Origin of the sequence: Mesorhizobium sp. B2-1-1 (assembly GCF_006442975.2) — a bacterium.
GTDB lineage: Bacteria > Pseudomonadota > Alphaproteobacteria > Rhizobiales > Rhizobiaceae > Mesorhizobium.
Genome location: NZ_CP083954.1, coordinates 228481 through 457000, shown reverse-complemented (window position 1 = coordinate 457000; position 228520 = coordinate 228481). Strand labels below are relative to the sequence as shown.

The window sequence follows — 228520 nt, the reverse complement described above, 5'->3', positions numbered from 1 at the left end:
GCGCCAGGTCGATCGCACCTGCAGAGGGCGCGGCGAATCCCCACGCATGCAGCGCATTGGCGTCGAGGGTCTGGCGCAAAGGCGGCGGTACCGCGCCGGCGATCTTGGCGCCGACGCGCTTGGCTGCCTGCTTGAGCTCGTCGTCGCCCGTGCGCTCCAGCAGCGCCAGTGACAGGACGATCGCCTCCATCTCCTCGATCGAAAACATCAGCGGCGGCAAGTCGAAGCCGGGGCGCAGGATATAGCCGATGCCCCTCCCGCCCTCGATCGGCACGCGCATGGCCTGAAGCGCTGCGATGTCGCGATAGATCGACCGTATCGTCACCTCCAGCTGCGCGGCGATCATTGCCGCCGTCACCGGCTGCCGCGCCAGCCGCAGGATCTGGATGATCTCGAACAGGCGCGACGCCTTGCGCATTTTTCTCACCCGTTGCCGATCACAACTGACACATCATCGTCAGTTGGTTCGGCCTATAGGATCGTCTATCGGATTGAAAATCAACAGGTTCCGCTGCGGCTGGGCCGAGCGAGGCGACAGGCTACTGACATGAGCTATGCTGAAAATCTCTGGCTGTTCTTTATCCTGCTGTTCGGCATCATCGCCGTTCCGGGCATGGACATGCTGTTCGTGCTGGCCAATGCGCTGACGGGCGGGCGCGACAGGGGCCTTGCCGCGACCGGCGGCATCATGGTCGGCGGCATGGTGCACACGCTGAACGGCGCGATCGGCGTCGGCCTGCTGATGCATTTTTTGCCGATCCTGTTCAAGCCGCTGTTGATTGCAGGCGCCGCCTACATGGCCTTCATCGGCATCACACTGATGCGCAGCTCCATCACTGTCGGTCGCGACGGGCCCGCCGGCAGCCGCTCGGCATGGAAGGCGCTTCGCCAAGGCCTTGTGACCTGCCTGATCAACCCGAAGGCCTACCTGTTCGTCCTTGCCGTCTATCCGCAGTTCCTGAAAACGGACTACGGCCCGATCTGGATGCAGGCGACGGTGATGGGCCTGCTGACCGTGCTGACGCAGGCCGCGATCTATGGCGGGCTCGCAATATCGGCCGGCCGCAGCCGCAAGTTGCTGATCGCCAATCCGCGGGCGACCATCCTTGCCGGCCGGGCGGCTGGGCTGCTGCTCTTCGCGGTGTCCGTGTTCACCGCATGGGAAGGGCTGAGGGCGGCGTAGTCTTGGGTTGGACCCGACCCGCCGCCCTTCACCTGGGACTCCGGCCGAATCAGGCGGCGCCCTGCTGCGTGGCGAGAAGCTCGTCCAGCTGCTCGAACGTCTCGGACATCGCATCCGCCGCCCCGGCGCCGGCGTCGAGGGCTTCCTTCGAGGGATAGAGCTCGCGCATGACCAGCAGCGTCTTGCCGCCTTTTTCCTCGAAGGTCACCGTGGTGACGGGTCCACCCTCACCCCCTTCGTCATTGGTCCAGACGAGGCGCGAGTGCGGTGTCACTTCGAGATACCTGCCGAAGAACTCGGCAGGGTTCGAGCCGTCATGCCCGAACACCAAACGGTACCCGCCTCCCACACGAACATCCATCTCGCAGGAACGCAGGAACATGCCCATCGACTTCGGCACCCACCACTGCTTGAACAGCTCAGGCTTGGTCCACGCCTCGAACACGATGCGCGCAGGCGCGTCGAAGCTTCGCGTAACGACCAACTCCCGGTCGGACCTCCGTTCCACCGTCGTGCGTTTGGCCTCACTCGCTCTTCCTGCGTCCATCGACGTCCTCCTTGCGTTTCAATTCCTCGATAACCTTGTCCAACTCGTCGAAGCGTGCGGCCCAGAGCTGGCGGTATCTCTCGATCCATGCGGTCTCCTCCTCCAGGCGGCGTAAGCCCAGCTTGCAGGTCCGCACGCGCCCGACCTTCCGAGTCGTGACGAGTCCCGCCTGCTCCAGGACGCCGACATGCTTCTTCATGCCCGTGAGGGTCATGTGGAATTTCTGGGCCAAGTCCGTGATCGAAGCGTCCGCACGGCCGAGCTGCTCCAGAACGCCGCGCCGGGTGGCGTCCGAAAGCGCGGCGAACGAGGCATCCAGGCGGGTCGCGGAATACTGAACCATTTGGTTCAGTATGTAACACGCGGGTCGGAGGCGTGCAAGGGAGGTGGAGCGCTGCGGGCCCTAGAGCAATTCCAAGAAAAGTGCGTGCGGTTTTCTGTCCGGAATTGCGTCAAAACAAAGAGTTAGAGCGGTTCGCCGTTTCCATGAAACGGTGAACTGCTCTAAGGGCGGCGTGGTCCTGGGCTGAAACCGGAAACGCCGCCCTTATGCTCCAACCGGATCAGGCGGCGCCCTGCCGGCTCTCCATCAAGGCGCGGCGCGCCGACCGGCGCCATTCCACGGCGCCGGCAAGGCCGTGCAGCACCGTCTCCGTGGCCGCCCAGTCGATGCAGCCATCGGTGATGCTCTGGCCGTAGACGAGCTGCTTGCCCGGCACGACATCCTGCCGGCCGGCGACGAGATTGCTCTCGATCATGACGCCCATAATGCGCTCGTCCCCCGCCGCGACCTGTCCTGCCACGTCAGCCGCGACCTTGGGCTGGTTCTCCGGCTTCTTGGCTGAGTTGGCATGGCTGACATCGATCATCAGGCGGGGCGCGATACCGATGCGGGCGAGTTCGACCGAGGCGGCCTCGACGCTTGCCGCGTCATAGTTGGGCTGAACGCCGCCACGCAGGATGACATGGCAATCCTCGTTTCCGGTCGTTGCCGCGATGGCGCTGCGTCCGCCCTTGGTCACCGCCATGAAATGATGCGGCTGCGCGGCCGACTTCACCGCCTCGGCGGCGATCCTGAGATTGCCGTCGGTGCCGTTCTTGAAGCCGACCGGGCAAGAGAGGCCCGAGGCCAGCTCGCGATGGATCTGGCTCTCGGTCGTGCGCGCGCCGATCGCGCCCCAGGCGACGAGGTCGGCGATGTATTGCGGCGTGGTCATGTCGAGGAATTCGGTCGCCGCCGGCAGGCCCAGATTGTTGACGGCCGACAGCACATTGCGTGCCATCCGCAGCCCCTTGTCGATGTTGAAGCTGCCGTCGAGGTCGGGGTCGTTGATCAGGCCCTTCCAGCCGACCGTCGTGCGCGGCTTTTCGAAATAGACCCGCATCACGATCTCGAGCCGGTCGGACAATGTCTCGCGCAGCGCCGCCAGACGGCTGGCATAGTCAACGGCCGCGACCGGGTCGTGGATCGAACAGGGGCCGACGATGACAACGAGCCGGTCGTCGGCCCCCGTCAGGATGGAGTGGATGGCGTTGCGCGAGGCGGCAACGGTGCGCGTCGCCGTGAGTGAGCGCGGTATCTCGCGCATCACCTCTTCCGGCGTGCTCAGCAGTCTCAGTTCCTTGACCCGAAGGTCGTCTGTGGTGGTCAACACGGCTTCTGCTCCTGGTTGGGAGACCTGCCGGCTGAAACAAAAAAGCCGCCAGGTCTGGCGGCTTGTCGGACTGTTTGCTGCAATCTTCAGATCGAGCGCAATCCTCCCGCCGCCAGCGAGCTGCTAAAGTACCAATAGGTGGCGGTCAGGTGGATCATGCGGCTCATATAGTCGAAGCGGCGGCGTTTGTCACGTACCCTGGTAGCAAGCAATTTCAGGTGAGGGCCGAGCCTTTGCGATTTCGTCATTCTAGGGCTAAGCAGGAGCGAAGCTCCGTCGCGGAGACCCTGGGATCCATGCCGCGACCTAGATGGGAGAGTGCTGCGGTGCAGAATCTTGCGCCGTAGCGACGGCCCGGAAGTCGCGGCATGGATCCTCGGGTCTGCGCCGCGTCGCTGCGCTCCTTGCTCCGCCCGTGGATGACCACCTGGTTAACGGTTTCGCTTACGCGGCCGCTACTCCGGCGACGCCCCAGCGATGCTCTGGTCGTAGTCGACCAGCGAGCCGGTCATCACGCCGGACTGCGGGCTGACCATGTAGCTGATCAGCCGAGCCAACTGGTCCGGCTTCACCAACTGGCCCATCGGCTGCGCGGCCTCGGCCTTCTCAAGCCAGTCGTCGGGTGCATCGTGCCATTTCTTCTGCACGATATCCTCGCCCTCGGTGTCCATCCAGCCGGGCAGCACGGCGTTGCAACGGATGCGGTTGAAGCGGTAGGCATTGGCGACATTCTTGGTCAGCGTCATCAGCGCGCCCTTGCTGGTCGAATAGGGCGTCAGGAATGACTGGCCGGTATGCGCCGACATCGACAGCACGTTGACGATCGATCCGGGGGCCTTTTTTTCAAGCAGATGCGCCACCACGCCCTGCATCAGGAAGAAGGGTCCTCGCACATTGGTGTCGAAGATGGTGTCGAAGAGCTCCTCGCTGGTCTCCACCAGCGAGCCGCGCGCGGATGTGGCGGCGGCGTTGACCAGGGCGTTGATGGTGCCGAAATGCGAAAGCGCGGTGGCGACGGCGCGCTTGCAGTCGGCCACCTTGGAGACATCGGCGCTGATGAAGATCGCGTCGACGCCCGACTTCTTGAGGCTGGCGACTGCCTTGTCGCCCTTTTCCTGCGAGCGGCCGATCAGGGCCAGCGCCCGGCAGCCTTCGTCCGCCAATGCCTCGGCGACCGCGAAGCCTATGCCTTGTGCGCCGCCGGTGACGATGGCGCGCGTTTGTGAATTGCGATCGGCTGATGCGCTCATCGCTCTGCTCCTGTGCTTTAAGTCGTTACTTGTCGAGGCGGACGGTCTGGCCTGATGTCGCCGATTTCAGCGCCGCATCCGCCAGCCGAAGTGCGATGAGCCCGTCCGTCCCGCTCGGTGCTGCCTTCTTGCCCGACGTCGCGGCGGCGATGAAGGACGCAATCTCGATGGCATAGGCATCGAGATAGCGGGTCATGAAGAAGTCGTGCAGCGGCGGGCGCGTATAGCCCTTCTCATTGGCCAGTTCGATCGACACCGGCCGCTGGTTCTCGGCCGCGACCATGCCTTTCGAGCCATGCACCTCGATGCGCTGGTCGTAGCCATAGGTGGCGCGGCGCGAATTGGAGATGACGGCCTGCTTGCCGGAAGCCGTTTCGAGGATGACGCTGACCGAGTCGAAATCGCCGGCCTCGCCGATCTTCTTGTCGACCAGCACCGAGGCATGCGCGCTGACCGCCACCGGCTCTTCGCCGAGCAGGAAGCGCGCCATGTCGAAGTCGTGGATGGTCATGTCGCGAAAGATCCCGCCGGAGCGCGCGATGTAGTCGATCGGCGGTGCGCCCGGATCGCGCGACGTGATGGTCACCATCTCGACCACGCCGATGGCGCCGTCATCGATTGCCTTGCGCACCGCAGCGAAGTGCGGGTCGAAGCGCCTGTTGAAGCCGACCATCAGCGTCGCCTTGGCCTTCTCGACCACGGCCAGGCACTGCTCGACCCGCTTGACGTCGAGGTCGATCGGTTTCTCGCAGAAGATCGCCTTGCCGGCCTTGGCGAAGCGCTCGATCAGGTCGGCATGGGTGTCGGTCGGCGTGCAGATCACGACCGCGTCGATGTCCCCGGATTTCTCGATGGCATCGATGGTGCGCACCTCGGCGCCGTAGGCCGTGGCGAGCTCGCTCGCCGCCTTCTCGAATGCATCGGCAACGGCGACCAGTTTGGCCTGCGGATTGGAGCCGACGGCGCGGGCGTGGACCTTGCCGATGCGGCCGGCACCGAGGAGGGCGAAGCGGAGAGTCATGGAAATTTCCTCTGGGGAATGGTTCGAAGGTTGGCGGGGCGCCGGTCATGCGCGCAGGTGTTTTTCCGGTCAAGACAAGATCGACAGGGAGGCGATGACCGCCGCCTCCGCGCCCGGCCTAGGCCGCGAGTTCGGCCTCTCCGGTCTTGGCGCCGGTGATGTAGGAAACAATATCGTTTCCGTCGGTGTTCTCCTTGCGCAAATTGGCGACGATGCGGCCGCGCCGGAAGACGACGATGCGGTCGCAAAGGTCGAACACCTGGCGCATATTGTGGCTGATCAGGATCAGCGGCTCGCCATTGTCCTTCAGCGTGCGGATGATGTTCTCGACCTGCGCGGTCTCCTGCACGCCGAGTGCTGCCGTCGGCTCGTCCATGATGATCAGCTTGGAGGCGAAGGTCGCGGTCCTGGCGATCGCCACGCACTGCCGCTGGCCGCCCGACATGTGGCGGATGGTGTTCGACAGGTTGGGGATTTTCACCGCCGTGCGCACCAGCGCGGCTTCGGTCGCCTTGCGCATCCCCCGGCGGTCCAGGATCGAAAACGGTCCCAGATTGAACAGCACTTTTTCTCGGCCAAGGAACAGGTTCGACGGCACGTCGAGGTCGTCGGCCAGCGCCAGGTTCTGGAACACGGTCTCGATGCCGGCCTCTCGCGCCTCGATAGGGCCCGAAAAATTGACTTGCTTGCCGTCGAACCAGATCTGGCCGCTGGTCGGTTGCTCGACGGCGGTGATCTGGCGCACGAAGGTCGACTTGCCGGCGCCATTGTCGCCCATGATGGCGACGTGTTCGCCCTTGCGCAGCTCGAAATTCGCGCCTTCCAGCGCCTGCACGCCGCCATAGCGCTTGGTCAGGTTTTCGGTCTTCAGGACGATGTCTGACATGGTCAAGCCCTCAATGCCCGCAGGCGTTGGCGCCACTGGTCGAGAACGACGGCGCCGACGATGATCACGCCCTTGACCATCTCCTGGTAGTAGGCGTCGAGGCGCAGGAAGGTGAAGCCGGAGATGATGACGCCGAAGATCAGCGCGCCGATCACCGTGCCGATGATCGAGCCGCGGCCGCCCGACAGCGATACGCCGCCGATGACCGCCATGGCGATGGCGTCGAGTTCGTACATCACGCCCATGCCGGCCTGGGCGGTGAGGTTCTTGGAAGACAGCACCACCGCGGCGAGCGACGCGAGTATGCCGGCGATGACGTAGACCAGGATCTTGTGGTTGGCGATCTTGATGCCGGACATGCGCGCGGCATCCTCGTTGGAGCCGATCGCGTAGCAATGCTTGCCGTATCGTGTGTAGGTCATGATCAGCTGGAACAGCACGGCCAGCGACAGGAAGATGATGACGGGCATCAGGCCCTTGCCGATGGCGGCGAAGCTCTCGGTCGGGAACGAGATGGGCTGCCCCTTGGACCACCATTTGGCGATGCCGCGCGCGGTCACCATCATGCCTAGCGTGGCGATGAAGGGCGGAATGCGCGTGTAAGCGATCAGGGCGCCGTTGACCAGGCCTGCCAGCAGCCCGCAGCCGATGGCGACCAGCACCGGCACGATGACCGGCAGGTCGGTCCAGCCCTGAGCCAGGAACATCGCCTTGGGATTGGGGTTGCCGTTGACCGTCGCCACCTGGGCGAAGCTCATGGCGATCATGGCGGTGGCGCCGACGATCGAGCCCGACGACAGGTCGATGCCGCCCGATATGATAACCTGCGTCACGCCGATGGCGATGATGCCGACGATCGATACTTGCAGAATGATGATCTGTAGCCGCGCCTCGTTGAAGAGGCCGCCGACATTGCTGCGGGTGTTGAACAGGAAGCTGTCGCCGAGAAAGACGCGGCCGATCAATTCGAAGATGACGACAAGAATGACGAGCGCCAGGAAGACGTTGAATTCCGCCGGCCATATGCGCTTCTTCGCATCATAGCTGACCCCGCCGACGCCATGAGATGTCTGTGCCACTCGTCTATCCTCCGTCAGCCGCGGTCGCCCCTGGCGCTATCAAAGCGCCGAGAGGAGGAGCGGCGCCCGGTCCTTTGAGCGCCGCCCCGAGGTGAACCGTTCCGCCGCTCAGTTCTTCTTCAGGAACTTGTCGATGTTGGCCGGCGTCACCAGTTGGAAGGGCACGTAGACCTTGTGTTCGACCTTCTCGCCCTTGGACAGTTTCAATGCCGCGTCGAGCGCGCCGGCGCCCTGGCCGGCCGCGTCCTGGAACACGGTGGCGTCGAGGTCGCCTGCCTGCATGGCGGCGAGCGCGTCCTGCGTGGCGTCGACGCCGCCGACGACAACCGTCTTCATGTCGACATTGGCGGCCTTCATTGCCTGGATGGCGCCGATGGCGCTTTCGTCATTGTTGGCGATGACGCCGTCGAACGGCTTGCCGGTCGACAGCCAGTTGGTCATCAGGTTCTGGGCCTCGTCGCGGTTCCAGTTCGACGTCTGCTTGTCGATGATCTTGATGAAGCTGCAATCCGGCGTTGCGATCACCTCCTCGATGTCCTTGGTGCGCTGCACGGCTGCTTGGTTGGAAAGCTCGCCCATGATCACATAGACATTGGCTTCCTTCTTGCCGGATTCCTTGAACAGGCGGCAGACCTCCTTGGTTTCGAGCGTGCCGGAATCGGCCTCGTTCGAAGCGACGAAGGCCTGGTTGTCAGGCAGCGTGTCGACATTCACCGGTTCACGGTTGACATACACCAGCGGGATCTTTGCGGCGGCCGCGGCATCCGACATCGCCTGCGTGGCCGAGGTGTCGACCGGATTGACGATGATGGCGTCGACCCCTGATGCGGCGAAGTTCTTGATCTGGTCGAGCTGTTTGGCGACGTCGTTCTGCGCGTCCTCGACCTGCAGCTCCACGCCGCTCATGCCCTTGGCCTGCTCGATCATGCCGTTGCGCAGCACGGTCAGGAAATTGTCGTCGAACTTGGCCATCGACACGCCGATCTTGGCGGCCATGGCGGACGAACTCATCAGCGCCGCGAAAGCGACGCCCAAAATCATTTTCTTCATTGTATTTCTCCTCCACTTTGGGTGTCCGGTTGCACCGATCTATCCGGAATCCCCGATCTCCCCGGGGAATCTCTCCCTGATATCATTTCGTTCCAACGCGGTTCACCACTGGCTGGAACGCCGAACTGCCTGCTCGAACCAGGTGTTGTCGGAACGAAAGAACCAAAATGTACAGTCAGTGAAATATTTATTCCATTTCGAATCGGGGCGTCAAGGGAAATTCCGAATCCGGGCGTGCGATTTTCGGCTGTCTCTGATGGATTCTATCATTTCAGGCGGCTGGTTTGCGGCAGACCGGGCTGCCCGAGGGTTTTATCGTTTCATGGAAACGCCCTACCTTCCGTCCTGACGCGACCTGGACGGAAAACCGCTGCGCATTCCTGAAATGGCTTCAGATGTTTTCCGGCAAATAGATGTCGAAGGGGAGGAATGTCTGGCCCGGCGCATTGGCCGCACCGGTTTCGATGGCATGCGCCATCCGATCGACGAGCTCGCGACAGAGCGCGGCAAGGGGCGTCGAGATCACCATCGTCAGGATGTTGTCGGCAAGCGCGGCGCGCGATTCGGCGTTGATCTCGTTGCAGACGACCACCGGCATGTTTGCGGGCTTCGCTGTCCGCAGCGCCGAGACGGCGCCTTCCATGCCGCCGCCGGCGACGTAGCAGCCGACAAGATCCGGATATCGCGCCAGAAGATCGATCATCGCATCATGGGTCACCTGGTTGGCCTCCAGATTGACCAGCGTCTCCAGCACGTTGAAGTCCGGCGCATGCTCGCGAAAGAAGGAGCGGAAACCGATCTCACGCAGCTCATGGCCGTGGAAGCGATGGCTGCCGACAAAAAGGGCGACCTTGCCGGGCTTCCTCGCAGCCTTCGAGATCATCCAGGCGGCGGTGCGGCCGACCTTGCGGTTGTCGAGCCCGACATAGCCTTCGCGGATGCCGGCGGCGAAGTCGGACAGCAGGGAGAAGACCGGCTGTCCCCTGGCTTTTAGCGCCTCCACGACCGCCGTCAGCGTCGGATGGTCAGGGCCGACCACGGCGATCGCCCGCGATTTCGCCGCCAGCCTGCGCATCTGGGCAGCGATCTCATCCGGGGCCAGGGAACTGGCGAAATCGATGGTTGCGACGCCACGGAAGCGCTGCGATTGTGCGACCGCGAGTTCGAGTTCCCGCGCGAAATCGCCATAGAAAACGTCATTGCCCCGAAGCAGCAGGAAACCCAGCCGATACTCGGGCAATTCCTGGCGCATACGCTGCTTGATCAGGCCTGCGGCGTGATAGCCGATCTCGGTCGCGGCGTTATAGACGCGGCGCGCCGTTTCCTCGCGCACAGGCAGGCGGCTGTTGAGCACCCGGTCCACCGTGGCGACGCTGACGCCGGAGATGCGCGCCAGATCTGATATGGTCGGCCGTTTCGCCATGTCTGTCCTCATTTGACCGTGCATCTTTCCTACATCTTTATGATAGGAAATGATAGAAACTATCTTTATGATGTTGAGTCTATCATGAGCTAGCGTTATTTTCAGCCTCGAAGTCAGGAAATGTCGGGCATTCGCGTGGCGGATGCCCTTGCCGAGGGAGGCAACCATGCATGCTGCGCCGTCCCGGCGTGACTACAGCCTGATCGGCCGCGACGCCAGGCTGGCCGTCGAGACCGGCCTGTCGGCGGCCGAATGGTATCACACCGACATTCCCCGCAAGCAGATGAAGGAGCTGATGCAGCGCTCCGACGCGCCCGCGCTCCGCGACACGGCGATCTGGATCGCCGCGCTCATCGTCAGCGGCGCCGGCGGTGCCTGGTTCTGGGGCACCTGGTGGTGCGTGCCGTTCTTCTTCGCCTATGGCGTGCTCTACGGCTCGTCCACGGATTCCCGCTGGCACGAATGCGGCCATGGTACGGCCTTCCGCACGCAGTGGATGAATGATTGGGTCTATCAGGTCGCCTGCTTCATGATCATGCGCAACCCGGTGACCTGGCGCTGGAGCCACACGCGCCATCACACCGACACTATCATCGTCGGCCGCGATCCGGAAATCTCGGTCATGCGGCCGCCGGACCTGGTGCGCGCCATCCTCGGCTTTGTCGGCGTGCTCGACGCCTGGCATGCGATGTCAGACATGCTGCGCAACGCCGCCGGCAACATCAGCGCGGCCGAAAAGACCTTTATTCCCGAGCAGGAACAGCCGAAAGCGATCCGCATCGCCCGCATCTGGACCGCGATCTATGCCGCAACCATCGCGCTGGCGCTCTATACCGGCTCGTTCCTGCCCTTGATGCTGGTCGGCCTGCCCAGGCTCTATGGCGCCTGGCACCACGTCATGGTCGGCCTGCTGCAGCATGGCGGTCTTGCCGACAACGTCACCGACCATCGGCTGAACAGCCGCACCGTCTACATGAACCCGATCAGCCGTTTCATCTACTGGAACATGAACTACCACGTCGAGCATCATATGTTCCCGATGGTGCCCTACCATGCGCTGCCGAAGCTGCATGAACTGATCAAGCATGATTTGCCGGCGCCGACGCCCTCGATCCTGGCCGGCTATCGCGAGATGCTGCCTGTCTTCTGGCGCCAGTTGCGCAACGAGGATTATTTCCTCAAGCGCGAGCTGCCGCCAACGGCCAGGCCGTATCGCGAGGATCTGCACAACGACAATGCTGCCTTCAACGCCGCGGCGGAGTGATATCCGCCGTGAGGCGCGATCGGGAAATTTCGCGGGAGAAATGTATGAGCGACTGGGTCGAGGCCTGTGCCGTGGGAGACATCGACGAAGAAGATGTGATGCGGTTCGATCACGGCGGCCGCAGCTACGCCATCTATCGCAGCCCCGATGATGAGTATTTCGCCACCGACGGCCTTTGTACGCACGAAAAGGTGCATCTCGCCGACGGGCTTGTCATGGACGACATCATCGAATGTCCCAAGCACAATGGCCGCTTCAACTACAAGACAGGCCAAGCCAAGGGCGCGCCGGCCTGCGTCAATCTCAGGACCTATCCGGTCAAGGTCGACGCCGGCAGCGTCCTCGTCCAGATCGGATGACCGGTATGACGCGCGGAATGGTCATCATCGGCGCCGGGGAATGCGGCGGCCGGGCAGCGCTTGCATTGCGTGACCTCGGCTATGAGGGACCGGTGACGCTGGTCGGCGACGAGCCGCATCTGCCCTATGAACGGCCGCCTCTGTCCAAGGACGCCATGGCCGGCGGCGTGCCCGAGATCAAGGCGATCGCCAGCGACGAGATCCTCGCCGAAAAGTCCATCCGGCATATCCATTCCATTCAGGCTGCAGCGATCGATCGCGCCGCGCATACTGTGCGCCTGTCGGACGGTTCGGTCCTGCCCTACGACAAGCTGCTGCTGGCGACCGGCTCGACGCCGCGCAAACTGCCGATGCCCGGCCTTGGCGGGCGCTGCGTCTACCTCAGGACCTTCGCCGATGCGCTGGCTATCCGCGCCCATCTCAAGGCGGGTAACCGCATTGCCGTCATCGGCGGCGGCTTCATCGGCCTCGAGCTCGCCGCGGCGGCCCGCAAGCTCGGTGCTGCGGTCGCCGTCATCGAGGCGCAGCCGCGCATCCTGATGCGCGGCGTACCGGCCGAGATCGCCAAGGTCGTCCATGACACCCACGTCGCCGAAGGCGTCGACATAGCGTGCGGCGAAGGCATTGCCTCGATCGCCGACGACGGCAGGCAGGTGCGCATCGTGCTTGCCGGCGGCCGCGAAATCCTCGCCGATCTCGCCATCATCGGCATCGGCGCCGTGCCGGTGACGGCTCTTGCCGCCGAAGCGGGACTGGCCATCGACAACGGCATATCAGTCGATGCCGAACTGTGCAGCACCGACCCCGACATCTTCGCTGCCGGCGACTGCTGTTCGTTCCCGCTTGCCGTCTATGGCGGCCGTCGCGTGCGGCTGGAGGCCTGGCGCAACGCCCAGGAACAAGGCGCGCTGGCGGCAAAAAACATGCTCGGCGCCGCCGAGGCACATGCGGCGGTGCCGTGGTTCTGGTCGGATCAATATGGCCTGTCCCTGCAGATCGCGGGGCTTTCCGACGAAGGCCGCAGCACGGTGCGCCGCGATCTCGGCGAGGACGCCTTCATCCTCTTTCACCTTGCCGAGGACGGCAGGCTGGTGGCCGCCAGCGGCATCGGGCCGGGCAATGCGGTCGCCCGCGATATCAGGCTGGCGGAGATGCTGATCGGCAAACGGGCGAGGCCGGCGCCGGAAGCGCTCGGTTCGCAGGCGGTGAAATTGAAGTCGCTGCTGGCGGCGTAGGATGCAACGCCAATTGTCAGGGTCTGCGGCGCAGGCGTTGGCAAATTAACGTCAGCGCGCCTGAGCTCCCTAAAACAGCGCCTTCAGCTCCGGTAGTTTGTCATTGACCAGCCAGCCGTAATAATTCTCCTCCGGCAGCTTCACCGGCTCGCCGGCGGCGCTGCGCTTCTCGTTCTCCGCCTTCAGCGCATAGGCGCGCTGCTCGGGATTGCCGACATTGTAGAGCGTGGCGGTCAGGCCCGGATTGCTCGAAATGTCGAAGCCGGCGATGCTCTTGTAGGCGTCGATCGATTTCCGGATCGTCGCGGCGACGTAGGGCAGCGTCAGGTCGGGATCCATGATGGTCTTGTAGACCGCATTGGGATCGCCGACGTCGAGCTTGGGCAGGCCGGAAACCTTGTGCACGAGATCGCTCATCTGGAGCGCGGTCAGCGGATTGAGCTGGCCGAGACCAAAGGTCTGGCCGGCATAGTAGGGCTGGAAGAAAGTGGCGCCGAAACGGTCGTTGGGGAAATCCTCGCCGCCCACCGTCTTTCCGCGAAACGAACGGTTCCACACCTGCTCGCGGCATTCCCATAAATCGTAACTGTCGGACATTCCGGCGCATTTCCTGAATTCCGGCCGCTGCACGAAATCCGTGATGCCCTCGCCGTCATAGGCGAAGGACAGTTTGCTGGAGAGATAGGAGATCGCCTTGACGTAGTAGGTCTGCAGCCGGTCGTAGGCGTCGACATTGTAGGTGTGCTCGCCGACGATGGCGCCGACAATGTGCATTGGATCGATGCCGTAGACGCTTGCCGCCTTCTTGATCTTGCCGCGCAGGTCGGCGTCGTTCTGCAGCAGCGCATAGACCTTGCGGTATTTTGCCTGGAACGTGGTGTTGGTGGCCTGCGTGCGCCGGCTCGAGGCTCCCGGAATGCTGGGCTGCTCGGCATTGCGGTTTCCCGGCGGCACCAGGGTTGCCGCGTCGGCGCCGAACAGCGTTGCCGCCAGCGTCAAGCCGAGAATGACTGGGATGAGTTTTTTCATGCGCCCCGCCGCCTAGAGAATTGCCGCGCAAACTAGGTAAAGCTCCTGGTCGAGTCGAGAGCGGCCCTGCGCTCGGCAGAACGAAAGGTGGCCGAATGATACCATCCGGCCACACATGATCCATTCGCCCGACAGGCGCCGGAACGATCCGGCGCGCGCCTGCTCAAAGAATGAAGCGCGACAGATCGGTGTTCCTCGACAAGTCGCCGACATGTTTCTCCACATAGGCGGCGTCGATGGTCACCGCAGTGCCGTTGCGGTCCGGCGCGTCGTAGGAGATCTCGTCCAGCACGCGCTCCATCACCGTCTGCAAACGCCTCGCGCCGATGTTCTCGACGCTGGCGTTGAGGTCGACGGCGATGCCGGCCAGCGAATCGATGGCGTCGTCGGTGAAGTTCAGGTCGACGCCTTCGGTCTTCATCAGCGCGATATACTGCTTGATGAGGCTCGCTTCCGTCTCGGTCAGGATGCGGACGAAGTCCTCTTTCTCCAGCGCGCGCAATTCGACGCGGATCGGCAGGCGGCCCTGCAGCTCTGGCAAAAGGTCGGACGGCTTCGAGACGTGGAACGCACCCGATGCGATGAACAGGATGTGATCCGTCTTCAACGGCCCATATTTGGTCGCCACCGTGGTGCCTTCGACCAGCGGCAGCAAGTCGCGCTGCACGCCTTCGCGCGAAGGGCCGCCGGAGATGTCCGACCGGGCCGCAATCTTGTCGATCTCGTCGAGGAAGACGATGCCGTCATTTTCCGCGGCGTCCAGCGCCCGGCGAACCACCTCGTCCTGGTCGAGCAGCTTGTCGGACTCGTCGTTGACCAGCAGGTCGTAGGATTCCTTCACCGTCGTCTTGCGCAATTTGGTCTTCTTGCCGCCCATTGCCTTGGACAGCATGTCGTTGATATTGAGCACGCCGATATTGGCGCCCGGCATGCCGGGAATCTCGAAGCCGGGCATGCCGCCATTGCCGGTGTCGGCCACTTCGATCTCGATCTCCTTGTCGTCGAGTTCGCCCTCGCGCAGCTTCTTGCGGAAAGAATCGCGTGTGGCAGGGCTGGCGGTCTTGCCGACCAGCGCTTCCAGCACGCGTTCCTCGGCGTTGACATGGGCGCGCGCCTTGACGTCCTCACGCATCTTCTCGCGCACCAGGCCGATGGCGACCTCGACGAGGTCGCGCACGATCTGCTCGACATCGCGGCCGACATAGCCGACCTCGGTGAATTTGGTTGCCTCGACCTTGACGAAGGGCGCACCGGCCAGCCGCGCCAGGCGGCGCGAGATTTCGGTCTTGCCGACGCCGGTCGGCCCGATCATGAGAATGTTCTTCGGCATCACCTCTTCGCGCATCTGGCCTTCCAGCTGCTGGCGGCGCCAGCGGTTGCGCAAGGCGATGGCCACGGCACGCTTGGCGTCCTTCTGGCCGATGATGAAGCGGTCGAGTTCCGAAACGATTTCGCGGGGAGAAAATGTGCTCATATCACTAAATTCCACTTTGCCACTGCTTGATGGCCTCGAACGGATGCAGCAGCATGATCACGTTGAGTGTCAGATTGTCCCGGATAAGGTAGCCCGTACCCAGTTCGAAAAGGATGGCGAGGCTGACGATCACCCATATAGGTAGCCTTCGCGCCATCACAAATCCCAGCACCATGGCCAGCGTGTCCGACACCGAATTGATGATGCTGTCGCCGTAATAGTCGAGCGAGATGGTGCCGGCGCGGTAGCGCTCTATGATGAACGGGCTGTTCTCGATCAGCTCCCAGCCGCCTTCTATGAAGACGGCGAAAGCCAGCCGCAAGCCGACCGGCGAACGCGGAAACAGGAACCTGGCCAGCGCATAGAACAGGAAGCCGTGGATGATATGCGAGAACGTGTACCAGTCCGATATATGCTGGGAATTTTCGGAACTGTTCACCACGCCGTGCCAGAGCTTGACATAGCCGCAGGTGCAGATCGGCGGATGCCCCATGCCATAGAGGGCTCCAGCCTGGAAGATGACCAGGGCGAGCACGAGCAGAAGCCCCATCCGCCAGCTGTCTTCATAGGCCGAGAGCGTTCTGTCCTCGCCAACTGCGTTCATCCGTCAGTTCCCCGCTTCCGTGTCGCCCGCTTGCCTCTCGTGCGCATCGATTGCCATCAGCAAGACGTCGCCATATCTGGATTGCCGGCGATCAATTGCGCGGAATCCCGCCTTTTCATAGGCGCGGATGGCGCGGCCATTGGATGGGTCGGGATCGATGATGACGCGCGGCACGCCTTCCTCGAATAACTGCTCGACGAACTGGCGCACCATCGCCGAGCCATGGCCGATGCCGACCAGTTCCGGCCGGCCGATCGACAGGTCGATGCCGAGCGTCCCGAACGGCTGGTCGGCATAAGGGTGGTCTTCTTCCAGGTGTGGATCGTAGCTTTGCAGGTAAGCGATCGGCGTGCCGTCGAGTTCCACGATCAGCGGCTCGACGGAAATCGAATCGATATGATCGCGAATCTCGGCGATTTCCGTCTCTGGATCGTCCCACCACTGAGCGACATGCGGTTCGGCGAGCCAGCCGGCGATCATCGGCAGGTCCTTCTGGGTCACCGGCCGAAAATCGTAGCTATGTTCGTGTCTTTCCATGATCTTCTCCGAAGCCGGCCTCCATTTTTCGCTTGCGCGGTCTTTCGGATCGGGATCATGGACGCCGGCCTGTTTCAGGCGGCATCGAGTGTTTCGACGACGAAATTGTTGTTGGTGTAGACGCAGATGTCGGAGGCGATCTGCATCGCCTTGCGCGCGATCTCCTCGGCATCCTTGTCGCTGTCCATCAAGGCGCGGGCCGCAGCCAGCGCATAGTTGCCGCCTGAACCGATGGCCATGACGCCATGTTCGGGTTCGAGCACGTCGCCGGTGCCGGTCAGCGCCAGCGAGACCGACTTGTCGGCCACCAGCATCATCGCTTCCAGCCGGCGCAGATAGCGGTCGGTGCGCCAGTCCTTGGCGAGTTCGACGCAGGCGCGCGTCAACTGGTCGGGATATTGTTCGAGCTTGGCTTCGAGCCGCTCCAGAAGCGTGAAGGCGTCCGCCGTGGCACCGGCGAAACCGGCGATCACGTTTCCGCCCTTGCCGATGCGGCGCACCTTTCTCGCGTTGCCCTTCATGATGGTCTGGCCAAGGCTGACCTGGCCGTCGCCGGCGATCACCACCTTGTTGCCCTTGCGCACCGTCACGATGGTCGTGGCGTGCATGGTCAGTTCATTGGACATTTGCTGCTCCGATTCGCGCCATCCCTCAAAAGGCGATTGGCGCGGTACGAGTGACTTTGATCGGCCCATATGTATGCATGGGGGCGGTGATTGCAAACGCTCGATACCGGCCTGGATCGCAACTGGCAATCGCCGGATCATGCTGCTAGAAGGCTTTCGTTTTCAAGCAGGCGAACGCCTGAAGCGCTTAAACTCACGGACAAGGACAAGGCCATGTCGCCCCGTTCCGCCGAAATCAGCCGCAAGACCAAGGAAACCGACATTGCCGTGTCGGTCCATGTCGACGGCTCCGGCAAATCGGACATCGTGACCGGCGTCGGCTTCTTCGATCATATGCTCGACCAGCTTTCGCGCCATTCGCTGATCGACATGACCGTTCGGGCCAAGGGCGACCTGCACATAGACGACCACCACACGGTCGAGGACACCGGCATCGCGCTCGGCCAGGCGCTGGCCAAGGCGCTGGGCGAGCGGCGCGGCATCATGCGCTATGCCTCGATCGATCTTGCCATGGACGAGACGCTGACGCGCGCGGCAATCGATGTCTCCGGCCGTCCCTTCCTGGTGTGGAACGTTTCGTTTTCCTCGCCCAAGATCGGCACCTTCGACACCGAACTCGTGCGCGAGTTCTTCCAGGCGCTGGCACAGAACGCCGGCATCACGCTGCATGTCACCAATCACTATGGCGCCAACAACCACCACATTGCCGAAACCTGCTTCAAGGCGGTGGCGCGTGCGCTGCGGACAGCACTGGAGCGCGATCCGCGCCAGCCGGACGCGGTTCCCTCCACCAAGGGATCGTTGAAGGGATAGGTCATGGCCAGCTATGTGGTGATGGAACCGCCGGGCCCTGGCGAAAAGGCAGATGCGACGGCGCTTGTCCGCGACGGCTTCACCTGGCTCGGCCTGCTGGTGCCGCCGCTGTGGTTCGCCTGGCATCGGCTGTGGATCGAAGCGGCACTCACCTTCATTGTCATGGCGGTGCTTTCGATGCTTGGCGAAAGGCTCGGTCTCGGGTTGGCTGGTTCGCTGCTGTCCCTGCTTGTCTCGCTCTATGTCGGCTTGGAAGGGCAGGCGCTGCGCATCGCGGCGCTCCGCCGCCGCGGCTGGCGTGAATGGGGGGTGGTCGAAGCCGGTTGGCTCGACGATGCCGATGCGCGCTTTGCCCTGGAGGCCGAGCGGCATGCGGACGGAGCCGAGCCTGTGCCGCGCATGGTGCCGGACGCCGCCCTGGCGCGCCCGGCGCAGCCGGGCATGGCGCTGGGGCTGACCCACATTCCGGGAAGACGCTGACATGCGCGTTGCGATCATCGATTACGGCTCGGGCAATTTGCGCTCGGCCACCAAGGCCTTCGAGCGCGCGGCGCGCGAGGCGGGCATCGCCGCCGGCATTGATCTGACGGCCGACGCCGAGCGGGTGCGCACGGCCGACCGCATCGTGCTGCCCGGGGTCGGCGCCTATGCCGATTGCGCCGCCGGACTGCGTGCCGTCCCCGGCATGTGGGAAGCTGTCGAGGAAGTCGCCATCGCCAAGGGGCGTCCATTCCTCGGCATCTGCGTCGGCATGCAGCTGATGTCCCAGCGGGGCCTCGAAAAGACGATCACCGATGGCTTTGGCTGGATATCAGGTGACGTGAAGGAGATCGCGCCGGCCGATCCGGCACTGAAGATCCCGCAGATCGGCTGGAACACGATCGAGCTGATGCGCAAGCATCCGCTGTTCTCCGGCGTTCCAACCGGGCCAACCGGCCTGCACGCCTATTTCGTCCATTCCTATCATCTCGATGCGCGCAAGCCCGACGAGGTGCTGGCGATCGCCGACTATGGCGGCCCGGTAACGGCGACCGTCGCCCGCGACAATCTCGTCGGCACGCAGTTCCACCCAGAGAAGAGCCAGGCGCTGGGCCTCGCCCTGATCACCAATTTCCTGCGCTGGAGGCCTTGAGGGGCCATGAGCAAGAAGGGCTATTGGATGGCGATGATCGATGTTCGCGATCCCGATCTGTACAAGCGGTATATCGAGGCGAATGCCGTTGCCTTCGCCAAATATGGCGCGAAATTCGTCGTGCGGGCGGGACGCCACGAGAGCCCGGAAGGGCCAACCGGCAACCGCCACGTCCTGGTCGAGTTCGAATCCTACGCCAGGGCGGTCGAATGCTATCATTCGCCGGAATATCAGCAGGCCTCTAAATTCCGGCTTGCCGCCTCGACCGGCCATTTTGTCATTGTCGAAGGCGCCTGAGAAAATGATCCTGTTTCCGGCAATCGACCTCAAGGACGGCCAGTGCGTGCGCCTCAGGCACGGCGACATGGCGACCGCGACCATCTACAACGACGACCCGGCCGCCCAGGCAAAGGCATTTGAAGAGCAGGGCTTCGAATGGCTGCATGTCGTCGACCTCAACGGCGCCTTCCAGGGTCAGAGCGTCAACAGCGCCGCGGTCGGCGCCATCCTGAAGGCGACCAAGAACCCGGTGCAGCTCGGCGGCGGCATCCGCACGCTCGAGCAGATCGAGGATTGGCTCGACCGCGGGCTTGCCCGTGTCATTCTCGGCACCGTGGCCGTGCGCGATCCGGACCTGGTCAGGCAGGCTTGCAAGGCCTTTCCGGGCAAGGTCGCCGTCGGCATCGACGCCAAGGGCGGCAAGGTGGCGGTCGAGGGCTGGGCCGAAGCGTCGAGCCTCGGCGTCGTTGAGCTAGCCAGGAAATTCGAAGGCGCCGGCGTCGCCGCCATCATCTACACCGACATCGACCGCGATGGCGTGCTGACCGGCATCAACTGGGATGCCACGATCAGCCTCGCCGACGCCGTGTCGATCCCCGTCATCGCCTCTGGCGGCCTCGCCTCGATCGCCGACATCGTGCGCATGACCATGCCCGACGCGCAAAAGCTCGAAGGGGCGATCTCCGGCCGTGCGCTTTACGACGGCCGTATCGACCCGGCCGAAGCATTGGCGATCCTGAAAGGCGCGCCCCCGGTGGAGATGCGATCTTGAAAGTCTCGATCATCCTGGCCTCCTATGACAGCGGCCATTATCATGGCGGCATGGGGCAGGGGCCGGACGCGCTGATTGCGGGCGGACTGGTCGAAGCCTTGACCATGGCCGGCCACGATGTCGCGGTCGAGGACATCGGCAAGGTCGGCGATGCCCAGGAGCGTGAGATCGCCACCGGTTTCGCTGTCTGCAATGCCGTTTCGGGCGAGGTCCGCATTGCCCGCGACAGGGGACGCTTTCCCATCGTGCTGGCCGGAAACTGCCTGACATCAGCCGGCGCGGTCGCCGGCGAAGGCGCCGACGCGATCATCTGGGCCGACCAGCACGGCGACCTCAACACGCCCGACACATCCATATACGGGTTTCTCGACGGCATGGCGCTGGCCACCGTGCTTGGCCTGTGCTGGCGCCCGATGGCGGCGGCCATTCCCGGCTTCCAGCCGATCGATCCGTCGCGCTGCGTGCTCGTCAACGCTCGCGATCTCGACCCGGACGAGAAACAGCTTCTGGAGGCATTGCCGGTGATCCGCACGGAATGTCCGGGAGCGGCAGCGGCAACCGAAAAACTCAACGCCGCCGGCGCTAAACGCGTGCACTTGCATCTCGATCTCGACGTGCACGACCCTGAGGCGCTGCAGGCCAACCGCTATGTAGCGCCGGGCGGGCCGAACCCGGAACAATTGCGCGACGCGACCTGCGCTATGGCGCTTGCGGTGCCGATCGTCGGCATCACCGTTTCCGCCTATGATCCGGCTTTCGATGCGCAGGCCGATGTGCCGCCGCTGGTCGGGCAGCTGCTCAACGATCTCATAGCCACGATAGAAGGCCGCTGATGCTGAAAGCCCGCGTCATCCCCTGTCTCGACGTTAAGGGCGGCCGCGTCGTCAAGGGGGTCAACTTCGTCGATCTCGTCGATGCCGGCGACCCGGTCGAGGCCGCCAAGGCCTATGACGCGGCTGGCGCCGACGAGCTTTGCTTCCTCGACATCACCGCGTCATCGGACAATCGCGAGACCATCTTCGATGTCGTCGCCCGCACGGCCGAGCAATGCTTCATGCCGCTCACCGTCGGCGGCGGGGTGCGCCAGGTTGCCGATATCAGGAAATTGCTCCTGGCCGGCGCCGACAAGGTGTCGATCAACACGGCGGCGGTGAAGAACCCGGATTTCGTCGCCGAGGCCGCCGACAAGTTCGGCAACCAGTGTATCGTCGTCGCCATCGACGCCAAGAAAGTGTCGGGCGCCGGCGAGGCCGACCGCTGGGAGATCTTCACCCACGGCGGACGGGAAAAAACCGGCATGGATGCGGTCGAATTCGCCCACAAAATGGTCGATCGCGGTGCCGGCGAGATCCTGTTGACTTCAATGGATCGCGACGGCACCAAGGCCGGTTACGACATCGCGCTGACCCGCGCGGTATCGGACGCGGTGCGCGCCCCGGTGATCGCTTCGGGCGGTGTCGGCACGCTCGACCATATGGTCGAAGGCATTCGCGACGGTCATGCAGGTGCCGTGCTGGCGGCCTCCATCTTCCATTTCGGTACCTATACGATCGCCGAGGCCAAGGCCCATATGGCGCAAGCCGGCCTGCCGATGCGGCTGGACTCCTCGGGCGATCGGCCCTAGAGGCTTGCGGCTAAGAAACAGGGCCAAGGCGCCATGACTGAGTTTTCACTCTCCGACCTGGAGACAATCATCAGCGAACGCGCCCATTCCGGCGATCCGGACTCGTGGACCGCCAAGCTTTACGCGCGCGGCATCGAGAAGGCGGCGCAGAAGCTCGGCGAAGAGGCGGTCGAGACGGTGATTGCCGCCATCAAGGGCGACAAACAGGCGCTCGTTTCGGAAAGTGCCGATCTTATATATCATTGGCTCGTCGTTCTCGGCATTTCGGGTGTGCCGTTGGACGACGTGCTTAGGGAGCTCGAAAGCCGCACCGGGCGTTCGGGTATCGCCGAGAAGGCGTCACGGTCCAAGCGCTGACCGCGAGGAGGGCAGGAATCTCGATGGATCAGCTCGCACCGACCGAGAAATATTCCCCTTTTCGTTTCTTCTCGGCCGAGCAATGGTCGCAATTCCGCGCCGACACGCCGCTGACGCTGAGCGAGGATGAATTCCGCCGCCTGCGGTCGCTGAACGATCCAATCGATCTCGAAGAGGTCAAGCGCATCTATCTGTCGCTGTCGCGGCTTCTGTCGGCGCATGTCGAGGCCAGCCAACTGCTGTTCCGGCAGCGCCAGGCTTTCTTCAACGCCTCGGACGTGGTCAAGACGCCCTTCATCATCGGCATCGCCGGTTCGGTCGCGGTCGGCAAATCGACCACGGCGCGCGTGCTGAAGGAGCTGCTCGCGCGCTGGCCGTCCAGCCCCAAGGTCGATCTCATCACCACCGACGGTTTCCTGTTGCCCAACGAGGTGCTGCGCCGCGAAAACCTGATGGAGCGCAAGGGCTTTCCCGACAGCTACGACGTCGGCGCGCTGCTGCGCTTCCTCTCGGGCATCAAGTCGGCGCTGCCGGATATCCGCGCGCCGGTCTATTCGCACCTCACCTATGACGTCATCCCCGGCGAGTTCGTCACCATCGACCGGCCCGACATCCTGATCTTCGAGGGCATCAATGTGCTGCAGCCGGGCAAGCTGCCGCAGGACGGCAAGATCGTGCCTTTCCTGTCCGACTTCTTCGACTTCGCCATCTACATCGATGCCGACGAGAAGCTGATCCACGAATGGTACATTTCCCGCTTCATGCGGCTGCGCGAGACCGCTTTCCGCAATCCGGAATCGTTCTTCCATCGCTATTCGCAACTGTCGGAGGATTCGGCACGGGCGATTGCCGAAGGCCTGTGGACCAACATCAACCTGAAGAACCTGCGCGAAAACATCCTGCCGACACGCGCCCGCGCCGACTTGATCCTACGCAAAGGCGCCGACCACCTCGTCGAGGAAGTGGCGCTGCGCAAGCTTTAGCTGGCGCGATTAACGGCACTTTAGGCTATCCGAGCTAGTTTCCGATGCAATCTTAATGGGATCGCAAGCAGCTATGCCTCTGTCCCAGTTTCGATCATGACCTTTAATCTTTTGCGGAGGCTCGTCCTTTTAGAGGCAATCATATGAGCTTGTCGGGCGCAAGAACGTTCGATGCGATGGTCGCATCCCAGTACCGTATCGGCAGTCTGCGGCAATTCTCGCTCGTTGGACTGGTCGTCGTGATCTCCTTTTTCATGCCTTGGACAGCGGGTGACAACACCGATGTGAGTTGGATAATCATTATCTGCGAGAAGATTTTTTCTGGTCAGAAACTCTATGTCGACATTTTAGAAACCAACCCGCCTTTTTCGGTCGCTCTGTATATCGGACCAGTGTGGTTGTCCCATAGGTTGGGAATTTCGCCGGAATTGGCGATCGAATATTTCATCTATCTTATCTTCGTCGTTTCGATTTTGTTGTCGGCCCTTGTGATCGAGAAAGGCAGGATCTTTGTCGATCTCAGAACCCAGTGGGTCTATCCCATGCTCGCGGTTCTGCTTCTGATCATGCCAGGGAATATTTTCGGACAACGCGAGCATATCGGTATGATGCTGTTCATGCCGATGCTGTTCCTGATGATGTGGCGTTCCAACGATAGTCCAGGCCAGCATATACCAGTTGCACTTGCATTCACCGTTGGGCTGGCGGCAAGCGTGTTGCTGCTCGTTAAGCCCCACTGGGCACTTGGCATCGCACTGCCTTATCTTGTCATCGCCTGGCGAAGGCGGTCGCTTCTGGCCTGCCTGACTGTTGAGAATATCGTCATAGGCGCGATCTGCACGGGGTATCTCGCCAGCGTGCGAATATGGTTCCCAGAATTTCTTGATACATTCTTGCCTTTGCTGATGCGCTACTATGTCAGTCTGCGGGCCAACATAAATATTCTGTTGGCGCTGCCGACCTTTGCGGTGTTCGTCGTTTTTATAGCCTTCCAGATGCGGAAATCTGCTTGGCGAAGTGATGTGGCAATTGCGGTAACAAGTGGCGCAGGCTTCTTTGTCTCAATGGCATATCTTGGCAAATATTGGCCCAATCACCAGTATCCGTATCAGCTTGCGTTGCTGGTCGCGATGCTGTTGGCTGTTGCATCGCGACGGCAAAAAGTGCTCGCGCTTTCAGGAGAAGAAGCGGCCTCGGAGCGCGCCAATGCGAGACTTCATTCTAGCGCCGCCTTTGCCGTGGTTGTCGCTCTCACGGTAACGCACCACCAGTTTTACCAGATGCCGGAAAAGAGCCTGGTCGATGCAATCAAGGCCCGATACTCCTCGCCGTCCATTGTTCAGGTCAGTTCGGATCTTTCCGTCGGGAATCCGCTGGCGAGGATGGTCAATGGCCGTTGGCTTTCAGCCTACGCTCATGATTGGGTTGGCGCCCATGCGCTTTGGGGTTTGATGAAAGGCAACTATCACGGCGAAGACGAACGAATAGCGCGGCACGACCTCGACAACTATACGCTTTATGTCAACTCCTTGATCCGCGACAACAAGCCGGACATCATCCTTGTCGATCGCTTGGACAAGAAGAAATCCGTGTTGTCGTTGGCGGCGAATTATCCTCCAATATGGACTACCTGGATGCGTCAGAACGCTGACTTCCAGGCCTTGATGAGCAATTACGAAGAGATCGCGCTAGGAGACTACATCGAGGTCTATGCGCGGCGCAGCAGTGCTCACTGACCCCTCGTCACCCGCCGCAGCGTCAGATTGATCCTGCCGCCATTTTTCAGCAGCGCCGAGGTCGAGGGGTAGATGCGGTCGACGCCGTGAAAGCAGAGGCGTCCTTCGCCGCCGAGCACGACGACGTCGCCGCTCTTCAGCCGGAACGACCGGGTCGCCCCCTCGCGCGTCGTCTGGCCGACCCTGAACAGGCAGTCGTCGCCCAGCGAGACCGAGACGACGGGTGCTGAGAAATCCTCCTCGTCGCGGTCCTGATGCAGACCCATCTTCGCATCCGGCGCGTAGAAATTGACCAGGCATGCCTGCGGCGGATGCGGGTAGGCCGAGACCTCTCGCCACAACCGCATCAGCACATCCGGGATCGGCGGCCACGGCGTCCCTGTCACGGGGTGCGTCGGCTGGTAGCGATAGCCGCGTTCCTTGTCGGTGACCCAGCCGAGCGGGCCGCAATTGGTCATGCGCACGCTCATTTCCTTGCCGGTGCGCGGCATGGCCGGCACGAATAGCGGCGCCTGCTGGACGATGCCTCTCACATCCTCCACCAGCGCCTCCTGCACGTCGCGGGACAGATAGGCCGGCATGTGGCGGACGCCCTTGGGCAGAACGAGCATGAGGTCGGTCGCTAGCTCCGTTTCGTCGGTTCGAGCATGCCATCTGAAAATGAAAACGGCGACCCGAAAGCCGCCGTTCCCGAAAAATTCGCGTCTCCCTTGATCAGGTGAGGTCTGGAATGCGCAGGACCTGCCCCGGATAGATCTTGTCGGGATGGGTCAGCATCGGCTTGTTGGCCTCGAAGATGACCGTGTTCTTGGCGCCCTTGCCCTTGCCATAGCTTTTCTCGGCGATCTTCCAGAGATTGTCGCCCTTCTGGACGGTGTAGAAAGTCGGCTCCTTGGCCGCGGCCGCCGCCGAACCGGAGGCCGGCGCGACCTGCAACTCGTCCGCCTGCACCTTGGAGACGCCTAGCGTGTTGCCGACGGCGATGACCGCCTTTTCGAAAACCGACTGGTCCTTGACCACGCCCTTCAGCACCGCCGTGTCGCCCTGGACGACGACCTGCACGCCGTCGGTACCGAGCTTGTGCGAATCGAGTTCTTTCTTGAGCGTATCGGCGCTGGGTGCCGCTTCCTCGTCACCGCCTATGCCGAGCTTTTTGCCGACGCTCTTGACGAAATCGAACATACCCATCTCCAGGTCTCCTTGCTGTGGCAATGAGTAAACCTTGCATCTGCAAAGCGAAATTGAAAGCGGGTTCACGCGCGCGATTGGTGTGTTGCTTAATCGTTCTCTACCCGGCCGCGCAGTTTCTTGATGGTGCCGCGTCCGGCCTTGCTCTTCAGCCGCCGTTCGACCGCGCCTTTCGACGGTCTCGTCTTCTTGCGCGGCGGCGGTGGCGGCTCGGCCGCCTTGGCGACCAGCGCCGTCAGCCGCGCCCGTGCATCCGCCCGGTTCTGCTCCTGCGTGCGGAAGCGTCCGGCTTCGATGACGATGACGCCGTCCTTGGTGGCGCGCTGGCCGGCAAGCCTGATCGTGCGTTCGCGCACGCGCTCCGACAGGCCGGGTGCGTTGCGTGCATCGAAGCGCAGCTGCACCGCCGTCGCCACCTTGTTGACGTTCTGCCCGCCGGGGCCGGAGGAGCGGATGAAATCCTCGTGGAGATCACCCGGATGGATCACGGCATCGTCGGCAATGATGATTGTGTCGTCGCTCGTCATGCCGCAGTCATGGCGCGGCGCACGAAAAAAGAAAAGGCCCGATCGGGACCGGGCCTTGCGAGGATGGCTGAGCCTGGCGGGCGATTATTCCGCCGCTTCCCGCATGTGCGGCGCCGCGCCGAGGACGGAGGCGTCGACATGGTTTTCGAACTTCTCGAAATTGACGGCGAACATGCCGACCAGCCTTGCCGCTTGCCGGTCATAAGCGGATTTGTCGGCCCAGGTCGATCGCGGGTCGAGGATGGCGGCGTCGACGCCCGACACCGCCACCGGCACCTCGAAACCGAAATTGGCGTCGGTACGGAAACCGGTCGTCTTCAGAGAGCCGTCGAGTGCCGCGGCAAGCAGCGCGCGCGTCGCTTTGATCGGCATCCGCCTGCCTGTGCCGTAGGCGCCGCCAGTCCAGCCGGTGTTGACCAGCCAGCAATCGGCACCGTGCTGCGCGATCAGCTCGCGCAGCAGATTGCCATATTCCGAGGGATGGCGTGGCATGAACGGCGCGCCGAAACAGGTCGAGAACGTCGCTTCGGGCTCGGTCACGCCCTTCTCCGTTCCGGCCACCTTGGCCGTGTAGCCGGACAGGAAATGATACATCGCCTGCGCCGGGGTCAGTCGTGCGATCGGCGGCATCACGCCGAAAGCGTCGGCGGTCAGCATGATGATGTTCCGGGGATGGCCGGCGCGCCCCGTCTTGCTGGCATTGGGTATGAAGTCGAGCGGATAGGCGCAGCGCGTGTTCTCGGTGAGCCGGCCGTCGTCGAAATCCGGCACGCCATGGGCGTCGAGAACGACGTTCTCCAGCACCGTGCCGAAGCGCTGCGTGGTGGCGAAAATCTCAGGCTCCGCTTCCGCCGACAGCTTGATGGTCTTGGCATAGCAGCCGCCTTCGAAATTGAAGATGCCGTGCGGCCCCCAGCCGTGCTCGTCGTCGCCGATCAGCGTGCGCGACGGATCGGCCGACAGCGTCGTCTTGCCGGTGCCCGACAGGCCGAAGAAAATCGCGGCGTCGCCGCCAGGGCCCTCATTGGCCGAGCAGTGCATCGGCATCACGCCCTTGGCCGGCAGCAGGTAGTTCAGCATTGTGAACACCGATTTCTTCATCTCGCCGGCATAGGAAGTGCCCCCGATCAGGACGATCTTGCGGGTGAGGTCGACGGCGATCACGGTTTCGGTGCGGGTGCCGTGGCGGGCGGGGTCGGCGCGGAAGGAGGGCAGGTCGATGATCGTCATCTCGGGCACGAAATGGTCGAGCTCCGCAGCTTCCGGACGGATCAGCAGGTTGCGGATGAACAGCGAATGCCAGGCAAACTCGGTGATGACCCTGGTGGGCAGCTTCAGCTCATGGTCTGCGCCGCCGACAAGGTCCTGCACGTAGAGATCCTTGTCCGCGGCGTGCGCCCGGAACTCTTCGAACAGCGTCTCGAACTGGTCCGGCGAGATCGCCTTGTTGTTGTCCCACCAGATGTCATGCTCGGTGGCGCCGTCTCGGACGACGAACTTGTCCTTGGGCGAACGGCCGGTGTGCTGGCCTGTTTCGGCGACCAGCGCGCCGTGCGCTGTCAGCCGCGCTTCGCCGCGCCTGATCGATTCCTCGTAGAGGGCGGCCGCCCCGAAATTGTAGCGCACCAGGCCAGAGGTTCTGAGACCGATACGATCGATCGCGCAGGCAGGATTGCGTTTGCCGACTTCCGACATAGGTGACCCTTCTCCGATTTGCCGCATCTTTGCCGGCGCCTTCCGGCACGCCCACTACGCGAGCTTAGATGGTCAGAACCAGAAAAGCCGAATGATATCAAATCATTAATCGATTTAAATATTTTGAAAGTTGTTTAAATCGTTTATATGTGCAAAAAGTTTCGTGGTTGCCCAAAGGATTGGCGGCGCTGGTTCGTCCAATCCATATCGAGGTGCGATCGTGGCCGCCGGCATGCCGCCCGTGACAGCGGCGAAGGCCTATGCCACATTTTGTACCTAATTTGTCCTGCAAAAGCCCCTTCTCTACCAAAGAAGGGACAGCTCATGAGGGAGCCGCTTGAAATGGCAACAATCGCGCTTGTCGATGACGACCGCAACATTCTGACCTCGGTGTCGATCGCCCTCGAATCGGAAGGCTATCGCGTCGAAACCTACACGGATGGTGCGTCCGCGCTGGAAGGCCTGGCGGCGCGCCCGCCGAATCTCGCCATCCTCGACATCAAGATGCCGCGCATGGACGGCATGGAACTCTTGCGCCGGATGCGCCAGAAATCCGACCTGCCGGTCATCTTCCTGACCTCCAAGGACGACGAGATCGACGAGCTGTTCGGCCTCAAGATGGGCGCCGACGACTTCATCCGCAAACCCTTCTCGCAGCGTTTGCTGGTCGAGCGGGTGCGCGCGGTGTTGCGTCGTGCCAGCGCCCGTGAGGCCGCGGCAAAAGCGCCCAGCCAGCAGGCGCGCTCGCTCGAGCGCGGCCAGCTCGTCATGGACCAGGAACGCCACACCTGCACCTGGAAGGGGGAACCGGTGACGCTCACCGTCACCGAATTCCTGATCCTGCATTCGCTGGCACAGCGCCCCGGCGTCGTAAAAAGTCGTGATGCGCTGATGGATTCGGCTTATGATGAGCAGGTCTATGTTGACGACCGTACCATCGACAGCCACATCAAGCGGCTGCGCAAGAAGTTCAAGGCCGTCGACGACGACTTCGAGATGATCGAAACCCTTTACGGAGTCGGATACCGGTTCCGCGAGGCGTGAATAGGCGGGTAGGCAATAGAGAATAGTCGGTAGTCAGTTTTGAATGGTGCGAGCGGCCACCCGTGCATCGCCGCGATCTCAGCCAACCATTTCTCTATTCGCTACCCGCTACTCACTAATACTAAGCAGGGAACTGCTGTTCGATGGCAGTGGAAGCACAGCGGAGCAGATCGGCGGGCGTTGCAAGGCGGCCGGCGCGCATCATGCCCGCGTTCCTGTCGAAGCTCACCGTGCCCATGCGCCGCTTCCTCGGCCATCACATCTTTTCCAGCCTGACGCGGCGTATCCTCTTCCTCAATCTCGCCGGCCTCGCAGTCCTGGTCACCGGCATTCTCTATCTCAACACCTTCCGCGACGGGCTGATCGACGCCCGCGTCGAAAGCCTCATGACCCAGGGCGAGATCATCGCCGGCGCGATCGCTGCCTCGGCGACGGTCGAGACCGATTCGATCAGCATCGATCCGGAAAAGCTGCTTGAGCTGCAGGCCGGCGAAAGCCTGGGACCGGGCTCCGACCAGCTCGACAATCTGGATTTCCCGATCAATCCTGAACGCGTCGCCCCGGTGCTGCGCCGGCTGATCTCGCCGACCCGCACCCGCGCCCGCATCTACGACCGCGACGCCAATTTGCTGCTCGATTCGCGCCATCTCTATTCGCGCGGCCAGATCCTTCGGTACGATCTGCCCCCGGTCGACGAGGAAGAGCCCGACCTTGTCGAACGCATCCAGAAGTTCATCTTCGACTTCTTCCGCAACACCGATCTGCCGGTCTATCACGAGCAGCCGGGCGGCAATGGCGCCGCCTTCCCGGAAGTGGTCAAGGCGCTGACCGGCAGCCCGTCGACCATCGTCCGGATCAGCGAACAGGGCGAGCAGATCGTTTCCGTCGCGGTGCCGATCCAGCGCTTCCGCGCCGTTCTCGGCGTGTTGATGCTGTCGACCGAAGGCGGCGACATCGACAAGATCGTCGCCGCCGAACGCAAGGCGATCCTGCGCGTCTTTGGCATCGCGGCGCTCGTCACCGCCATCCTGTCGATGCTTCTGGCCTCCACCATCGCCAATCCGCTGCGCCGGCTGTCTGCGGCGGCCGTGCGGGTACGGCGCGGCGTCAAGAGCCGCGAGGAAATTCCTGATTTCTCCGACCGTCAGGACGAGATCGGCAATCTGTCGATTGCCGTGCGCGACATGACGAACGCGCTCTATGCGCGCATCGAGGCGATCGAGAGCTTCGCCGCCGATGTTTCCCATGAATTGAAGAACCCGCTGACCTCGCTGCGCAGCGCGGTGGAGACCTTGCCGCTGGCCAAGAACGACAATTCGCGCAGCCGGCTGATGGAGATCATCCAGCACGACGTCAGGCGGCTGGACCGCCTCATCACCGACATTTCGGATGCCTCCCGTCTCGACGCCGAGCTGGCGCGGGATGACGCGGGGACCGTGGACCTGAAGAAGTTCATCACCGACCTCGTCGCCGTCTCGCGTGAAACGACGCGCAACAAGAAGGCGGTCGAGATCGAGCTCAGGGTCGCCAAGCTGCCGCAGGGCGTCAAGGGCTATTTCGTCGTCGGCCACGACCTGCGCATCGGCCAGGTCATCACCAACCTGATCGAGAACGCCCGCTCCTTCGTGCCAGAGGAGCGCGGCCACATCATCCTGTCGCTGGCGCGCACCGGCAAGTTCAACATCCTCACCGTCGATGACAATGGTCCCGGCATCCGTGCCGACAACATCGACCGCATCTTCGAACGTTTCTACACCGACCGGCCCGCCGGCGAGGCGTTCGGCCAGAATTCAGGCCTTGGCCTGTCGATATCCAGGCAGATCGTCGAGGCCCATGGCGGCACGCTGACCGCCGAGAACATCCCCGGCACCAAGCCAGGCGAGATCAAGGGCGCCCGCTTCGTGGTTACGCTGCCGGCCGAAGCATGATCCCGAAAAGTGGGAACCGGTTTTCGGATCAGATCATGCCTCATGCAAAAATGATCCCGGATATCGCGGCCTTACGGCCGTCATCCTCGGGCTTGTCTCGAGGACCCGCCGCACAGCGTGACTATGGTGCGAACACTATTGGAAGACCTGCAGATCCTCGGGATGACGGCGTTGGATCAGGATTTCCGAAATACACAAGCGGGCACGCTCATGCAGCCTGAAAACATCCACGCAACGGCCATCCTGATCGGCGAGCGCGGCGTTCTCGTCAGCGGCGCATCCGGTTCGGGCAAGACGACGCTGGCGCTGGCGCTCATTGACCATTGCCACCCGCGAGGCTTGTTCTCACGGCTCGTCGGCGACGACCAGCTTTTCGTCATGGCACATGCGGGACGGCTGGTGTGCCGCGCGCCCGCCGCGATCGAGGGCCTGGTCGAGGTGCCCGGGCTTGGTCCGCGATCCGTGCCGTTTGAAGCGGGTGCCGTCATCGATCTGCATGTCAGGCTTTTGCCGGCCGGCGAAGTAGCACGCTTTCAGGAGGATGCCGACGACACCATCGCCGGCTGCCTGGTGCCGCGGATTGACGTTGCGGAACGCAATATTGCCGCTGCCTTGCCCGCCGTGATGGCGCATCTGTCGATCGCGCCTTTTCTATGATGCGACCGGGGTTTTTTGCTGCAATGCGTCAAAATGGCATGGGCCGGCGCAATTTTGGGCTTGTCAACGAGCCGCGCGTCGACAAGATAGCGCTCCCGCCGCCTGGAATGGCTGGCGAGCATAAAATGCGCCTGTGAAGCGGCGATGACGGGAGCCACCAAAGAATGATCGGACTCGTGCTTGTAACGCACGGTCAACTGGCCACCGAGTTCCGACATGCCGTGGAACATGTCGTCGGGCCACAAGACAATTTCGAAACCGTGGCGATCGGGGCTGACGACGATATGGAGCAGCGCCGGCGCGACATCGTCGATGCCGTTGCCCGTGTCGACACCGGGACGGGCGTGATCGTGTTGACCGACATGTTCGGCGGCACGCCTTCGAACCTTGCCATTTCCGTGATGGAGTCCGGCCGCACCGAGGTGATCGCCGGCATGAATTTGCCGATGCTGATCAAGCTATCCTCGATCCGCAAGGGCGACAACATGGCGGCGGCCCTCGACGAGGCGCAGGCGGCGGGGCGCAAATACATCAATGTCGCCAGCCAGCTCCTGAGCAGCAAATGAGCACGATGTCGTCGGAAAAGGACCAGATCGTCCGCGAATTTCCGATCGTCAATCAACGCGGCCTGCACGCGCGCGCCTCGGCCAAGTTCGTGCAGCTCGCCAGCGGCTACAACGCGTCGGTCCACGTCGAGAAGGACGGCGTCAAGGTCGGCGGCACCTCGATCATGGGCCTGATGATGCTGGCGGCAAGTCCGGGCTATTCGATTCGCGTCACCGCCAGCGGTCCCGAAGCGCTTGAGGTCATGAATGCGCTGGAGCAGCTGGTGGCGTCCCGCTTCGGCGAGGAATGCTGATCCCTTACCTCCGCATGAAAGACATGCAGGGATAAAGATTTCTTTATATCCCATTGTCGTCTTGACGCCGATCTGCTAGTCAGGCGGGCAATTCGCGCCCTTCGACGCGCCTGCCGGCGCGGGCGCATCCGCAAACAATTCAATAGCGTAACAATTCGCATCGGAGCACTGCCATGACGGGTAGCAAGGACTATGTGGTCGCCGACATCTCGCTTGCCGGCTGGGGCCGCAAGGAAATCGAGATCGCCGAAACCGAAATGCCGGGCCTGATGGCCTGCCGCGAGGAATTCGGCTCCAAGAAGCCGCTCAAGGGCGCGCGCATCACCGGCTCGCTGCACATGACCATCCAGACCGCGGTGTTGATCGAGACGCTGAAGGCGCTCGGTGCCGATATACGCTGGGCTTCCTGCAACATCTTCTCGACCCAGGACCATGCGGCTGCTGCCATCGCCGAGGCCGGCATCCCGGTCTTCGCCGTCAAGGGCGAGACGCTTGAGCAGTACTGGGACTACACCGACAGGATTTTCCAGTGGGCCGACGGCGGCACCTCCAACATGATCCTCGATGATGGCGGCGACGCCACCATGTACATCCTGATCGGCGCGCGCGCCGAGGCCGGCGAGGACGTGCTGTCCAATCCGCACAGCGAGGAGGAGGAATATTTCTATGCCCAGGTCAAGAAGCGCATGAAGGCTTCGCCCGGCTTCTTCACCAAGCAGAAGGAAGCGATCCGGGGCGTCACCGAAGAGACGACCACCGGCGTCAACAGGCTCTACCAGCTGCAGAAGAAGGGCTTGCTGCCTTTCCCGGCCATCAATGTCAACGACTCCGTCACCAAGTCGAAATTCGACAATAAATATGGCTGTAAGGAATCGCTGGTCGACGGCATCCGCCGCGGCACCGACACCATGATGGCCGGCAAGGTCGCCGTCGTCTGCGGCTATGGCGACGTCGGCAAGGGCTCGTCCGCCTCGCTGAAGGGCGCCGGCGCCCGCGTCAAGGTCACCGAGGTCGATCCGATCTGCGCCCTGCAGGCGGCGATGGACGGCTTCGAGGTCGTCACGCTCGAAGATGCCGCACCCACCGCCGACATCGTCATCACCACCACCGGCAACAAGGATGTCGTCACCCTCGACCACATGCGTTCGATGAAGGACATGGTGATCGTCGGCAACATCGGTCACTTCGACAATGAGATCCAGGTGGCATCGCTGCGCAACCTGAAATGGACCAACGTCAAGCCTCAGGTCGACATGATCACCTTCCCCGATGGCAAGCGCATGATCTTGCTGTCGGAAGGCCGCCTGCTCAACCTCGGCAACGCCACCGGCCATCCGAGCTTCGTCATGTCGGCGTCCTTCACCAACCAGGTGCTGGCGCAGATCGAGTTGTTCACCAAGGGCGAGCAGTACCAGAACCAGGTCTACGTGCTGCCCAAGCATCTCGACGAGAAGGTCGCGCGCCTGCATCTCGACAAGCTCGGCGCTCGCCTGACCGAACTGTCGGGCGAACAGGCAGCCTATATCGGCGTGACCCCGCAGGGTCCGTTCAAGCCGGAACACTACCGCTATTAACCAAAGCTGAATTTACTACCAGATATTGACGCCGGGCGATTGACTTTTCGCCCGGCTTTATTTTTGCGCCGAATGATTCTTCACGCCGATTCCAGCAGGCGCTATTGTTGTGATTCGCGGTCCGGGGACGAGGACCGGCGTACGCATCAGGGCGGTCTTGCATTCAGGCGGCGAAGAGGACCAAGACATGCCGGGGGATAACCCGCTTTGCGCGGGACGGGCCGTTTCCGGCGGCCATGACGATTCGAGGATTACCGGCACCGCCACGCGAGGCGGGCGCCCTTCATGGCGCGCGCGCGCCGGACTTTTCCTTGCCGGCTCCGCACTTGGCTGGCCTTTGGCCGGCACGGTGGCCCACGCCCAGGCTGCTGGTGCGGAGGCCGCAAGCCTATCGGTGAGCACGGTCGAGGTCGTGCAGCTTGCCGTCTTTGTCGGAGTGATGGGAGCGGCATTCCTGTCGGCCATCGTTCTGATCCGGGAGAGAGCGCGCACCTCGGCCGAAAATGTCGAGCTCAGGAGCCGCATCGCGGACATCAACGCGGCGCTGCGCCGTTCGGAGGCGCTGCTCAACTTGCGCGACCAGCGTGTCGTCGTCTGGGCCTCGGAGAACAAGAAACCCGAGCTCATCGGCACGCTGCCGGTCGAAAGCGGCGCGCCCGAGGAGCGGGCCGCCTTCCTTGCCTTCGGCCGCTGGCTGATGCCGCGCTCGGCTGCGGCACTCGAGCATGCCGTCGCGGGGCTGCGCGAAAGAGCCGTGTCCTTCGACCTCGTCATCGAAACGCAGACCGGCGCTCCGCTGGAAGTGCATGGCCGCAAGAGCGCGGCGCATGTGCTGGTGCGGTTCGTTTCCCTTTCCGAGACGCAACGCAGCCAGGCCCGGCTGAAGATCGAAAACCAGCGGCTGGCCGCCGATCATGATACGATGATCGGCCTGCTCGAGGCGCTGAAGATGCCGGCATGGCTGCGCGGCGAGGACGGCCGCCTGAGATGGGTGAACCGGGCCTATGCCGAAGCGGTCGAGGCCGAAAGCGCGGAGATGGCCGTCCGCGACGCCAAGGAATTCCTCGGCGGCCAGGCGCGCGACGCGATCGCTGCCCAGCACAAGTCGCACCCGGTCTTCGAACAGACGCTTTCCACGGTGATCGAAGGCGACCGCCGCGTTTTCGCGGTGACCGATTTCGCCGGCGCCGACGGTTCGGCGGGACTTGCCTGCGACACCAGTGCCATCGAAACCATCCGCAGCGAATATGAGCGCACCGTGCGCAGCCACGCCGACACGCTCGACCAGCTCAACACGGCGGTCGCGATCTTCGACACCGACGAGAAGCTGCGCTTCTTCAACCAGGCTTTCCAGAAGCTCTGGGGCCTCGATGCAGGCTTCCTGCACAGCGCGCCCGATAACGCTTTGCTGCTGGATCGGCTGCGCAGCGAGGGCAAGATCGCCGAGCAGCCGGAGTGGCGTCGCTGGAAGGAAGGCCTGCTCGGCGCCTACCGCGCGGTGGAATCGCAGGAGCATTGGTGGCACCTGCCCGACGGCAAGACCATCCGCGTCGTCGCCAACCCGCAGCCCAAGGGCGGCGTCACCTGGGTGTTCGAGAACCTGACCGAGAAGATGGACCTCGAAAGCCGCTACCGCACCGCGGTGCGGGTCCAGGGCGAAACACTCGACAACCTCGCCGAAGGCGTGGCGGTGTTCGGTCCCGACGGCAGGCTGCGCCTGTCGAACCCGGCATTTGCTACTTTGTGGGGCCTGGACGCCGAAACCGCCCGGCCCAATGTCCATGTTTCCGCAATCCGTGAGCTTTGCGACCTGCAAGCGATCGACAGCCCGTGGGGCAGCTTCGTCGCCGCCATCACCGGCTTCGACGACGAGCGCCGCGACCGCCACGGTCAGACCGAGCTCAACAACGGCACCGTGCTGCGCTACGCCGTGATCCCCCTGCCCAACGGGCAGGTGATGATGACCTTCGTCGACGTTACCGACAGCGTCCGTGTCGAACGCGCGCTCAAGGACAAGAACGAGGCGCTGGAGAAATCTGACCAGCTCAAGAACGAATTCGTCCAGCACGTGTCCTACGAACTGCGCTCGCCGCTGACCAACATCATCGGCTTCACCGAACTGCTGTCGCTGCCGGCCACCGGTCCGCTGACGCAGAAGCAGCGCGAATATGTCGAGCATGTCGGCTCGTCGTCCTCGGTGCTTTTGACCATCGTCAACGACATACTCGACCTGGCCACGGTCGATGCCGGCATCATGCAGCTCGACATTTCCGAGGTCCATGTCGACCGCACGATCGCCGCCGCCGCCGAACTGGTTGCCGACCGGCTGGAAGAGCATTCAATCAGGCTCGAGGTCGATGCCGCCGCGGCGCCGAAGACCTTCCACGGTGACGAAATCCGCATCCGCCAGATCCTCTACAACCTGCTCAGCAACGCCGCCAACTACGCGCCGGAGGCCAGCGCCATCCGGCTCGCCTGCCGTCAGTTGGCGGACGGGGTGGAATTCTCGGTCCATGACGATGGACCCGGCATGCCGCCCGACGTGCTTGACTCGGTGTTCCGCCGCTTCGAGCCGCGCGCCAATGGCGGCCGCCGGCGCGGCGCCGGGCTCGGACTGTCGATCGTCAAGAGCTTCGTCGAGCTGCATGGCGGCAGCGTCCGCATCGAAACCGGCAAGGACAAGGGCACGACCGTCATCTGCACCTTTCCCGACATGCCGGGCATCCGCGCCGCGGCCGAGTAGCGCACTCGATGGCCGCATTGATGCTCGAGCGTTTACTCGCCGACGAAACACAGACAGCGCGGCTGGGTGAGGATCTGGCGCTGGCGTTGCGCGCCGGCGACGTCCTGGCGCTGAAGGGCGATCTCGGCGCGGGCAAATCGACGCTGGCGCGGGCGCTGATCAGGGCCTTGGCCGACGATGCCGGTCTCGACGTGCCGAGTCCTACCTTCACCCTTGTGCAAAGCTACGATACGCGCATCCCGGTCCATCATTTCGACCTCTACCGCCTGTCCTCGGCAGCCGAGCTCGATGAACTGGGCTTCGACGAGGCGTTGGCGCAAGGCGCGGCCCTTGTCGAATGGCCGGAACGGGCCGAGGGTTATTTGCCTGGGACCGCCGTGCTGATCGAACTCGTCCAGCATGGCGATGGCCGATTGGCGAGACTGTCCGGGCAAGGCGCTGCCTACGATCGGGTGGCGCGGTCGCTCGCCATGCGTGATTTCCTCGAAGGCGCTGGATGGGGCGAGGCCAGCCGCCGCCATTTCATCGGCGATGCCTCTGCCCGCTCCTACGAAATTGTCTCGCTTCCAGGCCATGCCGCGAGGGTGCTGATGAACTCGCCGCGGCTGGTGCTAGGCCCGCCGGTGCGCGACGGCAAGCCCTATGGCGTCATCGCCCACACCGCCCAGTCGGTGTCAGCCTTCGCCGCCATCGACCGCGCGCTGCTCGCCGCCGGGGTCAGCGTTCCCGAAATCCATGCGCAGGATCTCGACCAGGGATTCCTGCTGCTCGAACATCTGGGCTCCGAAGGTTTCCTGGACGGGCATGGCAGGCCGGTCGCCGAGCGCTATGAGGCGGCGGCCGAACTGCTCGCCATGATGCATGGCAAGACCTGGCCCCACCGGATGGAGGCCGCGCCCGGCGTGTTTCACGATGTGCCGCCCTTCGACCGCGACGCCATGCTGATCGAGGCGGACCTGCTGGTCGATTGGTACGTGCCGATGCTGACGGGCGCTCCGGCGGGCGATGCCTTGCGCGTCGGCTACCACAAGGAGTGGAACGCGGTTCTCGACCGGCTCGCTGACAGCCAATACACGCTGATGCTGCGTGACTTTCATTCGCCGAACATCATCTGGCGCGCTGAGCGCTCCGGCCATGACCGGCTCGGTATCGTCGATATCCAGGACGCGTTGATCGGCCCCGCCGCTTACGACGTCGCCTCGCTGGCCATGGACGCGCGCGTCACCATCCCGCCAGGCATCGAGAAACGCACGCTCGATGCCTATGTCGCCGCCCGCCACGCGGCCGGCCCATTTGACGAGGCGGCATTCCTCGAGGCCTATGCGATCATGGCGGCGCAGCGCAATTCCAAGATCCTCGGCATCTTCGTCCGGCTCGAAAAACGCGACGGCAAGCCCTATTATCTGAAGCACTTGCCGCGTATCCGCGACTATCTGCGCCGGGCGCTGTCTCATCCTGCCTTGGCCGGCCTTCGCGAGTTCTATACCGCTCACGGTCTGCTGGAGGAGCAAACGCCGTGACATCGATACCGGACGCAGCGAGCGTGCCCAAAACTGCGATCGTGCCCAAAACTGCGATAGTGCTTGCCGCAGGGCTCGGCAAGCGCATGCGGCCGATCACCGACACGATCCCCAAGCCGCTGGTCAGGATCGCCGGCAAGACGCTGCTCGACTGGGGCCTCGACAGTCTCGCCGCGGCCGGCATCGGCAAGGCCGTCGTCAACGTGCACTATCTTCCCGAACAGATCGTCGCTCATCTCGGCGCGCGCCATGCGCCGCGGATCGTCATTTCGGACGAGAGCGAGCGGTTGCTCGATTCCGCCGGCGGCATCGTCAAGGCGCTGCCGGAGCTCGGCCAACAGCCCTTCTACATCCTCAACGCCGACACCTTCTGGATCGACCAAGGAACGCCCAATCTCAACCGTCTCGCCCTTGCATGGGACGCCGCGAAAATGGATATTCTGCTGATGCTGGCGGATCTCCATCAGGCGACCGGACACTGCGGCAGCACCGATTTCCTGGTGGCGCCGGACGGCACCCTGCGGCGTTCCAAGGGCGATCCGGCGGGCCTGATCTATGCCGGGGCGGCGATCGTCCATCCGCGCATCTTCAAGGGTGCCCTGCCGGAACCTCATTCGCTTAACGCCTACTTCGACAAGGCGATCGCCGCCGGCCGGCTGTCCGGCATGCCGATGCATGGCCATTGGATCACCGTCGGCACGCCTGACGCTATTGCGAGCGCGGAAGCGGCGGTCGCCGACGCGCTAGCCGAGTTGCAATGAGCGGCCCGGGCCGCGTTTTCTCCATTCCGCCCGGTGCGCCGTTTCTGCCGACGCTTGCCGAGGCGCTGCTGGCCGGGCGTCTTGTTCCGGGCTTTCGCTTCGATGGCGACCCGCTCGCCTTGGCCGATGTCATCATCTATGTGCCGACGCGCCGCGCCGCGCGCGCCTTGCGTGGCGTCTTCGTCGACAGCCTGTCGGCGAGGGGCGGCGGCGGTTCGGCGATTCTGCCAGTCATCCGGCCGCTCGGCGAGTTCGATGAGGACGAGGCCGCGTTCGAGACGGAAGCGTCGGCGGCCATCGACCTCGCGCCGCCGATCGCGGCGACCGAACGCCTGTTGCTGCTGGCGCCGTTGGTGCGTGCCTGGAAACGCCGGCTGCCGGCGCATGTGGCGGCGCTTTTCGACGAGGAGATCGTCATTCCGGCCTCCGCCGCCGATGCGATCTGGCTGGCGCGCGATCTCGCCCGGCTTATGGATGAGATCGAGACGGAAGGCACGGACTGGACGCGGCTCGCCGATCTGGTGAGCGGCAATCTCGCGGGATGGTGGCAGGTCACGCTCGATTTCCTCGGCATCGTCACCGAAGCCTGGCCGAAATTCCTTGGGGAACGGAACCTCTCCAACCCGGCCGCGCATCGCAGCGCCCTGCTCCGGCTGGAAGCGGCGCGGTTGCGGCGCAATCCGCCCGCCGGGCCGGTTATCGCCGCCGGTTCCACGGGCTCCATCCCCGCCACGGCAGAGCTGCTGGCCGCCATCGCCCGCTTGGCGGGCGGAGCCATCGTGCTGCCAGGCCTCGACCGGACGATGGATGAGCCGTCCTTCCAGGCCATCACGGCGCCGGGCGCACGTCCGGCCGTGCTCGGCCATCCGCAATACGGCCTCGCCAAGCTGATCGGCACCATCGGGGTGCTGCGCGGCGATGTCGAGGAGATAGGCGCGGCCGGACATGAACTCGCGCTTCGCGCCGCCCTCGTCGGCGAAGCGCTGCGGCCGGCCGAGACCACCGAATTGTGGGCCGAGACGCGCAGCGGCTTTTCCGCCTCCGACATCGAGCAGGCGTTTTCCGGCGTGAGCCTGCTGGAGGCGGCCGGCGAACGCGATGAAGCCGTGGCGATCGCCGTCGCGCTCAAGCGCGCGGTCGAGCAGCCCGGCCAAAGGGCGGCTCTCGTTACCGGCGACCGGGCGCTGGCGCGCCGCGTCTCGGTCGAACTCGCCCGCTTCGGCGTCGTCGCCGACGATTCCGGCGGTGTGCCGCTTTCCAACACGCCCGCCGCCGGCCTGCTTGGGCTGGCGTTGCAGGCGGTGTTCCGCCCCGGTGACCCCGTCGGCCTGCTGTCGTTGCTCAAGCATCCCCTGCTTGCCCTTGGCCTGGACCGGACGAGCGTTCGCCATGCGGCGGAACTGATCGAGCTGGTGGCGCTGCGCGGCGGCACCGGCCGCCCCGACATCGCGTCGCTGCCGGACCTGTTCGAAGCCCGCTTGGTTGACCTCGGCGCCGACAGCAGGCGGCCTTTCTGGTTTACCCGGCTGACCGTGCGCGCCATCGAAGGCGCGCGGAATTTGCTCGGACGTCTCAACGAAGCGCTGGCGCCGCTTGCCGCCTTTCGCGGTCAGGCCGACGCCGGTCTTGTGGCGCTGGTCGGGGCCAGCGTCGTGGTGCTGGAAAATCTCGGCCGTGCGGCCGATGGCGGGCTTGGCGCGCTCTATGCCGGCGATGCCGGCGAGAAGCTCGCCGACCTGTTGCGTGGACTGGTCGCGGCGCCCGTGCCGCTGTCGTTTGCCGCCGACGAATGGCCCGACGTCATGGACGCGCTGATCGCGCCCGAGACGGTCAAGCCGGCGCAAGGCACAGACAGGAACGTTGCCATCTGGGGGGCGCTGGAAGCCCGCTTGCAGAATGTCGACACGTTGGTCATCGGCGGCATGAACGAAGGCGTGTGGCCGCGCAAACCCGAAAGCGACCGCTTCATGTCGCGGCTGATGAAGACAGGCATCGACCTGGAGCCGCCCGAACGGCGCATTGGGCTTGCCGCGCATGATTTCCAGATGGCCATGGGGGCGGCGAAGGTGGTGCTGTCGCGCTCCGCACGCGCCGGTGACGCGCCCGCCGTGCCCTCGCGCTGGCTGCAGCGCATTCTCACTTATATCGGCAAGGACCAGGCAGCCAGGCTTGCCGAACGCGGCGACGAGCTCATCGCCTGGGCGCGCGCGCTCGATACCGGCCCGCGGCGGGATTTCGCGCCGCGCCCGCAGCCGAAGCCTCCGGTCGCGCTGCGTCCAACCCATTTCTCGGTCACCGAGATCGAGACGCTGCGTCGCGATCCCTACGCCGTCTATGCCAGGCGCGTCCTCGGCCTGCTGCCGCTCGACCCGGTCATCCGCGACCCGGGTGCGGCCGAGCGCGGCACGCTGTTCCACGCCATCCTGCATCTGTTCTCGGGCAGCGTGGCCGATCCGCGTGCTCCCGATGCGCTGGCCGGCCTGCTCGCCGCCGGCCGGACCTGCTTCGCCGAGGCAGCACTTCCCGCCGATGTCGAGGCGGTCTGGTGGCCGCGTTTCGAAAAACTCGCCGCCAGCATCATCGAATGGGAACGCGGCCGCGCTGGGGCCGTGGCCCGGCGCCACGCCGAGGCGCGAGCGGGCAAGACCATGGTCGGCCAATCCGGGATCACCCTGTCGGGCTATGCCGACCGGGTCGATCTTCTCCATGGCGGCATGGCCGACATATTGGACTACAAGACCGGCTCCTCGCCTTCCAAGGCCCAGGCGCACACGCTGCTGTCGCCGCAACTGGCGCTGGAGGGCGCGTTGCTCAGGCGCGGCGCTTTCCAGGAACTCGGCGCGCGCGAGCCCTCGCAATTGGCTTTCGTCAGGCTGAAGCCGAATGGCGAGGTTTTCGAGGAATCGATCCTCGAATACAACCGGCAGCCACGCACCGCCACGGACCTCGCCGAGGAGGCCTGGGCGCGGCTGGAGAAATTGCTCATCCACTATGCCGATCCGGCGGCCGGCTATCTGTCGCGGGCACTGCCGTTCCGCGAAGGCGAGACCGACGGCGACTACGACCATCTCGCCCGCGTGCTCGAATGGTCGGCGGGCGGCGATGCGGACGATGAGGGAGGGGAGGCATGAAGAAAGCCTATCCCATCCCCGGCGAAACCGCCGCTAGGCAGGCCAGCGCCTCGGATCCGAGGAATTCCGCCTGGGTGTCGGCCAATGCCGGGTCCGGCAAGACCCATGTGCTGGCCCAGCGCGTCATCCGGCTCCTGCTTCGCGGCACCGATCCGTCGAAGATACTGTGCCTGACCTATACGCGCGCCGCCGCCGCCAACATGTCGAACCGGGTTTTCTCGACATTGTCGGAATGGACCGCGCTCGGCGATGCCGAATTGGCGGTGAGGGTCGAGGCGCTCGATGGCCGCCGGCCCGACCGCGAAACCATGCGCCGCGCCCGCCGCCTGTTTGCCGAGGCGCTGGAAACGCCCGGCGGCCTGAAGATCCAGACCATTCATGCCTTCTGCGAATCGGTGCTGCACCAGTTCCCGCTGGAAGCCAACATCCCCGCGCATTTCGAGATGCTCGACCCGCAGATGGAGGCATCGTTGTTCGCCGCCGCGCGCCGTGAAATGATTTCGGGCAGCGCGGCGGATCGGCCGGACCTCGCCGAAGCTTTCGCCGCCGTGCTCGAGCGCGGTGGCGAGGCCGGGCTCGACGCCTTGCTGGGTGAGATCGTCCGCAAGCGCGACGAACTGGGCGCCTTCATCGGTGAAATCGATCGAGGCGGCCCGAACTTCCAGACGCTGTTCGACGAATTCCAATTCCGCCCCGGCCAGACCGCCGAAGGCATAGCGGCCGCCATCTGGCCGCTGCCCGGCTTCCTGCCGGATTATTTTGCCGGCTTCGCCCAGGCGGCGGAGGCCGCCGACGCCAGGACGGTGCTCAACAACATCTTGCCTCATGCGCGCCTGGCTTTCGCGGAAACCGACCCCGTGCGCCGCCTGCAGCTGCTTTCGCGGGCTTTCCTGAAGGCCGACGGCGACGTCTACGATCCAGCCAAGGCCTTCAAGAAGGCGCTGCTCGACCGGCTGCCGGACCTGGCGGAGCGCTATCTCTCGGCGACCACCGCAATCGTCGAGACGGTCGACCGGCTCGCCCTGTTCCGGATGCTGGAGGGCACGCGCGCCGCGCTGACGCTGGCCGACTGGCTGGTCGCCCGCTACGAGCAGTTGAAGCGTGGCCGCGGGTTCCTCGACTTCAACGACCTGATCACCCGCACCGTCAGTCTCCTGGCCAGGCCCGATGCCGGCCCGTGGGTGCAATACAAGCTCGACCAGGGCATCGACCATATCCTGCTCGACGAGGCGCAGGACACCAGCCCCGACCAATGGGAGGTGGTGAAGCGGCTGGCCGAGGAATTCTTTGCCGGCATCGGCGCCCGCGACACCGCGCATCGGACGATCTTCGCTGTCGGCGACGAAAAACAGTCGATCTATTCCTTCCAGGGAGCGGCGCCGGATTCCTTCGCCGACAGCAGGCTCCTGTTCGCAAGCAAGGTGCGCGACGCCGATGCGCCCTTCGCCGATCTGAAGCTCACCTGGTCGTTCCGCTCGACCGACGATGTTCTGGCCGCCGTCGACCGCGTCTTCGCCGATCCGGTCGTGCGGCGTGGCATCAGCCATGACCCCGATCCGCTGAGCCACAAGGCGATACGCACCGATGCGCCGGGCTATGTCGAGGTCTGGCCATCCATCGGCGCCGACGTCGTCGACGAGCCGGACGACTGGACCCAGGCAGTCGACCATGCCCGCGCGCCGGCGGTTCGGGTTGCCGAAAACGTCGCCGCCACCATTGCCGGCTGGATCGGCAATGGCGAGGTCATCGAAGGCCGCGGCAAGAAGCTGCGCCCTGGCGACGTGCTGGTGCTGGTGCGCAAGCGCGATCGCTTCGTCCATGCTCTGACGCGTGCCCTGAAACGTCGTGACATCCCGGTCGCCGGCGCCGACCGGTTGAGCCTGCCCGGCCACATCGCGGTCAAGGACCTGATCGCGCTCGGCCATTTCCTGATCCAGCCGCAGGACGATCTGTCGCTCGCCGCCGTGCTGCGGAGCCCGATCTTCGATCTGTCGGAAGAGACGCTTTTCACACTGGCCGCGCAAAGACCATCCGGCCTGTCGCTGGCCGGGTCCCTGCGCCAGCATGCCAGCCAAAGCGAAGCGCTCGCGGCGGTCGCCGCTCAACTCGACATCTGGGCCAACGAGGCCGTCTTCAAGCCGGTGTTCGAATTCTATGCCGGCCTGCTGGCACGCGGTGGCGTGCGCCGCAAGATGGTTGCGCGGCTCGGGCCGGAGGCCGGCGACATTCTCGACGAATTCCTGAGTTTCTGCCTTGCCGAGGAGCGGGCCGGCTTACCCGGGCTGGAAGCCTTCCTGTCGACGCTGGAGAGCGCCGGCCCAGAAATCAAGCGCGAGATGGACCAGACCCGCGACGAGGTCCGCGTCATGACCGTGCATGCAGCCAAGGGGCTCGAAGCGCCTGTCGTCTTCCTGGTCGATGGCGGTTCGGCTCCGTTCAGCGATCAGCACCTGCCGCGCCTGATGCCGTTCGAGGGTTCGGGGCTGAACTGGAGCGGCAAGGGCTTTCTCTGGCGCTCGGCCAGCGACGTCGCCAACGGCATTTCGAAGGCTGCCGCGGCAAGGGCGCGCGATCTCGCCGATGACGAGTACCGGCGGCTGCTCTATGTCGGCATGACCCGGGCCGAGGACAGGCTGATCGTTTGCGGTTATCACGGCAAGCGCGCACCGAACACCGGCACCTGGCATTCGGTCGTCAGCCGTGCCCTGGTCGGGGCGCCGGAGAGTGCCGAGTATCCGCATCCGGCCGGCGGCGGCGTCTCAGTGCATCGCTTCCAGGTGACCGGATTGCCGCCGTTTGCACCGGTCGCCGAGAGCGAAGCCAGGCAGACGCGGGACTTCGAGCCGCCGCCCGAAATCTTGTTCAAGCCGCTGCCGCCATACGAGGACCTGCCGCGCCCGCTGTCGCCATCCGGAGCCTCCGCCCTGATCGACGAGGGCAAGGAAAGCGTCATCGACACCGGCTCGCCAGTGCTGGATGGCGACGCCGAACCCGGCTTCGCCGTCATGCGAGGCCTGGCGCTTCACAAACTGCTGCAGATGCTGCCCGGCGTGGCGCAAAACGAACGCCAGGGCGCAGCCGAACGCTATCTCGCCCGCGCCGGCGCGCAATGGCCGGCCGGCGAGTGCGAAAAGGCGGTCGCCTCGGTGATGGCGATCCTTGCCGATCCGCGTTTCGCGCCGCTTTTCGGACCCTCTTCGCGCGCCGAAGTGGCGGTCATGGGCAGCCTCGACGTCAAGGGCACGAAACGCTCGATTTCCGGCAAGATCGACAGGTTGGCGGTGACGCCGGACCGCGTATCCATCATCGATTACAAGACCAATCGGCCGGCGCCCGCCTCGCTGGGCGAGGTTCCGCCCGCCTATCTGCTGCAGCTCGCGCTCTATCGCGCCTTGCTGCGGCCGCTCTATCCCGGCCGCGAAGTCACGGCGGCCTTGCTGTTCACGGAGGCGCCGCGGCTGATCGAACTACCGGCTCGGGCCATGGATGACGCTCTTGCCCGACTCACGCGAGCGTGACACAAGAACTGCTTGAAGAAGGGCGCGGCAACCACCACATTTGGTGCGACGAAAAATTTCGAAAGGATTTCCGCATGGCTACCGTCAAGGTCGACAAGAACAATTTCCAGACCGCTGTGCTCGACGCCAAGGAGCCGGTCGTGGTGGATTTCTGGGCGGAATGGTGCGGTCCCTGCAAGATGATCGCGCCGGCGCTGGAAGACATCGCCAATGAGCTCGGCAGCAAGGTGAAGATCGCCAAGCTCAACATCGACGAGAATCCCGAACTGGCAGCGGAATTCGGCGTGCGCTCGATCCCGACGCTGATGATCTTCAAGGGCGGCGAAAGAGCCGATGTGAAGGTTGGCGCCGCGCCCAAGACCGCGCTGTCGCACTGGATCAACGGTAATCTCGCCTGATCAATCCGAAATTCCTGACATCAAGCCCGGCCGATCGCGCCGGGCTTTTTGTTGGCGTCATTGGTCGCCCGCTCTGGCCCTGACGTCCGGGGCCTCCATGTCTTCTGCTGGAAGCAGATGCAGGGAGAGGAAAAATGACCGGATCCGCCAAGGCCACCGTCTTCATCGACAATGAGCGCGTCATCGTCACGGAATACCGCTTTCAGCCGGGCGACAACACCGGCTGGCACCGCCATGGCCACGACTATGTTGTCGTGCCGCTGATGGACGGCAAGGTAAAGCTTCTGACCAAGGACGGCGAATCCTTCGCCGAAATGAAGAAAGGCGCGCCCTATTTCCGCAGGGAAGGCGTCGAGCACGACGTCATCAGCGCCAATGAGGGCGAATATGCCTTCATTGAGATCGAGCTGAAATAGCGGCGTTCGCCTCGAATACCGCAGCGGAAACCGGTATATATGTCTTCCAACAACGGAGTTTGAGATGGCCGAACCTCAGCTCTCGGTCCGTAGCGCAAAAGCACGCGACCTGGCTCATAGACTTGCTCGTCGCGAAAATCGCTCGATAGCAGATGTCGTCGAGCGAGCGCTTGAATCGTACGAGATCCGTGAGGCGGGACGCGAGCCCGCCACCACCTTCTACGCCCGCCTCACGGCCAGTTGTGGCGTCGATATCGATCTGAAGGAAATCATCCGCGACGGCCGCCTGGTTCATGCTGGACCCGAGCTTTGATTTTCGTCGACACCGATGTGATTTCAGAGACACTCAAGAAGGCACCGGACGAAGCCGTTCTCGCCTGGCTTGTCCGCAACGATGCTGAATTGGCCCACGGTGACGATTGCTGAAATCGCTTTCGGCATTCACAAAATCCGACCTGATGAGCGCGCGGATCGCCTGGAGCAGGGGCTTTCTCAATGGCGCCGTCGCTTCGCCGACCGGATTTTTGGGCTGACCGAAGAGGCTGCGCTGGCTTACGGCGAGATCATGGGAACCGCCAGCCGCCTGGGCCGTGGAATGTCGGCTCCCGATGGCATGATCGCCGCGATCGCGCGTTTAAACGGTGGTCGGCTGGCGACGCGCAACCTCAATGACTTTGGCGCGGCCAACCTCGACCTGATCTCACCGTGGGATTTCTAGCGTTGAAACGGATTCACGCGAAGCGTCTTTGGTATGTTGTGCCATGACGTTTTCCCAAGCCGAGATCGTTTCCCGGGGGCGGGTAGGATAGATTTCCGATTATCGCTATGTCACGTCGGCGGCGTGCCGTTCTCCGCCAACACCGCTCCAGCCAGATAGAGCGAACCGCCGATCAGGATGCGCGGCGGCGGGCCGTCCCAGGTGTCGCGCAGCAACATCAGCGCGCTGGCGACGGAACTCACCGGCTCGGCCGTCAGCCCGGCCTCGGTGGCACGGGCCGCCAGTTCGTCGTTCGGCACGCTGGCGTCGCTCAGGCTCACCGGCACCGTATAGACGTGCCGGGCGAGGCCATTGAAGGCGCGGAAATAGCCGCTCTGGTCCTTGGTGTTGATCATGCCGGAGATGAGAAAAAGCGGCCTGGGGTTCTTCTCTTCCTGCTCGGCCAGCGCCTCGGCGACGACCACGCCGGCGCCCGGATTGTGGCCGCCGTCGAGCCAGATGTCGGCGCCCTTGGGCGCCAGTTCCGTCAGCCTGCCTTGCGACAGCTTCTGCATCCGCCCCGGCCAGGCGACAGTGGTCATCGCCTTCTCGGCGGCACGGTGGCTGATCTCGAAGCCGGCTGCCTTGACGGCGGCGATCGCGGCGGCCGCGTTGGCGAACTGGTGGCGCCCGGGCAGCCGCGGCGGCGACAGATCCATCAAGCCATCATCGTCCTGATAGACCATGCGGCCGTTCTCCTCGAAGGCGAGGAAATCCTGTCCATAGACCAGGGTCGGGCAGCCGAGCCGCTCGGCGGTTTCGATCAGCACCTGCTGCGCCGCCTCGGTTTCCTGCGCGCCGATGACCACCGGGCAACCGCGCTTGATGATGCCGGCCTTCTCGGCGGCGATCAGTTCGACGCGGTCGCCGAGATAGGCTTCGTGGTCCATCGACACCGGCATGATCACCGAGACGGCCGGCCTGGCGATGACATTGGTGGCGTCGAAGCGGCCGCCGAGACCGACCTCGATGATGGCGGCATCGGCCGGATGCTCCGAAAACAGGATGAAGGTGACGGCGGTGAGGATCTCGAAAACGGTGATCTTCTCGCCGCCATTGGCCTTGGCGACGCGGGCGATGGCCTCGGCGAAGATATCGTCCTCGACCAGCCTGCCGCCGCCATCAGCCGCCAGCCGGTAGCGCTCGTGCCAGCTGACCAGATGCGGCGAGGTGTGCACGTGCACGAGTCGGCCGGATGCTTCCAGAAGCGCTCGCGAGAAGGCGGCGCAAGAGCCCTTGCCGTTGGTACCGGCGATGTGGATCACCGGCGGCAGCAAGTCCTGAGGATTGCCCAGCCGCTCCAGCAGTCGTGAAATGCGGTCGAGCGAAAGGTCGAAGCCTTTCGGGTGAAGCGCCATCAGCGCTTCGATTTCACGGTCGGCGGCAAGCGTGGTCATGTAGGAGTCCTAAGCGCGCGATGGATCGCGCGCAATCGCGGTTCGCGGCAAAGAGTGTCGCGTCAGGCCTGCGGCCGTGCTTCCGTCGCGACCACCGCCGGCGGCAGGATTTCCGGCTCCAGGGGCTTGTGCTCTTCCGGCATCTTGAGCAGCATCTTCAAGAGCCGCGCGATGGTCCGGCGCATCTCCAGTCGCGACACCACCATGTCGACCATGCCGTGCTCCATCAGATATTCGGAGCGCTGGAAGCCGTCCGGCAGTTTTTCCCGGATGGTCTGCTCGATGACACGCGGTCCGGCGAAGCCGATCAGTGCGCCGGGCTCGGCTATATGCACGTCGCCCAGCATGGCGTAGGAGGCAGTGACGCCGCCGGTCGTCGGATTGGTCAGCACGACGATGTAGGGAAGGCCGGCTTCCTTCAGCCGGTCGACGCCAACCGTGGTGCGCGGCAATTGCATCAGCGACAGGATGCCTTCCTGCATGCGCGCGCCGCCGGAAGCGGCAAACAGGATCAGCGGCCGCTTGCGCTGCACGGCCACCTCGAAGGCATGAACGATGGCGTCGCCCGCGGCCATGCCGAGCGAACCGCCCATGAAGGCAAAATCCTGCACCGTCACCACCACCGGCAGGCCTTCTACGGTGCCCAGCGCGTTGACGATGGCATCTTCCAGGCCGGTCTTGGCCTTGGCGTCCTTCAACCGGTCGGTGTAGCGCTTCTCGTCGCGGAATTTCAGCGGGTCCAGCATGACCTTGGGATTTTCGAGCTGTTCGTATTTGCCGTCGTCGAGGAAGTATTTCAGCCGCTCCTTGGCCGAGATCTTCATGTGATGGCCCGAAGACGGGATGACGAACTGGTTGGATTCCAGATCCTTGTGGAACACCATCTCCCCGGTCTCGGGATCCTTGATCCACAGGTTCTCGGGCATGTCGGTGCGCCGGCCGAGCATCGAATTGATCTTCGGGCGAACGTAGTTGGTGATCCAGTTCATCGCTTCGGCTCCTGTCCTGACGAAGAGTTAGAGCAATTCCAGGAAAAGTGTGAACCGGTTTTCCGACCGGAATTGCGATAAAGCAAAAAGATAGAGCGGTTCGGCGTTTCCGTGAAACGGCAAACCGATCCAGCGCATGCCGCCCGGGATGGCGACGTGCACAAGACCTGAGGTAGGAAAACTATTCGGCGGCAGCAAGGCGGGCCGACCGCACGCCCTGCGCGAGGCCGCTGACCAGCGTGGCGACGGCCTCGGCCGGGTCGGCGGTCTTTTCGCCCTTCGGCCCCAGCACATTCGCGACCGCATTGACGATTGCGGTGCCGACGACGACGCCGTCGGCATTGGCGCCGATGACGCGCGCCTGTTCGGCGGTCTTGACGCCGAAGCCGACGCAGACCGGCAGATCGGTATGGCCCTTGATGCGCTTGACCGCCGCAGCCACCTTGCCGGTGTCGGCCAGCGCGGAACCGGTGATGCCGGTCATCGACACGTAATAGACGAAGCCGGACGTGTTCTGCAGCACCTTGGGCAGGCGCTTGTCGTCGGTGGTCGGCGTCGCCAGCCGGATGAAGTTGATGCCGGCTTTCAGCGCCGGGATGCACAGCTCCTCGTCCATCTCAGGCGGCAGGTCGACGACGATCAGCCCGTCGATGCCGCTGGCCAATGCGTCCTTGAGAAAGCGATCGACGCCGTAGATGTAGATCGGGTTGTAGTAGCCCATCAGAACGATCGGCGTCTCATTGTCGCCGGTGCGGAAGTCAGCCGCCATCTTGAGCGTCTTGACCAGCGTCTGGCCGCCTTTCAGCGCCCGCAAGCCCGCGGCCTGGATCGCCGGGCCATCGGCCATCGGATCGGAGAACGGCATGCCGAGTTCGATGATGTCCGCGCCGGCCGTTGGCAGCGCCTTCATGATCGACAGCGAGGTCTGATAGTCCGGGTCGCCGCCCATGAAATAGGTGACGAGCGCCGAGCGGCCTTCGTTCTTGAGCTTTGCCATGCGGCGATCGATGCGGGTCACCATGATCAGATCTCCATGCCCAGCATCGAAGCCACCGTATGCACGTCCTTGTCGCCGCGGCCGGACAGGTTGACGATGACGATCTGGTCCGTGTCCATGGCGGGCACGATCTTCACCGCATGTGCGATGGCGTGCGCCGATTCGAGCGCCGGGATGATGCCTTCGACGCGTGTGGTCAGCTTGAAGGCCTCCAGCGCCTCATCGTCGAGGATCGGCACATATTCGACGCGGCCAGAGTCGCGCAGCCAGGAATGCTCCGGGCCGACGCCGGGGTAATCGAGGCCGGCCGAGATCGAATGGCCGTCCATGATCTGGCCGTCGGCATTTTGCAGGAGATAGGTGCGGTTGCCATGCAGCACGCCCGGCGCGCCGGCGTTCATCGAGGCGCAGTGCTCGATGCCGTCGAGGCCACGCCCGCCGGCCTCGATGCCGATGATGCGGACATCCTTGTCGTCGAGGAACGGATGGAACAGGCCGATGGCGTTGGAGCCGCCGCCGACGGCGGCGATGATGGTGTCGGGCAACCGGCCTTCCTGCTCGAGGATCTGCGCGCGCGCCTCCGAACCGATCACCGACTGGAAGTCGCGCACCAGCTCCGGATAGGGGTGCGGGCCGGCGGCGGTGCCGATCAGGTAATAAGTGTCCTCGACATTGGTCACCCAGTCGCGCAGCGCCTCGTTCATGGCGTCCTTCAGCGTGCCGTGGCCAGCGGTCACCGGCCGCACTTCGGCGCCAAGCAGCTTCATGCGAAAGACATTGGGGCTTTGGCGGGCAACGTCCGTGGCACCCATGTAGACGACGCAGGGAAAGCCGAAACGGGCAGCGACCGTGGCCGACGCCACGCCGTGCTGGCCGGCCCCGGTCTCGGCGATGATGCGCGTCTTGCCCATGCGCTTGGCCAGCAGGATCTGGCCGAGGCAATTGTTGATCTTGTGCGAACCGGTATGGTTCAGGTCCTCGCGCTTGAAATAGACTTTTGCACCGCCCCCGAGGCCCTTCGCCGAGGAAACTTCACGAAGATATTTCGTCAGGCCATCGGCGAAATAGAGTTTCGACGGCCGCCCCGCATAGTGGGTCGAAAGGTCGGTGAGCTCGGCCCTGAAATCCGGATCGTCCTTGACCTCGTTCCAGTGCCGTTCGAGGTCGAGGATCAGCGGCATCAGCGTTTCGGCCACGAAACGACCGCCGAAAATGCCGAACATGCCCTGTTCGTCGGGTCCGGTGCGGAAGGAATTGAGTGTCGCCGGCTTGTTCATCGCCGATCTCCTGGCATCTCGATTTTCTTAAGCATGTCCTGTCGAAAACCGTTTTCCACTTTCGGGACATGCTCGGGTTTGAGCCGGTCAGGCGGCGCGGTCGTCTCGCGCTGCCTTGACGGCCCGGAAAAACTGCTCGATCAGCGCCGGATCCTTGATGCCCGGCGCGCTTTCCACGCCGGAGGAAATATCAATTCCGGGCGGGCTGGCAAGCCGAAGGGCATCGCCGATATTGGCGGCGTTGAGCCCACCGGAAAGCATGTAATCGAGCCCGGCGTCAAGGCCGGTCAGGATGCGCCAGTCGAACGCAACGCCATTGCCGCCCGGCAACTCGGAGCCCTTCGGCGGCTTGGCGTCGAACAGGAACCGGTCCGCGACCCCGACGAACGGTTTGATGCGCTCGAGATCGGCGGCTTCGCTGAGCGGCAGCGCCTTCATGACCGGCAGGTCATAGCGGGCTTTCAGTTCGGCCACCCGTTCGGGCGTTTCCGAGCCGTGCAGCTGCAGCATGTCCGGGCGCATGCTGTCGATGATGTCGTCCAGGAAGGTGTCGTTGGCGTCGACGGTAACGGCAACCGCCAAAGCCTTGCCGCGCGCGGCTTCGCGCAACCGCCCGGCTGCAGCCGGTTCGATGTAACGCGGGCTCTTGGCAAAGAAAATGAAGCCGACATGGCTGGCGCCGCCGACCAGCGCCGCGGCCATTGCCTGGTCGGTCTTCAAGCCGCAGATTTTGACGTCGAGTGCCATGGCGCGGGAATTGACATGAAATCGAGGCAGAGTCGAGAAAAAGCATGCTGTTTGCCGGCAGGGCCAAAGGCGCTACCTATCATGGGAAAGCATGCAAGGCGGGAGAACATCATGACTGACAGAACCGTTGCCGAACTCAGGCAGAAGATCGCGCAGGCGCGCGAGGTGATCGCGCATTTGATGGACAAGGCCGCCTTCAACGGCGCCGAGGCGCATCGGGCGCTCGGTTATTTCGACACCGACGCCTTCGATCGGAATTTTTTACCGTGGCCGCATCATAGCGAAGAGGGGCTGCGGCCTGAAGAGCTAAACGCCGCGAATGACGATTGAGTTCGTGCGGCCAGTAAGAACGTAAACGCTGGCGCGACAGGAGGTGTGAAGGATCACCACGCAACAGCTTATCCTCAGGCACCGTGCGACGCTTCGCGATTGCGCTACTCGAAAACGATCGCCTGCAGGGCGCCGCCATTGCGCTTCAGCCAGTCCTTGCAGCGGTCGGTGTCGGGACAGAGCTTTTCGCACAATTTCCAGAATTTCGGGCCGTGGTTCATCTCTTTCAGATGCGCTACTTCATGCGCGACGAGGTAGTTGATGACGGGTGGCGGCGCCATCATGATGCGCCAGGAAAAGGACAAATTGCCTTCGGAAGTGCACGAGCCCCAGCGGCTGGACGTGTCCTTGTAGCGGATCGCCTTGGCGCGCTTGCCAAGCGCCTCGGTGTGCCTGGCCACCAGCTTCTCGATCTCCTTCTTGGCCTCGCGCTTCAAAAAATCGGCGATGCGGCGCGGCAGGTGGATGCGCTCGCCATGCACGATCAGCAGCGGGCCGCGTTCGTCGCACGACACGGTGACGGTGCCGCGCCTTGACGGCTCATGCACGATGCGGTGCGGCACGCCGCGTATGGGGATCTTGATGCCGGGCCGTACCTGCGGCCGCGTTGGCACCTTGGCCAGCCGCTGCTCCAGCCAGTCCTGATGACGATCGAGGAACCGCTCCACCTCGCCGCGGCGCAGGCCCGGCGGCACGGTGATACGCAGGCCCTGGCCGCCGGAATCGATGCGCAGCGTCAGACGCCGCGCCCTGGCGCTCTCGATGATCTTGAGCGGCAGCGTGCGGCCGGCAACGCAGTATTCTCGCTCCACGACAGGCGTGGGCTTGGGCTTCGTCAGATTGCGGAAGAATCCGAGGGTCATGGCCGGACGATACGCGATTCGAGAAAAACGAATAGAACAAAAAAGAAACGGCGCCGCTCGCGCGACGCCGTTTTTTCACGATCGGGCCTGTCGCTCGGCCTCAGTCGTCAAGCAGGTTCGAGCCTTTGCCACGCTTGGTGGGGGTCGTGTCTGTGCTCGGGTCGCTCTTTGCCGGAGCGGTCGACTTGTTGCGGTTCGCCATGAAGCGATCGAACTCGTCCTGATCCTTGGCGCGACGCAATTCGCGGGCGTAGTCGTCGAACTCGGTCAACATATCGTCGAGCTTGCGGCGTTCCTCGGCCAGGCGTTCAAGCTCCTTTTCGCGCCAGTCGTCAAACGCGACGTTGCCGGTCCGGGCGGAGCCGTGGCCCCAGCGCGCGGCTTTGTCGGAACCGCGGCGGCAGCCGGCGAAGATGCCGTCGGTCGCGCGGTTGACGTCACGCTTGAAGCCCTCGAGCCGGTCGCCCCAGATGATGTAGGCGAGCATGGCAAAGCCGAGCGGCCAGAACACCATGAAGCCGATCACCATCAACGCGATGGTTGCCGGCGTCCAGGCCGGGCGGATCAATGCAGATGTGTTCATTTTCTCCCATTCCTTCGGTTGGAGACAGCCAGGACCGGCTGCGTGGAATCGAAATGGGAAGGCAAAAACGGCGATTCAAGACAATGTCGGCTAAAACCGGACAAGCTGCTGAAATGATTATCGCTTTTTGAGCATATCGAGGAAAAGCACGACCAGCCCGGCAATCAGTCCCCAGAATGCGGCGCCGACGCCGAACAAGGTCAGCCCGGAGGCGGTGACGACAAAAGTGACGGTGGCGGCCATGCGCTCGCTTTCGTCCTTGAGCGCGATCGCCAGCGCGTTGGCCAGCGAGGCCATCAGCGCAAGACCCGCAACCAGCACGATCAGGCTCTGCGGCAGGACGGCGAAGATCGCCACCAGAGAAGCGCCGAAAATCGCGAAGATCAGGTAGGCAAGGGCATAGAACGGCCCTGTCTTCCAGCGCTCGGTGGGGTCTGGATGAACGTCGGGCCCGGTGCAGATAGCCGCCGAAATTGCCGCCAGATTGGTGGTCGAGCCGCCGAACGGCGCCGAAAGCAGCGAAAACAGGCCGGTGATGCCGATCAGCGGACCGGGTTCCGGGTGGTAGCCGGCGGCGCGCAGCACGGCGAGGCCCGACAGGTTCTGCGAAGCCATGGTGACCAGGTAGAGCGGTACTGCCAGGCCGATTATCGCCTTGGCGGTGAACACAGGCGCGATCAGAGTGAGCGTCGACAGTTCAGGAGTGGGCAAACCGCCGATGCGGCCGGTGAGAAACGCGGCGAGACCGCCGCCGACCAGCACTGCCAGCACCGACAGCGCCGGATTGAACAGGCGGATGACGAAGAAGGCGGCGATCAACGGCAGGATCAGCCAGGGATCGGCGGGAACAGTTTTGACCGCATTAAGCGCGAAGGTGACGACAATGCCGGCCAGCATTCCTGAAGCGACCGAGGGCGGTATCCCCGAGATCAGTTTCGTCAGCGGCCGGAACAGCCCGGTGGCGACCAAAAGAATGCCGGTAACGATGAAGGCGGCGACGGCCTCGCCGATCGAAAAACCGCTCGACGCCGCCATCAGCGCCAGGCCCGGCGTCGACCAGGCGGTGATGACCGGCATTTTCGTTCGCCAGGATAGCCACAGGCTTTCGACCGCCATCGCCAGGCAGATGGTGGTCACCCAGCTCGCCGTCTGGATTTGCGTCGCGCCAACCGCGTGGGCGGCGGCAATGACAATGGCCAGCGTGCCGCCGAAACCGACGATGGCCGCGACAAAGGCTGAGATCGGGATGGAAAGGCGCATCGTCACTTGCTCCGCGCGGCCATGTCGCCGACCGCCCGCACCAGCATGTCGAGATCCTGCGGCCGCGATAGCCGGTGGTCGCCGTCGGGGATCAGCGACAGCGTGACATCGTCGGCCGGCAGCAGGCTGACCAGCCTCAGCGCATGGCTCGACGGCACGTCCCGATCGGCCAGGCCCTGCAAGACGTGTACGGGGCAGTGCGTGTCGAGCGGGCCTGTCATGACCAGGTTGTCGCGCCCATCCTCGATCAGCGCGCGCGTGTAGATGTAGGGCTCGGTGGAATAGTCCGACGGCTCCTCGAAGAAGCCTTTTTTGGCAAGGTCGCGCTTCTGCGCTTTGGTCAGCACCGGTTCGACCAGTTCTGCGGTAAAATCCGGCGCCGGCGCCAGAAGCACCAGACCGACGACGCTTGCGTCGCCTGCCTTGCGCAATTCCTGCACCATGCGCAGGGCGATCCAGGCGCCCATCGACGAGCCGACCAGGATCTGGCTGCCGCTGGTGAAATGCCGGAACACGGCCAGGCTTTGCGAAAGCCATTTCGAGATCGTGCCGTCGGCAAAGGCGCCGCCGGATTCGCCGTGTCCGGAATAGTCATGACGCAGGAAGGCGCGGCCGTCTTTTGCCGCCCAGTCCGAAAGCGTTTCAGCCTTCGTGCCCAGCATGTCCGACTTGTAGCCGCCGAGCCAGACGACGCCAGGCGTCGCGCCCGCAATATGGCGCACCGCGATGCTCGATCCGTCGACATCCAGAAAAACAGGGGCAGTCATGGCTTTTTCCTCGCGCCGTCTTTCGGCGCAGGGTCTTGTGACACAGCCAGTGGCGTGGCGAAAAGTGCTCGCCATCTTTCTTTGTTTGGTGCAGGCAGCGATCAGGTGATTTTCTGTCAATGCTGTGCTATTGACTCCGCCCGCGCGCTCCCCACATTGGCGCGTCCACATATCAAGACCTGCAAATCCAGAACGAAACGGCCAAGGAGACCACGACCATTCGCAGACCTTTCAAAGCAGCGGCGCCGACCAAGGATGGGCCGCGCTCCAATCGTGACATCCGGGTTCCCCGGGTCCAGCTTATCGACGCCGAAGGCCAGAACCGTGGCGATGTTTCCATCAACGACGCATTGCTGCTCGCCGAAGAGGCAGGGCTCGATCTCGTCGAGATATCGCCCAACGCGCAGCCGCCCGTCGTAAAAATCCTCGATCTCGGCAAGTTGAAATACGCCAACCAGAAGAAGGCGGCCGAGGCGCGCAAGAACCAGAAGGTCATCGAGATCAAGGAGATCAAGATGCGCCCGAACATCGACAGCCACGACTACGAGACCAAGATGAAGGCGGTGCGCCGCTTCTTCGAGGAAGGCGACAAGGTCAAGCTGACATTGCGCTTCCGTGGCCGCGAGATGGCGCATATGGAGCTCGGCATGCAGCTTCTGAACAAGGTGCGTGAGGAAGTGGCTACCATCGCCAAGGTGGAAGCGGAGCCGAAGCTGGAAGGCCGCCAGATGATGATGGTGCTGGCGCCGCGCTAGATCACGATAAGGTTAGCGCGACCGACGCGCTCCAATTCCGCCTGAATTGTGCTACAGGGCGTCCCGGCGATCGGCGGGACGCCCATTTCTCGGCCATAGCTGCGGTCGCCGGCTAAGCTCTCGACGATCGGATTCCTCCCTTGGACAAAAAACTCAAATACGGGCTGGGTAGCTACCAGCGCACGCGCAGGCTGGTGCTTGCCGTGCTCGTGGTGGTGCTGTTCGCAGCCCTGCTGTTCGGGCAATCGAGCTTTCCGCCTGATACGGCGATGCATGAAACGATCGAGATGTTCGGCGTGCTGCTGATTTTCCTAGGTATCTGCGGCCGCCTTTGGTCGACGCTCTACATAGGTGGGCGCAAATCTTCCGAAGTTGTGACGGGCGGGCCTTATTCGATCACCCGCAACCCGCTCTATGTGTTCTCGACTGTGGCCGCGGCCGGCGTCGGCGCGCAGATCGGCTCGTTCTCCGGCATCATTCTGTTCGCTGTCCTGTGTGCGGGCGCCTTCCATATCGTCATCCTGCGCGAGGAGAAATTCCTTAAGGAAGCGCTCGGCGAGCCCTATCAGGCCTATCTGGCAAGAGTGCCGCGCTTCTTTCCGAAGCTTTCCCTTTACCAGGAAGGCGACACCGGCAGCTTCAAGCCGCGCCTGCTGTTGACAACGCTTCTCGACGGCCTGGTGTTCCTCATCGCGCTGCCGGCCTTCGAACTGATCGACGGCGCCCAGCAGTCGGGTATGTTGCCGGTGTTGTTTACGCTCCCCTGATGAAGGGCCGGGCGCCGCATCCGGGCGTTCGGGGAAACGCGCGGCGCGGTGGGTGTGTCGGTAGCTAATCAAGTTGTCCGGTTTGGTAGCACATGATCTGTCCGCTTCTGTTTTGGCGTCGAAGCGGTTCACGCGGCTTGCCTGATGGGGCAAGTGTCTTCGATTGCGGCGCCGTCAGAGCTGTAGCGAGCGATGCGGCGCGGCCCGTGAAAGATCGCCAGGGTTCCATCCGGGTAGTGCCTGACCTTGACGGTGGCTTTGACGAAGTGATGCCGGATCGGGCTCTGCGGCAGCTGCAATCGCAGCCGCGCGAAGGCGACCGTGTGTTGTCGCGGGCAACGACGCGCTCCTCCTCGATGCACAGGATCTGGGCCAGTTGTTGCGGGTCTGCGGCGACAAAGGCGCTGTCCTCGACCGCGGCCGGCCTGGCGAAGCGGGCATTGTGAGCTGGTAGGTAGGTCTGTGCGATGAACCGGTTGGCGGCCTCGATGTCGGCAATTCCGGCCAGCGCCAGCTCCCTCGGCAGCCGATCCTGCAAGGTGGAGAACATCCGCTCCGAGCGGCCTCGCGCTTCAGGGGAATAGGCTGGAATATGTTCGATACCCAGCCGCTCGAGCGCCCGGCCGACCTGGGTCAGCCGGCTTTTGTCGACCGCCTCGCCGGCCTTCAGCGTCACGAAATAGTGGCTGCCGCGATCGCTGTAGAGGCTCGATGGCAATCCCTTGGCGACGAATGTCTCCAGAAGGCCCTGAAAGCTCGACGCCGTGCCTTCCTCCTCGATCAGGAAGGCCGAATAGATCGTGCTCGTCGCATCGTCCATCGTCCATCGTCACGATCAGGTCCAGCATCGGCTCACCCGCCAGCCATCGATGACGGCTGCCATCCTGATGCAGCATCATCCCCTCGCAAGGCTTCCTCTCCCGCTTGCGCCGGTGAGCACCGCGCCGCTTGGCCCGTTCCACAAGGCCCGCCGCGTGGAGCTGCGTCTTGATGAAGGTGTAGCCCCAGCTGAAATGGTGATCGCGCAGCAGGTGCTCGTGGAAATGCTTCACATTCCAGCCGAGGTAGCGATGACGGTAAAGCTCCAGCATCTCCTCAATCGCTTCCGCCGGCACCCGACGCGTCGAAAGCTTGCCCAAGCGCCGATCCAGCAACCCTGCGTCCCCAGCCTCTTCGTACCGGTCGCGGTAGCGTCGGAATTGCCGCTCCGACATGCCAAGCAACTCCCCTGCCTCCATCATCGAAAGATCGCCACCATTCCAGCGGCTCAATACGTCCCGAAACTTTTGCATTCTCCGGTCCTGTAGCCATGCTGTCCGCTTCATCCCCAGCCTCCATCCGCTGGCGATAAAACCGGACAACTCACGTGCTACCTAATCCGGACAACTCATGTGCTTACGACAGCGCGGCGCGGTGGGTGTTGCACAGTCGCCTGCTTTGACGTATAGGACCGCCGTTCCAAGAAAACCGCCCGGCAGGGCATGCCGTGGCGGTTTCATTTGCTTTTCGGGCTTTGGTCGGCCCGAAGCGAACAAGAAGCGCGATGGTGCGCCACAATACGGAGTAGCAAAATGCCCAAGATGAAGACCAAATCGGCCGCCAAGAAGCGGTTCAAGATCACCGGTACGGGTAAAGTCCTGTCGGCTGCGGCCGGCAAGCGTCACGGCATGATCAAGCGTTCCAACAAGTTCATTCGAAATGCCCGCGGCACGATGGTTCTGGCTGAACCGGACGGCAAGAAGGTCATCAAGAATTTTCTGCCGAACGGCCTCTGAGCATTCGGCCGAACACGAATTTGTTTTACGCAATTCCGAACGGAAAACCGCAAGGCACTTTTCCTGGAATTGCTTTTAAGGAGATCATGACATGGCACGCGTAAAAAGAGGCGTCACCTCGCACGCCAAGCACAAGAAGGTCCTGAAAGCCGCGAAAGGCTTCTACGGCCGCCGCAAGAACACCATCCGCATCGCCAAGCAGGCGGTGGAAAAGTCGCTGCAATACGCCTATCGCGACCGCAAGAACCGCAAGCGCTCGTTCCGCGCGCTGTGGATCCAGCGCATCAACGCCGCGACGCACGAGCACGGCCTGACCTATGGCCGTTTCATCGACGGCCTCAACAAGGCTGGCATTGAGATCGATCGCAAGATCCTGTCGGATATGGCCATCCACGAGCCGCAGGCTTTCGCCGCGCTCGTGGCCAAGGCCAAGGTTGCTCTTGAGTACCTCAAGAACACCACCCCGAATGCTTTTGAAAGCGCTGTCGCCTAAGACCAGCGCTTCCCAAGCATTCGAAATTCTGATTTGGGGAACCCGCGCTGGCACGGCTGGCGCGGGTTTTTCTTATGCCTGATGTAACCAAATTGGTGACACGCCCGGTGATGGTGGGTTGCCCGATCGAGAGAGTTTCGCCGTGAACGCCACCGCTGGAAATCTTGAAAGCCTGGAAGCTTCGCTGCTCGCCGACATAGCGTCGGCTGCTGACGAGGCCGCGATAGAAGCCGTGCGCGTGGCAGCCCTTGGCAAGAAGGGGTCGATCTCGGAAATGCTGAAGACGCTCGGCTCGATGAGCGCTGAGGAGCGCCAGGTCAAAGGCCCCGCCATCAACGGCCTCAAGAACCGCGTCACCGATGCGCTCACCGCGCGCAAGGCGGAACTCAGGGATGTTGCCATCACTGCCCGCCTCGCCGCGGAGAAGGTCGACGTGACGCTGCCGGTGCGGCAGTCGCCGGCCGAGCGCGGCCGCATTCATCCGATCAGCCAGGTCATCGACGAGATCGCGGCGATCTTCGGCGATCTCGGCTTCGCCATCGCCGAAGGGCCCGACATCGAGACCGACTATTACAATTTCACCGCGCTGAATTTCCCGGAAGGCCATCCGGCGCGCGAGATGCATGACACCTTCTTCTTCCAGCCGGACGAGAAGGGCGAGCGCAAGCTTCTGCGCACCCACACCTCGCCGGTGCAGATCCGCACCATGGAGAAGCAGAAGCCGCCGATCCGCATCGTCATTCCGGGCAAGACCTACCGGCAGGATTCCGACGCCACCCACTCGCCGATGTTCCATCAGGTCGAAGGGCTGGTGATCGACAAATCGGCCAACGTCGCCAACATGAAGTGGGTGCTGGAAGAGTTCTGCAAGGCCTTCTTCGAGGTGCCGTCGGTCAAGATGCGCTTCCGGCCGTCCTTCTTCCCGTTCACCGAGCCAAGCCTCGAGGTCGATATCCAGTGCGACCGCTCGCGGCCAGGCGAGGTGCGCTTCGGCGAAGGCTCCGACTGGATGGAGATCCTTGGCTGCGGCATGGTGCACCCCAACGTTCTGCGCGCTGGCGGGCTCGATCCCGATGAATATCAGGGCTTTGCCTGGGGCATGGGCATCGACCGCATCGCCATGCTGAAATACGGCATGCCGGATCTGCGCGCCTTCTTCGATGCCGATGTGCGCTGGCTGTCGCATTACGGCTTCCGGCCGCTCGACATGCCGACTTTGTTCGGGGGCCTGAGCGCGTGACGGTCAAGACGATTCCTGCTGCGATACATTACGGAACAGCATCATGAAATTCACCCTCTCCTGGCTCAAGGACCATCTCGAGACCGACGCCTCGCTCGGCGAGATCGTCGAGCGGCTGACCTCGATCGGCCTCGAGGTCGAGCATGTCGACGACAAGGCGAGCCTGAAGCCCTTCGTCATCGCCAGGGTGCTGACGGCGGTGCAGCATCCCGACGCCGACCGGCTGCGGGTGCTGACCGTCGACACCGGCGACGGCAAGCCGCCCGTGCAGGTCGTCTGTGGCGCACCCAATGCGCGGGCGGGCATGATCGGCGCCTTCGCCGCGCCCGGCACTTATGTGCCCGGCATCGATGTGACGCTGACGGTTGGCAAGATCAGGGGCGTCGAAAGCCACGGCATGATGTGTTCCGAGCGCGAGCTGGAACTTTCCGACGAGCACAACGGCATCATCGACCTGCCCGAAGATGCGCCGGTCGGCACCAGCTTCGCCGCTTACGCGCATCTCGACGATCCGGTCATCGAGATCAATCTGACGCCAAACCGGCCTGATGCCACCAGCGTTTACGGCATCGCCCGGGATCTCGCGGCGAGCGGTCTCGGCCGCCTCGTCGGCGGCGCGATCATGCCGCATGTCGGCAATGGAATGTGCCCCGTCAAGGTGACGATCGAAGCGCCGGAACTCTGCCCCGGCTTCGCGCTCAATCTGGTCAGCGGCGTCAAGAACGGCCCGTCCCCGAAATGGCTCCAGCAGCGGCTGATCGCCATTGGGCTGAGGCCCATCAGCGCGCTGGTCGATATCACCAACTACGTCACCTTCGATCGTGGCAGGCCGCTGCATGTCTTCGATGCCGGCAAGGTCGCCGGCAATCTTGTCGTGCGTCGCGCCAGGGATGGCGAAAAGGTACTGGCGCTCGACGGCCGCGAATACACGTTGACGCCGGAGATGTGCGTCATCGCCGATGACAACGGGGTGGAATCGATCGCCGGCATCATGGGCGGCGAGCGTTCCGGCTGCGACGAGAACACGACCGACGTGCTGATCGAATCCGCACTCTGGGACCCGATCACCACGGCCCGCACCGGGCGCGCGCTCGGCATCATCACCGATGCCCGCTATCGTTTCGAGCGCGGGGTCGACCCCGAATTCATGGTGCCGGGCGTTGAGCTTGCGACCCGGCTGGTGCTTGATTTCTGCGGCGGCACGCCGACGGAAATCGAGGTGGCCGGCTATGCCGGCCATCAGCCCAAGATCGTCTCCTTCCCACTGTCGGAAGTGAAGCGGCTGACCGGCATAGAAGTGCCGACGGCGGAAAGCCTCGATATTCTCACGCGCCTCGGCTTCAAGCCTGAGGGTTCGGGCGATGTCGTCGAAATCGCCGTGCCGTCCTGGCGTCCCGATGTCGACGGCAAGGCCGACCTGGTCGAGGAGGTGATGCGCATCCACGGCGTCGACAACATCGCTTCGCAGCCGCTCGGCGCGCATGACGCGGTCAACGGCAAGATCCTGACGACGCTGCAGATCCGCACCCGCGCGGCCAAGCGGGCGCTGGCCGTGCGCGGCATGATGGAGGCAGTCACCTGGTCGTTCATCCCCGCCAGGCACGCCGAACTATTCGGCGGCGGGCAGGCTTCGCTCAAGCTCGCCAACCCGATCGCCGCCGACATGTCCGACATGCGGCCCTCGCTGCTGCCCGGCCTGATCGCAGCCGCCCAGCGCAATGCCGACAAGGGCATTGGCGACGTGGCGTTGTTCGAGGTCTCCGGCACCTATGAGGGCGACGGCGCCGACCAGCAACGGCGCGTTGCCGCCGGCGTGCGGCGCGGCACCGCCAAGCTCGACGGTTCCGGCCGCAACTGGGCTGGCAATTCCGGTCCGGTCGGCGTGTTCGACGCCAAGGCTGATGCCATCGCCGCACTCGAAGCCTGCGGCGCGCCGGTCGAGCGGCTGCAGATCGAGGCCGGCGGCCCGTCCTGGTACCATCCTGGTCGTTCCGGAACGATCAAGCTCGGACCGAAGACGGTGCTCGGCACGTTCGGTGAATTTCATCCAAAAACGCTGGAAGGGCTCGACGTCTCCGGCCCGCTCTGCGGCTTCGAAGTGTATGTCGATGCCGTGCCCGAGCCCAAGGCAAAGCCGACGAAAACCAAGCCCAGGCTGGATCTCTCCGCCTTCCAGGCGGTGAAGCGCGACTTCGCCTTCGTCGTCGACAAGGCGGTCGAGGCCGGCACGCTGGTACGCGCGGCGCTCGCCGCGGACAAGAAGCTGGTCACCGGCGTCTCGGTCTTTGATGTTTTCGAAGGTGCGGCGCTCGGCGAGGGCAAGAAGTCCATCGCCATCGAAGTGTCGATCCAGCCGGTCGAGAAGACGCTGACCGACGAGGATTTCGAGGCGTTGGCCAGGCGCGTCGTCGAGAATGTCGGCAAGCAGACTGGAGGCGTGCTCAGGGCATAGCCTCTTTCCGGGATTGCGGGAGCACGGCGAATCGCCCTCCAAAGGGCGATGGACCATTTGCACTATTCCGGGCTCCCGTTCGAAGCACAACGCGCTGCGTTTCTCGACATCCTGCTGTCGGATGCGCTCGTGCGCCAAGCGCTGGTATGTGCCCGCACGCTCGATCTTCCGGACTGGCTGGCGGTCTCCGGCGTGCTCTATAACTCGGTCTGGAACCATCTGACGGGGAAGCCGTCGGGTTATGGCATCAAGGATGTCGACCTGTTCTATTTCGACGATAGCGACCTGTCCTACGAGGCCGAGGACGCCGTCATCCGCCGGGCGGCGAAGCATTTCCAGGGGCTGCCCCTGCCGATCGAGGTGCGCAACCAAGCGCGGGTGCATTTGTGGTACCCGCAGAAGTTCGGGCGGCCCTGTCCGCGCTACACGAGTTCGAGCGAGTCGGTCCGGTTTTTTGCGTCGAAGACACATGCGGTCGGGGTGCGATACGACGCGGATTGTCAACTGGAACTGCTGGCGCCGTTCGGTCTCGACGACGTCTTCTCGTTCCGCATCACGCCGAACCGGGCGATGGACAATCAGCGGACGCATGAGGCGAAGGGCCAGCGGGCGCGGGATTACTGGCCGGAGATTACGGTCGTGCCATGGTAGGAAATGTCTGCAGGACAGAGGGGGGTGCCTCGCGCGGACATCCGTGATCTTCTGTATCGCGCATCGCCACCCCACCCCTGTCTTCGCTTCGCTGCGACAGCGAGCCGACCTCCGCACAGGGGGGAGGGTGAAAGCTCACCCATTCACCAGCGCCAGCAGCTCCTCTGTGTAGCGCTTGCCCATGACCTTATCAGGCGACAGTGCATCGCCGATTGTCTGTACCTCGGCAGCACTCAGCTCGATATCAGCCGCCGCCGTGTTCTGCTCGAGATGGCGGATTTTTCGGGCGCCCGGGATGGGGACAATGAAATCGCCCTGGTGCAGTACCCAGGCGAGCGCCAGCTGTGCCGAGGTGACTCCCTTCTCGGTCGCCAGTTTCTCCAGCGTGGCCACGACCTTGGCATTGGCTTCCATGGCGTCAGCCTGAAAGCGCGGCAAGGTGCGGCGCCAGTCGTCGTCATCAAGCGTCTCGGGCTTGGCGATCGTGCCGGTCAAGAGGCCACGGCCGAGCGGGCTATAGGGAACGAAACCGATGCCGAGTTCGCGGCAGACGGCGAACACCTCGTCTTCCGGGTCACGGCTCCACAGTGAATATTCGCTCTGGACCGCCGCGATCGGATGTACGGCATGTGCCCGGCGGATGGTGGCGACACTTGCTTCCGAAAGGCCGAGCGCGCGCACTTTGCCCTCGCGCACCAGCTCGGCCATGGCGCCGACCGTGTCCTCGATCGGCACGTTCGGGTCGACGCGGTGCTGGTAATAGAGATCGATCACGTCGGTGCCCAGCCGCTTCAGTGACGCCTCTGCGACGGCCTTGACGTGTTCGGGGCGGCTGTCGACGCCCGCCATGCGGTCGGTGCCGGTGCCTTCCTCCAGGATCTTGAAGCCGAACTTGGTTGCGATCGTCACCTGATCGCGCACCGGCTTCAGCGCCTTGCCGAGCAGGATCTCGTTCTCGTAGGGCCCGTAGACCTCTGCCGTGTCGAAGAAATTGACGCCGATCTCGACGGCGCGGCGCAAGGTGGCGATCGCCTCGGCTTCCGGCTGGCCCCCATAGCCAAAGCTCATGCCCATGCAGCCGAGGCCGACCGGGAAAACTTCCAGTTCAGTACCGAGTTTGCGGGTTTTCATCACGCGTCTCCTTGTTGCGATGCCCAGGAAATAGCGCCTTGCCTTATGTTCGATAATCGGCTCATCTGTGCACGGGGCGTTCTAGGAAATAGATCAATGAACCGGGCACATCTTTCACAGCTTGCGGTGCTGGCAACTGTTGCCCAATGCGGCAGCTTTCGCGGCGCGGCCAGGGAACTGGCGATCGCGCCGTCGGCGGTCAGCCATGCCGTGTCCAGCCTTGAGGCGCGGCTTGGCGTGCGGCTGTTGGCACGCAGCACCCGCAGCGTTGCCCCGACCGAAGAGGGCGCGCGGTTGCTGGAACGATTGCGGCCGGCGCTGTCGGAGATCGACCTGGCACTGGAGACGGCGGTCGAGGCGCGCGACCGGCCGGCCGGCAATCTGCGGCTCAGCGTGCCGCGCACGGCAGCCCATCTGGTGCTGACCCCGCGGCTCGGCGCCTTTGCCGCGGCTTACCCCGATATCGTGCTGGAGATCGTCATCGAGGACCGCTTCACCGACGTCGTGGAAGGCGGTTTCGACGCCGGCGTGCGGCTTGGCGAAAGCCTGCAGCGCGACATGATCGCGCTGCGCATCGGGCCCGATATCCGCGGCGCCGTGGTCGGCTCGCCCTCCTATTTCGACACCATGCCGAGGCCTCGCCACCCGCGTGACCTGTCCGACCATCGCTGCATCCGCTTCCGCTTCTCCAGCGGCATCCTCTACCGCTGGGAATTCGCCAGGGATGGCGAGGAGATCGAGATTGCCGCGCAAGGACCATTGATTCTCGACGAAGACCATCTGATCGCCCAGGCGGCGGTCGACGGGGCCGGGCTTGCCTTCGTCTTCGAGGATTATGTCCGCGAGCCGCTCCGCGATGGCCGGCTGGTTCGCGTGCTGGAGGATTGGTGTCCGTCCTTCGAGGGTTTCTTCGTCTACTATCCGAGTCGCCGCCAGATGCGGCCTGCGCTCAGGGCCTTCATCGATTTCTTCAGGGTGAGCGGATAGGCTGCCCTCTCCCTTGTGGGAGGGTGGAAGAAAGCCGACGCGACATTCGTTCACCTTCCATGCGAGCTTCGATCATAAATACCCCGACCCGCTACGGTTGGGCGGCAATCCTGCTTCATTGGCTGATCGGCCTTGCCTTCATCGGCCAGTTCGCGCTCGGTTTCGCGATGGTCCGCATCAGCAGCCAGCGCACGGCTTTCGAGCTCATCCAGCTGCACAAATCGCTGGGCTTCCTGCTGCTCGGCCTGATCATCCTGCGCATCGCCTGGCGGCTCGGCAATGCCGCGCCGGCCTTGCCATCCTCGGTCGGATCCCTGGAGCGCCGGGCGGCGCCGCTCGCTCACCTGGCGCTCTATGCCTTCCAGATCGCTTTGCCTCTGTCCGGCTGGGCGCTGGTTTCGGTCTCGACGCTGGAAATTCCAAGCATGCCGTTCAACCTGTTCGTGATGCCCAACCTGCCGCTCGCGGAATCCGATGCCGCCGAGAGTTTTTGGGCGGCAGCGCACTGGTACCTTGCCTATGCCGGCGCAGCACTTGTGGCGCTGCATGTCACGGCGGCACTGCGCCATCATTTCCGACTGAGGGACAATGTGCTTACACGCATCGTCACGCCTTCCTCAGGCGGGGAATAGAACGGGGTTCGGCCTCGTTTGTAAGCGAGGACGCGAAGAGCGTTGCCTCCGAAGAAGGAAATAATCTCATGTATGCGCGACTCCTCGGATCGGCGGCCCTTGCCGCTTGCCTTGCCGTGCCTGTCTGGGCAGCAGTTGTCCTCGATGATGCCGCCGGCAGTTACACGATCAGCCAGGCTGACTCCTCGATCCGCTTCACCATCGGCAAGGCCGGCGGCGGCGGTTTCGATGGTGCGTTTGCTCACTTCAAGGGCACGATCCGCATCGACAATGACGACGTCAGCCGCTCGAAGGTCAACCTTACCATTTTTCCCGAAAGCGTCGGCACCGGCCAGGGCCGCATCGACGCTTTCCTGCGTTCAGACGCCGTGTTCGATGCGGCCAACAGCCCCGAAATCCAGTTCCGCTCGACCAGCGTGACCCGCACCGGCGATACGACGGCGCTTGTCACCGGCCGGCTGACGGCGCGCGGCAAGACGTTTGCGGAAAAGTTCACCGCCGAGCTCGATGGCCTGAAGTCCGGCACGATCGGGTTCCACGTCACCGGCAAGGTGCTGCGGTCGCGCTACGGAATGGATGTCGGCACGCCGATCTATTCCAACGTCGTCGGTTTCGACATGAGGCTGACGGGGAAGAGGGGTTGAGCCATCGCTCCCCGCTCGTGGGGCGAGGAACTTGGCCCCCGCATTGGCTTTTGCCCCGATTTCAGGCAAACCTCCTCGCCTGTAATCGAGAGGAGAAGCCTGATGTTCCGATGGGGTGTGTTATCGACGGCCAAGATCGGTCGCGAGCAGCTTTTACCTGCGATCGTGGAGGCGGAAAATGGCGTGCTGTCCGCAATCGCCAGCCGCGATCAGTCGAAGGCCCGTGGGTTGGCCGATCGCTTCGGCGCGCCGCATGCTTTCGGTTCCTATGAGGAGTTGCTCGCCTCGAACGAGGTCGACGGCGTCTATATCCCGCTGCCGACATCGCAGCATGTCGAATGGACGGCCAAGGCCATTCAGGCGGGAAAACATGTGCTGGTCGAAAAGCCGTTGGCGCTCGACGCCAAGGACATTCCGCCGCTGATCAAGCTGCGCGATGCCAGCAAGGTGTTGGTCTGCGAAGCCTTCATGGTCGTCTACCATCCGCAATGGATCAAGGTGCGCGACCTGATCGCCAGCGGCGTCATCGGCCGGCTGCGCCATGTGCAGGGCGCGTTCTCCTATTACAATGTCGATCCCAACAACATGCGCAACCAGCTCGACCTTGGCGGCGGCGCGCTGCCCGACATCGGCGTCTACCCGACCGTGTCGACGCGCTTTTCCACCGGCAAGGAGCCGCTGCGCGTGCAGGCGACGATCGAGCGCGACAAAAAATTCGGCACCGACATCTATTCCTCGATCCGCGCCGATTTCGGCGACTTCGAACTGTCCTTCTATCTCTCGACCCAGATGGCCGCGCGCCAGGTGATGGTATTCCATGGCGAGAACGGGTTCATCGAGGTGTTCTCGCCGTTCAATGCCGGGCTCTACGATCACCACCGCGTCGAGTTGCACAATCAGAACCACACGGAGGCGCAGGTGTTCCGCTTTCCCGGTACGCAGCAGTACCGGCTCGAGGTCGAGACCTTCGCGCGGGCGGCCCAGGGCGGTAAGGAGCGCGTCTTCACGCTGGAGGAATCCGTGCTCAACCAGAAGGTCATCGACGCCATCTTCCGCGCCGGCGGCAAGGATGGCTGGGAGGCGGTCTGACCATCATTAATATATTCCGGTTCGAGATTCATACGGTAGCCAGCTAACGGGAGGGGAAATTGGCTGACGACGCGGATGTCATCATTGTCGGCGCCGGCCTTGCCGGGCTGGTCGCCGCCGCCGAACTGGCCGAGGCCGGCAAGAAGATCGTCATCGTCGACCAGGAACCGGAGCAGTCGCTGGGCGGCCAGGCCTTCTGGTCGTTCGGCGGTCTGTTCCTCGTCGATTCGCCCGAGCAGCGGCGCATGCGCATCCGCGATTCGCACGAGCTGGCGCTCGAGGACTGGCTGGGCACCGCCGCTTTCGACCGGCCGGAGGATCACTGGCCGCGCAAATGGGCCGAGGCCTACGTCGGCTTCGCCGCCGGCGAGAAGCGCTCCTGGCTGCTGGAGCGCGGGATGAAATTCTTTCCCGTGGTCGGCTGGGCCGAGCGCGGCGGCGGCAATGCCATTGGCCATGGCAATTCCGTGCCCCGCTTTCACATCACCTGGGGCACCGGTCCCGGCGTGCTCGAGCCCTTCGTGCTGCGCGTCCGCGAAGCCGAGAAGAAGGGACTGATCCGCTTCAAGTTCCGCCACCGCGTCAACGAATTGATCCGCACCGGCACGAGGATCGACGGGGTGCGCGGCGACATCCTGCAACCAAGCACCGTCGAGCGCGGCCACAAGAGTTCGCGTGAGATATCAGGTGATTTCGAGGTTCATGCGCAGGCCGTGATCGTCGCCTCCGGCGGCATCGGCGGCAACCACCAGCTGGTCCGGGAAAACTGGCCGAAGCGTCTGGGCGCGGCGCCGAAGTGCATGATCACCGGCGTGCCCGACCATGTCGACGGCCGCATGCTGGCGATCACGGAACAGGCCGGCGGCAGCGTCATCAACCGCGACCGCATGTGGCACTATGTCGAGGGCATCAGGAACTGGGCGCCGATCTGGACCGATCATGCCATCCGCATCCTGCCCGGTCCGTCGTCGCTGTGGCTCGACGCCAGGGGCAAGCGCCTGCCGGTGCCGCTTTACCCCGGTTTCGACACGCTCGGCACGCTCAGCCACATCATGAGCACCGGCTTCGACTATTCCTGGTTCATCCTGACCAAAAAAATCATCCAGAAGGAGTTCGCGCTCTCGGGCTCCGAGCAGAACCCGGACCTGACCGGCAAGAGCTGGCGCCAGGTGCTCGGCCGCGCCACGTCGGGCATTCCGGGCCCGGTCAAGGCGTTCATGGAGAAGGGCGAGGATTTCATCATCGAGGCCGAACTGCCCGATCTGGTGGCGCGCATGAACAAGCTGGCCGGCGGCGAACCGCTGCTCGACGTCGCCCATGTCGAGCGCGAGATCCGCGCCCGCGACCGGCAACTCGACAATCCCTTCTCCAAGGACATGCAGGTCACCGCGCTGCGCGGAGCGCGGGCCTATCTCGGCGACCGGCTGATCCGCACGGCCAGGCCGCACAAGATGCTCGATCCCGCGAACGGCCCGCTGATCGCGGTTCGCCTCAACATCCTGACCCGCAAGACGCTGGGTGGCCTGCAGACCGATCTCGAAAGCCGCGTGCTGGGGAGCGATGGCGAGCCGGTTCAGGGCCTCTATGCGGTCGGCGAAGCCGCCGGTTTCGGCGGAGGCGGCGTGCATGGCTATGCGGCGCTCGAAGGCACGTTCCTGGGCGGCTGTATCTTCTCCGGCCGCAGCGCCGGCCGGGCGGCGGCTCGTTCGGTAGGCTGAGCGCCGAACGGCTTGGCAGTCGCTGGGTTGATCATCGTCTGTCGATTGTCATGCGAGGAGGCCCTCACCAGATCCACTCGCTTTTGCCGAGCGCCGACACCGCCTCGACGATGCGGGTAAAGCTGGCGCGGGCGCGGCCGACCGTGTGCCTCGCCCTGAGATAGCCGTGCACAAGCCCTTTTTCTTCGAACCAAGTGGCTCGCCCGCCGCCCGCCACGATGCGGTCGCGATAGGCCTCGCCGTCCGACGACAGCGGATCGCACTCGGCGGTGATCAGCACGGTCGGCGGCAGGTTGGCGAAATCGGCGTCGGCCAGCGGCTGAAGCGTGATGTCGCCGGTCTGGTCCACGCCGCCGGTACGGATGTGCTTGTAGAATTCGAGGTCGCGCGTGGTCAGCATAGGCGCTTCGGCATGCTTCAGATAGGAGCCACGCGAACGGTCGCCGCCGAGCCCGGGATAGATCAGCACCTGCCCGATCGGTTTCTTCGCATGGCCGCGCGTCGCATGGCTGACCGCGGCGCAGAGATTGCCGCCGGCGCTGTCGCCGCAGAGCAGGATGGGATGATCGCGGGTGGCTGCCGCCCACTCGAAGGCGTTCATCGCGTCGTCAAACGCGGCCGGATGCAGATGCTCCGGCGCCAGCCGGTAGTCGACCGAGACGACGTCATAACCGGTGCGGCCGCATAGCTCGGCGCAAACGTCGTCATGGCTGTCGAGCCCGCCAAGGATGAACCCGCCGCCGTGGCAATAGAGCACCGTTGCCACTGCCTGCGGGGCGCTGCGATAGATGCGGATCGGGATATTGCACGCCTGTGCGGCAATAGCGGTGGTTTCCGCTGTCACTCCCTCGGGATAGCCGGCAAAGAACTCCCGGCACATGCGGTCATAGATCTCGCGCTGTTCGGCAATCGTGTAGTCGATCGTATCCGGCGGGTAATAGGAATTGGTCCGCTCGATGAAGGCCCGGGTCTCGGCATCGATGAGTTTGCTGTAGTCGGTCATGGCCGCGCCGACTGTGAACGGCGAGCCCAGGCACCCCCCTCTGTCCTGCCGGCCATCTCCCCCGCAAGGGGGGAGATTGGCAGTTCAATCGACATCGCCCTTATTGCAGCGTTGACGATTGGCGAAAGCGGAAATGACATCCAATCTCCCCCCTTGCGGGGGAGATGGCCGGCAGGCCAGAGGGGGGTGCCTCGCGCCGTCATCTCTGGCATTGCTTTACTTCCCCTTCCACACCGGTTCCCGCTTCTCCGCAAAAGCCCGGAACCCTTCCATATTGTCCTCGGAACCGTACAGCGCATCGACCGTCGGCAACTGCCGGCGCGTCACCCTGTTCATAGCGTCCTGGAAAGTCAGCGCTTCGGCCACCCGCGCGGTTTCCTTGATCGCGGCGAAGACCAGCGGCGGGCCGCTGGCGAGCAGGCGGGCGATCTCCCAGACGCGGTCCTCCAGCTTCTCCTTCGGCAGCACCTCGTTGACCAGGCCCCAGCGATGCGCCTCGGCAACGTCCATCCAGCGGCCAGTGAGCAAAAGGTCCATGGCGACATGATAGGGGATGCGCTTCGGCAGCTTGATGGTCGCGGCATCGGCAAGCGTGCCGGCGCGGATCTCGGGCAATGCGAAGGAGGAGTGATCGGAGGCGTAGATGAGATCGCAGGACAGCGCCAGCTCGAAGCCGCCCCCCACCGCCATGCCGTTTACGCAGGCGATGACAGGCTTGTTCAAGTCGCGCAGTTCCTGCAGCCCGGCAAAGCCGCCGACGCCATAGTCGCCGTCGACGGCGTCGCCGCCGGCGGCGGCCTTCAGGTCCCATCCGGCGCAGAAGAACTTGTCGCCGGCGGTCTTGATGATGGCGACGCGCAAGCCGGGGTCGTCGCGAAACGCCTTGAAGGTCTCGCCCATCAGCCGAGAGGTCTTCAGGTCGATGGCGTTGGCCTTGGGCCGATCGAGCGTGACCTCGAGGATCGAGCCTTCACGGCGGGTCGAAATGACGTCAGGCATTCTTGTTCTCTCCCAGCACCAAAAGCGCATCGGCGATCCAGGCGCCCTTGCCCTCGCTGCAGACGATCAGCGGATTGATGTCGAGTTCCTCGATCTCGCCGGCATTCGTCTGCACGAAGGCAGCAATGCCCGCGATGGCGTCGATGGCAGCTTGGACGTCGGCCTTCGGCCGACCGCGATAGCCTTCGAGCAGCGGGAACAGTTTGAGACCGCGAAGTGCTGCCTCGATGTCGTCGCGGGTCGCCGGCAGCATCAAGGTGACGCTGTCGCGCAGCAATTCGACCAGCACGCCGCCGGTGCCCAGCGTCATGACAGCGCCGAACATCGGATCGCGGGTGAAGCCGACGATCAGCTCGGCGACGCCGTCGCGCACCATGCGCTCGGCATAAAGGCCGGTGCCGAGCGGCAAAAGGTCGTGAGCGGCGGTGCTGACGGATTCGGCGTCCCTGAGGTTGAGCCTGACGGCGCCGACCTCGGATTTGTGGGTGACGCCTAGCGCCTTCAGCGCCACGGGGAAGCCGAGCGCCATGGACGAGATCACCGCCTCGACGGCACTGTCGGCGCGCTCGCCCTTGGGCACCGGCAGCCCGGCCTTGATCAGCCGCGCCTTGGCTTGCGCCTCGTCAGGCGTGACATGCTCGCCGCCGGCAGCGCCGGAAGCGGAGGTGTCGACCGGCTGCGCCTGCGGCTCGCGCCAGGCCCAGCCGATGAAGGCGGCCGCCTGGGCGGCATCCATCGCTTCGGAAATGCCGAACAGCGGCACCATGCCCCGCGCCATCAGCTCGGCGGTGTATTCCTCGGGCAGGTTCTCGGGCAGCGACGAGACGATCGCGCCATGCGCCTTGTTGGTCTTGAGCGCCGATTCGAAGGCGCGCAGCGTTGCCCACCAGTCGGTCACCGAGCAGCGGTCCGGGCGCGGGAAGTCGAGCACCAGCATGTTGAGGTCGAAGCCGCCCGACACCATGGCGGTGAAGGTGGCGGTCATTGCCGGTTCGTTGTTCCAGATGAAGGTGTGGTAGTCCAATGGATTGGCGACCGCGACCAGCGGCCCGAGCGTCGACTTGACGTGGGCACGGTGTTCTTCCGTCAGCACCGGGAAGTTGACCCAGCGGCCTTCGGCGCTGTCGGCCATGACCGAAGCCTCGCCGCCCGAACAGCTCATCGATGACAGGCTGTAGCCGGGCAGCGGACCGGTGACATGCAGCAGCTTCAGCGCCTCGATGAAGGCGGGGATGGAATCGACGCGCGCGATGCCGAGCCGTTTCAGGAAGGCCCCGGACGCTGCGTCCGAGCCGGCGAGCGACGCGGTGTGCGAGACGGTCGCTTGCCTGGCCTGTTCGGAGCGGCCGACCTTCATGGCGATGATCGGCTTTTTCAATTCCCTCGCCCGTGCCGCCAGCCGCTCGAAGCCGGCTACCGAATCGAAAGCCTCGATGTGCAGGCCGAGCGAGCTGACGCGCTCGTCCTCGATCAGGCCGAGCGCCATTTCGGAGAGGCCGGTCTGCGCCTGGTTGCCGGCGGTCATCAGGAAGGCGATCGGCAGGCCGCGCTTCTGCATCGTCATGTTGATGGCGATGTTGGACGACTGGGTAATGATGGCCACCCCTTTGCCGCCGTCGGCCAATCTTATGCCGCCATGCTGGTCGGGCCACAAAAGCGCGCCGTCGGCATAGTTGATCAGGCCGTAACAGTTCGGTCCGATGATCGGCATCTCGCCAGCGGCGGCGACGAGTTCGGCCTGCAGGCGCTCGCCATGCGCGTCATAGGCTTCGGTTTCGAGGAAACCGGCGGCAAAGCAGACGGCCCCGCCGGCGCCGCGTTCGGCCAAGGCCTTGATCACGTCGATGGTCAGGTGTCGGTTGACGCCGACAAAGGCGGCGTCCGGCGCGCCGGGCAGATCGGCGATCGAACGATAGGCCTTGCGGCCGGCGACCTCTTCCTTGCTCGGGTGCACCGGCCAGATCTCGCCGGCAAAGCCCATCTTGATCGACTGTGCCACGACCGCGGCGGCCTGCGCGCCGCCGAACACGGCGATCGATTTAGGGCGCAGAAGGCGTTCAAGTTTGTGCATGGATCAGGCCCCGAACGGGCGCAGCAGCGCCCGCGAAATGATGTGGCGCTGGATTTCCGACGTGCCTTCCCAGATGCGCTCGACCCGGGCGTCGCGCCAGATGCGCTCCAGCGGCAGGTCGTCCATCAGCCCCATGCCGCCATGGATCTGGATCGCTTCGTCGGCGACGTAAGCCAGCATTTCTGTGGCCTTCAGCTTGGCCATGGCCATGTCCTGGTCGGTGACGGTGCCCTGATCGTACTTCCAGCCGGCTTCGAACACCATCAGGTCCGCGGCCTTGAGTTCGGTTGCCATGTCGGCGAGCTTGAACGACACGCCCTGGAACTTGCCGATCTGCTGGCCAAATTGCTGACGCTGCGCGGCGTACTCGACCGCATGGCCAAGCGCCCGCTCGGCACGGCCGAGGCAGGTGGCGCCGACCTGCAGGCGGGTGGCGCCGAGCCAGGAATTGGCGACGTCGAAACCCTTGTGGACTTCACCCAACACCTGGCTTGCCGGAAGGCGGCAATCGTCGAATTCGAGGATGGCGTTGGTGTAGCCGCGATGCGAGACGTTGCGGTAGCCGTCGCGCACCGTGAAGCCCTTGGTGCCCTTGTCGACGAAGAAGGCGGTGATCTTCTTGCGTTTGCCGCGCGGCGAATCCTCTTCGCCCGAGGCCATGAAGACGATGGCAAAGTCGGCGAGGTCGGCGTGGGAGATAAAGTGCTTGGTGCCGTTCAATACCCAGTCGTCGCCGTCCTGCACGGCGGTCGCCTTCATGCCGCGCAGATCGGAGCCGGCGCCCGGCTCGGTCATCGCCAGGCAATCCCATTTCTCGCCACGGATGCACGGGAACAGATATTTTTCGCGCTGCTCCGGCGTGCCGGCCAAAAGGATGTTGGAGGGGCGCGCGACGCAGGTCCAGTGCAGCGCGTAGTTGGCGCGGCCGAGTTCCTTCTCGTAGAGCAGCCAGGTCACCGTATCGAGCCCCGCGCCGCCGACATCGGCCGGCATGTTGGCGGCATAGAGACCGGCTTCGATCGCCTTGGCCTTTAGCTCCTCGATCAGTTCGCGGCGCAGCACGCCGGTGCGCTCGACCTCGCGCTCATGGGGGTAAAGCTCATTCTCGACGAAGGCGCGCGTCGTCTCGACAATGAGCTTCTGTTCCTCCGACAGACCGAAATCCATGGTCTCAGCCTTTCTTCTTTTTCTTCGGTTTTTCGGCTTTCTTCACCGGCTTCGATGCCTTCGCCTTCTCGGCCGCCTTGGAGGCGGCCGGCTTTTTCGCCGCCAGCTTGGCCAACTGCTTCCTATAGTCCCTGTGCAGGGCGCCGGCGCCCCAGCCCTTGCCCTTGTTCTGCTTCGAGAGCGCATCCATGATGGCGACCAGATTATCGTCGCGGATCTTTTCCAGTTCGCGGATCGACAGGCCATGCGCCTGGTCGTCCGACTGCGTGGCGATCAGGTCGACCAGTTCGTCGTTGAACTCCGGTACGTCCATCAGCTTGGTCCACGGCCATTTCAGGCAGGGGCCGAACTGCGCCATGAAGTGGCGCATGCCGGCTTCGCCGCCGGCGACGCGATAGACCTGGAACATGCCCATCTGTGCCCAGCGCAGGCCAAAGCCATAGCGCATGATGTCGTCCAGTTCCTCGACGGTGCAGATGCCGTCCTTGATCAGCCACAGCGCCTCGCGCCAGGCGGCTTCCAGCAGGCGGTCGCCGACGAAGGCTTCAATCTCCTTGCGGATGACGACAGGCTTCATGCCGATCGAGGCATAGATCTCCTTGGCGACCTCGACCGCCTCGGGGAATGTCTGGTCACCGCCGACGATTTCCACCAGCGGCAGGAGATAGACCGGGTTGAACGGGTGACCGACGACAAGCCGCTCCGGGTGTTTTTTCATCGCCACCTGCATGTCGGTCGGCTTGATGCCTGATGTGGACGAGCCGACGATGGCGTTGGCCGGCGCGTGGATATCGATCTCGGACAGGACCTTATGCTTGAGGTCGAGCCGTTCCGGCACGCTCTCCTGGATGAAATCGGCATCGGCCACCGCCTCGGCGATGGTCTTGGCGAAGGTCAGCCTGCCTTCTTTCGGCAGGCCGCCCGGAACCATCTGCTTGTAGGCGCGGCGCGCGCCCTTCATCACTTCTGAGACCTTGCGCGAGGCCTCGGGATCAGGGTCGAAGATCGACACGTCGATGCCATTCAAGAGCAGGCGCGCCACCCAGCCTGCGCCGATGACACCGCCGCCGATGGCGGCCGCCTTGTTGATGATGCTCATGGTCAGGCTCCGGTTCTTTTGGCGGCTGTTTGTGGATCCGTCAGAGGCACGCGCTCGCCCATGCGGATCACTGATGGGTCGTAGGCCTTGCGGGCAAAGACTTCGAGCGCGAAAGGCCGGAAGAACTCGATCGGCAGCGTCTCGTAGTCGGGGTCGAAGCTCGACTGGTCCCAGCGCTCGCAGAACTGGTCGCAATCGTCGAAATAGGCATGACCGGCGAAGCGGTCGCGCGCATGGCGGTTGCCGCCAAGATGATGGGCATAGTAGAGGCGCTGGAAATCGCCGTGCTTCTCCACCACCCAGGTGCATTGTTCGCGCACGAAAGGCTTCAGGATCGACGCGGCGTATTCGTCGTGGTTGTAGGGTGCGTAGATGTCGCCGATGTCGTGCAGGAGCGCGCAGGCGATCCAGTCGGTGTCGGCGCCATCACGCCAGGCGCGCGTCGCCGCCTGCAGCGAATGGCCGAGCCGGGTGATCTTGTAGCCCGACAGGCCCTCATCGAGCTGCACCAGCGCGTCGAGCAGCCGCTCGCCGGTCCTGGCTGCATAGTCGATCTCGTGCGCGGTCAGGAATTCGTAGTCTTCCCTGTCGCCATCCTTCATCGCCGTGAATTTTACGGTAGCCATATCGACCCTCCCCGCGAATAATTTATGCCGCTAGTGGCGCCCGCTTGGTGAGGTTGAGCTTCCTGCGCACTTCCTCCGGCCCCAGAATCCTGGCGCCGAGATTGGTGACGATGCTGGCGGCACGTTCGACCAGCTGCGCGTTGGTGGCAAGCACGCCCTTGTCGAGCCAGAGATTGTCTTCGAGACCGACGCGGACATTGCCGCCGGCCAGCACTGCGGCGGCGGCATAGGCCATCTGGTTGCGGCCGATCGAAAAGGCCGACCAGCTCCAGGTCGACGGCACGTTGTTGACCATGGCCATGAAGGTGTTGAGGTCGTCAGGCGCCCCCCATGGCACGCCCATGCAAAGCTGCACAAGCGCATCCGGCTTCAGAACCTGTTCCTCGACCAACTGCTTGGCGAACCACAGATGGCCTGTGTCGAAGGCCTCGATCTCCGGCTTGACGCCGAGCGCGGTCATCATGCCGCCCATGGCGCGCAGCATGCCGGGTGTGTTGGTCATGACATAGTCGGCCTCGGCGAAGTTCATGGTGCCGCAGTCCAACGTGCAGATCTCCGGCAGGCACTGGCGCACATGCTCCATGCGGTTGGTGGCGCCGCCCATGTCGGTGCCCTTTTCATTCAGCGGCAGCGGCGCTTCGGGCGAGCCGAACACCATGTCTCCACCCATGCCGGCGGTAAGGTTCAGCACCACGTCGACGTCTGCCTCGCGGATGCGCTCGGTCACCTCGCGGTAGAGATGAACGTCGCGCCTGGGCTTGCCGGTCTCGGGATCGCGCACATGGCAATGCACGATCGCCGCCCCCGCCTTGGCCGCGTCGATGGCCGAATCGGCGATCTCTTTGGGCGAGCGCGGCACATGCGGGCTGCGGTCCTGCGTGCCGCCGGACCCGGTCACGGCACAGGTAATGAAAACCTCACGGTTCATCGCAAGCGGCATGGAACTCTCCTCCCAGTCGAAACAGGCGCCAAGCATCGCCCGGCTTGCCGAAAACTGCTTTGCGTTTTACGAAGCTTCCATGACTAAAGGCGAAAAACTGACGATCTTTCGCGCCGAGCGTCTGCCGCTCAAGGTGACGATGCTGGTGTTTTCCGGCTCGTCCATCATGTGCGTGGCCTCGGCGGTCGACCCGCTGCGCGCCGCCAACCGCATCTCCGGCGAGACATTGTTCGATTTCAAGCTGGTTTCCGTAACCGGCGAGGCGCCGGTCACCACTTGCGGCCTGCCAGTGGCGGTCAGCGGCCGCTTCGACGCGGCCGAACCGACCGACGTTCTTGTCGTCGTCGCCGGTTTCGGCACGCAGAATTATGCGACGTCGGCTCTGCTCTCGGGCCTGCGCCGCGCCGCCCGTTCGGCGCGCGCCTGCGGCGGCGTCGAGGCCGGTACATGGCTGGTCGCGCGGGCCGGCTTGCTCGAAGGCCGCAGCGCCACCACCCACTGGGAAGACATGGAGGATTTCTCGTCGGCCTTTCCGGGCGTCGACGTCCGCCCGGACCGTTACGTCATCGACGGGCCGGTCTTCACCTCCGGTGGCGCCTCGCCCACCTTCGACCTGATGCTGCACCTCGTTCGCACCCGCCTCGGCATGGCCGTGGCGCTCGATGTGGCCAGCGTCTTCATCTACGATCAGGCCCGTGCGGCCACCGACGCTCAGCCCCTGGTCTCGCTTGGCCGGCTAGACGGCTATGATCCGCGCCTGGCGCAAGCCATCCGGCTGATGGAAGCGCATGTGGACCAGCCGTTGACGGTCGCCGCCGTGGCAAAGCGCGCCGGGGTTACGGCACGGACACTGGAGAGCATCTTCCGCAAGTCGATCGGCGAGACGCCCGGCGCCTACTATCTCAGGCTGCGCCTGGGCGCTGCGCGGCGGCTGGTGATCGACACCAGAGTGGCCATGGCCGACATTGCCGGGCGGACCGGATTTTCATCCGCCGCGGCATTTTCGAGGGCGTTTTCAAGAGCTTTCGGTGAAGCCCCGGTCAGGCTACGCCGGGGTTGATGTACATGTCGTCCAAAGCATGCCCACGGGCTTGACCCGAGGGTGGGAGGCGGTTGATCAGGCAGCTTTCTGCCGGTCGCCGCCACTATCGATCTGCGAGCGCATCTGTCTTGCCAGATGGGTCTCGAAACGGCTGGCAACGGCGCGGTCCCATTCGTTGGAGCGGCGCGCACCATCCTTCGGATGCGGCATTGCCATCAGCCGGTCGATAATCGACCCGGCCTCGCCATTTGAGAGCAGGGCGTCGATTTCACGTTCGTTCTGCATATCGGTTCGCCTCCTTCTTCCTCTCCCGCCACGAGCACCTTCTTATAGGAGATTCGTGACGGCAGTTTGAAGGCAAGAGAGAGGCGATTGAGGGGCGTCAGTGGGCAAAACCTTGTCGTCGATTCCGCACTGGCGCAAAGCCCTTCACCCGGTCTCGGCGCCACCCTCGTCCGCCCGCCGGCACCTTTTCCGTTCAATGGCGAACAGGGCGGCAGGCAAATAAGCGCGACGCCGGGAACTTCTCCCCGCGAAGCGGCGTGGGTAAGCGGAGCGGCGGCTGAACGAGCCGCCGCCCGCCTTTCATCCCTTACACGTAGCGGTTGACGATGTTTTCCAGCAGTTCCTGACGGCCGGAGCGCGGCTGCGGTTCGATCTTCTTCTTCACCACGCGCTCGGCGATGTCCTCCAGCGTGCGCTTGCCGGCAAGCATCGCCTTGGCCTCGCCGCTGTTCCAGCCTGCGTAGCGCTCGGCGAGTGGAGCCGACAGCGCCTTGTCTTCGACCATCTTGGCGGCTGCCTTCAGGCCGCGCGCGCAGGCATCCATGCCGCCGATATGGCCGATCAGCAGGTCCTGCGGATCGAGCGACTGGCGGCGCAGCTTGGCGTCGAAATTGGTGCCGCCGGTCTTGAAGCCGCCCGCCTGCAGGATCTGGTAATAGGCCAGGGCCATCTCCGGCACATTGTTGGGGAACTGGTCGGTGTCCCAGCCCGACTGGTAGTCGTTGCGGTTCATGTCGATCGAGCCGAAGATGCCGAGCGCATTGGCCAACGCCAGCTCGTGCTCGAAGGAATGGCCGGCGAGGATGGCGTGGCCCTGCTCGATGTTGAGCTTGACCTCCTTCTCCAGGCCGAAGCGCTTGAGGAAGCCATAGACGGTCGCGACATCGTAGTCGTACTGGTGTTTTGTGGGTTCCTGCGGCTTCGGCTCGATCAGGATCGTGCCTTTGAAGCCGATTTTGTGCTTGTAGTCGACGACGAGGTTGAGGAAACGGCCGGCCTGCTCCTGCTCGCGGGCAAGGTCGGTGTTGAGCAGCGTCTCATAGCCCTCACGTCCGCCCCAAAGCACATAGTTCTCACCCTTCAGCCGCTTGGTGACGTCGATGCAGCTCTTCACCGTCGCCGCCGCATAGGCAAACACATCCGGATCGGGGTTTGTCGCGGCGCCCGACATGAAGCGGCGGTGCGAGAACAGGTTCGCCGTGCCCCACAAGAGCTTGACGCCAGTCTGCTTCATCTTGGTGGCGAAATAGTCCGCGATCTCGTCGAGGCGCGCGGAACTTTCCGAAAAATCCTTGCCCTCGGGCCGCACGTCGGCATCGTGGAAGCAGAAATAGGGCGCGCCGAGCAGCGAGAACATCTCGAAGGCGACGTCTGCTTTCAGTTTTGCCAGTTCCATCGTGTCGATGCCGCCGGCCTTGGGGAACCACGGCCGATCGAAGGTCTGGCCGCCGAACGGATCGCCGCCCGGCCAGGCGAAGGAATGCCAGTAGGCGACGGCGAAGCGCAGATGGTCTTCCAGCCGCTTGCCGGCCACCAGCTCGTCCGGGTTGTAGAACCGGTAAGCCAGCGGATTAGCCGAATCCGGCCCCTCATATTTGATCTTCTGGATGTCGCCGAAAAAGCCGCTGCTCATGGATTTCCTTCCTCTCCGAAATGGCTCCGCCTGATTACCTCAGGCGTAATTGGTTCCGTTCGTCCGTTGGGTGAAAAGGGTCATGTCAAAGCCAACGAAGGAGACAGATCATGACCGATCTCAACAAGATCGCCGAAAGCTACATCACCGCCTGGAACGAGAGCGACGCCGCGCGCCGTCAGGCGCTGCTCAAGGCGACTTTCACCGAAGACGTCAGCTATCGCGATCCCATCATGCAGGGCGACGGCCATGAAGGCGTCGCGGCGCTGATCGACGGCGTGCAGCAGCGCTTTGCCGGCTTCCGCTTCTCGCTGAAAGGCACACCGGACGGGTTTGCCGACAAAATCCGCTTTTCCTGGAACCTCGGCCCGGAGGGCACACCGTCCATCATCGAAGGCACCGATATCGGCGTCATCGAGAACGGCCGCCTGAAGAGCATTACCGGCTTCCTCGACAAGGTGCCGGCGCAGTGAGGCTTCACGGCTAAGGTAGGCGCCAGGCGCCCCCCTCTGGCCTGCCGGCAATCTCCCCCTCAAGGGGGGAGATTGGCTGATTTTTATACCTTCGCCAACCTCCGGCCTTGCAAGGCTAGCGTAGCCGCCAAAGCTGCCGATCTTCCCCCTAGAGGGGGAGATGCCCGGCAGGGCAGAGGGGGGCGCGTGGCACCTGCTCACGCCGTTGCCGCCCTGATCGCCGGATAAAGCCCGCGGTAGCGCTGGTAGGCATCGGCAAATGCACCATCCAAGCCGGCATCCGGTTCGATCGTTGCATCGGTCCTCGGCGCCGTGCAGACATCGAGCGGATCAGTGTCCGTCGCTGCGATCAGGCCGAGCCGGGCCGCGCCGAAGGCGGCGCCGAAATCGCCGTCGGCGGGAATGTCGACAGGCAGCTGAAGCGCGGTGGCGATGGCCTTCAGCCAGTAGCGCGAGCGCGAGCCGCCGCCGATCGCCGTCACACGCATCAAGCTCGTGCCCGCAGTCTTCAACGCCTCGAGGCTGTCGCGAAAGGCGAAGGCCACGCCTTCCAGCACGGCCTGGGTCAGGACGGCGCGGCTCGATTCATGCGCCAGTCCGGTAAAGGAGCCGCGAATGACGGAATCATTGTGTGGCGTGCGCTCGCCCGAGAGATAGGGCAGGAAGGACACGCCGGTCGGCGCCTTCAGTGTATCGCCCAGTTCCGATGTCAACTCGCCTGCGCCCTTGCCGGTAATCTCGGACAGCCAATTGAGCGAATCGGTGGCCGACAGGATGACGCCCATCTGATGCCAGGTGTCAGGCAGCGCATGGCAGAAAGTGTGGACCGCGCTTGCCGGGTTGGGCAGATAGGAGGCATTGGCGGCAAACAGCACGCCTGACGTGCCCAGAGACACGAACGCATGGCCGGCACGGACCGTGCCCATGCCGCAGGCGGAAGCCGCATTGTCGCCGGCGCCGCCGGCAATCGGGATGCCGGCTTCGACGCCCCATTTCGACGCCAGCTCGCCGCGCAGCCCACCGGCCTTCTGCGTACCCTCGACCAGGGATGGCATGTGCTTTTCGTCGAGCGACGTGGCCGCGAGCAGGTCGGCGGACCAGCGCCGCTTCCCAACGTCGAGCCAGGAAGTGCCAGCCGAGTCCGACATTTCCGAAATATGTTCGCCGGTCAGCCACAGCCGCAGGAAATCCTTGGGCAGCAGCACCTTGGCCACTTTGGCGAAAATGGCGGGTTCGTTGTTCTTCACCCAGGCGAGCTTCGGCGCGGTGAAACCGGGAAAGACGATGTTGCCGGTCAGCTCGCGAAACCGCGGATCGGCGTCGAGCGCGGCTGCCTCGGCATGGCTGCGCGTATCGTTCCACAGAATGCAGGGGCGCAGCACCTTGTCAGAGGCATCGAGCAAGGTGGCGCCATGCATCTGACCGGATAGGCCAATGCCTTTCACCGCCGCGAACTGCCAGGGATGGGAGGCCTTCAGTTCGGCAATCGCGTCTTCGCAGGCGCGTAGCCAGTGGGCTGGATCCTGTTCGGACCAGCCGGGATGCGGCCGCGAAACGTCGAGCGCGCCATGGCCGGAACCGATGACGGTCTGTTCGGCATCGATCAGCAGCGCCTTGACGCCCGACGTGCCAAGGTCGAGGCCGAGATACATGTTTTCCTCCCTTGCCATTATTTTTTTCGGATCTCGAAAAAATATGGCCGAGGCAGTTTTTAAGCCAAGATCCGCCGCGGGTCAATTCTCTGACAATCGGCCGCGCATCACGAAAACAACGCCGACGGCGGGCTGTGAGGCCGCGCCAGCGTACGCGCCGCCACCAACACGCTTTGGAGGGTTGGCGAGACGCACGCCAAGCACCAATTCTGGCTCAATCAAAGCACAGCTCTGTCCGGCCCGTTTTCCAGTTCATCAACCATGACGGGCAGATTAGGCTTTGTAAAACGGAACGAATTGTGTCTTCATTGCGGCGTAGGGTGGGGGCTTGCAATCGCGAATCTTGGAGGGACGCGGTGCGGCGCTTTGAAAACAGGCTTCCGAATGGCGATTCGGAAGACATCGCTAAATTAGTTGTTCTGAAACGGCATATGCCGGTGATGTTTCTTCCTCGAATGCTTGGCGTTTTTGCCGCGACGTCACTGGCGTTGCTGCCCAATTCCGCCGCCTTCGCCGCATGCCTGCTCGTTCCGACCGCCGGAAACGACACCTTCATCTGCGACAGCGGCGATTCGGGCGGGAGCCTCAACGATCTGAACGGCGACAACACGCTCACCTTTCCCGCCGGCGGCACCGGCCAGGTGAGCGGCAATGTCACCTTCGGCGTTGGTTCGGACCGCATCAACATGCAATCCGGTACCATCACCGGCACGGTCGACCAGGGCGGTGGCGCCGATTTCTTCACCATCGGCGCTGGCACCGTCATCGGCAATGTGCAGCAAGGCTCGGGCATAGACGACTTCAACATAAGCGGCGGCCAGATCGGTTCACTTAACCAGGGTGATGGCCTCGACACCTTCACCATGACGGACGGACGCATCGTCGATTTCTTCGACGACGGCGACCATGCGGTGATGACGGGCGGCCGCATCGGCCGCGTCAACATGAAGCTCGACCAGAACTACTTCAACATGTCCGGCGGCGCCATCGACCGCAACCTGGTCACCGGCTTCGACAAGGACACGATCATCCTTTCGGGCGGCACGATCGGCGGCAACATCAGTGTCAGCGGCGGCAATGACAGCGTGACGATTACCGGCGGCACGGTCGGCGGCGACGTGCTGATGAGCTTCGGCGCCGACAGTTTCGTCTGGGACGGCGGCGGCATCATCTATGGCGCCGTCGACCTCGGCGCCGACAACGACACGGCAAAGCTGAGCAACCTGACCAATTCCAATATGGGCGGCGCCGACGCGCTGAATGGTGGCCTCGGCACCGACACGCTGAGTTTCGACAACGTCAAGCTCAAAGGCATCAGCCGGGTGCAGAACTGGGAGAGCATCGACGCCACCAATGACACCGAACTCACGCTGGACGGCAATCTGGTGCTGGGAGACAGCGGCACCGGCACAGGCTCGCTCAGCGTCGATGCCGCAAGCACGCTCTATGGCGGCGGCTTCAACGCGTCGATACAGGCCTTTACGGCGGGCCAGCTTGCGGACGTCGTCAATGCCGGCCGCATCGACCTGACCAATGGCAGTACAGGCGCGACGGATCGGCTGACGATTTCGGGCAATTACACCGGGCTTGGCGGCCTGCTGCTCATCCAGACAGAACTCGGCGATGATTCCTCGGCCTCGGACAGGCTGGTGCTGTCGGGCGGCACGGCTTCCGGCTCGACCGGCATCGGGGTGGTCAATGTCGGCGGCACGGGTGCCGAGACGACGCAGGACGGCATCATGGTCGTCCAGGCGGTCAATGGCGCCACCTCCAGCGCCAGCGCCTTCGCGCTCGACGCGCCGGTCGCGGCGGGCGCCTTCGAATATTATCTGTTCAAGGGTGGCGTCACCGCAGGCCGCGCCGAGAACTGGTATCTGCGCTCGTCGTTGATAACGCCGACATCGCCGGCCGCGGCGCCGCCGGGGATCGGACCGACGGCGGCGCCCGAGCCCGAACCTCCGGCAACCGAGCCGCCGCCGCCGCCTTCCCAACTGCCGCACGTGCCCGTGCCGTCCGAAGGCGACGTCAACAATCCGCCGGTCGATCCGACGCCGCCGGTGCAGGCCGGCGATCCGGAGCTCCAGCCCCCGCCACCCCCGCCGGCGGCACCGGCGGCTGATCCGCCACCGCCGCCCCCGCCCGTCCCGACTGCGGTGCCCGATCTTCCGACGCCCGCGGCAGGGGAGGAGATCCTGCTCTACCGTGTCGAGGTCCCGGTCTATTCGGCGGTTCCGCCGGTGGCCGAGCATCTGGCGATGACGACACTTGGTACTTTCCATGAACGGCGAGGCGAACAGAGCCTGTTGTCAAACACCGAACTCTCTCCGGTCTGGGGCCGTATCTTCGGCCAGGACGCGAAGATGGGCTGGTCGGGAACGGTTTCGCCGTCGTTCGACGGCACCTTGTTCGGGTTCCAGGGCGGCTTCGACGTGTTTGGCCAGGAAACCGCTTCAGGTGGCGTCGATCGTGCCGGCCTGTTCATCGCCTATGCCACCATGAACGGCGATGTGCGCGGCCAGGCGCTGGGGCAGAACGATCTGGGCGTCGGCGACATCGATCTCGGCGGCACCAGCGTCGGCGGCTACTGGACCCGTATCGGTCCCGGGGGCTGGTACCTGGACGGGGTCGTCATGGCCACTTTTTTCAGCGGCGATGCGACCTCGACCCGCGACATCGGCATCGATGTCAAGGGAACCGGCGTCACCGCTTCGCTGGAAGGGGGCTACCCGATCGCGCTGGCGCAAGGCTGGACGCTCGAACCGCAGGCGCAACTGATTTGGCAGCATCTATCGCTCGACGATGCCGAGGATCGCTTCGCGTCGGTTTCCTTCGATCTCGACGACAACGTCACCGGACGCCTCGGCCTGCGCCTGCAGGGCGAGACGACATTGAACGGCACCGTGCTGCAACCTTACCTCAAGGCCAATCTCTGGCACGGTTCCGGTGGCACGGATCACGTCAACTTCGACACCACCGACATCTCGACCGAAAGCCGCTCGACCTCGTTCGAATTCGGCGGCGGCGTGACCGCCAAGGTGACGGACAAGGTCAGCCTCTTCGCCACCGGCGACTACACCACCAATCTCGGCGGTGACAAGCGGCGCATCCTTGAGGGCAATCTCGGCGTCAGCATCAAGTGGTGAGACGGCGAAGCTGGCGCTGTTTTCGTGCGTAAAGTCGACGCCGCCCCTCATCCGCCGGCAGGCAGGTGAGGGGCAGCGCTAACGCTGTGCGTTGAGCGAATCCCCCTTGTTCAATTCCCTGAACGCATCGCCACTGTGGCGATGCCGGCGCCAACCAGCAGCGTGCCGCCGGTGCGGTTGAAGACGCGGATCGCCCTAGGGTTGCGCACAAGGTTGCGCGCTCGCGACGCGATCAGCGCGTAGCCGAAGGCATTGGCGAAGGCGAGCGCCAGGAAGGTCGTCTCGAAGATCAGCATCTGCGTCCAGAAATCGGCGTGCCGGTCGAGGAACTGCGGCAGGAAGGCGACGAAGAAGGTGATGCTTTTCGGGTTGAGCGCGGTGACCAGCCAGGCATGCCCCATCATCCTGGCGGAGGACACGGCATCGGTGCGCGGCTCGGCCTTGAGCGCGCCGCCGGCCCGGAACAGTTTTACGCCGAGATAGACCAGATAGGCAGCGCCGATCAGCTTCAGGATCGTGAAGACGGTGGCCGAAGCTGCCAGCAGGGCGCCGATGCCCAGCATGGACAAGGTCATCGCCGTGAAGTCGCCCAGCGCCACGCCGACGGCCATCGGCAGTGCGGTGCGCCATCCCTGGCCGAGGGCATAGGACACGACCAGAAGGATGGTCGGTCCCGGAATGACTAGGAGGATGGTCGACGCGGCAGCGAAGGCGGCCCAGTTTTCGAAGGACATGCTCGTCTCCTTTGAGCTCAAAGAAGAGGATAAATCCTTCGGTCCAGGAGAATGTAAAGCGGTTTGTTTCTACCCCCGCCAACGGCAGTTCGGCGTCAGTCGAGCCGCCCGACAGGTTCACGATCTCGGCGAGAAGCTTGAAATTGATCTTTCAGGTCTTGCACATGGAGGTCCCCCGCTTTTGACACGCTGGCGCCGGGATCATGACCCGCCCGAGGTGATTTCGTGCAGGGCACGCTGGTTGGCGATACCGGAGAGGGCGCAATGGCGCCCAGCCTGTTCGCAAATGCAGGCAGCGCAAGGCCTTCACGCTTTATCAACCATGAATGATGAAAATGCTCGTCATCCGGCCGGACCGTGCTTCCCGCCGACAGCGTAGGGTTTGGGTACATGCGTGAGTTGCCGCAAGGTCTGAGGCCGCCGCGAAACGGCGACGCAATCGAAACCGATAGTCTTGTCTCCCGCCGCGCCGTTTTATCCGGGGCAGGGGCGTTGGCCTTGCTTGGCGCCGCCGGCTGCTCGACTTCGGGCGGCGGCCTGCCGGCGCTTGAGCTCGACGACACGGTCACCGGCTCTGTGCGGCCGATCCGGCCGAGCATCAGCGTCGACAAGAACATCACCAGCCCCGACCTGATGTACGCGTCCCTGAGCGACGGCGGCTTCAACGTGCCCGAGGTGCCCTACCTCAAGATCAAGCCGGAATTCCGCCGCCAGATCGTCGTCGACCAGACGGGCGAAGCGCCCGGCACCATCGTCGTTCATCTCAATGAGCGCATGCTCTACCTCGTCCAGCCGGGGGGCGACGCCATCCGCTACGGGGTCGGCATCGGCAAGGACGGCTTCCGCTGGTCCGGCCGCGCCAACATCCAGTACGGACGGGAATGGCCGACCTGGACCCCGCCGCCGGAAATGATCGCCCGCAAGCCGGAATTGGTAAAATGGCAGGGCGGCCAGCCCGGCGGCCTCACCAACCCGCTCGGCGCGCGTGCTCTCTACATCTATCAGGACGGCAAGGACACCGGCTACCGCATCCATGGCTCGCCCGAATGGTGGAGCATCGGCCAGGCCATGTCGTCGGGCTGTGTGCGCCTGATCAACCAGGACATCATCGACCTCTACAGCCGCGTTTCCAAGAAGAACCCGGTCGTCGTCGTCTAGCTCAAGCCTCACCTCGCGGCCCCTGGCGCGGCCGGTCGTTTCTGCCGTTGCGCGATGGCCAAAGACAGGCGAAGGTGCCTGAAATTCAATCGCCCGGGAGAATTTCACCAATGGCCGGAACTTTCGTCATCGCGCAGGGCGGCGGCCCGACGGCCGTCATCAACCAGACCGTGGTCGGGGCGACGCTGGAGATCCGCAAGCGGCATCCCGGCGCCAAGGTCCTGGGCTCCATCCACGGCGTGCGCGGTATCCGCGACGGCAATTATGTCGACCTCTCCGCCGTCCCGGAAGACCGCCTGCGGCTGATCGCCGGAACGCCGAGCGCGGCCCTTGGCTCGACGCGCGACAAACCGGATGCAGCCTATTGCGAGGTCGTCCTCGACGGCCTGAAGAAGGCCGGCGCGGATGCCTTCATCTATATCGGCGGCAATGACACGTCGGGCACGCAGCAGATCCTGACCGATGCCGCCGGCGGCAAGATCGCGTTCGTGCATGCGCCCAAGACCATCGACAATGATCTCGAGGAGAACGACCACACGCCGGGTTTCATCTCGGCGGCCGAGTTCGTCGCCGGCGCTTTCCTGTCCGTCGATCTCGATTTTCGCGCTCTGCCCGGCATCTATGTCGGCATCGTCATGGGCCGGCACGCCGGCTTCCTCACGGCCGCGGCCGCGGCTTGGCAGCTCGATCCCGACAGTGGTCCGCATCTCGTCTACGTGCCGGAGCGGCCGTTCTCGGCCACAGCCTTCATCGAGGACGTGCGCGCCACGCTCGACCGCCACAAGCGCTGCATCGTCGCCGTTTCGGAAGGGGTGAGCACCGCCGACGGCAAGGCGCTGGTTGAAAGCCTGGTGCCGCCGGAGAAGCTGGAGCGCGACCAGCATGGCAACGTCAAGCTATCGGGCAGCGACCTGCCGGCGGCACTTGAGCGGGCGCTCGCCGAAGGGCTGCCTGGCAAGCGTGCCCGCGTCGATGCGCTGGGCTACATGCCGCGCGGCTATGTCGGCGCCATCAGCGCCGTCGACGCGCAGGAGGCGTTCGACGCGGGAGCTTTCGCGGTCACCGTGGCCGAACAGGGCGGCGGCTCCGTGGCGCTGCAATATGACGGCACCAAAACCGTGCTGAAGAAGGTGCCGCTAAAGAACGTGGCCGGCAAGACCCGTCACATGCCTGAGAACTTCATGAAGCCGGACGCCAACCATCTGTCCGATGCCGGCATGGCCTATCTGAAGCGGCTGGTGCCGGAAAAATACAAGGTCGGAAATCCCTTCGTCTGATGTCGGGACCATACTTGATCTCAGGCTCACACCTGATGCGAGGCTCACACCTGATGCCGGGCTCACGCTTGATGCCGGGCCGCTTCTGATGGAGAACTGGTTCAGCAGGAGCATCGTCGACGACAAGACGACCATGCTGACCGAGCCGTTCGTGCATGACTATGTGCGCGCCAACATCTGGCATCTCACCGGCCGGGACGCCGACCTCTTGGTCGATACCGGCATGGGCATCTGCCCGCTGGCGCCGGAGATCGAAACCCCGGCCGGCAAACCGCTCATCGTCGTCGTCACCCACATCCATCTCGACCATGTCGGCTCGCTGCATGAATTCGCGCTGCGCGCGGGACCGAGGATGAGCGCCGCGCAGTTCGAGAGCATGGATGAGGCGGCGACCTACGCCTACATGTTCCACGACCTCGACGGCGCCGTCTCGCAACTGCCGGCGCCGGGCTGGAAGGCTGCGGATTACAAGATCCCGCCAGCGCCGCTGACGCGCACCCTCGACGAGGGTGATGTCGTCGATCTCGGCGACCGCCGCTTCCGCGTGCTGCATCTGCCCGGGCATTCGCCGGATTCGATCGCGCTTTTCGACGAAGCAGACGGCCTGTTCTTCAGCGGCGACGCCATCTATGACGACCGGCTGATCGACGACCTGCCAGACTCCGACAAGTCGGCCTATTGCCTCACCATGCGGCGTCTGCTCGACCTGCCGATCCGCATCGGCCATGGCGGTCACGGCCCGAGTTTCGACGGCGAGCGCATGCGCGAGATCGCCTCGGCCTATCTCAACCGAGCGGCTGGTCCATAAGCCGGCTCTAAAATTAAATCTTCGTAAGGTCGCCCGAAAACCCTAAATCGGGCCAATCCGCGCCCTAGATGCTGGTTTGTCGATCCGGCCGGCTGCCATGCGCGGCGAGACAGGCAATCCGGCTGTCGACAGCCGACGGGTGTTTTCCCCCGAACCATCCGCGGCCCAGGTTCAACTCTCGCCCGGACAGAACGACCATGTCACCCATAAGCATTCTTCGTAGACATCGCGTCGCGGCCCTGCTGGGCGCTGCGCTGATCATCTCTCCCATCGTGGCCTCCTTCGCCGAAAGCCCGAACGAGGTCCACAACGCCGTCGGTACGACACAGACCCCCGTAGCCGGCGTAGCGGCCCCGAACGGCTCCTTTGCCCCCATCGTGGCAGCCGACAAGCCGGCCGTGGTGACGGTTACGACCGTCATGAAGGGGCAACCGGACGCCATGAGCGATGCCTCGCCCCTGGACGGCGGCGGCTCGCCTTTCGACGATTATTTCCGCCAGTTCTTCGGCGACCAGGGCATGCCCGGGCCGAAAGCGCCGCCGCAGCAGTCGCAGGGCGCCGAAGCGCTCGGATCCGGCTTTATCGTCGGCGCCGACGGCACCATCGTCACCAACAACCATGTCATCGACGGCGCGAGCTCGATCAAGGTGACGCTTGACGACGGTACAGAGCTTCCCGCCAAGCTGGTCGGCCGCGACGCCAAGAACGACCTTGCGGTGATCAAGATCAAGGCCGACAAGCCCCTGCCGACGGTAAAATGGGGAGATTCCGATAAGTTGATGCCGGGCGATCAAGTGCTGGCCTTCGGCAATCCGTTCGGCATCGGCACCACGGTCACCTCAGGTATTGTCTCGGCGCGCGGCCGCGACCTCCACAGCGGGCCGTTCGACGATTTCATCCAGATCGACGCGCCGATCAACCACGGCAACTCTGGCGGTCCGCTGGTCGATGTGAGCGGCAACGTCGTGGGCATCAACACCGCGATCTATTCGCCGAATGGCGGCAGCGTCGGCGTTGGCTTCGCCATTCCGTCCGACCAGGCGCAAAAGGTGGTCGCCAAGCTGATGAAGGGCGGCGAAATCGAATACGGCTATCTTGGCGTCCAGATCCAGCCGGTGACCCCGGACGTTGCCAGTGCCATAGGTCTCGATCACCCCGGCGGCGCATTGGTCTCCTCGGTCACCGAGGGCTCGCCGGCGGCCGCGGCCGGCATCCAGACGGGGGACCTCATCACCGGCTTCGCCGGCCAGGAGATAAAGGATCCCAAGGACCTGTCGCGTGCCGTCGCCGATGTCTCGCCCGGCAAGAAGGAAATGCTCGACGTCTGGCGCAATGGCAAAACCATGCAGCTTTCCGTCGACGTCGGCCGCAATGGCGACGATGCGCAGACCGCGTCGGTATCTGGTGATTCCGGCGCGCCGGGAAACGGGCAGGGCGCCCGCCTGCCGGCGATCGGGCTCGGCCTGATGGACATCACGCCCGATATTCGCCAGCAGATGAACCTCCCCGACAACCAGCGTGGCGCGGTGGTCGCCGCGGTCAATCCCGACAAGGCGGCGGCGGCTTCCGGCGTCCAGCCCGGCGACATCATTATCGCCGTAAACCAGATGCCGGTGAAGAGCGCCAGGCAGGCCACGCAGGCGATCGCGCAGGCCGGCAAGTCAGGCCGCAAATCGGTGCTGCTGCTGGTGGAACGAGGCGATGCCCAGATCTATGTCGCCGTGCCCTTCGCCAATGGCTGAGACATCGCGTTGACATGAATGCAGGGATGGCGGGCTTGTCGGTCGACGAGCCCGCCTCCCGGCAGGGATTGATGCTTCAAGCCTTGAAATTCGAACCGCAAGGTAATACCTTAGGAAGACACGGTATTACCGAGGAACGGAGATGGCGACGACCGTTACAGCGAAGGGACAAGTGACCATCCCCAAACCGGTTCGCGATCTCCTGGAGATCGTCCCGGGAAGCAAGGTCGATTTCCGGCGCGCTGCCGATGGCAGCGTGGTGCTGACCCGTGCTGACAAAAAGCAGCCGGCGAGCCGCTTCGCCAGGTTGCGAGGTCATGCCGGCGAGGGGCTCACGACCGACGCGATCATGGCGCTGACGCGCTCCGAACGGTGACGCTCGTCGACACCAACGTTCTGCTCGACGTTGTTACGGACGATCCGAGCTGGGCGGATTGGTCGGTTGCCCATCTCGAGGCAGCGAGCCTCGACGGGCCGTTGTTGATCAATGATGCGGTCTATGCCGAGCTTGCCGTCCGCTACGCACGCATCGAGGATCTGGAGGCGTTTGTCGAGGCGGCCGGTCTAGAAATGGTTCCGATGCCAAGAGCAGCCCTCTTCCTTGCCGGAAAAGCATTTACACAATATCGCAGATCGGGAGGATCCAGGACCGGCGTGCTGCCTGACTTTTTCATCGGCGCCCACGCAGCCGTCGGACGCCTTCCGCTGCTGACGCGTGATATCGGCCGCTACCGGACTTATTTCCCTTCTGTGACGCTGATCACTCCCTGAATGGCCGTCGGATTTCGCTCCAAAGCGTGTCGCATCGAATGGGCTCATGCGACGCGCTTTAAGCGGCGTTGCAGACCGCCGAGCGCCGCCGGTCACGCCTCGATGTCAAGCGCCGAAAGCGGCTTGGAGCAGCAGGCGAGGATGAAGCCGTCCTCGATCTCGTGATCGAGGATGCCGCCATTGTGGCTCATCTCGACCTCGCCCGAGAGCTTCTTGACCTTGCAGGTTCCGCACAGGCCGAATTCGCACGCGGCGGGGATTCTGACTCCCGAGGCGCGCGCCGTCTGCAGCACCGTCTGGCCGGCGACGCATGCGGCATCGACATCCGAAATCGAGAACCGGATCGGCGTCGCGGCTTCGACAGGAATGGCTGCGCCGTCTCCGGTCGGCGAGGCGAACGGCGCCGGGATTTCCTCCACCAGCGGCGCTGCAAAGCTCTCCTGATGGTATCTCGCCATGTCGAAGCCGGCGGCTTCGAGCATGCCGCGCACGGCACGCATGAAGGGGTCGGGGCCGCAGCAGAAGATTTCGCGCTCTCGGAAATCGGGCGCCAAAAGCGGCAGCCGGATGGCGTCGATGCGGCCCATATGGCCGAACCAGCCTTCCCGGCTCGACCGCTCCTCGATCATGAAACCGAGCGACAGGCCGGGCATGCGGCTGCCGAGCAATTCCAGCTCCTTGCGGAAGATGATCTCTTCGGGGCGGCGGGCGCAGTTGACGAAGCCGACATCGGTCCATGGCGCGCAGTCGTTCAGCCAGCGCAGCATCGACATCATCGGCGTCACGCCGGAGCCGGCCGAGATGAACAGATATTTGGCCGCCGGGTGGCTGTGCAGCGAAAAGTCTCCGGCCGGCCCATACGCCTTGACGTGCGAACCAGGCCTCAAATGGTCGAACATCCAGCGTGTGCCGGTGCTGCCGGCCTGCGCCTTCACCGTCACCGCGATCGAGAATGGCCGTGAAGGCGAAGACGACAGCGTGTAGGTGCGCATCAGCAACCCATCCGCTGTCGGCAGTTCCAGCGTCACGAACTGGCCCGGCTTGTAGCGGAACCAGGTCTGGTTGTCGGAGCGGAAGGTGAAGGTCTTTACATCAGGCGCCTCGTCGCTCACGCCGATCACTTCCAGCACCTGGAGCCTGTCGTTCCAGGGCGCCATCTGATCGAGATGGCGATAGAGGCCGAGATCCGTCATCGCATTCATCCCTTACCTCTCAAGCAACGCTGCGCAGGGCCGGCCGGCCGTCTTCGGCGAGACGCGGACCGATGAAACGCGCGTACCAGTCGACGAACTGGATGACGCCGCCTTCGTGCAGTTCGGAATAGGGGCCGGGTTCATAGGCCGGCGACAGGATGCCGAAGGCGTTTTCCTCGACGATGCGACGATCCTGGCCGTTGGTCTCGGTCCAGACATGGGTGAGTTCGGCAAGGTCGTAGTCGACGCCCTCGACCGCGTCCTTGTGAACCAGCCATTTGGTCGTCACCGCGGTCTCGGTGGCGCTGATCGGCAGCACGCGGAACGTGACGGCGTGGTCGCCAAGGATGTGGTTCCAGGTCGTCGGATAGTGATAGAGCAGCAAGGAGCCGATGCGGTCGGTGGCAACGCCGTCGGACAGGTTCTTCTTGACCGCGCGTTTTCCCGTCATCGTATAACTGACGGCATCGCGCAGCAGCGGCGCGCGGGTGGCACGGTACTGTCCGGCCGGGTCGATGCGGAACCTGCTCGGCAGGCCGGCCGCCTCGCACTTGGCCCAGTGCGACAGCATCTCCGGGTCGCTGTCGGCGTCTTGCACGCCAGTCACGGTCGGCGCCTCCGGGAAGGTCTTGCAGAGCTCCGGATGGTTGCCGGCGCAATGATAGCATTCGCGGTTGTTTTCCCAGACCAGCTTCCAATTGCCCTTCTCGACGATGGTGCTCTCGAAGGCGACCTTTGCTTCGCGCAGCCGATGCGGCAGCAAATAGGGTTCGATCATCGTCCGCATCGGCGCGAAATCCGCCGGCTCGTCGGCGAGGCAAATGAAGATGTAGCCGCCGACGCTTTCGCAGGCGACCGGCTTCAGGCCGAACTGGCTCTTGTCGAAACCCTCGGCCATCTGCCTGGCGAACAGCAGCCTGCCGTCCAGTTCATAGGTCCACTGATGGTAGGGGCAGACGAGCTTCGCCGCCGTGCCCTTGTCTGTGTTGCAGACGCGGCTGCCGCGATGGCGGCAAGAATTGTGGAAGGCGTTGATGTTGCCCTTCTGGTCGCGCACCAGCACCACAGGATAGTCGCCGATCTGCACGGTGATGAAGCTGCCGGGCCGGGGCAGTTCGCAATCATGGCCGATGAACAGCCAGTCGCGGTACCAGATCAGCTCCATGTCGAGCTTGAAGTAGTCGGGATCGGTATAGAAGGGCTGCTCGAGCGAGAAGCCGTCCCTGCGGCCTTGCAGCCGTTTCAGCATGTCGTTGCGCGCATCCATGTCCTGTCCTCGCATTGAAGTCCTGTCCTCGCATCGAAGGACTGAACGGAGGGGAGAGAGGAAGGATCAAGCCGCGCGCCGGCTTGCGCCGGACATGCACCATCCGCCTCTTGACCGCCCGCCGCGATCAGTCGAGTCCAACATCTCGGGCTGGTTTCCGGGCTCTGGAGCTGTCCTTGCGGACTGTCGCGACACCTTCCCAGGCCTTTGCCCAGTGGTCTCCCGTTGCGACCTGAACTCCACCACCGTTGCGGGGGCAGCGCCGGATTCTGACCGGCTTCCCAATTCTCCGCCTCGTCGTCACGCGGCGGCACCTGAGATGGCAGGATCTAACCATGATCGCCGGCTTGTCGTCGGCATGAAAACGACATCGCATCCATGCCGCGCGACACGCACTGAAAACGGTGCGGCCGCCGTTGCAGGGGCAGAAAGCCTCAGGTCGCCGCCTCGGATTCCGTCTCGTGGCGGAGGCAAAAAAGGTTAACGGTTTCGAAAAGTGACTATTAGCGCCCTCTAAAATCGAACCGAACGGTTCGTTTCTGTTGACGATGCGTGCAGGACGGTGTGAACACTGGGCCTTCGACACAGTTGGTGATCGCGCCGTCTGTTAGAATAACTATTTGATAACAAATGGAAAAAACGAATGTAGAAGGCCCTGGCACAATTTCAAGTGGTGGAAACTTGGTCCACACGGAAAAACTTCGTGATTGGAAATGGCGGTATGGCTTTCCCACATCGGGGCTGTCCGAACGACGCGATTTCCTCCCGAGACACGCCGCTAGACGGACGGAAAAATACTGGAGTATCAAAAAATGAAAAAGATCATTCTCACTGCCGCCGCCCTTCTGGCTGTTTCCGGCAGCGCCTTCGCTAGTAGCGACCATTATGGTTCGAATGCCCCTGCGGCCACCGCCGTCGACAGCTCGTACACCGCTTCGACCAAGAAGTCGGAACCGGCTGCCCAGACGCCTGTCCAGGGTGCCGATCGCAACCTCTTCGGCAACAACTAACAGCCGATCTCCAGTTGACGGCGGGCCTTCCGCCGTCCTGGCGAAATTTGAGAATTCAGGAGACTTGAAATGAAGAAGATCGTTCTTGCTGCCGCCGCCGTCCTGGCCGTGTCGGGCAGCGCTTTCGCCGGCAGCGACAACTATGGCTCCAATGGCGCCAACCAACCTGCTGTCACCTCGGTCGACAACGCGCACACGGCTTCGGTCCAGAAGTCGGCGCCGTCTGCCCAAGCGCCTGTTCAGGGTGCCGATCGCAACCTCTTCGGCAACAACTAACAGCTGATCTCCAGTTGACGGCGGGCCTTCCGCCGTCCTGGCGAAATTCGAAAATTCAGGAGACTTGAAATGAAGAAGATCATCCTTGCTGCCGCCGCCGTTCTGGTGGTGTCGGGCAGCGCTTTCGCCGGCAGCGACAACTATGGCTCCAATGGCGCCAATCAGCCCGCGGCCACTTCGACGGACAGCTCATACACCGCTTCGACCAAGACGTCGGCTCCGGCTGCCCAGGCACCTGTTCAGGGTGCCGACCGTAACCTCTTCGGCAACAACTAACAGCCGATCCTGCAGCAGATGGCGGGCAAGCCCGCCTCTGCGGTGGAATTTGAGAATTCAGGAGACTTGAAATGAAAAAGATCATCCTTGCTGCCGCCGCCGTCCTGGCCGTTTCGGGCAGCGCTTTCGCCAGCAGCGACAACTATGGCTCCAATGGCGCCAATCAGCCTGCCGTCACCTCGGTCGACAATGCGCACACGGCTTCGATCCGCGACAGCGGCTCGCCCGTCTACAAGCTGCTCAATTCGTCGGGCGATGTACACAAGTCCGCCCCTCAGGGCAGTGACCGGAATCTCTTCGGCCACTAACAGCCGAAGCTGACACCAAACACGAGCGGCGGGCTTTGCCCGCCGCTCCTGTTTTTGCGTGACCGGCAATTAATTCATGGCCTGCTCTCAGGCCGCTTTCGCTTCCGTCTCGTGCAGCGCGAAGGATCGTCCATCCGCGTCGAAGATATGAAGGTCTCCGGCGTCGGCGCTCAGCCGCAGTGTCGCCCCGCGCTTGACCTCGACATTGCCCGGCAGCTTGGTCACCAGCGGCAGGTCGGCGCGGCCGATGTCGACATAGACGAGTTGCACCTCGCCGAGCTGCTCGACATAATCCACCGTTCCTTCGAACAGATAGTCCGTGCCGCCGGCGATCGTCAGGTCCTCCGGCCGCACGCCGAAGCTCACCGACGCGCCCTTGGCCGAGGCCGGCGTCGCGATCGGCACCGTAGCCTTGCGGCCGCCGACATGACTGATGGCGGTCGGATTGCCCGATTTGTCGATGGTCGCCGGCAGGATGTTCATGGCCGGCGAGCCGATGAACTGAGCAACGAACAGATTGCCGGGTTTCTTGTAGAGTTCCATCGGCGTGCCGACCTGCTCGATATGGCCCTCCTTCAGCACCACGATGCGGTCGGCCAGCGTCATCGCCTCGACCTGGTCGTGGGTGACATAGATCATGGTGGTGTTGGGCATCGATTCCTTGAGCTTGGCGATCTCGATGCGGGTGGCGACGCGCAGCGCGGCGTCGAGGTTCGACAGCGGTTCGTCGAACAGGAACACCTTCGGGTTGCGCACGATGGCGCGGCCGATGGCCACGCGCTGGCGCTGGCCGCCCGACATCGCCTTGGGGAGGCGGTCGAGATAGTTGGTCAGCTGCAGGATCTCTGCCGCCTGGCGCACGCGCTTGTCTATCTCGGCCTTGCTTTCCTTCCCGATCTTCATCGAGAACGCCATGTTGTCGTAGACCGTCATATGCGGATAGAGCGCGTAGGACTGGAACACCATGGCGATGCCGCGTTTCGACGGCGGCACGTCGTTGACCACCTCGCCGGCTATTCTGAGCTCGCCCGAGGTGATCTCCTCGAGCCCTGCTATCGAGCGCAGCAATGTCGACTTGCCGCAACCCGACGGCCCGACGAAGACGATGAACTCGCCCGATTTGATGTCGAGGTCGATGCCGTGCAGAATGTTGAGATTGCCGTATGATTTCTTCACTTGCCTCAGCGTGACATCGGCCATGTTTCCCTCCAGTGGTCCCTAGAATTCAGTCGATGCGCCCGAACCAGGCGCCGTAGCCGCCGAGGCGGATGGAGCCGGAGCTCTGTTGTCCCGAAAATCCGTGTCCGGGCAAAGGTTGCAGCGATCGACCGCCAAGGTCAACCTCCGCTGGCCCGGATCCCAGGTTGAAGACGCAGACGATCTGCTCGTTGCCCGCGCGGCGCGTGAAGGCGACAGTGTCGCCCTGGCTTTCGATGAAATTGATATCGCCCTTGGCCAACGCCGGATGGGCACGGCGGAAGCCGAGAAAGCGTCGGTAGTGTTCGAGCAGCGAATGCTCGTCGCCTTGCTGGACATTGACGGCTTGCGACAGGTGCTTGGCCGGCACCGGCAACCACGGCTTTGCCTGGGAGAAGCCGCCATTCCTGGCGCTGCCGTCCCACACCATCGGCGTGCGGCAGCCGTCGCGGCCCTTGAATTCCGGCCAGAAACGGATGCCGTAGGGATCTTGCAGATCCTCGAACCGCAATTCGGCTTCGCCGAGCCCCAGTTCCTCGCCCTGATAGATGCAGACCGAGCCGCGCAAGGACATCAGCAATGCCGAGATAACCTTGAGATAGGCGGTCGGGTCGGCTTCGTTGGCGGCCCAGCGCGAGGCCGGGCGCATCACGTCATGGTTGGAGAAGGCCCAACACGACCAGCCATCGCTGGCAACCTTGCCGAAGGTTTCCAGCACCGAACGGACCTTGGCGGCGCTGATCTTTTCCGGCGCCAGGAAGTCGAAGGAATAGCACATGTGCACGCGCTTGCCGCCGGCTGTATAGGCCGCGACAACGTCCAGTCCGCGCTGTGAATCGCCGACCTCGCCGACCGCGGCCGTTGCCGGATATTCGTCGAGCAGGGCGCGGAAGCGTTCGAGGAAGCCGAGGTTCTCCGGACGGCTCTTGTCGTAGATGTGGTCTTGGTAGTTGTAGGGATTGACCGCGGGTGCGGTCTGGTCGTTGCGCTGCTCCGGCGGCAGCGGCGGGTTGTTTTCCAGCCCCTGGCTGTGGAAGTAGAAATTGATGGTGTCGAGGCGGAACCCGTCGACACCGCGCTCCAGCCAGAAGCGGGTGACGTCGAGCAGCGCGTCCTGGACTTCGCCGTTGTGGAAATTGAGGTCCGGCTGTTCCGCGAGAAAGTTGTGCAGGTAATATTGCTGGCGGCTGGTGTCCCATTGCCAGGCCGATCCGCCGAAGATCGACAGCCAGTTGTTGGGCGGCGTGCCGTCCGGCCTGGGATCGGCCCAGACGTACCAGTCGGCTTTCGGATTGCTGCGGTTCGATCGGCTTTCCCTGAACCAGGGATGGATGTCGGCGGTGTGCGACAGCACCTCGTCGATCATCACTTTCAGCCCCAGCCTGTGCGCCTCCGCCGTCAGCGCGTCGAAATCGGCCAGCGTGCCGAACATCGGGTCGACGTCGCAGTAATCCGAGACGTCGTAGCCGAAATCCTTCATCGGCGATTTGAAGAAGGGCGAGATCCAGATGGCGTCCGCGCCGAGCGCGGCGATATAGGGCAGCCGCCCGATGATCCCCTTGAGGTCGCCGATGCCGTCGCCATTCGAGTCCTGGTAGCTGCGCGGATAGATCTGGTAGATCACGGCACCTCGCCACCAGTCGCTATCGACGGCGAGATCGGGCTTCGAACTGGCTTTCAAAGCGGATTGCATGGTTTCAGCCTCCTTTCACCGAGCCTGCGAGCAGCCCGCGGACGAAATAGCGCTGCAAAGAGAAGAACACGATCAGCGGCACGATGATGGTCACGAAAGCCGACGTCGTCAGGATCTCCCAGTCGCCGCCACGCGAGCCGAGCAAGGCATTGAGCTTGGCGGTCAGCACGATCTGATCCGCCTCCGTGCCAAGGAAAACCATCGCCACCAGGAGATCGTTCCATACCCACAGGAACTGGAAGATGGCGAAGGACGCCAGCACGGGAAATGACAGCGGCAGCACGATCTTGACGAATATCTCGAAATCGCTGGCGCCGTCGATGCGCGCCGATTCCATGATCTCGCGCGGCAGGCCGGCAATGTAGCTCCGCAAGAGGTAGATGGCGAAGGGCAGTCCGAAGCCGGTATGCGCCAGCCAGATGCCGAGATAGGTCTTGGAGGGCACGCCGAAGAAGGCGCCGACGCCGTTATAGAGCTTCAACAGCGGGATCAGCGACATCTGCAGCGGCACCACCAGCAGGCCGATGATGACCGCGATCAGAAGCGCGCGCCCGGGAAAGCGCATCCAGGCCAGAGCGTAAGCCGCAAAAGCGGCGATCAGGATCGGGATGACGGTCGCCGGGATAGTGACGGTCAGCGAGTTCATGAAGGAGCGGCCGATGCCTTCCGAAAACAGCACGGTCCTGTAATTGTCGGTGGTGAATTTCGGCGGCGCCGAGGAGGCATAGTAGACGCGCTGGCCGCGGTCGCCCTCGAACGCCTTGGGCGAGGTCATGACGAAGCTGCCGTCGGCATTGAGCTGCAAGGTAACGCCGTCGCCGAGATCGGCCGATGTGCCGGTCGGATATTGCGTCGGTGCCGCCGACTTGACGCCGAAGGCGCTGATCTCGCGCTTGGCGCCATCGCCGAAAATGTTGCCCTGGAGGACGAACTTGCCGTCCTTCTCGACCTGCGCCGAGGCGGGCGGCAGGCGTCCAGCTTCGGTCTGGGTCGAACTGGCGAACGAGTTCCACCAGCCCGAGGCGATGATCTGGTCCTTGTCGCGCAGCGACGATACCAGGATGCCGAGCGTCGGCATGGTCCAGATCGCAACGAAGACCAGGACGGCGATGTGAACGCCGAAGCGGCTGGCGAAGGAGTTTCCGGTCGCGACGGTCATCTCAATGTCCTCCCGTCTCTTTGTTGGCCTGGCGTATGTTCCAGACCATGATCGGAATGACCGCGATCATGATGATGATGGCGATTGTCGCGCCGCGGCCGAAATCACCGCCGCCACGGAACATCCAGTCGAACATCAGATTGGCCAGCACCTGGCTGTTCCATTGGCCGTTGGTCATGGTCAGGACGATGTCGAATACCTTGAGCACCAGGATGGTGATTGTGGTCCAGACCACGGCGATGGTGCCCCAGATCTGCGGCACCATGATTTTCCAGAAGATCTGGAACGGATTGGCACCGTCGATGACGGCGGCTTCCAGCGTCTCTTCCGGAATGCCGCGCAGCGCCGAAGACAGGATGACCATGGCAAAGCCGGTCTGGATCCAGATCAGGATCACCATCAGGAAGAAATTGTTCCAGAACGGCAGCGATATCCAGACCTGCGGCTGGCCGCCGAAATGCTGGATGATGGCGTTCAGGATGCCGATCTGCGTCTGGCCTTCGCCGCGATACTCATAGATGAATTTCCAGATGACGCTGGCGCCGACGAAGGAGATCGCCAGCGGCAGGAAGATCAGGCTCTTGGCTATCGTGCCCCACCAGATCTTGTCGGTAAGCACGGCGATGATCAGGCCAAGGAAGGTACAGGCGGCGGGCACTACGGCCAGCCAGAGCACATTGTTGAGGATCGAATTGCGAAACTCGCGGTCGCCGAAAGCCCATTGATAATTGGCCAGGCCGACGAAATTGGCGCCGCCGCGATCGAGGAAGGACAGCCGCAGCGTCTCGATCACCGGATAGATGAGATAGATGGTCAGGATGATCATCGCCGGGCCGACGAACAGCCAGGGCCGGATCAGCCCCTGCCGGCGCAGATTGTCGACGGCGGCGGCGCCCGAGACGCCGCGCGAGGGAAAGGTGACGTCGAGCAGTTTGTTGGCGCCCCAGAAATAGGCGACGCAGCCGCCGACGCCGATGATGATGACGAATATGGCCGAGAAAATCTGAGCCGCCATGGGTCCCTCTCCCTGCACGACCCGCCAGGATGGAAACGATCCTTGCGATTGCGCCGCGCGCCGATCTCGTTGTTGAGCGCGGGCAGGCAGGGAAGCGTGTGGCTCCGTGCCCGCCGCATGCCGGAATGTCTACGCTGTCACGACTGGATCTGACCCGTCCCGGTTGGCCGGGCTGGGATGTTGCGATGGGGCCGGTCGTATCCGGGCCAGTTGGCCCGGATACGCTCGGGAGGTGGAAGCCTAGGCTTCCGCGGGTACGGCTCTTATTTGATCGCGTCCCAGCTCTTCTGGATGTCGGTGGCGACGTCCTGCGCCGACTTGCCGCCGACCAGGTCGATCATGCCGGTCCAGAAGGCGCCGGCGCCGATCTTGCCCGGCATCAAGTCCGACCCGTCGAAACGGAAAGTCGAGGCATTGGCCAGGATCTCGCCCTGCTTGCGCAGCGCATCGCTGGCATAGGCATCCTTGTTGACCGCCTTGAACGGCGTCACGAAACCGCCTTCGGCCATCCAGATCTCATGGGCCAGCGGCATCTTAAGGAATTCGATGAACGCGCGGGCGGCCTTCGAGTCCTTGGTGATCATCGCCAGCGTTCCGGCGCCGAGCACGGGGGTGCCGAGTTCGGGCTTGGACGCATAAGGCGGGAAGTAGAAGAAGTCCGCGTCCTGGCCGATTTTCGTGCCTTCGGGGAAGAAGGTCGGGATGAACGACGCCTGATGGTGCAGGTAGCATTTCGGCGGCACCGCGAATAGGCCCTTGGGGCTGTCGCGGAAATCGGTCGCCGCGACCGCCTTGGCGCCGCCATCGACCATCTTGTCGTCGGTCGCGATCTTGCCGAAGATGTCGATTGCATTGACCACGGCCGGGTCGTTGAACGGGATCTCGTTCTTCACCCATTTGTCGTAGGTTTCCGGAGACTGCGTGCGCAGCATCAGGTCTTCCACCCAGTCCGTCGCCGGCCAGCCGGTGGCGCCGCCCGAGCCGAGCCCGATGCACCATGGCGTGCCGCCGTCGGCGATAATCTTCTTCTCGAGGTCGGCGAGTTCTTCCTGCGTCTTCGGTACCTTGTAGCCGGCTTCCTCGAAATTGTCCGGCGAGTACCAGACCAGCGACTTCACGTCGGCCTTGTAGGGGAAGGCGAAGAAGCCCGGCTTACCGTCCTTGTCCTTGAAGGTGCCGAGGTCGACCCATGACTGGCCGGCGCCGTAATTGTCCTTGACCCATTTGGCGGTATCGTCGCCGAGCGGCGTCAAGAGACCCTTGGAAGCAAGGTCCTGGATCAGGCCGGGTTGCGGCAGAACGGCGATGTTGGGCGGGCTGCCGGCCTGCGTGTCGATGACGATCTGCTGCTCGTAATTTTCCGAGGAGGAATATTTGATCTCGGCGCCGGTGGCTTCCGAGAAATAATCGAGTACGCCGCGCACCAGGGTCTCGTCCTCGCCGCGCCATGGCCCGAAGATCGACAGGGTCTCCCCCTTGAGGTCGATTTTCTTGAGCTCTTCGTAGTTTGCCCAGTTGAAACGCTTGTCCTCGCCCAGCTTGAATTTCAGCTCGGCCTGCGCGGGCGCGCCGAGGGCGAGCACGGCAAGCGCGGCGCCCAGCAAAAGCATTTTCTTCATCGGTATTCCCTCCCAGTGGGTCACAAACACCGGACGGAACCTCCATTCCGCCCGCCGACGCCGCAGGACTGTGACTCAGTCGGAAAGGAACCGCAACCTTTCGAAGAGTCTTCCAAAGCGCTTTGGCTATTTCGATCTCGCCATTGAATCGTCCAGAAGTCAAGAGGCGTGGGAACTTAATCGATTTAATTCCGGAGTCTGGCGCCTGGAAAATCGCGCTGCAGCATGCTTTTTTGGCAGTGCAGCAGCAATTTATGTTTCAAACCTGCACCAAGCCTGCCTATGGTCGCCATGATATGACGGGCCTGCCGCAGGGCTTGGGTCGATTCAATTTAAAAGCGCTTTGAGGCATGGAGTCCTCTCGTGAACCTGAAGCAACTCGCGCACATGCTGGCGCTTTCGCAGACCACGGTAAGCCGGGCGCTGAACGGCTATCCCGAGGTCAACGAAGAGACGCGCCGGCGCGTCATGGACGCCGCCAAGCGCCATGGCTATCGCCCCAATCCGAGCGCACGCCGGCTTGCGACCGGCAAGTCCGGCATGATCGGCTATGTCTTGCCGACGGGTGCTGCCGTCGACATCGACCCGCACTTCGTCGAATTCCTGTCCGGTCTTGGCGACTATGCGCGCTCGCACGAGCTCGACCTGGTGCTGTCTCCCGCCGACGCCGACGACCAGGAGACGACTTACCGGCGCATCGTCGCCAACCGCCAGGTCGACGCCGTCTACATCTCCTCGCCGACGCCGGCCGATCGGCGTGTGGCGCTGGTCAACACGCTCGGTATACCCTTCATCATCCATGGCCGCAGCGAAGGTTTCGATTTCGACTATCCCTATCTCGACATCGACAATGAGGGCGCCTTTCACGAGGCGGCGCGACTGCTCGTCCAGCTCGGCCACCGGCGGCTGGCGCTGATTAATGGCGATGACCGCGAAACCTTCGCCGTGCATCGCGAGCGAGGCGTGCGCCGGGCGCTCGCCGCGAGCGGCCTGACCTTGGGCGACCGCCATGTCTGCTCCGTTGCCATGACCGAGGAGAACGGCTATCGCGCCGCCCGGCGCCTGCTCGAACAGGACGGCGCGCCGACCGCGATCGCCTGCTCCAGCCTGATCATGGCGCTCGGCGTCGTGCGCGCCGTGCGCGACCTCGGCCTGAGCATCCCCGGCGACACCTCATTAATTGCACATGACGACGTCTTCCCATGGCTGAAGCCGGAGAATTTCTCCGTACCGCTGTCGACGACGCGCTCCTCGATCCGGCTCGCCGGCGCCCGCATCGCCGAGCGTCTGGCCGCACGGATATCGGGCCTGGAAGAGGGCCCGCGCGGCGAGGTCTGGCCGGTCGACCTGGTGATCAGGGGGTCGGTTGCCGGAGCGCCTGCCTAGGGTTAGAGCCAATCGCTCCGAGGGGCCGAGTTCGACCGCTTGCGGGCGTTGCCGGAAGATCGATTGCAGTGTCATGGATAGTGGTCTGCCTGCACCGCGCTTGCTTTGGCTTTTAGAGGGTGGCAACCAGTAAGCCGAAGCCATCAACCAGCCCTCCTGGATGCCCACTTGCCCATATTCCCGTTCTCCGAAATGGATCCAATCCAACATCCTGGCCCACCGCCGAAGCGTTCGGAGGTGGTCATCATTGGTGGCGGCATTATCGGCGTAACGACGGCTCTTTTCCTGGCGGAGCGGAACATTCCGGTCACGCTGCTGGAAAAAGGCCGCGTTGCGGCCGAACAATCGTCCCGAAATTGGGGCTGGATTCGAAAGCAGGGGCGCGACGCAGATGAACTGCCAATTGTCATCGAGGCTTTTCGCCTATGGCGGCAACTGGCTGAGGAATGCGGCGAAGACATCGGGCTGGACCAGACAGGTGTGACCTATCTGGCGAACTCCGACAAGGACATGGCCGGTTTCGAAGAATTCATGAAGATCGCCGCGATCCATGGGCTCGACACTCGCCTCCTGGACGCAGACGAAACCGCGAAACTCATCAAGGGCATGTCGCGCAAGTTCAAGGGCGCGATGACGACGCCCTCCGACATGCGTGCGGAGCCTTGGTTGGCGGTGCCTGCGCTTGCTCGTCTTGCCGTCCGAAAAGGCGCCAAGATCATAGAGAATTGCGCAGCGCGAACCCTCGAAATCTCAGCTGGCAGGATCAGAGGAGTGTGGACCGAGGCGGGATACATTGAAACCTCCAGCGTACTGGTCGCGGGCGGCGCCTGGTCGTCGCTGTTCCTGAGAAGACACGGCGTCTCCATCCCCCAACTCAGCGTCAGGGTAACCGTAGCCGCAACGGAGCCTATGCCTGAAATCTATGCAGGTGCGGCAGCGGACGAACACATCGCTTTCAGGCGCCGACAGGATGGCGGATACACGCTCGCCCCGGGAGGCAGTAATTTGCTTTACCTGGGACCTGACGCATTCCGGCACGCCACCAAGTATCTTCCCGCCCTCATGGCCAATCCGCTCGGAACCCGCTACTTTCCGTGCGCTCCATCGGGTTACCCTGATAGCTGGTCGACCCCGCGCGATTGGACCCCGGATTCCCAGAGTCCTTTCGAAAGAATGCGGGTGCTCAACCCGGCCGCTGAACGCTCCGGCCTCCGTTCTGTAGAGCGCAATTTCAGACGCCTTTTTCCACAGTTCGAAACAGTTCGCTTGAAGGCAGGCTGGGGAGGCATGATTGACGCCATGCCCGATGTCGTCCCCGTCGTGGATCACGCCCGGGCAGTCGTCGGTCTTTTCGTGGCCACGGGAATGAGTGGTCACGGCTTCGGTATCGGACCTGGAATCGGTCGCGTCGTTTCCGACCTGATTCAGGGTAACGCGAGTGGGCATGATCTCAGCCGCTTTCGGCTGTCACGCTTCTATGATGGAAGCGCCGTTCGGTTGGGTCCGGCCCTCTAGATGTTTAGTCCAGCATTCGTCCCGTCTCGGCCATCGCAAATAGCCGACTGAATTTAGGAGCATGTTGCCAAGGATCATTCCTTCGCCGTCTCGGCGGCCTTGATGTCCAGCAGCCCGTAGCCGAAGTCATCGTCCCGCCCTTTCGAACCGAGATCCCGGGCCGTTGCGGCCAGCGCCTTTTCGATGGCGTCGGCCGAGCGGTCCGGCGCGGCGTGGATGAGATTGGCAATGGCGCCCGAGACGATCGCGGCGGCGAACGATGTGCCGGTGACGACATCCGAGCCGGCTCCGCTCGGCGCCACCATCTCGACGCCCGGCGCCGAGATGAAGACATAGGCGCCGCGATTGGCCTGCGGCATTAGCCCATCCCTGGCGTCGGTGGCGGTCACCGCGATGACGCCGTCGAAGGCGGCCGGGTAGCCATAGGGCGCCTTGGGCCCGTTGTTGCCGGCGGCGGCGACAAGAACCATGCCGAGCGCGCGTGCATTGCGGCAGGCGATGCCGAGCAGGTCGTTCTTCGGACCGACGAAACTCATATTGATGATGCGCACATCCTGCTCGGCCGCCCAGTCGAGCGCAGCAAGGATGACGTCCATTGTCGACTTGCCGCCTTCGAAGGCACGTGCGTGATAGATCCTGGCGCCGGGCGCCATGCCCTTGAGCGCGCCGACGCCGGCGATCAGCCCATCGACCGAAGTGCCGTGGTCGCGCTTTTCGACCGGCACGTCGGGCATGGCGTCGAACTGGCCGGCGATGACCCCGGCCAGCGTCGGATTGGTGTCGTCGATGCCGGTATCGATTACCGCGACGCGGACGTTCTCGCCGCTCGCCTGGCTGGGTTCCAGCGCGATGCGCTCGAACGCATAGTTGACGATGCCCGCCGCCTGCTGAAGCGAATAGATATGGTTGGGCTCACGCCGCTGCGTGCGGCTGTCGGCGGCAAGCTGCGCCAGCACCACGCCGACGGGGCGGCGGTCGGGAATGCCGAAGCGCACAAGCGTGGTGCCGAGCAAAAATGATTGCCGCTGCGAGCGCACATCGAGGCCGAAGGAAGCGGCGATCTGCTGCACGGCGCCCGCATCGCCATCGACGGTCACCAGCACCTCGTCGGGCACGAAATCGCCGGCCACGGCGCGTGGCGGCTGAACGGCGATGAGATCGCTTGGCGAGACGATCGGCCCGCCCGAAGGCGGTCCGGCCTGCGTGCCGGCGGGCGGCGCCGCCGGGTCCGGCCGTGGCGTCGGCACCGGTGCCGCGGGAGCGGCCGGATTGGGGAACAGGTCGACGATCAGGGCGGGAAGAAACACGGCACCGGCCGCGCTGCCGCTGTCGCCGCCGTCCTTGCCACAGTCGGCGCCTGCCGCATCGGTGCCGTCGCGGCAGTCGATCTTTCGGTCGGCATTGGCGTCGTTGCCCTGCGCCGACGCAGGCCCGATGGCGATCGTCATCGCCGCCGCAAGGATTGCCGCAAATCGAATGACCGCCTCAGCCGCCATCGGCCGGTTTCCTTCCCTCGATCACGGTGTCGGTGAAAGGCTGGGCGGCAACAAGGCCGAGTTGCCTGGTGTAGTCGGCCGCGTTGGCGGCCGGAATGCCGAGCCGGAACACGCCCTCGGCGGTCGGTCCGTCCAGGATCTTCAGTCCGCTGCTGCCGAGAAAGGCGGCGATGTCGGACATTTTCGCGTCGGGCCTGAACTTGACCAGGGCGAACGGCATCTTCGCCATCTCGTCCTGCGCGCCCGCGATCTCGAAATTGCCGCCCTTGCCGCCGGGCTGCACGAACGACTGCACCATGACCAGCGCCAGCAGAGCCGCGGCCGCCGCCCAGGCGACGCCGACCGGCAGCGCCATGAAGCGGCTCCAGGCCTGCGCCAGCCAGGACGAACCGGCGGCGGCGCGCGCCGGGCCAGCCTCGGCATCGAGCGCCCTGGAAAAGCGGCTCAGCGCATCGGCCGGCGGACGGATCGCCTCATTGGCGGCCGCGGTGCTGGAGAATTCAGCCTCCGCCTCGCCAAGGGCGGCCATCGCCGTCGGATCGCTGGCCAGCCATTCCTCGACGGCCTCCAGTTCCGAGCCTTCCAGCGAACCGTTCAGGTAGAACGGCAGCAACGTTTCCATTTCGTCGCGGCGCGACATCTTTTCAGCGGCGCTCATGGCCACCCCCTGTCGTAACCGGCGGCCTTGAGGGCTTCGCCGAGTTTCTTGCGGGCATAAAACATGCGGGTCTTGACGGTCGCGACCGGGATATCGAGCACCTCGCCGATCTCGGTCACCGATTGCCCCTGATAATAGGCGAGATCGATGACCACGCGATGCTCGCGCGGCAAGGCATCGATGAAGCGGCGCAGGGCGGTGCTCTTGTCCTCCTTCATGGCAACGATCTCGGGCGTATCGGCGCCGTCGGGCACCGCGGCTGCGGCCTCGTCGTCGATCCAGTCTTCCTTTTTCTTGCGCAACAGGGACAGAGCCTTGAAGCGGGCGATGCCGAGCAGCCATGTCGAGACTTCGGAACGTCCCTCGAAACCCGGCGCCTGGCGCCACAGTTCGAGGAACACCTCGTTCGCGATGTCGTCAGCCATCATTTCCGATCCCGTCTGGCGCGCCACGAAGCGGTATATCCGCGCGTGGTGGCGCATGAACAGGAGCCGCACGGCGGCCCGGTCGCCCTTCGCGACCCGCTCGACAAGCGCGCGATCGGTCTCCATCGCGCCGGTCATGACCGATCGAGCCGCCTGGCTCCTGCCTGCTCTGTCGCTGATCGGCTCAAAAAGGTTCATCCTCCGCCAAGGAATTTGCGGAGGCTAACCGAAGAAGATGAGCCTTGCCAGTGGGTGAAGGGGAAGCTAGCTCAGGAAAGGCTTCGCCTTCATCGTCGCCGGCACCGACACCCCCAGTCGGCTTAGAACCGTCGGCGCCAGCTGCAGCTGGTCGAGCAGTGTGTCGGCATCCGGTCCCTTGCCGGCGCCGAAATAATACAGCGCGAAATCCTGCATCTCCTCATCATGGCCGCCATGGTGGCCGCGGTCGGTCTGGCCGTGATCGGCGGTGACGATCACTTCATAGCCGGCGTCGCGCCAGCGCGGCAGGAAAGCGGCCAGCATGCCGTCCATCGCGTAGCAGGCATGGTCCATCTCGTGACAGTCATGGCCGAAACGGTGGCCCATCGAGTCCAGCGTGCAAGTGTGCAGGATGCCGTAGTCGATGCCGTGGCGGCTGCTCAGCATGGTCAGCGTGGCGAACAGGTCGACGTCGCTCGGCGTCATCTGGTTGCGCGCGTTGTAGCCGGTCATGGTGTGGAAGCGGCCATGCGTGATCGGCCCGCCCGGCTCGTCATACTCCATGTCCTCGACGAGGTCGAACGGGTAGGAACGGAAGAACTCCGACCAGTAGGAGTGGGTGACCGCGCCGGTTATTCCCCCGGCCCCGGTGACCTCCGAGAAGATGTCGGGCTGGCTGACGCGGAAGCGGTTCTCGTTGGAAAGAATGCCATGCGCCTGCGGCGGCACCCCGGTGTGGATCGAAGCATAACAGCAGGCCGAGGTCGACGGCAGCACCGAGCGCATCTTCCATACCCGCGCTTCGCCCGACTGCACCCAGCCTTCGAGGTTGCCCATCAGCCGGCGCCAGTTCCGGTAAGGCACGCCGTCGAGGATGATCAGCAACAGTTTGGTCTTGAGCGCCACGAGCTGCTCCATGCGATTGTCGGGGGAACGAGCACGCCGCGTGTCGCACGGACACGCGGCGTGCTCGGCAGGAACTTGATGTCAGGCGTTCAGCCAGCATTCGGCGAGCGCGTAGCCGTCCATCATCTCGCCGATCGGGCTCTTGGCGAAGCCGCCGATCTTGTTGGTGGCGGCGTCGATGAACTGGTTGAAGAAAGGCACGATCAATCCGCCTTCGTCGCGCATCAGCACGGCCATGTCGTGATAGATCGCCTTGCGCTTGTCCTGGTCGAGCTCGCCGCGCGCTGCAAACAGCATCTTGTCGAACTCGGGCCGCTTGAAACGCGTGTCGTTCCAGTCGGCGTTCGACACATAGCCGGTGGAATACATCTGGTCCTGCGTGGCACGCCCGCCCCAGTAAGACAGCGAGAAAGGCTGCTTGTTCCAGACCTCCGACCAATAGCCGTCGCCAGGCTCGCGCTTGATCTCGATCTTGATGCCTGCCTTGGCGGCGCTCTGCTGATAGAGCTGTGCCGCATCGACGGCCCCGGGCAAGGCGACGTCGGAGGTGCGCAGCAGGATCGAGCCGCTGTGGCCCGACTTCTTGTAGAGCGCCGCAGCCTTTTCCGGGTCGAATTTGCGCTGTTCGATGGCCGAAAACAGCGGATAGGCCTCGTTGATCGGGAAGTCATTGCCGACCGAACCGTAGCCGCGCAGGATCTTTTCCAGCATCTCGTCGCGGTCCATGGCGAGCTTGAGCGCCATCCTGAGATCGCCGTTGTCGAAGGGCGCGGTGTCGCAGAACATGTTGAACGGGTAATAGCCCTTGCCCGAAACGTTCTCGATGCTGACGCCGGGGATGCGCTTGACGAGATCGACCACCTTCGGCTCGACGCGATTGATCATGTGCACCTGGCCGCCTTGCAGGGCCGCCAGCCGCGCCGTCGCATCGTTGATGACGACGATCTCGACCTGGTCGGCATGGCCCGCCTTGTCGCCCTGCCAGTAATTAGCGAAGCGCTCGCCGCCGTGGCGCACGCCGGGCTGGTTGACGGTCACCTTATAGGGGCCGGCGCTGATGCCCGCGTTCGGATTGTCCTTGCCGCCATTGGGCTGGATGACGAGATGATAGTCGGCCATCAGATAGGGGAAGTCGGCATCGGCGTCGGCAAGCGTGACGACGACCTCCTTGCCCTTGGCCTTAATGCCCTTGATGTTTTTGAGAATGCCGAGTGCGCCCGACTTCGACTTCTCGTCGGCGTGGCGCTCGATGGTGGCCGCGACATCCTCCGCGCCGACCGTCTTGCCATTGTGGAACTCGATGCCGTCGCGGATCTTGATCGTCCAGGTCTTGGCATCCGGGGAAGCGCCGATGTCCTCGGCGATCAGGTTGACCAACCTGTTGTCGGGGGTGAGGCGAACCAGATATTCGCCCCACTGCTTGCCGAAGCTGAAGGTGACCTGGCTGAGGTTCAGCGCCGGATCGAGGCTGTTGGTCGATTCGCCGCCCTGCAGGCCGGCCTTGAGAATGCCGCCCTTGACCGGCGTCTGCGCGAAGGCTTTCCCGGCCAGCGTCGTTGCCAGCGCCGCCGACATGCCCAGCGCCGCGGTGCGCCCGAGAAAGTCACGCCGCGATATCCGGCCTTGGCCGGCGAGTTCAGCGAGATGGTCGAGTTCAGTCTTCATGTCCTACCCCTTTTTGAAACAACCGCACACAGGCGATGCCGTCCGAAGGACGTCTGGCCCTCCAGTGTTGCATCCGGATGACGTTCGTCATCTCCTTGACTGGCGAACCGCTGGCTAGTTCCCGGCGCTCGCCATGCGTCGCCCCTTGATCGCCTTTTCCAGCCAGCCGATCTCCATTTCCGGAACCGAGGACAGCAGGAGGTCGGTATAGGCATCGAAAGGCGGTGTGAGCACCTTGCTTTTGGAACCGTAACGGACCACCTCGCCGCGATACATCACCGCGATCGAATCGGCGATCGACCTTACCGTCGCAAGGTCGTGGGTAATGAAGAGATATGCGACCTTCTCGTGCTGCTGCAGGTTCAACAAAAGCTTGAGAATGCCGTTGGCCACCAGCGGGTCGAGCGCCGAGGTCACCTCGTCGCAGATGATCAGCTTCGGTTTGGCGGCGAGCGAGCGGGCGATGCAGACGCGCTGCTTCTGGCCGCCCGACAGCTCCGCCGGATAGCGGTCGAGGAAGCCTTTGCCCATCTCGATCTCGTCGAGCAATTCGGCGACGCGCCGGTCGCGCTCACGTCCCCGCATGCCGAAATAGAACTCCAGCGGCCGGCCGATGATGGTGCCGACGGTCTGGCGCGGGTTCATGGCCACGTCGGCCATCTGGTAAATCATCTGCAGCTGCCGCAGATCCTCCTTCGGCCGGTCGGCAAGCCGGTTGGCAAGCGGGCGCCCGTCGAAGGTCACCGTGCCCTGTTCGGGCGGCAGGAGCCCTGTGATGGCGCGCGCCAGCGTCGACTTGCCGGAGCCGGACTCGCCGACCACCGCCAGCGTCTGGCCGGGATAGATATCGACGGAGACGTTCTTCAGCACCTTGACATGACCGCCGCCATAAGCGGCGGTGACGTTCTTCACGGACAGGAATGGCGAGACGCCGGGTTTCTGCTCGGCGTGTTCGATCTCGTGCACTGACACCAGAGCGTTGGTGTACTCCTGGCGCGGCTCCTTGATGATCTGGCGGGTGCCGCCCCATTCGACCAGCCGGCCGTGGCGCAGCACCATGATCTCGTCCGACACCTGGGCGACGACGGCGAGGTCGTGGGTGATGTAGAGCGCGGCCACATGCGTGTCGCGGATGGCGTCCTTGATCGCCGACAGCACGTCGATCTGCGTCGTCACGTCGAGCGCCGTCGTCGGCTCGTCGAAGACGATCAGGTCCGGTTCCGAGCACAGCGCCATCGCCGTCATCACACGCTGCAGCTGGCCGCCGGAGACCTGGTGCGGGAAACGCTCGCCGATGGTTTCGGGATTGGGCAGGCTCAGCTTCTTGAACAGCGCGACGGCGCGTTTCTCGGCCTCCGCGCGCGTCGCCCTGCCGTGCAGGAGGGTGGCTTCGACAACCTGGTCCATCAGCCTGTGCGCCGGGTTGAACGCCGCTGCCGCCGACTGCGCGACATAGCAGACCTCGCGGCCGCGCAGCCTGCGGAAACCTTCCTTGCCGCCCTTGAGGATGTCGCGGCCGTTGAGGAGCACCTCGCCGCCGGTGATGCGCACGCCGCCGCGCCCATAACCCATCGAAGACAGGCCGATGGTCGACTTGCCGGCACCGGATTCGCCGATCAGGCCGAGCACCTTGCCCTTTTCCAGGGTCAGCGAGACGTCGTGGACGAGCGTGATGGTCTTTGGCGCTTCGCCCGGTGGGTAGACCATGGCTTCGATGCGCAGGTTGCGGATATCGAGGAGCGGGCTGGATTTCGCTTTGCTGTCGGCCATCATCCGCGTCCTCCTTTCAGGCTTGTCGTGCGGTTGAGCACCCAGTCGGCGACGAGATTGACCGAGATCGCAAGCGCCGCGATCGCGGCCGCCGGTATGAGCGCCGCGGCAATGCCGAAGACGATGCCGTCCTTGTTTTCCTTGACCATGCCGCCCCAGTCGGCATCCGGCGGCTGTACGCCGAGGCCAAGAAAGGAGAGCGTCGACAGGAACAGCACGGCATAGATGAAGCGCAGGCCGAGTTCCGAGACCAGCGGCGACAGCGCATTGGGCAGGATCTCGCGGAAGATGATCCAGGTGCTGCCTTCGCCGCGCAGCTTGGCGGCTTCGACATAGTCCATGACGTTGATGTCGACGGCCACCGCGCGCGACAGGCGGTAGACGCGGGTCGAGTCGAGAATGCCCATCACCAGGATCAGCGTCACCAGGTTTGTCGGCAGCACCGAGAGCACGACAAGGCCCATGATCAGCGTCGGGATCGACATCAGAAGATCGACGAGGCGCGACAGCAGCGTGTCGAACCAGCCGCCGAACACCGCCGCCGAAAAGCCGAGAATGGCGCCAAGCGAGAAGGACAACGCCGTGGCGAGCACTGCGATGAAAAGGGTGATGCGCGCACCATAGATCATGCGCGACAGCAGATCGCGGCCAAGGTTGTCGGTGCCCAGCCAGTGCGCCGCCGACATGGGCTCCCAGACGTCGCCGACGATCTCGCCATTGCCGTGCGGCGCAAGCCACGGCGCGAAGATGGCCGCCAGCACGAACAGGGCCGTCAGCACCAGGCCGACCAGCGCGGGCACGGGGATGCGTTTGATGTCGAGCATGCCCGCCCTCTTCATTTGGGATGCCTCAGGCGCGGATTGGCGACGATTGCCGCTATGTCAGCGATGATGTTGAGGCCGATATAGACGGCGGCGAAGATCAGTCCGACCGCCTGCACCACCGGCACGTCGCGCTTGGTGACGTGATCGACCAGATACTGCCCCATGCCGGGATAGACGAAGATCACTTCGACCACGACCACGCCGACGATCAGATAGGCGAGGTTGAGCATGACGACGTTGATGATCGGCGCGATGGCGTTCGGGAAGGCATGTTTGCGGATGACCGCGAAAGCCGAGAGCCCCTTGAGCTCGGCGGTCTCCACATAGGCCGATTGCATGACGTTTAGGATCGCCGCGCGCGTCATGCGCATCATATGGGCAAGCACCACCAGCGTCAGCGCCGCCGCCGGCAGCGCGATCGCCTGCATGCGTTCACCGAAAGGCATGCCGTCATAGACGGTCGAGATGGCGGGGAACCACTGATGCTGAACCGCGAAGTAGAAGACCAGCAAGTAGCCGATGAAGAATTCCGGGAAGGAGGTCGAGGCGAGCGCCAGTCCCGAGATCAGCTTGTCGACCCAGCCGTTGCGGTAGCGCACCGCGATCAGGCCAAGCGTTATGGCCAGTGGAATGGCCACGATCGCCGCCCAGAAGGCGAGGAAAAGCGTGTTCCACAGCCGGCCCTTGATCGATGTTGCGATATCCTGTCCGCTCGACATGGCGGTCCCGAGATCGCCGGTCAAAACGCCGCCGAGCCAGCGGAAATACCTGATATAGGCCGGATCGTTGAGCCCAAGCTGCTCACGCAGATTGGCGAGCGATTCCGGTGTCGCCGACTGCCCTAGGATGGCTTGCGCGACGTCGCCGGGCAGGATCTGTGTGCCGGCGAAGATCAGGACCGAGACGGCCAACAAAAGGAGGATGCCCAGCGCGACGCGCTGGGCCACCAGTTTCACGATGGGTGAGGACATCTGGGCAAGGCCGGCTCAGGCTTCGAGCCAGCACTTTGCCAGGGCATAGCCATTCATCAACTCCTGGTGCGGATCGTCCACCCAGCCGCCCACCTTGGCGCCGGTGGCGTCGATGAACTGGTTGAACATCGGCAGGATCAGGCCGCCTTCGTCGCGCACCATGACGGCCATGTCGTGATACATCGCCTTGCGCTTGGCCTCGTCCAGCTCGGCGCGCGCCGCCAGCACCATCTTGTCGAAATCCGGGCGCTTGAAACGCGTGTCGTTCCAGTCGGCGGTCGACAGGTAGGCGGTCGAGTACATCTGGTCCTGGGTCGAGCGTCCGCCCCAATAGGAGGCGCAGAAGGGCTGCTTGTTCCAGACCTCGTTCCAGTAGCCGTCGCCCGGCTCGCGCTTGAGCTCGATCTGGATGCCGGCCTTGGCCGCGCTCTGCTGGAAAAGCTGGGACGCGTCGACGGCGCCGGGAAAGGCGACGTCGGAGGTCCTGAGCAGCACCGCGCCGTCATGCCCCGACTTCTTGTAGTGGAACTTGGCCTTGTCCGGATCGTATGTGCGCTGCTCGATCTCGGTGAACAGCGGGTAGGCGGCATTGATCGGGAAATCATTGCCGAGCGAACCGTAACCGCGCAGCACCTTCTTCAGCATTTCTTCGCGGTCGATCGCCAGCTTCAGCGCCATCCTGAGGTCGTTGTTGTCGAACGGCGCCGTATTGCAGTGCATGATGAAGACGTAGTGGCCCGGTCCCGCATGGTTGCGGATGGTGACGCCCGGCACGCGTTTGATCAGGTCGACGATCTTCGGCTCGACGCGGTTGACCATGTTGACCTGGCCGCCCTGCAGGGCGGCCGTACGGGCCGTAGCGTCGTTGATGACGATGATCTCGATCTGGTCGGCATGGCCCATCTTGTCGCCCTGCCAGTAATTGGCGAAGCGCTCGCCGCCATGGCGCACGCCGGGCTCGTTGGTGGTGACCTTGTAAGGGCCCGCCGAGATGCCGGCATCGGCCTTGTCCTTGCCGCCATTGGGCTGGACGATCAGGTGGTAGTCGCTGAGCAGGTAGGGCAGATCGGCATTGGCCTCCTTCAGCGTCAGCACCACTTCCTTGCCGCTGGCCTTGATGCTTTCGATGCCTTTCATGTAGCCGAGCGCGCCGGACTTCGACTTCTCGTCCGAATGACGCTCGAGCGTGGCGGCGACGTCTTCGGCGGTCACCGTCTTGCCATTGTGGAATTCGACGCCGTCGCGGATCTTCAGTGTCCAGACCTTGGCATCGTCGGACGAGCCGATCTCCTCGGCGATGCGGTTCTCGAGCTTGCCCTCTGGGGAAAGCTCGACGATCAGTTCGCCCCACATCTTGCCGAAGGCGAACGGCACCTGCGTCATGAACAGGGCTGGATCCAGGCTGTTGGTGGACTCGCCGCCAACCAGGCCTGCCTTGAGCGTGCCGCCCTTGACCGGGCCGGCTGCGCGCGCCGCGCTCGAAAGCAGTGAGTTGGCGAAGGTCGCGGTGACGCCGAGCGCTGCCGCCCGGCCGAGAAAATCCCGACGGCTGAGCTTGCCTGAGGCGACGCGTCGGCTAAGGAATTCCAGTTCGTTTGACATTTTGAGTTCCTCACTCTGTTGGTTCGACCTTAGTGGTCGTTTTCTTGTTTCTTGTGAGGGGAATAATGACCGCAAGGGAAAGCGGTAAGCAAGACCGAATGCGACATGCCGTGGCGTAAATGGCACGTCGCAATTGGACCAATGCCTTGCCGCTCAAACAAGCGAGCGCGGAACCGCCTGTTCAAAATCGCGTTCGAAGACGAGTTTTTCGCCTTCGTAAGCTTCAATTCGGGCGCTTACGATGAAGTTTTTGGCGTCCGAGCGTATTTCGGCCGATGTTTCGGTGCGCACCGACCATCCGCTTCGCGACAGGGTTTGCGTCCAATGCGTCCGTCCCCCAGCCGACAACGGATCGTCCGGATGGATCGTCCAGGTCTCGCGGGCGATGCTGCCGTTCGCCAGGCCATGTGCAAGATCGCGCACCTCGCCGAAATCGTCTTCTATGGAAAGCGTGACGATGCCGGTCTTCTCGTCGCGGTCGACGCGGCGTTCCGAATTGGCCGGGCGGATCGTCTCGGTTGCCCAGGGGGAAGCAGCCTCCGGCGCGGCGAACGTGACCTCGTCGCCCGTCGCCAACGGGCGCAGCGGCAGCTTCAGCGTCGCCGCCGACAGGCTCAGGCGGACCGGCTCCGGCGAGGGCCAGATCATGGGCCAATAGGCGTTCGAGACGGCTATGCGCAAATGGTGGCCGGCCGGCACGCGATAGGCGCACTGGTCGAGCACGACGCGTGCCGAAACGCTCTCGCCGGGGACAAGCGCTTGCGGGAATTCGTGCGAGAGGCGGTGCGTGAGGTTGAGCACGCCATAGGAGATCAGTTCCGAGGCGCCATCGGGATGCACGTCGCAAAGCCGCACCGCGATGTTGGCCTGCGGACGGTCGCAGGATAACCGGACCTCGACTTCCGGTGCGCCGACGATGTCGATCGCCTCGGCGAGTTCCTGCTGGTCGAAACACACCGACAGCGCGTCGTCGGGACGCTGGTCCCCCGGCAATTCCGGGCCGAAGGTGAACGGGAAATACTCACCGCCGGCCAGCCCACAGCTTTGCGGCGAAGCGATGGTGACGGATTTACCGCCCGCCGGGATCAGGTCGATCGTTTGCGTCTTGATGTCGGGCGAAGGCCACTGCCGCTCCGCCACCCAGCGGCCCGGCCGTTCCGGATGCCAGCGCGCTGGCCGCACGCTGTCCATCACATAGGCGCGGTAGGCCGGGTCGGCCTCGACGCCGGTCTCGATACCCTTCAGCCAGCGGTCCCACCAGCGCAGCGCTTCCTGCAGGAAGCCGATTGCCGGCTGGGGCCCGGCATAATGCGGGTATTTGTGGATCCAAGGGCCGACAATGCCTTTGACCGGCGCCTCGATGTTGGCGACGAGATGCGAGATGGTGTTGCGGTAACCGTCATGCCAGCCGCCGATCGACAGCACCGCGGCCTTGAGGGCGGAGAAATCCTCGCAGACCGATCCCCGTTTCCAGTAGGCGTCGCGGTGCTGGTGGCCAAGCCAGAGTGGCAAAAGGAACGACTGGTTCTCCAGCCGGCTGAGCCACAGGTCGCGCCATCTGTTGTCGCCCGCCAGCAGCGGGTCCGGCGGCCGTGACGAATAGGACAGCATTGTCGAGGCCCAGCCGAAATTCTCCAGCAGCAGGCAGCCGCCCTTGTAGTGGATGTCGTCGGCATAGCGATCAACGGTCGAGCACAGGCTGATCACCGCCTTGAGCGCCGGCGGCTGCATGGCTGCCACCTGCAGGCAGTTGAAGCCGCCCCAGGAAATGCCCATCATGCCGACATTGCCGTTGCACCAGGGTTGGGCGGCCGCCCAGGCGATGACGTCGCAGGCGTCCTGCAACTCCTGCTCGGAATATTCGTCGTCCATCAGCCCTTCGGAATCGCCATTGCCGCGCATGTCGACACGGATCGAGGCATAGCCGTGGCCGGCGAAATAGGGATGCGTCAGCTGGTCGCGAAAGATGGTGCCGTCGCGCTTGCGGTAGGGCAGGTGCTCGAGGATGACAGGCACCGGATCGTCGCCGGCATCTTCCGGCATCCACACCCGCGCCGACAGCCGGCAGCCATCCGGCATAACGATGCCCATATCAGGGAATTCGACGACCTTGCGGGGAAACTCGGTGACGGTTTTCATGGCGCGCATAACGCCTCGCGGCGCGGCAAGTTTCAATCGCCATTCGCGACTGGAGCAGTGGAATATGCGACCTGTGCCGCTGCTTGGTGCCCTCAGTTCAGCGGAATGTCGTTCTCGGCCTTGTTGGCCTGGTAGTCGCCAGAGAGCGCTTCATAAAGTGCTGCAATCTTGCCGATGCGCGCCTCCAGCCGCCCGCGTTCCGCCTCGGGCAGCGCCCGCACCAGCCTGCGGATCGAAAAGCTCTTCCAATAGGCGTTCTCGGCATTGTAACCGCCGGGATCGAGGGTGAAGACCTCTTTCAGGATTTTCAGATCGTGCGGGATGGCAAAACTGTCGCGCGAATCCTCGTGGCTGAACAGATAGTAGAAATTGTCGAAACCGGTCCAGGTGATCGCCGACAGGCAGAGCGAACAGGGCTCGTGCGTGGCCAGGAAGATGGCCTCCTTGGTGTCGACACGTTCGGCTTTGGGCATTTCGTAGAAGCGTTTCAGGCAGTGCACTTCGCCATGCCAGAGCGGGTTTTCGATCTCGTTGTTGGTTTCGGCCAGCACCAGCGAGCGGTCGCCTTTCTTCAGGATCGCCGCGCCGAACAGCTTGTTGCCATGGGCGACGCCTTCCTGCGTCTTCGGCACGATGTCGTGCTCGATGACGTCGAGCAGGCGGTCGATCAGCGAAATGTCGGTCATCAAAGGATCTCGTCGGGGAGATGAATCTCGTAGGCGTGCGAAAAATGGAATTCTTCGAGATTGGAGCCGTCGCCGCCACGGTCGACGATCAGGAAATCCTGGGGCTCACCCAATGGCGTCAGTACGCCGTGCCATAGATTGCGTGAATAATTGATGCCTTGCCCTGGCTTGGTGATGAAGGCATGCGGCTCGGCCGGACCGTCCTTGCCGTCATGACAGACGACGACCAGGAACGGTCGTGGCGACAGCGGGACAAAGGCCTGGCTGCCGAGCGGGTGACGCTCGACCATGGTCAGCGCCAGCGGCAATTCGTAAGGCGTGCCGCGCACCATCGAGATCAGCACGCGCGCATTCGGCCCCACGGCCTCGGCGGTCGCCAGATCATGGTAGCGCTCGGCCTTGCCGCCATTGATCGGGTAGTGGTTGTCGCCGCCCATGTCGATGACATCGCCGAACGGGGCAAAGCCCTCGCGGGTCAGCGGCCGCGCGACGATGCGGGTCACGGCGCACGCCCTGCGATCCCGGCACTGCCGAGCTTGGCGTGCCGGTTGACGTCCTTGTAGAGCAGATAGCGGAATTTTCCCGGTCCGCCGGCATAGCAGGCCTGCGGACAGAAGGCGCGCAGCCACATATAGTCGCCGGCCTCCACCTCGACCCAGTCCTGGTTGAGCCGGTAGACGGCCTTGCCTTCCAGGACATAGAGCCCGTGCTCCATGACATGGGTCTCGGCAAAGGGAATGACCGCGCCCGGTTCGAGGGTGACGATGGTCATGTGCATGTCATGGCGCATGTCGGCCGGATCGACGAAGCGCGTCGTCGCCCAACGGCCGTCGGTACCGGGCATCGGCGTCGGCCCGATGTCCTGCTCGTTGGTGAAGAAGGCTTGTGGGACCTCGAGGCCGCTGACGGACTCATAACCCTTGCGTATCCAGTGAAAGCGGACAGCCGCATTGCTTTCGTTGCGAACAGTCCAGCCGCTCGACGGCGGCAGGAAGGCGAAGCCGCCCGGCCGCAAGACATGTCTTTCGCCGGCAAGCAGGACGGTCGGTTCGCCTTCGACCACGAACAAGGCGCCCTCGGCGCCGGCATCGGGTTCCGGCCGGTCGCTGCCACCGCCGGGCGCGATCTCGACGATGTACTGCGAAAACGTCTCGGCAAAGCCCGACAGCGGCCTCGACAATATCCAGACGCGGGTCTTGTCCCAGAATGGCAGGGCGCTGGTGACGATGTCCTGCATCACGCCCTTGGGGATGACGGCATAGGCCTCGGTGAAGACGGCGCGGCCGGTCAGAAGCTCACTCTGGCCGGAATGGCCGCCATGTGGAGCATAATAGGTTCGCTCGGGCATCCTGATCGTATCCATGGGTTCAAACCTATTGCGGAAGCATGTCCTTGAGGCGGAAGAGCGCGATGCGCTCGACCTGTTTGCAGGCGGTCTCGAATTCGACGCCGCGGCTGTTGCCGATGCGCCTTTCGAACTCCGCCAGGATTTCTTGCCTGGTCTTGCCCTTCACCGCGACGATGAACGGGAAACCGAAGGTGGTGACGTAGGCGGCGTTAAGCTTGGAAAACAGCTCGCGCTCCTTGTCGGTCAGCTCATCGAGGCCGGCCGAAGCCTGTTCCCTGGCTGATTCCGCCGTCAGCCGCCTGGCCCTTGCCAGCTTGCCGGCAAGGTCTGGATGGGCGTTGAGCACGCCCAGCCGCTCCGTTTCGCTTGCGGCGCGGAAAACGCGGCAGAGCGCATTGTGCAGGCCGCCGGCGCTGTCGTGCGCCGGGCCAAGTTCCAGCTCGTAGGCGCGCTCGGCTATCCACGGCGAATGTTCGAAAACGCCGCCGAAAGCATGCACGAAGGCCTCGAATTCCATCCTCGAAGGGCGCAGCACCGGCTGCTTGTATGGATGGGTCTCGCGCCAATGCCTGGCGATGTCGATACGCCGCGCCAGCCAGACCTTGTCGTGCGACTTCACATAGTCGACGAAGCGCTTCAGCGCCGCCACCCGCCCCGGCCGCCCGACGAGGCGACAGTGCAGGCCGATATTCATCATGCGCGGCCGCCCAGCCTTGCCTTCGGCATAGAGCGTGTCGAAACTGTCCTTCAGATAGGCGAAGAACTGGTCGCCCGAGTTGAAGCCCTGCGGCGTGGCGAAGCGCATGTCGTTGGCATCGAGCGTGTAGGGGATGATGAGCTGTGGCCTGTCGGTCCCCTCATCCGCGAACCAGTAGGGCAGTTCGTCGTCATAAGTGTCTGAGACGTAGTCGAAGCCGCCTTCCTCCGCCACCAGCCGCACGGTGTTGACCGACGTCCGGCCGGTGTACCAGCCCGTCGGGCGCGCGCCTGTCACTTCGTAGTGCAGCCGGATCGCCTCCTTGAGGTCGCGGCGCTCGTCCTCGGCGCTGTGGTCGCGGTAGTCGATCCATTTCAGTCCGTGCGAGGCGATCTCCCAGCCGGCATCCTGCATCGCCGTCACCTGATCGGGCGAGCGGGCGAGTGCCGTGGCGACGCCGTAACAGGTCACTGGCACCTCGGCCTCGGTGAACAGGCGAAGCAGCCGCCAGAAGCCTGCCCGCGCCCCATATTCGTAGATCGATTCCATGTTCCAATGGCGTTGGCCCGCCCAGGGAGCCGCGCCGACGATTTCCGACAGGAAGGCTTCCGAAGCCTTGTCGCCATGCAGGACGCAGTTCTCGCCGCCTTCTTCGTAATTGACGACAAATTGCACGGCCACATGCGCGCCACCGGGCCATTTGGGATCCGGCGGATTGGCTCCGTAGCCGCGCATGTCTCTGGTGTAACGCATCGTCCCTCCCACGGGGCATCGCCCGAAGTATGATCAGGATATCGAAAGGGTGCTTCTCGCATTCCCCCGAAAATTTTTGAAAGTGTTTTTGTCGCACTCCGCTCGACCGGGACTTATGCATCGCCTTTAATTGGCGCACAATTCATCAGCAATGTTTGGCTGTACCGGCCGGTTTGTTCGTATTGGAATGGGAGGCGGACAATGGCAGAAACGTCGAAAATCGATGGCGGGCGTCTGACGACCCATGTGCTGGATACGGCAACCGGCAAGCCCGCGGCGGGATTGTCGATCGCGCTCTACCGGATCGATGGCCCGGCCAGGACGCATCTGAAGACGGTCGCCACCAACGCCGATGGCCGTTGCGACGCACCGCTTTTGGCCGACGCGGATTTCCAGACCGGCGAATACGAGCTTGTGTTCGCCGCTGGTGACTATCTGCGGCGCCAGGGAACGAAACTGCCCGAGCCGGCCTTCCTCGATACCGTGCCGATCCGCTTTGGCATGGCGGATGCCGTGCACTATCATGTGCCGTTGCTCGTCTCGCCCTATGGCTATTCGACTTACAGGGGGAGCTGAGACGTGGCCGAGGTCAAGATCCGCAACGACATCCGCTTTATCCTCAACGGCAGGGATGTCGTGCTGTCATCCGTGGCGCCTGACGCGACCTTGCTTGACTGGCTGCGGCTCGACCGATCGCTGCGCGGCACCAAGGAAGGCTGCGCAGAGGGCGATTGCGGCGCTTGCACCGTGCTGGTCGGCAGGCTTTCCGCCGGCGAACTGGTCTATGAAAGTGTCAACGCCTGCATCCGCTTTCTGGGTTCGTTGGACGGCACCCATGTCGTGACGGTCGAGCATCTCCGTGGAACGCCGGGCCAGTTGCACCCGGTGCAGCAGGCGATGGTGGATTTCCACGGTTCGCAATGCGGCTTCTGCACGCCAGGTTTCGTCATGTCGCTTTACGGCTTGTGGATGAAATCACCGGAACCGTCGGACGCGGCCATCGAAAAGGCCTTGCAGGGCAATCTCTGCCGCTGCACCGGCTATGAGGCGATCATGCGCGCGGCTCGCGCCATCTCCAGCTACGGCAAAGCACAGAAGGATCCGCTGGCGCTGGAGCGTCAGTCGATCATGGCCAGACTCGAGGCGATGGGCGACGGCGCACGGATCGAGATCGGCGCCGGCAAGGCGCGGCTCGTCGTGCCGGCTGACGTTGACGATTTCGCCGCCGTGCTCGACAAGGAACCGGGCGCCACCATCGTCGCCGGCTCGACCGATGTCGGTCTCTGGGTGACCAAGCACATGCGCGATATTTCGCCTGTCATCTTCATCGGCAATCTCGACGGGCTGTGCGCCATTGCCGAGGACAAGGACGTGATCTCGATCGGCGCCGGCGTCACCTATTCCGATGCCTTCGCGATGCTGTCGAAACGCATCCCGGCGCTCGGGCCATTGTTCGATCGCATCGGCGGCGAACAGGTGCGCAACATGGGCACGATCGGCGGCAACATCGCCAATGGCTCGCCGATCGGCGACACACCGCCGCCATTCATCGCGCTCGGCGCGCGGCTGACGCTGCGCCGTGGAAGCAAGCGGCGCACGATCCCGCTCGAGGATTTCTTCATCGCCTATGGCAAGCAGGACCGGCAGGCCGGCGAGTTCGTCGAGGCCGTGCATGTGCCGGTTCCGGCAAACGAAACGAAGTTCGGCGTCTACAAGATCACCAAGCGCCGCGACGAGGATATCACCGCCGCCCTCGGCGCGTTTTTTCTGACCTTGGCCAGGGACGGCACCGTGGCCGATATCCGCATCGCCTATGGCGGCATGGCGGCGACGCCGAAGCGGGCTGCGGCGGTCGAGAAAGCTCTGCTCGGCAAACCCTGGACCGAAGAAACAGTCGAGGCGGCGATGACCGAATACGCAACGGATTTCACGCCGCTCACCGACATGCGGGCGAGCGCTGAATATCGGGCTTTGGCGGCGAAAAACTTGTTGCTGCGTTTCTTTGTCGAAACCACCGGCACCAGGGCACCGTTCCAGGTGTCGCGCAACGAGGCGGCATGATGAACAAGCACGCCAGCGCCAATTTAAAGGCCGAAAAGATCGTCGGCGGCGTCGCCACAGACCAGCGCCATGATTCCGCGCACAAGCATGTCAGCGGCAGCGCCGTTTACATCGATGATATGCCCGAACCGGCGGGCACGCTGCATGGCTGCCTCGGTTTGGCCACGGCCACGCATGCCACCATCGCCAAAATGGACCTGTCGGCGGCGCGCGCCGCCCCCGGCGTGATCGACGTGCTCACGGCAAAGGATGTGCCGGGCGAGAACGACATTTCGCCGACCGGGCGCCATGACGAGCCGGTACTCGCCGACGGCGAGGTACAGTTTTTCGGCCAGCCGATCTTTTGCGTGATTGCCGAGACGCGCGAGCAGGCGCGGCGCGCCACCAGGCTGGCAAGGGTCGAATACGAGGAATTGCCTTTCGTCACCGACATCGGCGCGCTTGATCCGAGCAAGGACAAACTCGTCACGCCGCCTCTGACGCTGAAGCGCGGCGACGCGGCTGCTGCGATCCGTCAGGCCCCCCGCCGGCTGAAAGGAAAAATGCGCGTCGGCGGCCAGGAGCATTTCTACCTCGAAGGCCATATCGCGATGGCGGTTCCGGGCGAGGATCAGGATGTCACTATCTATTCCTCGACCCAGCATCCGAGCGAAGTCCAGCACATGGTTGGTCATGCACTCGGCGTGCCGAGCAACGCCATTACCGTGGAAATGCGTCGCATGGGGGGCGGCTTCGGCGGCAAGGAAACGCAGGGCAACCAGTTTGCAGCGCTGGCCGCGATCGCCGCCAAGAAGCATCATCGGGCAGTGAAAATCCGGCCCGATCGCGATGACGACATGATCGCCACCGGCAAGCGGCACGATTTCCTCATCGACTACGAGGCCGGCTTCGACGATGAGGGCAATATTCTCGGCGTCAACTTCATGTTCGCGGCGCGCTGCGGCTTTTCTGCGGACCTTTCAGGCCCGGTCACCGACCGCGCGCTGTTCCACTGCGACAATACCTATTTCTGGCCGGCTGTGCATGCACAGTCGGCGCCGCTCTACACCAACACGGTCTCGAACACCGCCTTTCGCGGCTTCGGCGGCCCTCAAGGCATGGTCGGCGCCGAGCGTATCATCGACGAGGTGGCGTTCGCCGTCGGCAAGGACCCGCTCGAGATCCGCAAGCGGAATTTCTATGGAACCGCCGACCGCAACGTCACGCCCTACCATCAGGTGGTCGAGGACAACATCATCCACCGCATCGTTGGGGAACTGGAAGAAAGCGCCAGCTATGCAAGGCGCCGGCGCGAGATCTCGGCCTTCAACAACAACAGCCGCTTCATCAAGCGGGGCTTGGCGCTGACGCCGGTCAAATTCGGCATCTCGTTTACCGCCACGCATTACAATCAGGCCGGCGCGCTGGTGCATGTCTACACCGACGGTTCGGTGCATCTGAACCATGGCGGCACCGAGATGGGGCAGGGCCTCAACGTCAAGGTGGCGCAAGTGGTGGCGCAAGAGCTCCAGATCGACCTCGACCAGGTGAAGATCACCGCGACGACCACCGGAAAGGTGCCGAACACGTCGGCCACCGCCGCGTCGTCCGGCACCGACCTCAACGGAATGGCGGCGCAGAACGGCGCCCGCCAGATCAAGGACCGGCTGACCGATTTCGCCGCCGAGAAATACCAGGTGCCGCGCGACCAGGTGCTGTTCCTGCCCAACAGGGTGCGCATCGGCAACCAGGAGATACCTTTCGCCGACCTCGTCAAGCAGGCCTATATGGCCCGCATCCAGCTTTCGGCGGCCGGCTTCTACAAGACGCCGAAGATCCACTGGGACCGCGATAAGGGCGAGGGTCGTCCCTTCTATTATTTCGCCTATGGCGCCTCCTGCTCGGAAGTCTCGGTCGACACGCTGACCGGCGAATACATGGTCGAGCGCACCGACATCCTGCATGAGACCGGCCGCTCGCTGAACCGCGCGATCGACCTCGGCCAGGTCGAGGGCGGTTTCATCCAGGGCATGGGCTGGCTGACGACGGAGGAATTGTGGTGGGACGAGAAGGGTCGGCTGCGCACCCATGCGCCGTCGACCTACAAGATCCCGTTGGCGTCGGACCGGCCCAAGATCTTCAACGTGACACTGGCCGATTGGCCGGAGGCCGGTGAGCCGACAATCCACCGCTCCAAGGCCGTCGGCGAGCCGCCCTTCCCGCTCGGCATGTCGGTGCTGCATGCCCTGTCTGACGCGGTGGCCAGCGTCGCCGACCACAGGATCTGTCCGCGTCTCGATGCGCCTGCGACACCGGAACGCGTGCTGATGGCGATCGAGCGGCTGAAGCAAGAGGCGAAGGCCTGACACCGGCAAAACGTGCAAAACAGGCCGAAAAGGCCTATATTTCCCGACAGGGAATGTGAAAATGAACGCGACTGTGCAAAGCCTGAAAGCCTTTTTTGGCCAAGCCGGCCGGGTCGCGCTCGTCGAGGTCGCGGCGACGAAGGGCTCGACGCCGCGCGAGAAGGGCGCCTTCATGCTTGTCTCGCAAGCGGCGACATCGGGCACGATCGGCGGCGGCCAGCTCGAATATATGGCCATCGACAAGGCTAGGCAGATGCTTGGTTCTTCACCCTCCCCCTTGTCGAGAGGGTCGGCGAGCGGACGCCGCGAAGCGGCTTCAGCGAAACGGGGTGGGGGAGTGGCGTTCACAGCCCCGCAGACGACTTTGCCGTCCGACCCTCCCCCTAAGGGGGAGGGTGAAGAAACCCGCCCCGACACCCGCGTGATCCTCGAGGTGGCGCTCGGCCCGGAGATCGGCCAATGCTGTGGCGGGCGTGTCGAAGTGTCGATCCGCCTCGTCGATGCGACGTTGGCGCAGGAGCTGATTTCGGCCGCGGAAATCGAGCAGGCTGAACTGCCTTATGTCTACATTTTCGGCGGCGGCCACGTCGGCCAGGCGCTGGCCTCCGCGGTCGCCCTTCTCCCTGTGCGTGCCGTCGTCATCGAAACACGGGCCGACGCGCTTGAAGGAATGCCGCAAGCCATCGAGACGCGGCTGACCCCGATGCCTGAAGCCGAGGTGCGCAACGCGCCTGCAGGCAGCGCCTTCGCCATCCTCACCCATGATCATGCGCTGGACTTCCTGATTGTCGCCGAAGCCCTGAAGCGTGGCGACACCGCCTATGTCGGCATGATCGGCTCGAAGACCAAGAAAGCGACGTTCAGGAACTGGTTGCTGAAATCGGCGGAGGGTACGGAAGCGCAGTTTGCCCGCCTCGTTTCCCCAATCGGCGGTGACGCCGTGAAAGACAAGCGCCCATCCGTCATTGCCGCGCTAGCGGCCGCCGAGATCATGACGGCGCTGGTCAATCACGGCGCCGCGTCAAATGCCGGACGTCAGATGCCGCATGATAGGACGACGGCCGGGTAAGGTCACGTCGCGGCTATACCGGTTGCTTCAAGCCCAGATGATCGCGCAGTGTGCGGCCCTCATACTCCCTGCGAAACAGGCCGCGCCGCTGCAGCTCCGGCACAACTAGGGTGGCGAAGGCATCGAGTTCGCCGGGGAAATATGACGGCATGACGTTGAAGCCGTCCGCCGCACCGCCCTCGAACCGGGCCTGGAGTTCGTCTGCGATCTGCACCGCGGTCCCGACGATGCGCCAATGGCCGCGTGCGCCGGCGAAATGGCGGGCAAGCTGGCGGATGGAAAGGCCGTCGCGGCGCGATTGCTCGATGACCAGGGCCTGCCGGCTTTTCATGCCTTCGCTCTCCGGCAATTCGGGCAGCGGCCCGTCGAGCGGATAGCGCCGAAGATCGGAGATGCTGAGATAGCTGGACAGCAGCGCTACGCCGACGTCATCGGGGATCAGCTCCTGCAGCTCCTCGTATTTCGCCCGCGCTTCCGCTTCGGTTTCCGCCACCACCGGGGCGACGCCGGGCATGATCTTGATGTCGTCCGGTTCGCGTCCATAGGCCGCCAGACGGCCCTTGAGATCGTCGTAGAAAGCCTTCGCTTCCGCGAAAGTCTGCGCTGCGGTGAACACCACATCGGCGGTGCGAGCGGCGAGATCGCGACCGACATCCGAGGCGCCGGCCTGAACCATGACCGGGGCGCCCTGCGGCGAACGCGGCAAATCGAGTGGATCGCACACCGAAAAGCTCTGGCCGTCATGGCCGGAGGCGCCGAGCTTGCCGTGCCAAAGCCTGGTGACGACTTCGGCGAATTCTCGTGCCCGTTCATAACGATCGGCGTGGGGTCTGAGACCCGTTGCGCCGAAGTTGGCGGCCTCGATCGGGCTGGCCGACGTGACCAGGTTCCAGCCGGCGCGCCCGCCGCTCAGCTGGTCGAGCGAAAGGAAGGTTCGTGCCAGCCCGTAAGGCTCGTTGTAGCTGGTCGAAGCCGTGGAGACGAGGCCGATGCGGCTGGTCTGGACAGCGAGTGCGGAAAGCAGGCTGATCGGCTCGAAGCCGATCGAACGCGAGGTCTGGCTGGCGATGCTGACATCGGCTTCGCGCAGGCCGGCCGCATCCTCGCAGAACAACAGGTCGAATTTCGCCGCTTCCGCCGTGCGCGCCAGCGCGACGTAATGATCGATGTCGATCCCGGCCTTCACATGGGCCTGGGGATGCCGCCAGGCGGCGATATGGTGGCCCGTCGCCCACAGAAAGGCGCCGAGCTTCATCTGGCGCGCGGTCATCGGTCGCCTCCGCCGCTGAGTCCCAGATGCGAGCGCAGCGTTGTGCCCCCATAGCTCTGTCGAATCACGCCGCGCCGCCGCAGCTCCGGCAGAACGCGATTGGTGAAATCGTCGAGCGCTGAAATGTGCGCGGACAGCCGGATGTTGAATCCGTCGCAATTGTTCGCCCGGAATTCTTCCTCCATCCTGTCGGCCAGCCCGGCGACGCCGTTGGCGGCGAGGGATATGTCAGCCAATATCCTCACGGCATTCGGTTCGCGCCCGGACGCGGAAACGCGGCGCCTGAATTCGTCATGGCGTGCCTTGCGCCGCGCTGCCTGCCTTTCGTCCAGCAGGATGACATCGGCTGTGCGCGCGGCAATGTCGAGGTCGCCTGCCGCCAGGCCGGACAGGACCAGAACCGGCGTATCCTGCGGCGAACGCGCCACGTTCAGCGGTCCGCGCACGGCGAAGAATTCGCCCTTGTGGTCGAGCTGGTGCATTTTTCCGGGATCGTGAAAGCGGCCGCTGTCTTTGTCGAACAACAGCGCGTCCGCCTCCCAGCCATTCCACAAGCCCTGGACGATGCCGATATATTCCTCGGAGCGGCGGCGAAACTCGTCGCTGGAAAATCCATCCGGCCGGCTGAAATTGGCCGCCTCGCTCGGCGCCTGCGCCATGGTTGCGTTCCATCCGGCGCGACCGTGGCTGATGATATCGAGCGAGGCGAACCGGCGCGCCAGATTGTAGGGCTGGTGGGCAACCATCGACGCGGTGGCGACCAGCCCGATCCTGCTCGTCACGGTCGCCAGTGCGGCAAGCAGGGTCGTCGCTTCGAACGGGTTGCCCGACCCGGCCCTGCCCGGCGGCGCATCGTCGAGAACAATCATGTCCAGCCCGGCCGCTTCCGCCCGCTGCGCGAAGCCGGCCAAGTCGCTGAAGGTGAGCGCGCCGGCCTGCCCGGTCGTGGAGGCAATGTTGAGCGAAACGGTGAGATGCATTGTGGCTAGCTCGTCAGTCGGCGCAAAGCCCATCGGCCATGAGGCGGCATCCGCGAACCTAAGTTCGCCTTCGCGCAAGGCAACCCTTGCGACTGGGCCAGGAGCCGCTCACTTGCCGACCAGTATGTCCTTGATCAGCCGCTGGCAGCGCTCGGCCATGAAATCCAGCAGCAGGCGCACCTTCGGGTCCTGCAGCTTCTTGTGCGGATAGACGGCGGCGAACTGCACCGGCGTAGGCGGCGTGCCGGCCAGGATGATCTTCAGCCGCCGGTCGCGGATGAACGGCTCGACCTCGAAGCGCGGCTTGTTGATGATGCCGCGCCCCGACAGCGCCCAGCCGGTCAGCACGTCGCCATCGTCCGTATCATAGGGCCCGTGCACCTCGAATTTCTGCGGTCCGTTCGGCGTCTGCAAGGTCCAGACATATTCGCGCGCGCCGGAATAGCGCAGCATCAGGCAATCGTGCTTCCTGCTGATCAGTTCCTGCGGCTCGGCCGGCTCTCCGCGCGCCTCCAGATATTTGGGTGCCGCGACCAGCACCCGCTCGCATTCCATGATGCCGCGCATCCTGAGGCTGGAATCCTCGATGATACCGAGCCGGAAGGCGACGTCGATGCCTTCTTTCATGATATCGACATTGTGGTCCGAGAGCCTCAGCCGCACCTCGATATCAGGGTATGTGTCGTGGAAATCGGGAATGCCCGAGGCGACCAGGCGGCGGCCGAGGCCGAGCGGCGCGGTCACGCGGATGGTGCCGCGCGGCTGGCCGGAAAGGGCCGAGACCGCGGCCTCCGCCTCGGTGATCGCTTCCAGCACCTGCTTGGCGCCGGTGTAGAACACCGTGCCATGCTCGGTCGGCATCAATTGTCGTGTCGTGCGGTTGAACAGCCGCACACCAAGGTGCTTCTCCAGCTCCTTGATTCGGTTGGAAGCAACCGCCGGCGAAATGCGCATGTCGCGCCCGGCCGCCGACAGATTGCCGAGCTCGACCACGCGGACGAAGACGGCGATGTTGTCGAGATAGGCCATGCGGTTCAGGGGCTTTCAATCAAGCTGTGTGCGAGCAACCTAGTATTTTCCAATTTTTTTTGAAAGTCATCGCACACCTCGCCTCTTTCCGTTTGCGCGCCACACCGTAAAGTCGCTTCATCGGCAGGGACGACTTCAATGATGGATTTCGCTATTTTCTGGGACTGGCTGAGCTTTGCCGTGCGCTGGCTGCACGTCATCACCGGCATCGCCTGGATCGGCTCGTCCTTCTATTTCGTCGCGCTTGATCTCGGTTTGCGCCAGCGACCGGGCATGCCTGTCGGCGCCTTCGGCGAGGAGTGGCAGGTGCATGGCGGCGGCTTCTATCACATCCAGAAATACCTGGTCGCGCCGGCCGAGATGCCGGAACACCTCACCTGGTTCAAATGGGAATCCTACGCCACCTGGCTGTCCGGCTTCGCCATGCTGTGCGTGGTCTACTATGCCGGGGCCGACCTGTTCCTGATCGATCCCAACGTGCTGCCGATGTCTGTGCCGGTCGGGATCGTCCTGTCGATGGCGACGATCGGCGTCGGCTGGGTGGTTTATGACCTGCTCTGCCGTTCGCCGCTGGGCAAAAGCGATACAGGCCTGATGCTGGTGCTCTACTGCGTGCTGGTGTTCATCGCCTGGGGACTGACCCATCTGTTCACCGGCCGCGCCGCTTTCCTGCATCTGGGCGCCATCACCGCCACGATCATGTCGGCCAATGTCTTCATGGTCATCATCCCCAACCAGAAGATCGTCGTTGCCGACCTCATCGCCGGCCGCAAGCCGGATCCGAAATACGGCAAGATCGCCAAGCAGCGCTCGCTCCACAACAATTACCTGACGCTGCCGGTGCTGTTTCTGATGCTGTCGAACCATTACCCGCTGGCGTTCGGCACTGAGTTCAACTGGATCATCGCCTCCCTGGTGTTCATCATCGGCGTGTTGATCCGCCACTACTTCAACACCGTGCACAAGCGCGCCGGCAACCCGCACTGGACCTGGCTGGGCGCCCTTGTCCTGTTCCTCATCATCGTCTGGTTGTCCACCGTGCCGAAGGTGTTGACCGGCGAACCGAAGGCGTCCGCCTCGGCGCAAGTCTATATCGCTTCGGCCCATTTCCCGGCCGTGCGCGACACCGTGCTCGGCCGCTGCTCGATGTGCCATTCACAGGAGCCGGTCTACGAGGGCATCTACCATGCGCCCAAGGGCGTGATGCTGGATACAGACGCCGGCATCGCCGAGCATGCCCGCGAGATCTATCTGCAGGCCGGCCGCAGCCATGCCATGCCGCCCGCCAATGTCAGCCAGATCACCGACAAGGAGCGGGCGCTGCTGGTGGCCTGGTTCGAAGGCGCGGGGAAATAAGCATGACATCGACACTTCTGCGTGGCCGCACGCTGTCCTTCGTGCGCTGGCCTGAAAGCATCGATGATCATTCCGCCTGGCGCTACGAGGAGGATGGCGGCCTGCTGATCCACGACGGCGGGATCGTCGCTGCGGGCGCTTACGTCGATGTTGAAAGGAAGGCAGGCGAGACAACGAGAAGGATTGATCACCGGCCGCATCTGCTGCTTCCGGGCTTCATCGATGCCCATGTGCATTTCCCGCAGATGCAGATCATCGCCTCCTACGGCGCGGAACTGCTCGATTGGCTGAACGCCTACACTTTCCCGGAGGAGACGAAGTTCGCCAATGCGCAGCATGGCCGGCGCGTCGCGCGGCTATTCCTCGACGAGATGGTGCGCCACGGCACCACGACGGTTGCCGCCTACTGTTCCGTGCACAAGGCCTCCGCAGAAGCTTTCTTCGCCGAGTCGCATGACCGCAACATGCTCAACATCGCCGGCAAGGTGATGATGGACCGCAACGCGCCCGATGGCGTGCTCGACACGCCGCAATCGGGCTATGACGACAGCAAGGCGCTGATCAAGGAGTGGCACGGCAAGGGCCGGCAGCTTTATGCCATCACCCCTCGCTTCGCGATCACCTCGTCGCCGGAGCAGATGGAGATGGCCGGCGCGCTATGCCGCGAATACCCCGACCTGCACATCCAGACGCATCTGTCGGAAAACCATGCCGAGATCGCCTTCACGCAGGAGCTTTATCCGTGGTCGCGCGATTACACCGACGTCTATGAGCATTACGGGCTGTTGGGTAGAAAGAGCCTGCTCGGCCATTGCATCCATCTGTCGGAGCGGGAAGCGGACGCGCTTTCGGACAGCGGCTCCGTAGCCGTGTTCTGCCCGACCTCGAACCTTTTCCTCGGCTCCGGCCTGTTCGATTATCAGCGCTACCGCACCCGCGATAAAGCCCTCCGCATCGCCGCCGCCACCGATGTCGGTGGCGGCACCAACTATTCCATGCTGCGCACCATGGACGAGGGCTACAAGGTGATCGCGCTGAACGGCGAGAAGCTGAACCCGTTCCAGTCCTTCTGGCAGGTCACGCGCGGCAACGCCGAGGCGCTGTCGGTGGCGCAAAGGATCGGCACGCTGGAGGAAGGCACCGATGCCGATATCGTCGTGCTGGACGCCAGGGCGACGTCGTCGATGCGGCTCAGGATGGAGACCGTCGAGACGCTGGCGCAGGAACTCTTTCTCTTGCAGACGCTGGGCGATGATCGCGCCGTGCGCGAGGTCTATGTGGCGGGTCGGCCGGCAAAAACCGATTTGGCAATTTAGAACGTGACGGCGCGTTCCTTGCTTGACCCGGGCTTGACCCAGCGGCAACCATCCGTCAAAGCGTGCGGCGACGTTGAAAGGGGAACGACATGGCCGTTGCCGAAGACATCGCTCTGATCAAGAGACAGGAGGAAGTCCTTGTCTTTCCCGCCTTCGACGAGGCAGTCGCGTTCAGTGTCGGGTCCGCGATCCGCGACAGGGCGCTCACCGAGAATCTCCCGGTCATAGTCGACATCAGGACCTTCGACCGGCCGCTGTTCTACGCCGCCATGCCGGGCTCGAACGCTTCCAATCCCGACTGGGCGCGGCGCAAGATCAACGTCGTCAAGCGGTTCCTGAAAAGCACTTACCGCATGGTGCTGGAACAGCAGCGCCCCGACCGCACTTTCAAGATCGGCGAGGGCCTGGATATTGCTGACTACGTGCTGGCCGGCGGCGGCTTTCCCGTCACGGTCAAGGGTGTCGGGGTCATCGGCGTCATCGCCGTCTCCGGGTTGCCGGAGCGCGAGGATCACGGCGTGGTGGTCGATGCGCTGTGTAATCATTTGGGCCACGACAAGCGCGAACTGGTATTGCCGCCGGAAGAAAAATCGTGACATCGGCGCCGCCCCTCATCCGCCTGCCCGTCCTTCGCAGCAGCTGCGCTGTAGCTGCTGCGGGTGGAAGTGAAACGCTCCACCGCTGGCTATCCCCCTATGCCCGTTCTTCACGGGGAGAGGGTCGGGGTGAGGCGCAACGTCAGCTCTGCAAGAATGCGCGAAACGCTGCTGGCTGCCGGATATGACCATTCTCGATCCCAAATCCTTCCTCACCTCCATCTTCAACGCCGCCGTCGCCGCCGCCGATCCGGAAAAGACCATCCGCTATCATTTGCCGGTCAGGCCCAAGGGCCGCACCATCGTGATCGGCGCCGGCAAAGGCTCGGCGCAGATGGCGGCGGCCTTCGAGAAAGCATGGGACGGCCCGCTCGAAGGACTGGTCGTCACCCGCTACGGCTATGACGCGAAATGTGAGCGCATTGAGATCATCGAGGCGGCGCATCCGGTGCCGGACGCCGCCGGGCTCGAGGCTTCGCGGCGGCTGCTCGGGAAGGTGCAAGGGCTGACCGCCGACGATCTGGTGGTGGCGCTGATTTCCGGCGGCGGTTCGGCGCTGCTGCCGTCACCGGCAACCGGCCTGACATTGGCCGACGAGATCGCCGTCAACGAGGCGCTGCTGGCGTCGGGCGCGCCGATCGCGGCGATGAACACCATCCGCAAGCATCTTTCCACCATCAAGGGAGGCCGGCTGGCCGCCGCCGCCTGGCCGGCCAAAATGGTGTCGCTGGTTGTCTCCGATATTCCCGGTGACAATCCGGCGCTGGTCGCATCCGGCCCGACCGTTCCCGACACCGGCAGCCGGGCGGATGCGCTGGCGTCGATATCAGCCTACGGCATGAACCTGCCGGCCTCGGTCATGGCGCATATCAATTCACCGGCCGCCGATGCACCAATTCCCGGGGATGAGCGCTTTTCGCGCAACGAGGTGCATCTGATCGCCTCCGCCGGCGTGTCGCTCGAAGCAGCCGCAGCGGAAGCGAGCCGACAGGGCATGGAAGCTGTCATTCTCTCGGATGCCATCGAAGGCGAAGCCCGCGAGGTGGGCGGGGTTCACGCGGCCATCGCGCGCGAAGTAGCGACACGCAATCGGCCTTTCTCAAAGCCGGTGCTGATCCTGTCCGGCGGCGAGACCACGGTGACGCTGCGTGCCAAGGGGAAAGGCGGCCGCAACTCCGAATTCCTGCTCGCCTTCGCCATCGGCATCAATGATGTGAAGGGCATTCACGCCCTGGCCGCCGACACCGACGGCATCGACGGCTCGGAGGACAATGCCGGCGCCTTCGCCGATGGTTCCACGGTCGCGCGCATGCGCGCGGCCGGCATCGACGCCAAGGCGATGCTGGCAGGCAACAATGCCTGGACGGCTTTCAACGCGGTCGGCGATCTGTTCGTGCCCGGTCCGACCGGCACCAATGTCAACGATCTCAGGGCCATCCTGATTCGCTAATCGTTTGGATCAGGCAGCCATCAGCCGCTTCACCTGCTTCATGTCGTCAAGGAACCGTTCTCGCTCGGCCTCCTTGTCCGCACGGTCACGGATGCGCAGGATGAAGGATGGATGGATGGTGATGAACACACGCATGCCATCTTCCCGCTCGATCGCCTGGCCGCGCATCTTCGTCACCGGAACCGCCTTGCCGAGCAGCGACAATGCCGCCGTTGCGCCAAGCGCCACGGCAAGGTTCGGTTTGATCAGTCCGAATTCCTGGTCGAGCCACCAGCGGCACGCCTGAATCTCGCCGGCGTTCGGCTTGGAATGAATGCGACGCTTGCCGCGCGGCTCGAACTTGAAGTGCTTGACCGCATTGGTGACGTAGACTTTCTGGCGGTCGACCCCGGCGTCGTCCAGTATGGCGTCGAACACCCTGCCGGCCGGGCCAACGAAGGGAGCGCCGGCGAGATCTTCCTGATCGCCGGGCTGCTCGCCGACGAAAATCACCTTGGCGCCGTCAGGCCCTTCGCCGAACACGGTCTGCGTCGCATCGCGCCACAGCGGGCAGCGGTGGCAAGCCTTCGCTGCCTCACGCAGCTCCGAGATCGAGGTGACATCTGGCAGTGGCTCGTCGGACGGCCCGGAAATGCGCCTGGCCGGCCTCTTCGCTTCATGCGTTTGGCCTGTGGTCGCCATCATCCTGTCCTGTCGGTTCTGACACTGAAATGGACGGGAAGGGCGATGGTTCCTCCGAGGGCTCAGACCTCGTGCAGATAGAGGTGATAGTCCAGCTCGCTGACCGTGCGCGCCACGCGCAGGTATTCGGACTGCTTGATCGCCACGAAGGTGCGGTGCAGGTCTTCGCCAAGCGCGCCTTTGAGGAAGCTGGACGCTCTGGCCCCCTCGATCGCCGCGCGCCAGTCGACCGGCATCGTCGTGCGCGTCACCGCCGCCTCATAGCCGTTTCCGGTCGTCTCGGGGCCGGGGTCGAGGCCTTCGTCGAGCCCTTTGACGATGCCGGCAAGCACGGTTGCCGCGATCAGATAGGGGTTGGCGTCGACGCCCGACGGCCGATGCTCGATGCGCCGGTTCCTGGCGTCGCCCGCCGGCACGCGCAGCGCCACCGACCGGTTGTTGACGCCCCAGGTCGGCGCCACCGGTGCATAGGATTGGGAGACGAAGCGCCGCCAGGAATTGGCGTGCGGCGCAAACACCAGCATCGATTCCGCCATGGTCTGGATCAGGCCGCCCAGCCCGCGCAGCAGTGGCAGCGACCAACTCTCGCCACCGGCCTCCGAAAAAACGTTTCGGCTAGCCTTGTCCTGCAGCGAGACGTGGAAATGCATGCCGGAGCCGGCATATTTCTCGATCGGTTTGGCCATGAAGCAAGCGGTGACGCCATGGCGGCGCGCCTGCGCCCGAACCAGCCGTTTCAGCATGACGAGGTCGTCGGCCGCCCGCATCACATCCTTGCGGTAGTTCAGCGTCAATTCGTACTGGCCGGGCGCATATTCGGAAATCACGGTCTCGGCCGGAATGCCCTGTGCCTTGGCCGCGGCATAGATGTCGGTAAACAGCGGCTCCATGCCGTGCAGATGGTCGACCGAGTAGACCTCGGTCTTGCCCGAGACGCGGCCATCCAGCACGGCGTGCGCCGGCTGCACCTTGCCGTCGCTGTCGCGCTCATTGGCGAGGAGAAAAAATTCGAGCTCGAAGGCGCCGGCCGGGTACAGCCCCTTGGACGCCAATATGTCGACCTGCCTTGCCAGCGCCAGCCGCGGGTCCGATGACATCGGCGCGCCGTCGAGATGATACATCGCCATCAGCACCTGGCCGCGCGGCGGGTTGGTCCCGTGGAGCGGCACCAGCGTGCCAGGAATCGGCCAGGCGCGCAGATCGCCGTCGCCGGTGGTCCAGATCAGCCCGGTCTCGTGCACGTCCTCGCCGGTGATGTCGAGGCCGAGGATCGAGATCGGCATGTGCCGGCCGCCTTCGAAGATGGCTTTCAGCTCGTGCCGGCGCACGATCTTGCCACGGCCGACGCCGTTGGCATCGGTCAGCACGATATCGAAGGCTTCGATCTCAGGATGGGCGTCGAGAAAGGCCTGCGCCTCGGTGGGCGTCGAGCCCGAAGGTGAAGTCATGATGGAGCCCGGCCTGGCTTGCGCGCCTGTCTGTTGGGTGGCTTGTCTCATGCCGCAAGCTCCGCCGCAACTGCGCCGAAGGCGGTGATCAGCCGGTTGACCTGGGCGCCAGTGGTCGCCGGAGAGATCAGCATCATATTGTGGAAGGGCGCGATAAGCACGCCGCGATTGACCAGCGCGACATGGATGGCGGCTTCGAGTTCCGGCGCGTGCGCGGCCTCCGCCTCCGCCCCATTGCGCAGCGGGCCCGGCGCGCAGATGAATTCGACGCGGGCGCCGACGCGGGCGACATGCCATGGCAGGCGGTAGCGGTCGATGACCGTGGTCAGCCCGGCATCGAGCCGCCGCGCCAGATGATCCATGCGGTCGTAGTTCTCGGCCGTCATCACTTCTTCGAGCGCGGCGCGCATCGCGGCAAACTGCAGAGGATTGGCCGAGAGCGTCGTGCCCATGCCGGAATAACCCGGCCCTTTCGTCCTGTTGTAGTCGGCGTAGCGCGAGGCGACCTCTTCGCTCATGCCCCATACGCTTGCCGGTACACCACCGGCGATCGGCTTGCCTAGCACGAACAGGTCCGGCTCCAGCCCGTATTTCGCGGAATAGCCGCCCGGTCCGGTCGAGATCGTATGCGTCTCGTCGATCAGAAGCAGCGTGCCGGCCGCGCGGGTCAGCTTTCGCAGCGCCTCGTGGAAACCGGGATCGGCCAGCACCATGCAGGAATTGGTCAGCACCGGTTCGGCGATGACGCAGGCGACATCCTTGTCCCTGAGCGCTGCCTCCAGCGCGGCAACGTCGTTGAACTCGATGACCTTGGCCGTGCGGGTCAGGTCGCGGAATTCTCCGGCCAATCCGGGCCGGTTGGCCGGCTTGCCGTCGATCAGCCGCACCATCGTCTCGTCGACAGAGCCGTGATAACAGCCGTTGAAAACCAATATCTTTTCTCGCCCGGTGACGGCGCGGGCAACGCGCAGCGCGAAGCGGTTGGCATCGGTCGCCGTCGTGGCGATCTGCCAGAACGGCAGGCCGAAGCGCTGTTGCAGCAGCGGTCCAATGGCGAGCGCATCTTCCGAAGGCAGCATGTATGTCAGGCCGCGTCCGGCCTGCCGGCGGATGGCGCGCGCTATCGCCGGCGGCGAATGGCCGAACATCGATCCGGTGTCGCCGAGGCAGAAATCGTCGAGCCTGTTGCCGTCGATGTCGGTGATCGTAGCGCCTTTGGCGCTCTCGACCAGGATCGGAAACGGCGTCGGCCAGTCGTTCATCCAGTGCATCGGCACGCCACCGAAGAAGCCGGGCAGGCCGTTGCCGGCCTTGGCCTGCGATTTCGGCCGCGCCTTGCGGAAGCTGGCGCCTTCGGTATCCCGCAATGCGGCAATGCGGTCGCGGCTGACGCCGCCAATGGACGTGTGGGCGCTGTGCATGAAACCCCTCTCTGGCGCAGTAGTGGAGTAGTGGGGTAGGCGCTCAACGGCCCGGATGCTCTAAACCCGCTCCCATATTGCCCTACTCCCCTACTCCCCTAACCCGTGATGTCGATAACGCCGCAGTCGCCGGCGGCACTGCCGAAGGCGATGCGGCGTTCTTCCCTGTCCCACATCATCGAGGTGATGGCGCCCTTGCCGGGGCGACGCAACAGCACTTCCTTGGCGTCGGAAAAACGCACCGCCATCACCATGCCGTCCTCATAGCCGATGGCGACGACATCCTGGCTCGGATGGCAGGCGACTGAGGTCACCATCGCATTGCCGCGCGTACCGAGTTCCAGCGGCGCCTTGCCCATTGGCCCGTCCTTGCCTGAAAACGGCCAGACGATCGCCGCCGGCGCGCCGGAACTCGCCAGCCACTTGCCTTTCACGCTCCATGACAGGCTTTTGACCTTGGCGGGATAGCCGCTCATGCGCATGTGCTTGCCGTCCGCCAGCTTCCAGCCGTGCAACGCGTTTTCCTGCATGGTGGTGACCAGGAAGGCGCCATCCGGCGAGAAGGTGATGCCGGTATGGGCGCCGGCCCATTCGAGCTCCACCGGCTTGCCCTCGGCGGCCGGGAAATGCAGCGTCGCGCCATTGTAGCGCGCGACGCCGAAGCGCATGCCCTTGGGCGAAAATGCCAGCCCCTCGACCGAACGCGGATGGGCGAACTCTTTTGTGTGGCCGTCGGCAAAGCGCACATAGGCGGTCTTGCCTGTAGCGTAGGCGATGGCGCCTTGCGGGCCAGCGGCGACGCTGGTGACCCACTTCTTGCCCGCGCTCGCCAATTCCTTGGCCTCGCCGCCCGCTTTCACCGCAAACACCTTGCCGTCTTCGCCGCCGGTGAGCAGCCGGTCATTGGCGGCATCGTGGAAGGCCGCGAGCAGCCCGTCATTGGCCTGCACCGTCTTGTGGCCATTGTCGAGCCGATGGACGGTGCCGTCGGCCAGCGCGAAATGCGGCACGTCGCGGAGGAAGGCGGCGGCAAGGCAATGGCCTTCGAGATCAAGCGGGGCGACGGTCGGCATGTAGGACAGGTCCATTCCAGATTGTTGCTGGTCGTCTCGGGAGCCGCCAGCGCGCCAGGCGCGGCCCCACCCTCTCCCGCAAGGGGAGAAGGAAGAGCGGGCAGCGCTACCGCCATAAAGTCCGGAAATCAAGCGGCCTGGCAGGCCTCGAAGCTCTTCCTCAGCCGTTCGGGGTCCAGTTCGCGACCGATGAACACCAGCCGGCTCTCATGCTTCTCGCCGTCTTTCCAGGCGCGCTGGTGGTCGCCCTCGATGATCATGTGCACGCCCTGGATGACGTAGCGCTCGTCGTCGCCCTTCAAGGCGATGATGCCTTTCAGGCGCAGGATGTTCGGCCCCTCCATCTGGGTGACCTTCTCGATCCAGGGGAAGAATTTCTTCGGATCCATCTCGCCCCCGCGCAGCGAAACCGACTGCACCGTGACGTCATGGATGTCGGATGGGTGCGCGTGATGGTGGTGCCCATCGTGGTCATGATCGTGCCCGTCATGATCGTGGTGGTGATGATCATGGTGGTCGTCATGCGCCTCGAGGAAATGCGGGTCGTTCTCCAGCGCCCTGGACAGGTCGAAGGCGCCGCGGTCGAGCACTTCCGACAGCGCCACGCCGGCGCGGGTGGTGCGATGGATCCTTGCGGCCGGGTTGATGGCGCGGATCGTCGCTTCCACCTTGGCCAGTTCTTCTGGTGTGACGAGGTCGGTCTTGTTGAGCACGACGACGTCGGCGAAGGCGATCTGGTCCTCGGCTTCCTTGGAATCCTTCAGCCTGAGCGGCAGGTGCTTGGCGTCGACCAGCGCCACCACGGCGTCGAGCTTCGTCTTGGAGCGCACGTCGTCGTCCATGAAGAAGGTCTGCGCCACCGGCACCGGATCGGCGAGACCCGTGGTCTCCACCACGATGGCGTCGAAGCGGCCGGGCCGGCGCATCAAGCCCTCGACGACGCGGATCAGGTCGCCGCGCACCGTGCAGCAGACGCAGCCATTGTTCATCTCGTAGATTTCCTCGTCGGACTCCACGATCAGGTCGTTGTCGATGCCGATCTCGCCGAATTCGTTGACGATGACGGCGTAGCGCCTGCCGTGGTTTTCCGACAGGATGCGGTTGAGCAGCGTCGTCTTGCCGGCGCCGAGATAGCCGGTCAGAACGGTTACGGGGATCTGCGTCTGTGCGTCGCTCATGGCTTGCCTCGAATGGATGGGCCTTGAAAGATTTCGGCCTCGAAAGGGATTGTCGGCTCCATATAGGATGCGCGGCGGGCTTTTGCACGAGGCAAACCGCGAATGGCTGCGGTCCAATCCATAGGTCAGCGTCTCGTCGAACTAGGCGGCTGGCGGCGCCCTGCAGGCCATGCGGTATCGGTGCGCAAAAAGAGCCTGTGGACGGCCACGGCGGGCCGATCCACCGCAATCGCTTTCGCGAAAAGTCGTTTGTCATCTAACTGAAATAATCATCTGGCATTAGCCACGGCGGGTACCGCAATGCTTGCCGGCAAAGCTGTTTCAGGCGCCGGAATCTTTTTTGATCGTCGATTGCCAACCGGCCGGCTGCGTCTATGCTGCCCGCACCGGTATGGCCGAAGAGGGATGACCATGGCCAAGGCGGACAAGACTGCGACAATGAGCCGGCTGCATTCGGCGGCAAGGCTGGCAAGAACAGCGCTTGCGGCACGGCTGCTGGCGCATGGCTTCTATGCCGGCCAGGACCAGATCATGCTGGCGCTCGACCGCGAGGACGGCCAGACCCCGGGCAATCTGGCTGGCCGGCTCGGCGTGCGCCCGCCCACCATCACCAAGACCATCAATCGGCTGCAGGCACAGGGCTTTCTGCAAAAGCGCGCCTCCGACGCCGATGCCCGCCAGGCGCATATCTTTCTCACCGACACCGGTCGCGAGACCATCCGCGCCATCGAAAAGTCGGTGAAGAAGACCGAAAAGCAGGCGCTGAAGGGCCTCGACAAGAAGGACCAGAAGGCACTGTTCAAATTTCTTGCCCGCATCGAGGCCAATCTTTCGAACGAAGACCTGGCCTTGATCGACGACGACGCCGAGTCGGACGACTGACCGCCGGTTGCGGTGATCAGGCCACCGCGGCGGACCCACGGATCAGCGAAGACCAGCGTCCCGGCGTCATGCCGAATGCCTTCTTGAATTGCCTGTTGAAGTGGCTTTGGTCGCTGAAACCGGCTTCGGCCGCGATCTGTGCCAGCGGCTCGCCGGCGGCGATCATGCGCCGCGCGCGCTGAAGCCGGCGCATCAAAAGGAAACGATGCGGGCTAGTGGAGAAAGCGGCGCGGAAATGCCTGGACAAGGCATAGCGGTCGAACCCGGTAACCGCCTCCAACTCGTCGGATCGCACGGGCCGGGCAGAGTTTTCCGTGAGATAGTCGCGCGCCAGAGCGGCCGCCCGCCAGGCCGTTCCCGGCACCGCTCTCGCCGGCTGGCCGGCATGGCGGGCGAGCCCTTGCATCAGTTGCGCCAGGAAGTCGGCGACGAACAGCTCATCGAGTTCCTCCTCCAGCGGACCCAGCGCCGAAAGCAAGGTCGCGCGCAGGCGTTCGTCCGCCACCACGGCCTGCCTGACGAAAGGCAGCGATGCGCCGCCGAGGCAGTCCAGCATCAGTGACGGTTCCAGATAGAGGATCCTGTAGCGCAGCCCGTCCTCGGTTCCGGCGCCGCCATCATGCAGTTCGTCGGGATGCAGGACGATGATCTGGCCGGGCAGGCTATGCCGCACCGCACCGCGATAGCGAAAGCTCTGCACGCCTTGCAGCGTCACCCCGATCGCATAGGTGTCGTGGCGATGCAGGTCGAAGGCGCTACCGTGGAATCGCGCCTCGATGCGCTCCATGCCGGCGGGGTCGCGGGCGGGAATGATGCAGTTTTCCGCAGCCTCCGCGCACAAACGTCCAAGACCCTGGAACGCCTGGCTGCCTAGATCGAGCGACATCGCTTCCTTTCGCCTTGAAAGGGGCATAACCACGAATGGTCACTGTCTCATGTTCGATACGAAATTTGCAATCGTGCTCAGGGATGATCTGCCGGTCTGGCAAAAACTCAACGTCACCGCATTTCTGACCAGCGGCGTCGTCGCGCAGTTCCCCGATATCATCGGCGAGCCCTATCGTGACCGCGCCGGCAATGTCTACAATCCGCTGTCGATCCAGCCCGTCATCGTGCTGTCCGCCGACCAGGTGACACTCGGCGCGATCCACAGCCGCGCCCTGGAGCGCGGAGTAACGAGCTCGCTCTATGTCGAGGAGATGTTCTCGACCGGGTTCGACGCAGCCAACCGCGCCGTCTTCGCCGAATTCGCGCCGGAAGACGCCAAGGTGGTCGGCATTGGATTGCGCGCCGACAAGAAGACGGTCGACAAGATCACCAAGGGCGCTCGCATGCATCCCTGACGGCGCCGGCCTGAGCCTGTCGGCGCGTCTTGTTGTGCCAGCCGCTTTTGGCTTGCCGCACGCCCGCAATTGCCGCAAAAGGTGGGCCTCAGCCCAGCTTTCCATCCGGCCTGCAAGTGAGTGCTCCCCAAACATCTTCAGAAAGCGCGACGCCGCCGGTGGCGATCCTGTGCATGCTTTCCACCTATGTCTTCTTCACCTTTCTCGACACCAGCAGCAAATACCTCGTCCTAGCCGGCGTCTCCGCGCTTGTCGTCGCCTGGGTGCGCTTTGCCGTGCATGTCGTGCTGGTCGGCGCGCTATTGCGCGGCTGGCGTGAACCGGCGCGGTTCCGTCCGGCCAACCTGCCGGCTCATGTCCTGCGCGGGCTGTTCCTGTTCGGCTCGACCATCTTCAACGTGCTGGCCCTGCGGTCCCTGCAACTGGCCGAGACGACATCGATCTATTTCTTCGGGCCGATGGTCATCACCGCACTTGCCGGCCCGCTGCTTGGCGAATGGGCGGGCTGGCGGCGGTGGCTGGCGATCCTGGCCGCGTTCGCCGGGGTTCTGATCATCACAAGGCCGGGAGTCGGCGTTTTCGGCATCGGCCACCTGTTCGCGCTCGGCTCGATGCTGTCGAACTGCTTCTATGTGATCATGACCCGGCGCATGTCGGCGACCGAGACATCGGAAAGCCTCATCCTGTTTTCGGCACTGGCCCCGGCGGTGGTGCTCCTGCCCATGCTGCCGTTCTCGTTTTCCCTGCCGCATGATGGCTGGCACTGGTTCATCCTGCTCATGCTCGGCGTCTTTGGCGGCGTCGGTCATTGGCTTCTGGTGCAGGCCTATCGCATGGCCACCACCACCGCGCTCGCCCCCTATCCCTATTCGCAGATGGTGTGGATGATCCTTTCCGGGCTCATCGTCTTCAAGCAGTTCCCCGACCGCTGGACGCTCGTCGGCGCCGCCGTCATCGTCGCCAGCGGTCTCTACATCGTCCATCGCGAGCACCGGCTGCGCCTGCGCAATCGTGCGGTGCTGGACGTCGAGGCGGAAGCGCTGGCAAAAAAACTTTGATTTAGCCTCGAAGGGTGGCATAAGGCCGCCTTTAAACAGTTTAAAAAAACGACGGGGGAGGGGAAGGCTGGCACAGAAGATCAAGCTGTCGACGATCGCGGATGCGCTCGGTGTGTCCACGGCCACGGTATCGCTGGCGCTGCGCGACAGCCCGCTGGTCGCAGGCGGCACCCGCGACCGCATCAAGGAACATGCCCGCGCCATCGGTTACATCTACAACCGCCGTGCCGCCAGCCTGCGCACCTCGCGTTCGGGCATTGTCGGTGTCGTCGTGCATGACATCATGAACCCGTTCTTCGCCGAGATCCTGCGCTCGATCGAAAGCGAGCTCGACCGCAGCCGCCAGACCTTCATCCTGTCCAATCACTACGACCAGCTCGAGAAGCAGCGCACTTTCATCGACACGCTGTTGCAGCTCGGTGCCGACGGCGTCATCATGTCGCCGGCCATCGGTACTCCGGCCTCGGATATTCTGATGGCCGAGGAAAACGGCCTGCCGGCGGTGCTGATCGCGCGCACCGTCGAGGGCGCCGACGTGCCGGTTTTTCGCGGCGACGATGCCTATGGCACGGGGCTTGCCACCAATCACCTGATCTCGCTCGGCCACAAGCGCATCGCCATGATCGGCGGCACCGACCAGACCTCGACCGGCCGCGATCGCTACCAGGGCTATGTCAACGCCATGGAGGCCGCCGGGCTGGAAGTGCGGCCGGCCTGGCGCATCCCCGGCCCGCGCACCAAGCAGGCTGGCTTCGAGGCCGCCGGACAGTTTCTGGCCCTGAAGGACAAGCCGACAGCCGCCTGCTGCTGGAACGACCTCGTCGCCATCGGCCTGATGAACGGCATCGCGCGCGCCGGCCTGGTGCCCGGCCTGGACATATCGGTCACCGGCTACGACGATCTCGAGGAGGCGGCAATCGCCACGCCGGCGCTGACCACCGTGTGGAACGGTCAGCGCGAGGTTGGCCGCCGCGCCGCCAGCGCCCTGCTCGACAAGCTGAACGGGCAGACGGTGCGGCCCTCTCAGGAACTGATCAAGCCGGAACTGCATGTGCGACAGTCGACCGGCAAGCCGGTGGAGCGTGCATGACAAAGCCCGAGCAACTGCAAACCGTCGCCATCCTGGTGCCGGGGCATTTCAACGACCACGCGGTCGAGCGCATCGACCGGACATTCAGGCGTGTCGGGATCGAGCGCGCCGACCCGTCCCTGGTCACCGATGAAATGCGTGACAACGTGCGCGCCATCGCCTCGTTCGGCGGCATCAGCGCGGCCTTCATGGATGCATTGCCCAAGCTTGAGATCGTCGCCAGTTTCGGTGTTGGCTACGATTCGGTCGATGCCCGCCACGCTGGCGATCACGGCATCATGGTCACCAACACGCCGGATGTGCTGACCGAGGAGGTCGCCGACACCGCCATCGGCCTGCTGATCAACACCGTGCGCGACCTGCCGCGCGCCGAAGCCTGGCTGCGCGACGGCAGCTGGCAGCGCAAGGGCAACTATCCCTTGAGCCGGCTTACCTTGCGCGGCCGCAGCGCCGGCATTTTCGGCATGGGCCGCATCGGGCTCGCCATTGCCCGCCGGCTGGAGGCGTTCGGATTGCCCGTCGCCTATCACAACCGGCGCCGGGTCGAGGGCCTGTCCTACCCCTATCATCCGACGCTGAAGGGCCTCGCCGAAGCAGTCGACACGCTGATTTCGGTGGTCCCGGGCGGCGCCTCGACGGAAAAGGCGGTCGATGCCGAGATCCTGTCGGCGCTTGGCGCCAACGGCGTCTTCGTCAATATCGGGCGCGGCAGCACGGTCGACGAGGCGGCGCTTGCGACAGCCCTCGCCAAGGGCACTATCGCCGCCGCCGGGCTCGATGTCTTCGCCGACGAACCGAACGTGCCGCGGGCGCTGCTTGACGCGACCAATGCCAGTCTGTTGCCGCATGTCGGTTCGGCGTCGGAGCACACACGTCGCGCCATGGCGGATCTGTGCGTCGACAATCTGGTGTCCTGGTTCAGCGAGCGCCGGTCGATCACACCTGTGCCCGAGACCGCGCATGTGAAGGCGCGCTGCTGAGCGGTCGGGCTGCCATATTTATTAACGTCAGCTTAACCCTTTGAAATCATTCTTCATCCTGTCCGTACGCATGGATGAGGATCACCATGAAAACGCTTTCCGTACTGATCGGAGCCGCCGCCCTGTTTGGCGGCGTTCAGCTGTTTCATGGCGGCACTGGTGAAAGCGTCGCTGAAGAGGCCGCGCCGCCCGACACCTACAGGCTGGTCGCCAATGGTGATGAGGGGGTTTGCGCAATCAAACGCGGCGCCACCGTCTCGGACGGCCTGTCGCTTTTGACGGTGGCTCCGAACTGTAGCCGACTCATGCCAGGCATCGAGCGGGCGAAATTCTGGCGCGAGCAGGAGGACGGCACGGTCGCCTTCAGCGTCAACGGCGTCGATCCGATCGTCACCTTCGCGGTCGCCGATGGCGACGGATTCGAATCCTACGCTCCCGCACTGCCGCTGCTGTCGCTGGCGGCCGCCGGGGACCCGAGCACCGACGACTGATTACTCCGCCGCCGCGCGGGCGCCGGCTTTGGCAGCCGCATGCAGGCGAACCGCGTCGCCGAAGGCCCGGAAGATCTTGGCCGAGTTACTATCCGACTTGACCCAGTATTCGGGATGCCACTGGACGCCGACCGCGAAAGCGCGGGCATCCTTTACAGAGACCGCCTCGACGGTGCCGTCGTCGGCCACGGCTTCGATCTGCAGCTTCGAACCAAGCCGGCCGATTGCCTGGCGGTGCAACGAGTTGACCTTCATGTCGCCGGCCCCAAACACACCGGCCAGGCAACTGCCCGCCTTGATCGAAACGGTCTGGTGAATCGCGAAACGTTCGTCCTGATTGTCGCTCACCGGCGCGCGGTGGTCGAGCGAGCCTTCACGCTCCTGGATTTCGGTGCCCAGCGTGCCGCCCAGCGCCACGTTCATCTCCTGGATGCCGCGGCAGATGGCAAGCAGCGGCACGCCACGCTCGATCGCCTTGCGAATCAGCGGCAAGGTGGTGGCGTCGCGTGCCGGATCATACGGGCCGTTCGCCTCGCTGGCATCGCCGCCATAGAGCGAGGGGTCGACGTTGGATTTCGAGCCGGTCAGCATGACGCCGTCGACCGACGACAGCAGCTCATCGAAATCGAGCCGCTCGCCGAACGAAGGCACCAGCACCGGAAACACGCCGGCGGCGGCTATCGCCGCCTCCAGATATTGCTGTGGGGCGGCATGCCAGGTGTAGTTGTCGAATTGACGGACGTCGGTCGATATGGCGACGAGCGGCTGCTGCATTTTGGCTTTGTTTTCCATCTGGGCCGGGGAATCCTGCCTTCAAAATAGGCGATCCCAGCACATTTTTCCATGACAAGTTTCGGTCCGTCGGATGGGCCACCAAACGGCCCGTTAGACTATAGTTGCAAGGCCCTGCGCACACGCCGTCAAATCAGGCCGCCACGCTGGACTCGACTCCTTGCCCGTGTATTGTTTCGCCCAGCCGTGCGGGGCATCGAGCATGCGCCGCACGTCGGTTTGTTGATCCAAAAGGGAGGACTTCATGGATCGTCGTTCATTCATCCGCAAGGCCGGGACGACCGGCGTTGGCGCCGCTGTGGCCGCCGCCACGCTCGCCGCGCCGGCCATAGCCCAGTCCAATCCAAAGGTGACCTGGCGGCTGGCGTCGTCCTTTCCCAAATCGCTCGACACGATCTATGGCGGCGCCGAGGTCTTCTCAAAGATGCTTTCGGAAGCCACCGACGGCAATTTCCAGATCCAGGTCTTCGCCGCTGGCGAACTGGTGCCCGGCCTTCAGGCGGCCGACGCCACGACCGCCGGCACGGTCGAGGCCTGCCATACGGTGGCATATTATTACTGGGGCAAGGATCCGACCTGGGCGCTGGGCGCGGCGGTTCCGTTCTCGCTCAACGCGCGCGGCATGAATGCCTGGCACTATCATGGCGGCGGCATCGACCTGTTCAACGAATTTCTCGCCACGCAAGGCTTGTTCGGCCTGCCTGGCGGCAATACCGGCGTGCAGATGGGCGGCTGGTTCCGCAAGGAGATCAACACGGTGGCCGACCTTTCCGGCCTCAAGATGCGCATCGGCGGCTTCGCCGGCAAGGTTGTGCAGAAGCTCGGCGTCGTGCCGCAGCAGATCGCCGGCGGCGACATCTACCCGGCGCTCGAAAAGGGCACCATTGACGCAGCCGAATGGGTCGGCCCCTATGACGACGAGAAGCTCGGCTTCTATAAGGTTGCGCCCTACTACTACTATCCAGGCTGGTGGGAAGGCGGCCCGACCGTCCACCTGATGTTCAACAAGGCGAAATACGAAGAGCTTTCGCCGACTTACAAGTCGCTGCTGCATACCGCCGCGCAAGCCGCCGATGCCAACATGCTGCAGAAATACGACTATCTCAATCCTGCGGCGGTGAAGCGGCTGGTGGCCGGCGGCGCCAAACTGCGTCCGTTCAGCCAGGAGATCATGTCCGCCTGCTTCGAGAAGGCCAATGAGGTCTACGCCGAAATGGAAGCCTCGAACGCGCCGTTCAAGAAGATCTGGGACTCGATCAAGGGCTTCCGTAAGGAGCACTATCTCTGGGCGCAGGTGGCCGAGTACAATTACGACACCTTCATGATGGTCCAGCAGCGCAACGGCAAGCTGTAAGGTTTTTCTGCCTCCTTTCGAAGACCCCGGACTCGGTAGTCCGGGGTTTATTCGTTGGGCGTCGGTGCTGGAAACATCGATAGTCGAAGGCGTCGAAACTTGCGCCGCAGGGCCGGGGGTCGAACGGGTTCGAAGCGACAGCGGCACTCAGCCTCGGTCCGGCACCACCACCACCTTGACCTCGCCGGCGGCAGGCGGGTTGGCGATTACCGCGGCGGCCTCTTCCAGCGGCACCTGCCTGGAGATCAGCCGGTCGATCTCGATCGCGCCCGAAGCGATCAGCTCGGCGGCGCGGCGGTGCGTGTAGGGATTGAGGAAGGAGCCGAGAACCTTCAACTCGCGAAACAGAAGATCGAAGGGCTCGAACGCCGCCTTCATGCCTTGCGGCACCACGCCGACAATGACGACCGTACCGCCGGCCCTCGCCAGCCGCAGCGACTGCTCGACCGTTTCCTGGACACCGGCACATTCGAGCACCACGTCGACACCGCCGGGCACCAGTCCCGCTGGCCCGGAGATGGCATCGATGACGTCGGCGGCGCTTGCGTCGACCGTTGCCGTCGCGCCGAGCTCCTCGGCCAGTGCGCGCCGTGATGCCTGTCGCGTCGACAGGATGATGGTCGTCGCCCCTGCAAGCCTTGCCAGTTGCACTGTGAGCAGGCCGATCACGCCGCCGCCAAGTATGGCGACCGAGGAGCCGGGCTTGATCTCGGCCAGATCCACGCCATGCAGGCAGCAGCCGAGCGGCTCGCAGAAGGCGCCGTGCGTCGGCTTCAAGTCCGCGGGCAGGATGAAGGCCTGTTTCTGCGGCAACACGACGTAGTCGGCGAAGCCGCCGTCGCGATGGATGCCGATGGCATTGAGATTGCTGCACAAATTGATGCGGCCGGCATGGCAATGGCGGCAGCGTCCGCAGGCGATGTTGGGATCGCCGGTGACGCGGTCGCCGATCGAGAAGCCGCTCACGGAATGTCCCATTGCCTCGACGATGCCGGAGAACTCATGTCCGGGCGTTACCGGCGGCCGGCAGGGAAACTCGCCGTGGAAGAGATGCCGGTCCGTGCCGCAGACGCCGCAGGCCTCGATGCGCACCAGCAGATCGTCAGGCCCGGGAACCGGCTCGGCGACCTCGCGCAGCGTGATGCTGCCAACCGCTTCCAGCCGTACCGCTTTCATGGTTTTGCGACCTCCGGCATCAGTTGAAATTCGGCGGCTGCGACAGATCCGGCTGTGGTGCCGCCGGTTTGGCGGGCGCCGTGTCGCCGAAGTTCGGCGGTTGCGACAGGTCGGGCGCGGCAGGCGCGGCGGGCGGCGGGGCGCCAGTGGCGGGTGCGGTTCCGCTCCCGGCCGGCGGCGTGCCGAGCGGCGTCAGTCCCGGCACCTCCGGCACCGTATAGTCGATCGTGCCGGAATCGACCGCTGTGCCCTTGTAGTGCATCACCATTTGCGGGAAGGCGATGGTGAGCCCGATCATGATCACCTGGATGCAGACGAACGGCACGGCGCCCCAATAGATCTGACCCGTGGTCACCGGCGCGATCTGCTTGCCGGTCAAGCGGTCGAGATAGGGCACCCGGGCGGCGACCGAGCGCAGGTAGAACAGCGCGAAGCCGAAGGGTGGATGCATGAAGCTGGTCTGCATGTTGACGCCCAGAAGCACGCCGAACCAGATCAGGTCGATGCCGAGCTTGTCGGCGGCCGGTGCCAGCAACGGCACGATGATGAAGGCCAGTTCGAAGAAATCGAGGAAGAAGGCAAGCACGAAGACCAGAATGTTGACGCCGATCAGGAAGCCGACCTCGCCGCCCGGCAGCGAGGTCAGGAGATGCTCGACCCAGATGTGGCCGTTGACGCCGTAGAAGGTGAGGGAGAAGACGCGCGCGCCGATCAGGATGAACAGCACGAAGGACGACAGCCTTGTCGTCGAAGCGAGCGCCTGCTTGACCACGTCGAGCGACAGCCGGCCTTTGATCGCCGCCATCGCCAGCGCGCCGACAGCGCCCATGGCGCCGCCCTCGGTTGGAGTGGCGATGCCAAGGAAAATGGTGCCCAGCACCAGGAAGATCAACGCCAATGGCGGGATCAGCACGATCACGACCTGCTGCGCCAGCCGCGACATCATGTTGATTTTCAGGCGCTGATCGGCGATCGCAACGATATAGATCACGGCCACGCCGATGCTGGCGCCGAGGATGTCGGCATTGTCGCCATGGGTCGGTGCGAGATAGCGGTAGGCCGCGTAGGAGATCGCCACCGTCGCCAGCAACGCCACCAGCAGCGACACGACGCCATGGCCGAGCGTGCGTGCTTCCAGCGGCAGCGCCGGCATCGAATTCGGCCGGACGATCGTCATGATCAGGATGTAGAGCATGTAGAGGCTGGTCAGCACGATGCCGGGGATCAGCGCGCCCGCATACATGTCGCCGACCGAGCGGCCGAGCTGGTCGGCGAGCACGATCAGCACCAGCGACGGCGGGATGATCTGGGCGAGCGTTCCGGACGCGGCGATGACGCCGGACGCCAGCCGGCGGTCATAGCCGTAGCGCAGCATGATCGGCAGCGAGATCAGCCCCATGGCGATGACCGATGCCGCCACCACGCCGGTCGTGGCGGCCAGCAACGCGCCGACGAAGATCACGGCATAGGCAAGCCCGCCGCGGATCGGCCCGAACAGCTGGCCGATCGTATCGAGCAGGTCTTCCGCCATCCCCGATCGCTCGAGCACGATGCCCATGAAGGTGAAGAAAGGGATCGCCAGCAGCGTGTCGTTCGACATCACCCGGCTGCCGTAGAAATTATCCGGCAACGCATGCAGCAGCGGCCAGGCGAGATTGATCGAGCCGCCCGAATAGGGTGAGACCAGCACGCCGATGAAAAAGAACAAAAGTCCGTTGGCGGCGAGCGAGAAGGCGACGGGATAGCCGATCAGCAGGAAGAGGACCAGCGAGGCGAACATGATCGGCGCCATGTTCTGGGCGATGAACCCGATCACGAGCGCACCTCGTCGGCCAGTGCCTTGGCTTCGAGTTCCGCCTGCTCATGCGCCGATATGAACGGGGTCGGGTCGTCCATGTCGCCGCGCATGATGGCGATCTTCTTGATGATCTCGGAGATGCCCTGCAGCGCTAGCAGGAAGAAGCCGACCAGCAGGATCGCCTTTGCCGGCCAGATGATCAGCCCGCCGGAATTGTTCGACATTTCACCGCTGCGGAACGAAAGCGACACGTAGGGGACGAAATAGATCACCATCAGCGTCACGAACGGCATCAGGAAAAAGATATGGCCGAAAAGGTCGATCCAGTGCTGCACGCGGCGCGGGAACAGGCCGTAGACGATATCGATGCGGATATGGTCGTTCTGCTTCAGCGTATAGGCCGCCGCCAGCATGAAGGCGGCGCCGAACAGGTACCATTGCAGCTCCAGCCACGCATTCGACGAGGTGTCGAACACCTTGCGGATAGTCGCGTTAGCGGCGCTCACCAGGATTGCCAGCAGGATCAACCACGATATCCATTTGCCGATGAACTCGTTCACACGGTCGATCGTCCTGGATAGAGCGAGAAGCCCTGCCATGCATTCCTCCCTGTTAGCCGAGGCGCGACGGCTCCCCCTTGTTTTCCGCCGCGCCGCTGTGGCCTAACCGTATGCCGTGCGTGGCAGGACGGGTCAACACAGGAGCGGCGCTGTCAACGCGGTTGTGAGACGAGGAAGCCGACGAAGCGCAGGCCGACGGCGCACGGTTTGGGAACCCGGAACCGGCAGCCGGCAGGGTTCGTGGGGAAAATCAAAACCTTAAGGCGGTCGTTTCGTTTCCGAAACAAGCTTATCGGTGGCAGGCGTCATGCAACCAAAGTCTGATGCTGATCACGCGATCTTGGTCTGGTCGCGGCCAGCGCCGATCAGCACCAGCATGGCGACGAGGAACAGGTACATCCACGCGTCGCGCCATTCCACCGGGAAATAGCCGGCCCACAGCGACTCGGCCATGCCGAAGGCGGCAGCGCCCAGGGCCGCCCGCGGCGGCGAGAGATAGCCGCCGACCGCTGTCACGAACAGGATCTTGAGCCCGTAGACGAGGCCGGAACCGAAACTGACATTGCCGTAATAGAGGCCGGCCATGACGCCGGCCAGCGCGGCGCAGAAACCGCCGAACAGCACTGCGTGGCGGAACACGGCGCGCACGTCGACGCCGCACATGGCGGCCGCCTTGGGATCGTCGGAGACGGCGCGCCAGCGCCGGCCGAAATTCGAATGGGCAAAGCCCCAAGCCGCAAGCGCCACCGCCCCCAGCACCACGGCGCAATCGAGCAGCTGGATCAGCGTCAATGTCGCCTTGAAGCCGGCATTCTGCGCGAAAACGACAGGTTGCGCCAGCATAGGCGGCAGCCACAAATCATGCGTGTCGGCGGCGATGCGGCCTGCTTCCGACAAAACCAGCAGGATACCAAGCGTGGTCACCACGATCGCGTTGGGCGAGCGGTCGGCCAGCGGTTCGAAGACGCTGCGCGACAGGACGCAGCTGATAAGCGCGGCGTAGAGGAAAGCCGCTGCGATGCCGAGCACCACCGCCGCCGTCAGCGTCAGCCACAGCACCTGGTAGCCGAAGGCGGCGGTCAGGATCATCGTCTGTCCGCAAAAGGCGAACAGCGCGCCATAGGCCAGGTTGGTGCGGTGCAGGATACCGTTGGTCAGCACATAGCCGAACGCCAGCAGCGCATAGAGTGCGCCTGAATGCAGCCCGTTCAGGACCTGCTGGAACAGATACAGCATGCGAAAATCCTCGGGGCATGTCGCCCAAAGCGCATAGCGGTTTTGGGACGACGATACGCTCCAGACAGAGAGCGGCAATACCCGCTTCAGGGCAGACTTGCATCGTCGAATCTAACTTGTCAAATGCCATTTATCGGTTAGATTTCGGACATGACGGTATCCTGGACCCCGCACCGCTTCACCGGCGGCCTGCTCGCGCTCGACACGGCGAACACCGTCGTGCTGCGTGCCGATCCCGAGAGGACCTTCGACCGTTTTGACGATCCGCGCGAGATCGCCCACTTCGCGGACGCGGCGAGCGGCTTTCGCGCCGCCGAGCTTGGCGGCAGGCGGCTGGCGGTCTCCGCGCCGGCTGCAATCGCGCCTGTCGTGCTGGCGATCCGCGAGGCGACGGACCGGTTGTTTCGCCACGCGGTGTCGAAAGGCACGGTCGCTACCGATCATCTCTCCGGCCTCCTGGCGGCCTGCGCCGACGGTCTTGCCGGCAGTCGGACCGAGATCGCAACGCCCGGAAAGCCGTTCGGCGATCCGGCAACGCCGATCGCATTCGAAGCGGCACTGGCGGTTTCCGCCCTGTCGCTGCTGCGCGAGGACACGGTCGCCAGGCTCAGGATCTGCCCCAATTGCTCCTGGCTGTTCGTCGACCGCAGCCGCAATTCCAGCCGCCTGTGGTGCGACATGGCGGTCTGCGGCAACCGCCAGAAGGCAAGCCGCCACTATCGCCGCCGCAGGGCGGCCAATGAGGTCAACAATGTCCAGGACTAGCTCTCGTTCAGCCCTGCTCGGCATGGCGCTGATCGCGGCGATGGCGCTCGGCGCCTGCCGCGACACCGCCAAGGACGGTGAAGGCAAGTTGTTCGAGATTTCGGGCAAGATATTCGTCTTCAACTATCGTCTTGCCAGGGCGACCTATGTCGTGACGCTGCGGCCCCTGCGCCCGATGGGAGAGGGCCAGGTCGCGGTCGCCAGCTTCCAGGATCCGGCCGGCGGCGCGCCGTTGGTGGTCGAGCAGAAGGTCTGGCCCAAGCTCGACAAGGTGACGCTGGAGAGCCCGGCTTTGACCTGCGTCGTCAAGAACAAGCCTTATACGATCGCCATCGCTATCAAGGGTTCCGACGGCGCGGTCCTGCAGAAGATCGACACCACGCTGATGTCCACCGAAGACCAGTCCATCCTGCCCGACCGGCCGCTCGTCATTGACCAGCTCTACACCGCCAATCCCGATCTCGTCGGCCACCCCGACGGCAAGCTGCCGGGCGAGCCGAAGCCCGACTGCTCCAAGGGGACCTGACGCTCGCCGCCAAGCCGAAAGGCAAGCGAGATTTTCGTACGCCGGACATTGCTCGCGGGGCGATTTCATACCGGGCAAGGGATGACGGCGGATCGTTCGTTGCGCGTTGCCTGTCACGTCCGATTTCGTTTGACCTGTCTTGCAAGGGGAGAAAGGATGCGTCATCCGATCCCGACGCTGGCTGCCTGCCCCCGCGCGGCCTCCGCAGAGGAAATGCCTGATGACGCTGCACGACGTCGCGCTCGACGACAAGTTCGACCTGGGGAAGGAACGCATCTTCCTGTCCGGCGCCCAGGCGGTCATCCGCATGCTGCTGATGCAGCGCGAGCGCGACCGCCGCGCGGGCCTGGACACGGCCGGCTTCGTCTCCGGCTATCGCGGTTCGCCGCTGGGCGGCCTCGACATGCAGCTGTGGAAGGCAAAAAAACAGCTCGCCCAGGCCGACATCGTCTTCCAGCCCGGACTTAACGAGGAACTCGCCGCTACCGCCTGCTGGGGATCGCAGCAGACGGAACTGCTGGGCGAAGGCACCCATGACGGCGTTTTTTCGGTTTGGTACGGCAAGGGTCCGGGGGTCGACCGCTCCGGCGACGTCTTCCGCCACGCCAATCTGGCCGGCTCGTCGAAACATGGCGGTGCGCTCGCTTTGATGGGCGACGACCACATGGCCGAATCCTCGACCAACGCGCATGCCACCGAATTCCTGTTCGTCGACGCCATGGTGCCGATCCTCAACCCGGCCGGTGTCCAGGAGATAATCGATTACGGGCTCTACGGTTTTGCCATGTCGCGCTTCGCCGGCACATGGGCGGCCATCAAATGCGTCAAGGACAACATCGAATCGACGGCCTCGGTCGATGCCTCGATCGAGCGTCTGAACATCGTTAATCCCGAGTTCGACATGCCGCCCGGCGGCCTCAACATCCGCCACGAGATCGACATGCTCGGCCAGGAGGAGCGGCTGCATGAGTACAAGCGCGCCGCCGCGTCGGCCTTCATCCATGCCAACGGGCTGAACCGCGTCGTCTATTCGGGCGGCCGCAATCCTAGGATCGGCATCATCACCATCGGCAAAAGCTATCTCGACGTCCGCCAGGCGCTCGAGGATATCGGCATCGACGAGGCCGCCGCCGGCCGCATCGGCGTGCGGCTGTTCAAAGTCGGTTGCCCCTGGCCGCTCGATTTCCAGCACATTGCCGAGTTCGCGCGCGGCCTCGACACCATCGTCGTCGTCGAGGAGAAGCGTTCGCTGATCGAGGTGCAGCTTCGCGAGAGCCTCTACGGCACCGCCACGCAGCCCGTCATCGTCGGCAAGAAGAACGAGCGCGGCGACTGGCTGTTTCCGGCCAAGGGCGCGCTCGACCCCAACGAAATCGCCATTGCCCTTGGCGAAAGGATCGTGAAAACCATCGGTCCGTCGGAAGAGATTTCAGCGCGGGTGGCGAAGCTGCGCCAGTTCCAGGCCATGCTCGCAGACGCGTCGGACATCGGCTCCCGCACGCCCTTCTTCTGCTCCGGCTGCCCACACAATTCCTCGACCAAGGTGCCGGATGGCTCGATCGCCGCGGCCGGCATCGGCTGCCATTTCATGGCACTGTGGATGGACAGGAATACTGTCGGCTTCACCGCCATGGGTGGCGAGGGGGCGCAGTGGGTCGGCCAGGCGCCCTTTTCCAAGCGCGACCACATTTTCCAGAATCTCGGCGACGGCACCTACAACCACTCCGGCACGCTGGCGATCCGCTTCGCGCTGTCGTCGGGCGCCAACATCACCTACAAGATACTCTATAACGACGCGGTGGCCATGACCGGCGGCCAGCCGCATGAAGGCGGCCTGACGGTGGACATGATCGCCAGGCAGGTGCGAGCCGAAGGGATCGAGCGCATCGCCGTCGTCACCGACGAACCCGACAAATATGCCGGCAAGGTCGAGTTCCCGGCCGGCGCCACCATCCATCACCGCGACGATCTCGATCTCGTCCAGCGCGAGCTGCGCGGCGTTAGCGGGGTTTCGATCCTGCTCTACGACCAGACCTGTGCCGCCGAAAAGCGCCGCCGCCGCAAGCGCGGAACCTTTCCCGATCCCGACAAGCGGGTCTTCATCAACGAACTGGTCTGCGAGGGCTGCGGCGACTGCGGCGTCCAATCGAACTGCGTCTCCATCCAGCCGGTGGAGACCGAGTTCGGCCGCAAGCGCCGGATCGACCAGTCGAGCTGCAACAAGGATTTTTCCTGCGTCAATGGCTTCTGCCCATCCTTCGTCACCGTGCATGGCGCCAAGATCCGCAAGGCCGAAGGCATCGCCGGCAGCACTGATCCGCTCGACGGCGTTCCAGCAGCCGCCGAATTCCCGCTCGGCGAACAGGGCTGGGCGGCGATCATCGACGGCGTCGGCGGCACCGGCGTCGTCACCGTCGGCGCCGTGCTCGGCATGGCGGCTCATCTCGAGGGCAAGGGCTGCGGCATGATCGACATGGCCGGGCTTGCCCAGAAGGGCGGTTCGGTGTTCACCCATGTCCGCATCGCCCGCACGCCCGATGACATCCACGCCATCCGTGTCTCGGCCGGCAAGGCCGATCTCGTGCTCGGCTGCGATCTCGTCGTGTCGGGAGCCAAAAAAGTGCTGGCCGCGGTGCGCGAGGGCCACACCATCTTCCTCGCCAACACTGCCGAGATCATGCCGGGCGAGTTTGCCCGCTCGGCCGATTTCTCGCTCCCCATCGAGCGCTTGAAGAAGGCGATCCGCACTGCTGCCGGCGACGACAAGGCGCATTTCTTCGACGCCACCCGCACAGCCACCGCCCTGTTCGGCAATTCGCTGGGCGCCAACATGTTCATGCTCGGCTTCGCCTTTCAGCATGGCGGTCTGCCGCTGTCGGCGCAAGCCGTCGAAAAGGCGATCGAATTGAACGGCGAGGCGGTGGGGATGAACATCGCCGCCTTCCGCTGGGGCCGCCGCGCCGCGCATCAGCCGGATTTCGTGCGTGGCCTCGTCCAGCCGGGCAAGGACGGCCAACCCGCCACCACTGCCCAGACGCTGGACGAAATCATTGCCCGCCGGGTCGCTTTCCTTTCCGCCTATCAGAACGCCGCCTATGGCAAGCGCTACGCCGGCAGGATCGCTGCCCTGCGCGCGGCCGAAGCCAAGGCAGCGCCCGGTTCGAGCGCCGTGACGGAAGCGGCGGCCAGGAACCTGTTCAAGCTGATGGCGATCAAGGACGAATACGAGGTGGCGCGGCTCTATACCGACGGCTCCTTCGCCGCCGAACTCGGCAAGCAGTTCCAGAGTTACGAAAAACTCGAATTCCACCTGGCGCCGCCGGTTCTGGGCCGTCGCGGCAATGACGGCAAACCGAGGAAATCGAGCTTCGGTCCCTGGATGATGAAAGGGTTCCGCATGCTGGCGGCGATGAAGGGCCTGCGCGGGACAGCATTCGACCTGTTCGGCTACACCGCCGAGCGGCGCATGGAGCGGCAATTGCTGGCGCAATATGAGGCCGACCTGCAACACGTCGCCAACTCGCTGGCGCCGGACACCATCGAGGCCGCCACGGCCCTCGTCTCGGTGCCGGCACTCATCCGCGGTTACGGCCATGTTCGGCAAGCCAGCGCTCAAAAGGCGGCCGGCGAGCGCCAAAGACTGCTCGAGCGCCTGTCCGGCACGTCAGCGAGGGCGGAACTCCAGGCCGCCGAGTGATGGCCTTGTTTACCTAAAGCCCAATTCTCCCAGTCTGTCCTGCTTTGCGCGCCTTCGGCAAGCCGCCCAAAACCGCTGTTCTAAGCCTTTCTTAAGGCGGATGTGAGATGACGAGGCCTAGCGTTGGGCCGACGACATGGGCAGAACAAAGACCGAAAACATCCCAGCGGATGTTTATATCCAGTTTGTGCGGTCGTTGTTCGACAACGCCCACATGCTGGTGATCGGTGGCGTGTGCTACTGGATCCTCGGACTAATGATCTACTTGCGCACGAACAATCCGTTGTTCCTGGCTTTCTCTTTTGTTCTGCTGTCCATCTGCCTTTACCGCTATTTCGGCATTCGCGCCTTCCGGAAGGCAGGCGGTGTAATAGCCGACGTCCAAGAGGCGCATCGGTGGGAGCGCAACTACATCCTCAAGGGCAGCGTGCAGGGCCTCACGTTGGGCGCACTGTGCTTCATATCGATCTATGTCTATCCCGATCCCTTTGCCGAACTGGCCGCGACGTCGCTGGCCATCGCGACCTTGGTGACGGTTGTTGGCCGGAACTACGGCTCTCCCATTATGGTGCGGGTTTTTTCCGTGACCTTCATTGGTCCGGCAGCACTTGCACTTTTGCTGCGCATGGATGTGCCTTCGGTCATTCTCGGTCTGATGATCATCCCGTTGACTTTCGTCACGATCAACAGCGCCGACCACGTCCGCGATGTGCTTTTCTCGGCCGTCATCGGCCACAAGGAAGCGAGGAAGCTCGCGCTCAGATTCGATCGCGCGCTCAATACCATGTCGCATGGCCTCGTCATGCTTGGCCCGGACGGGCGGGTGGCGGTCGCCAATGCCGAGGCCGCGCATCTTATGTCGCTCAAATCGGCCGATGCGCTGCTTGGGCGGTCAATCCATGGTCTCTTGATGCGCGGCGTCGTGGGCGGCATGCTGGCTCCAAAGGACTGCCGCTACATCGAAGCCCAGCTGACGCGTGCATTGCGCGAGGGCCGCGACCGTAAGGTCCTGGTTTCGCTCGCCAATGGCCAACATTACGAATTCTCCGCCCGCGAAGGCAGCCAGGAACTCGGAGTCATCACCTTCGAGGACGTGACGGCGCGCGTCGAGGCGGAAGACAAGATCCGCTTCATGGCGCGCTATGACAATCTCACCGGCCTGCCCAATCGCGCCTATTTCCACGAACTGATCGGCGAGGCGATGGCGTCAGGCGACCGTGACCGCCTCTGCGGCCTTGCCGTGCTCGACCTCGACGATTTCAAGAGTGTCAACGACACGCTCGGGCATCCGATCGGCGATGGATTGATCTACGCGGTGGCCGAGCGTCTTGCCGCCATTGCGGGACAAGGCATCACCGTCAGCCGCTTCGGCGGCGACGAATTCATGGTTTTCTTCGACCGTATAGAGGATGAAAGCCATCTGACCCTTCAGATCGACGAGATCTTTGCAGCGTTGCAAGGGGAGGTGGACGTCGCCGGCCACGGGCTGCGCATCCAGGCCAGCGCCGGCGCCGTGCTGTCGCGGGTCAGGGATACCGACGTCGATGCCATGATCGTCAAGGCGGACCTGGCGCTCTATAAGGCCAAGGAGCTCGGCAAGAACGGCTGGCGGCTGTTCGAGGCCGCCATGGACGCTGCGTTCCGCAACCGCCAGCTGATGAAGGCGGATCTGCGCAGCGCGGTGGAAGGCAAGGCCCTGCGCGTCGTCTACCAGCCGATCGTGGCGATGAGCACGATGCGCATCGCCAGCTGCGAGGCGCTGTGCCGATGGGACCATCCCGACCTCGGGCCGATTTCGCCCGGCATCTTCATTCCGCTGGCGGAGGAAATGGGCATCATTTCCGAGATTAGCACCTTCGTGCTGCAGGCAGCCTGCACCGAATGCGCCAAATGGCCGGACCACACCAGCGTCTCGGTCAATCTCTCCGCCAAGGATTTCCGCAACCGGGACGTCATCCAGAAGGTTCGCGACGCTCTGGTCAGCTCCGGCCTTGCCGCCGGCCGGCTGGAGATCGAGGTCACCGAAACTGCGCTGCTCGATGACAAGTCGCTGACACGTCAATATATCGAGGAACTGAAGCAGATCGGTGTGCGCATCGCACTTGACGATTTCGGGACCGGCTATTCGAGCCTGAGCTATCTGCACAAGCTGCCGCTCGACAAGATCAAGATCGATCGCTCCTTCTTGATGGACGTCACCCAGAGCAAGCGTTCGCTGGAGCTGCTGAAGGGCATTGTCAATCTGTCGCGGCCGCTTGGACTTTCCGTGACTGTCGAAGGCGTCGAGACCTTTGAGCAGCTCAAGATCCTGGCCTTGCAAGTGAAACCGGATCTCGTGCAGGGCTTCCTGTTCGGTGCCGCGCTCAGTGCGTCGGGTATCGAGACGATGTCGAATGTCACCTGGCCATTTGCCGCTGACCTGCGTCGCACCGGTAAACGGACGGTCCGTTAGCGCCGTAATTTTCGACTTCGCTCGATTGGATTCCCCGCGCGTTGCGAATCGCACGACGCTCTTTGATGTCGAACTCGTTCAGTGTCGGGATACGGTTCCGCCGCGATTTTGCCTTTGCGCAATGCAGCTGAAAGGGTCCTCCTCAGAGTATGCAGATGTATTCGGAGGCATGATCCACGTCCTCTCAGCGGCAATCGTCGGACGATTGCTCAGTAAGATATTCTCGGGCGACTCCCGGCCATTAAGGTTAACGGAATGTAAATCAACAAGATCTAAATTTCGGCTTGTGTCTCATTTCAACTCGAATAGCCTATCCTAGGTCGAATTCGAGGACAGACGATGGATGCTGCAACAGCTACAAGGAATGCGTCTGGCGGGGTAAGCACAGCCGGGGATTCGGTGCTGAATCGATCGATGATGCAACTGCTTGAGCATGTCGATTATCGCCTCATTACCGGGGGCGAGGATTTGGAAGCGATTTACCGGCTTCGCTATAAGTCCTATCTGCGCTCCGGTATGTGCGGCCCGCTCGCCAGCGGCATGTTCGAGGATCGCTGGGACAATCTACCCAATTCCTACCGATTCGGTGTCTATTGCTACGGCGAATTGGTGAGCACAATCCGCTTCCATTACATTTCCATCGAGCACCCGAATTCGCCCTCCGTTGATGCCTATCCGGAAATACTGATCGAGCGGCTTGCCCGCGGAGAAACCTTCATCGACGGAACCCGCTTCGCAACCGATCCTGACGCCGCGCCGGCACCCGGAGTGCTGCCGTTTCTGACACTCAGGCTTGCCATGGTGGCCTCGCTCTATTTTGGCCAGAACTCTGTGCTGACGCCGGTCAAGGTCGAGCATTCCAATTTTTATTCTCGTTACTTCAATGCCGTGCAGAGGACCGAGGCTAAGGAGTTTCCGGGCGTTCTTACCCGGATCGCCCTGTTCGAAATCCCCGCCGGCGAAAATATGCGCCTGACGCTCGAACGTTTCCCATTCTTCAGGTCGACGCCCATGGAACAGCGGTTGATGTTCGCCAATCCGGCCATCAATCGGCTGACGCCCTTGTCTATCGTGCCGACGGCGAAATATTATCGTGAGGCCGCCTGAGGCCCCTGATTTTGCAAAGCTCCGGAGCTTTCCGGCCAGATCCGCGTTTTGATGACGGCGGCGCGTTGACGCTCCGCGTCTTCATTTCGACGTATCTGCCAAAAGGACCCCGACATGCATATTTCCCAGCTCGCGCTCACGCCGCTTATCTCGCTGATCGCCGGGGTGCTGATCCTGGTCATGCCACGGCTGCTGAACTACATCGTCGCGCTCTATCTGATCATAGCTGGCCTGCTTGGATTGTTTCCGCACCTCGCCGGCTAAAGACGGACAGCGCGGTTGACGCGCCAGCCGGCTTCGTCCGGGATTGCGCGAAAACAAGCAGCCGGAGCGGTTCGGCGATTCTGCCGAACGCAGGGGCGCTTTGCTTCAAATTTCCCTTGAGGCAGTTGTAAGCTGCGATGCGGCAATAGCGCCATTGCTCTCGGCGCGGCTTTTCGCTATGTGCCTGAAAGATGTCTTCGAAGGGGTATTCCTATGGCTGAGCACACGCCGACCGGTCCTGTCGAACTGGGCGCGAAGATGGACTATGCCGAGCACGACCGCACCTATGCGGGCTTCCTCATGCTGGCCAAATACGGATCACTCTTCTGCGGCGCCATACTTCTGGCGATGGCTTTCGGTTTCTTCGCGGGCGGCTTCTTCTCGGCGACTATCCTGTTCGTCCTGATCATGGCCGTCGGCGCCTTCATTCTGCGATAGTCTTTCCAAAACCCCATTGCCTTTGACGTCGCCGGATGCCCCGGCCGACATTTTGCGCAAACAGGTTCCAGCCGAAAGGATCATGCGGTGGGACAGACGGTTTTCATCCCTCGTGAGTTCGATGCGAACGAGCCGCGCGTCGCGGCTTCGCCCGATACGGTGAAACGGCTGGCCGGCCTGGGTCTTGAAGTGGTTGTGGAGGCCGGTGCCGGCACGCGATCGCGCATTCCCGATGAGGAGTTCGTCAAGGCGGGCGCTTCGATCGGCGAGGCCGGCGATGTTGCCAAGGCCGACGTGGTGCTGAAGGTGCGCCAGCCGACGGATGCGGAGCTCAAATCCTACAAGCGCGGCGTTGCCGTGATCGCCATCATGGATCCCTATGGCAACGATGCCGCCGTCGCGGCACTGGCCAAGGCCGGGGTGACGGCCTTCTCGATGGAATTCATGCCGCGCATCACGCGCGCCCAGTCGATGGACGTCTTGTCCTCGCAGGCTAACCTTGCCGGCTACCAGGCGGTGATCGACGGCGCAGCCGAATACGATCGCGCGCTGCCGATGATGATGACGGCGGCCGGCACGGTTCCTGCCGCCAAGGTGTTCATCATGGGCGTCGGCGTCGCCGGCCTGCAGGCGATCGCCACAGCGCGCCGGCTCGGCGCAGTCGTCACCGCGACCGACGTTCGCCCCGCCGCCAAGGAACAGGTCGCCTCGCTTGGCGCAAAGTTCCTCGCCGTCGAGGACGAAGAGTTCAAGGCGGCCGAGACCGCCGGCGGCTACGCCAAGGAGATGTCCAAGGAGTACCAGGCCAAGCAGGCGGCGCTGACCGCCGAGCACATTGCCAAGCAGGACATCGTCATCACCACGGCGCTGATCCCCGGCCGCCCGGCGCCGAGGCTGGTGTCGGCTGACATGGTCGCCTCGATGAAGCCTGGTTCGGTGATCGTCGATCTTGCGGTGGAGCGCGGCGGCAATGTCGAGGGCGCTGTGCCTGGCAAGGTCGTGACGACGGCCAACGGCGTCAAGATCGTCGGCTACCTCAACGTGCCGGGCCGCGTCGCGGCCTCCGCCTCGCTGCTCTACGCCAGGAACCTTTTTGCTTTCCTCGAGACCCTGGTCGACAAGGCGACGAAGACGCTTGCCATCAATCGCGATGACGACCTGGTCAAGGCGACCATGCTGACCGACGGTGGCAAGATCGTCCATCCGGCCTTCGCCAAGGCCGACCAGCAGCCGCCAAAGGGCCAATATATCGAACCGCCGGCGATACCGGCCAGCACAATGGTCGCCGATGCTTCGGCGCCCAAGAAAGCCGCGCCCAGGAAAGCCGCGCCCAAGCAAGCCGCCGCATCCAAGCCCTCGCTGCCAAAGTCGCCCTCGCCAAAGTCGCCCTCGCCCAAGCCGAAAGGGACCGCGTGATGGACCAGACCTTGCAGAAAGCCCTCGACCAGCTCGACCAGGCAAGTGCTGCCGTCCGGCTGGCGGTGCAGAACCTGGCAAATGCTCCCGGCGGCGCCGAGGCGGCCGGCGACGCCGCGCACGCGCTGTCGGGCGGCGCCATCGATCCCTTCGTCTTCCGCCTGGCCATCTTCGTGCTGGCGATCTTCGTCGGCTATTACGTCGTCTGGTCGGTGACGCCTGCGCTGCACACGCCGCTGATGGCCGTCACCAACGCCATCTCCTCGGTCATCGTCGTCGGCGCGCTGCTTGCCGTCGGCATCGCCGCCTCCGGCGTCGCCGCGGGCTTCGGCTTCGTCGCGCTGATGCTGGTGTCGGTCAACATCTTCGGCGGCTTCCTCGTCACCCAGCGCATGCTGGCAATGTACAAGAAGAAGGACAAGTGACGTGACCGTCAATCTCGCCTCCTTCCTCTATCTGGTCTCCGGCATTCTCTTCATCCTGGCGTTGCGCGGCCTGTCGCACCCGACCACCAGCCGGCAGGGCAATCTCTACGGCATGATCGGCATGGGCATCGCCATCGCCACCACGCTGGCGCTGGCCACGCCATCGGCCGGACGCTTCGGCCTGATCGTGCTCGGCCTTGCCATTGGCGGCGGCGTCGGCGCCGTCACGGCCAGGCGCATCGCCATGACCTCGATGCCGCAACTGGTCGCCGCCTTCCACTCGCTCGTCGGCCTTGCCGCCGTGATGGTGGCGGCGGCCGCCATCTATGCGCCGGAAAGCTTCGGCATCGGCACGGCGGGCGACATCCACGCACAGGCGCTGGTCGAAATGAGCCTGGGTGTGGCCATCGGCGCCATCACCTTCACCGGCTCGGTCATCGCCTTCCTCAAGCTTGACGGGCGCATGTCGGGCAAGCCGATCATGATCGGCGGCCGCCATTTCATCAACATCGCGCTTGGCATCGCCTTGGTCGTGCTGATCGTGCTTTTGGTCACCACCGAATCGAAGCTCGTCTTCTGGCTCATCGTTGCCGCATCGCTGGTGCTGGGCGTGCTGCTCATCATCCCCATCGGCGGCGCCGACATGCCGGTGGTGGTGTCGATGCTCAACTCCTATTCGGGTTGGGCGGCCGCGGCTCTGGGCTTCACGCTCGGCAATCTGGCGCTGATCATCACCGGCGCCCTGGTCGGCTCGTCGGGCGCCATCCTGTCCTACATCATGTGCAAGGGCATGAACCGCTCCTTCATCTCCGTCATCCTCGGCGGCTTCGGTGGTGAGACCGCAGCCGCGGGCGCTGATGATGGGATCGAGCGCACGGTCAAGCAGGGCTCGGCCGACGATGCCGCCTATCTGATGATGAACGCACAGAAAGTCATCATCGTCCCTGGCTACGGCATGGCCGTCGCCCAGGCGCAGCATGCACTGCGCGAAATGGCCGACAAGCTCAAGGCCAATGGCGTCGACGTCAAATACGCCATCCACCCCGTGGCCGGCCGCATGCCGGGCCACATGAACGTGCTCTTGGCCGAAGCCAACGTGCCTTACGACGAAGTGTTCGAGCTCGAGGACATCAATTCCGAATTCGCGCAGGCCGACGTCGCCTATGTCATCGGCGCCAACGACGTCACCAACCCGTCCGCGCGGGATGACAAGTCCTCACCTATTTACGGTATGCCGATCCTCGACGTCGACAAGGCGCGCACCTGCCTGTTCGTCAAGCGCTCGCTCGGCTCCGGCTATGCCGGCATCGACAACACGCTGTTCTACAAGGACGGCACCATGATGCTGCTCGGCGACGCCAAGAAGATGACCGAGGAAATCGTCAAGGCCATGGATCACTGACCCGGTCACATCGTCCGCATGAAGAAGCCCGGCTCGCCGGGCTTCTTCATGCGGATTTCAGACGATGTTCAACGGCTGGTCAGGAACACAGCCTCCTCGTCGTCGCGCTGCCTGCCGCCGAGGGCGGCCGCGGCGCTGGCGATGAAGGCGCCGATGACCAGCGACAGGGCGCCGAGGAGCGCAAATGTGGCGCTCGCCTTCCTGGCGGTATCGGCCGCCTGCTGGGCCTTGGCCTTGGCGTCCTGCGCCTTTGCCAGCAGCGTATCGACACGCGTCTTGGCGTCTGCTTCCGACAGGCCGGTGCGTGCCGCGACCAGCTGCGACAGGTATGTCTTGTCCTCGGGCGAAACCTCGCCAGCCGCAGCGCTGGCGACCAGGATGCGCGATGCCTGCGCCGCCGCCGCCGCGTCGTTTTGCGGATTGGCTGCCGCCAGTCTCGCCGCGTCCGCCGGCCTGAACAACGAGTCCACCAGATAGGATGTGGCATTGTCCGTCGATGCCCCGCCTGCATTGGCCGATGCACCGGCCGAAGCGCCCTGGGCGGCGCCGGCGGCCACGCTGGATACAGCCTGGACGCCGGAACCCACAGCCGCCGACAGCGCCGAGCCGAGCACGCCGACGACCAGCAGCGTCGCCAGCGCCCATGCCAGGAAGCCATGAGCCGTATCCCGGAAATAAACCTCGTCGGTATGCACGCCCACCCATTTGGTGCGCAGCCGGCCGGCAAGATAGCCACCGAGGCCGGATGACAGCCATTGCACGACGATCAGCCAGACCGCGGTCGAAACCGCGAAGCTGGTGATAGAGGCGCTTGAGCCCGACCATGGCGAGACCATGCTCAACCCCAGGCCGGAGCCGAGCAGCATCAGGATGAAGGTCAATGTCGAGGCGGCGAAGGCACCGGCGATGATCGGACCCCAGCTGATAGCGGTGGCGGACGATTCCACCGCGCCGGGATCATCCGTGATCGACAGGGTGGACTGCATGACAGCCCCCTATCGCGCGAAAAGCATGATGAGAAGGATGATCGGGATTGGAACCCCGAGTAACCAGAGCAAGATGCCGCGTCCCATGGGAGCCTCCTTCGCCAGGAATTGTGATCGATACTGTCACAATGCTGGAAAGAAGCTTCCGTTCCGGCGGTTCGAATGAATCTCGCAACGGAAACACTGGCGCGACCGACGCGCGCCAATGGTCCCGGGATGACTCCGGATTAAATGTCCAGATTGGCCACCGACAGCGCGTTGTCCTGGATGAACTCGCGCCGCGGCTCGACCTCGTCGCCCATCAGCCGCGAGAACAGGCTGTCGGCGTCGGTGGCGTCGTTTACCTTGACCTGCAGCAGCGAACGCACGTTCGGATCGAGCGTGGTTTCCCAAAGCTGCTCGGCGTTCATCTCGCCCAGGCCCTTGTAGCGCTGCATGGTCAGGCCCTTGCGGCCGGTCGCGAACACCGCGTTGAGCAGTGCCAACGGTCCCGAGATGGGTTCCGAGACATCCTTGCGGCGCAGCACGGGCGGCGCTCCATAGACGTCGCTGAGCCGCTGCGCGTAGCGGTCGAGCTGTCGCGCATCGGCTGAATTGATCAACGCCATATCGAGATGGGCGTATTCCTTGACGCTGCGCACCGTGCGTTCGAACACATAACCGCCGATACCCTCATTCGAAGTCGACATCCGGCCGGTCCAGCCGCGCTCGGTGTCCTCGGCAATGATGTCGAGACGTTGCGCGATCCGCTCCGCCATCGCATTGGCGCGGCCAAGATCGGCGACGACGTCGGCATTGAGCCCGCCGGCGATCGCCGCCTGCTCCACGACGCCTCTGTTGTAGCGCGTGTGCAGGCCGTTGATGAGCTGGCGCACGGCGAGCGCATCGTCGATCGCCGCCCGCAGGTCCTGTCCGGCGCGAACCTCGCCGGAGCCGAGCGTGAGCGAGGCTTCTTCCAGTCCCGAGCCGATCAGGAATTCCTCGAACGCGCTTTCGTTCTTGATGTATTGCGAGCTCTTGCCTCGCGTCACCTTATAAAGCGGCGGCTGGGCGATATAGAGATGGCCGCGTTCGATCAATTCCGGCATCTGCCGGAAGAAGAAGGTGAGCAGCAACGTCCTGATATGCGCGCCGTCGACATCGGCGTCGGTCATCAGGATGATCTTGTGGTAGCGCAGCTTGTCGGCGTTGAATTCGTCCTTGCCGATCGACGTGCCGAGCGCGGTGATCAGCGTGCCGATCATGTCGGAACTGAGCATGCGGTCGAAGCGGGCGCGCTCGACATTGAGAATCTTGCCGCGCAGCGGCAGGATGGCCTGGTTCTGGCGCGAGCGGCCGCCCTTGGCGGAGCCGCCGGCCGAATCGCCCTCGACAATGAAGATCTCAGACTTCGCCGGATCGCGTTCCTGGCAGTCGGCAAGCTTGCCGGGCAGCGAGGTGACGCCCAGCGAGGTCTTGCGGGTGATGTCGCGCGCCTTGCGCGCGGCCTCGCGCGCCGCCGCGGCCTGGATCACCTTCTCGACCACGACCTTGCCTTCGCTCGGATGTTCTTCGAGCCAGGTGCCGAGCGCCTCGTTGACCAGCCCTTCGACCACGGGCCGGACTTCCGAGGAGACCAGCTTGTCCTTGGTCTGCGAGGAGAATTTCGGGTCGGGAACCTTGACCGACAGTACTGCCGTCAGCCCCTCGCGGCAATCGTCGCCGATCAGCGAGACCTTTTCCTTCTTGGTCAGGCCCGAGGAATCGCCATATCCGGTGATCTGACGCGTCAGGGCGCCGCGAAAACCGGCGAGATGGGTGCCGCCGTCGCGCTGCGGGATGTTGTTGGTGAAGGCCAGCACATTCTCGTGGTAGCTGTCGTTCCACCACATGGCCACTTCGACGGTGATGCCGTCGCGCTCGGCCCTGATGGCGATCGGTTTGTCGATCAGCGGTTTCTTGACCCGGTCGAGATATTTGACGAATTCCTCCAGGCCGCCATCATAGTGCAGCTCATGCCGCACGACGTCGGCGTGGCGGGCGTCGGTCAGCACGATGCGCACGCCCGAATTCAGGAACGCAAGCTCGCGCAGCCGATGCTCCAGCGTGCCGAAATCGAATTCGACCATCGTGAAGGTCTCGGACGACGGAAAGAAGGTGATCTCGCTGCCGCTGCGGCCTTCATAGGTGCCGGGCTGCTTGTCCTGTTCGTAGGTGCCGGTAACGCTCAGCGGCGCGTCGGCATTGCCGTGTGTGAAGCTCATCTCGAAGATCTTGCCATTGCGGCGGATCTTGAGCTTCAGCCAGGCCGACAGGGCGTTGACCACAGAGACGCCGACGCCGTGCAGGCCGCCGGACACTTTGTAGGAGTTCTGGTCGAACTTGCCGCCGGCATGCAGCTGCGTCATGATCACTTCGGCTGCCGAAATGCCTTCGCTGGGATGGATATCGGTGGGAATGCCGCGCCCATTGTCGATGACGGTGACCGAACCGTCGGGATTGAGCGTCACCGTGACGAGATCGGCATGACCGGCCAGTGCCTCGTCGATGGCGTTGTCGACGACCTCATAGACCATGTGATGCAGGCCCGAACCGTCATCGGTGTCGCCGATATACATGCCGGGCCGTTTGCGGACGGCATCCAAGCCCTTCAAAACCTTGATGGAATCTGCGCCGTATTCGGCTTCGGCGCCGTTGGCGTTCTCAGTCTGGTCGCTCATGAAAACCTGTTGTCTAGAGGCGGCTGGTGGAGCGCGAAAAATCGCCCCCGAATCGCGCTTTCAATATGGCCTAGATATAGGCGTTAAAGGTGGTTTTTCCAAGGTTTGCAGGCATTTCCGGGCGGAAAAGCGCACCGTCGGCCAGCTATTGGCGAGAGGCTTTGACCTTAGCCAGCCGGTCGCGCAGGAATTTTGATCGTGAACTTCTATCTTGGCGCCGGCTGCCGCGATGGCGGCCATCAAAAGCATCAGCAGCAAAGCGCATGGCAAACGCAGGCCGAACCGCCCACGGTTCGGTCGTTTGCCGACATTCCGCCTGTCTACGGCGCGGGCGAGCCGGCTTGCATCAGCCGGCGCGCATCGGCTTCAGCGCCTCGCTCCAGCGCAGCAACTCCTCCAGCATGGTTCTTGCCCCGCCCTGCACCTGCTCGCTGGCTTCGAAGGAGCCGTCGGTCCCCAGCAGCTTCTGGTACAGCGGCAGCGCGATGCCTTCCGGAACCGGCATGACGCCGACGGAGGTCAGCAGCGGCTTGAGCGCCTGTGCTGCGCGCAGGCCACCGGAAACGCCGCCATAGCTGAAGATGGCGGCGGGCTTGTATTTCCATTCGCGCGAGAGATAGTCGATCGCGTTCACGATGGCCGGTGCGACGAAGTAATTATATTCCGGTGCCACGAAGACGAAAGCGTCGGCGGCATCGACGGCCTTCGACCAGGCCTTGGTATGATCGTTCAGGTAGTTGCCGAGCCTGGGATGGTGCGGCTCGTCCAGCACCGGCAGATCGAAGGCGGCGATGTCGGTCAGCACCGGTTCGAACTTGCCGTGCTCGCGCGCGAACCGCTCCAGCCAGTGAGCGAAAACCGGCCCGGCCCGGCCCGGCCGGGTGCTGCCGATGATGATGTTCAACTGGTGCTTCAAGGCGGGCTCCTTCGATTGACGGTATCTGTTGGTGACTGTGACCTACGGCAGAGCGCCGTCATGGACAAGACCGCGCCGTTTGGCGAGCGGTCACAATCGGATGATGGGAGCATCGCTCCGTCCCGTCGGGGCACGGGCTTTTACCGTCAGGCCACATGGACGCGCCGTGCGTCAGTCACTACATCGAACGGAGGCAAGGACTAGCGCGACGCGCTTGCCAGCGGAGCAGCCATGGACACTCAGCCCGCCCCCTTCGTTCCGCCGGCGCCGAGGCCGCGCACATCGCCGCCCTCGACGCTGGAGATGATGCGCATCGTCTACCGCAACCCGCTCGAGCTGTGGGGAGAGCCGACCTACAACGAGCCCTGGATCTCGGTGAACGGCGTCGGTGGACCGCTGGTCATCGCCAATGACCCGGGCCTCATTCGCCATGTCCTGGTCGACAATGCCAGGAACTACAAGATGGCGACGGTGCGCCAGCTCATCCTGCGGCCGATCCTGCGCGACGGCTTGCTGACGGCCGAAGGCGAGGTCTGGAAGCGTTCGCGCAAGGCGATGGCGCCGGTGTTCACGCCGCGTCACATCTTTGGTTTCGCGGGACCGATGCTCAAGCGCACGCTTGAATTCGCCTCCCGCTACGAGGATGGCGGCATCTCCGACATTGCCCACGACATGACGCTGCTGACCTACGACATCCTGGCCGAGACGCTGTTCTCCGGGGAAATCGCGGGGGAGCCGGGCAGTTTCGCCAAGGAGATCGACCGGCTGTTCGAGACCATGGGCCGCGTCGATCCGCTAGACCTGCTGCGCGCGCCCGAATGGCTGCCGCGGCTTACCCGCATCCGCGGCCGCAAGACCATGGCCTATTTCCGCAAGATCGTCAGCAATACGGTCAAGATACGCGAACAGAGACTCAGGCGCGATGCCGATGCCGTGCCGCAGGATTTCCTGACCCTCCTGCTCAAGGCCGAGGGGCCGGACGGGCTGACACGCTCGGAAGTCGAGGACAACATCATCACCTTCATCGGTGCCGGCCATGAGACCACGGCGCGAGCCTTGGGCTGGACGCTCTATTGCCTGGCCGAGGCGCCATGGGAGCGGGAAAAGATCGAGCGCGAGATCGATGCCGTGCTGGCGCGCGAGCCCGATCCGACCAGATGGCTGGACGCCATGCCGCTCACCCGCGCCGCCTTCGACGAGGCGCTCAGGCTCTATCCGCCGGCGCCGTCGATCAACCGCGAGCCGATCGAGCCGGAGAACTGGAGGGATCTCCACATCCCGGGGCGCGCGGCCGTGCTGGTCATGCCTTGGGTCGTCCACCGTCACAGGAAGCTGTGGGACAGGCCGGACGCGTTCATGCCGGAGCGGTTCCATCCGGGCAACCGCGAAAAGATCGACCGCTTTCAGTATCTGCCGTTCGGCGCCGGGCCGCGCGTCTGCATCGGCGCCAGCTTCGCCATGCAGGAAGCGATCATCGCGCTCGCCGTCCTGCTGTCGCGTTTCCGCTTCGATTCCATCGCGCAAACCAGGCCGTGGCCGGTCCAGAAGCTGACCACCCAGCCGCAAGGCGGGCTGCCCATGCGGATCACTTCGCGCCTGTAATCGCCCGCCGTCGGCCTATGTTCAGACCGCCGGTTTTGCGCTGGAACTGGCCGGCCGCGCGAAAACGCCAGAGATAGCTTGGCAGGATCGTCCCGAGCGCCTGCGGCTGGATGCCGAGGCCGGCGAGCGTGCGGTTGGCTTTGGCGGCCTCCTCCGACACGACATTATGCTCGCGCAATTGCAGCACCTGGTCCTTGGTCAGCAGCGGGTTGGGCAAGAGGCCCAGGATCGACGCCTGCAGGTTCGCCACCCACCACGGCACCGGAACCAGTAGGCGCTTGCGCTCGATCACCGCGAGCATTTCCTGCATGCTTTCCTTGAAAGTAAGCACCTGCGGGCCGCCAAGCTCGTAGATCTGACCGCCCTTGACCTTGCCATCGACCGAGCGCGCCACCGCTTCGGCGACGTCGCCGACATAGACCAGCTGGAACTTGGTGTGGCCGCCGCCGATCAGCGGCAGTGCCGGCGAATAACGCGCCATGTTGGCGAAGCGGTTGAAGAAACTATCTTCCGGTCCGAAATTGATCGACGGCCGCAGGATCACGGCGTCCTTGATCGTCTCCAGAACGGCCTTTTCACCAAGCGCCTTGGTGCGTGCATAGTTGGATGCGGCTTCCAGGTCGGCGCCCAGGGCCGAAATATGGGTCAGGCCGGCGCCCGCTGCGCGTGCCGCTTCGGCCACGGCGCGAGCGCCGAATTCGTGCACGGCCGTGAATTTCTGCCGCCCGCTCTCATGCAGCACGGCAACCAGGTTGACGACATGATCGGCGCCCTGCACGGCGCGATCGACCGACCAGCGCACGCGCACATTGGCCTGCACGGGCTGGATCTGGCCGACATTGCCGAGCGGCTGCAAATGGCCGGCGAGATCGGGCCGGCGGCAGGCGACCCTGATGCGATAGCCGCGCTTGGCCAAGGCCCGCACCACGTGGCGGCCGACAAAGCCCGACCCGCCGAAAATGACGACGAGCTTGGGGGTCTGCAGGATTTCGGTCATGGCTGGCTCCGGCGCTCGAAAGCTTGGCTGAAGCCGTTTCATAATCCGTTTCGCGTCAAACGCAAAGGGTGACGCGTCGTCGCTGTGAAGCGGCTTTCCCAGGAAAAACAGCTTGGGAATTGCATCAGGACAAATGCGCTTCAGAACGCCTTGCCTGACGCAGAAAACCCCGCCGAGGCGGGGTTTTCCGGATGACATCCATGCGAAGCCAGGGGCCGACGGAGCGGCCTGACCTGAGACGGTATCAGGAGGGCGTGAAGCAAGTACGCCCACCCCAGCCCTGGACATCCGACATGGTGCCACCGACCTTCTTGCAGGCCGCGATGAAATCGGCGCTGCAACTGGCGAATTTCGCGTGACCGTTCTTGCAATAGTGGTCCTCGGTAGCGCCGCCGCCCGGCGCGGCAATGACGCCTGGACTGGACGGCTTGACCGGCGCGGCCTTCAGGTTGGCCGCCTGGGTCGCGCCCATGAACGAGCCGAGGAGAAGGACTGCGGTCAGAATGGTGGTCTTGGTGCTGGTCATGGTGGTATCCTTTCATTGAGGTTGGGCTTTCCGGGACGCGAAGGGCATGCCTTGGCGTGGAGCAGGTTTCGATGTGACTTGCTGTTCCCCCGGTCTGAATCGGGCAAGCTCATCCTGCCCTGGACAGGCATTGGTCGCCCCGACGCTCGAAAAGGTTCAGACCGCGCGCGAAAAAAACACGCATGGCCATGCCGCGGGCAGGCGCCGGCAGCTGATGAGCTGAAAAGAAGAATTTAGTTCAGGCCGAATAGCGCTCGGCGAATTCGGAAATGCGCTGCACCACGGCCTTGGAGACCTTGATGCCCCGTGCCGCGGCCTTCTCCGCCGCCTCGGCCCGGGAGCGGCCCGGTATGTGCACGCCGTAGCGCCGGCGCAGCCGGTCGAGCTGATCCTTCATCCGCTGCTCGAAATCCGGATCGAGCAGCTTGGGCTCGACGGCCAGCACGAACAGGCCGGTGCCGGGATTGTCCGGGCCGCCGGTGAACCAGGGCGCATCGAGCGACCAGTTTGCCCCCGACAGACCCGCCGCCAGCACCTCGACCATCAGCGCGATGTTGGCGCCGCGCTGGCCACCGAAGGCGAGCATGGCCCCCTTCATGGCTGCGGCCGGATCTGTAGTGGGATTGCCGCTGGCATCGAGCGCCCAGCCTTCGGGGATCTTCTTGCCGTCCTCGGCCGCCTTGCGGATATTGACGAAGGCGGTGGCGCTCGACGACTGGTCGATGACCAGCGGCGGACCGTCGGCGGCGGGTGCGGCGAAGGACATCGGGTTGGTGCAATAGACCGGCTTGACCGAGCCCGAACCGGCAAGCACGGCGGGACCGTTGGTGGCGGCGAAGGAGACTAGCCCCTGCGCTGCCAGCCTTCCGGTAAAGTAGCCGAGGGCGCCGCATGTATAGGCATTCTTCTGCGAAAAGATGGCGACGCCGAACAGTCTTGCCGCCTTGGCGAGCTCGTCGAGCGTGCGGTCGAAGCCGGTATGCGCCAGCCCGCCTTGCGCATCGGAAAGATAGACTGCTAGCGCCGGCCGGGTGATCACCGGCTCGGCATTGCCGTCGATGCGGCCGGCCTCCAGCGCTTCGAGATAGTCGATGAAATGCGACAGCCCGACGGTCGAGAGTCCTTCCGCCTCGGCCGATATGATCGAGGCGGTGAGCGATTGCGCCGCTTCCTCGTTGGCGCCCGCACCCAGCGCCGCCATGCGGCACAGCCCGGTTGCCTGTTCGAGACTGAGTTGCATGGCGACTGCCTTTAGTGAGTGGTGAGTAGTGAGTAGTCAGCAATGGGTGGTGGCGACTAGCCACTTCCTACTCACTAACCCCTACTCACTAGGTCCCTAGCCGATCTTGTTCGGAATCCGCGCCTCGATCCTGCCGAAGGCGAAGACCAGAATGCCGGTGATCGCCATATAGATCAAGGCAAGCAGCAGCAAGGGCTCATAGGTGAGGTAAGTGTCCTGTCTGACTTTCGACGAAACGGCGAAGATGTCGATGACGCTGATGGTAGCCACCAGCGGCGTCGATTTCAACTGCAGCACGGTTTCCCCCGTCAGCGTCGGCAGCGCCCGGTAGAAGGCCTGCGGCAGCCAGATACGCCGGAAGATCTTCCAGCGGCTCATGCCGAACGCACGTGCGGCTTCGAGCTGCCCCTTCGGCACGCCGGCAAAGGCGCCGCGCATCACTTCGCCCTCGTAACCCGCGAACGAGAGCGTCAGCGCCAGGACGGCGTAAGGCCATGCCTGCCTGAGATAGGGCCACATCCAGGATTCCCGGATCCACGGATATTGCGGAAACAACGAACCCAGCCCGTAGTAAAGCAGCCACAGCTGTAACAGCAGCGGCGTTCCCCTGATGATGGTGCAGAAGATCTTCGCCGGCGCCGCGAACCAGATCGGGCCGCCAGCCTGTGCCAATCCGACCGGCACGGCGATCAGGAAGCCCAACAGACAGGTGACGGCCAGGATCCACAGCGCGCGCCAGATGCCGAGCAGGGCCAGGCCGTAATATTGCGGCAGCCAGTCCCAGCGCATGAAGAACGCAGCGGACAGCACCAGCCCCAGCGCAATCAGGATCAGCACGATGCGATGCGGTTGCAGCCAGAGCGAGGCGCGAGCCGCGCTGTTGATGATGGCCGCTTCGCTCGCCATCAGTGTGCTTCCTTGATCGAAGGCATGCCGCGCCGCGCCCATTTCTCGACGCGACCAAGAATGAGGTTCGAAAACAGCGTCACGGCCAGATAGAGCATGCCGGCCGCGAGATAGAATATCAGATAGGCCTTGGTGACGCCCGCCGCCTGCCGCGTCGCCAACGTCAATTCGAAGAAGCCGACCACGGCCAGCAGCGCCGTATCCTTGGTGGCGATCAGCCACAGATTGGCGAGACCTGGAATGGCGAAGGGCAGCATTGCCGGCAACGTGATGCGCCGCAAGAGAAGGCCGGGAGACATGCCGTAAGCGCGGGCGGCCTCGATCTGGCCTTGTGGGACGGCAAGGATGGCGCCGCGTATGACCTCGGTCGAGTAGGCGCCTTGGACGAAACCGAGCACCGCGATGCCGGCCACCAGCCCGCTGATGTCGATGCGTTGATAGCCCATGGCGGTCAGCATCTGGTTTATCAGGTCGGTACCGGCGTAGTAGAGGAGCAGGATCAGCACCAGTTCCGGTACCGCGCGCACGATGGTCGTGTAGACCGCCAGCAGGTCGCGCACCACGGGGCCGCCATAAAGCTTGCCATAGGCACCGCCGGTTCCGATCAACAGTCCGACGATCGTGGCGCCGACGGCGATCTCAAGCGAATGCAGCAGCCCAAGCATGAGCGTCCCGCCCCAGCCGACGGGCGCGGGCGACAGGAGTTCGATGATGCCGGCCGCAGAGGCCGGAAGAAATGAATCGATCAGCTTCGCCCCCGGATTGCTGGCTCAATCCGCCGGCGCAAGCCGCCGGCGGCAAGGGTGCGTGGGAAAGGTCGGGTTGGAGGACTTGGCGTCAGCGCCTTGTCTTCCAGCCCATGCGAAGGTCGTCAGTCCGACTGCGTGGCATCGCCACGTCAGTCCGACTGCGTGGCGATGCTACGTCAGTCCGGCTGCGTGGCATCGCCACGTCAGTTCGACTGCGCGCCGCTGCCGCCATATATGTCGAAATCGAAGTATTTCTTCGAGATCTCGTCATACTTGCCATTGGCGCGGATCGCCTTGATGCCGGCGTTGATCTTTTCCTTCAACTCGGTGTCTTCCTTGCGCACGCCGGCGCCGACGCCCGGTCCGAGCACTTCGTCGTCCGGAGCCACCATGCCCTTCAGGTCGCAGCAGGCTTTGCCCTGGTCGGTCTTGAGGAACTCGCCAAGCGCGATGGAATCGGCCTGGACCGCATCGAGGCGCCCGGCGGCAAGGTCGTTGTTGGCCTCGTCCTGCGTCTGGTACTCCTTGATCTCGGATGCCGTGGCGCCGAAATGCTTCTTGGCGTAGACGGCATGCACGGTCGATACCTGGACGCCCAGGATCTTGCCCTTGAGATCGTCCGGCGCGGAGCCGAATTTCTGGTCCTTCGGTCCGATGATCGCCGTCGGCGTGTTGTAGTACTTATCCGAGAAGTCGATCGTCTTCTTGCGTTCGTCGGTGATCGACATCGAAGAGACGATAAGGTCGATCTTCTTGGTGGTCAGCGCCGGGATGATGCCGTCCCAGGCGACGGGCGTGATGACGCAGTCGAGCTTCTCCTCGGCGCAGACGGCGTCGATGAACTCGATCTCCCAGCCGACCCATTTGCCCGAAGCATCCGGCGAGGTGAACGGCGGATACGGCTCGGCGGCGATGCCGATCTTGACCGGATCGGCCTTGGCTACGCCCATGGCGGCGACGCCGAGCAGCAGCGCTGCGGCGAACGTCTTCAGAACAGTCTTCATTTCACGACTCCCAGTTTGTTGTTGGTTCCCGGTTTTCTTCCGCCCTCGGTTTGCTAGCCGATGTTGCGAATGAATTGCTTGAGCCTTTCGGATCTGGGCGCGCCGAAGATCTGCTCCGGCGGGCCTTCCTCCTCGACCAGTCCATTGTAGAGATAGACGACATGCGTCGCGACCTCGCGCGCGAACTTCATCTCGTGGGTGACCAGCACCATGGTGCGGCCTTCGCGCGCCAGATCGCCGATCACTCTAAGCACCTCGCCGACCAGTTCGGGGTCGAGCGCCGAGGTCGGTTCGTCGAACAGCATGACGCGCGGATTGATCGCCAATGCGCGAGCGATCGCGGCGCGCTGCTGCTGGCCGCCCGACAGGTAGGCCGGATAGACATCCCGCTTTTCGGCGAGGCCGACGCGGACGAGCAGTTTTTCGGCCTGGGCGATCGCCGCGTCGCGCTTGACGCCCAGCACATGCACGGGAACCTCGATGACGTTCTCGATCAGCGTCATGTGGCTCCACAGATTGAAATTCTGGAACACCATGCCGAGCTTGGAGCGGATGCGTTCGATCTGCCTGCGGTCGGCCGGCACGGTATGGCCGTGGCTGTCCGCCTTCAGCTTGATCTCCTCGCCATTGACGCGAATGATGCCGCTGGTCGGATTCTCCAGGCAGTTGATGCAGCGCAACAGCGTCGATTTGCCTGAGCCCGAACCGCCGATGATGGCGATGACCTCGCCGTCGCGCGCCGACAGCGAGACGCCCTTCAGCACGTGCAGCTCACCGAATTTCTTGTGCAGGTTCTCGACGTGGATGGCTTCGGCGGCGCCATTTTGCGCCTCACCGGATGGGGCTGCGGCAACTCCCGCCGTGCTCAACGGGTGACCTCCGTGTAGTCGATGGCAGCTCGTCGAACGTCTACCCGGCTAATCAACATACGCTGTACTGCCCCGCTCCAGACTTCAGCATGGACCCAACTGCGCGAGCCCGTCAATCCCGCTCATTACGGCACTTGCGGCCTTGTTGTGCAAGTGTATAAATAGCCTTTCATGAAATTTTCTCGATTTTTTTCAGCTAAAAAGGGCACCGATGAGCGCTTTCGGATCACAGTCCATGGCGGCGACGCTGCGGCGCGTGCTGATGCGGTCGGCGGCCAACGCCATGCGCGACGCCGACAGATCTGCCTGGCACTATGGCCCGGGGTTCAATCCGGCGAAAGCTGCCTCGCAGCACGCGGCCCTTGCTGAGTTGGTAGCGGCTTCCGGCGCTGAAATCGAATGGATCGAAGACAAGGCCGACGGACTTTCGGATTCGGTGTTCACGCACGACCCATCGCTGATGACCGGTCGCGGCGCGCTGATCCTGTCCATGGGTAAGCCACTACGCGCCAGGGAGCCCTCGCTGCATGAGGAAACCTACACAAGGCTGGGCATTCCGATCCTCGGCCGCGTCGAGGCTCCTGGTCAGGTCGAAGGCGGTGATTGTGTCTGGGTGGACGCCCGCACGCTGGCGATCGGGCGCGGTGTCCGCTCCAACCAGGAAGGCATCCAGCAGGTTTCCAACCTGCTGACGCCGCTGGGCGTTTCCGTCTACGGCTTTGATCTGCCGCTGTGGCAGGGCGAAGAGGCGTGCCTGCACCTGATGTCGGTGATCAGCCCGTTGGCCGACGACCTCGCGCTGGTTTATTCGCCGCTTTTGCCGGCCCCGTTCTATCAAATGCTGAAGGCACGCGGCATCCGGCTGGTCGAAGGCGATGCCGAGGAGTTCGCTGCTTCCAACGGCCTCAGCCTTAACGTACTGCCGACTAGCCCGCTCAAGGTCATTGCCGTTGCAGGCTTTCCCAAGACCAAGGCCGCGATGGAGGCCGCGGGCTGCATGGTTGAAGTCTTCGAGGCGGATGCGCTCTGCATCGCCTGCGAAGGTGGGCCGACATGCCTGACGCGGCCGATCCTGCGCCAATGAATGCGCCATCCCGCCGCAAGTTTCGTCGCGAGGGCGAGGAGCGGCGGCGGCAGGATCTGATCGAGGCGACTCTGGACAGCGTGGCCGAACATGGGCTGCAGGGCGCCACCTTGCGCACCATCGCATTGCGTGCCGGCGTCACCGCGGGGCTGATCCGGCACTATTTCCCCGGCAAGGAAGAACTGCTGCAGGAGGCCTATACGGCACTGGTCGGCCGCATGACCGAGCAGGCGAAAGCAGCATTGGTCATGGAAGATGCCTCGCCGCGGCAACGCCTTGCGGCTTTCGTCACCGCCAACCTCAACGCGCCGATCATCGACGCGCGGGTTTTTTCGCTCTGGGCAACCTTCATCGGCCGCGCCGGTGCGGATCCGACCCTGGCCCGTGCCCACCGCGAAGGCTATCTCGGCTTTCGCAACGAGGTGGAGGCGGTTGTGGCCGAAGTGCTCGCCGCCGAACAGTGCAAGCCGGACGCAAGCCAGTTGCGCCACCATGCCATCGCGATCAACGCGATCATCGACGGACTCTGGATCGAAGGCTGCCTGGCCGGCGAGATGTTCTCGCCCGGCGAATTGGCGGCGATTGGGATCAAGGCTGTCGAAGCCGAGCTCGGCCTCGAGCCGGAAAGGGGAGAACACTAGTGACCACCATTGGCGAAGCGTTGATTTCACTGCTCGAGGCGCATGGCGTCGACACCGTGTTCGGTATTCCCGGCGTCCACACGGTCGAGCTTTATCGCGGGTTGGTGCGTTCGGGGATCCGCCATGTCACGCCGCGCCACGAGCAGGGCGCGGGCTTCATGGCCGACGGCTATGCGCGCGCCGGCGGCCGGCCGGGCGTCGCCTTCGTCATCACCGGCCCGGGGCTGACCAACACCATCACCGCCATGGCACAGGCGCGCGCCGATTCGGTGCCGATGCTGGTAATCTCGGGCGTCAACGCCACGCCGACGCTTGGCAAGGGCCTGGGCTTCCTGCACGAGCTGCCGGACCAGCGCGGCATGATGGAAAAGGTGGCGCTGTTTTCGCAACGCATCACCGAGGCCGGCGAACTGCCCGGCGCGCTCGCCCGTGCCTTCGCGCTGTTTTCCTCGTCGCGGCCGGGCCCGGTGCATATCGAGATTCCGACCGACGTCATGGTCAAGCCTGCCGATGGGATCGCGGCGGTGCTGAGCAATGCCGCGCCACCGGCTGCCGGGGCGACGGCCATCGCCGCGGCGGCCAGCCTTTGTGCGGCGGCTCGGCACCCGCTCATCCTGGCCGGCGGCGGCGCCAAGCGCGCCGAGGATGCGCTGCGGCGCCTGGCCGAAAGGCTGGGCGCGCCGGTCGTCGAGACGACCAATGCGCGCGGCCTGCTCCACCGCCATCCGCTCTGCGTACCGGCCAGTCCCAGCCTGAAAGCCGTCCGCGCGCTGATGGGCGAGGCCGATCTGGTCATTGCCGCCGGCACCGAGTTCGGCCCAACCGATTATGACGGCTATGGCGATGGCGGATTTGTCCTGCCGGCCAATCTGATCCGCATCGACATCGGCGCCGATCAGCTGGCGCGCCGTCCGGCGACGGTGGCCATCCAGGCCGACTGCGCCGAGGCGATCGAAGCCTTGCTTGCCGCGCTCGGCTCGGTCGACGCGGGCAGGCAGGACGGGAAGAACCGCGCCGCGGCGGCGCGAAAGGCGGCTCGCGCCGAACTGACCCCCGTCCATGCGGCGCAGGTCCATGCGGTGGAAGCCATCCGCGACGCCCTGCCGGGCGCGATCATCGTCGGCGACTCCACCCAGCCCGTCTACGCGGCCAACCTCTATTACGATCACGACCGGCCGGGCGGCTGGTTCAACGCCGCCACCGGCTTCGGCGCGCTGGGCTACGGCCCGCCGGCGGCGGTGGGCGCGGCGCTCGCCATGCCCGACGCGCCGATCGTCTGCCTCACCGGCGACGGTGGCTTCCAGTTCACCTTACCCGAGCTCGGCGCGGCGCTCGATGCCGCGGCACCCGTTATCTTCGTCGTCTGGAATAACAGGGGCTATCGCGAGATCGAGACTTCGATGCTCGACGTCGGCGTGGAACCCGTCGGCGTGTCCCCGGCACCGCCGGATTTCTGCAAACTGGCCGAGGCCTATGGCATCGGCGCCGAACGGATCGCCGATACCGGCGCCTTACCACTCGCGCTGAAGCGCGCCCGGGCAACGGGGTTGCCGCGCGTCATCGAAATCACGGTCGAGTGAAGCTTCACGCCGGCGTCGATTTTCCTACTTGCATCGTGGTCATTCGCCGGCTTGGCTTTTGCGCGGCAACAATCGCCGCTGCCCGACACATGCAAAGACGCGACGGCTGCCATGTCGAGATATCAATTGAGTGATCGCACGAAAGGCGCGACGCTTCGCGTCGGCGCGGCGAAACAAGCGACATAGTCAAAAAAAGACAGGAGCGGTCCAGGATGACGGAAACACTTCAGGGCAGGCACATCGTTGTGACCGGTGGGACCGGTGCGCTCGGCGGCGCGGTCGTCGGCAAGCTGCTGGGCGAGGGCGCGGTCTGCCATGTGCCGAACGCCCATGCCGCGGCACCTTCGCATTTCCCTTTCACCACCCACGAGAACGTCAGGCTGGCACACAATGTCGACCTGTCGGACTCCGCCAAGGTCGAAGCCTTCTATGCCCAGGTTCCCGCCCTGTGGGGATCGATCCATCTGGCCGGCGGCTTTGCCAAGGCGCCTGTGGAGAAGATCGAATCCGCCTCCTTTGCCGAGATGATGGATACCAATGCCCGCACCGCGTTCCTGTGCAGCCGTGCGGCGGTGCGCTCGATGCTGGCGGCGGGCACCGCCGGCCGCGTCGTCAATGTCACGGCACGCGCCGGGCTCGATCCGCGCCGCGGCTCGGGCATGGTCGCCTATGCCGCCTCCAAAGCAGCGGTCGCGGCGATGACGGTGGCGATGGCGGAAGAGCTGAAGCACCAGGGCATCCTGGTCAATGCGGTGGCCCCCTCGACGCTCGACACGCCGGCCAACCGTGCCGACATGCCGGATGCCGATTTCAGCAAATGGGTCAGCCTTGAAGCGGCGGCCGAGGCCATCGCCTACCTTGCCTCGCCCGCCAACCAGGCGATGAGCGGCACGCTGGTGCCGCTCTACGGTCGCGCGTAACGCGCATAGTTGACTTCGACGATCCTCGGGCTGCGTCCGAGTTTCCGACAAAGAAAAACCCCGCCGGATCGCTCCGGCGGGGTTTTGTTTCGGGCCTGTGCGAAAGGGCGATTAGCTGCCCTGCTTCTTCAGCGCGGCGCCCAGGATGTCGCCCAGCGAGGCGCCGGAGTCGGTCGAGCCGTACTGGGCGACCGCTTCCTTCTCCTCGGCGATTTCCAGCGCCTTGATCGAGACCTGCAGCTTGCGGGTCTTCTTGTCGAAGGCGATGACGCGGGCGTCGACCTTCTGGCCGACGGTGAAGCGCTCGGGGCGCTGCTCGTCGCGGTCACGGGAAAGGTCGGAGCGCTTGATGAAGGTCTCGATGCCGCTTTCCACCAGCCGCACTTCCAGACCGCCATCCTTGACGCCGATGACCTCACAGGTGACGACGGCGTTCTTGCGCAGCTCGCCTGAAGTCGCCGCTTCGCCAACCGTGTCGCGGGCCAGCTGCTTGATGCCGAGCGAGATGCGCTCCTTCTCGATGTCGACGTCGAGCACCTGCGCCTTGACCATGTCGCCGCGATTGTACTCCTCGATCACCTGCTCGCCCGGACGGGTCCAGTCGAGGTCGGAAAGGTGCACCATGCCGTCCACGTCGCCTTCCAGGCCGATGAACAGGCCGAACTCGGTCTTGTTCTTGACCTCGCCCTCGACCTGGCTGCCGACCGGATGGCTGCGAGCGAAAGCCTCCCACGGGTTCTCCAGCGTCTGCTTGAGACCGAGCGAGATGCGGCGCTTGGCCGGATCGACTTCGAGCACCACGACATCGACTTCCTGCGTCGTCGACAGGATCTTGCCGGGATGCACGTTCTTCTTGGTCCACGACATTTCCGAAACGTGGATGAGGCCTTCGATGCCCGGCTCCAACTCGACGAACGCGCCGTAGTCGGTGATGTTGGTGACGGTGCCCTTGATCTTCTTGCCGATCGGGAACTTGGTGCCGATCTCCGACCAAGGATCGCTCTCGAGCTGCTTCATGCCGAGCGAGATACGGTGCGTTTCCTGGTTGATGCGGATGATCTGCACCTTGACCGTCTGGCCGATGTTGAGGATCTCGGTCGGATGGTTGACGCGGCGCCATGCCATGTCGGTGACATGCAGCAGGCCGTCGATGCCGCCGAGGTCGACGAACGCACCGTAGTCGGTGATGTTCTTGACCACGCCTTCGACAACCTGTCCCTCTTCGAGGTTCTGCACGATTTCCGAACGCTGTTCGGCGCGGCTCTCCTCGAGCACGGTGCGGCGCGACACCACGATGTTGCCGCGGCGGCGATCCATCTTGAGGATCTCGAAAGGCTGCGGGTTGTGCATCAGCGGCGAGACGTCGCGGATCGGGCGGATGTCGACCTGGCTGCGCGGCAGGAACGCCACGGCGCCGTCGAGGTCGACGGTAAAGCCACCCTTGACCTGGTTGAAGATGACGCCTTCGACGCGCTCACCCTTGGTGAACTTCTCTTCGAGACGCACCCAGCTCTCTTCGCGGCGAGCCTTCTCGCGCGACAGCATGGCTTCGCCAAGCGCGTTCTCGATACGCTCGACATAGACTTCGACCGTGTCGCCGACCTTGAGGGTGGATTCTTTGCCCTTGGCGCCGAATTCCTTCAGCGGCACGCGGCCTTCGACCTTGAGGCCGACGTCGATGATGGCCATGTCCTTTTCGATCGCGGTGATCGTGCCCCGGACAACCTGGCCCTCGCCGGAATGGCCGGCGGTGAATGATTCTTCGAGCATGCTCGCGAAATCATCGCGAGAGGGATTTGCTACAGACATTGTTTCTCCTGGAATACCCCGCATCTTTAGCGGGGCGTGCGCCGTGGGTTAGCGTTGCGTTGGCCTGCCGGCGTTCCGGGCAAAGAGCCCTTGGCCGCTTGAGGCGGCAAGTCCGGCGCATGAAGAATGCTGGCAGGCTGGTTCGTGCCCGATATGGGTATTTCCTTTGCCTCCAGCAACGGAAACTCGAGGGAAAACCCGGATCAGGCCTTGTTTCCCTTGGACAGCACGTCGTCGATGACAGCTCTGGCCGCGAGAAACGCGGCTTCTATAGCCATTTCGCTGGTATCAAGCAAGTGCGCGTCGGGGGCAGGCTTCAAGGGCGAGTCGGCGCGGCCCATGTCGCGCTCGTCGCGGCGCCGGATATCGGCGAGGATTTCGGTGAAATCAGCCGTGCCGCCGATGCTCTCGATCTCCGCCAGCCGGCGCCTTGCCCGCACCTCGGCGCTCGCGGTCACATAGAGTTTGATGTCGGCATCGGGGCACACCACGGTGCCGATGTCGCGACCGTCGAGCACGGCGCCCGGGGGGGATTTGGCAAACTCGCGCTGTTTCTCCACCAGGATGCGCCGCACCGTTGGAAACACCGCGACCTTCGAGGCCGCTTCGCCAACCGCATGCGCCGACAAGACGGCCCGGTCGAGCTTCGCCAGGTCGACCTGACGTGCTGCCGTCTCTGCCGCCGAGACATTGTCGAGCGGCAAGCCAAGCCGCAGCAAGGCATGGGCGACGGCACGGTAGGTGAGGCCGGTGTCGAGCAGGTTCAGTCGGTAGTGATCGGCCAGACGCCGGGCGAGGGTGCCCTTGCCGGCTCCGGCCGGACCGTCGATGGCGATGGTGAAGACGTGTGTCATTGGCAGGCCAGCATACCTGAAACCGAACAGCGTAGCGGTCCGGAGAGAGCTTGCGATCCGTCGCGCCCCCCTCTGTCCTGCCGGACATCTCCCCCACAAGGGGGGAGATTGGCAGTTCCGACGCCTCGCTCACTTCTGCAACGCGGGCGATTTGCGAAGGCCGCTATGACGGCTGATCTCCCCCCTTGTGGGGGAGATGTCCGGCAGGACAGAGGGGGGCGCTGTCCTGCCGGCATTTCAGTTTGGCCCCAACCCATCAACTCTCACCCAATCTCCGCGCCCAGCCCTGTCATCAGGCTCATGAACTCCGGGAAACTTGTCGCGATCATGTTGGCGTCGTCGATGGTCACCGGCTTCTCAGTCGCCAGCCCCATCACCAGGAAGCTCATGGCGATACGGTGGTCGAGATGCGTCTGCACGGTCGTGTCCGGGCCATTGGGATGGCCGCCGAGCCCCTTGCCGCCGGGCTTTCCGCGCACCGCGAGCGATGTCTCACCCTCTGTGCAGTCGACGCCATTAAGCTTCAGTCCATTGGCGACCGCCGACAGCCGGTCGGATTCCTTTACCCTGAGTTCCTCCAGCCCCTGCATCAGCGTCTCGCCCTCGGCGAAGCTGGCGGCAACGGCCAGCACCGGATATTCGTCGATCATCGACGGCGCCCGCTCGGCCGGCACGGTGACCCCCTTCAGCTCGGAATAACGCACGCGCAGGTCCGCGACATCCTCACCGCCGGCATTGCGCGGGTTCAAGATCTCGATCTGGCCGCCCATCTCCTGCAAAGTCAAAAGCAGCCCGGTGCGGGTCGGGTTCATCAGCACGTTTTCGATCACGATGTCGGAACCCGGCACGATCAGCGCGGCCACCAGCGGGAAGCCGGCCGAGGATGGGTCGCCCGGCACGGCGATCGTCTGGCCGGTGAGCTTGCCCTGGCCCTCGATGAAGATATGGCGCACGCCGCGCTCGTCGGTCTCGACCGACAAATTGGCGCCAAAGCCTTTCAGCATCTTTTCGGTGTGGTCGCGCGTCATGACAGGCTCGATGACGGTGGTGATGCCCGGCGTGTTGAGGCCGGCGAGAAGCACCGCCGATTTCACCTGCGCGGAGGCCATCGGCACGCGATAGGTGATCGGGGCGGCATGCTTTGGTCCATGCAGCGTGATCGGCATGCGGTCGCCGGGCGTTGCCTTCAGCACCTGCACGCCCATCTGGCGCAGCGGCTCCAGCACGCGGCCCATCGGCCGGCCTGACAAGGAAGCATCGCCGATGAAGGTCGTTTCCATGTCATATGTGCCGACCAGCCCCATGGTCAGCCGCGAGCCGGTACCGGCGTTGCCGAAGTCGAGCGGCCCTTCCGGCTGCAGCAGCGCGCCGTTGCCGGTGCCGCGGATCACCCATTCGTCGCCGCGCTTCTCGATATGTGCGCCCATCGCCTTCATGGCGGCGCCGGTGCGCATCACGTCCTCGCCTTCGAGCAGGCCGGTGATGCGGGTCTCGCCGGAGGCGAGCCCGCCGAACATGAAGGAGCGGTGCGAGATCGACTTGTCGCCCGGCACGCGCGCCGTACCGGAAAGCGCTTGACATTTGCGGGCGGTGGCCGGCTTGGAAGCGGCGGCGTGAGACATGGAATTTCCCTGGACGGAATGCCGGCGGGCCGGCGCTTTTCATTTGTTGCGGCGGTCTCGTATCACGGTGGGCCGAAATGGTCATCCCCCATGGTCGTCACTTGATGCTAGGCCTTTCAACGCATGGTTTTGTGACGCCGGCTTTTGGCTTTGACAGCGCTGCAAACAGTGGTTAAGGGGACCACTCTTTTATCGACGAGGCTTGCCGTGGCAAAAACCGAACTTGGCACAAAGCGTATCGACCCTGAAACGGGTCGAAAATTCTACGACCTGAACAAGGACCCGATCGTCTCGCCCTATACCGGCAAGACCTATCCGCGTTCCTATTTCGAGGAAGGCAAGATCGCCGCCCTCGAGGAGGAAGAGGAAGTGGCCGAGAAGGAAGTGGACGCCGAGGACGAGGAGGGCGTTGAAGTCGTCTCGCTCGAAGAGGCTGACGAAGACGTCAAGGGCGACGATCTGCCCGATCTCGGCGACGACGAGGATGATGTCGACCTGGGCGACGACGAGGACGATACGTTCCTCGCCGACGAAGAGGAAGAGGACGACGATGTCGCCGACATGATCGGCGTCGGCGACGACGACGACGAGGTCTGACAAGGCCGGGAACGCAAGCGTTTGCCGGCTTTCGCAGCTTGTGAAGAAAAAGCCGCTGATGAAGGCTTGATATTGACGAAGGGCGGGGTTAGAAGCCGCCTGCACTAACGGCGCGGTCTCCAACCCGCGCCGGATCTCTTCGCCGGAAACGGCGCCGGTTGACTGCCGGAAGTGGGGCCATAGCTCAGTTGGGAGAGCGCTTGAATGGCATTCAAGAGGTCGTCGGTTCGATTCCGATTGGCTCCACCAAACAGTCACTTTTCCAAATTTCGGGGTTGTAGAAACCGGATTCAGCTTCGGAATTGTTGGACATCGCTGCCCGCCGCAGCCTGAAGCGCGCCGCTCAGGCGGTCGACGCGGCGGTTTCGTTCTGGCCGCCCGCTCCACTGATGCTGGGCTGCCTGCCGATTTCGCTGCCGTCGGGCGCGCCGGTGCTTACGCAATATGCGGCCATTGACTAAAACGGTTCCTGTTTGATTCGCTTTGAACGGGACCGTCATGAGCAAAGCCCTCACGTCCTTCGCCCTGGTCGCGGTGCTGACAGCGCTGCTCATGGCCTTGAGCCTGGTGGTGGCCAGGCACGGCTACCCCTACGGTGCGATCGGCGTCAGGCGCCTCGACGGCATTGCCGATGCCGGGATGTTCATACCACTCGCCGCCGTCTATTTCTTCAGCGCGCTGCTGATGATGATCCTGCCGATCAGAGCCGCCAGCATCGTGCTCACCCATGCAGCCGATGCCATCTTCTGGACCGTGATCGTGCTCCTTGCCTCCATCGTAGGCTGTCTCGTCGCCAGATGGGCATTCAGCCAGCGCGACGCCCTATGGGCGCTGCTGAACTGGCGGTTCCTGTTTGCGGCGGCTATCGTCGGTTGCCACTTCGTCATGAACGAGCTTCGCCGCAACGTGCTCTTGCGCAGTCTGTTTTTCGTCGTCTTCGCGGCGGCCACGCTGGCCTGCCTGTTCTGGTCGTTCACGCTCTGAGAGCCGTTTCCATCCACGTCCACAGGTAGGATGCCAGGCCGCGATCGACATGGATGCGCAGCCTGTCCCGGTGGCGGTAGACGATGGCACTGACGCCGGCGAAGGAAAGTGCGGCACTGGCGCTTTCCTTGTTTGGGTCGAGCGTTGATCCGCGCGCGATGAAAGCGTCGATGGCCGAGCCTTTGACCTCGAACACATGAAGTCCAGCGCTGATCGCCGTCACCGCGAAACCTTCCGCGTGCCAACCCGCGGCGATGGCGAGCGGTGTGCTCGACACGACGAGCAGGCGGTCGCGCGCCAGACGCGCCGCATAGCGGTCACCTTGCGCGCTGCCAAAGGCGCCCACGCCGTTGCCGTCCATGCCGGATATCCGCGCCCAGGCGTCGAGATCGCCGCTGACCAGCAATTGGTGAAGGCCGGGGATCGTGCGCGCCTCGAGACCCGGTGCACCGATGGTTGCCGACTGCCAGTCCGGCGCTACCGGCCATTTTTGGGCGAGATCACGCATTGAACCGGTCTCCTGCCGGGTCGAAGGCGCAAGGAGCGGCGATCGTCGCCGTCATCGCCTTGCCGAGATGTTGGATTTCGATCGTTTCGCCGTGGCGGGCCGCACCGCGCTCGATCAGGCCGAGCGCAACCGGCCGGCCAAGCGTAGGGCTCCGGTAGCTCGATGTGACAAAGCCCTGGCTGCGCAGCTTGCCGCCGCTGCGCTTGATGCCATGCGCACCGGTTGGCAGCGGCGCTTCGCCGGACGGCACCGCCAGCCCGACCAGCTGCATGCGGTCGCCGCGCGAAGCCTCTTCGGTGAACAGCGAGCGGCGGCCGACGAATTCGGTCTGGCGCTTTGCCCGCGGGCCCTCGACGCCGAGGTCGTGCGGCAGCGTGGTGCCGTCGGTGTCCTTGCCGATCACGATGAAGCCTTTCTCGGCGCGCAGGATCATCAGCGCCTCGAGGCCGATGACAACCGCATCGAACGCCTGCCCGGCGTCGCGCAGGCCCGCCCACAAGGACTCCGCGCGATCGGCCCGGATGGAGATCTCGTAGCTTCTGTCGCCGGTGAAGCTGACGCGGGTGATGCGCACCTCGTCGCCGTCATAGCTGCCCTGGCCGACCGCCATGTGCGGCAGCTCGCCATCCTCGAGCGAAAGGCCGAGATCAACCGTCTCGAGCAGTTTCCGGGCGTTCGGTCCCGAAACGGTCAGGGTCGCCATTTCCGCGGTGGCGTTGTGGATGTAGACCGCGCCGCGCCCGAACCGGTCCTGGCGCCACTCCTCCAGCCGCGCATGCACGGCGGCCACGTGCGAGGACGAGCACGACACGACGAAGCGATGCTCGTCTAGCCGCACCAGCACGCCGTCATCGAAGACCACGCCATTCTCGGACAACATGAAGCCGTAGCGGCAGCGGCCCGGCTTCAGCGTCGACATCGTGTTGTAATAGACGAAATCGACGAACGCGGCCGCCTTGGGTCCGATCACCTCGATCTTGCCCAGCGTCGAGCCATCGAACAATGCGACGGACTGGCGGGCGCGACGGGCCTCGTCCTGGATCGTGCGATCCGCATCGCCGCCCCCATAATAGGCCGGGCGCAGCCAGCCGCCATACTCCTGGAACACGGCGCCGCTGGCACGATGCACGCTCTCCAGCGGCAGCCGCCGCACCGGCGCCATCAGTTCGCCGCTGCGCGCGCCGGCGAAGCTCGCCAGCGGAACCGGCGTGAACGGCGGACGATAGGTCGTGGTGCCGACTTCCGGCACCGTGCGGCCGGTGATCCCGGCCATCAGCGCCAGGCCAGGCAGGTTGGAGGTCTTGCCCTGGTCGGTCGCCATGCCGAGCGTCGTGTAGCGCTTCAGATGTTCGACCGAGACGAAATTTTCGCGCGCCGCCAGCTCTATATCCTTCACCGTCACGTCGTTCTGGTAATCGATCCAGATGCGTCCCTTCGAACCCGGCGTTGGCCATGCCGCTACTATCCCGCTGGTCGCCTCCGTTCCGCTGCTGCGCGGCACTGCTGCCTTCGTCGGGCCGAGCGACGCGACGGCTTTCTGCGAACCGGCGAATACCTCCGACAACGAAACCGCGCCGGCGGCAGCTCCGGCCACCGCTATGGCCTCGACCGGGTCGCCCGGCAGGAAGGCCGCGCGCGCCTCGCTCCAGGCGAGCTTGCCCTTGGCCTGGCCGAAGAGATGGATGGTCGGTGTCCAGCCGCCCGACACCAGCACACAATCGGCATCGAGCCTGGTGCCGTCGTCCAGCATCACACCCTCGACGCGCAGCTTGCCGGCCGCGGCGGTGAGCGCGCGGCCCTTGAGCATCCGCACCTTGGCGGGCGCGGCGGGCATACCGTCGCGCCTGATGTCGACAAGCGTGACGTCGGCGCCAGCCTCGGCGGCCGCCTCCGCCACTTCATAGGCGCTGTCATTGTTTGCGGCGACGACGATATGGCGGCCGGCCAGCACCGCATGGCGCCTGAGATAGCTGAGCGCTGCGTCCGCCGAGAGAATGCCCGGCAGGTCATTGTTGGCGAATGGCAGGGGCCGCTCGATGGCGCCCGTCGCCAGCACGATCCGGCGCGGCCTGACCCGCCACAGCGTGTCCGGCCGGCCGTCGAAATGCCGCTGGTTAAGCCCGACCAGATTATGGTCGTAGATACCGAAAGCGGTGGTCGAAGGCAGGACCAGGTGACCGCCGGCGGAAAGCCCCGCAACCGTCTCCTCGACCCAGATGGCGGCCGGTTTGCCGTCGATCTCGCCGGCGCGGTGACCGAGCGATCCGCCGGGCTTTTGCTGGTCGTCGACCAGCATGACGGACCGGCCTGCGCCGGCCGCCAGCCTTGCCGCTGCCAGCCCGGCCGGTCCGGCGCCGATCACCAGCACGTCGCAATGGTGGTTGATCTGGTCGGCCGGGCCGGGCGACGTCCAGTCCTTGTCTACCTGACCCAGTCCCGCCATGGCGCGAATGCGTGGCTCGAACCTGTGCCAGTCCGGCCACATGAAGGTCTTGTAGTAGAAGGCGGCCGGAATGAAGCGGGAAAAGCGGTCGAGGAAGGCGTTGCGGTCGGCCAGCGCATTGGGTGTCGCGTTGACGCTTTTGGCCACCAGCCCGTCGCGCGCCGGCTCGGTCGTCGCACGCGTGTTCGGCGTCGTCTGCGGGCCGCTGATATCCACCAGCGCGTTCGGCTCTTCGACGCCCGCGCCCCAGATGCCGCGCGGCCGGTGGTATTTGAAGCTGCGGCCGACGACCGCGACATCGGCGGCCAGCAGCGCGGAGGCGATGGTGTCGCCGGCGAATCCCTGTACGGTGGCGCCGTCGAAGCTGAAGCGGATCGGGCGCGAGCGGTCGATGGCGCTGCCACCCGTGCTAAGGCGCGAGGCGGTCACGCCGCGTGCTCCCCGCCCAGGGCAGCCGAAGACAGCACCTTGTGCGTAACGGTGTCACGCTCCATGACGAAGAATTCGCCGCAGTTCATATGCACCCAGATCTCGCGCGCCGCGCCTTTTGGGTTGGAGCGCAGATAGAGGTAGTTGGCCCAGTGCTCGATCGGCACCTCGGCGCCATCAGGCCTGACATTGCCGGCATCGCCGCCATAGTGGAATTCGGTCTCGTCGCGCGGGCCGCAGAACGGGCAAGGGAAAAGCTGCATGGCAAACCTCAGTCGTCGTCTTATGCATGTCGTTGCCCTAAGGCCGCTCGGCGCTTTTGCGCGACATGCATCAATGCGCGATGCCGGAACCGGCCGCTTCGTCGATCAGCCGCCCGCTGGCAAAGCGGTCGAGATCGAAGGGGCGGCTGATGTCGTTGTGCCTGCCCGTTGCCAAAAGGTTCGCCAGAAGCGTGCCGCCGGCGGGGATCGCCTTGAAGCCGCCCGTGCCCCAGCCGCAATTGAGGAACAGATTGGGCAGTGGCGATTCACCGATGATCGGCGAGGAGTCCGGCACGACGTCGACGATCCCGGCCCATTGCCGCATCAGCTTCAGCTGGCCGAAGATCGGGAACATTTCCAACAGCCCCGCGATCACCCCCTCCAGCGTCGGCAGGTTACCGCGCTGGGCATAGGAGGGAGTGCGGTCGAGCCCGCCGCCGATGACGATCTCGCCCTTGTCGGATTGGCTGACATAGACGCCCGTGCCGGGCGACAGCACCACCGTGTCGAGGATCGGCTTGACCGGTTCGGTTACGCAGGCCTGCAGCGCATAGGAATTGATCGGCAGGCGGAAGCCGGCCTTGGCCGCCAGCACCGAGGAATGTCCTGCCACGGCCATGCCGATGCGGTCCGCGCGGATGGCGCCACGCGTCGTCTGGACGCCGCGGCAGCGGCCGCCCTCGACGATGAAGTCGGTGATTTCGCAGTTCTGGATGATGTCGACGCCGAGTCGGCTCGCGGCCCGTGCATAACCCCAGGCGACCGCGTCGTGGCGCGCGGTGCCGGCCCGGCTTTGCCAGATGCCGCCGAACACGGGAAAGCGCGCATTGGCCGTGAAATTGTAGATCGGCGCCACCCGGCGCACATCCTGGGGCGAAAACAGCTCCGCATCGATGCCGTTGATCTGCATGGCATTGACTGTGCGTGCCCCGGTCTCCATTTCGGCGGTCGAGTGGCACAGGCTGACCATGCCGCGCTGCGACAGCATGACGTTGTAGTTGAGGTCCTTCGACAGTCCCTCATAGAGCCGGTGCGCCAGCCCATAGAGCTCGACGCTCTGCGGATAGTAATAGTTGGAGCGCACCACGGTCGTGTTGCGGCCGGTATTGCCGCCGCCGATCCAGCCCTTTTCCAAAACCGCTACTCTGGCGATGCCGTGATTCTTCGCCAGGTAATAGGCCGTCGCCAGCCCGTGGCCGCCGCCGCCGATGACGATCGCGTCGTAGGACGGCTCCGGCTCGGGCGAGCGCCAGGCCGGCTCCCAGCCGGTCTGGCCGGCGAGGCCTTCCTTCAAGAGCGACAAAGCGGAATAGCGTCTGGTCATGGCGTGCTGGAGGAGGTTGGTTCAATGGGCTGAGGCGTAACGCTATTGTACATATATGTCTAGTTCGTGCCGTGATGTAAAAGCGCGGCTGTCGCTAACGGCTGCGCGAAAGCGTTTCCTCGACATAGCGCGAAAAATCCTCGACGTCCTGTGCCGTGGGCTCCTGGCCGGTGAAGCTGCGCAGATAGGACGCGACGTGCGGCAGACGGCTGCTCATCGGTTCATCGAGCTCGAGCGAGTAGTAGCCGATCTGCATGAAATAGAGCACGCGGGCGCGCACGAAGGCGTCTTCCTCGTCATAGCCGTGGCGCCTGAACAAGTCGCGAATGGCGTCGACGCGCTCCTCGTCGGCGTCGTCGAGAGCCCGCCTGATGACGGGCGATCGCCGGGCCCACGCCCTGATCGCGAAATCCAGCTGCGGATCGAACAGCTTCTCGTCCACCCAGCACTCGAAGATGCTCATCACCCCGCGGATGACGGTCGCGGAAGGCCGCGCGGCGCGTTCGACGATGAACCTTGTATTGGTCTGCCGCCAATAATCCAGCAGTTGGTCGAGCAGGTCCTGGCGGCTCTTGAAGTACCAATAGAAACTGGAACGCGACACATCGAGCTTCTGGCCGAGCGTCTGCACACGGACGCTTTCGACGCCGTCCGAAATCAACGTTTCAAGCGCGAGCTTGAGCCAGTCTTCCCGGGTGACCTTGATGTTGCCGGTGGCGCCGGCGCGCTGGGTTGTCGTGTCGGTGGCTTCCATCGGCACGACGCATGACACGCCGCCCCGGGCAAATCAAGACTATGGACATACATGTACAGACCCGTTTCGTGGTGATTGGAACGATGTGTCGCCGAACCTGTTGGGCCAAGGACGATGCGACGCGGGCAGCAGGTCGCGCGGGGCCGCGAACCGAGAGACTTTGTCGCGGCCGTCCGCGCAAAGCGTGCTTTCCCGCAGCGCAATTGTCTGGCAAATACAATCACACAGATGCCGCCGCGCGGCGAACCAGCAGGAAAGACACGACATGGCACCGCTTCGACAGAACCTCATCGACGGCGAGTGGGTCGGCGATGCCGGCTCCCGCAACATCAACCCGTCCGATACCGGCGACATCGTCGGCGAATACGCTTCCGCAGGTGTCGAACATGCGGCACAGGCGATCGCCGCGGCCAAGGCGGCCTTTCCCGCCTGGTCGCGCTCGGGTCTGCTGGTCCGTCACGCGGTGCTGAAGAAGACGTCGGACGAGATCCTGGCGCGCAAGGACGAGATCGGCCGCAACCTTGCGCGCGAGGAAGGCAAGACGCTGGCCGAAGGCATTGGCGAGACCATTCGAGCCGCCCAGATCTTCGATTTCTTCGCCGGTGAGACACTGCGCCTCTCGGGCGAAGTCGTGCCTAGCGTGCGGCCGGGCGTCGGTGTCGAGATCACGCGCGAAGCGGTCGGCGTGGTTGGCATCATCACCCCTTGGAACTTCCCGATCGCCATTCCCGCCTGGAAGATCGCTCCGGCGCTTGCCCACGGCAACACCATCGTCTTCAAGCCGGCGGATCTCGTTCCCGAGAGCGCCTGGACCATCGTCGACATACTGCACCGTGCCGGCCTGCCCAAGGGCGTGCTCAACCTCGTCATGGGCAAGGGCTCGGTGGTCGGCCAGGCGATGCTTGACAGCCCGGACATCAACGCCATCAGCTTCACCGGCTCGGTTGGCACCGGCAAGCGCGTCGCCGCGGCGAGCGTCGAGCACATGCGCAAGTTCCAGCTCGAAATGGGCGGCAAGAACCCGCTGGTGGTGCTCGATGATGCCGACCTCGCTACGGCTGTCGATTGCGCGATCAACGGCGCTTTCTTCTCGACCGGCCAGCGCTGCACGGCTTCGTCCCGGCTGATCGTGACGAACGGCATTCATGACCGTTTCGTCGAAGCGCTCAAGGAACGGATGGACAAACTGGTCGTCGGCGATGCGCTCGACGCGCAGACCCAGATCGGTCCCGTCGTCGATGCGACGCAGCTCAAGCAGGACGAAGACTATATCGCCATCGGCGTGAGGGAAGGCGCCACGCTCGCCTTCGGCGGCGAGCGGCTTGACCGCAAGACGCCGGGCTTCTTCCTGCGGCCGGCGCTGCTGACCGATGCCACCAACGCCATGCGCAGCTCGCGAGAGGAGATTTTCGGACCTGTCGCCAGCGTCATCCGCGTCAAGGACTACGACGAGGCGCTCGCCGTCGCCAACGATACGCCATTCGGGCTGACGTCCGGCATCTGCACGTCAAGCCTCAAGCACGCCACGCATTTCAAGCGCAATTCGGAGGCCGGCATGGTGATGGTCAACCTGCCGACGGCGGGTGTCGATTTCCATGTTCCCTTCGGTGGCCGCAAGGGCTCGAGCTACGGTCCGCGCGAACAGGGCCGATACGCCATGGAATTCTACACCACCGTGAAGACCGCCTACACGTTTGCAGGCTGATCGGGGCGCCGGCTGACCGGGCCGGCGAAGCCTTCGCGTGCACCAAGAGACAAGGCGATGACAGTTCAAGACAAGGATCTGACCTGGCTCAATCCGCCGCCGCATCATTCCATCGACGGCGATGCGGTTCATGTGCGCACCGGCAAGGAGACGGATTTCTGGCGCGAGACTTTTTATGATTTCTGGCGCGACAACGGCCATTTCCTCTACAAGCGCGTAGAGGGCGATTTCACCGCGGAAGTCACCGTCACCGGACGTTATGAGGTGCTCTACGACCAGGCGGGGCTGATGCTCCGCCTCAGCGAAACGCATTGGATCAAGGCCGGCATCGAATACACCGACGGCGTGATGTATTTTTCGGTCGTCGTCACCAACGATGCCTCGGACTGGTCGTTGGCCACCATTCCGGCCGGTCCGGATGGCGTCGCGATCCGGTTGACCCGCCATGCCGAGACCATCCGCGTCCAGTACCTGGATGTCTCCGACGGTCATTGGAAGCCGGTGCGGCTCGCCTACTTCCCGGTCTCGAAGGCGGTCGATGTCGGCATGATGTGCTGTTCGCCGCAGCGCGAAGGCTTCGAGGTCACCTTCACCGGCTTTTCGGTCGGCCCGCCGATTTCGCGGGACCTGCACGGCTGAAGCCCGCGCCAACGCCGACGGGACACAAGTGTCATCGCCTGGACCACGCCAGCCAGCGTGCCGCCAGATGCCTCCACAAAGGGGTGAACCGCGTTCGCCGGTAAGCGTCGCCGGCCATTTTGATGCCTTGCGCCTGTGTCGGGAAGGGATGGATGACGTCGGCCAGCGCGTGCAATCCCATGCCCGACCTGATGGCGAGCGACACCCCGTTGATCATCTCGCCGGCATGGGCGGCGACCACGGTCGCACCGAGGATGCGGTCTGATCCTTCCCTGACATGGATTTTGACGAAACCCTCTTCCTCGCCGTCCATCACCGCGCGGGCGACATCGTGCATCAGCACCGTATAGGTCTTGACCGGAATGCCGTCGCGGCGCGCCTCCACCGGATAGAGGCCGACATGGGCGATTTCCGGATCGGTGTAGGTGCACCACGGAACCACCAATTCGCTCAGCCTCTTGCGCCCGAGAAACAGGGCGTTCTGCACGACCATGCGGGCTGTTGCTTCAGCGGTATGCGTGAATTTGTAGTCGAGGCAGACATCGCCCGCCGCATAGATGCGCGGGTTTGAGGTCCTGAGATAGTCGTCCACCTTGATGCCTTTGGCATCGTGGGCAACCCCCGCCTCGTCGAGGCCAAGACCGTCGACATTGGGCGAGCGGCCTATGCCGGTGATGATCTCGTCGACGGAAATGGTCGTCGTGTCGCCGTCCCGCACCAGGTCGGCGAGCTTCTTGTCGCCGTCCCTGCGCACCGCCACCACTTCGGTGTTCAGTCGGACCTCGACCCCCTCGCGCGCCAGCGCTTCCGAAAGGATCTGCGCGGCGTCGCGTTCCTCGCCGGGCAGGAACATCGGATCGCTCTGCGCCAGGATGACCTTCGCGCCGAGCAGGCAGAAGGCCTGCGCTGTCTCGCAGCCAAGCGGCCCGCCGCCGATGACCAGCAGCCGCTTCGGGCAGTCGACAAGGTCGAACATCGTCTCGTTGCTGAGATAGCCGGCCTCGACCAGGCCGGGAATGGATGGAAACTCCGGCCTCGCGCCTGTCGCGATCAGCGCCTTGCGGAAGCGCAGCGTGGTTCCCGCGACGGTCACGCAATCGCTTCCCTCGAACCGGGCTTCGCCGAAATGAACGTCGATGCCCAGCGCAGCAAGCGCCTCAGCGCTGTCGGCATGGCTGATCCGTTGCCGGATGCGCCGCATCCTGGTCATCGCGCGCTGGAAATCGACGCGAAGATGGTCCGGCGCATCGGCTCCGAAATTCTCGGCATCGCGCATGTCGGCATAGAGCCTGGATGTACGGATGATCGACTTGGACGGGATGCAGCCGGTGTTGATGCACGTGCCGCCGATCAACCCGCGTTCGATCAGCGCCACTTTCGCGCCGAGGCTTGCCGCTTCGGTCGCGGCAGTCAAGCCGGCAGGCCCGGCGCCGACGACGACGAGATTGTATGGTCCGGTGGGCGGCGGGTTTCGCCAATGCGGCGGATGGGCGCCCCTGACCAGCTCGACATCATTGTGGTCGGCCGGAAAACCGGCAGCTTTCGTCCCTTCAAGCGACATCGCGGCCATCCGGGCTTGCCGGCTGCGACAGCCATCCGCCTGTGAACCCCGCCTTGTTAAGGCCGCGGCGGATGTACTGGTTGGAACGCATCAGCTCCCACACCAGGCGCGAGCGGTGGTTCTCGATCATCATCACCACGATGCCCTGGTCGAGGCCGAAATGGCCTTCCGACACCCAGCCGTCGCGGCCGAATTTTCGCCGGTTGGCCAGCGTCGGGTTGAAGCCGCTCGGCAGCCGGAAATTGTCGATCACCTGGGGGTAGCGATCCGCGAGATGGCGCAGCGCCGCCATGCAGATGTCAGGCGCGAAAGGCAGCGACGCCGGATAGGACCACGGCGCGATCGTGCCGTCGTCCGGCCCGAAGGGCGCACCGCGCGCGACGTAGCCGGAAAACCGGCGCCGCCGCCGTTGTATGCTGCTGCGAAAGCCGCCCGGTCCGTCCCCGGCCGAAAGCCCCCAGAGGTTCTCTCCGTAGCCGTCATAGCCATACGGATTATGCCGAGCATAGTCGCGGTGCAGGTAGGTCGAGCGGCGGCTGTTTTCGAAATAGTCCGAATTCTTCTCGCGCATGAAAGCGTCGCGGATGCCGGCGAAATCGATCCAGGCATGAGAGAACTGGTGCATGAACAACGGACCGCCATAAAGCACGTCGTAGCCGTAGATGTTTTCCCACTGATAGGTCGCCGTCCAGCCCGCGTAGCTGTCGTCGGACGTCGGGCTGTCGGGCGAGGCCATCGACAGGACATAGAGGATCGTCGCCTCATTGTAGCCTTCCCAGCCATAGTGGAGAAAGCCGCTCTTCGGTTTCCAGCCCTGTCGCAACGTCGGACTGCTGCCTTGCGCCCATCGCCAGTCGACGCGCCGGTAGAGCGCCTCGGCCAGCCGGCGGATTTCGGCTTCCTCGTCATCGTCGCCCCGGAAATAGGCGCCTGCCACGAGAATGCCGGCCATCAGCAATGCCGTATCCACCATCGACAGTTCGCAGCGCCACACCCGAAGTCCGGTGCGAATGTCGAGGAAATGATAGTAAAAACCCTTGTGGCCGGTGACGTCAGCGCCACTGCCTTGCGTGCTGGTCCAGAAGAAACGCAGCGCGGCGAGCGTCAGCTCCACCGCTGCTTCCCGCGCCATCCAGCCGCGCTCGACCCCGATCGGATAGCAGGAGAGCGCAAAGCCTACGACCGCGATGCTGGCCGGTGAATTCGGCCGCGACGTGTCGGCGACCAGCCCGTTTTCGGGGTTCACGTTTTCCAGAAAATAGCCGAAGGCCGCGCGCTGGAAACGATCCAGAAGGTCGTCGTCCGACAGGATGGCAGGCTCGACTTTAAGCAAATGCGGCAAGCTCCGGTCTGGTCGTCGCGATTGCCGGGGAAAGGTGCAGGAATTGCGCGCGGGCCGATCTGTCACGCATGGTCATGTCTTCGCCCTCATTGTTGCCGTTGCCGGGTTCCGGCTTCGGCCATTGTACGCTTGTCCAGCTCCGTTGGTTGCTTCCTCACGCGCAATTGTAGTTGCTTGCCGCCAGCCGGAAAGCGCCGCACCACATCAGTAGGTGGCGCGGCCGCCGGAGACGTCGAAGACGGCAGCCGTCGTGAACGAACATTCCTCCGAGGCGATCCAGCAAATCAGCGCCGCCACCTCGTCGACCTCGCCAAAGCGCGCCATCGGTATCTTGGAGAGCATGAAATCGATATGCTCCTGGTTCATCTGCTTGAAGATCGCCGTGCGCACCGCCGCCGGCGTGACGCAGTTCACGGTTATGCCGGTCTTGGCCAGTTCCTTGCCGAGCGATTTGGTCAGGCCGATCACCGCGGCCTTGGATGTGCTGTAGGCGGAAGCGTTGGGATTGCCTTCCTTGCCGGCGATCGAGGCGATGTTGACGATGCGGCCGTAATTGCGCTCCAGCATGTGCGGGACGAGCGCCTTGTTGCAGTAGAAGACACCGTTGATGTTGATGTCGATGACCAGACGCCAGTCCTCCACCGGATAGTCCCAGGCGGTCATGTTGGGACCGGTGATGGCGGCGCTGGTGATCAGGATGTCGACCCCGCCATGCGCCTCGATCGTCGACCGCGCCGCCCGATCCACCGCCGCCGGGTCGGCGACATCGACGGTCTGGCCATGCAGCGCCGGGATCGAAGCCCTGGCCGCTTCGATCTGGGCGGGATCGCGGTCCCAAACCGAAACGCGCCCGCCTTCTTGGACCAACCTCTGTGCGACGGCGAGGCCGATGCCGGATGCGCCGCCCGTAATCACCGCCGAGCGTCCGGCAAACCGTTCCGCGAAAATCGTCGGCATCTCATTTTCCCCTGTCCTGGCGCAAATCGGCTCCGCTCGGCGAAACCATGTTCGGGGGTGACTGTGAGGTCGCCGCCGGCCAAGTTCAAGCCGGCATGCACCTCGATCGTCTGGGCCAATCCCTGAGGCGCGTTATGCCGGGCTCCCCTCGATCTGCCTGTCCAGCGCTTGCACCAGCGCCACCGGCGCCAGGCCTATCTGTCCCAGCGGTACAGGAAGAACTGCAGGAATAATTCCCGCTCGGTGGTGATGTCGAGTTTCTCATAGATGCGCCGGCGATGGTTCTTGACCGTGCCGACGGTGATGCCGAGCCGCTCGGCAATGTTGGCGGTCGGATGGCCGGCCAGGATCAGTTGCACGAGCTCCCTTTCCCTGAGCGACAGTTCCGGCCACAGGCTCGCTGGAATTGTGGGCTGCTGGCGCGGCGAGGCGCCGGGGCTGGAGGGCGCCGAACTGCGCGAGAAATCGCTTCCGCGCGCCTTGATGTCGAGCGCGTGCAGCGCCTCGAACACCGGCAGCCGCTCGGTCAGCAGGGCGATCTCGCTGTCCTTGAACGCCGTCGTCGAGCGATCGAGGAAAATGCCGAGGCACCAGTCGCCGCCATCGGCCAGCATGATGCCGACTTCATCGCATATCTCCGATTGCGCGAGGAAGCCGGCTATGTACTGGCCGCGTTTCGCCTCGTCGTCGGCCAGCCGCTTGAGCGGCATGATGCCCAGCCGGCGCTCGCGCCGCCAGGAAGCGTAGAAGGGGTCGAACACGTAATAATTATCAAGGTAGCGCCGCACCATCTCGTCGGAGAAGCGCCGGTGCTTGACGAATTGCGGCGTCTGCGTCGCCGAGTAGCGCGTCACCGTCACCAAGTCATGCGCGATGTCGGCGCCGATCAGGTCGATCAGGCAGTCGACATGCCTGTCGGTGCCGGTGGCGGCGATCGCCATGGCGAGCGGCGCCCAGATGTTGCCCATGCGCATGCCTCTTTTTCGGCGACGAGCTCCCGCCCGTCATTGTGCCTTTAGGCATATGGCGCGATCCGGTCCCGCGAATCTAGCCTGTGGTCATGCTCGGCAAGGGAAGGCGACCCGTGGACCATATCTCTACCAATCCCATCGTCATCGGCATCGACGCCGGCGGCACCATGACCGACACCATCCTTGTCGATCAGGACGGCCGCTTCAAGATCGGCAAGTCGGCAACGACGCCGAAGAACGAGGCCGAGGGGTTCCTCGCCTCGGCCGAGGACGCGGCGGACGCCTGGGGCATCTCGCTCGAGGCCCTGTTTTCGGGCGTCAATGTGGTGCTCTATTCCGGCACCGGCATGCTCAACACGCTGCTGTCGCGCACCGGCAGGAAACTCGGCCTGATCACCACCAAGGGCCTTGAGGACATGATCCTGATGGGTCGCGGCCTGCAGGCCTGGGCTGACTATTCCTATGCCGACCGGCTGCACGCTGTGACGCATCATCATCCCGATCCGCTGGTGCCGCGCCGCCGCACTCACGGCGTCACCGAGCGCATCGACCAGTTCGGCGACATCATCCTGCCGCTCTATGAGCATGAGGTCCGTGCCGCGGCGAAAAAGCTGATCGCCGACAAGGTCGAGGCGGTCTGCATCATGACGATCTTCTCGCATGTCAATCCAGTGCATGAGAAGCGCATCGCCGAGATCTGCCGCGAGGAGATCGCCGCCGCCGGAGCCGACATCCTCGTCTACAGCAGCTATGAGGTGCGCCCGGTCATCCGCGAGCAGTCGCGGCTGAACTCGGTGCTGATCGAGGCCTACGCCACCTCGCGCGGCCGCAAGCAGCTCAAGGGGATCGAGGACGTCTCGAAGAAATACGGCTTCAGATATGGCGTCCAGACGCTGCTCTCCTTCGGCGGCCTCACCTCGATCAACCATCCGCGCCTGCACGAAACCATGATCTCCGGCCCGATCGGCGGCATTTTGGGCGCGGCCTATGTCGGCAAGCTGATCGGCAATGATTCCTTGATCTGCTCGGACATGGGCGGCACCTCCTTCGACATGGGCGTCATCACGCGCGGCCAGACCCGGATCGAGAACGAGCCGCTGATGGACCGGTTCAAGCTCAATGTGCCGACGCTGCATCTCGACACGATCGGCGCCGGCGCCGGCATGATCCTCAAAGTCGATCCGCTGACGAAGAAAGTTTCGCTCGGGCCGGAAAGCGCCGGTGCCGATCCCGGCCCGATCTGCTTCGCCAGGGGCGGCACCGAGCCGACCATCGCCGATTGCGACGCCATCCTCGGCCGGCTGAACCCGCATTATTTCCTCGGCGGCAAGGTCGTGCTGCAGGTCGAGAAGGCGCGCAAGGCCTTCGAGGAAAAGTGCTCCCGTCTGCTCGGCGTCGGCGTGGATGAAGCCGCCGAAGGCATGATCGACATGCTGGAAGCAGACGCCAACAACGCGCTGCGCCGCGTCATCTCCGGCCAGGGGATCCATCCTTCGGAGTTCACATTGCTTTCCTATGGCGGCTCGGGGCCGTTGCATCTGGCCGGCTGCTCCAGGGGCATCGGCTTCAAGGATATCATCACCTTCCAGTTCGCGGCCGCCTTCTCCGCGTTCGGCTGCACCACGGCGGATTTCATGCGCCGGCATTCGGTATCCACGCAGATCGACATCGGCGCGCGCGCAAGCGAGGCCGAGCTGCTGGTTTTCGGTACCAGAGTGACCGCGGTCTGGGACGATCTCACCAAGGCCGCGGTCGACGAGATGGTGGCCGACGGCCATGCGCTGGACAAGATCAGGACGGTGCCGTTCCTGATGATGCGCTATACCGGCCAGCTCGAGGACGTCGAGGTGATGGCGCCGCTCTCGGCGATCAATTCGGCCGGCGACATGTGCAAGGTCATCGACGAGTTCGAGGCGGTCTACGCCAAGGTCAACCATCGCGTCTCGCGTTATGGCGAAGCCGGCTTCTCGATCACCGAGCTCGGCCTGATCGCCACCGCCGACAAGGTCAAGCCCGTGCTGCTCAAGCGGCCGCTCGGCCCCTCAAACCCCGCATCCGCGCACAAGGGCGTGCGCGAGGCCTATATTGGCGGCCGCTGGCACAAGGCCGATCTCTACGAGATGGATCTTCTGCTGCCGGGGCATGAGGTGACCGGCCCGGCCATCATCGAACACCCCGCCACCACCCTCGTCGTCCATCCGCGGGACCGTGTCTTCGTCGACGAATGGACGCTGCTCCACTACTCCCACGCTTGAGAGGGCGAACGCCATGCTGGACAAACCCGCCTCCGCCCTGCGCCTCCGTGAGCGGCTGATCGAATCCGAACGGCTCATGGACGAGACCGGCTGCTATGACGGCATCACCGATCTCGAACTGCGCAACCAGGATCCGCTGAAGTTCGAGACGCTGCACACCAAGCTGCGCGCCTACTGCGTCTCGGCGCGCGAGATGGCGCGTCGCATCTCGGCTTCGCCCGGCGTGCGCGAAGTCGGCGAGATGGTCGTCGCCATCTACACGCCCGAGGGCGACGCGATCGCGCTCTCCAACGGCATCATGGTGCATGTGCACACGATGAGCCGCTTCATCAAATGGATGATCAGACAAGGCTACGAGGAAAATCCCCGCATCGTCGACGGCGACATCTTCGCCAACAACGACGCCTTCATCGGCACCGTGCAGGTGCCCGACGTGATGGACGTGGTGCCGATCTTCCACACGGGCAAACTCGTCGGCTGGGCGGGCGCGGTCTGCCACGAACTTGAGGCCGGCGGCATCACGCCGGGCGGCGACGTGGCGCTGGCACAGGAGCGCTTCACCGAAGGCCTGTTCGTCTGCGCCGAAAAAGTCGGCCAGAACGACGAACTGCGGCGCGACTACGTGATCCGCTGCGAGCGCAATCTGCGCATGCCCATCTACTGGGTGCTGGACGAGAAGGCCAAGGTCGCCTCCTGCATCGACATGCGCGAAAGCGTCAAGGCGCTGATCGACGAGATCGGCCTCGACTACTGGATGAAGGTGTCGAAGGAATTCATCGAGGAGGGCCGCCGCGCGCAACTCGCCCGCACGCGGCAACTGACCGTTCCCGGCATCTATCGGGGGCATACTTTTTACGGTCACGTCACCAAGGGCAAGCCGGGCTACCAGCCGCTCGGCGACCCCGACTGGCTCTACAACATTCCGATCGAAATGGAGATCACCACGGGCGGCAAGATCATCATGGATTTCGAGGGCACGCAGCCCTGGGGCTACCATTCCATGAACTGCACGCCGGCCGGCATGGATGGCGGCATGTTCGTGACGCTGACCCAGCACATGAATTTCGAAGGCCTGGTCAATGACGGCGCCTGGATGGCGACGGAGCTGAAGCTGCCGCATGGCACCTGGACCAATCCCGACAATGAGATGGTGGCCACCGCCACGTCCTGGGCGCTGCTCTTGCCGGCTTATGGCGTCTTCCAGCGGCTCCTGTCGAGATCATTCATCGCCCGCGGCTTCGTCGAGGAGGCCTTCGTCGGCCAGGTCAACAGCCCGATGATCGAGATGGGGGGAACCAGCCAGTACGGCACGCTGTTCGGCATGGCGCATTTCGAATGCGCGGCCGCCGGTTCCGGCGCGCTTGCCATCAAGGATGGGCTGGACACCGCCTATGTCGGCTGGAATCCTGAATCCGACATGGGCAACATCGAGATCTGGGAACAGAACATGCCGATGGTCTATATCGGCCGTTCAATCGTTGCCAATTCCGGGGGCGCCGGCAAATATCGCGGCGGCTGCGCCTTCCTGTCGACCTGGCTGGTCAGCAAGACCGACCATCTCCGGCTGGTCACCTCGGAACACTCCTCGCGCGTCTTCGACAATGGCGGGCTCTGCGGCGGCTATCCGGCGCCGACCTGCCAAAAACACCGTGCGGTGCGCGACAGCAACATCTTCGAGCTTGCACAAAAGGGCGCGCCGCTGGCGCACCATACCGGCACCAATCCTTATCGTTCCGAACTCGAGGTCCGGCTCGAAGGCCAGCACGTGACGATGGAAGGGCCCTATATCACCGCACCCCACAAAACCGGCGACGTGTTCACCCATTCCTACAATGGCGGGGGCGGCTATGGCGACGTGCTGGAGCGCGACCCGCTCAAGACAGCATCGGACGTCGAGAACGGCTATCTCACCAGGGAAGCTGCCGAAAATGTCTTCGGGATCGTGCTTGACGAGGACGAGGACGGCTATCCCGTCGCCAATCTCGAAGCCACCAAGCGCCACCGCGCCGAGATGCGGTCGCGCCGGCTCGCTCGGGCCAGGCCGGTCTCGGAGTGGATGGCCAAGGAGCGCGAGCGGGTGAAGGCGGTCGATTTCGCGCCCGAGGTGAAGAAGATGTATGCCAGCGCCATCAAGCTCTCGCCGCGCTTCACCAGGGATTTTTCAACCTTCTGGGATGTCGACGCCAAATCGACCTTCGGCGTGGAGTAGGGACCATGACCTCATACAGCAAGGAAGTCATCGCCGATCTGGTCGCGGGCACCCTGCCTTGGCCGCAGACGCGCCGCGTCATGAGCGCCTACAAGGACGACGACCGGTTCTTCAAATATGTCGCGGTTTTGCAGGACCGTGTCGGCTGGAGCGATCCGATACTGCTCCCTGTTGGCGACCACCTCTTCATCTGCCAGAGCGGCGATGAGCGGGTAACCCGTTGCGAATGCGGCCATTCCTTCGGCGACTACCGCAAGAACTGGAAGCTGAAGGCTTCGATCATCGTGCGCGACAGCGAGGAGGCGCTGCGCGAGATCTATCCCAACAGCGACCTGCCGGATCCCGAATGGATGGAAATCCGCGAGTTCATCTGTCCGCAATGCGGCACGCTGCACGAGGTCGAGGCCGCGGCGCCGGGTTATCCCATCGTCCATGATTTCGAACCCGACCTGGAAGGTTTCTACCGCGATTGGCTGGGCAAGCCGCTGGAGCCGCTGGAGCCGATGGACAAGGAAAGCTGATGGCAAGGACACAAGTTTCGTCACCGGCTCCGAAGGTTATGTTGGCCTATGAAGTTCAGATACTCTCGGGACTGATGGACCGTCCCGTGCCGCGCGGAGGCCATGCCCGATGACAAACCTTTCCGGCCGCGGCGCAATCGTCACCGGTGGCTTCTCCGGAATGGGCCTGGCGATTGCCACGGCATTGGCGCAGGCCGGCGCCAATGTCGCCGTCGGTTCCTATGTCGCACCTGGCGGCGTGGAGAGATCCGACGCCGCCTACTATCCCGGCGCTGACGAGATAGAGCGCGTGCGTTCGGCTCTCGGCGCGCATGGAACGAGGATTTACACCGCCCATCTTGACGTGCGCGACACCGACGTCACGAACCGTTTCGCGGCCGACGCCGAGGCGGCGGTGGGTCCTGTCGACATCCTGGTCAACGCCGCCGGCACCACGGCCGAGCAGCCGGTCTGCGGCCATTCCGACGCGCTGTGGGACAAGATCGTCGACACCAATCTCACCGGCGCCTTCCGCGCCACCCGCGCTGTGCTGCCCGGCATGATCGAGCGCGGCTGGGGCCGCATCGTCAACATCGGCTCGACCGCCGCCTCGGTCGGCTGGAAGGACAATCCCGCTTACTGCGCCTCCAAGGCCGGTCTCCTCGGCCTCACCCGTTGCGTGGCGCTCGAAGGGGCGGCGCATGGCGTCACCTGCGTCATGATCAGCCCGACCTGGGTCGAGACCGAACTGATGCGCCGCAACGTGGCGCAGGTCGTCGAGCGCGAGGGCAAGGGCCGCACGGCCGAGGACGCGATGGCCGAGATCGCCAGGGGCAACCCGCAGCAGCGCATCCTCCAGCCGCAGGAGATCGCGGCGCTGGCCGTGTTCCTCTGCTCGGATATGGCCAAGGGCATCACCATGGAAAACATACAGGTCACCGGCGGAGCACTTTGGTAGCGCGCACGGCTGGTTGCGGCGTCGATGGAGAGGCCGGCAATGGAAAGAGAAGTCCGATCCCGTCCGGGCGTGTCCCGGACCTGATCTCTCGGCGCTCGCCTGGCTGTAAGACAAGGTGACCGCATTTGCCATTGAGCGCGCGGCGCGATAGGTTATATTGCACTGCACAATGGAGATGCCGTCGATTGCACCCTTCTTACGGAGATGCCTGCCGGCTACGCGGCGGTCCGGGGTAGGCTCGGCGAGAACCTGAGATGAAGATTCCAAAGTCCTTGCTGGTCGATCCCGAGAGGAACTCGGTCTACGGCAGTTTTGCCGTTGCCGTCTCGGTCTGGGCATTCTCCTACTCCGTCATATTCGGCCAGGTGCTGATCCTGGCCTATTATGCGGTGTGGCTGCCCCTCATCATGGTCGACTACAGGCGGTTCCTGCGGCATCTGTCCAGCGCCTGGCTGCCATTGTCGTTCGCGGCCTATGTATGCTTCTCCGTCTTCTGGTCGGATGCTCCCGGCATCACCGCGAGAACGGCCGTCCAGTACTTCTCCCACATCGCCTGCGCCTATGTCGCGGCGCGAGCCGTCAGTGTGCGGACCCTGACAATAGGCGCCCTGGTCGGCATATTCGTCGTCCTGCTCTACTCTCTCAAGGTCGGGGCCTATTCCGAGGACGTCCTCGACGGCACTTATAATTTCGTCGGCGCCTTCGCCTCCAAGAACCAGATCGGCTTCGTCGCCTCGCTCGGTATCTATTTCAGCGTCGTCTTCATCGCCTTCCTCAGGCACGGCCGGCTAAGCCTGTTCCTGACGGTGCCGGTGGTGCTTTTGTCGGCCTATCTGCTGGTCATCTCGCATTCGGCCACCTCGATGGCCTCGACACCGGCGGTGCTGGCGCTGGTGATGCTGCTTGCCATGAGCAAGGTGCTGTCGCGACGCTATCGCCGGGTGATCTTCCTGATCGGCGCCGGCATGCTGGTCGTCACAATCCTTGTGGCGCTGAACCTCGGCCTCATGGACTTCGTCCTCGGCCTGTTCGGCAAGGATTCGACGCTCACCGGACGCACCTATCTGTGGGAGCAGGGCTGGAACGCCGCGCAGAGGTCGCCCATGCTCGGCGTCGGCTATGCCGCATACTGGGTCCAGGGTTTTGCCGAGGCCGAGCGCCTGTGGAACGAGTTCTACATCACCACCCGCACCGGCTTCCACTTCCACAATACCTACATCGAAGCCCTTGTCGAACTCGGCTTCGTCGGGGCGACGCTGGTTTCGCTGGTCATCCTGCGCACGCTCTACGGCCATGTCTCGGCGGTCGCGTTCGGAACATGGCGGGCGGATTCGGTCGTTCTGGCCGGCGTCATGGTGCTGCTCCTGATCCGCTCCTTCGTCGAGGTCGAGATCCTCAACCCCTACATCATGGGTTCCTTCCTGATGTATTTCAGCTTCTTCAAGCTGGCGCGACTGCCCGTTGCCCGTCCTCGCCTGTCTGCGGCAAGGATCGAAGAGGCAAATGCCGCCAGAGGCTGGAGCGGCCCCGAGCCTGGCACGGACGCCGCTCGATGAATACCGATCGGTTTCCCGTTTGGGATTGCGTCAAAGCAAGGCGATAGAGCGGCTGGCGATTCCCTCAAACGCCGCCCCGCTCCAGCAATTTCAGGAAAGTGTGTACGGCTTCCCCGGGAAACGCGCGCAGCGCTTTCCGTCCGGAATTGCGCAAAAACAAAGGGATAGAGCAACTCACCGTTTTCGTGAACGGTGAGCTGCTCTTATCTCGGCCGTTCGACCACTTACTGGCTGGGCATTGGCGCCAGCTTGACCTTGATCACATCGCCCGGCAACACGGGGGTGTCTTCCTTGACCGCAATCTCGCTCGTCTTGCCCTCGGCAGCGCGCAGCAGTGAATAGATCAGGGTGGGCTCTTCGTTGGTTGCGCTGGCGGCCACGGTGGCGGGATCGGTGGCCTGGGCCATCAATCCTTTCTGCATGTTGACCCTCAGCGCGGCCTCGTTCAGGTCGGCTTCGGTCTGCTGCCGGTCGGCGGCGAGGCTCGAGCTCAGCGTGTTCTGGGCATCGATGGCATCCTGCGTTGCCTTGCTGATCGCTTGCTTGGCGGTGAGGATGGCCGTTTCGTAGTCCAGGATCTTGCCCTGAAGGTCGGTGACGGACTGTTGCGAATCCAGCAGTCTTGCGTTGGCGACCAGGCCTTTCTGGGCCAGCGGACCGATGCTGGTGAGTTGCTGCTGCGCCAGGTCGACCTGCTTCTGCTGGTTGACGATCTTCTTCTGCAGCGATTCGATCTCGGCCTGCAGAACCCCTTTCAGATCGCTGAGCGCCTCGAGCTTCAGCTTCAGCGCCTTCTGGTCAGCCGTGAGGATCGTCATCTCGTCCGCGACGATGGCCTGCAGTCTCGGATCGCCCTCGACCTCCTTCGGCACGTCGAAGCTCGACTTGCCCGCAAGGTCGGCATCGATGCGCGCGCGCTTGACGATCAGTCGAACGCGCTGATCGTCATATATATCGAAATTGCCTTTGGCGGTGACCAGGTCCTTGCCGAGCTGCGGGCCGTAGTCGGCGCTTCGCCGGATGCCGCCGGCGATGCTGACCGCCTTCAACACCGTAAGATCGGGCACATAGGGGAATTGGCCGGGGTTCTGCACCTCACCCGAAATATAGAACGGCCGGAACTGCGCCATTTCGACCGATGCCTCGGGCCGGTCCGACAAAGCGAGCTTGTGCTGCAGCGCCTCGCCGATCGCCGCCGCGACTTCGGCCGTTGTCTTGCCGGATGCCGGCAGCTCGCCGACGAAAGGCACCGACAGCATTCCGGCCGGCCCGACCGTGTATACGCCATTCACCGCCGACCAGTCGCGGAACGTGCCTTCGACGGTCTGCCACTCCGCGATACGGATGGTGAGCTTGTCTTGCGATCCGAGATGGTACTCGTCGGCAATGGCGATCCGAGGCAGGGCGAGCGACAGGGCCAGGCAACTGGCTACGAGCCGCAAACGCCGCGAGCGGCTCGAATGCGGGCCGCTGCAAAAAACTTCGAACATGTCTATCTTCAACTGAATGTTCCGATCCGCTTTGGCCCCACCAGCCCGATGAGCCTGCGCCCGATGCCTGCCGGGAGAGATCCCCCGCGTGCGATCCGGTTCGCGACCGCTCAGTAGCAGCCGCGCGACATCCAGACAGCCGGAACTGTCTTGATGATGATGCGAATATCCTCAAAAAGTGACCAATTCTCGACATAGTGGCGATCGAACGCGACTCGGCTGTCATAGGAGACGTCGTTGCGGCCGCTGACCTGCCACAGGCCGGTCAGGCCGGGGCGGGACTTCAGGTAATACACAGCGGCGCTGCCATAGATCTCCAGTTCGTCGCGCACGACCGGGCGAGGTCCGACAAGGCTCATGTCGCCCTGAAGGATGTTGATGACCTGCGGCAACTCATCGAGACTGAGTTTCCTCAGGACCGCGCCGACCCGGGTGACGCGCGGATCGTTCTTCAGCTTGCGGGTGGCTATCCATTCCGCCTTGGCTTCCGGATTGGCCGCCAGATAGGCGGCCAGCACCCTTTCGCCGTCCGGCACCATGGTGCGGAACTTGAGACAAGGGAAAACCCGTCCGCCACGCCCGATTCGCCGGTGACCGTAAAAAATCGATCCGCCATCGGAGAATTTGACGAGCAGCGCTATCATCACGAACAGCGGGCTGAGAGCGATCAGGGCGGCCAGTGAACCGGCAATATCGAAACTGCGCTTGATAAGGCCGCCGATCGGCGGTGGAAAATCGACGCCAGCCTGCGAAAACTCCGCTGTGGCCGACTTGGCAACATCCCTCATGCCAAAACTCCATGCGTTGACCGGATGGTTTACGGCACGATATCAAAAAAATGTTGCAGCGCAACACACAATTTCCCGCACCTTTGAAATAGTCACGTCATGAATTGACTAAATAATAAGCGCGCCCTGCACAAATTTCGGAATATTTAGCACATTTATGACAATAAATGGGCATAGCCGGAAAAATAGAGGCGCTTTTGGGGCAACTTCTAGGCGGGGCGTTCTTTATGCCCTTGAATGGAGCTCGTTGGTGCTTTAGAGCGGCACGATATTCGGTGGTATTCATATAAAATACTATTCAATATTGTAGATTCTACTGAAAAACACCAAAGAGCCGAAGTTGCGCGTAATCCCGTCGTGTGCGTTGCAGCATGAGCGAGTCGAGCGCAAAAGCTCACCTAAAAATAAATGCAGTTGCCCTTGCGGCCTTTTGCTCGCCTTAATAGAATTGCAAATTATACCTGTCAAAGTGGCGACAGGTTGAAAGGCCGGAAGCAACCGGCCGGGAGCGGGCGACTTAACAAGCCCGCATGACAAGGGACGACGCTCGGGTGGGGCAACGATTGGAATATACCCGGGCCGGTTTGTGGGCTGTTGGGTATGTCGCTTCCAAAATTCATCGTTGGGATGATTTTCGCTCTTGCGATCGTCGTTGGCTGGTCATGGCTGGGCGGCGCTTCAATAGGCACGACGCTGCTGCGCGTCATCATTTGTGCCGTGGTCATCCAGGCGGGCTACTTCGTGCTCGTCTATGCCATGATCGTCAAAAGCGCGCCGACGCCGGCCGACAGGACACGCGAGGCCGAAAGAAAGCTGAGTTCGGCCGAGGTGGCCGAGGGTGAAAAGCTGGGCGGCGCCGGGCGAAGCCTTCACTGACCCAGACCAGGCTGGCCTCAGGCCACGTCGGCGGGTTCGGACTCAGATTGTTCGCCCGAAAGCATCCGGGACAACCGGCTTCCTGCTTTCGCCTTCAGCCGCCGATATTGCCCGACCTCGACGACACGGCCGTTTTCCATCGCGACCACCCAGTCGGCGAACGCGATCATCGATGGCCGGTGCGCGATGGTCAGGATCGTCATCGAGCCGCTCAGCCCGTCGATCGATTGCGCGATCAGTGCCTGGTTTTGCCAGTCGAGCGCGCTGGTCGCCTCATCCAGGATGAGCAGTGACGGCTTGCGCAGCAAGGCGCGCGCCAGCGCGATCCGCTGGCGTTCGCCGCCCGACAACCGCACGCCGCGGTCGCCGACCACCGTTTCCAGCTTGAGGTCGAGCCGTTCGACGAATTCGGCCGCATGGGCCGATCGCAATGCGGCCCACAGTTCATCGTCGCTTGCTTGCTGTGCGGCCAGGCGTAGGTTCGCCGCGATCGTGTCGTGCAGGAGAAACACGTCCTGCGGCACGTAGGCGACCTGGTCGCGCCAGCCCCGGCGATTGGCGGCGTCGATCTCGACGCCATCGACGAGGATCGTGCCGGCTGTCGGCTCGAGCAGGCCGAGCAGCATGTCGGCGATCGTGCTCTTGCCTGATCCCGAAGGGCCGATAAGGGCGGTGACCTTGCCGGCCGGAAGGCCGAAGGTGATGTCGCTCACCACCGTCTTGGCGGCGCCGTCCTCGTAGGCGAAGGAGACGCCGCGAACATTCAGTCCGAAATCGAGCGACAGCTTTCGAGCGTCCTGGATCCCGGCATGGCCAGGTTCCCGCTCGGCGTCGAAACGCATCTGCAGGCTGCGCATCGCGGCATAGGCGGGCAGGTTGATCAGGACCTGCTGCGCTTGCGTCTGCATGTCCATGAAGCGCGGCGCGATGCGCATGAAGACCAGCAGCAGCACCACGATCTCGGCCAGTGAGAGGTCGAAGCGAACCAGCGCCACATAGATGAACAGGCTCAAGCCGATCACGCTCGCCACCTGGAACAGGGCGGTGCCGGTCGAGCTGTTGCGCACATAGGCGATGTTGTCGGCCTTCATCCTTTCGAGTGTCGCCTGCAACTGCGCGAAATAGGTCGCCTCGATGTTCAGGCTCTTGGCCACCTTGATGCCGCCGAGGAATTCCGAGACCGTCCGGTATTGATCCTGCCGGTTGGTGGTCAGGACCTGGCCAAAGGCGGTCGCCCGCGACCGGAATGGCCGCAGCGCGAGGAACATCAGGATGCCAATGACCACGGCGAACAGCGTCATGACCGGCGAAATGAACATGGAGATCACGAGATAGCCGGCCAGAAGCACGGCGATCTGCACCAGCATCAGCAGCGAGAAGGCCGCGCCCTGGACGCGGTCTATGTCCCCGGTCAGCGCATGGTCGAGGTCGGAGCCGCGCATGCGCGTGAAGACGCCCCACCGTGCCTTGCCGATGCTTTCGAACAGGTTCATGCGCAGGCGGTTGATGAAATCGAAGAGAAGCCTGGCCATGTAGACCGACTTGAAGCGGTTGAAGGCGGCCTGCAGCGCGACCAGCGCCACCAGCATGCACAGCATCGTGGTCAGCTTCAGCGTGCCGTCCGGCACCAGCCAGCGCATGAAATCATTGTCGGGCAGCCTGATCGCGAAATCCTGGCCGGAGCGTCCGACCAGCTGCAACAGCGGAACCAGCAACAGGATGGAGATGCCTTCGGTCAGGCTGCCCATGATCAGGAAGAGCAGTGCCGTCCAGGTCCGCCGCCCGCCTATCTGGGCGATAACGGCGCCGAACCCGGCGATTTCCCGAAACAATGACGGGCGAAGGAGCGATGATTTCGACATCTCCTGCTACCCCTGTCCTGCCATCAAGTCATGCTCGACGAGGCTCACGACCTCGCCGATTCTGTCGAGGCCCGTCGGCACTTCGAGCCTGCACACGCCGACGCGATCGGCGAGCCGCGCGCAATGCCCGAGATGCGCCGCCGCGAAATCGCCGACCAGGGCGGCGCGGCCGAAGCGCGTGACATATGAAAATCTGATCACGGCCGGCAAAGCGGCGATGCCAGGCATGGGCGAGATCTCAGTCTTTTGGCCGCGCTCGAGAATATAGATGCGGGTCGCCGGAACCCTGTCGCGCGAGAACGCCCCGTGCAATCGGTGCTGGGCCTTGTTGATAGCCGGATGCACCTGCGGCCGCACTTGTGCCCCTTCGAGCGAAATCGCGGCAGCGGCGTCGGCCGCCAGCTTGATCTGGGGAAAACCCGGCACGATCATCGGCTCGTCCGGATGGCTGAGATCGAGCGCCACGACGTCATCGGTAAGCAGTTCGTGTCCGGCACGGATCATGGCGCTTGCCGTCGTCGATTTTCCGGCGCCCTTGTCGCCCATGAAGATGGCGCTTTTGCCGGCAATCGCGACGGCGCTGGCATGCAGCACGAGCAGGCCGCGCTGGTGCAGGATGAGCGCCATCACCGGTCCCAGCAGCGGGAACGCGATCAGCGCATCGTCGATGCCGGGCGCCGGCTCGACCTCGATGCGGCAGGCGTCGCTGATCAGGAACGCGCCGACGGCGTGCCATGCCAGATATTGCCGATCCGGTTCGAAGCGGAAAATGGTCGCGGCCTCGGGCGAAGGCTTCGGCATATCGATCGCGCCGACACTGATCACGATATCCGCCGCTGCGGGTTCGGCCGGCTCCAGTTCTGGCAATGTCACCTCGGAAGCGATGGTCAGGCCGTAGGCTCCATAAAAACGGCGCTGTCCGCGCGGCCAGCCTTGCGCGCGCGGGCGGAGGGCCAGCGGCTCGTTCAACGGCGTCATGCGGCACTCCCGGCACGCTGCACCTGCCGCAGCCACAGCGACAGCGACGCCGAGCGCCAGACATACTGGACGTCGAGCGGCGCCGGCCGGTCGGGCCGACTGAGCAGCCGGGCATAGGCAGCCTTCACGGCCGGCAGGTTGATATAGGGCTCGATGCGGCCGGCGTCCGGGCCGAGCACCTGTTCCAGGAGGTCGCGGTGGTTGCGCAGCATGCCGTTGACGAGATTGCCGGTGAAATCGATCTTGTCGCGCCGCCACTGGACCGCCGCCGGCAGCACGTCTTGCATGGCGCGGCGCAGCACGTAGCGGCCAAAACCGCGGCTGAGCTTCTCCTCGCCCGGCAATGCCAGGCAGAACTCGACCAGCGGCTTGTCCCAGAAGGGATAACGAGGTTCGACGCCGAAATTGGCGGCCGCCTTGTCGAGGACTTCGAAAGCATGCGGCACATAGCCGTTGGAAAGAATCCAGCGGTGGGTCAGCGCCTCGCTGGCGCTGACGTCGGGCGGCTTGTAGCCGGCTCGGTGAACCCGCTCGATGAGCTCGGTGCGGCCGGCAAGATCGGCATTGATCAGGTCGCGCCAGCTTCCGCCCTGGGCCGGCTTTCGCAGCCTGTGCAGGAGCCGGTTCGCGGCGTGCCTGAGCCTGGCCACGCGCCAGGCAGGCCCGTAGATGGTCAGGAACTGGAAATACATGCCGAGCATGCCGTCGCCATAGGTGTTGGAAGCGCTGCGGATCTCGCGCCACAGCTCCAGCCACTTGCCTGCATTGGCAAGCTCGTGCAGATGGCCGTGCCCCTGCGATACGACTTCGTCCCCGCCATGGCCGTCGAGAAGCACCTTGACGCCTTTGGCGCCCGCCGTCCTGTATACCTCCCGGGTGAGCGTAAGGCCCGGCGCCAGGAACGTTCCTTCCTGCTCTTCCAGCACCCGTTCGAATTCCGCGAACGGCGCGTAGTTGCCGACCGGGATCAGCGTGCCGTCGACGCGCCCTTGTTCCAGCACCGCGTCTATGAAGGGGGTTTCGTCCATCGCCGAGCCGCGTTCGAAAACCAGCGAAAAGGTGGGCAGCCTCGGCTTTCCCTCGGACAGGTTTTGCCGGCCCGCCACGCAGGCGATCGAAGAGGAGTCCAGGCCGCCGCTCAGCATGGCCCCGACCGCCGCGCTTCCGCGCATGCGGTTGCGCACGGACTGCGAGAAGAGGTGGGCGAATTCCTCGGCGGCGTCCGGCCCCATAGGCCGCGACGACGGCTCGATCTGCCAGTATCGCTGCAGCGTCACGCGCTGCCCCGTCACAGTGAGGCTGTGGCGCGCCGGCAGGCGGAAAATATCGGTGTAAGGCGTCGCTTGCGGATCGTCTGGCAGCCCGGCCAGGAAACCCGAGATCTGATGTTCGCTGAGGCGGGCGCCGGCGCTGGTGACGCCAAGGATCGGGCCGATTTCGGAGGCAAAGACAAAGCGCTGCCCGTCCGCGTGATAGTAGAACGGTTTGACGCCGAAATGATCGCGCGCGCAAAACAGCACCTGCCGCTCGGCATCCCAGATGGCGAAGGCGAAGTCGCCTTGCAGGTGCACGGGACAGGCTTCGCCCCAGCGCAGATAGGCCCACATCAGGAGCACGGCGTCGGCAACCGATGCGTCGCGGACGCCGAGCCGAGCCGTCAGCTCGTCGCGATTGTCCAGGCGGCAATCCGCGGTGACGGCCAGTTTGCCGCCCGCCATCGTCAGCGGGCCGGGGCCGGCTTCATCGGTCGTGTTGAGCCAGGCGTGGCCGAGCGCGACAGCCTTGTCGGTCCACCACGAACTGCCGTCGCGGGCGCGATGACGCATGCGGGCCAGCATGCGCTGGATATCGGCTGCGGACTCCGGCGCCTCGTGCCCGTGCAGGATACCGGCCACGCCGCTCATCGGTCATTGACCATAGTCGACGAGAGGGACAAACCTGTCTATCGAGCCGCCAAGGACGACATGGTTGCCGCTGATCAGCCAGGCATGCGCCTTCAGCTGCCGGCCGGTGTCGCGCTCGATGCCGATGCGGATCTTCGAGGCGTTGCCCTGGCGGGCGAGAATGTACTGGCCGGCGAGCGCCTGGGTGAGGCAGCTTGCGCGCGGCACCAGGCGGGCCACGGCGGCAACGCCCCAGGCGACACGGCGCAGCTCTCCCGTGCTGGCGCATTCACGCGCCTCCAGCCGGGTGACGATGCCGCGAAGGCGGTTGTAGGAGAACAGGGTCAGCCCCAGGCGAACGGCCGCGACCACCAGCAGGCAGCGGCAGAGGAACAGCATTTCCGGGCCACTCAGGGAGAGAGCTCGAAGCCGACGCCGCCGGTGCTTCGTCTGGTCGGGACTTTTCTCCGTCGCAGGTTCTTGCCGCAAAACCGTGACCCGCTTTTGCGGAACCTGCCTAGACAGGTTCCTCATGATGCAGCCTCGCAAGTCCGCTATCGGCCAGACCTTTCAACAGCGCGTCGACATCGGCCCTGCAGCGCTCGGCGTCGACATCATAGCGCGCGAGCACGGCCCGGCGGATTTCGGCAATTGGTTTCGGCTCCTGAATCAGCTCCCAGATGAACGTGCCTACCCCGTTGAGGCTGTAGTAGATGTTGGATTTCAGGTTGAGAAGCGCCAGGCCATTGCCGAATTCGCAGGCAACCGCTTCCTTGGTCGCACTTACGCGATCGTGGTCAGATGGGTTCCAGTTCATCCGAAAACCTCGTTTGCTACACACTGTCCGCAATGCGTGTCGACAATTCTGGCGATGAAGAAAAGCCGGGTCAGGCAATGAAGAGAGGCCGGGATTTTCACCCCGACTCCCTTTATGGTTCTTGGATTCCAGAGGCCCAACGTGTCCCTCCAGAATCAGGACAGGTTCAGGAGAACGTCAGGTCGCCAATCGGCGTGTGCGCAGGAAATGCTGCGTCGAGCGCCGTGTTGCCGCCACCGCCCTGAGTGATGGTTTCAATCGAACCATGAACCGTCAGGCTGGGCGTTTCGTACTCCTGCTTTTCAACATTCTGTTCCATTTTACACTCCATCAAGGACTGGAAACGGCCTGTCGATTGCCGGCGGCACTTTCATGCTGCGATGCAATAGCTGCATGGCAGCATTTATGAGTCAAGCCTGATTTGCCACGCATTAATCAATTATGGACTGCGCGCGCAGACACAGTCGTGAGTAACGATCTCAAGCTTTGGCCTTCATCACCTCGAGATCCCTGCATATGGGCCTAATGCACTAGGTCAGCATAAGAAATTGATTTGCATATATAAACTTTATAAGCCCTGTCACTTCAAGGCATGGCGACAATAATGCCCTAGCACCGGGTCTCCCGGTAGGTTTGCTACGGAACGCCGAAAAGGCCACTCGTCCCCTGGGGTCCAGCAGTTCTCCTCATCGTTCGCCCGAGCCGGTTTCGATAAACGTCGGGGCCGGATTTTTGCGCTGCAAAAGGAAAAACTGGACGGCGCAAAAGTTTTTGGCGATGCTTTGCTTCGCACCTGCAGCATAGGCGTCGCGCCGATCGCTTCTGGAGAACCGTGCGCCCGATGGCCCTGACCGAACGTTCATATGAGCGACTGCGCGCCGCCGATTGCGCCAGCGAGATCGCCTATGTGCAGGCCTGTCTGCGGCTGTTCTTCGCGGCGCGATCCGGCGCCGCGCCCGGCGATGCCTCCGGCCTCTCCGTGGCCAATGTCACCGACATAGCCAGGTTGAACAAGGTCGCGACCTTTATCCTCAAGGTGCTGTCGAGCGCACCCGCGAACGGGCCGCCGGCTCAGTTCTCCCAATGGCTCGACGCCTACCGCCGGAAGACCGTTTCGATGAACGCGTCCTGCATCATGGATTCGATGGCGATCCAGGCGGCGCTGCGCGACAGGCAGATCGATTTCGTTTTCCTGAAAGGTCCCTTCCAGCAGCATCTGCTTTACGACGATCATTTCATGAAGCCTTCGGGCGATGTCGACATATTGGTGGCGCCGGCCGGGTTTTTCAGGGCGCGCGAGGCGCTCCGCTCGATCGGCTACGAGATCGCCGGCAAGTCGCGCTCGGTCTGGTGGGTCCGTTTCCTCGGCGAACAGCACATGATCCGCGGCGACGGGCCGACGCAATCCACTGTCGATCTGCATTATCGGCTCCAGCAACCCGGCTCGCCCAGCCCGCGCGACGCGGATGGCTTCCTGCGGCGCAAACGGCAGGTCGAGATCACCGGCGTCGAGGTGCCGTTCACATCGGCGGCCGACACTCTGCTGTTGTCCTGCATCAGCGTCGCCAAGGCGCTTTTCAACCGGGAACCCTGCGCCGGTTACGTCTGCGACGTGCGCGCCAGCGCCGACCGCCTGGACGAAGCCGAGCAGCAGCGCCTGCTCGATGCCGCCGCGGCGCAGGGGCTGGACGACACGCTGCTGCTTGGCCTGCGCGCCGCCGACGTGCTCCTCGGCGGCGCCGACACGCTCCTGTCGCAGCGCGCCGCGCGGATGCTGTCGCGCATCGGCAATGAGGACCTGCTCAACATGGTCATCGCGCCATGGCTGTCATCCTTGCGCTGGCCGCAGCGGCGCACCGTGTTGTGGGAGTTGTGCGGTCGTGCGCCGGTCCGCTATCTGGCGGAAGCCGGCTGGGCGGCATCGGCCGACATCAGCCGCCGCATCTTCGAACGGCAGGGCAGCCCGTGACGGGAAGCCCGTCGGGCATCGGACACGTACAGGGCGAGGGCAGAATGGAACCTGTGCAAGAGGCAAATTCATGTCGATGACGGAATCAAAGGTCTGCGTGATCATCGCGGCCCGAAACGCGGCGCGAACAATCGCGGTCGCCATCGCGTCCGCGCTACGCGAACCGGAAGTGGCGGAAGTCGTCGTCGTCGACGACGCCTCCAGCGATGACACGGCCCAAGTCGCCCGCGCCGCCGATGACGGCAGCGGCCGGCTCGCGGTGATCCGGCTCGACGTCAATCGCGGCCCCTCCTTCGCCCGCAACGCCGCTATCGCGGCCTCGCAATCGCCGTTCATCGCCATTCTTGACGCCGACGACTTCTTTCTCGCGGGCAGGTTTCATAACCTCTTTGCCGGCGCGGACTGGGATTTCGCGGCCGACAACATCATGCTCATCAGGGACGACGCCTTGAGCGATGTCACCCAGATCGTCGCACCGCAGTTCGCGGCCGAGCCGGAATTCCTCGACCTTGAGCGCTTCGTCGAAGGCAACATCTCCAGGCGCAACGTGCGCAGAGGCGAACTCGGTTTCCTCAAGCCGGTGATCAGCCGCGCTTTTCTCGACAGGCACGGCTTGCGCTATGACGAGAGCTTGCGTCTGGGCGAGGATTACGAGCTCTACGCGCGCGCGGTCGCCAGCGGCGCGCGCTTCAAGGTCATCCGCTCCTGCGGTTACGGCGCCATCGTGCGGGCCGATTCGCTGAGCGGCCGCCACAAGACGCAGGACCTGAAGCGTCTGGCCGACGCCGACCTGGCGCTGCTGGCGATCGACAGCCTGCCTGAGGGCTCCAAAGCGGTGCTACGCCGCCACGAGCGCCACGTGCGCGACAAATACCGGTTGCGCAATTTCCTCGACGTCAAGGCCGAGCGGGGCCTGGCGTCAGCCGCGGCCTATGCCTTCGCAAGCCAATCCAACCTGGTTCCCATCGTCCAGGGCGTGGCGTCCGACAAGCTCGAGGCGCTGTTTCGCCGCGTCGGGTTCGCCTCCCGTCGTCAACATGTGCCGCCAATGCGTTTTCTCATGGCCGGCACCAGCACGGGCAAGCAGCCTTGAATGCGGGTATCCGGCCGCGCTCTTGCCAGCCCGTCGCGCAAACCATTTCCGGCGGATTTATGAGTTTACGAATTGGGTGGTTGCCTACGCGGCCCGGGGATGGCAGTCTATGTTGCGGTGCAGCAATTAGGATGGCCAATGAGCTGGCCTCCGATCGGACTGCCCGATATTGAACCGGTAAGGGGTCCGGCCGACGGCCGGACCACCATAGGACTTTGAACGCATGGCCTCGATATTCGGCTTCAGATCAAGGAATCCGGCCCGCGACCGCCAGACCGACATTTCGCGCCTCGACCGCCTGGCGAAGCTGTTCGAGCAGATCGCGGCCGAGATCGAGGCGGAGCGAAACGGGCTGGAGAATCGCTACAAGGCGACGGCCACCAACGCCGCCTTTTTGGTCGAGGCCATGGAGAACGGCTCGGCGTCTGCGCGCCGCTCCGCCGAGGTCGATGAATTGACGACCTCGATTCTGAATTGCGAGCGCCGCATCGCGGCGTTGTCACGCCAGAACGGCATGGTCCGGGAGCTTCGTCATTCGCTGGATATGGTTTTCGATGAGGACGGGTCGTCCGATATGACGGCCAGCGAGGGGCTCGCCAAACCGGCAGGCGCCGGCAGAGGGTGAAAGCTGAAGGGTGGATTTGGCGCGAGGCGAGAAGGCAGCTTGGGGAGGGGCTGACGAGAGAAAGAAAGCGCCGTTTGGCAACGGCTCGAATGGCTACTTTGGGTTGGGGATGCACAGCGCAAAGGTTGAGTTTCGTATGAATGCGGATCCGAGAACCACGTTCACCGTCGCAGTTCGCGGCATATCGTCAACGCGCCAGGCCAGGCAAGCCCGCCCGGGCGGTTCCACCAGACGCAGGGCTGCCCTGGTCGCGCTGGCCGCTCTCGCTGGCCTGTTCGCCGGGCCGGCGCCATCCTGGTCGCAGGATCTGAAGTCGGCGCCCTCATTCGTCGATGATTTCACCAGCTTCAACCGCCAGCGCTGGTATGTCTCCGATGGCTGGACGAATGGCGGCCATCAGAATTGCACCTGGGCGAAGGGGCAGGTCAGCCTGGCGGACGGCGTGCTGTCGCTGGGGTTCGAGAAGCAGAAGACGAAGGACCGCGACTACGCTTGCGGCGAAATCCAGACCAAGCAGCGATTCGGCTACGGCACCTACGAGGCGCGCATGAAGACCGACACCGGTCCCGGCCTCAACGCGGCTTTCTTCTCCTATATCGGCCCGTCGGACAAGCAGCCCTGGGACGAGATCGACTTCGAGATCCTGACCAAGGACACGTCCAAGGTGCAGGTCAATGCCTACATCGCCGGCAAGGGCAAGAACGAGAAGCTGGTCGACGTGCCGGGCGGCACGGAAAAGGCCTTCAACGACTACGCCTTCGTCTGGCAGAAGGACAGTTTGCGCTGGTACGTCAACGGCCAACTGGTGAACACCATCACCGATCCGGCAAAGCTGCCCAGCCATGCTCAGAAGATCTTCTTCAGCCTCTGGGGCAGCGATACGATGACCGGATGGTTGGGCGCATTCGCCGATCCCGGACGCAAGCTTTCGCTGCAGATCGAGCGCGTCGCCTTCACCGCGCAGGGCGAACCCTGCCAGTTTCCGGAATCGCTGGCATGCAGCGTAAAATAGAACCTATTGGAAAAGTCGATTTGAACCGGCCGGGCCGAACACGGTCCGCTGCCCTGGACAGGAACAAAACAGAATGAATTTGACGGTGTTTGGTATCGGCTATGTCGGTCTCGTGCAGGCTGCTGTGCTTGCCGAAGTGGGCCACCAGGTCGTCTGCGTCGACATCGACGCGAACAAGGTCGAGCGGCTCAATCAAGGTCTCGTCCCGATTTTCGAGCCGGGCCTGGAAAGCATCGTGAAGGAGAACCATGCCGCCGGCCGCATCAAGTTCACCACCGACGCGGCCGCCGCCGTCAGGCATGGTGAAATCCAGATGATCGCGGTCGGCACGCCTCCCGGCGAGGATGGCTCGGCCGATCTCAAATATGTGCTGGCGGTCGCCGAGGCGATCGGCCGGGAAATGGATGCGCCCAAGATCGTCGTCGGCAAGTCGACCGTGCCGGTCGGCACCTGCGAGAAGATCAAGGCCAGGATCGCCGAAACGCTGAAGAAAAGAGGCCGCGAGGACCTGACCTTCGACGTCGCTTCCAATCCGGAATTCCTCAAGGAAGGGTCCGCCGTCGCCGATTGCATGAGGCCGGACCGCATCATCGTTGGCACGTCGAGCGAGGCCACCGAGGCGGTGATGCGCGAGCTCTACGCCCCCTTCAACCGCAACCACGAGAAGATGATCGTGATGGATGTGCGCAGCGCCGAATTCACCAAATACGCGGCCAATTGCATGCTCGCCACCAAGATCAGCTTCATGAACGAAATGGCGAACCTTGCCGAACAGCTTGGCGCCGACATCGAGGAGGTGCGCAAGGGCATCGGCAGCGATCCGCGCATCGGCTACCACTTCATCTATCCAGGCCTCGGCTATGGCGGTTCCTGCTTTCCCAAGGACGTGCGCGCCCTCATCAAGACCGCCGAAGGCGTCAAGTTCGACGCCAAGCTGCTGCGCGCCGTCGAGGAGCGCAACAACGAGCAGAAATCCGTGCTGTTCGACAAGGTGAACCGCTATTTCAAGGGCAACCTCAAGGGCAAGACCTTCGCGCTCTGGGGCCTGGCTTTCAAGCCCAACACCGACGACATGCGCGAGGCGCCCGCCCGCACGCTGATGGAGGCACTCTGGAACGTCGGCGCCACCGTGCAGGCCTATGATCCCGAGGCGATGCAGGAATGCCAGGCCATCTACGGGCTGCGCGACGACCTGCTTCTGTGCGGCACCAAGGAAGCGGCGCTGCGCGGCGCCGATGCGCTGCTGATCGCCACCGAGTGGAAGAGTTTTCGCGCGCCGTCCTTCGACGCGCTGAAGGACGCGCTGACCACGCCGATCATCTTCGACGGCCGCAACCTCTATGATCCCAAGGTCATCGCCCGCCACGGCATCGAATATCACTCGATCGGCAGGATGGCGGCATGAGACCGGGTTTGGGCAATCCAATGTGGGATCGCCGCGGCCGGCCGGTGTGCTTGCCATGACGAACGCACAAGACCCGGAAAGGAGTTGCGGCTGATGGTGCTGGACGTAAAGCCGGAGCAGATCACCAAGGACCACTTCGACGTTGTCGCGATCGGTTCCGGTTTCGGTTCGGCCTTCTTCCTGCACGAATTCACGAAGCGGCGTAAGGCGCGCATCCTGCTCCTGGAATGGGGCCGCCACAACACGCATGAATGGCAGCTCAAGCAGAACGTCAACACCGACATCGAGGACGAGTCGACCTACAAGACCAATTCCGACAAGCCCTGGAACTACACGATCGGGCTGGGCGGCGGCACCAATTGCTGGTTCGCGCAGACGCCGAGGTTCCATCCCAACGATTTCAGGCTGAAAAGCACCTACGGCATCGGCAATGACTGGCCGATCAGCTATGACGACGTCGAACCGTTCTATTGCGACGCCGAAGACATCATGTCGATCTCGGGCGATCCCGACATGGCGGCGATGCTGCCGCGTTCGAAGCCTTTTCCGCAGCCGCCGCACCGCATGTCGACGCCCGACCGGATCATGAAGGCGGCGCAGCCCGGCCAGCATTTCGTCATGCCGACCGCGCGCGCCCGCGTGCCGACCGCGCAGCGCACCTCGTGCTGTGCCAACCTCAGATGCTGGCTGTGCCCGGTCGACGCCAAATTCACCGCCAATAACGGCCTGATGCATGTCTTCGAACATCCCGACGTGTCGGTCTGCCTCGGTTCGGAAGTGCGCCGGCTCGACCATGTCGGCGGGACCGTCCGCTCGGTCACTTTCGTCCACGCCGACAAGGAATATCAGGTCAGCGGCGACCTCTTCGTTCTCGGCGCCAACGCCATCCAGAGCGCGGCGATCATGCTGCGTTCCGGCCTGGGAGGCGAATTCGTCGGCCGCGGCCTGCATGAATCCTATGGCTGGAATTTCGAGGTCTATCTCGACGGTGTCGACAATTTCGACGGCAGCACCATCACCACCGGCTTGAATTTCGGTCTCTATGACGGTCCGCACCGGTCCGAGCACGCCGCGGCGCTGGTCTATTTCGAGAACCGCTGGCAACACGGCATGCGCGCCGAGAAAGGGCGGCTGCGCCAGGCGCTGCCGCTCGTCGTGGTGACCGAGAACCTGCTCGACCATGAGAATTTCGTCACGCTCGACGAGGACGACAACGCCTTCGTCAGCTTCAAGGCGCCGTCGGACTACGCGGTCAAGGGCATGGCGCGGGCGCTGGAGAAACTGCCCGGGCTGCTCGCCCCGCTGCCGGTCGAACAGCTTTTCGATCGCGGCATCCGGCCAACCGAATCGCATGTCCAGGGTACGCTCCGGATGGGAACGGGCCCGGCCGATTCGGTGGTCGACAGCGGCATGATTCATCACCAGCTCAGGAACCTGGTCGTGGTCGGCACCAGCACATATCCGAGCTGTTCATGCGCCAATCCGAGCCTGACCGCGGCAGCGCTGTCCCTGCGGGCGGCGAGCCGGATGGCGTGAGAGGAGCAAACCAGATGACAGAGATCTCGCGACGCTCCGCACTGGCCGTCATGGCGGGCGGGGTGGTATCGACCGGCATTGCCTACGCGGCAGTGTCCTCGTTTTCGGATGAGGACCTGGTGCGCGTCACGCTCGAGAAATATTTCGGCAAGCTCAACATGCGCATCGAGCATTTGCAGCAGTTCGTCCTGGCGTTCCGCGACAGGAACCCATGGATATTCCCGAGCAAGAAACTCAGCGACGCCGTCACCTTGCTCGAGGAGACAAGGCTGGGCAAAGCCCGCGCTCTGCTGCCGGAGCAGAAGAAGCAGGACCTCCTACATTTCGACCGCTGGCTGATCGCCGAATTCCACATGCTGACCGACTACGCCTGGCGCAGTTCGCCTGGCGATCCGATCCGGTTCACCGGATGGCAGCCATGCACCAATCCGTTCGCCAATCTCGAGCAACAGAGTGCCTGAGGCGGTGCCGGAGCAAGCTCTCCGGCCACATTGAACGAAACGCGAAAGAACCAGGAGCCATGACCATGAAAGTTCTTTTTGCAGGCGGCAACGGATACACGCCCGAATTCAGCGGCGGCGTCCAGTCGAGCACCCATCATCTGGCCGAGCAGTTGATCGAGCACGGCCATGAGGCGGCCGTACTGGCCGCCCTGTTCGGCGACGGTGTCTTCGGCTTCAAGGCGCGCGCCAAGATGAAGCTGCTGCGTCAGCCGGCGGTCATCGACAGTTTTCCCGGCTATCCGGTGGTGCGGGCCTGGTTTCCCTGGAAGGCGGCCGACTTTGCCGTCCGCAGATTGAAGCCGGACGTGGCCGTCGTCCAGTGCCATAAGTCGGTTCCGGTGGGCAA

At 63.8% G+C, this 228520-nt stretch carries 212 protein-coding genes, 1 tRNA gene, 2 pseudogenes and 1 riboswitch (2 of these 216 running past the window's edge); of the genes and pseudogenes, 108 read left to right on the top strand and 107 right to left on the bottom strand.

Annotation, left to right across the window (positions count from 1 at the left end; all coding sequences use genetic code 11):
• Positions 1 to 418: the 5' portion of a helix-turn-helix transcriptional regulator gene (locus FJ972_RS02125; protein WP_140491254.1), read on the bottom strand. Its footprint begins 281 nt before the window's first position; the window shows 418 of its 699 coding nt (coding positions 1-418); the start codon lies at positions 416 to 418; its stop codon lies off the left edge, out of view.
• A 129-nt stretch (positions 419 to 547) separates the two neighbouring features.
• On the opposite strand from FJ972_RS02125, the gene FJ972_RS02120 reads away from it, so the two are divergent.
• Positions 548 to 1183: a LysE family translocator gene (locus FJ972_RS02120; RefSeq protein WP_140524138.1), complete on the top strand. Its 636-nt coding sequence runs from the start codon at positions 548 to 550 to the stop codon at positions 1181 to 1183.
• Between the two features lie 49 nt (positions 1184 to 1232).
• Here the strand turns inward: FJ972_RS02120 and FJ972_RS02115 are convergent, their stop codons facing one another.
• From FJ972_RS02115 to FJ972_RS02075, 9 genes are all read right to left on the bottom strand, one after another.
• Positions 1233 to 1730 (bottom strand): SRPBCC family protein, encoded by a 498-nt coding sequence (locus FJ972_RS02115; protein ID WP_140524136.1) that lies wholly within the window; start codon positions 1728 to 1730, stop codon positions 1233 to 1235.
• Entirely contained in the window at positions 1708 to 2073 is a 366-nt protein-coding gene (locus FJ972_RS02110; RefSeq protein ID WP_140524135.1) for an ArsR/SmtB family transcription factor, read from the bottom strand. Before FJ972_RS02110 ends, FJ972_RS02115 begins: the two co-directional genes overlap by 23 nt.
• A gap of 220 nt (positions 2074 to 2293) precedes the next feature.
• The gene (locus tag FJ972_RS02105) at positions 2294 to 3385 is read right to left on the bottom strand and encodes a 3-deoxy-7-phosphoheptulonate synthase (RefSeq protein WP_140524133.1); all 1092 of its coding nucleotides are present in this window, start codon (positions 3383 to 3385) and stop codon (positions 2294 to 2296) included.
• Positions 3386 to 3840: 455 nt separating this feature from the next.
• Entirely contained in the window at positions 3841 to 4635 is a 795-nt protein-coding gene (locus FJ972_RS02100) for an SDR family oxidoreductase (protein WP_140517731.1), read from the bottom strand.
• 25 nt (positions 4636 to 4660) lie between these two features.
• Complete coding sequence (gene iolG, locus FJ972_RS02095) at positions 4661 to 5656, bottom strand: inositol 2-dehydrogenase (RefSeq protein ID WP_140524129.1); 996 nt, start codon at positions 5654 to 5656, stop codon at positions 4661 to 4663.
• A gap of 118 nt (positions 5657 to 5774) precedes the next feature.
• Positions 5775 to 6542, bottom strand: coding sequence for an ATP-binding cassette domain-containing protein (locus FJ972_RS02090; RefSeq protein ID WP_140491237.1), 768 nt, complete (start codon positions 6540 to 6542; stop codon positions 5775 to 5777).
• A gap of 2 nt (positions 6543 to 6544) precedes the next feature.
• Entirely contained in the window at positions 6545 to 7621 is a 1077-nt protein-coding gene (locus tag FJ972_RS02085) for an ABC transporter permease (protein WP_140491235.1), read from the bottom strand.
• Between the two features lie 108 nt (positions 7622 to 7729).
• Positions 7730 to 8671 (bottom strand): sugar ABC transporter substrate-binding protein, encoded by a 942-nt coding sequence (locus FJ972_RS02080; RefSeq protein WP_140524127.1) that lies wholly within the window; start codon positions 8669 to 8671, stop codon positions 7730 to 7732.
• 391 nt (positions 8672 to 9062) lie between these two features.
• The gene (locus tag FJ972_RS02075; RefSeq protein ID WP_140524125.1) at positions 9063 to 10094 is read right to left on the bottom strand and encodes a LacI family DNA-binding transcriptional regulator; all 1032 of its coding nucleotides are present in this window, start codon (positions 10092 to 10094) and stop codon (positions 9063 to 9065) included.
• 166 nt (positions 10095 to 10260) lie between these two features.
• Here FJ972_RS02075 and FJ972_RS02070 point away from each other — a divergent pair, with 166 nt between their 5' ends.
• From FJ972_RS02070 to FJ972_RS02060, 3 genes are read left to right on the top strand one after another with little or no spacing between them, the layout of a single operon-like run.
• Positions 10261 to 11358 carry a fatty acid desaturase family protein gene (locus FJ972_RS02070; RefSeq protein WP_140491229.1) on the top strand — a complete coding sequence of 366 codons (1098 nt, stop codon included), beginning with the start codon at positions 10261 to 10263 and terminating at the stop codon, positions 11356 to 11358.
• A gap of 44 nt (positions 11359 to 11402) precedes the next feature.
• Positions 11403 to 11717: a MocE family 2Fe-2S type ferredoxin gene (locus tag FJ972_RS02065; RefSeq protein WP_140524123.1), complete on the top strand. Its 315-nt coding sequence runs from the start codon at positions 11403 to 11405 to the stop codon at positions 11715 to 11717.
• Positions 11714 to 12952: an NAD(P)/FAD-dependent oxidoreductase gene (locus FJ972_RS02060; protein WP_181172275.1), complete on the top strand. Its 1239-nt coding sequence runs from the start codon at positions 11714 to 11716 to the stop codon at positions 12950 to 12952. Before FJ972_RS02065 ends, FJ972_RS02060 begins: the two co-directional genes overlap by 4 nt.
• Positions 12953 to 13021: 69 nt before the next feature.
• Here FJ972_RS02060 and FJ972_RS02055 read toward each other — a convergent pair whose 3' ends face one another.
• From FJ972_RS02055 to hslV, 5 genes are all read right to left on the bottom strand, one after another.
• Complete coding sequence (locus FJ972_RS02055) at positions 13022 to 13981, bottom strand: DUF1402 family protein (RefSeq protein ID WP_140524122.1); 960 nt, start codon at positions 13979 to 13981, stop codon at positions 13022 to 13024.
• A gap of 163 nt (positions 13982 to 14144) precedes the next feature.
• Positions 14145 to 15455, bottom strand: coding sequence for an ATP-dependent protease ATPase subunit HslU (gene hslU / locus FJ972_RS02050; protein ID WP_140491221.1), 1311 nt, complete (start codon positions 15453 to 15455; stop codon positions 14145 to 14147).
• A 4-nt stretch (positions 15456 to 15459) separates the two neighbouring features.
• A complete protein-coding gene (locus FJ972_RS02045; protein ID WP_140491219.1) occupies positions 15460 to 16059 on the bottom strand; it encodes a DUF2585 domain-containing protein in 600 nt (199 codons plus the stop codon).
• A 3-nt stretch (positions 16060 to 16062) separates the two neighbouring features.
• A complete protein-coding gene (locus tag FJ972_RS02040) occupies positions 16063 to 16596 on the bottom strand; it encodes a GNAT family N-acetyltransferase (RefSeq protein ID WP_140524120.1) in 534 nt (177 codons plus the stop codon).
• Between the two features lie 74 nt (positions 16597 to 16670).
• Positions 16671 to 17222: an ATP-dependent protease subunit HslV gene (gene hslV, locus FJ972_RS02035; RefSeq protein ID WP_140524119.1), complete on the bottom strand. Its 552-nt coding sequence runs from the start codon at positions 17220 to 17222 to the stop codon at positions 16671 to 16673.
• A gap of 213 nt (positions 17223 to 17435) precedes the next feature.
• Between hslV and hisB the strand changes: the two genes are divergently transcribed.
• The 10 genes from hisB to FJ972_RS01985 all read left to right on the top strand — a co-directional run bounded on the left by hisB (position 17436) and on the right by FJ972_RS01985 (position 24918).
• Entirely contained in the window at positions 17436 to 18035 is a 600-nt protein-coding gene (gene hisB / locus FJ972_RS02030) for an imidazoleglycerol-phosphate dehydratase HisB (protein WP_140524117.1), read from the top strand.
• A 3-nt stretch (positions 18036 to 18038) separates the two neighbouring features.
• Positions 18039 to 18515 (top strand): DUF2628 domain-containing protein, encoded by a 477-nt coding sequence (locus tag FJ972_RS02025; protein ID WP_140524116.1) that lies wholly within the window; start codon positions 18039 to 18041, stop codon positions 18513 to 18515.
• Between the two features lies 1 nt (position 18516).
• Complete coding sequence (gene hisH / locus FJ972_RS02020; RefSeq protein ID WP_140524114.1) at positions 18517 to 19167, top strand: imidazole glycerol phosphate synthase subunit HisH; 651 nt, start codon at positions 18517 to 18519, stop codon at positions 19165 to 19167.
• A gap of 6 nt (positions 19168 to 19173) precedes the next feature.
• Positions 19174 to 19464, top strand: coding sequence for a DUF1330 domain-containing protein (locus FJ972_RS02015; RefSeq protein WP_140524112.1), 291 nt, complete (start codon positions 19174 to 19176; stop codon positions 19462 to 19464).
• Positions 19465 to 19468: 4 nt separating this feature from the next.
• Entirely contained in the window at positions 19469 to 20218 is a 750-nt protein-coding gene (hisA, locus tag FJ972_RS02010; protein ID WP_140524111.1) for a 1-(5-phosphoribosyl)-5-[(5-phosphoribosylamino)methylideneamino]imidazole-4-carboxamide isomerase, read from the top strand.
• Entirely contained in the window at positions 20215 to 21051 is an 837-nt protein-coding gene (locus FJ972_RS02005) for an arginase family protein (RefSeq protein WP_140524109.1), read from the top strand. Before hisA ends, FJ972_RS02005 begins: the two co-directional genes overlap by 4 nt.
• On the top strand, positions 21048 to 21842 hold the full coding sequence (gene hisF / locus FJ972_RS02000) for an imidazole glycerol phosphate synthase subunit HisF (protein ID WP_181173428.1): 795 nt from the start codon (positions 21048 to 21050) through the stop codon (positions 21840 to 21842). Before FJ972_RS02005 ends, hisF begins: the two co-directional genes overlap by 4 nt.
• Positions 21843 to 21875: 33 nt before the next feature.
• The gene (locus FJ972_RS01995) at positions 21876 to 22199 is read left to right on the top strand and encodes a phosphoribosyl-ATP diphosphatase (protein WP_140524106.1); all 324 of its coding nucleotides are present in this window, start codon (positions 21876 to 21878) and stop codon (positions 22197 to 22199) included.
• Positions 22200 to 22222: 23 nt separating this feature from the next.
• Positions 22223 to 23182: a type I pantothenate kinase gene (gene coaA, locus FJ972_RS01990; protein ID WP_140491197.1), complete on the top strand. Its 960-nt coding sequence runs from the start codon at positions 22223 to 22225 to the stop codon at positions 23180 to 23182.
• Positions 23183 to 23325: 143 nt separating this feature from the next.
• Entirely contained in the window at positions 23326 to 24918 is a 1593-nt protein-coding gene (locus FJ972_RS01985; protein WP_140524105.1) for a hypothetical protein, read from the top strand.
• On the opposite strand, the gene FJ972_RS01980 is transcribed toward FJ972_RS01985, so the two are convergent.
• From FJ972_RS01980 to FJ972_RS01965, 4 genes are all read right to left on the bottom strand, one after another.
• Complete coding sequence (locus FJ972_RS01980; RefSeq protein WP_140524103.1) at positions 24912 to 25529, bottom strand: alpha-ketoglutarate-dependent dioxygenase AlkB family protein; 618 nt, start codon at positions 25527 to 25529, stop codon at positions 24912 to 24914. The two genes, FJ972_RS01985 and FJ972_RS01980, sit on opposite strands and share 7 nt — an antisense overlap.
• A gap of 103 nt (positions 25530 to 25632) precedes the next feature.
• Positions 25633 to 26106 carry a peptidoglycan-binding protein LysM gene (gene lysM, locus FJ972_RS01975; protein ID WP_140491191.1) on the bottom strand — a complete coding sequence of 158 codons (474 nt, stop codon included), beginning with the start codon at positions 26104 to 26106 and terminating at the stop codon, positions 25633 to 25635.
• An 89-nt stretch (positions 26107 to 26195) separates the two neighbouring features.
• Positions 26196 to 26633 (bottom strand): alternative ribosome rescue aminoacyl-tRNA hydrolase ArfB, encoded by a 438-nt coding sequence (gene arfB / locus FJ972_RS01970; RefSeq protein WP_140491189.1) that lies wholly within the window; start codon positions 26631 to 26633, stop codon positions 26196 to 26198.
• A gap of 84 nt (positions 26634 to 26717) precedes the next feature.
• A complete protein-coding gene (locus FJ972_RS01965; RefSeq protein WP_140524102.1) occupies positions 26718 to 28328 on the bottom strand; it encodes a phosphoenolpyruvate carboxykinase in 1611 nt (536 codons plus the stop codon).
• A 342-nt stretch (positions 28329 to 28670) separates the two neighbouring features.
• Between FJ972_RS01965 and FJ972_RS01960 the strand changes: the two genes are divergently transcribed.
• The 15 genes and pseudogenes from FJ972_RS01960 (at position 28671) to FJ972_RS01890 (ending at position 47595) form a co-directional block, all read left to right on the top strand.
• Positions 28671 to 29372: a response regulator transcription factor gene (locus FJ972_RS01960; protein WP_010912942.1), complete on the top strand. Its 702-nt coding sequence runs from the start codon at positions 28671 to 28673 to the stop codon at positions 29370 to 29372.
• A 143-nt stretch (positions 29373 to 29515) separates the two neighbouring features.
• Positions 29516 to 31300, top strand: coding sequence for a sensor histidine kinase (locus FJ972_RS01955; RefSeq protein WP_140491185.1), 1785 nt, complete (start codon positions 29516 to 29518; stop codon positions 31298 to 31300).
• A gap of 210 nt (positions 31301 to 31510) precedes the next feature.
• The gene (locus FJ972_RS01950) at positions 31511 to 31957 is read left to right on the top strand and encodes an HPr kinase/phosphorylase (RefSeq protein WP_140524428.1); all 447 of its coding nucleotides are present in this window, start codon (positions 31511 to 31513) and stop codon (positions 31955 to 31957) included.
• A 164-nt stretch (positions 31958 to 32121) separates the two neighbouring features.
• Positions 32122 to 32523: a PTS sugar transporter subunit IIA gene (locus tag FJ972_RS01945; protein WP_027032585.1), complete on the top strand. Its 402-nt coding sequence runs from the start codon at positions 32122 to 32124 to the stop codon at positions 32521 to 32523.
• Positions 32520 to 32816 carry an HPr family phosphocarrier protein gene (locus FJ972_RS01940; protein WP_140491179.1) on the top strand — a complete coding sequence of 99 codons (297 nt, stop codon included), beginning with the start codon at positions 32520 to 32522 and terminating at the stop codon, positions 32814 to 32816. Before FJ972_RS01945 ends, FJ972_RS01940 begins: the two co-directional genes overlap by 4 nt.
• A gap of 173 nt (positions 32817 to 32989) precedes the next feature.
• Entirely contained in the window at positions 32990 to 34390 is a 1401-nt protein-coding gene (gene ahcY / locus FJ972_RS01935; protein WP_140517752.1) for an adenosylhomocysteinase, read from the top strand.
• A gap of 187 nt (positions 34391 to 34577) precedes the next feature.
• On the top strand, positions 34578 to 37133 hold the full coding sequence (locus FJ972_RS01930; protein ID WP_140524100.1) for a sensor histidine kinase: 2556 nt from the start codon (positions 34578 to 34580) through the stop codon (positions 37131 to 37133).
• Between the two features lie 8 nt (positions 37134 to 37141).
• Entirely contained in the window at positions 37142 to 38653 is a 1512-nt protein-coding gene (gene tsaE / locus FJ972_RS01925) for a tRNA (adenosine(37)-N6)-threonylcarbamoyltransferase complex ATPase subunit type 1 TsaE (RefSeq protein ID WP_140524098.1), read from the top strand.
• Between the two features lie 86 nt (positions 38654 to 38739).
• A complete protein-coding gene (locus FJ972_RS01920) occupies positions 38740 to 39414 on the top strand; it encodes a nucleotidyltransferase family protein (protein WP_246674109.1) in 675 nt (224 codons plus the stop codon).
• The gene (gene addB / locus FJ972_RS01915; protein ID WP_140524096.1) at positions 39411 to 42545 is read left to right on the top strand and encodes a double-strand break repair protein AddB; all 3135 of its coding nucleotides are present in this window, start codon (positions 39411 to 39413) and stop codon (positions 42543 to 42545) included. Before FJ972_RS01920 ends, addB begins: the two co-directional genes overlap by 4 nt.
• Complete coding sequence (gene addA, locus FJ972_RS01910; RefSeq protein ID WP_140524095.1) at positions 42542 to 46063, top strand: double-strand break repair helicase AddA; 3522 nt, start codon at positions 42542 to 42544, stop codon at positions 46061 to 46063. The genes addB and addA overlap by 4 nt, the downstream gene beginning before the upstream one ends.
• A 74-nt stretch (positions 46064 to 46137) precedes the next feature.
• Positions 46138 to 46461, top strand: a complete 324-nt coding sequence (gene trxA, locus FJ972_RS01905; protein WP_140491167.1) for a thioredoxin — start codon at positions 46138 to 46140, stop codon at positions 46459 to 46461.
• Between the two features lie 134 nt (positions 46462 to 46595).
• Positions 46596 to 46877: a cupin domain-containing protein gene (locus tag FJ972_RS01900; RefSeq protein WP_140524093.1), complete on the top strand. Its 282-nt coding sequence runs from the start codon at positions 46596 to 46598 to the stop codon at positions 46875 to 46877.
• A 64-nt stretch (positions 46878 to 46941) separates the two neighbouring features.
• On the top strand, positions 46942 to 47190 hold the full coding sequence (locus FJ972_RS01895; protein ID WP_140524091.1) for a type II toxin-antitoxin system VapB family antitoxin: 249 nt from the start codon (positions 46942 to 46944) through the stop codon (positions 47188 to 47190).
• Positions 47187 to 47595, top strand: a pseudogene (locus FJ972_RS01890) (PIN domain-containing protein). Before FJ972_RS01895 ends, FJ972_RS01890 begins: the two are co-directional and overlap by 4 nt.
• Before the next feature lie 110 nt (positions 47596 to 47705).
• Here FJ972_RS01890 and FJ972_RS01885 read toward each other — a convergent pair.
• From FJ972_RS01885 to FJ972_RS01865, 5 genes are all read right to left on the bottom strand, one after another.
• Positions 47706 to 49031, bottom strand: coding sequence for a bifunctional folylpolyglutamate synthase/dihydrofolate synthase (locus FJ972_RS01885; RefSeq protein ID WP_140524090.1), 1326 nt, complete (start codon positions 49029 to 49031; stop codon positions 47706 to 47708).
• A gap of 62 nt (positions 49032 to 49093) precedes the next feature.
• The gene (accD, locus tag FJ972_RS01880) at positions 49094 to 50020 is read right to left on the bottom strand and encodes an acetyl-CoA carboxylase, carboxyltransferase subunit beta (RefSeq protein ID WP_140491161.1); all 927 of its coding nucleotides are present in this window, start codon (positions 50018 to 50020) and stop codon (positions 49094 to 49096) included.
• 181 nt (positions 50021 to 50201) lie between these two features.
• Positions 50202 to 51041: a tryptophan synthase subunit alpha gene (gene trpA, locus FJ972_RS01875; protein WP_140524088.1), complete on the bottom strand. Its 840-nt coding sequence runs from the start codon at positions 51039 to 51041 to the stop codon at positions 50202 to 50204.
• 2 nt (positions 51042 to 51043) lie between these two features.
• A complete protein-coding gene (gene trpB / locus FJ972_RS01870) occupies positions 51044 to 52294 on the bottom strand; it encodes a tryptophan synthase subunit beta (RefSeq protein WP_140524086.1) in 1251 nt (416 codons plus the stop codon).
• Between the two features lie 87 nt (positions 52295 to 52381).
• Positions 52382 to 53041, bottom strand: coding sequence for a phosphoribosylanthranilate isomerase (locus tag FJ972_RS01865; RefSeq protein ID WP_140524085.1), 660 nt, complete (start codon positions 53039 to 53041; stop codon positions 52382 to 52384).
• Between the two features lie 111 nt (positions 53042 to 53152).
• On the opposite strand from FJ972_RS01865, the gene FJ972_RS01860 reads away from it, so the two are divergent.
• The gene (locus FJ972_RS01860) at positions 53153 to 53371 is read left to right on the top strand and encodes a hypothetical protein (protein ID WP_140524083.1); all 219 of its coding nucleotides are present in this window, start codon (positions 53153 to 53155) and stop codon (positions 53369 to 53371) included.
• A gap of 104 nt (positions 53372 to 53475) precedes the next feature.
• Here the strand turns inward: FJ972_RS01860 and FJ972_RS01855 are convergent, their stop codons facing one another.
• From FJ972_RS01855 to FJ972_RS01840, 4 genes are all read right to left on the bottom strand, one after another.
• A complete protein-coding gene (locus tag FJ972_RS01855) occupies positions 53476 to 54234 on the bottom strand; it encodes a M48 family metallopeptidase (RefSeq protein ID WP_140524081.1) in 759 nt (252 codons plus the stop codon).
• A 100-nt stretch (positions 54235 to 54334) separates the two neighbouring features.
• Complete coding sequence (locus tag FJ972_RS01850) at positions 54335 to 54817, bottom strand: DUF2852 domain-containing protein (protein WP_140524080.1); 483 nt, start codon at positions 54815 to 54817, stop codon at positions 54335 to 54337.
• A gap of 117 nt (positions 54818 to 54934) precedes the next feature.
• Positions 54935 to 56077, bottom strand: coding sequence for a benzoate/H(+) symporter BenE family transporter (locus FJ972_RS01845; RefSeq protein ID WP_140524078.1), 1143 nt, complete (start codon positions 56075 to 56077; stop codon positions 54935 to 54937).
• Positions 56078 to 56079: 2 nt separating this feature from the next.
• The gene (locus FJ972_RS01840; RefSeq protein ID WP_140524076.1) at positions 56080 to 56844 is read right to left on the bottom strand and encodes an alpha/beta hydrolase; all 765 of its coding nucleotides are present in this window, start codon (positions 56842 to 56844) and stop codon (positions 56080 to 56082) included.
• Between the two features lie 218 nt (positions 56845 to 57062).
• Here FJ972_RS01840 and infC point away from each other — a divergent pair, with 218 nt between their 5' ends.
• Both infC and FJ972_RS01830 read left to right on the top strand, forming a co-directional pair.
• Positions 57063 to 57599 (top strand): translation initiation factor IF-3, encoded by a 537-nt coding sequence (infC, locus tag FJ972_RS01835; protein ID WP_140491142.1) that lies wholly within the window; start codon positions 57063 to 57065, stop codon positions 57597 to 57599.
• 140 nt (positions 57600 to 57739) lie between these two features.
• On the top strand, positions 57740 to 58366 hold the full coding sequence (locus FJ972_RS01830) for a methyltransferase family protein (protein ID WP_140524075.1): 627 nt from the start codon (positions 57740 to 57742) through the stop codon (positions 58364 to 58366).
• A gap of 64 nt (positions 58367 to 58430) precedes the next feature.
• Here FJ972_RS01830 and FJ972_RS01825 read toward each other — a convergent pair whose 3' ends face one another.
• Both FJ972_RS01825 and FJ972_RS30325 read right to left on the bottom strand, forming a co-directional pair.
• On the bottom strand, positions 58431 to 59186 hold the full coding sequence (locus tag FJ972_RS01825) for a hypothetical protein (RefSeq protein WP_226880484.1): 756 nt from the start codon (positions 59184 to 59186) through the stop codon (positions 58431 to 58433).
• 340 nt (positions 59187 to 59526) lie between these two features.
• Positions 59527 to 59580: pseudogene (locus tag FJ972_RS30325) on the bottom strand (hypothetical protein); the annotation flags it as partial.
• Between the two features lie 357 nt (positions 59581 to 59937).
• Between FJ972_RS30325 and rpmI the strand changes: the two are divergent.
• The 5 genes from rpmI (at position 59938) to FJ972_RS01795 (ending at position 64977) form a co-directional block, all read left to right on the top strand.
• Positions 59938 to 60141, top strand: a complete 204-nt coding sequence (gene rpmI / locus FJ972_RS01815; protein ID WP_006201248.1) for a 50S ribosomal protein L35 — start codon at positions 59938 to 59940, stop codon at positions 60139 to 60141.
• Between the two features lie 91 nt (positions 60142 to 60232).
• The gene (rplT, locus tag FJ972_RS01810; protein WP_006201247.1) at positions 60233 to 60634 is read left to right on the top strand and encodes a 50S ribosomal protein L20; all 402 of its coding nucleotides are present in this window, start codon (positions 60233 to 60235) and stop codon (positions 60632 to 60634) included.
• Positions 60635 to 60776: 142 nt separating this feature from the next.
• Positions 60777 to 61874, top strand: a complete 1098-nt coding sequence (gene pheS / locus FJ972_RS01805) for a phenylalanine--tRNA ligase subunit alpha (RefSeq protein ID WP_140491135.1) — start codon at positions 60777 to 60779, stop codon at positions 61872 to 61874.
• A 43-nt stretch (positions 61875 to 61917) separates the two neighbouring features.
• Complete coding sequence (gene pheT, locus FJ972_RS01800; RefSeq protein ID WP_140517764.1) at positions 61918 to 64326, top strand: phenylalanine--tRNA ligase subunit beta; 2409 nt, start codon at positions 61918 to 61920, stop codon at positions 64324 to 64326.
• A 48-nt stretch (positions 64327 to 64374) separates the two neighbouring features.
• Positions 64375 to 64977, top strand: a complete 603-nt coding sequence (locus tag FJ972_RS01795; protein WP_140525804.1) for a nucleotidyltransferase family protein — start codon at positions 64375 to 64377, stop codon at positions 64975 to 64977.
• Positions 64978 to 65112: 135 nt separating this feature from the next.
• Here the strand turns inward: FJ972_RS01795 and FJ972_RS01790 are convergent, their stop codons facing one another.
• Entirely contained in the window at positions 65113 to 66108 is a 996-nt protein-coding gene (locus FJ972_RS01790; RefSeq protein ID WP_140525803.1) for an aldo/keto reductase, read from the bottom strand.
• Positions 66109 to 66204: 96 nt separating this feature from the next.
• On the opposite strand from FJ972_RS01790, the gene FJ972_RS01785 reads away from it, so the two are divergent.
• The 5 genes from FJ972_RS01785 to FJ972_RS01765 all read left to right on the top strand — a co-directional run bounded on the left by FJ972_RS01785 (position 66205) and on the right by FJ972_RS01765 (position 71178).
• Positions 66205 to 67095 (top strand): LysR family transcriptional regulator, encoded by an 891-nt coding sequence (locus FJ972_RS01785; RefSeq protein WP_140525802.1) that lies wholly within the window; start codon positions 66205 to 66207, stop codon positions 67093 to 67095.
• A gap of 59 nt (positions 67096 to 67154) precedes the next feature.
• On the top strand, positions 67155 to 67727 hold the full coding sequence (locus FJ972_RS01780) for a cytochrome b (protein ID WP_140517768.1): 573 nt from the start codon (positions 67155 to 67157) through the stop codon (positions 67725 to 67727).
• 68 nt (positions 67728 to 67795) lie between these two features.
• Positions 67796 to 68371, top strand: coding sequence for a YceI family protein (locus tag FJ972_RS01775; protein WP_140491123.1), 576 nt, complete (start codon positions 67796 to 67798; stop codon positions 68369 to 68371).
• Between the two features lie 102 nt (positions 68372 to 68473).
• Positions 68474 to 69460 carry a Gfo/Idh/MocA family protein gene (locus FJ972_RS01770; RefSeq protein WP_140491121.1) on the top strand — a complete coding sequence of 329 codons (987 nt, stop codon included), beginning with the start codon at positions 68474 to 68476 and terminating at the stop codon, positions 69458 to 69460.
• A gap of 59 nt (positions 69461 to 69519) precedes the next feature.
• Positions 69520 to 71178 carry an FAD-binding dehydrogenase gene (locus tag FJ972_RS01765; protein WP_140525801.1) on the top strand — a complete coding sequence of 553 codons (1659 nt, stop codon included), beginning with the start codon at positions 69520 to 69522 and terminating at the stop codon, positions 71176 to 71178.
• Between the two features lie 64 nt (positions 71179 to 71242).
• Here FJ972_RS01765 and FJ972_RS01760 read toward each other — a convergent pair whose 3' ends face one another.
• The 7 genes from FJ972_RS01760 to FJ972_RS01730 form a co-directional block, all read right to left on the bottom strand.
• Positions 71243 to 72181 carry an alpha/beta hydrolase gene (locus FJ972_RS01760; protein WP_140525800.1) on the bottom strand — a complete coding sequence of 313 codons (939 nt, stop codon included), beginning with the start codon at positions 72179 to 72181 and terminating at the stop codon, positions 71243 to 71245.
• Between the two features lie 216 nt (positions 72182 to 72397).
• On the bottom strand, positions 72398 to 73180 hold the full coding sequence (locus FJ972_RS01755) for a carnitinyl-CoA dehydratase (RefSeq protein ID WP_140491114.1): 783 nt from the start codon (positions 73178 to 73180) through the stop codon (positions 72398 to 72400).
• Complete coding sequence (locus FJ972_RS01750; protein ID WP_140525799.1) at positions 73173 to 75251, bottom strand: acetate--CoA ligase family protein; 2079 nt, start codon at positions 75249 to 75251, stop codon at positions 73173 to 73175. Before FJ972_RS01750 ends, FJ972_RS01755 begins: the two co-directional genes overlap by 8 nt.
• Before the next feature lie 3 nt (positions 75252 to 75254).
• Positions 75255 to 76418, bottom strand: coding sequence for an acyl-CoA dehydrogenase family protein (locus tag FJ972_RS01745; RefSeq protein ID WP_140491110.1), 1164 nt, complete (start codon positions 76416 to 76418; stop codon positions 75255 to 75257).
• Positions 76419 to 76422: 4 nt separating this feature from the next.
• Positions 76423 to 77517 carry a carnitine 3-dehydrogenase gene (locus tag FJ972_RS01740; RefSeq protein ID WP_140525798.1) on the bottom strand — a complete coding sequence of 365 codons (1095 nt, stop codon included), beginning with the start codon at positions 77515 to 77517 and terminating at the stop codon, positions 76423 to 76425.
• A 2-nt stretch (positions 77518 to 77519) separates the two neighbouring features.
• Positions 77520 to 78143: an HD domain-containing protein gene (locus FJ972_RS01735; RefSeq protein WP_140525797.1), complete on the bottom strand. Its 624-nt coding sequence runs from the start codon at positions 78141 to 78143 to the stop codon at positions 77520 to 77522.
• 22 nt (positions 78144 to 78165) lie between these two features.
• On the bottom strand, positions 78166 to 79083 hold the full coding sequence (locus FJ972_RS01730) for a 3-keto-5-aminohexanoate cleavage protein (RefSeq protein ID WP_140525796.1): 918 nt from the start codon (positions 79081 to 79083) through the stop codon (positions 78166 to 78168).
• A 79-nt stretch (positions 79084 to 79162) separates the two neighbouring features.
• Here FJ972_RS01730 and FJ972_RS01725 point away from each other — a divergent pair, with 79 nt between their 5' ends.
• Positions 79163 to 80143 (top strand): GlxA family transcriptional regulator, encoded by a 981-nt coding sequence (locus FJ972_RS01725; protein WP_140491100.1) that lies wholly within the window; start codon positions 79163 to 79165, stop codon positions 80141 to 80143.
• Between the two features lie 57 nt (positions 80144 to 80200).
• Here the strand turns inward: FJ972_RS01725 and FJ972_RS01720 are convergent, their stop codons facing one another.
• Both FJ972_RS01720 and xylA read right to left on the bottom strand, forming a co-directional pair.
• Entirely contained in the window at positions 80201 to 80410 is a 210-nt protein-coding gene (locus FJ972_RS01720; RefSeq protein WP_140517775.1) for a hypothetical protein, read from the bottom strand.
• A gap of 307 nt (positions 80411 to 80717) precedes the next feature.
• Positions 80718 to 82043, bottom strand: a complete 1326-nt coding sequence (xylA, locus tag FJ972_RS01715; protein WP_140525795.1) for a xylose isomerase — start codon at positions 82041 to 82043, stop codon at positions 80718 to 80720.
• A gap of 110 nt (positions 82044 to 82153) precedes the next feature.
• On the opposite strand from xylA, the gene FJ972_RS01710 reads away from it, so the two are divergent.
• On the top strand, positions 82154 to 82516 hold the full coding sequence (locus FJ972_RS01710) for a nuclear transport factor 2 family protein (RefSeq protein WP_140525794.1): 363 nt from the start codon (positions 82154 to 82156) through the stop codon (positions 82514 to 82516).
• A gap of 197 nt (positions 82517 to 82713) precedes the next feature.
• Here the strand turns inward: FJ972_RS01710 and xylB are convergent, their stop codons facing one another.
• The gene (gene xylB, locus FJ972_RS01705; RefSeq protein ID WP_140517792.1) at positions 82714 to 84168 is read right to left on the bottom strand and encodes a xylulokinase; all 1455 of its coding nucleotides are present in this window, start codon (positions 84166 to 84168) and stop codon (positions 82714 to 82716) included.
• Positions 84169 to 84608: 440 nt separating this feature from the next.
• On the opposite strand from xylB, the gene FJ972_RS01700 reads away from it, so the two are divergent.
• The gene (locus FJ972_RS01700; RefSeq protein ID WP_226880482.1) at positions 84609 to 87311 is read left to right on the top strand and encodes an autotransporter outer membrane beta-barrel domain-containing protein; all 2703 of its coding nucleotides are present in this window, start codon (positions 84609 to 84611) and stop codon (positions 87309 to 87311) included.
• Positions 87312 to 87421: 110 nt separating this feature from the next.
• Here the strand turns inward: FJ972_RS01700 and FJ972_RS01695 are convergent, their stop codons facing one another.
• Complete coding sequence (locus FJ972_RS01695; protein WP_140517779.1) at positions 87422 to 88045, bottom strand: LysE family translocator; 624 nt, start codon at positions 88043 to 88045, stop codon at positions 87422 to 87424.
• Positions 88046 to 88435: 390 nt separating this feature from the next.
• Between FJ972_RS01695 and FJ972_RS01690 the strand changes: the two genes are divergently transcribed.
• From FJ972_RS01690 to FJ972_RS01665, 6 genes are all read left to right on the top strand, one after another.
• Positions 88436 to 89203, top strand: coding sequence for a L,D-transpeptidase (locus FJ972_RS01690; protein WP_140501239.1), 768 nt, complete (start codon positions 88436 to 88438; stop codon positions 89201 to 89203).
• 110 nt (positions 89204 to 89313) lie between these two features.
• Positions 89314 to 90480, top strand: coding sequence for a diphosphate--fructose-6-phosphate 1-phosphotransferase (locus tag FJ972_RS01685; protein ID WP_140525621.1), 1167 nt, complete (start codon positions 89314 to 89316; stop codon positions 90478 to 90480).
• Positions 90481 to 90568: 88 nt separating this feature from the next.
• On the top strand, positions 90569 to 91288 hold the full coding sequence (locus tag FJ972_RS01680) for an MBL fold metallo-hydrolase (RefSeq protein ID WP_140525620.1): 720 nt from the start codon (positions 90569 to 90571) through the stop codon (positions 91286 to 91288).
• Between the two features lie 197 nt (positions 91289 to 91485).
• Complete coding sequence (locus FJ972_RS01675) at positions 91486 to 93030, top strand: DegQ family serine endoprotease (RefSeq protein ID WP_140525619.1); 1545 nt, start codon at positions 91486 to 91488, stop codon at positions 93028 to 93030.
• A 142-nt stretch (positions 93031 to 93172) separates the two neighbouring features.
• Entirely contained in the window at positions 93173 to 93406 is a 234-nt protein-coding gene (locus FJ972_RS01670) for an AbrB/MazE/SpoVT family DNA-binding domain-containing protein (protein WP_140501232.1), read from the top strand.
• Positions 93403 to 93801: a type II toxin-antitoxin system VapC family toxin gene (locus FJ972_RS01665; RefSeq protein WP_140525618.1), complete on the top strand. Its 399-nt coding sequence runs from the start codon at positions 93403 to 93405 to the stop codon at positions 93799 to 93801. Before FJ972_RS01670 ends, FJ972_RS01665 begins: the two co-directional genes overlap by 4 nt.
• A 92-nt stretch (positions 93802 to 93893) precedes the next feature.
• Here FJ972_RS01665 and FJ972_RS01660 read toward each other — a convergent pair whose 3' ends face one another.
• Both FJ972_RS01660 and FJ972_RS01655 read right to left on the bottom strand, forming a co-directional pair.
• A complete protein-coding gene (locus FJ972_RS01660; protein WP_140501228.1) occupies positions 93894 to 94994 on the bottom strand; it encodes a hybrid-cluster NAD(P)-dependent oxidoreductase in 1101 nt (366 codons plus the stop codon).
• Positions 94995 to 95013: 19 nt separating this feature from the next.
• Positions 95014 to 96261 carry an aromatic ring-hydroxylating oxygenase subunit alpha gene (locus FJ972_RS01655; RefSeq protein ID WP_140525617.1) on the bottom strand — a complete coding sequence of 416 codons (1248 nt, stop codon included), beginning with the start codon at positions 96259 to 96261 and terminating at the stop codon, positions 95014 to 95016.
• Between the two features lie 130 nt (positions 96262 to 96391).
• Positions 96392 to 96594: riboswitch (cobalamin riboswitch) on the bottom strand.
• Between the two features lie 479 nt (positions 96595 to 97073).
• On the opposite strand from FJ972_RS01655, the gene FJ972_RS01650 reads away from it, so the two are divergent.
• The 4 genes from FJ972_RS01650 (at position 97074) to FJ972_RS01635 (ending at position 98131) form a co-directional block, all read left to right on the top strand.
• Positions 97074 to 97271 (top strand): DUF680 domain-containing protein, encoded by a 198-nt coding sequence (locus FJ972_RS01650; protein WP_140501224.1) that lies wholly within the window; start codon positions 97074 to 97076, stop codon positions 97269 to 97271.
• 69 nt (positions 97272 to 97340) lie between these two features.
• Positions 97341 to 97547, top strand: coding sequence for a DUF680 domain-containing protein (locus tag FJ972_RS01645; RefSeq protein WP_140525616.1), 207 nt, complete (start codon positions 97341 to 97343; stop codon positions 97545 to 97547).
• A 69-nt stretch (positions 97548 to 97616) separates the two neighbouring features.
• The gene (locus FJ972_RS01640; protein WP_140512782.1) at positions 97617 to 97823 is read left to right on the top strand and encodes a DUF680 domain-containing protein; all 207 of its coding nucleotides are present in this window, start codon (positions 97617 to 97619) and stop codon (positions 97821 to 97823) included.
• A gap of 71 nt (positions 97824 to 97894) precedes the next feature.
• Entirely contained in the window at positions 97895 to 98131 is a 237-nt protein-coding gene (locus FJ972_RS01635; RefSeq protein ID WP_140501218.1) for a DUF680 domain-containing protein, read from the top strand.
• Positions 98132 to 98218: 87 nt separating this feature from the next.
• Here the strand turns inward: FJ972_RS01635 and FJ972_RS01630 are convergent, their stop codons facing one another.
• The 5 genes from FJ972_RS01630 to FJ972_RS01610 form a co-directional block, all read right to left on the bottom strand.
• Positions 98219 to 99331: an ABC transporter ATP-binding protein gene (locus FJ972_RS01630; RefSeq protein WP_140525615.1), complete on the bottom strand. Its 1113-nt coding sequence runs from the start codon at positions 99329 to 99331 to the stop codon at positions 98219 to 98221.
• 25 nt (positions 99332 to 99356) lie between these two features.
• Positions 99357 to 101021: an alpha-glucosidase gene (locus FJ972_RS01625; protein ID WP_140525614.1), complete on the bottom strand. Its 1665-nt coding sequence runs from the start codon at positions 101019 to 101021 to the stop codon at positions 99357 to 99359.
• A 4-nt stretch (positions 101022 to 101025) separates the two neighbouring features.
• A complete protein-coding gene (locus tag FJ972_RS01620; protein WP_140525613.1) occupies positions 101026 to 102180 on the bottom strand; it encodes a carbohydrate ABC transporter permease in 1155 nt (384 codons plus the stop codon).
• A 1-nt stretch (position 102181) separates the two neighbouring features.
• On the bottom strand, positions 102182 to 103195 hold the full coding sequence (locus tag FJ972_RS01615; protein WP_140525612.1) for a carbohydrate ABC transporter permease: 1014 nt from the start codon (positions 103193 to 103195) through the stop codon (positions 102182 to 102184).
• Between the two features lie 263 nt (positions 103196 to 103458).
• The gene (locus FJ972_RS01610; protein ID WP_140525611.1) at positions 103459 to 104814 is read right to left on the bottom strand and encodes an ABC transporter substrate-binding protein; all 1356 of its coding nucleotides are present in this window, start codon (positions 104812 to 104814) and stop codon (positions 103459 to 103461) included.
• Positions 104815 to 104936: 122 nt separating this feature from the next.
• Here FJ972_RS01610 and FJ972_RS01605 point away from each other — a divergent pair, with 122 nt between their 5' ends.
• The 3 genes from FJ972_RS01605 to FJ972_RS01595 all read left to right on the top strand — a co-directional run bounded on the left by FJ972_RS01605 (position 104937) and on the right by FJ972_RS01595 (position 107715).
• A complete protein-coding gene (locus FJ972_RS01605) occupies positions 104937 to 105161 on the top strand; it encodes a hypothetical protein (RefSeq protein WP_140525610.1) in 225 nt (74 codons plus the stop codon).
• Positions 105162 to 105177: 16 nt separating this feature from the next.
• Positions 105178 to 106200: a LacI family DNA-binding transcriptional regulator gene (locus FJ972_RS01600; RefSeq protein WP_140525609.1), complete on the top strand. Its 1023-nt coding sequence runs from the start codon at positions 105178 to 105180 to the stop codon at positions 106198 to 106200.
• 168 nt (positions 106201 to 106368) lie between these two features.
• Entirely contained in the window at positions 106369 to 107715 is a 1347-nt protein-coding gene (locus FJ972_RS01595; protein ID WP_140501202.1) for an NAD(P)/FAD-dependent oxidoreductase, read from the top strand.
• A 74-nt stretch (positions 107716 to 107789) separates the two neighbouring features.
• Here the strand turns inward: FJ972_RS01595 and FJ972_RS01590 are convergent, their stop codons facing one another.
• The 14 genes from FJ972_RS01590 to puuE form a co-directional block, all read right to left on the bottom strand.
• A complete protein-coding gene (locus FJ972_RS01590; protein ID WP_140525608.1) occupies positions 107790 to 109211 on the bottom strand; it encodes a S8 family serine peptidase in 1422 nt (473 codons plus the stop codon).
• The gene (locus FJ972_RS01585) at positions 109201 to 109869 is read right to left on the bottom strand and encodes an anti-sigma factor (RefSeq protein WP_140501198.1); all 669 of its coding nucleotides are present in this window, start codon (positions 109867 to 109869) and stop codon (positions 109201 to 109203) included. Before FJ972_RS01585 ends, FJ972_RS01590 begins: the two co-directional genes overlap by 11 nt.
• The gene (locus tag FJ972_RS01580) at positions 109866 to 110432 is read right to left on the bottom strand and encodes a sigma-70 family RNA polymerase sigma factor (RefSeq protein ID WP_140512795.1); all 567 of its coding nucleotides are present in this window, start codon (positions 110430 to 110432) and stop codon (positions 109866 to 109868) included. The genes FJ972_RS01585 and FJ972_RS01580 overlap by 4 nt, the downstream gene beginning before the upstream one ends.
• A gap of 126 nt (positions 110433 to 110558) precedes the next feature.
• Entirely contained in the window at positions 110559 to 111398 is an 840-nt protein-coding gene (locus FJ972_RS01575; protein WP_140501194.1) for an alkaline phosphatase family protein, read from the bottom strand.
• Between the two features lie 81 nt (positions 111399 to 111479).
• The gene (locus FJ972_RS01570; RefSeq protein ID WP_140525607.1) at positions 111480 to 113063 is read right to left on the bottom strand and encodes an ABC transporter substrate-binding protein; all 1584 of its coding nucleotides are present in this window, start codon (positions 113061 to 113063) and stop codon (positions 111480 to 111482) included.
• Positions 113064 to 113177: 114 nt separating this feature from the next.
• The gene (locus FJ972_RS01565; RefSeq protein WP_140501254.1) at positions 113178 to 114833 is read right to left on the bottom strand and encodes an ABC transporter ATP-binding protein; all 1656 of its coding nucleotides are present in this window, start codon (positions 114831 to 114833) and stop codon (positions 113178 to 113180) included.
• Positions 114833 to 115657: an ABC transporter permease gene (locus tag FJ972_RS01560; RefSeq protein WP_140501190.1), complete on the bottom strand. Its 825-nt coding sequence runs from the start codon at positions 115655 to 115657 to the stop codon at positions 114833 to 114835. The genes FJ972_RS01565 and FJ972_RS01560 overlap by 1 nt, the downstream gene beginning before the upstream one ends.
• A gap of 11 nt (positions 115658 to 115668) precedes the next feature.
• Positions 115669 to 116628, bottom strand: coding sequence for an ABC transporter permease (locus tag FJ972_RS01555; RefSeq protein ID WP_140512803.1), 960 nt, complete (start codon positions 116626 to 116628; stop codon positions 115669 to 115671).
• Positions 116629 to 116643: 15 nt separating this feature from the next.
• Complete coding sequence (locus FJ972_RS01550; RefSeq protein ID WP_140512805.1) at positions 116644 to 118230, bottom strand: ABC transporter substrate-binding protein; 1587 nt, start codon at positions 118228 to 118230, stop codon at positions 116644 to 116646.
• 153 nt (positions 118231 to 118383) lie between these two features.
• Entirely contained in the window at positions 118384 to 120369 is a 1986-nt protein-coding gene (locus FJ972_RS01545) for a CocE/NonD family hydrolase (protein WP_140501184.1), read from the bottom strand.
• 92 nt (positions 120370 to 120461) lie between these two features.
• On the bottom strand, positions 120462 to 121055 hold the full coding sequence (locus tag FJ972_RS01540; protein WP_140501182.1) for a nucleoside deaminase: 594 nt from the start codon (positions 121053 to 121055) through the stop codon (positions 120462 to 120464).
• Positions 121055 to 121558, bottom strand: coding sequence for an ureidoglycolate lyase (locus FJ972_RS01535; RefSeq protein WP_140501180.1), 504 nt, complete (start codon positions 121556 to 121558; stop codon positions 121055 to 121057). The genes FJ972_RS01540 and FJ972_RS01535 overlap by 1 nt, the downstream gene beginning before the upstream one ends.
• Positions 121555 to 122418 carry a bifunctional allantoicase/(S)-ureidoglycine aminohydrolase gene (locus FJ972_RS01530; RefSeq protein WP_140525606.1) on the bottom strand — a complete coding sequence of 288 codons (864 nt, stop codon included), beginning with the start codon at positions 122416 to 122418 and terminating at the stop codon, positions 121555 to 121557. The genes FJ972_RS01535 and FJ972_RS01530 overlap by 4 nt, the downstream gene beginning before the upstream one ends.
• Positions 122419 to 122428: 10 nt before the next feature.
• Positions 122429 to 123853 (bottom strand): allantoinase PuuE, encoded by a 1425-nt coding sequence (gene puuE / locus FJ972_RS01525; protein ID WP_140525605.1) that lies wholly within the window; start codon positions 123851 to 123853, stop codon positions 122429 to 122431.
• Between the two features lie 201 nt (positions 123854 to 124054).
• On the opposite strand from puuE, the gene uraH reads away from it, so the two are divergent.
• From uraH to xdhC, 4 genes are all read left to right on the top strand, one after another.
• Complete coding sequence (gene uraH / locus FJ972_RS01520; RefSeq protein ID WP_140501174.1) at positions 124055 to 124429, top strand: hydroxyisourate hydrolase; 375 nt, start codon at positions 124055 to 124057, stop codon at positions 124427 to 124429.
• Between the two features lie 3 nt (positions 124430 to 124432).
• On the top strand, positions 124433 to 125914 hold the full coding sequence (gene xdhA, locus FJ972_RS01515; RefSeq protein WP_140525604.1) for a xanthine dehydrogenase small subunit: 1482 nt from the start codon (positions 124433 to 124435) through the stop codon (positions 125912 to 125914).
• A complete protein-coding gene (gene xdhB / locus FJ972_RS01510; RefSeq protein WP_140525626.1) occupies positions 125914 to 128259 on the top strand; it encodes a xanthine dehydrogenase molybdopterin binding subunit in 2346 nt (781 codons plus the stop codon). Before xdhA ends, xdhB begins: the two co-directional genes overlap by 1 nt.
• Before the next feature lie 61 nt (positions 128260 to 128320).
• Entirely contained in the window at positions 128321 to 129328 is a 1008-nt protein-coding gene (xdhC, locus tag FJ972_RS01505) for a xanthine dehydrogenase accessory protein XdhC (protein ID WP_140501169.1), read from the top strand.
• A 13-nt stretch (positions 129329 to 129341) separates the two neighbouring features.
• On the opposite strand, the gene FJ972_RS01500 is transcribed toward xdhC, so the two are convergent.
• From FJ972_RS01500 to FJ972_RS01490, 3 genes are all read right to left on the bottom strand, one after another.
• Positions 129342 to 130598, bottom strand: a complete 1257-nt coding sequence (locus FJ972_RS01500) for an LLM class flavin-dependent oxidoreductase (RefSeq protein ID WP_140501167.1) — start codon at positions 130596 to 130598, stop codon at positions 129342 to 129344.
• Positions 130595 to 131578, bottom strand: coding sequence for an LLM class flavin-dependent oxidoreductase (locus FJ972_RS01495; RefSeq protein WP_140525603.1), 984 nt, complete (start codon positions 131576 to 131578; stop codon positions 130595 to 130597). The genes FJ972_RS01500 and FJ972_RS01495 overlap by 4 nt, the downstream gene beginning before the upstream one ends.
• 108 nt (positions 131579 to 131686) lie before the next feature.
• Entirely contained in the window at positions 131687 to 132607 is a 921-nt protein-coding gene (locus FJ972_RS01490) for a LysR family transcriptional regulator (RefSeq protein WP_140525602.1), read from the bottom strand.
• 138 nt (positions 132608 to 132745) lie between these two features.
• On the opposite strand from FJ972_RS01490, the gene FJ972_RS01485 reads away from it, so the two are divergent.
• The 4 genes from FJ972_RS01485 (at position 132746) to FJ972_RS01470 (ending at position 137325) form a co-directional block, all read left to right on the top strand.
• A complete protein-coding gene (locus FJ972_RS01485) occupies positions 132746 to 133963 on the top strand; it encodes a urate hydroxylase PuuD (protein ID WP_140501161.1) in 1218 nt (405 codons plus the stop codon).
• Positions 133964 to 133965: 2 nt separating this feature from the next.
• Positions 133966 to 135279, top strand: coding sequence for a guanine deaminase (guaD, locus tag FJ972_RS01480; protein ID WP_140525601.1), 1314 nt, complete (start codon positions 133966 to 133968; stop codon positions 135277 to 135279).
• Between the two features lie 89 nt (positions 135280 to 135368).
• Positions 135369 to 135875 (top strand): heme-degrading domain-containing protein, encoded by a 507-nt coding sequence (locus FJ972_RS01475; protein ID WP_140525600.1) that lies wholly within the window; start codon positions 135369 to 135371, stop codon positions 135873 to 135875.
• Between the two features lie 184 nt (positions 135876 to 136059).
• Complete coding sequence (locus FJ972_RS01470; protein WP_140525599.1) at positions 136060 to 137325, top strand: glycerate kinase; 1266 nt, start codon at positions 136060 to 136062, stop codon at positions 137323 to 137325.
• 9 nt (positions 137326 to 137334) lie between these two features.
• Here FJ972_RS01470 and FJ972_RS01465 read toward each other — a convergent pair whose 3' ends face one another.
• From FJ972_RS01465 to FJ972_RS01445, 5 genes are all read right to left on the bottom strand, one after another.
• Positions 137335 to 138006 (bottom strand): UdgX family uracil-DNA binding protein, encoded by a 672-nt coding sequence (locus tag FJ972_RS01465; protein ID WP_246674222.1) that lies wholly within the window; start codon positions 138004 to 138006, stop codon positions 137335 to 137337.
• A 62-nt stretch (positions 138007 to 138068) separates the two neighbouring features.
• A complete protein-coding gene (locus FJ972_RS01460; protein WP_140525625.1) occupies positions 138069 to 139454 on the bottom strand; it encodes a glutamine synthetase family protein in 1386 nt (461 codons plus the stop codon).
• Between the two features lie 47 nt (positions 139455 to 139501).
• The gene (locus FJ972_RS01455; RefSeq protein WP_140525597.1) at positions 139502 to 140875 is read right to left on the bottom strand and encodes an aspartate aminotransferase family protein; all 1374 of its coding nucleotides are present in this window, start codon (positions 140873 to 140875) and stop codon (positions 139502 to 139504) included.
• A gap of 98 nt (positions 140876 to 140973) precedes the next feature.
• Complete coding sequence (locus FJ972_RS01450; RefSeq protein ID WP_140525596.1) at positions 140974 to 141948, bottom strand: WD40 repeat domain-containing protein; 975 nt, start codon at positions 141946 to 141948, stop codon at positions 140974 to 140976.
• A gap of 128 nt (positions 141949 to 142076) precedes the next feature.
• Positions 142077 to 143126: a CobW family GTP-binding protein gene (locus FJ972_RS01445; RefSeq protein ID WP_140525595.1), complete on the bottom strand. Its 1050-nt coding sequence runs from the start codon at positions 143124 to 143126 to the stop codon at positions 142077 to 142079.
• A gap of 411 nt (positions 143127 to 143537) precedes the next feature.
• Here FJ972_RS01445 and FJ972_RS01440 point away from each other — a divergent pair, with 411 nt between their 5' ends.
• Positions 143538 to 144008, top strand: coding sequence for a MarR family winged helix-turn-helix transcriptional regulator (locus FJ972_RS01440; RefSeq protein ID WP_140525594.1), 471 nt, complete (start codon positions 143538 to 143540; stop codon positions 144006 to 144008).
• 16 nt (positions 144009 to 144024) lie between these two features.
• Here the strand turns inward: FJ972_RS01440 and FJ972_RS01435 are convergent, their stop codons facing one another.
• The gene (locus FJ972_RS01435; protein ID WP_140525593.1) at positions 144025 to 144894 is read right to left on the bottom strand and encodes an AraC family transcriptional regulator; all 870 of its coding nucleotides are present in this window, start codon (positions 144892 to 144894) and stop codon (positions 144025 to 144027) included.
• Between the two features lie 49 nt (positions 144895 to 144943).
• Between FJ972_RS01435 and FJ972_RS01430 the strand changes: the two genes are divergently transcribed.
• The 5 genes from FJ972_RS01430 (at position 144944) to FJ972_RS01410 (ending at position 148970) form a co-directional block, all read left to right on the top strand.
• Positions 144944 to 145351 carry a DUF2000 family protein gene (locus tag FJ972_RS01430; protein ID WP_140525592.1) on the top strand — a complete coding sequence of 136 codons (408 nt, stop codon included), beginning with the start codon at positions 144944 to 144946 and terminating at the stop codon, positions 145349 to 145351.
• 173 nt (positions 145352 to 145524) lie between these two features.
• A complete protein-coding gene (locus tag FJ972_RS01425; protein WP_181165295.1) occupies positions 145525 to 146409 on the top strand; it encodes a DMT family transporter in 885 nt (294 codons plus the stop codon).
• Positions 146410 to 146476: 67 nt separating this feature from the next.
• Complete coding sequence (locus FJ972_RS01420) at positions 146477 to 147499, top strand: LacI family DNA-binding transcriptional regulator (RefSeq protein ID WP_140501249.1); 1023 nt, start codon at positions 146477 to 146479, stop codon at positions 147497 to 147499.
• The gene (locus FJ972_RS01415) at positions 147496 to 148479 is read left to right on the top strand and encodes a 2-hydroxyacid dehydrogenase (protein ID WP_140525591.1); all 984 of its coding nucleotides are present in this window, start codon (positions 147496 to 147498) and stop codon (positions 148477 to 148479) included. The genes FJ972_RS01420 and FJ972_RS01415 overlap by 4 nt, the downstream gene beginning before the upstream one ends.
• An 86-nt stretch (positions 148480 to 148565) precedes the next feature.
• A complete protein-coding gene (locus FJ972_RS01410) occupies positions 148566 to 148970 on the top strand; it encodes a hypothetical protein (protein WP_140501137.1) in 405 nt (134 codons plus the stop codon).
• Here FJ972_RS01410 and FJ972_RS01405 read toward each other — a convergent pair whose 3' ends face one another.
• A complete protein-coding gene (locus FJ972_RS01405; RefSeq protein WP_226880480.1) occupies positions 148971 to 149762 on the bottom strand; it encodes a gamma-glutamyl-gamma-aminobutyrate hydrolase family protein in 792 nt (263 codons plus the stop codon).
• 244 nt (positions 149763 to 150006) lie between these two features.
• On the opposite strand from FJ972_RS01405, the gene FJ972_RS01400 reads away from it, so the two are divergent.
• Positions 150007 to 151116 carry a TRAP transporter substrate-binding protein gene (locus FJ972_RS01400; protein ID WP_140525590.1) on the top strand — a complete coding sequence of 370 codons (1110 nt, stop codon included), beginning with the start codon at positions 150007 to 150009 and terminating at the stop codon, positions 151114 to 151116.
• 147 nt (positions 151117 to 151263) lie between these two features.
• Here the strand turns inward: FJ972_RS01400 and FJ972_RS01395 are convergent, their stop codons facing one another.
• From FJ972_RS01395 to FJ972_RS01380, 4 genes are all read right to left on the bottom strand, one after another.
• Positions 151264 to 152292, bottom strand: a complete 1029-nt coding sequence (locus FJ972_RS01395; protein WP_140512844.1) for a zinc-dependent alcohol dehydrogenase family protein — start codon at positions 152290 to 152292, stop codon at positions 151264 to 151266.
• A gap of 19 nt (positions 152293 to 152311) precedes the next feature.
• Complete coding sequence (locus FJ972_RS01390) at positions 152312 to 154105, bottom strand: TRAP transporter large permease (protein ID WP_140525623.1); 1794 nt, start codon at positions 154103 to 154105, stop codon at positions 152312 to 152314.
• A complete protein-coding gene (locus FJ972_RS01385; RefSeq protein WP_140525589.1) occupies positions 154105 to 154689 on the bottom strand; it encodes a TRAP transporter small permease subunit in 585 nt (194 codons plus the stop codon). The genes FJ972_RS01390 and FJ972_RS01385 overlap by 1 nt, the downstream gene beginning before the upstream one ends.
• A gap of 291 nt (positions 154690 to 154980) precedes the next feature.
• Complete coding sequence (locus FJ972_RS01380) at positions 154981 to 155886, bottom strand: branched-chain amino acid ABC transporter permease (RefSeq protein ID WP_140512846.1); 906 nt, start codon at positions 155884 to 155886, stop codon at positions 154981 to 154983.
• Positions 155887 to 156036: 150 nt separating this feature from the next.
• Here FJ972_RS01380 and FJ972_RS01375 point away from each other — a divergent pair, with 150 nt between their 5' ends.
• From FJ972_RS01375 to FJ972_RS01330, 10 genes are all read left to right on the top strand, one after another.
• Positions 156037 to 156651: a CGNR zinc finger domain-containing protein gene (locus tag FJ972_RS01375; protein WP_140525588.1), complete on the top strand. Its 615-nt coding sequence runs from the start codon at positions 156037 to 156039 to the stop codon at positions 156649 to 156651.
• Positions 156638 to 157177: a hypothetical protein gene (locus FJ972_RS01370; RefSeq protein WP_411969504.1), complete on the top strand. Its 540-nt coding sequence runs from the start codon at positions 156638 to 156640 to the stop codon at positions 157175 to 157177. The genes FJ972_RS01375 and FJ972_RS01370 overlap by 14 nt, the downstream gene beginning before the upstream one ends.
• A gap of 220 nt (positions 157178 to 157397) precedes the next feature.
• On the top strand, positions 157398 to 160874 hold the full coding sequence (locus tag FJ972_RS01365; protein WP_140525586.1) for an indolepyruvate ferredoxin oxidoreductase family protein: 3477 nt from the start codon (positions 157398 to 157400) through the stop codon (positions 160872 to 160874).
• A 136-nt stretch (positions 160875 to 161010) separates the two neighbouring features.
• Positions 161011 to 163326, top strand: a complete 2316-nt coding sequence (locus tag FJ972_RS01360) for a putative bifunctional diguanylate cyclase/phosphodiesterase (protein ID WP_140525585.1) — start codon at positions 161011 to 161013, stop codon at positions 163324 to 163326.
• A 414-nt stretch (positions 163327 to 163740) separates the two neighbouring features.
• The gene (locus tag FJ972_RS01355; protein WP_224619964.1) at positions 163741 to 164433 is read left to right on the top strand and encodes an N-acyl amino acid synthase FeeM domain-containing protein; all 693 of its coding nucleotides are present in this window, start codon (positions 163741 to 163743) and stop codon (positions 164431 to 164433) included.
• 114 nt (positions 164434 to 164547) lie between these two features.
• A complete protein-coding gene (locus tag FJ972_RS01350) occupies positions 164548 to 164697 on the top strand; it encodes a DUF3096 domain-containing protein (RefSeq protein ID WP_140501117.1) in 150 nt (49 codons plus the stop codon).
• A gap of 213 nt (positions 164698 to 164910) precedes the next feature.
• On the top strand, positions 164911 to 165135 hold the full coding sequence (locus tag FJ972_RS01345) for an aa3-type cytochrome c oxidase subunit IV (protein WP_140501115.1): 225 nt from the start codon (positions 164911 to 164913) through the stop codon (positions 165133 to 165135).
• Positions 165136 to 165222: 87 nt separating this feature from the next.
• Complete coding sequence (locus tag FJ972_RS01340; RefSeq protein WP_140528003.1) at positions 165223 to 166551, top strand: Re/Si-specific NAD(P)(+) transhydrogenase subunit alpha; 1329 nt, start codon at positions 165223 to 165225, stop codon at positions 166549 to 166551.
• A complete protein-coding gene (locus FJ972_RS01335) occupies positions 166551 to 166976 on the top strand; it encodes an NAD(P) transhydrogenase subunit alpha (protein WP_140512858.1) in 426 nt (141 codons plus the stop codon). The genes FJ972_RS01340 and FJ972_RS01335 overlap by 1 nt, the downstream gene beginning before the upstream one ends.
• A 1-nt stretch (position 166977) precedes the next feature.
• On the top strand, positions 166978 to 168378 hold the full coding sequence (locus FJ972_RS01330) for an NAD(P)(+) transhydrogenase (Re/Si-specific) subunit beta (RefSeq protein WP_140512860.1): 1401 nt from the start codon (positions 166978 to 166980) through the stop codon (positions 168376 to 168378).
• A gap of 68 nt (positions 168379 to 168446) precedes the next feature.
• On the opposite strand, the gene FJ972_RS01325 is transcribed toward FJ972_RS01330, so the two are convergent.
• The 3 genes from FJ972_RS01325 to FJ972_RS01315 all read right to left on the bottom strand — a co-directional run bounded on the left by FJ972_RS01325 (position 168447) and on the right by FJ972_RS01315 (position 172979).
• On the bottom strand, positions 168447 to 169364 hold the full coding sequence (locus tag FJ972_RS01325) for a hypothetical protein (protein WP_140497276.1): 918 nt from the start codon (positions 169362 to 169364) through the stop codon (positions 168447 to 168449).
• A 227-nt stretch (positions 169365 to 169591) separates the two neighbouring features.
• Entirely contained in the window at positions 169592 to 172063 is a 2472-nt protein-coding gene (gene gyrB, locus FJ972_RS01320; RefSeq protein WP_140525837.1) for a DNA topoisomerase (ATP-hydrolyzing) subunit B, read from the bottom strand.
• 346 nt (positions 172064 to 172409) lie between these two features.
• Complete coding sequence (locus FJ972_RS01315; RefSeq protein WP_140497272.1) at positions 172410 to 172979, bottom strand: NADPH-dependent FMN reductase; 570 nt, start codon at positions 172977 to 172979, stop codon at positions 172410 to 172412.
• A gap of 231 nt (positions 172980 to 173210) precedes the next feature.
• Between FJ972_RS01315 and FJ972_RS01310 the strand changes: the two genes are divergently transcribed.
• Positions 173211 to 174581, top strand: a complete 1371-nt coding sequence (locus FJ972_RS01310) for a cytochrome P450 (RefSeq protein WP_140512865.1) — start codon at positions 173211 to 173213, stop codon at positions 174579 to 174581.
• On the opposite strand, the gene FJ972_RS01305 is transcribed toward FJ972_RS01310, so the two are convergent.
• The 7 genes from FJ972_RS01305 to FJ972_RS01275 form a co-directional block, all read right to left on the bottom strand.
• Positions 174565 to 175578: a complex I NDUFA9 subunit family protein gene (locus FJ972_RS01305; RefSeq protein WP_140525838.1), complete on the bottom strand. Its 1014-nt coding sequence runs from the start codon at positions 175576 to 175578 to the stop codon at positions 174565 to 174567. The genes FJ972_RS01310 and FJ972_RS01305 overlap by 17 nt on opposite strands.
• A 244-nt stretch (positions 175579 to 175822) precedes the next feature.
• Positions 175823 to 176104 carry a hypothetical protein gene (locus FJ972_RS01300; RefSeq protein ID WP_140512869.1) on the bottom strand — a complete coding sequence of 94 codons (282 nt, stop codon included), beginning with the start codon at positions 176102 to 176104 and terminating at the stop codon, positions 175823 to 175825.
• A gap of 238 nt (positions 176105 to 176342) precedes the next feature.
• On the bottom strand, positions 176343 to 177344 hold the full coding sequence (locus tag FJ972_RS01295) for an Ldh family oxidoreductase (RefSeq protein ID WP_140497264.1): 1002 nt from the start codon (positions 177342 to 177344) through the stop codon (positions 176343 to 176345).
• A gap of 96 nt (positions 177345 to 177440) precedes the next feature.
• Positions 177441 to 178250 carry an ABC transporter permease gene (locus FJ972_RS01290; protein ID WP_140512871.1) on the bottom strand — a complete coding sequence of 270 codons (810 nt, stop codon included), beginning with the start codon at positions 178248 to 178250 and terminating at the stop codon, positions 177441 to 177443.
• Positions 178250 to 178915, bottom strand: a complete 666-nt coding sequence (locus FJ972_RS01285; RefSeq protein ID WP_140512873.1) for an ABC transporter permease — start codon at positions 178913 to 178915, stop codon at positions 178250 to 178252. Before FJ972_RS01285 ends, FJ972_RS01290 begins: the two co-directional genes overlap by 1 nt.
• 287 nt (positions 178916 to 179202) lie before the next feature.
• On the bottom strand, positions 179203 to 180003 hold the full coding sequence (locus FJ972_RS01280; RefSeq protein WP_140512875.1) for a transporter substrate-binding domain-containing protein: 801 nt from the start codon (positions 180001 to 180003) through the stop codon (positions 179203 to 179205).
• Between the two features lie 53 nt (positions 180004 to 180056).
• Entirely contained in the window at positions 180057 to 180872 is an 816-nt protein-coding gene (locus tag FJ972_RS01275; RefSeq protein WP_140497256.1) for an ABC transporter ATP-binding protein, read from the bottom strand.
• A gap of 211 nt (positions 180873 to 181083) precedes the next feature.
• On the opposite strand from FJ972_RS01275, the gene FJ972_RS01270 reads away from it, so the two are divergent.
• From FJ972_RS01270 to FJ972_RS01255, 4 genes are all read left to right on the top strand, one after another.
• A complete protein-coding gene (locus FJ972_RS01270) occupies positions 181084 to 181956 on the top strand; it encodes a dimethylarginine dimethylaminohydrolase family protein (RefSeq protein ID WP_140525839.1) in 873 nt (290 codons plus the stop codon).
• Positions 181926 to 182597, top strand: a complete 672-nt coding sequence (locus FJ972_RS01265) for a TetR family transcriptional regulator C-terminal domain-containing protein (RefSeq protein WP_140497252.1) — start codon at positions 181926 to 181928, stop codon at positions 182595 to 182597. The genes FJ972_RS01270 and FJ972_RS01265 overlap by 31 nt, the downstream gene beginning before the upstream one ends.
• Positions 182597 to 184177, top strand: coding sequence for a 5-guanidino-2-oxopentanoate decarboxylase (locus tag FJ972_RS01260; RefSeq protein WP_140525840.1), 1581 nt, complete (start codon positions 182597 to 182599; stop codon positions 184175 to 184177). The genes FJ972_RS01265 and FJ972_RS01260 overlap by 1 nt, the downstream gene beginning before the upstream one ends.
• Before the next feature lie 212 nt (positions 184178 to 184389).
• Positions 184390 to 185097: an SDR family NAD(P)-dependent oxidoreductase gene (locus FJ972_RS01255; RefSeq protein ID WP_140497248.1), complete on the top strand. Its 708-nt coding sequence runs from the start codon at positions 184390 to 184392 to the stop codon at positions 185095 to 185097.
• Positions 185098 to 185208: 111 nt separating this feature from the next.
• Here the strand turns inward: FJ972_RS01255 and rpsA are convergent, their stop codons facing one another.
• The 3 genes from rpsA to aroA form a co-directional block, all read right to left on the bottom strand.
• Positions 185209 to 186906, bottom strand: a complete 1698-nt coding sequence (rpsA, locus tag FJ972_RS01250) for a 30S ribosomal protein S1 (protein WP_140497246.1) — start codon at positions 186904 to 186906, stop codon at positions 185209 to 185211.
• A gap of 203 nt (positions 186907 to 187109) precedes the next feature.
• Positions 187110 to 187760, bottom strand: a complete 651-nt coding sequence (cmk, locus tag FJ972_RS01245) for a (d)CMP kinase (RefSeq protein ID WP_140497244.1) — start codon at positions 187758 to 187760, stop codon at positions 187110 to 187112.
• Between the two features lie 263 nt (positions 187761 to 188023).
• Positions 188024 to 189382, bottom strand: a complete 1359-nt coding sequence (aroA, locus tag FJ972_RS01240; RefSeq protein ID WP_140497241.1) for a 3-phosphoshikimate 1-carboxyvinyltransferase — start codon at positions 189380 to 189382, stop codon at positions 188024 to 188026.
• Positions 189383 to 189589: 207 nt separating this feature from the next.
• Here aroA and FJ972_RS01235 point away from each other — a divergent pair, with 207 nt between their 5' ends.
• The 4 genes from FJ972_RS01235 (at position 189590) to FJ972_RS01220 (ending at position 190963) form a co-directional block, all read left to right on the top strand.
• Positions 189590 to 189979, top strand: coding sequence for a TIGR02300 family protein (locus FJ972_RS01235; protein ID WP_140497238.1), 390 nt, complete (start codon positions 189590 to 189592; stop codon positions 189977 to 189979).
• Positions 189980 to 190152: 173 nt separating this feature from the next.
• Positions 190153 to 190228: transfer RNA gene (locus FJ972_RS01230), tRNA-Ala, on the top strand.
• A 56-nt stretch (positions 190229 to 190284) separates the two neighbouring features.
• Positions 190285 to 190440: a hypothetical protein gene (locus FJ972_RS01225; RefSeq protein WP_181168359.1), complete on the top strand. Its 156-nt coding sequence runs from the start codon at positions 190285 to 190287 to the stop codon at positions 190438 to 190440.
• A 37-nt stretch (positions 190441 to 190477) separates the two neighbouring features.
• On the top strand, positions 190478 to 190963 hold the full coding sequence (locus FJ972_RS01220; protein WP_140523500.1) for a hypothetical protein: 486 nt from the start codon (positions 190478 to 190480) through the stop codon (positions 190961 to 190963).
• Here the strand turns inward: FJ972_RS01220 and FJ972_RS01215 are convergent.
• The 5 genes from FJ972_RS01215 to FJ972_RS01195 all read right to left on the bottom strand — a co-directional run bounded on the left by FJ972_RS01215 (position 190953) and on the right by FJ972_RS01195 (position 196684).
• A complete protein-coding gene (locus FJ972_RS01215; RefSeq protein ID WP_140523503.1) occupies positions 190953 to 191471 on the bottom strand; it encodes a hypothetical protein in 519 nt (172 codons plus the stop codon). The genes FJ972_RS01220 and FJ972_RS01215 overlap by 11 nt on opposite strands.
• Positions 191464 to 194343 carry a sarcosine oxidase subunit alpha family protein gene (locus FJ972_RS01210; RefSeq protein WP_140523505.1) on the bottom strand — a complete coding sequence of 960 codons (2880 nt, stop codon included), beginning with the start codon at positions 194341 to 194343 and terminating at the stop codon, positions 191464 to 191466. Before FJ972_RS01210 ends, FJ972_RS01215 begins: the two co-directional genes overlap by 8 nt.
• A complete protein-coding gene (locus tag FJ972_RS01205) occupies positions 194340 to 194606 on the bottom strand; it encodes a sarcosine oxidase subunit delta (RefSeq protein WP_140512890.1) in 267 nt (88 codons plus the stop codon). The genes FJ972_RS01210 and FJ972_RS01205 overlap by 4 nt, the downstream gene beginning before the upstream one ends.
• 70 nt (positions 194607 to 194676) lie before the next feature.
• Complete coding sequence (locus tag FJ972_RS01200; RefSeq protein WP_140523508.1) at positions 194677 to 195930, bottom strand: sarcosine oxidase subunit beta family protein; 1254 nt, start codon at positions 195928 to 195930, stop codon at positions 194677 to 194679.
• Between the two features lie 94 nt (positions 195931 to 196024).
• On the bottom strand, positions 196025 to 196684 hold the full coding sequence (locus FJ972_RS01195) for a TetR/AcrR family transcriptional regulator (RefSeq protein ID WP_181173446.1): 660 nt from the start codon (positions 196682 to 196684) through the stop codon (positions 196025 to 196027).
• A 265-nt stretch (positions 196685 to 196949) separates the two neighbouring features.
• Between FJ972_RS01195 and FJ972_RS01190 the strand changes: the two genes are divergently transcribed.
• Positions 196950 to 198389 carry an aldehyde dehydrogenase family protein gene (locus FJ972_RS01190; protein WP_140523513.1) on the top strand — a complete coding sequence of 480 codons (1440 nt, stop codon included), beginning with the start codon at positions 196950 to 196952 and terminating at the stop codon, positions 198387 to 198389.
• Positions 198390 to 198446: 57 nt separating this feature from the next.
• Complete coding sequence (locus tag FJ972_RS01185; RefSeq protein WP_140523515.1) at positions 198447 to 199028, top strand: DUF1349 domain-containing protein; 582 nt, start codon at positions 198447 to 198449, stop codon at positions 199026 to 199028.
• Positions 199029 to 199059: 31 nt separating this feature from the next.
• On the opposite strand, the gene FJ972_RS01180 is transcribed toward FJ972_RS01185, so the two are convergent.
• The 4 genes from FJ972_RS01180 to FJ972_RS01165 form a co-directional block, all read right to left on the bottom strand.
• Positions 199060 to 200589 (bottom strand): mercuric reductase, encoded by a 1530-nt coding sequence (locus FJ972_RS01180; RefSeq protein ID WP_140523518.1) that lies wholly within the window; start codon positions 200587 to 200589, stop codon positions 199060 to 199062.
• Positions 200579 to 201922, bottom strand: a complete 1344-nt coding sequence (locus tag FJ972_RS01175; protein ID WP_140523521.1) for a glucoamylase family protein — start codon at positions 201920 to 201922, stop codon at positions 200579 to 200581. The genes FJ972_RS01180 and FJ972_RS01175 overlap by 11 nt, the downstream gene beginning before the upstream one ends.
• 213 nt (positions 201923 to 202135) lie before the next feature.
• Entirely contained in the window at positions 202136 to 202888 is a 753-nt protein-coding gene (locus tag FJ972_RS01170; protein WP_140523523.1) for an SDR family NAD(P)-dependent oxidoreductase, read from the bottom strand.
• Between the two features lie 194 nt (positions 202889 to 203082).
• Complete coding sequence (locus tag FJ972_RS01165; protein WP_140523526.1) at positions 203083 to 203862, bottom strand: helix-turn-helix transcriptional regulator; 780 nt, start codon at positions 203860 to 203862, stop codon at positions 203083 to 203085.
• Positions 203863 to 204026: 164 nt separating this feature from the next.
• Between FJ972_RS01165 and FJ972_RS01160 the strand changes: the two genes are divergently transcribed.
• The 5 genes from FJ972_RS01160 to FJ972_RS01140 all read left to right on the top strand — a co-directional run bounded on the left by FJ972_RS01160 (position 204027) and on the right by FJ972_RS01140 (position 211337).
• The gene (locus tag FJ972_RS01160) at positions 204027 to 206114 is read left to right on the top strand and encodes a hydantoinase/oxoprolinase family protein (protein ID WP_246674136.1); all 2088 of its coding nucleotides are present in this window, start codon (positions 204027 to 204029) and stop codon (positions 206112 to 206114) included.
• A 13-nt stretch (positions 206115 to 206127) separates the two neighbouring features.
• Positions 206128 to 208323, top strand: a complete 2196-nt coding sequence (locus tag FJ972_RS01155; RefSeq protein WP_140512902.1) for a hydantoinase B/oxoprolinase family protein — start codon at positions 206128 to 206130, stop codon at positions 208321 to 208323.
• 5 nt (positions 208324 to 208328) lie between these two features.
• Positions 208329 to 208844 carry an acetone carboxylase subunit gamma gene (locus FJ972_RS01150; protein ID WP_140512904.1) on the top strand — a complete coding sequence of 172 codons (516 nt, stop codon included), beginning with the start codon at positions 208329 to 208331 and terminating at the stop codon, positions 208842 to 208844.
• Between the two features lie 109 nt (positions 208845 to 208953).
• Positions 208954 to 209781, top strand: a complete 828-nt coding sequence (locus tag FJ972_RS01145; protein WP_140523531.1) for an SDR family NAD(P)-dependent oxidoreductase — start codon at positions 208954 to 208956, stop codon at positions 209779 to 209781.
• A gap of 254 nt (positions 209782 to 210035) precedes the next feature.
• Entirely contained in the window at positions 210036 to 211337 is a 1302-nt protein-coding gene (locus FJ972_RS01140) for an O-antigen ligase family protein (RefSeq protein ID WP_140523534.1), read from the top strand.
• 224 nt (positions 211338 to 211561) lie between these two features.
• Here FJ972_RS01140 and FJ972_RS01135 read toward each other — a convergent pair whose 3' ends face one another.
• Both FJ972_RS01135 and FJ972_RS01130 read right to left on the bottom strand, forming a co-directional pair.
• A complete protein-coding gene (locus FJ972_RS01135) occupies positions 211562 to 212827 on the bottom strand; it encodes a polysaccharide biosynthesis/export family protein (RefSeq protein WP_181171603.1) in 1266 nt (421 codons plus the stop codon).
• Between the two features lie 110 nt (positions 212828 to 212937).
• Positions 212938 to 213615, bottom strand: a complete 678-nt coding sequence (locus tag FJ972_RS01130; protein ID WP_140497203.1) for a sugar transferase — start codon at positions 213613 to 213615, stop codon at positions 212938 to 212940.
• Between the two features lie 600 nt (positions 213616 to 214215).
• On the opposite strand from FJ972_RS01130, the gene FJ972_RS01125 reads away from it, so the two are divergent.
• The gene (locus FJ972_RS01125) at positions 214216 to 214491 is read left to right on the top strand and encodes an exopolysaccharide production repressor exox (RefSeq protein ID WP_140512914.1); all 276 of its coding nucleotides are present in this window, start codon (positions 214216 to 214218) and stop codon (positions 214489 to 214491) included.
• A gap of 17 nt (positions 214492 to 214508) precedes the next feature.
• On the opposite strand, the gene FJ972_RS01120 is transcribed toward FJ972_RS01125, so the two are convergent.
• The 6 genes from FJ972_RS01120 to FJ972_RS01095 form a co-directional block, all read right to left on the bottom strand.
• Positions 214509 to 216353, bottom strand: a complete 1845-nt coding sequence (locus tag FJ972_RS01120; RefSeq protein ID WP_140523537.1) for an ABC transporter ATP-binding protein — start codon at positions 216351 to 216353, stop codon at positions 214509 to 214511.
• 6 nt (positions 216354 to 216359) lie between these two features.
• Entirely contained in the window at positions 216360 to 217331 is a 972-nt protein-coding gene (locus FJ972_RS01115) for a serine kinase (protein WP_140523540.1), read from the bottom strand.
• Positions 217328 to 219235: a lasso peptide isopeptide bond-forming cyclase gene (locus FJ972_RS01110; RefSeq protein WP_140523543.1), complete on the bottom strand. Its 1908-nt coding sequence runs from the start codon at positions 219233 to 219235 to the stop codon at positions 217328 to 217330. The genes FJ972_RS01115 and FJ972_RS01110 overlap by 4 nt, the downstream gene beginning before the upstream one ends.
• A gap of 3 nt (positions 219236 to 219238) precedes the next feature.
• Positions 219239 to 219613, bottom strand: coding sequence for a lasso peptide biosynthesis B2 protein (locus FJ972_RS01105; protein ID WP_226880473.1), 375 nt, complete (start codon positions 219611 to 219613; stop codon positions 219239 to 219241).
• Between the two features lie 118 nt (positions 219614 to 219731).
• The gene (locus tag FJ972_RS01100) at positions 219732 to 220031 is read right to left on the bottom strand and encodes a PqqD family protein (RefSeq protein ID WP_140497191.1); all 300 of its coding nucleotides are present in this window, start codon (positions 220029 to 220031) and stop codon (positions 219732 to 219734) included.
• A gap of 166 nt (positions 220032 to 220197) precedes the next feature.
• On the bottom strand, positions 220198 to 220350 hold the full coding sequence (locus FJ972_RS01095; protein ID WP_140497189.1) for a lasso peptide: 153 nt from the start codon (positions 220348 to 220350) through the stop codon (positions 220198 to 220200).
• A gap of 522 nt (positions 220351 to 220872) precedes the next feature.
• Between FJ972_RS01095 and FJ972_RS01090 the strand changes: the two genes are divergently transcribed.
• The 8 genes from FJ972_RS01090 to FJ972_RS01055 form a co-directional block, all read left to right on the top strand.
• A complete protein-coding gene (locus tag FJ972_RS01090; RefSeq protein WP_140523548.1) occupies positions 220873 to 222000 on the top strand; it encodes a nucleotidyltransferase family protein in 1128 nt (375 codons plus the stop codon).
• Positions 222001 to 222070: 70 nt separating this feature from the next.
• A complete protein-coding gene (locus FJ972_RS01085; protein WP_140523551.1) occupies positions 222071 to 223093 on the top strand; it encodes a glycosyltransferase family 2 protein in 1023 nt (340 codons plus the stop codon).
• 223 nt (positions 223094 to 223316) lie between these two features.
• Positions 223317 to 223718 (top strand): hypothetical protein, encoded by a 402-nt coding sequence (locus FJ972_RS01080; RefSeq protein ID WP_140512927.1) that lies wholly within the window; start codon positions 223317 to 223319, stop codon positions 223716 to 223718.
• 136 nt (positions 223719 to 223854) lie between these two features.
• On the top strand, positions 223855 to 224730 hold the full coding sequence (locus FJ972_RS01075; RefSeq protein WP_181173445.1) for a family 16 glycosylhydrolase: 876 nt from the start codon (positions 223855 to 223857) through the stop codon (positions 224728 to 224730).
• A 73-nt stretch (positions 224731 to 224803) separates the two neighbouring features.
• Positions 224804 to 226135, top strand: a complete 1332-nt coding sequence (locus tag FJ972_RS01070) for a UDP-glucose dehydrogenase family protein (RefSeq protein ID WP_140523554.1) — start codon at positions 224804 to 224806, stop codon at positions 226133 to 226135.
• A gap of 93 nt (positions 226136 to 226228) precedes the next feature.
• Positions 226229 to 227671, top strand: coding sequence for a GMC oxidoreductase (locus FJ972_RS01065; protein WP_140523557.1), 1443 nt, complete (start codon positions 226229 to 226231; stop codon positions 227669 to 227671).
• Between the two features lie 14 nt (positions 227672 to 227685).
• Positions 227686 to 228132, top strand: a complete 447-nt coding sequence (locus tag FJ972_RS01060; protein WP_140523560.1) for a hypothetical protein — start codon at positions 227686 to 227688, stop codon at positions 228130 to 228132.
• Between the two features lie 65 nt (positions 228133 to 228197).
• On the top strand, positions 228198 to 228520 hold the 5' portion of the coding sequence (locus tag FJ972_RS01055) for a glycosyltransferase (RefSeq protein WP_140523562.1). 757 nt of this gene lie beyond the right edge of the window; only the first 323 of its 1080 coding nucleotides appear in the window; its start codon is at positions 228198 to 228200; its stop codon lies off the right edge, out of view.

Bases quoted from the DNA above. Each gene is read 5' to 3' on its own strand.
- FJ972_RS02120 (WP_140524138.1), top strand. From the start codon at position 548: ATGAGCTATGCTGAAAATCTCTGGCTGTTCTTTATCCTGCTGTTCGGC.
- FJ972_RS02115 (WP_140524136.1), bottom strand. From the start codon at position 1,730: ATGGACGCAGGAAGAGCGAGTGAGGCCAAACGCACGACGGTGGAACGG.
- FJ972_RS02110 (WP_140524135.1), bottom strand. From the start codon at position 2,073: ATGGTTCAGTATTCCGCGACCCGCCTGGATGCCTCGTTCGCCGCGCTT.
- FJ972_RS02100 (WP_140517731.1), bottom strand. From the start codon at position 4,635: ATGAGCGCATCAGCCGATCGCAATTCACAAACGCGCGCCATCGTCACC.
- iolG (WP_140524129.1), bottom strand. From the start codon at position 5,656: ATGACTCTCCGCTTCGCCCTCCTCGGTGCCGGCCGCATCGGCAAGGTC.
- FJ972_RS02090 (WP_140491237.1), bottom strand. From the start codon at position 6,542: ATGTCAGACATCGTCCTGAAGACCGAAAACCTGACCAAGCGCTATGGC.
- FJ972_RS02080 (WP_140524127.1), bottom strand. From the start codon at position 8,671: ATGAAGAAAATGATTTTGGGCGTCGCTTTCGCGGCGCTGATGAGTTCG.
- FJ972_RS02075 (WP_140524125.1), bottom strand. From the start codon at position 10,094: ATGGCGAAACGGCCGACCATATCAGATCTGGCGCGCATCTCCGGCGTC.
- FJ972_RS02070 (WP_140491229.1), top strand. From the start codon at position 10,261: ATGCATGCTGCGCCGTCCCGGCGTGACTACAGCCTGATCGGCCGCGAC.
- FJ972_RS02065 (WP_140524123.1), top strand. From the start codon at position 11,403: ATGAGCGACTGGGTCGAGGCCTGTGCCGTGGGAGACATCGACGAAGAA.
- FJ972_RS02060 (WP_181172275.1), top strand. From the start codon at position 11,714: ATGACCGGTATGACGCGCGGAATGGTCATCATCGGCGCCGGGGAATGC.
- FJ972_RS02055 (WP_140524122.1), bottom strand. From the start codon at position 13,981: ATGAAAAAACTCATCCCAGTCATTCTCGGCTTGACGCTGGCGGCAACG.
- hslU (WP_140491221.1), bottom strand. From the start codon at position 15,455: ATGAGCACATTTTCTCCCCGCGAAATCGTTTCGGAACTCGACCGCTTC.
- FJ972_RS02045 (WP_140491219.1), bottom strand. From the start codon at position 16,059: ATGAACGCAGTTGGCGAGGACAGAACGCTCTCGGCCTATGAAGACAGC.
- FJ972_RS02040 (WP_140524120.1), bottom strand. From the start codon at position 16,596: ATGGAAAGACACGAACATAGCTACGATTTTCGGCCGGTGACCCAGAAG.
- hslV (WP_140524119.1), bottom strand. From the start codon at position 17,222: ATGTCCAATGAACTGACCATGCACGCCACGACCATCGTGACGGTGCGC.
- hisB (WP_140524117.1), top strand. From the start codon at position 17,436: ATGTCGCCCCGTTCCGCCGAAATCAGCCGCAAGACCAAGGAAACCGAC.
- FJ972_RS02025 (WP_140524116.1), top strand. From the start codon at position 18,039: ATGGCCAGCTATGTGGTGATGGAACCGCCGGGCCCTGGCGAAAAGGCA.
- hisH (WP_140524114.1), top strand. From the start codon at position 18,517: ATGCGCGTTGCGATCATCGATTACGGCTCGGGCAATTTGCGCTCGGCC.
- FJ972_RS02015 (WP_140524112.1), top strand. From the start codon at position 19,174: ATGAGCAAGAAGGGCTATTGGATGGCGATGATCGATGTTCGCGATCCC.
- hisA (WP_140524111.1), top strand. From the start codon at position 19,469: ATGATCCTGTTTCCGGCAATCGACCTCAAGGACGGCCAGTGCGTGCGC.
- FJ972_RS01995 (WP_140524106.1), top strand. From the start codon at position 21,876: ATGACTGAGTTTTCACTCTCCGACCTGGAGACAATCATCAGCGAACGC.
- coaA (WP_140491197.1), top strand. From the start codon at position 22,223: ATGGATCAGCTCGCACCGACCGAGAAATATTCCCCTTTTCGTTTCTTC.
- FJ972_RS01985 (WP_140524105.1), top strand. From the start codon at position 23,326: ATGAGCTTGTCGGGCGCAAGAACGTTCGATGCGATGGTCGCATCCCAG.
- FJ972_RS01980 (WP_140524103.1), bottom strand. From the start codon at position 25,529: ATGCTCGTTCTGCCCAAGGGCGTCCGCCACATGCCGGCCTATCTGTCC.
- lysM (WP_140491191.1), bottom strand. From the start codon at position 26,106: ATGGGTATGTTCGATTTCGTCAAGAGCGTCGGCAAAAAGCTCGGCATA.
- arfB (WP_140491189.1), bottom strand. From the start codon at position 26,633: ATGACGAGCGACGACACAATCATCATTGCCGACGATGCCGTGATCCAT.
- FJ972_RS01965 (WP_140524102.1), bottom strand. From the start codon at position 28,328: ATGTCGGAAGTCGGCAAACGCAATCCTGCCTGCGCGATCGATCGTATC.
- FJ972_RS01960 (WP_010912942.1), top strand. From the start codon at position 28,671: ATGGCAACAATCGCGCTTGTCGATGACGACCGCAACATTCTGACCTCG.
- FJ972_RS01955 (WP_140491185.1), top strand. From the start codon at position 29,516: ATGGCAGTGGAAGCACAGCGGAGCAGATCGGCGGGCGTTGCAAGGCGG.
- FJ972_RS01950 (WP_140524428.1), top strand. From the start codon at position 31,511: ATGCAGCCTGAAAACATCCACGCAACGGCCATCCTGATCGGCGAGCGC.
- FJ972_RS01945 (WP_027032585.1), top strand. From the start codon at position 32,122: ATGATCGGACTCGTGCTTGTAACGCACGGTCAACTGGCCACCGAGTTC.
- FJ972_RS01940 (WP_140491179.1), top strand. From the start codon at position 32,520: ATGAGCACGATGTCGTCGGAAAAGGACCAGATCGTCCGCGAATTTCCG.
- ahcY (WP_140517752.1), top strand. From the start codon at position 32,990: ATGACGGGTAGCAAGGACTATGTGGTCGCCGACATCTCGCTTGCCGGC.
- FJ972_RS01930 (WP_140524100.1), top strand. From the start codon at position 34,578: ATGCCGGGGGATAACCCGCTTTGCGCGGGACGGGCCGTTTCCGGCGGC.
- tsaE (WP_140524098.1), top strand. From the start codon at position 37,142: ATGGCCGCATTGATGCTCGAGCGTTTACTCGCCGACGAAACACAGACA.
- FJ972_RS01920 (WP_246674109.1), top strand. From the start codon at position 38,740: ATGCGGCCGATCACCGACACGATCCCCAAGCCGCTGGTCAGGATCGCC.
- addB (WP_140524096.1), top strand. From the start codon at position 39,411: ATGAGCGGCCCGGGCCGCGTTTTCTCCATTCCGCCCGGTGCGCCGTTT.
- addA (WP_140524095.1), top strand. From the start codon at position 42,542: ATGAAGAAAGCCTATCCCATCCCCGGCGAAACCGCCGCTAGGCAGGCC.
- trxA (WP_140491167.1), top strand. From the start codon at position 46,138: ATGGCTACCGTCAAGGTCGACAAGAACAATTTCCAGACCGCTGTGCTC.
- FJ972_RS01900 (WP_140524093.1), top strand. From the start codon at position 46,596: ATGACCGGATCCGCCAAGGCCACCGTCTTCATCGACAATGAGCGCGTC.
- FJ972_RS01895 (WP_140524091.1), top strand. From the start codon at position 46,942: ATGGCCGAACCTCAGCTCTCGGTCCGTAGCGCAAAAGCACGCGACCTG.
- FJ972_RS01885 (WP_140524090.1), bottom strand. From the start codon at position 49,031: ATGACCACGCTTGCCGCCGACCGTGAAATCGAAGCGCTGATGGCGCTT.
- accD (WP_140491161.1), bottom strand. From the start codon at position 50,020: ATGAACTGGATCACCAACTACGTTCGCCCGAAGATCAATTCGATGCTC.
- trpA (WP_140524088.1), bottom strand. From the start codon at position 51,041: ATGGTGACCCGCATCGATCGCCGCATGGCAAAGCTCAAGAACGAAGGC.
- trpB (WP_140524086.1), bottom strand. From the start codon at position 52,294: ATGAACAAGCCGGCGACACTCAATTCCTTCCGCACCGGACCCGACGAA.
- FJ972_RS01865 (WP_140524085.1), bottom strand. From the start codon at position 53,041: ATGGCACTCGACGTCAAAATCTGCGGCTTGAAGACCGACCAGGCAATG.
- FJ972_RS01860 (WP_140524083.1), top strand. From the start codon at position 53,153: ATGACTGACAGAACCGTTGCCGAACTCAGGCAGAAGATCGCGCAGGCG.
- FJ972_RS01855 (WP_140524081.1), bottom strand. From the start codon at position 54,234: ATGACCCTCGGATTCTTCCGCAATCTGACGAAGCCCAAGCCCACGCCT.
- FJ972_RS01850 (WP_140524080.1), bottom strand. From the start codon at position 54,817: ATGAACACATCTGCATTGATCCGCCCGGCCTGGACGCCGGCAACCATC.
- FJ972_RS01845 (WP_140524078.1), bottom strand. From the start codon at position 56,077: ATGCGCCTTTCCATCCCGATCTCAGCCTTTGTCGCGGCCATCGTCGGT.
- FJ972_RS01840 (WP_140524076.1), bottom strand. From the start codon at position 56,844: ATGACTGCCCCTGTTTTTCTGGATGTCGACGGATCGAGCATCGCGGTG.
- FJ972_RS01825 (WP_226880484.1), bottom strand. From the start codon at position 59,186: ATGGACGATGCGACGAGCACGATCTATTCGGCCTTCCTGATCGAGGAG.
- rpmI (WP_006201248.1), top strand. From the start codon at position 59,938: ATGCCCAAGATGAAGACCAAATCGGCCGCCAAGAAGCGGTTCAAGATC.
- rplT (WP_006201247.1), top strand. From the start codon at position 60,233: ATGGCACGCGTAAAAAGAGGCGTCACCTCGCACGCCAAGCACAAGAAG.
- pheT (WP_140517764.1), top strand. From the start codon at position 61,918: ATGAAATTCACCCTCTCCTGGCTCAAGGACCATCTCGAGACCGACGCC.
- FJ972_RS01795 (WP_140525804.1), top strand. From the start codon at position 64,375: ATGGACCATTTGCACTATTCCGGGCTCCCGTTCGAAGCACAACGCGCT.
- FJ972_RS01790 (WP_140525803.1), bottom strand. From the start codon at position 66,108: ATGAAAACCCGCAAACTCGGTACTGAACTGGAAGTTTTCCCGGTCGGC.
- FJ972_RS01785 (WP_140525802.1), top strand. From the start codon at position 66,205: ATGAACCGGGCACATCTTTCACAGCTTGCGGTGCTGGCAACTGTTGCC.
- FJ972_RS01780 (WP_140517768.1), top strand. From the start codon at position 67,155: ATGCGAGCTTCGATCATAAATACCCCGACCCGCTACGGTTGGGCGGCA.
- FJ972_RS01775 (WP_140491123.1), top strand. From the start codon at position 67,796: ATGTATGCGCGACTCCTCGGATCGGCGGCCCTTGCCGCTTGCCTTGCC.
- FJ972_RS01770 (WP_140491121.1), top strand. From the start codon at position 68,474: ATGTTCCGATGGGGTGTGTTATCGACGGCCAAGATCGGTCGCGAGCAG.
- FJ972_RS01760 (WP_140525800.1), bottom strand. From the start codon at position 72,181: ATGACCGACTACAGCAAACTCATCGATGCCGAGACCCGGGCCTTCATC.
- FJ972_RS01755 (WP_140491114.1), bottom strand. From the start codon at position 73,180: ATGCCTGACGTCATTTCGACCCGCCGTGAAGGCTCGATCCTCGAGGTC.
- FJ972_RS01750 (WP_140525799.1), bottom strand. From the start codon at position 75,251: ATGCACAAACTTGAACGCCTTCTGCGCCCTAAATCGATCGCCGTGTTC.
- FJ972_RS01745 (WP_140491110.1), bottom strand. From the start codon at position 76,418: ATGGATTTCGGTCTGTCGGAGGAACAGAAGCTCATTGTCGAGACGACG.
- FJ972_RS01740 (WP_140525798.1), bottom strand. From the start codon at position 77,517: ATGAGCATCATCAACAAGGCGGCCGCCATCGGCGGCGGTGTCATCGGC.
- FJ972_RS01735 (WP_140525797.1), bottom strand. From the start codon at position 78,143: ATGGCTACCGTAAAATTCACGGCGATGAAGGATGGCGACAGGGAAGAC.
- FJ972_RS01730 (WP_140525796.1), bottom strand. From the start codon at position 79,083: ATGCCGCTTGCGATGAACCGTGAGGTTTTCATTACCTGTGCCGTGACC.
- FJ972_RS01725 (WP_140491100.1), top strand. From the start codon at position 79,163: ATGACTAAAGGCGAAAAACTGACGATCTTTCGCGCCGAGCGTCTGCCG.
- FJ972_RS01720 (WP_140517775.1), bottom strand. From the start codon at position 80,410: ATGCAGAACGAACGTGAAATCGACGCCCTGCTCTCAAATGGCGAGGCC.
- xylA (WP_140525795.1), bottom strand. From the start codon at position 82,043: ATGAGCAGCGGCTTTTTCGGCGACATCCAGAAGATCAAATATGAGGGG.
- FJ972_RS01710 (WP_140525794.1), top strand. From the start codon at position 82,154: ATGACCGATCTCAACAAGATCGCCGAAAGCTACATCACCGCCTGGAAC.
- xylB (WP_140517792.1), bottom strand. From the start codon at position 84,168: ATGTATCTCGGCCTCGACCTTGGCACGTCGGGCGTCAAGGCGCTGCTG.
- FJ972_RS01700 (WP_226880482.1), top strand. From the start codon at position 84,609: ATGTTTCTTCCTCGAATGCTTGGCGTTTTTGCCGCGACGTCACTGGCG.
- FJ972_RS01695 (WP_140517779.1), bottom strand. From the start codon at position 88,045: ATGTCCTTCGAAAACTGGGCCGCCTTCGCTGCCGCGTCGACCATCCTC.
- FJ972_RS01690 (WP_140501239.1), top strand. From the start codon at position 88,436: ATGCGTGAGTTGCCGCAAGGTCTGAGGCCGCCGCGAAACGGCGACGCA.
- FJ972_RS01685 (WP_140525621.1), top strand. From the start codon at position 89,314: ATGGCCGGAACTTTCGTCATCGCGCAGGGCGGCGGCCCGACGGCCGTC.
- FJ972_RS01680 (WP_140525620.1), top strand. From the start codon at position 90,569: ATGGAGAACTGGTTCAGCAGGAGCATCGTCGACGACAAGACGACCATG.
- FJ972_RS01675 (WP_140525619.1), top strand. From the start codon at position 91,486: ATGTCACCCATAAGCATTCTTCGTAGACATCGCGTCGCGGCCCTGCTG.
- FJ972_RS01670 (WP_140501232.1), top strand. From the start codon at position 93,173: ATGGCGACGACCGTTACAGCGAAGGGACAAGTGACCATCCCCAAACCG.
- FJ972_RS01660 (WP_140501228.1), bottom strand. From the start codon at position 94,994: ATGACGGATCTCGGCCTCTATCGCCATCTCGATCAGATGGCGCCCTGG.
- FJ972_RS01655 (WP_140525617.1), bottom strand. From the start codon at position 96,261: ATGGATGCGCGCAACGACATGCTGAAACGGCTGCAAGGCCGCAGGGAC.
- FJ972_RS01650 (WP_140501224.1), top strand. From the start codon at position 97,074: ATGAAAAAGATCATTCTCACTGCCGCCGCCCTTCTGGCTGTTTCCGGC.
- FJ972_RS01645 (WP_140525616.1), top strand. From the start codon at position 97,341: ATGAAGAAGATCGTTCTTGCTGCCGCCGCCGTCCTGGCCGTGTCGGGC.
- FJ972_RS01640 (WP_140512782.1), top strand. From the start codon at position 97,617: ATGAAGAAGATCATCCTTGCTGCCGCCGCCGTTCTGGTGGTGTCGGGC.
- FJ972_RS01635 (WP_140501218.1), top strand. From the start codon at position 97,895: ATGAAAAAGATCATCCTTGCTGCCGCCGCCGTCCTGGCCGTTTCGGGC.
- FJ972_RS01630 (WP_140525615.1), bottom strand. From the start codon at position 99,331: ATGGCCGATGTCACGCTGAGGCAAGTGAAGAAATCATACGGCAATCTC.
- FJ972_RS01625 (WP_140525614.1), bottom strand. From the start codon at position 101,021: ATGCAATCCGCTTTGAAAGCCAGTTCGAAGCCCGATCTCGCCGTCGAT.
- FJ972_RS01620 (WP_140525613.1), bottom strand. From the start codon at position 102,180: ATGACCGTCGCGACCGGAAACTCCTTCGCCAGCCGCTTCGGCGTTCAC.
- FJ972_RS01615 (WP_140525612.1), bottom strand. From the start codon at position 103,195: ATGGCGGCTCAGATTTTCTCGGCCATATTCGTCATCATCATCGGCGTC.
- FJ972_RS01610 (WP_140525611.1), bottom strand. From the start codon at position 104,814: ATGAAGAAAATGCTTTTGCTGGGCGCCGCGCTTGCCGTGCTCGCCCTC.
- FJ972_RS01590 (WP_140525608.1), bottom strand. From the start codon at position 109,211: ATGGCGGCTGAGGCGGTCATTCGATTTGCGGCAATCCTTGCGGCGGCG.
- FJ972_RS01585 (WP_140501198.1), bottom strand. From the start codon at position 109,869: ATGAGCGCCGCTGAAAAGATGTCGCGCCGCGACGAAATGGAAACGTTG.
- FJ972_RS01580 (WP_140512795.1), bottom strand. From the start codon at position 110,432: ATGACCGGCGCGATGGAGACCGATCGCGCGCTTGTCGAGCGGGTCGCG.
- FJ972_RS01570 (WP_140525607.1), bottom strand. From the start codon at position 113,063: ATGAAGACTGAACTCGACCATCTCGCTGAACTCGCCGGCCAAGGCCGG.
- FJ972_RS01565 (WP_140501254.1), bottom strand. From the start codon at position 114,833: ATGGCCGACAGCAAAGCGAAATCCAGCCCGCTCCTCGATATCCGCAAC.
- FJ972_RS01560 (WP_140501190.1), bottom strand. From the start codon at position 115,657: ATGCTCGACATCAAACGCATCCCCGTGCCCGCGCTGGTCGGCCTGGTG.
- FJ972_RS01555 (WP_140512803.1), bottom strand. From the start codon at position 116,628: ATGTCCTCACCCATCGTGAAACTGGTGGCCCAGCGCGTCGCGCTGGGC.
- FJ972_RS01550 (WP_140512805.1), bottom strand. From the start codon at position 118,230: ATGTCAAACGAACTGGAATTCCTTAGCCGACGCGTCGCCTCAGGCAAG.
- FJ972_RS01545 (WP_140501184.1), bottom strand. From the start codon at position 120,369: ATGAAAACCGTCACCGAGTTTCCCCGCAAGGTCGTCGAATTCCCTGAT.
- FJ972_RS01540 (WP_140501182.1), bottom strand. From the start codon at position 121,055: ATGACCGACATTTCGCTGATCGACCGCCTGCTCGACGTCATCGAGCAC.
- FJ972_RS01530 (WP_140525606.1), bottom strand. From the start codon at position 122,418: ATGGATACGATCAGGATGCCCGAGCGAACCTATTATGCTCCACATGGC.
- puuE (WP_140525605.1), bottom strand. From the start codon at position 123,853: ATGCGTTACACCAGAGACATGCGCGGCTACGGAGCCAATCCGCCGGAT.
- uraH (WP_140501174.1), top strand. From the start codon at position 124,055: ATGGCAGAAACGTCGAAAATCGATGGCGGGCGTCTGACGACCCATGTG.
- xdhB (WP_140525626.1), top strand. From the start codon at position 125,914: ATGAACAAGCACGCCAGCGCCAATTTAAAGGCCGAAAAGATCGTCGGC.
- xdhC (WP_140501169.1), top strand. From the start codon at position 128,321: ATGAACGCGACTGTGCAAAGCCTGAAAGCCTTTTTTGGCCAAGCCGGC.
- FJ972_RS01500 (WP_140501167.1), bottom strand. From the start codon at position 130,598: ATGACCGCGCGCCAGATGAAGCTCGGCGCCTTTCTGTGGGCGACGGGC.
- FJ972_RS01495 (WP_140525603.1), bottom strand. From the start codon at position 131,578: ATGCATCTCACCGTTTCGCTCAACATTGCCTCCACGACCGGGCAGGCC.
- FJ972_RS01490 (WP_140525602.1), bottom strand. From the start codon at position 132,607: ATGGCCTATCTCGACAACATCGCCGTCTTCGTCCGCGTGGTCGAGCTC.
- FJ972_RS01485 (WP_140501161.1), top strand. From the start codon at position 132,746: ATGATGGATTTCGCTATTTTCTGGGACTGGCTGAGCTTTGCCGTGCGC.
- guaD (WP_140525601.1), top strand. From the start codon at position 133,966: ATGACATCGACACTTCTGCGTGGCCGCACGCTGTCCTTCGTGCGCTGG.
- FJ972_RS01475 (WP_140525600.1), top strand. From the start codon at position 135,369: ATGGCCGTTGCCGAAGACATCGCTCTGATCAAGAGACAGGAGGAAGTC.
- FJ972_RS01470 (WP_140525599.1), top strand. From the start codon at position 136,060: ATGACCATTCTCGATCCCAAATCCTTCCTCACCTCCATCTTCAACGCC.
- FJ972_RS01465 (WP_246674222.1), bottom strand. From the start codon at position 138,006: ATGGCGACCACAGGCCAAACGCATGAAGCGAAGAGGCCGGCCAGGCGC.
- FJ972_RS01460 (WP_140525625.1), bottom strand. From the start codon at position 139,454: ATGACTTCACCTTCGGGCTCGACGCCCACCGAGGCGCAGGCCTTTCTC.
- FJ972_RS01455 (WP_140525597.1), bottom strand. From the start codon at position 140,875: ATGCACAGCGCCCACACGTCCATTGGCGGCGTCAGCCGCGACCGCATT.
- FJ972_RS01450 (WP_140525596.1), bottom strand. From the start codon at position 141,948: ATGCCGACCGTCGCCCCGCTTGATCTCGAAGGCCATTGCCTTGCCGCC.
- FJ972_RS01445 (WP_140525595.1), bottom strand. From the start codon at position 143,126: ATGAGCGACGCACAGACGCAGATCCCCGTAACCGTTCTGACCGGCTAT.
- FJ972_RS01440 (WP_140525594.1), top strand. From the start codon at position 143,538: ATGGCCAAGGCGGACAAGACTGCGACAATGAGCCGGCTGCATTCGGCG.
- FJ972_RS01435 (WP_140525593.1), bottom strand. From the start codon at position 144,894: ATGTCGCTCGATCTAGGCAGCCAGGCGTTCCAGGGTCTTGGACGTTTG.
- FJ972_RS01430 (WP_140525592.1), top strand. From the start codon at position 144,944: ATGTTCGATACGAAATTTGCAATCGTGCTCAGGGATGATCTGCCGGTC.
- FJ972_RS01425 (WP_181165295.1), top strand. From the start codon at position 145,525: ATGCTTTCCACCTATGTCTTCTTCACCTTTCTCGACACCAGCAGCAAA.
- FJ972_RS01415 (WP_140525591.1), top strand. From the start codon at position 147,496: ATGACAAAGCCCGAGCAACTGCAAACCGTCGCCATCCTGGTGCCGGGG.
- FJ972_RS01410 (WP_140501137.1), top strand. From the start codon at position 148,566: ATGAAAACGCTTTCCGTACTGATCGGAGCCGCCGCCCTGTTTGGCGGC.
- FJ972_RS01405 (WP_226880480.1), bottom strand. From the start codon at position 149,762: ATGGAAAACAAAGCCAAAATGCAGCAGCCGCTCGTCGCCATATCGACC.
- FJ972_RS01400 (WP_140525590.1), top strand. From the start codon at position 150,007: ATGGATCGTCGTTCATTCATCCGCAAGGCCGGGACGACCGGCGTTGGC.
- FJ972_RS01395 (WP_140512844.1), bottom strand. From the start codon at position 152,292: ATGAAAGCGGTACGGCTGGAAGCGGTTGGCAGCATCACGCTGCGCGAG.
- FJ972_RS01385 (WP_140525589.1), bottom strand. From the start codon at position 154,689: ATGGCAGGGCTTCTCGCTCTATCCAGGACGATCGACCGTGTGAACGAG.
- FJ972_RS01380 (WP_140512846.1), bottom strand. From the start codon at position 155,886: ATGCTGTATCTGTTCCAGCAGGTCCTGAACGGGCTGCATTCAGGCGCA.
- FJ972_RS01375 (WP_140525588.1), top strand. From the start codon at position 156,037: ATGACGGTATCCTGGACCCCGCACCGCTTCACCGGCGGCCTGCTCGCG.
- FJ972_RS01370 (WP_411969504.1), top strand. From the start codon at position 156,638: ATGTCCAGGACTAGCTCTCGTTCAGCCCTGCTCGGCATGGCGCTGATC.
- FJ972_RS01365 (WP_140525586.1), top strand. From the start codon at position 157,398: ATGACGCTGCACGACGTCGCGCTCGACGACAAGTTCGACCTGGGGAAG.
- FJ972_RS01360 (WP_140525585.1), top strand. From the start codon at position 161,011: ATGGGCAGAACAAAGACCGAAAACATCCCAGCGGATGTTTATATCCAG.
- FJ972_RS01355 (WP_224619964.1), top strand. From the start codon at position 163,741: ATGATGCAACTGCTTGAGCATGTCGATTATCGCCTCATTACCGGGGGC.
- FJ972_RS01350 (WP_140501117.1), top strand. From the start codon at position 164,548: ATGCATATTTCCCAGCTCGCGCTCACGCCGCTTATCTCGCTGATCGCC.
- FJ972_RS01345 (WP_140501115.1), top strand. From the start codon at position 164,911: ATGGCTGAGCACACGCCGACCGGTCCTGTCGAACTGGGCGCGAAGATG.
- FJ972_RS01335 (WP_140512858.1), top strand. From the start codon at position 166,551: ATGGACCAGACCTTGCAGAAAGCCCTCGACCAGCTCGACCAGGCAAGT.
- FJ972_RS01325 (WP_140497276.1), bottom strand. From the start codon at position 169,364: ATGCAGTCCACCCTGTCGATCACGGATGATCCCGGCGCGGTGGAATCG.
- gyrB (WP_140525837.1), bottom strand. From the start codon at position 172,063: ATGAGCGACCAGACTGAGAACGCCAACGGCGCCGAAGCCGAATACGGC.
- FJ972_RS01310 (WP_140512865.1), top strand. From the start codon at position 173,211: ATGGACACTCAGCCCGCCCCCTTCGTTCCGCCGGCGCCGAGGCCGCGC.
- FJ972_RS01305 (WP_140525838.1), bottom strand. From the start codon at position 175,578: ATGACCGAAATCCTGCAGACCCCCAAGCTCGTCGTCATTTTCGGCGGG.
- FJ972_RS01300 (WP_140512869.1), bottom strand. From the start codon at position 176,104: ATGACCAGCACCAAGACCACCATTCTGACCGCAGTCCTTCTCCTCGGC.
- FJ972_RS01295 (WP_140497264.1), bottom strand. From the start codon at position 177,344: ATGCAACTCAGTCTCGAACAGGCAACCGGGCTGTGCCGCATGGCGGCG.
- FJ972_RS01290 (WP_140512871.1), bottom strand. From the start codon at position 178,250: ATGGCGAGCGAAGCGGCCATCATCAACAGCGCGGCTCGCGCCTCGCTC.
- FJ972_RS01285 (WP_140512873.1), bottom strand. From the start codon at position 178,915: ATGCTTGGGCTGCTGCATTCGCTTGAGATCGCCGTCGGCGCCACGATC.
- FJ972_RS01280 (WP_140512875.1), bottom strand. From the start codon at position 180,003: ATGAAGACTGTTCTGAAGACGTTCGCCGCAGCGCTGCTGCTCGGCGTC.
- FJ972_RS01270 (WP_140525839.1), top strand. From the start codon at position 181,084: ATGAGCGCTTTCGGATCACAGTCCATGGCGGCGACGCTGCGGCGCGTG.
- FJ972_RS01265 (WP_140497252.1), top strand. From the start codon at position 181,926: ATGCCTGACGCGGCCGATCCTGCGCCAATGAATGCGCCATCCCGCCGC.
- FJ972_RS01255 (WP_140497248.1), top strand. From the start codon at position 184,390: ATGACGGAAACACTTCAGGGCAGGCACATCGTTGTGACCGGTGGGACC.
- rpsA (WP_140497246.1), bottom strand. From the start codon at position 186,906: ATGTCTGTAGCAAATCCCTCTCGCGATGATTTCGCGAGCATGCTCGAA.
- cmk (WP_140497244.1), bottom strand. From the start codon at position 187,760: ATGACACACGTCTTCACCATCGCCATCGACGGTCCGGCCGGAGCCGGC.
- aroA (WP_140497241.1), bottom strand. From the start codon at position 189,382: ATGTCTCACGCCGCCGCTTCCAAGCCGGCCACCGCCCGCAAATGTCAA.
- FJ972_RS01220 (WP_140523500.1), top strand. From the start codon at position 190,478: ATGAGCAAAGCCCTCACGTCCTTCGCCCTGGTCGCGGTGCTGACAGCG.
- FJ972_RS01215 (WP_140523503.1), bottom strand. From the start codon at position 191,471: ATGCGTGATCTCGCCCAAAAATGGCCGGTAGCGCCGGACTGGCAGTCG.
- FJ972_RS01205 (WP_140512890.1), bottom strand. From the start codon at position 194,606: ATGCAGCTTTTCCCTTGCCCGTTCTGCGGCCCGCGCGACGAGACCGAA.
- FJ972_RS01200 (WP_140523508.1), bottom strand. From the start codon at position 195,930: ATGACCAGACGCTATTCCGCTTTGTCGCTCTTGAAGGAAGGCCTCGCC.
- FJ972_RS01195 (WP_181173446.1), bottom strand. From the start codon at position 196,684: ATGGAAGCCACCGACACGACAACCCAGCGCGCCGGCGCCACCGGCAAC.
- FJ972_RS01190 (WP_140523513.1), top strand. From the start codon at position 196,950: ATGGCACCGCTTCGACAGAACCTCATCGACGGCGAGTGGGTCGGCGAT.
- FJ972_RS01185 (WP_140523515.1), top strand. From the start codon at position 198,447: ATGACAGTTCAAGACAAGGATCTGACCTGGCTCAATCCGCCGCCGCAT.
- FJ972_RS01180 (WP_140523518.1), bottom strand. From the start codon at position 200,589: ATGTCGCTTGAAGGGACGAAAGCTGCCGGTTTTCCGGCCGACCACAAT.
- FJ972_RS01170 (WP_140523523.1), bottom strand. From the start codon at position 202,888: ATGCCGACGATTTTCGCGGAACGGTTTGCCGGACGCTCGGCGGTGATT.
- FJ972_RS01165 (WP_140523526.1), bottom strand. From the start codon at position 203,862: ATGCGCATGGGCAACATCTGGGCGCCGCTCGCCATGGCGATCGCCGCC.
- FJ972_RS01160 (WP_246674136.1), top strand. From the start codon at position 204,027: ATGACCGACACCATCCTTGTCGATCAGGACGGCCGCTTCAAGATCGGC.
- FJ972_RS01155 (WP_140512902.1), top strand. From the start codon at position 206,128: ATGCTGGACAAACCCGCCTCCGCCCTGCGCCTCCGTGAGCGGCTGATC.
- FJ972_RS01150 (WP_140512904.1), top strand. From the start codon at position 208,329: ATGACCTCATACAGCAAGGAAGTCATCGCCGATCTGGTCGCGGGCACC.
- FJ972_RS01145 (WP_140523531.1), top strand. From the start codon at position 208,954: ATGACAAACCTTTCCGGCCGCGGCGCAATCGTCACCGGTGGCTTCTCC.
- FJ972_RS01140 (WP_140523534.1), top strand. From the start codon at position 210,036: ATGAAGATTCCAAAGTCCTTGCTGGTCGATCCCGAGAGGAACTCGGTC.
- FJ972_RS01135 (WP_181171603.1), bottom strand. From the start codon at position 212,827: ATGTTCGAAGTTTTTTGCAGCGGCCCGCATTCGAGCCGCTCGCGGCGT.
- FJ972_RS01130 (WP_140497203.1), bottom strand. From the start codon at position 213,615: ATGAGGGATGTTGCCAAGTCGGCCACAGCGGAGTTTTCGCAGGCTGGC.
- FJ972_RS01125 (WP_140512914.1), top strand. From the start codon at position 214,216: ATGTCGCTTCCAAAATTCATCGTTGGGATGATTTTCGCTCTTGCGATC.
- FJ972_RS01120 (WP_140523537.1), bottom strand. From the start codon at position 216,353: ATGTCGAAATCATCGCTCCTTCGCCCGTCATTGTTTCGGGAAATCGCC.
- FJ972_RS01115 (WP_140523540.1), bottom strand. From the start codon at position 217,331: ATGACGCCGTTGAACGAGCCGCTGGCCCTCCGCCCGCGCGCGCAAGGC.
- FJ972_RS01110 (WP_140523543.1), bottom strand. From the start codon at position 219,235: ATGAGCGGCGTGGCCGGTATCCTGCACGGGCACGAGGCGCCGGAGTCC.
- FJ972_RS01105 (WP_226880473.1), bottom strand. From the start codon at position 219,613: ATGCTGTTCCTCTGCCGCTGCCTGCTGGTGGTCGCGGCCGTTCGCCTG.
- FJ972_RS01100 (WP_140497191.1), bottom strand. From the start codon at position 220,031: ATGAACTGGAACCCATCTGACCACGATCGCGTAAGTGCGACCAAGGAA.
- FJ972_RS01095 (WP_140497189.1), bottom strand. From the start codon at position 220,350: ATGGAACAGAATGTTGAAAAGCAGGAGTACGAAACGCCCAGCCTGACG.
- FJ972_RS01090 (WP_140523548.1), top strand. From the start codon at position 220,873: ATGGCCCTGACCGAACGTTCATATGAGCGACTGCGCGCCGCCGATTGC.
- FJ972_RS01085 (WP_140523551.1), top strand. From the start codon at position 222,071: ATGTCGATGACGGAATCAAAGGTCTGCGTGATCATCGCGGCCCGAAAC.
- FJ972_RS01080 (WP_140512927.1), top strand. From the start codon at position 223,317: ATGGCCTCGATATTCGGCTTCAGATCAAGGAATCCGGCCCGCGACCGC.
- FJ972_RS01075 (WP_181173445.1), top strand. From the start codon at position 223,855: ATGAATGCGGATCCGAGAACCACGTTCACCGTCGCAGTTCGCGGCATA.
- FJ972_RS01070 (WP_140523554.1), top strand. From the start codon at position 224,804: ATGAATTTGACGGTGTTTGGTATCGGCTATGTCGGTCTCGTGCAGGCT.
- FJ972_RS01065 (WP_140523557.1), top strand. From the start codon at position 226,229: ATGGTGCTGGACGTAAAGCCGGAGCAGATCACCAAGGACCACTTCGAC.
- FJ972_RS01060 (WP_140523560.1), top strand. From the start codon at position 227,686: ATGACAGAGATCTCGCGACGCTCCGCACTGGCCGTCATGGCGGGCGGG.